226 protein-coding genes, 2 tRNA genes and 8 pseudogenes (2 of these 236 only partly in view) are annotated in these 224430 nt (G+C 64.4%); 112 read left to right on the forward strand and 124 right to left on the reverse strand.

All coding sequences use genetic code 11. The features are described from left to right. The 3 genes in view from DEM25_RS05240 to DEM25_RS05250 are tightly spaced (at most 9 nt apart) and all read right to left on the reverse strand, a layout consistent with a single transcriptional unit that may run on beyond the window. A protein-coding gene (locus DEM25_RS05240; RefSeq protein ID WP_109767014.1) for an ABC transporter permease crosses the window boundary here: on the reverse strand, positions 1-1074 show its 5' portion. 60 nt of this gene lie to the left of the window's left edge; 1074 of the gene's 1134 nt are visible here — the first part of the coding sequence; it begins with the start codon at positions 1072-1074; its stop codon lies beyond the left edge, outside the window. 9 nt (positions 1075-1083) lie between these two features. Next, positions 1084-1953, reverse strand: coding sequence for a hypothetical protein (locus DEM25_RS05245; RefSeq protein WP_147393275.1), 870 nt, complete (start codon positions 1951-1953; stop codon positions 1084-1086). Next, positions 1950-3491: an ABC transporter ATP-binding protein gene (locus tag DEM25_RS05250; protein ID WP_109767016.1), complete on the reverse strand. Its 1542-nt coding sequence runs from the start codon at positions 3489-3491 to the stop codon at positions 1950-1952. The genes DEM25_RS05245 and DEM25_RS05250 overlap by 4 nt, the downstream gene beginning before the upstream one ends. 182 nt (positions 3492-3673) lie before the next feature. Here DEM25_RS05250 and DEM25_RS05255 point away from each other — a divergent pair, with 182 nt between their 5' ends. After that, positions 3674-3886: a SlyX family protein gene (locus tag DEM25_RS05255; protein ID WP_158585171.1), complete on the forward strand. Its 213-nt coding sequence runs from the start codon at positions 3674-3676 to the stop codon at positions 3884-3886. A gap of 21 nt (positions 3887-3907) precedes the next feature. Next, entirely contained in the window at positions 3908-5695 is a 1788-nt protein-coding gene (locus DEM25_RS05260; protein WP_109767018.1) for an SLC13 family permease, read from the forward strand. Here the strand turns inward: DEM25_RS05260 and DEM25_RS05265 are convergent. From DEM25_RS05265 to DEM25_RS05285, 5 genes are all read right to left on the reverse strand, one after another. Continuing rightward, positions 5661-6404, reverse strand: a complete 744-nt coding sequence (locus tag DEM25_RS05265) for a DUF1868 domain-containing protein (protein ID WP_109767019.1) — start codon at positions 6402-6404, stop codon at positions 5661-5663. The two genes, DEM25_RS05260 and DEM25_RS05265, sit on opposite strands and share 35 nt — an antisense overlap. Then, on the reverse strand, positions 6401-7453 hold the full coding sequence (gene ugpC / locus DEM25_RS05270; protein ID WP_109767020.1) for a sn-glycerol-3-phosphate ABC transporter ATP-binding protein UgpC: 1053 nt from the start codon (positions 7451-7453) through the stop codon (positions 6401-6403). The genes DEM25_RS05265 and ugpC overlap by 4 nt, the downstream gene beginning before the upstream one ends. Beyond that, positions 7450-8238: an ABC transporter permease subunit gene (locus tag DEM25_RS05275; protein WP_375567810.1), complete on the reverse strand. Its 789-nt coding sequence runs from the start codon at positions 8236-8238 to the stop codon at positions 7450-7452. Before DEM25_RS05275 ends, ugpC begins: the two co-directional genes overlap by 4 nt. Positions 8239-8407: 169 nt before the next feature. Then, on the reverse strand, positions 8408-9289 hold the full coding sequence (locus tag DEM25_RS05280) for an ABC transporter permease subunit (RefSeq protein WP_109767022.1): 882 nt from the start codon (positions 9287-9289) through the stop codon (positions 8408-8410). A gap of 77 nt (positions 9290-9366) precedes the next feature. Next, complete coding sequence (locus tag DEM25_RS05285) at positions 9367-10668, reverse strand: extracellular solute-binding protein (protein ID WP_109767023.1); 1302 nt, start codon at positions 10666-10668, stop codon at positions 9367-9369. A 535-nt stretch (positions 10669-11203) separates the two neighbouring features. Between DEM25_RS05285 and DEM25_RS05290 the strand changes: the two genes are divergently transcribed. From DEM25_RS05290 to DEM25_RS05305, 4 genes are all read left to right on the forward strand, one after another. Continuing rightward, on the forward strand, positions 11204-12124 hold the full coding sequence (locus tag DEM25_RS05290; protein WP_109767051.1) for a sulfurtransferase: 921 nt from the start codon (positions 11204-11206) through the stop codon (positions 12122-12124). An 84-nt stretch (positions 12125-12208) separates the two neighbouring features. Beyond that, positions 12209-13453, forward strand: coding sequence for a YeeE/YedE family protein (locus DEM25_RS05295; RefSeq protein WP_109767052.1), 1245 nt, complete (start codon positions 12209-12211; stop codon positions 13451-13453). Further along, a complete protein-coding gene (locus tag DEM25_RS17875; protein WP_196780275.1) occupies positions 13450-13785 on the forward strand; it encodes a hypothetical protein in 336 nt (111 codons plus the stop codon). The genes DEM25_RS05295 and DEM25_RS17875 overlap by 4 nt, the downstream gene beginning before the upstream one ends. Beyond that, entirely contained in the window at positions 13782-14366 is a 585-nt protein-coding gene (locus DEM25_RS05305) for a DUF6969 family protein (protein ID WP_109767024.1), read from the forward strand. Before DEM25_RS17875 ends, DEM25_RS05305 begins: the two co-directional genes overlap by 4 nt. Before the next feature lie 64 nt (positions 14367-14430). Here the strand turns inward: DEM25_RS05305 and DEM25_RS05310 are convergent. Then, positions 14431-14520, reverse strand: a tRNA-Ser gene (locus tag DEM25_RS05310). Positions 14521-14867: 347 nt separating this feature from the next. Between DEM25_RS05310 and DEM25_RS17745 the strand changes: the two genes are divergently transcribed. From DEM25_RS17745 to DEM25_RS05325, 3 genes are all read left to right on the forward strand, one after another. Continuing rightward, complete coding sequence (locus DEM25_RS17745; protein ID WP_158585172.1) at positions 14868-15191, forward strand: hypothetical protein; 324 nt, start codon at positions 14868-14870, stop codon at positions 15189-15191. Between the two features lie 170 nt (positions 15192-15361). Further along, positions 15362-16360, forward strand: coding sequence for a BMP family lipoprotein (locus DEM25_RS05320; RefSeq protein ID WP_109769361.1), 999 nt, complete (start codon positions 15362-15364; stop codon positions 16358-16360). 74 nt (positions 16361-16434) lie between these two features. Then, complete coding sequence (locus DEM25_RS05325; RefSeq protein ID WP_109769360.1) at positions 16435-17310, forward strand: carbon-nitrogen hydrolase family protein; 876 nt, start codon at positions 16435-16437, stop codon at positions 17308-17310. Between the two features lie 13 nt (positions 17311-17323). On the opposite strand, the gene DEM25_RS05330 is transcribed toward DEM25_RS05325, so the two are convergent. Next, complete coding sequence (locus DEM25_RS05330; protein ID WP_281004530.1) at positions 17324-18289, reverse strand: NAD(P)H-binding protein; 966 nt, start codon at positions 18287-18289, stop codon at positions 17324-17326. A 212-nt stretch (positions 18290-18501) separates the two neighbouring features. Continuing rightward, positions 18502-18804, reverse strand: a complete 303-nt coding sequence (locus DEM25_RS05335) for a hypothetical protein (RefSeq protein WP_109769358.1) — start codon at positions 18802-18804, stop codon at positions 18502-18504. 125 nt (positions 18805-18929) lie between these two features. On the opposite strand from DEM25_RS05335, the gene DEM25_RS05340 reads away from it, so the two are divergent. Beyond that, the gene (locus DEM25_RS05340; RefSeq protein WP_109769357.1) at positions 18930-19844 is read left to right on the forward strand and encodes a LysR family transcriptional regulator; all 915 of its coding nucleotides are present in this window, start codon (positions 18930-18932) and stop codon (positions 19842-19844) included. Between the two features lie 27 nt (positions 19845-19871). Here DEM25_RS05340 and DEM25_RS05345 read toward each other — a convergent pair whose 3' ends face one another. After that, positions 19872-21563 carry an FAD-dependent oxidoreductase gene (locus tag DEM25_RS05345; protein WP_158585173.1) on the reverse strand — a complete coding sequence of 564 codons (1692 nt, stop codon included), beginning with the start codon at positions 21561-21563 and terminating at the stop codon, positions 19872-19874. A gap of 28 nt (positions 21564-21591) precedes the next feature. Further along, a complete protein-coding gene (polA, locus tag DEM25_RS05350) occupies positions 21592-24516 on the reverse strand; it encodes a DNA polymerase I (protein WP_109769355.1) in 2925 nt (974 codons plus the stop codon). A gap of 194 nt (positions 24517-24710) precedes the next feature. Here polA and DEM25_RS05355 point away from each other — a divergent pair, with 194 nt between their 5' ends. After that, positions 24711-26624 carry a L,D-transpeptidase family protein gene (locus tag DEM25_RS05355; RefSeq protein WP_158585174.1) on the forward strand — a complete coding sequence of 638 codons (1914 nt, stop codon included), beginning with the start codon at positions 24711-24713 and terminating at the stop codon, positions 26622-26624. A 12-nt stretch (positions 26625-26636) separates the two neighbouring features. Here DEM25_RS05355 and DEM25_RS05360 read toward each other — a convergent pair whose 3' ends face one another. From DEM25_RS05360 to DEM25_RS05385, 6 genes are all read right to left on the reverse strand, one after another. Beyond that, on the reverse strand, positions 26637-27002 hold the full coding sequence (locus DEM25_RS05360) for a septal ring lytic transglycosylase RlpA family protein (RefSeq protein ID WP_109769353.1): 366 nt from the start codon (positions 27000-27002) through the stop codon (positions 26637-26639). Between the two features lie 42 nt (positions 27003-27044). Then, on the reverse strand, positions 27045-27932 hold the full coding sequence (locus tag DEM25_RS05365) for an SDR family oxidoreductase (RefSeq protein WP_109769365.1): 888 nt from the start codon (positions 27930-27932) through the stop codon (positions 27045-27047). Further along, the gene (queG, locus tag DEM25_RS05370; RefSeq protein ID WP_109769352.1) at positions 27925-29091 is read right to left on the reverse strand and encodes a tRNA epoxyqueuosine(34) reductase QueG; all 1167 of its coding nucleotides are present in this window, start codon (positions 29089-29091) and stop codon (positions 27925-27927) included. The genes DEM25_RS05365 and queG overlap by 8 nt, the downstream gene beginning before the upstream one ends. Positions 29092-29115: 24 nt before the next feature. Continuing rightward, complete coding sequence (locus DEM25_RS05375) at positions 29116-29805, reverse strand: glutathione S-transferase family protein (RefSeq protein WP_109769364.1); 690 nt, start codon at positions 29803-29805, stop codon at positions 29116-29118. Positions 29806-29877: 72 nt separating this feature from the next. Continuing rightward, positions 29878-30822, reverse strand: a complete 945-nt coding sequence (locus DEM25_RS05380) for a carbohydrate kinase family protein (protein WP_109769351.1) — start codon at positions 30820-30822, stop codon at positions 29878-29880. Then, positions 30819-31928, reverse strand: a complete 1110-nt coding sequence (locus tag DEM25_RS05385; protein WP_109769350.1) for a Gfo/Idh/MocA family protein — start codon at positions 31926-31928, stop codon at positions 30819-30821. Before DEM25_RS05385 ends, DEM25_RS05380 begins: the two co-directional genes overlap by 4 nt. 212 nt (positions 31929-32140) lie before the next feature. Here DEM25_RS05385 and DEM25_RS05390 point away from each other — a divergent pair, with 212 nt between their 5' ends. Beyond that, positions 32141-32920 (forward strand): SDR family NAD(P)-dependent oxidoreductase, encoded by a 780-nt coding sequence (locus DEM25_RS05390; protein WP_281004525.1) that lies wholly within the window; start codon positions 32141-32143, stop codon positions 32918-32920. Positions 32921-32926: 6 nt separating this feature from the next. Here the strand turns inward: DEM25_RS05390 and DEM25_RS05395 are convergent, their stop codons facing one another. Then, on the reverse strand, positions 32927-33532 hold the full coding sequence (locus tag DEM25_RS05395) for a TetR/AcrR family transcriptional regulator (protein WP_109769348.1): 606 nt from the start codon (positions 33530-33532) through the stop codon (positions 32927-32929). A gap of 58 nt (positions 33533-33590) precedes the next feature. On the opposite strand from DEM25_RS05395, the gene DEM25_RS05400 reads away from it, so the two are divergent. The 3 genes from DEM25_RS05400 to DEM25_RS05410 all read left to right on the forward strand — a co-directional run bounded on the left by DEM25_RS05400 (position 33591) and on the right by DEM25_RS05410 (position 35332). Next, on the forward strand, positions 33591-34049 hold the full coding sequence (locus DEM25_RS05400; protein WP_120222643.1) for an anthrone oxygenase family protein: 459 nt from the start codon (positions 33591-33593) through the stop codon (positions 34047-34049). 24 nt (positions 34050-34073) lie between these two features. Beyond that, positions 34074-34922 carry a DUF6920 family protein gene (locus tag DEM25_RS05405; RefSeq protein ID WP_109769346.1) on the forward strand — a complete coding sequence of 283 codons (849 nt, stop codon included), beginning with the start codon at positions 34074-34076 and terminating at the stop codon, positions 34920-34922. Positions 34923-35029: 107 nt separating this feature from the next. Next, positions 35030-35332, forward strand: a complete 303-nt coding sequence (locus tag DEM25_RS05410) for a potassium channel family protein (protein WP_109769363.1) — start codon at positions 35030-35032, stop codon at positions 35330-35332. A 15-nt stretch (positions 35333-35347) separates the two neighbouring features. On the opposite strand, the pseudogene DEM25_RS05415 reads toward DEM25_RS05410, so the two are convergent. The 4 genes and pseudogenes from DEM25_RS05415 to DEM25_RS05430 form a co-directional block, all read right to left on the reverse strand. Next, positions 35348-37424: pseudogene (locus tag DEM25_RS05415) on the reverse strand (malate synthase G). A gap of 119 nt (positions 37425-37543) precedes the next feature. Beyond that, on the reverse strand, positions 37544-39550 hold the full coding sequence (locus tag DEM25_RS05420) for a hydantoinase/oxoprolinase N-terminal domain-containing protein (protein ID WP_109768383.1): 2007 nt from the start codon (positions 39548-39550) through the stop codon (positions 37544-37546). Between the two features lie 73 nt (positions 39551-39623). Beyond that, positions 39624-41012, reverse strand: coding sequence for a cytochrome P450 (locus DEM25_RS05425; protein ID WP_109768382.1), 1389 nt, complete (start codon positions 41010-41012; stop codon positions 39624-39626). A 64-nt stretch (positions 41013-41076) separates the two neighbouring features. Continuing rightward, positions 41077-41805: a glutathione S-transferase gene (locus DEM25_RS05430; protein ID WP_245412767.1), complete on the reverse strand. Its 729-nt coding sequence runs from the start codon at positions 41803-41805 to the stop codon at positions 41077-41079. Here DEM25_RS05430 and DEM25_RS05435 point away from each other — a divergent pair. After that, positions 41792-42835 carry an aldo/keto reductase gene (locus DEM25_RS05435; protein ID WP_109768400.1) on the forward strand — a complete coding sequence of 348 codons (1044 nt, stop codon included), beginning with the start codon at positions 41792-41794 and terminating at the stop codon, positions 42833-42835. The two genes, DEM25_RS05430 and DEM25_RS05435, sit on opposite strands and share 14 nt — an antisense overlap. A gap of 6 nt (positions 42836-42841) precedes the next feature. Here the strand turns inward: DEM25_RS05435 and DEM25_RS05440 are convergent, their stop codons facing one another. Both DEM25_RS05440 and DEM25_RS05445 read right to left on the reverse strand, forming a co-directional pair. Next, positions 42842-43339 (reverse strand): thioesterase family protein, encoded by a 498-nt coding sequence (locus DEM25_RS05440; protein WP_109768380.1) that lies wholly within the window; start codon positions 43337-43339, stop codon positions 42842-42844. Between the two features lie 172 nt (positions 43340-43511). After that, positions 43512-43724: a hypothetical protein gene (locus DEM25_RS05445; protein WP_196780276.1), complete on the reverse strand. Its 213-nt coding sequence runs from the start codon at positions 43722-43724 to the stop codon at positions 43512-43514. Positions 43725-43819: 95 nt separating this feature from the next. Here DEM25_RS05445 and DEM25_RS05450 point away from each other — a divergent pair, with 95 nt between their 5' ends. Further along, positions 43820-44377, forward strand: a complete 558-nt coding sequence (locus tag DEM25_RS05450) for a DUF2269 family protein (protein ID WP_120222644.1) — start codon at positions 43820-43822, stop codon at positions 44375-44377. A gap of 34 nt (positions 44378-44411) precedes the next feature. Here the strand turns inward: DEM25_RS05450 and DEM25_RS05455 are convergent, their stop codons facing one another. Next, positions 44412-44684: an usg protein gene (locus DEM25_RS05455; protein WP_109768378.1), complete on the reverse strand. Its 273-nt coding sequence runs from the start codon at positions 44682-44684 to the stop codon at positions 44412-44414. A gap of 262 nt (positions 44685-44946) precedes the next feature. On the opposite strand from DEM25_RS05455, the gene gyrB reads away from it, so the two are divergent. The 6 genes from gyrB (at position 44947) to DEM25_RS05485 (ending at position 52822) form a co-directional block, all read left to right on the forward strand. Next, positions 44947-47406, forward strand: a complete 2460-nt coding sequence (gene gyrB, locus DEM25_RS05460) for a DNA topoisomerase (ATP-hydrolyzing) subunit B (protein ID WP_109768399.1) — start codon at positions 44947-44949, stop codon at positions 47404-47406. 56 nt (positions 47407-47462) lie between these two features. Further along, a complete protein-coding gene (locus tag DEM25_RS05465) occupies positions 47463-47681 on the forward strand; it encodes a hypothetical protein (protein WP_109768377.1) in 219 nt (72 codons plus the stop codon). 96 nt (positions 47682-47777) lie between these two features. Next, positions 47778-49547 carry a B12-binding domain-containing radical SAM protein gene (locus DEM25_RS05470; RefSeq protein ID WP_109768376.1) on the forward strand — a complete coding sequence of 590 codons (1770 nt, stop codon included), beginning with the start codon at positions 47778-47780 and terminating at the stop codon, positions 49545-49547. Positions 49548-49733: 186 nt separating this feature from the next. Next, positions 49734-51155 (forward strand): cytochrome ubiquinol oxidase subunit I, encoded by a 1422-nt coding sequence (locus DEM25_RS05475; RefSeq protein WP_109768398.1) that lies wholly within the window; start codon positions 49734-49736, stop codon positions 51153-51155. An 11-nt stretch (positions 51156-51166) separates the two neighbouring features. Then, positions 51167-52168, forward strand: coding sequence for a cytochrome d ubiquinol oxidase subunit II (locus DEM25_RS05480; protein ID WP_109768397.1), 1002 nt, complete (start codon positions 51167-51169; stop codon positions 52166-52168). A gap of 39 nt (positions 52169-52207) precedes the next feature. Continuing rightward, entirely contained in the window at positions 52208-52822 is a 615-nt protein-coding gene (locus DEM25_RS05485; RefSeq protein ID WP_109768375.1) for an alpha-ketoglutarate-dependent dioxygenase AlkB family protein, read from the forward strand. 29 nt (positions 52823-52851) lie between these two features. Here DEM25_RS05485 and coaA read toward each other — a convergent pair whose 3' ends face one another. The 7 genes from coaA to hisB form a co-directional block, all read right to left on the reverse strand. Further along, on the reverse strand, positions 52852-53892 hold the full coding sequence (coaA, locus tag DEM25_RS05490) for a type I pantothenate kinase (RefSeq protein ID WP_109768374.1): 1041 nt from the start codon (positions 53890-53892) through the stop codon (positions 52852-52854). A gap of 36 nt (positions 53893-53928) precedes the next feature. Further along, positions 53929-54246, reverse strand: a complete 318-nt coding sequence (locus DEM25_RS05495; RefSeq protein ID WP_109768373.1) for a phosphoribosyl-ATP diphosphatase — start codon at positions 54244-54246, stop codon at positions 53929-53931. Positions 54247-54252: 6 nt separating this feature from the next. Next, positions 54253-55038, reverse strand: a complete 786-nt coding sequence (hisF, locus tag DEM25_RS05500) for an imidazole glycerol phosphate synthase subunit HisF (protein ID WP_109768372.1) — start codon at positions 55036-55038, stop codon at positions 54253-54255. After that, positions 55035-55796, reverse strand: coding sequence for a 1-(5-phosphoribosyl)-5-[(5-phosphoribosylamino)methylideneamino]imidazole-4-carboxamide isomerase (hisA, locus tag DEM25_RS05505; protein WP_109768371.1), 762 nt, complete (start codon positions 55794-55796; stop codon positions 55035-55037). The genes hisF and hisA overlap by 4 nt, the downstream gene beginning before the upstream one ends. A 105-nt stretch (positions 55797-55901) precedes the next feature. Next, complete coding sequence (gene hisH, locus DEM25_RS05510) at positions 55902-56552, reverse strand: imidazole glycerol phosphate synthase subunit HisH (RefSeq protein WP_109768370.1); 651 nt, start codon at positions 56550-56552, stop codon at positions 55902-55904. Continuing rightward, the gene (locus DEM25_RS05515; RefSeq protein ID WP_109768369.1) at positions 56552-57031 is read right to left on the reverse strand and encodes a DUF2628 domain-containing protein; all 480 of its coding nucleotides are present in this window, start codon (positions 57029-57031) and stop codon (positions 56552-56554) included. Before DEM25_RS05515 ends, hisH begins: the two co-directional genes overlap by 1 nt. Positions 57032-57035: 4 nt before the next feature. Continuing rightward, positions 57036-57635, reverse strand: a complete 600-nt coding sequence (gene hisB, locus DEM25_RS05520) for an imidazoleglycerol-phosphate dehydratase HisB (protein ID WP_109768396.1) — start codon at positions 57633-57635, stop codon at positions 57036-57038. 132 nt (positions 57636-57767) lie between these two features. Here hisB and hslV point away from each other — a divergent pair, with 132 nt between their 5' ends. The 4 genes from hslV to hslU are packed head-to-tail and all read left to right on the forward strand — an operon-like array spanning position 57768 to position 61353. Further along, positions 57768-58331 carry an ATP-dependent protease subunit HslV gene (gene hslV, locus DEM25_RS05525; protein ID WP_109768368.1) on the forward strand — a complete coding sequence of 188 codons (564 nt, stop codon included), beginning with the start codon at positions 57768-57770 and terminating at the stop codon, positions 58329-58331. Continuing rightward, complete coding sequence (locus DEM25_RS05530) at positions 58321-58872, forward strand: GNAT family N-acetyltransferase (protein WP_109768367.1); 552 nt, start codon at positions 58321-58323, stop codon at positions 58870-58872. Before hslV ends, DEM25_RS05530 begins: the two co-directional genes overlap by 11 nt. Position 58873: 1 nt before the next feature. Next, complete coding sequence (locus DEM25_RS05535; protein WP_109768366.1) at positions 58874-60046, forward strand: hypothetical protein; 1173 nt, start codon at positions 58874-58876, stop codon at positions 60044-60046. Continuing rightward, a complete protein-coding gene (gene hslU / locus DEM25_RS05540) occupies positions 60043-61353 on the forward strand; it encodes an ATP-dependent protease ATPase subunit HslU (protein WP_109768365.1) in 1311 nt (436 codons plus the stop codon). Before DEM25_RS05535 ends, hslU begins: the two co-directional genes overlap by 4 nt. Positions 61354-61515: 162 nt before the next feature. On the opposite strand, the gene DEM25_RS05545 is transcribed toward hslU, so the two are convergent. From DEM25_RS05545 to DEM25_RS05560, 4 genes are read right to left on the reverse strand one after another with little or no spacing between them, the layout of a single operon-like run. Next, positions 61516-61887, reverse strand: a complete 372-nt coding sequence (locus DEM25_RS05545; protein ID WP_109768364.1) for a helix-turn-helix transcriptional regulator — start codon at positions 61885-61887, stop codon at positions 61516-61518. Then, positions 61884-62516: a Smr/MutS family protein gene (locus tag DEM25_RS05550; protein ID WP_245412768.1), complete on the reverse strand. Its 633-nt coding sequence runs from the start codon at positions 62514-62516 to the stop codon at positions 61884-61886. Before DEM25_RS05550 ends, DEM25_RS05545 begins: the two co-directional genes overlap by 4 nt. Continuing rightward, positions 62513-63610: a murein transglycosylase A gene (gene mltA, locus DEM25_RS05555; protein ID WP_109768362.1), complete on the reverse strand. Its 1098-nt coding sequence runs from the start codon at positions 63608-63610 to the stop codon at positions 62513-62515. The genes DEM25_RS05550 and mltA overlap by 4 nt, the downstream gene beginning before the upstream one ends. A 21-nt stretch (positions 63611-63631) precedes the next feature. Next, positions 63632-64330, reverse strand: coding sequence for a Tim44/TimA family putative adaptor protein (locus tag DEM25_RS05560; RefSeq protein ID WP_109768395.1), 699 nt, complete (start codon positions 64328-64330; stop codon positions 63632-63634). Between the two features lie 137 nt (positions 64331-64467). Between DEM25_RS05560 and DEM25_RS05565 the strand changes: the two genes are divergently transcribed. Next, positions 64468-64968, forward strand: a complete 501-nt coding sequence (locus tag DEM25_RS05565) for an FxsA family protein (protein ID WP_109768361.1) — start codon at positions 64468-64470, stop codon at positions 64966-64968. 122 nt (positions 64969-65090) lie between these two features. Next, positions 65091-65612, forward strand: coding sequence for a protein-export chaperone SecB (gene secB / locus DEM25_RS05570; protein ID WP_109768360.1), 522 nt, complete (start codon positions 65091-65093; stop codon positions 65610-65612). 27 nt (positions 65613-65639) lie between these two features. Here the strand turns inward: secB and dnaQ are convergent, their stop codons facing one another. From dnaQ to DEM25_RS05590, 4 genes are all read right to left on the reverse strand, one after another. Next, a complete protein-coding gene (gene dnaQ, locus DEM25_RS05575; protein ID WP_109768359.1) occupies positions 65640-66347 on the reverse strand; it encodes a DNA polymerase III subunit epsilon in 708 nt (235 codons plus the stop codon). Positions 66348-66441: 94 nt separating this feature from the next. Continuing rightward, positions 66442-67053, reverse strand: a complete 612-nt coding sequence (gene coaE, locus DEM25_RS05580) for a dephospho-CoA kinase (protein ID WP_109768358.1) — start codon at positions 67051-67053, stop codon at positions 66442-66444. Continuing rightward, positions 67050-67907 (reverse strand): shikimate dehydrogenase, encoded by an 858-nt coding sequence (locus DEM25_RS05585; protein ID WP_109768357.1) that lies wholly within the window; start codon positions 67905-67907, stop codon positions 67050-67052. The genes coaE and DEM25_RS05585 overlap by 4 nt, the downstream gene beginning before the upstream one ends. Continuing rightward, positions 67900-68493, reverse strand: coding sequence for a Maf-like protein (locus DEM25_RS05590; protein WP_109768356.1), 594 nt, complete (start codon positions 68491-68493; stop codon positions 67900-67902). Before DEM25_RS05590 ends, DEM25_RS05585 begins: the two co-directional genes overlap by 8 nt. Before the next feature lie 479 nt (positions 68494-68972). Between DEM25_RS05590 and hemE the strand changes: the two genes are divergently transcribed. The 8 genes and pseudogenes from hemE (at position 68973) to DEM25_RS05630 (ending at position 77705) form a co-directional block, all read left to right on the forward strand. Then, positions 68973-69998 (forward strand): uroporphyrinogen decarboxylase, encoded by a 1026-nt coding sequence (gene hemE / locus DEM25_RS05595; RefSeq protein ID WP_109768355.1) that lies wholly within the window; start codon positions 68973-68975, stop codon positions 69996-69998. 5 nt (positions 69999-70003) lie between these two features. Then, a complete protein-coding gene (gene hemJ / locus DEM25_RS05600; protein ID WP_109768354.1) occupies positions 70004-70549 on the forward strand; it encodes a protoporphyrinogen oxidase HemJ in 546 nt (181 codons plus the stop codon). 152 nt (positions 70550-70701) lie between these two features. Beyond that, entirely contained in the window at positions 70702-71967 is a 1266-nt protein-coding gene (rho, locus tag DEM25_RS05605; RefSeq protein ID WP_109768394.1) for a transcription termination factor Rho, read from the forward strand. 106 nt (positions 71968-72073) lie between these two features. After that, positions 72074-73313 (forward strand): annotated as a pseudogene (mnmE, locus tag DEM25_RS05610) (tRNA uridine-5-carboxymethylaminomethyl(34) synthesis GTPase MnmE). Positions 73314-73453: 140 nt separating this feature from the next. Further along, positions 73454-75334, forward strand: a complete 1881-nt coding sequence (mnmG, locus tag DEM25_RS05615; protein WP_109768352.1) for a tRNA uridine-5-carboxymethylaminomethyl(34) synthesis enzyme MnmG — start codon at positions 73454-73456, stop codon at positions 75332-75334. Next, the gene (rsmG, locus tag DEM25_RS05620) at positions 75331-75987 is read left to right on the forward strand and encodes a 16S rRNA (guanine(527)-N(7))-methyltransferase RsmG (protein ID WP_109768351.1); all 657 of its coding nucleotides are present in this window, start codon (positions 75331-75333) and stop codon (positions 75985-75987) included. The genes mnmG and rsmG overlap by 4 nt, the downstream gene beginning before the upstream one ends. 13 nt (positions 75988-76000) lie before the next feature. Further along, positions 76001-76792: a ParA family protein gene (locus DEM25_RS05625; RefSeq protein ID WP_109768350.1), complete on the forward strand. Its 792-nt coding sequence runs from the start codon at positions 76001-76003 to the stop codon at positions 76790-76792. 34 nt (positions 76793-76826) lie between these two features. Beyond that, entirely contained in the window at positions 76827-77705 is an 879-nt protein-coding gene (locus DEM25_RS05630; RefSeq protein WP_109768393.1) for a ParB/RepB/Spo0J family partition protein, read from the forward strand. Between the two features lie 37 nt (positions 77706-77742). Here the strand turns inward: DEM25_RS05630 and holA are convergent, their stop codons facing one another. From holA to leuS, 3 genes are read right to left on the reverse strand one after another with little or no spacing between them, the layout of a single operon-like run. Next, positions 77743-78777 (reverse strand): DNA polymerase III subunit delta, encoded by a 1035-nt coding sequence (gene holA, locus DEM25_RS05635; RefSeq protein ID WP_109768349.1) that lies wholly within the window; start codon positions 78775-78777, stop codon positions 77743-77745. A gap of 12 nt (positions 78778-78789) precedes the next feature. Then, positions 78790-79338 (reverse strand): LPS assembly lipoprotein LptE, encoded by a 549-nt coding sequence (locus DEM25_RS05640; RefSeq protein WP_158585175.1) that lies wholly within the window; start codon positions 79336-79338, stop codon positions 78790-78792. Next, on the reverse strand, positions 79338-81956 hold the full coding sequence (leuS, locus tag DEM25_RS05645) for a leucine--tRNA ligase (protein WP_109768347.1): 2619 nt from the start codon (positions 81954-81956) through the stop codon (positions 79338-79340). The genes DEM25_RS05640 and leuS overlap by 1 nt, the downstream gene beginning before the upstream one ends. A 164-nt stretch (positions 81957-82120) precedes the next feature. On the opposite strand from leuS, the gene DEM25_RS05650 reads away from it, so the two are divergent. Then, positions 82121-82780: a YggS family pyridoxal phosphate-dependent enzyme gene (locus DEM25_RS05650; protein WP_196780322.1), complete on the forward strand. Its 660-nt coding sequence runs from the start codon at positions 82121-82123 to the stop codon at positions 82778-82780. A gap of 124 nt (positions 82781-82904) precedes the next feature. Next, positions 82905-83732, forward strand: a complete 828-nt coding sequence (locus DEM25_RS05655; RefSeq protein WP_109768346.1) for a lytic murein transglycosylase — start codon at positions 82905-82907, stop codon at positions 83730-83732. 86 nt (positions 83733-83818) lie between these two features. On the opposite strand, the gene rpmF is transcribed toward DEM25_RS05655, so the two are convergent. Both rpmF and DEM25_RS05665 read right to left on the reverse strand, forming a co-directional pair. Further along, positions 83819-84001 carry a 50S ribosomal protein L32 gene (rpmF, locus tag DEM25_RS05660; RefSeq protein ID WP_109768345.1) on the reverse strand — a complete coding sequence of 61 codons (183 nt, stop codon included), beginning with the start codon at positions 83999-84001 and terminating at the stop codon, positions 83819-83821. A 141-nt stretch (positions 84002-84142) separates the two neighbouring features. Beyond that, positions 84143-84769, reverse strand: coding sequence for a biosynthetic peptidoglycan transglycosylase (locus DEM25_RS05665; protein ID WP_342633462.1), 627 nt, complete (start codon positions 84767-84769; stop codon positions 84143-84145). Positions 84770-85052: 283 nt separating this feature from the next. Between DEM25_RS05665 and DEM25_RS05670 the strand changes: the two genes are divergently transcribed. Beyond that, positions 85053-85958, forward strand: a complete 906-nt coding sequence (locus DEM25_RS05670; RefSeq protein WP_109768343.1) for a polyprenyl synthetase family protein — start codon at positions 85053-85055, stop codon at positions 85956-85958. 6 nt (positions 85959-85964) lie between these two features. Here DEM25_RS05670 and DEM25_RS05675 read toward each other — a convergent pair whose 3' ends face one another. Both DEM25_RS05675 and ispG read right to left on the reverse strand, forming a co-directional pair. After that, positions 85965-86840 carry a lytic transglycosylase domain-containing protein gene (locus tag DEM25_RS05675; protein ID WP_109768342.1) on the reverse strand — a complete coding sequence of 292 codons (876 nt, stop codon included), beginning with the start codon at positions 86838-86840 and terminating at the stop codon, positions 85965-85967. Continuing rightward, positions 86827-88077 (reverse strand): flavodoxin-dependent (E)-4-hydroxy-3-methylbut-2-enyl-diphosphate synthase, encoded by a 1251-nt coding sequence (ispG, locus tag DEM25_RS05680; RefSeq protein WP_109768391.1) that lies wholly within the window; start codon positions 88075-88077, stop codon positions 86827-86829. The genes DEM25_RS05675 and ispG overlap by 14 nt, the downstream gene beginning before the upstream one ends. Positions 88078-88257: 180 nt before the next feature. Between ispG and DEM25_RS05685 the strand changes: the two genes are divergently transcribed. After that, positions 88258-89052 (forward strand): 3-hydroxybutyrate dehydrogenase, encoded by a 795-nt coding sequence (locus DEM25_RS05685; protein ID WP_109768341.1) that lies wholly within the window; start codon positions 88258-88260, stop codon positions 89050-89052. Positions 89053-89077: 25 nt separating this feature from the next. Next, a complete protein-coding gene (locus tag DEM25_RS05690) occupies positions 89078-90199 on the forward strand; it encodes a patatin-like phospholipase family protein (RefSeq protein WP_245412769.1) in 1122 nt (373 codons plus the stop codon). Positions 90200-90247: 48 nt separating this feature from the next. Here the strand turns inward: DEM25_RS05690 and DEM25_RS05695 are convergent, their stop codons facing one another. Continuing rightward, on the reverse strand, positions 90248-90844 hold the full coding sequence (locus tag DEM25_RS05695; RefSeq protein ID WP_109768339.1) for a TetR/AcrR family transcriptional regulator: 597 nt from the start codon (positions 90842-90844) through the stop codon (positions 90248-90250). A gap of 184 nt (positions 90845-91028) precedes the next feature. On the opposite strand from DEM25_RS05695, the gene DEM25_RS05700 reads away from it, so the two are divergent. Further along, entirely contained in the window at positions 91029-92189 is a 1161-nt protein-coding gene (locus DEM25_RS05700) for an efflux RND transporter periplasmic adaptor subunit (protein ID WP_109768338.1), read from the forward strand. Continuing rightward, a complete protein-coding gene (locus DEM25_RS05705; protein WP_109768390.1) occupies positions 92189-95434 on the forward strand; it encodes an efflux RND transporter permease subunit in 3246 nt (1081 codons plus the stop codon). Before DEM25_RS05700 ends, DEM25_RS05705 begins: the two co-directional genes overlap by 1 nt. A 9-nt stretch (positions 95435-95443) precedes the next feature. Here the strand turns inward: DEM25_RS05705 and DEM25_RS05710 are convergent, their stop codons facing one another. Both DEM25_RS05710 and DEM25_RS05715 read right to left on the reverse strand, forming a co-directional pair. After that, on the reverse strand, positions 95444-95911 hold the full coding sequence (locus DEM25_RS05710) for a DUF1203 domain-containing protein (protein WP_109768337.1): 468 nt from the start codon (positions 95909-95911) through the stop codon (positions 95444-95446). Positions 95912-95995: 84 nt separating this feature from the next. Then, on the reverse strand, positions 95996-97000 hold the full coding sequence (locus tag DEM25_RS05715; RefSeq protein ID WP_245412770.1) for an aspartate-semialdehyde dehydrogenase: 1005 nt from the start codon (positions 96998-97000) through the stop codon (positions 95996-95998). 154 nt (positions 97001-97154) lie between these two features. Here DEM25_RS05715 and DEM25_RS05720 point away from each other — a divergent pair, with 154 nt between their 5' ends. Further along, positions 97155-97616 (forward strand): hypothetical protein, encoded by a 462-nt coding sequence (locus DEM25_RS05720; RefSeq protein WP_147393277.1) that lies wholly within the window; start codon positions 97155-97157, stop codon positions 97614-97616. A gap of 14 nt (positions 97617-97630) precedes the next feature. Here DEM25_RS05720 and leuB read toward each other — a convergent pair whose 3' ends face one another. The 6 genes and pseudogenes from leuB to leuD all read right to left on the reverse strand — a co-directional run bounded on the left by leuB (position 97631) and on the right by leuD (position 101927). After that, positions 97631-98737, reverse strand: coding sequence for a 3-isopropylmalate dehydrogenase (gene leuB / locus DEM25_RS05725; protein ID WP_109768334.1), 1107 nt, complete (start codon positions 98735-98737; stop codon positions 97631-97633). A 57-nt stretch (positions 98738-98794) separates the two neighbouring features. Then, the gene (locus DEM25_RS05730; RefSeq protein ID WP_109768333.1) at positions 98795-99397 is read right to left on the reverse strand and encodes a YdeI/OmpD-associated family protein; all 603 of its coding nucleotides are present in this window, start codon (positions 99395-99397) and stop codon (positions 98795-98797) included. A gap of 3 nt (positions 99398-99400) precedes the next feature. Next, complete coding sequence (locus tag DEM25_RS05735) at positions 99401-99781, reverse strand: RidA family protein (RefSeq protein ID WP_196780323.1); 381 nt, start codon at positions 99779-99781, stop codon at positions 99401-99403. A gap of 2 nt (positions 99782-99783) precedes the next feature. After that, entirely contained in the window at positions 99784-100995 is a 1212-nt protein-coding gene (locus DEM25_RS05740; RefSeq protein WP_245412771.1) for a beta-ketoacyl-[acyl-carrier-protein] synthase family protein, read from the reverse strand. Beyond that, positions 100992-101252, reverse strand: a complete 261-nt coding sequence (locus DEM25_RS05745; RefSeq protein WP_109768389.1) for a phosphopantetheine-binding protein — start codon at positions 101250-101252, stop codon at positions 100992-100994. The genes DEM25_RS05740 and DEM25_RS05745 overlap by 4 nt, the downstream gene beginning before the upstream one ends. 140 nt (positions 101253-101392) lie before the next feature. After that, positions 101393-101927: pseudogene (gene leuD, locus DEM25_RS05750) on the reverse strand (3-isopropylmalate dehydratase small subunit). A 118-nt stretch (positions 101928-102045) separates the two neighbouring features. Between leuD and DEM25_RS05755 the strand changes: the two are divergent. From DEM25_RS05755 to DEM25_RS05765, 3 genes and pseudogenes are all read left to right on the forward strand, one after another. Next, a pseudogene (locus DEM25_RS05755) lies at positions 102046-102880 on the forward strand (HpcH/HpaI aldolase/citrate lyase family protein). Then, complete coding sequence (locus DEM25_RS05760; RefSeq protein ID WP_109768328.1) at positions 102877-103083, forward strand: DUF1737 domain-containing protein; 207 nt, start codon at positions 102877-102879, stop codon at positions 103081-103083. The pseudogene DEM25_RS05755 and the gene DEM25_RS05760 overlap by 4 nt, the downstream one beginning before the upstream one ends. Beyond that, the gene (locus tag DEM25_RS05765; RefSeq protein WP_245412772.1) at positions 103080-103808 is read left to right on the forward strand and encodes a DUF1194 domain-containing protein; all 729 of its coding nucleotides are present in this window, start codon (positions 103080-103082) and stop codon (positions 103806-103808) included. Before DEM25_RS05760 ends, DEM25_RS05765 begins: the two co-directional genes overlap by 4 nt. Positions 103809-103820: 12 nt before the next feature. Here DEM25_RS05765 and DEM25_RS05770 read toward each other — a convergent pair whose 3' ends face one another. Then, positions 103821-104243, reverse strand: a complete 423-nt coding sequence (locus DEM25_RS05770) for a metallopeptidase family protein (protein ID WP_109768327.1) — start codon at positions 104241-104243, stop codon at positions 103821-103823. 224 nt (positions 104244-104467) lie between these two features. Here DEM25_RS05770 and DEM25_RS17575 point away from each other — a divergent pair, with 224 nt between their 5' ends. Next, entirely contained in the window at positions 104468-104818 is a 351-nt protein-coding gene (locus DEM25_RS17575; RefSeq protein WP_147393278.1) for a hypothetical protein, read from the forward strand. A 36-nt stretch (positions 104819-104854) separates the two neighbouring features. Here the strand turns inward: DEM25_RS17575 and DEM25_RS05775 are convergent, their stop codons facing one another. Together DEM25_RS05775 and DEM25_RS05780 are read right to left on the reverse strand one after the other, a co-directional pair. Beyond that, the gene (locus tag DEM25_RS05775; RefSeq protein ID WP_158585176.1) at positions 104855-106210 is read right to left on the reverse strand and encodes a TAXI family TRAP transporter solute-binding subunit; all 1356 of its coding nucleotides are present in this window, start codon (positions 106208-106210) and stop codon (positions 104855-104857) included. Between the two features lie 76 nt (positions 106211-106286). Continuing rightward, complete coding sequence (locus DEM25_RS05780) at positions 106287-107513, reverse strand: argininosuccinate synthase (RefSeq protein WP_109768387.1); 1227 nt, start codon at positions 107511-107513, stop codon at positions 106287-106289. Positions 107514-107709: 196 nt separating this feature from the next. Here DEM25_RS05780 and DEM25_RS05785 point away from each other — a divergent pair, with 196 nt between their 5' ends. The 5 genes from DEM25_RS05785 to DEM25_RS05805 all read left to right on the forward strand — a co-directional run bounded on the left by DEM25_RS05785 (position 107710) and on the right by DEM25_RS05805 (position 111632). Next, positions 107710-108357, forward strand: coding sequence for a LysE family translocator (locus DEM25_RS05785; protein ID WP_109768325.1), 648 nt, complete (start codon positions 107710-107712; stop codon positions 108355-108357). A gap of 90 nt (positions 108358-108447) precedes the next feature. After that, positions 108448-109107: a cell division ATP-binding protein FtsE gene (gene ftsE, locus DEM25_RS05790; RefSeq protein WP_109768386.1), complete on the forward strand. Its 660-nt coding sequence runs from the start codon at positions 108448-108450 to the stop codon at positions 109105-109107. Continuing rightward, entirely contained in the window at positions 109104-110048 is a 945-nt protein-coding gene (locus DEM25_RS05795; protein WP_109768324.1) for a cell division protein FtsX, read from the forward strand. Before ftsE ends, DEM25_RS05795 begins: the two co-directional genes overlap by 4 nt. Positions 110049-110172: 124 nt before the next feature. After that, positions 110173-110832 (forward strand): YdcF family protein, encoded by a 660-nt coding sequence (locus tag DEM25_RS05800; RefSeq protein WP_158585177.1) that lies wholly within the window; start codon positions 110173-110175, stop codon positions 110830-110832. Positions 110833-110837: 5 nt separating this feature from the next. Then, positions 110838-111632 carry a lysophospholipid acyltransferase family protein gene (locus DEM25_RS05805; protein WP_120222646.1) on the forward strand — a complete coding sequence of 265 codons (795 nt, stop codon included), beginning with the start codon at positions 110838-110840 and terminating at the stop codon, positions 111630-111632. Here the strand turns inward: DEM25_RS05805 and DEM25_RS05810 are convergent. Beyond that, entirely contained in the window at positions 111595-112140 is a 546-nt protein-coding gene (locus DEM25_RS05810; RefSeq protein WP_109768321.1) for a gamma-glutamylcyclotransferase, read from the reverse strand. The two genes, DEM25_RS05805 and DEM25_RS05810, sit on opposite strands and share 38 nt — an antisense overlap. Before the next feature lie 59 nt (positions 112141-112199). Between DEM25_RS05810 and DEM25_RS05815 the strand changes: the two genes are divergently transcribed. Then, positions 112200-113201: a DUF2125 domain-containing protein gene (locus tag DEM25_RS05815; protein ID WP_158585178.1), complete on the forward strand. Its 1002-nt coding sequence runs from the start codon at positions 112200-112202 to the stop codon at positions 113199-113201. Here DEM25_RS05815 and DEM25_RS05820 read toward each other — a convergent pair. Genes DEM25_RS05820 through DEM25_RS05835 form a run of 4 tightly spaced genes read right to left on the reverse strand, consistent with a single transcriptional unit; the run spans position 113190 to position 116844 of the window. After that, positions 113190-114116, reverse strand: coding sequence for a prephenate/arogenate dehydrogenase family protein (locus DEM25_RS05820; protein ID WP_109768385.1), 927 nt, complete (start codon positions 114114-114116; stop codon positions 113190-113192). The genes DEM25_RS05815 and DEM25_RS05820 overlap by 12 nt on opposite strands. Positions 114117-114139: 23 nt before the next feature. Beyond that, complete coding sequence (gene hisC / locus DEM25_RS05825; protein WP_109768319.1) at positions 114140-115249, reverse strand: histidinol-phosphate transaminase; 1110 nt, start codon at positions 115247-115249, stop codon at positions 114140-114142. Then, positions 115246-116034, reverse strand: a complete 789-nt coding sequence (locus DEM25_RS05830; RefSeq protein ID WP_109768318.1) for a chorismate mutase — start codon at positions 116032-116034, stop codon at positions 115246-115248. The genes hisC and DEM25_RS05830 overlap by 4 nt, the downstream gene beginning before the upstream one ends. 30 nt (positions 116035-116064) lie before the next feature. After that, positions 116065-116844 carry a class I SAM-dependent methyltransferase gene (locus DEM25_RS05835; protein ID WP_109768384.1) on the reverse strand — a complete coding sequence of 260 codons (780 nt, stop codon included), beginning with the start codon at positions 116842-116844 and terminating at the stop codon, positions 116065-116067. Between the two features lie 86 nt (positions 116845-116930). Between DEM25_RS05835 and gloB the strand changes: the two genes are divergently transcribed. Both gloB and DEM25_RS05845 read left to right on the forward strand, forming a co-directional pair. Further along, positions 116931-117695 (forward strand): hydroxyacylglutathione hydrolase, encoded by a 765-nt coding sequence (gene gloB, locus DEM25_RS05840; RefSeq protein ID WP_109768317.1) that lies wholly within the window; start codon positions 116931-116933, stop codon positions 117693-117695. Next, positions 117695-118162 carry a cupin domain-containing protein gene (locus DEM25_RS05845; RefSeq protein ID WP_196780278.1) on the forward strand — a complete coding sequence of 156 codons (468 nt, stop codon included), beginning with the start codon at positions 117695-117697 and terminating at the stop codon, positions 118160-118162. The genes gloB and DEM25_RS05845 overlap by 1 nt, the downstream gene beginning before the upstream one ends. Here DEM25_RS05845 and DEM25_RS05850 read toward each other — a convergent pair. Genes DEM25_RS05850 through DEM25_RS05860 form a run of 3 tightly spaced genes read right to left on the reverse strand, consistent with a single transcriptional unit; the run spans position 118148 to position 120531 of the window. Beyond that, positions 118148-118798: a lysoplasmalogenase gene (locus tag DEM25_RS05850; RefSeq protein ID WP_109768315.1), complete on the reverse strand. Its 651-nt coding sequence runs from the start codon at positions 118796-118798 to the stop codon at positions 118148-118150. The two genes, DEM25_RS05845 and DEM25_RS05850, sit on opposite strands and share 15 nt — an antisense overlap. Further along, positions 118795-119724 carry an aromatic amino acid exporter YddG gene (yddG, locus tag DEM25_RS05855; protein WP_109768314.1) on the reverse strand — a complete coding sequence of 310 codons (930 nt, stop codon included), beginning with the start codon at positions 119722-119724 and terminating at the stop codon, positions 118795-118797. Before yddG ends, DEM25_RS05850 begins: the two co-directional genes overlap by 4 nt. A gap of 24 nt (positions 119725-119748) precedes the next feature. After that, entirely contained in the window at positions 119749-120531 is a 783-nt protein-coding gene (locus tag DEM25_RS05860) for a DUF3108 domain-containing protein (RefSeq protein WP_120222647.1), read from the reverse strand. Between the two features lie 259 nt (positions 120532-120790). Between DEM25_RS05860 and rpmB the strand changes: the two genes are divergently transcribed. Both rpmB and DEM25_RS05870 read left to right on the forward strand, forming a co-directional pair. After that, entirely contained in the window at positions 120791-121087 is a 297-nt protein-coding gene (rpmB, locus tag DEM25_RS05865) for a 50S ribosomal protein L28 (protein WP_109768973.1), read from the forward strand. A 72-nt stretch (positions 121088-121159) separates the two neighbouring features. Further along, entirely contained in the window at positions 121160-121798 is a 639-nt protein-coding gene (locus tag DEM25_RS05870) for a VUT family protein (protein WP_109768963.1), read from the forward strand. Here DEM25_RS05870 and DEM25_RS05875 read toward each other — a convergent pair. The 4 genes from DEM25_RS05875 to DEM25_RS05890 all read right to left on the reverse strand — a co-directional run bounded on the left by DEM25_RS05875 (position 121767) and on the right by DEM25_RS05890 (position 126425). Beyond that, positions 121767-122807, reverse strand: a complete 1041-nt coding sequence (locus DEM25_RS05875) for an esterase-like activity of phytase family protein (protein ID WP_109768962.1) — start codon at positions 122805-122807, stop codon at positions 121767-121769. The genes DEM25_RS05870 and DEM25_RS05875 overlap by 32 nt on opposite strands. Further along, positions 122808-124739 carry a cobaltochelatase subunit CobT gene (gene cobT / locus DEM25_RS05880; protein ID WP_109768961.1) on the reverse strand — a complete coding sequence of 644 codons (1932 nt, stop codon included), beginning with the start codon at positions 124737-124739 and terminating at the stop codon, positions 122808-122810. It abuts the gene before it with no gap. 22 nt (positions 124740-124761) lie between these two features. Next, the gene (gene cobS, locus DEM25_RS05885) at positions 124762-125748 is read right to left on the reverse strand and encodes a cobaltochelatase subunit CobS (RefSeq protein ID WP_109768960.1); all 987 of its coding nucleotides are present in this window, start codon (positions 125746-125748) and stop codon (positions 124762-124764) included. Positions 125749-125810: 62 nt separating this feature from the next. Further along, positions 125811-126425 (reverse strand): J domain-containing protein, encoded by a 615-nt coding sequence (locus DEM25_RS05890; protein WP_109768959.1) that lies wholly within the window; start codon positions 126423-126425, stop codon positions 125811-125813. Positions 126426-126590: 165 nt separating this feature from the next. Between DEM25_RS05890 and DEM25_RS05895 the strand changes: the two genes are divergently transcribed. From DEM25_RS05895 to DEM25_RS05910, 4 genes and pseudogenes are all read left to right on the forward strand, one after another. Next, entirely contained in the window at positions 126591-126857 is a 267-nt protein-coding gene (locus tag DEM25_RS05895) for a BolA family protein (RefSeq protein ID WP_109768972.1), read from the forward strand. A gap of 128 nt (positions 126858-126985) precedes the next feature. Then, positions 126986-128233, forward strand: a complete 1248-nt coding sequence (locus tag DEM25_RS05900) for an efflux RND transporter periplasmic adaptor subunit (protein ID WP_109768958.1) — start codon at positions 126986-126988, stop codon at positions 128231-128233. Further along, positions 128226-128895 (forward strand): annotated as a pseudogene (locus DEM25_RS05905) (ABC transporter ATP-binding protein). The gene DEM25_RS05900 and the pseudogene DEM25_RS05905 overlap by 8 nt, the downstream one beginning before the upstream one ends. Further along, positions 128885-130093 carry an ABC transporter permease gene (locus DEM25_RS05910; RefSeq protein WP_109768956.1) on the forward strand — a complete coding sequence of 403 codons (1209 nt, stop codon included), beginning with the start codon at positions 128885-128887 and terminating at the stop codon, positions 130091-130093. The pseudogene DEM25_RS05905 and the gene DEM25_RS05910 overlap by 11 nt, the downstream one beginning before the upstream one ends. 15 nt (positions 130094-130108) lie before the next feature. Here DEM25_RS05910 and DEM25_RS05915 read toward each other — a convergent pair whose 3' ends face one another. From DEM25_RS05915 to DEM25_RS05925, 3 genes are read right to left on the reverse strand one after another with little or no spacing between them, the layout of a single operon-like run. Continuing rightward, a complete protein-coding gene (locus DEM25_RS05915) occupies positions 130109-131365 on the reverse strand; it encodes an HlyC/CorC family transporter (RefSeq protein WP_109768955.1) in 1257 nt (418 codons plus the stop codon). A 5-nt stretch (positions 131366-131370) separates the two neighbouring features. Further along, positions 131371-132495 (reverse strand): 3-dehydroquinate synthase, encoded by a 1125-nt coding sequence (aroB, locus tag DEM25_RS05920; protein WP_109768954.1) that lies wholly within the window; start codon positions 132493-132495, stop codon positions 131371-131373. Further along, positions 132492-133088 (reverse strand): shikimate kinase, encoded by a 597-nt coding sequence (locus DEM25_RS05925; protein ID WP_109768953.1) that lies wholly within the window; start codon positions 133086-133088, stop codon positions 132492-132494. Before DEM25_RS05925 ends, aroB begins: the two co-directional genes overlap by 4 nt. A 122-nt stretch (positions 133089-133210) precedes the next feature. Here DEM25_RS05925 and DEM25_RS17880 point away from each other — a divergent pair, with 122 nt between their 5' ends. The 4 genes from DEM25_RS17880 to apbC all read left to right on the forward strand — a co-directional run bounded on the left by DEM25_RS17880 (position 133211) and on the right by apbC (position 136722). Further along, positions 133211-133429 (forward strand): histidine kinase, encoded by a 219-nt coding sequence (locus DEM25_RS17880; protein ID WP_196780334.1) that lies wholly within the window; start codon positions 133211-133213, stop codon positions 133427-133429. 39 nt (positions 133430-133468) lie between these two features. After that, complete coding sequence (locus tag DEM25_RS05935) at positions 133469-134398, forward strand: site-specific tyrosine recombinase XerD (RefSeq protein ID WP_109768952.1); 930 nt, start codon at positions 133469-133471, stop codon at positions 134396-134398. A gap of 98 nt (positions 134399-134496) precedes the next feature. Continuing rightward, on the forward strand, positions 134497-135453 hold the full coding sequence (locus DEM25_RS05940) for an acetyl-CoA carboxylase carboxyltransferase subunit alpha (protein WP_109768951.1): 957 nt from the start codon (positions 134497-134499) through the stop codon (positions 135451-135453). Positions 135454-135573: 120 nt separating this feature from the next. Next, positions 135574-136722: an iron-sulfur cluster carrier protein ApbC gene (gene apbC / locus DEM25_RS05945; RefSeq protein WP_109768950.1), complete on the forward strand. Its 1149-nt coding sequence runs from the start codon at positions 135574-135576 to the stop codon at positions 136720-136722. A 31-nt stretch (positions 136723-136753) separates the two neighbouring features. Here apbC and leuC read toward each other — a convergent pair whose 3' ends face one another. The 3 genes from leuC to bchE all read right to left on the reverse strand — a co-directional run bounded on the left by leuC (position 136754) and on the right by bchE (position 140668). Continuing rightward, positions 136754-138166, reverse strand: coding sequence for a 3-isopropylmalate dehydratase large subunit (gene leuC / locus DEM25_RS05950; RefSeq protein ID WP_109768949.1), 1413 nt, complete (start codon positions 138164-138166; stop codon positions 136754-136756). Between the two features lie 126 nt (positions 138167-138292). Beyond that, positions 138293-138928, reverse strand: coding sequence for a bacteriochlorophyll 4-vinyl reductase (bchJ, locus tag DEM25_RS05955; protein ID WP_109768948.1), 636 nt, complete (start codon positions 138926-138928; stop codon positions 138293-138295). A gap of 33 nt (positions 138929-138961) precedes the next feature. Then, positions 138962-140668, reverse strand: a complete 1707-nt coding sequence (gene bchE, locus DEM25_RS05960) for a magnesium-protoporphyrin IX monomethyl ester anaerobic oxidative cyclase (protein WP_109768947.1) — start codon at positions 140666-140668, stop codon at positions 138962-138964. Positions 140669-140838: 170 nt separating this feature from the next. On the opposite strand from bchE, the gene DEM25_RS05965 reads away from it, so the two are divergent. Then, on the forward strand, positions 140839-141735 hold the full coding sequence (locus DEM25_RS05965; RefSeq protein WP_109768946.1) for a DMT family transporter: 897 nt from the start codon (positions 140839-140841) through the stop codon (positions 141733-141735). Here DEM25_RS05965 and DEM25_RS05970 read toward each other — a convergent pair. Continuing rightward, positions 141732-142559 (reverse strand): amino acid ABC transporter permease, encoded by an 828-nt coding sequence (locus DEM25_RS05970; protein ID WP_109768945.1) that lies wholly within the window; start codon positions 142557-142559, stop codon positions 141732-141734. The genes DEM25_RS05965 and DEM25_RS05970 overlap by 4 nt on opposite strands. Before the next feature lie 59 nt (positions 142560-142618). Here DEM25_RS05970 and DEM25_RS05975 point away from each other — a divergent pair, with 59 nt between their 5' ends. Next, on the forward strand, positions 142619-142822 hold the full coding sequence (locus tag DEM25_RS05975) for a hypothetical protein (protein WP_147393280.1): 204 nt from the start codon (positions 142619-142621) through the stop codon (positions 142820-142822). An 87-nt stretch (positions 142823-142909) separates the two neighbouring features. Here DEM25_RS05975 and DEM25_RS05980 read toward each other — a convergent pair whose 3' ends face one another. From DEM25_RS05980 to rimM, 4 genes are all read right to left on the reverse strand, one after another. Continuing rightward, positions 142910-143716: a transporter substrate-binding domain-containing protein gene (locus DEM25_RS05980; protein WP_109768943.1), complete on the reverse strand. Its 807-nt coding sequence runs from the start codon at positions 143714-143716 to the stop codon at positions 142910-142912. Positions 143717-143902: 186 nt separating this feature from the next. Continuing rightward, positions 143903-144448 (reverse strand): 50S ribosomal protein L19, encoded by a 546-nt coding sequence (gene rplS / locus DEM25_RS05985; protein WP_109768942.1) that lies wholly within the window; start codon positions 144446-144448, stop codon positions 143903-143905. A 193-nt stretch (positions 144449-144641) separates the two neighbouring features. Then, positions 144642-145355, reverse strand: a complete 714-nt coding sequence (trmD, locus tag DEM25_RS05990) for a tRNA (guanosine(37)-N1)-methyltransferase TrmD (RefSeq protein ID WP_109768941.1) — start codon at positions 145353-145355, stop codon at positions 144642-144644. Then, positions 145352-145897, reverse strand: a complete 546-nt coding sequence (rimM, locus tag DEM25_RS05995; RefSeq protein ID WP_109768971.1) for a ribosome maturation factor RimM — start codon at positions 145895-145897, stop codon at positions 145352-145354. Before rimM ends, trmD begins: the two co-directional genes overlap by 4 nt. 94 nt (positions 145898-145991) lie before the next feature. Here rimM and DEM25_RS06000 point away from each other — a divergent pair, with 94 nt between their 5' ends. Continuing rightward, a complete protein-coding gene (locus tag DEM25_RS06000) occupies positions 145992-146930 on the forward strand; it encodes a tyrosine recombinase XerC (protein ID WP_109768940.1) in 939 nt (312 codons plus the stop codon). 71 nt (positions 146931-147001) lie between these two features. Further along, positions 147002-148087 (forward strand): TraB/GumN family protein, encoded by a 1086-nt coding sequence (locus tag DEM25_RS06005; RefSeq protein WP_109768939.1) that lies wholly within the window; start codon positions 147002-147004, stop codon positions 148085-148087. Positions 148088-148094: 7 nt separating this feature from the next. Here the strand turns inward: DEM25_RS06005 and rlmN are convergent, their stop codons facing one another. Next, a complete protein-coding gene (gene rlmN / locus DEM25_RS06010) occupies positions 148095-149330 on the reverse strand; it encodes a dual-specificity RNA methyltransferase RlmN (RefSeq protein WP_109768970.1) in 1236 nt (411 codons plus the stop codon). 117 nt (positions 149331-149447) lie between these two features. Beyond that, positions 149448-149963 (reverse strand): invasion associated locus B family protein, encoded by a 516-nt coding sequence (locus tag DEM25_RS06015; protein WP_196780279.1) that lies wholly within the window; start codon positions 149961-149963, stop codon positions 149448-149450. A 341-nt stretch (positions 149964-150304) separates the two neighbouring features. Between DEM25_RS06015 and DEM25_RS06020 the strand changes: the two genes are divergently transcribed. From DEM25_RS06020 to DEM25_RS06050, 7 genes are all read left to right on the forward strand, one after another. After that, complete coding sequence (locus DEM25_RS06020) at positions 150305-150877, forward strand: sigma-70 family RNA polymerase sigma factor (RefSeq protein ID WP_375566368.1); 573 nt, start codon at positions 150305-150307, stop codon at positions 150875-150877. A gap of 48 nt (positions 150878-150925) precedes the next feature. Then, positions 150926-151255, forward strand: a complete 330-nt coding sequence (locus DEM25_RS06025; RefSeq protein ID WP_109768938.1) for a hypothetical protein — start codon at positions 150926-150928, stop codon at positions 151253-151255. Between the two features lie 227 nt (positions 151256-151482). Further along, positions 151483-151902: a succinate dehydrogenase, cytochrome b556 subunit gene (sdhC, locus tag DEM25_RS06030; RefSeq protein ID WP_109768937.1), complete on the forward strand. Its 420-nt coding sequence runs from the start codon at positions 151483-151485 to the stop codon at positions 151900-151902. Positions 151903-151912: 10 nt separating this feature from the next. After that, positions 151913-152293, forward strand: a complete 381-nt coding sequence (gene sdhD, locus DEM25_RS06035; RefSeq protein WP_109768936.1) for a succinate dehydrogenase, hydrophobic membrane anchor protein — start codon at positions 151913-151915, stop codon at positions 152291-152293. Between the two features lies 1 nt (position 152294). Next, positions 152295-154145 carry a succinate dehydrogenase flavoprotein subunit gene (gene sdhA / locus DEM25_RS06040; RefSeq protein WP_109768935.1) on the forward strand — a complete coding sequence of 617 codons (1851 nt, stop codon included), beginning with the start codon at positions 152295-152297 and terminating at the stop codon, positions 154143-154145. A 115-nt stretch (positions 154146-154260) separates the two neighbouring features. Then, the gene (locus DEM25_RS06045; protein ID WP_109768934.1) at positions 154261-155868 is read left to right on the forward strand and encodes a sulfatase-like hydrolase/transferase; all 1608 of its coding nucleotides are present in this window, start codon (positions 154261-154263) and stop codon (positions 155866-155868) included. 178 nt (positions 155869-156046) lie between these two features. Beyond that, entirely contained in the window at positions 156047-156826 is a 780-nt protein-coding gene (locus tag DEM25_RS06050; RefSeq protein ID WP_109768933.1) for a succinate dehydrogenase iron-sulfur subunit, read from the forward strand. A gap of 16 nt (positions 156827-156842) precedes the next feature. Here the strand turns inward: DEM25_RS06050 and DEM25_RS06055 are convergent, their stop codons facing one another. Further along, entirely contained in the window at positions 156843-157412 is a 570-nt protein-coding gene (locus tag DEM25_RS06055; protein WP_109768932.1) for a winged helix-turn-helix transcriptional regulator, read from the reverse strand. A 40-nt stretch (positions 157413-157452) separates the two neighbouring features. Here DEM25_RS06055 and DEM25_RS06060 point away from each other — a divergent pair, with 40 nt between their 5' ends. Next, on the forward strand, positions 157453-157830 hold the full coding sequence (locus DEM25_RS06060; protein ID WP_109768931.1) for a VOC family protein: 378 nt from the start codon (positions 157453-157455) through the stop codon (positions 157828-157830). A 22-nt stretch (positions 157831-157852) separates the two neighbouring features. On the opposite strand, the gene DEM25_RS06065 is transcribed toward DEM25_RS06060, so the two are convergent. Together DEM25_RS06065 and DEM25_RS06070 are read right to left on the reverse strand one after the other, a co-directional pair. Beyond that, on the reverse strand, positions 157853-158830 hold the full coding sequence (locus tag DEM25_RS06065) for an alpha/beta fold hydrolase (protein ID WP_109768930.1): 978 nt from the start codon (positions 158828-158830) through the stop codon (positions 157853-157855). Positions 158831-158917: 87 nt separating this feature from the next. Next, entirely contained in the window at positions 158918-159619 is a 702-nt protein-coding gene (locus DEM25_RS06070; RefSeq protein ID WP_158585179.1) for a fused DSP-PTPase phosphatase/NAD kinase-like protein, read from the reverse strand. Positions 159620-159796: 177 nt separating this feature from the next. Here DEM25_RS06070 and msrA point away from each other — a divergent pair, with 177 nt between their 5' ends. Then, positions 159797-160447, forward strand: coding sequence for a peptide-methionine (S)-S-oxide reductase MsrA (gene msrA, locus DEM25_RS06075; protein WP_109768928.1), 651 nt, complete (start codon positions 159797-159799; stop codon positions 160445-160447). Between the two features lie 156 nt (positions 160448-160603). Then, positions 160604-161506: a 1-acyl-sn-glycerol-3-phosphate acyltransferase gene (locus DEM25_RS06080; protein ID WP_109768967.1), complete on the forward strand. Its 903-nt coding sequence runs from the start codon at positions 160604-160606 to the stop codon at positions 161504-161506. 69 nt (positions 161507-161575) lie between these two features. On the opposite strand, the gene fsa is transcribed toward DEM25_RS06080, so the two are convergent. Further along, positions 161576-162229: a fructose-6-phosphate aldolase gene (fsa, locus tag DEM25_RS06085; protein WP_109768927.1), complete on the reverse strand. Its 654-nt coding sequence runs from the start codon at positions 162227-162229 to the stop codon at positions 161576-161578. Positions 162230-162314: 85 nt separating this feature from the next. On the opposite strand from fsa, the gene DEM25_RS06090 reads away from it, so the two are divergent. After that, positions 162315-164513, forward strand: a complete 2199-nt coding sequence (locus tag DEM25_RS06090; RefSeq protein ID WP_109768926.1) for a primosomal protein N' — start codon at positions 162315-162317, stop codon at positions 164511-164513. Between the two features lie 24 nt (positions 164514-164537). Here the strand turns inward: DEM25_RS06090 and DEM25_RS06095 are convergent, their stop codons facing one another. Beyond that, on the reverse strand, positions 164538-164993 hold the full coding sequence (locus tag DEM25_RS06095) for a hypothetical protein (RefSeq protein WP_158585180.1): 456 nt from the start codon (positions 164991-164993) through the stop codon (positions 164538-164540). A 293-nt stretch (positions 164994-165286) separates the two neighbouring features. Here DEM25_RS06095 and DEM25_RS06100 point away from each other — a divergent pair, with 293 nt between their 5' ends. The 7 genes from DEM25_RS06100 (at position 165287) to DEM25_RS06130 (ending at position 171010) form a co-directional block, all read left to right on the forward strand. Continuing rightward, on the forward strand, positions 165287-165679 hold the full coding sequence (locus DEM25_RS06100) for an AGROH133_08824 family phage infection protein (protein WP_109768966.1): 393 nt from the start codon (positions 165287-165289) through the stop codon (positions 165677-165679). A gap of 208 nt (positions 165680-165887) precedes the next feature. Continuing rightward, on the forward strand, positions 165888-166445 hold the full coding sequence (locus tag DEM25_RS06105) for a F0F1 ATP synthase subunit delta (RefSeq protein WP_109768924.1): 558 nt from the start codon (positions 165888-165890) through the stop codon (positions 166443-166445). Next, positions 166445-167974 (forward strand): F0F1 ATP synthase subunit alpha, encoded by a 1530-nt coding sequence (gene atpA, locus DEM25_RS06110; protein WP_109768923.1) that lies wholly within the window; start codon positions 166445-166447, stop codon positions 167972-167974. Before DEM25_RS06105 ends, atpA begins: the two co-directional genes overlap by 1 nt. Positions 167975-168012: 38 nt before the next feature. Further along, the gene (locus DEM25_RS06115; protein WP_109768922.1) at positions 168013-168888 is read left to right on the forward strand and encodes a F0F1 ATP synthase subunit gamma; all 876 of its coding nucleotides are present in this window, start codon (positions 168013-168015) and stop codon (positions 168886-168888) included. Positions 168889-168905: 17 nt separating this feature from the next. Further along, the gene (gene atpD, locus DEM25_RS06120) at positions 168906-170354 is read left to right on the forward strand and encodes a F0F1 ATP synthase subunit beta (RefSeq protein ID WP_109768921.1); all 1449 of its coding nucleotides are present in this window, start codon (positions 168906-168908) and stop codon (positions 170352-170354) included. Between the two features lie 56 nt (positions 170355-170410). Next, on the forward strand, positions 170411-170599 hold the full coding sequence (locus DEM25_RS06125) for a hypothetical protein (RefSeq protein WP_109768920.1): 189 nt from the start codon (positions 170411-170413) through the stop codon (positions 170597-170599). Between the two features lie 3 nt (positions 170600-170602). Further along, positions 170603-171010 carry a F0F1 ATP synthase subunit epsilon gene (locus tag DEM25_RS06130; RefSeq protein WP_109768919.1) on the forward strand — a complete coding sequence of 136 codons (408 nt, stop codon included), beginning with the start codon at positions 170603-170605 and terminating at the stop codon, positions 171008-171010. A 57-nt stretch (positions 171011-171067) separates the two neighbouring features. On the opposite strand, the gene DEM25_RS06135 is transcribed toward DEM25_RS06130, so the two are convergent. From DEM25_RS06135 to obgE, 12 genes and pseudogenes are all read right to left on the reverse strand, one after another. Next, positions 171068-171571 (reverse strand): GNAT family N-acetyltransferase, encoded by a 504-nt coding sequence (locus tag DEM25_RS06135; protein ID WP_109768918.1) that lies wholly within the window; start codon positions 171569-171571, stop codon positions 171068-171070. A gap of 73 nt (positions 171572-171644) precedes the next feature. Beyond that, positions 171645-172178 (reverse strand): RNA pyrophosphohydrolase, encoded by a 534-nt coding sequence (locus tag DEM25_RS06140; protein WP_109768965.1) that lies wholly within the window; start codon positions 172176-172178, stop codon positions 171645-171647. Positions 172179-172181: 3 nt separating this feature from the next. After that, positions 172182-173414, reverse strand: a complete 1233-nt coding sequence (locus tag DEM25_RS06145) for a divergent polysaccharide deacetylase family protein (RefSeq protein WP_109768917.1) — start codon at positions 173412-173414, stop codon at positions 172182-172184. A gap of 115 nt (positions 173415-173529) precedes the next feature. Next, a complete protein-coding gene (locus DEM25_RS06150) occupies positions 173530-174858 on the reverse strand; it encodes a S41 family peptidase (RefSeq protein ID WP_120222687.1) in 1329 nt (442 codons plus the stop codon). A 5-nt stretch (positions 174859-174863) separates the two neighbouring features. Next, positions 174864-176357 (reverse strand): murein hydrolase activator EnvC family protein, encoded by a 1494-nt coding sequence (locus DEM25_RS06155; RefSeq protein ID WP_245412773.1) that lies wholly within the window; start codon positions 176355-176357, stop codon positions 174864-174866. Further along, the gene (locus DEM25_RS06160) at positions 176354-176767 is read right to left on the reverse strand and encodes a VOC family protein (RefSeq protein ID WP_109768900.1); all 414 of its coding nucleotides are present in this window, start codon (positions 176765-176767) and stop codon (positions 176354-176356) included. The genes DEM25_RS06155 and DEM25_RS06160 overlap by 4 nt, the downstream gene beginning before the upstream one ends. A 90-nt stretch (positions 176768-176857) precedes the next feature. Beyond that, positions 176858-177343, reverse strand: a complete 486-nt coding sequence (rlmH, locus tag DEM25_RS06165; RefSeq protein ID WP_109768899.1) for a 23S rRNA (pseudouridine(1915)-N(3))-methyltransferase RlmH — start codon at positions 177341-177343, stop codon at positions 176858-176860. A 38-nt stretch (positions 177344-177381) separates the two neighbouring features. Further along, positions 177382-177795: a ribosome silencing factor gene (gene rsfS / locus DEM25_RS06170; protein WP_109768907.1), complete on the reverse strand. Its 414-nt coding sequence runs from the start codon at positions 177793-177795 to the stop codon at positions 177382-177384. A gap of 105 nt (positions 177796-177900) precedes the next feature. Beyond that, a pseudogene (locus DEM25_RS06175) lies at positions 177901-178420 on the reverse strand (nicotinate-nucleotide adenylyltransferase). Between the two features lie 89 nt (positions 178421-178509). Beyond that, on the reverse strand, positions 178510-179796 hold the full coding sequence (locus DEM25_RS06180) for a glutamate-5-semialdehyde dehydrogenase (protein ID WP_109768898.1): 1287 nt from the start codon (positions 179794-179796) through the stop codon (positions 178510-178512). Between the two features lie 62 nt (positions 179797-179858). Continuing rightward, the gene (gene proB, locus DEM25_RS06185) at positions 179859-180980 is read right to left on the reverse strand and encodes a glutamate 5-kinase (RefSeq protein ID WP_109768897.1); all 1122 of its coding nucleotides are present in this window, start codon (positions 180978-180980) and stop codon (positions 179859-179861) included. 3 nt (positions 180981-180983) lie between these two features. Further along, a complete protein-coding gene (obgE, locus tag DEM25_RS06190) occupies positions 180984-182039 on the reverse strand; it encodes a GTPase ObgE (RefSeq protein WP_109768896.1) in 1056 nt (351 codons plus the stop codon). 142 nt (positions 182040-182181) lie between these two features. On the opposite strand from obgE, the gene DEM25_RS06195 reads away from it, so the two are divergent. Beyond that, the gene (locus tag DEM25_RS06195; RefSeq protein ID WP_245412774.1) at positions 182182-182994 is read left to right on the forward strand and encodes an endonuclease/exonuclease/phosphatase family protein; all 813 of its coding nucleotides are present in this window, start codon (positions 182182-182184) and stop codon (positions 182992-182994) included. On the opposite strand, the gene DEM25_RS06200 is transcribed toward DEM25_RS06195, so the two are convergent. From DEM25_RS06200 to DEM25_RS06215, 4 genes are all read right to left on the reverse strand, one after another. Then, positions 182984-183484 carry a DUF3833 family protein gene (locus DEM25_RS06200; protein WP_196780281.1) on the reverse strand — a complete coding sequence of 167 codons (501 nt, stop codon included), beginning with the start codon at positions 183482-183484 and terminating at the stop codon, positions 182984-182986. The genes DEM25_RS06195 and DEM25_RS06200 overlap by 11 nt on opposite strands. Positions 183485-183561: 77 nt before the next feature. Further along, entirely contained in the window at positions 183562-184173 is a 612-nt protein-coding gene (locus DEM25_RS06205; RefSeq protein WP_109768894.1) for a GNAT family N-acetyltransferase, read from the reverse strand. 101 nt (positions 184174-184274) lie between these two features. Then, complete coding sequence (gene rpmA / locus DEM25_RS06210) at positions 184275-184535, reverse strand: 50S ribosomal protein L27 (RefSeq protein WP_109768893.1); 261 nt, start codon at positions 184533-184535, stop codon at positions 184275-184277. A gap of 125 nt (positions 184536-184660) precedes the next feature. Further along, entirely contained in the window at positions 184661-185338 is a 678-nt protein-coding gene (locus DEM25_RS06215) for a 50S ribosomal protein L21 (RefSeq protein WP_109768892.1), read from the reverse strand. A 299-nt stretch (positions 185339-185637) separates the two neighbouring features. Between DEM25_RS06215 and DEM25_RS06220 the strand changes: the two genes are divergently transcribed. Further along, positions 185638-185727, forward strand: a tRNA-Ser gene (locus DEM25_RS06220). A 141-nt stretch (positions 185728-185868) separates the two neighbouring features. Here DEM25_RS06220 and DEM25_RS06225 read toward each other — a convergent pair. The 5 genes and pseudogenes from DEM25_RS06225 to DEM25_RS06245 form a co-directional block, all read right to left on the reverse strand. Then, entirely contained in the window at positions 185869-187020 is a 1152-nt protein-coding gene (locus DEM25_RS06225) for a hypothetical protein (RefSeq protein ID WP_109768891.1), read from the reverse strand. 123 nt (positions 187021-187143) lie between these two features. Then, on the reverse strand, positions 187144-188235 hold the full coding sequence (gene dctP, locus DEM25_RS06230) for a TRAP transporter substrate-binding protein DctP (protein WP_109768890.1): 1092 nt from the start codon (positions 188233-188235) through the stop codon (positions 187144-187146). 44 nt (positions 188236-188279) lie between these two features. Further along, positions 188280-189528: pseudogene (locus DEM25_RS06235) on the reverse strand (TRAP transporter large permease). After that, entirely contained in the window at positions 189525-190037 is a 513-nt protein-coding gene (locus DEM25_RS06240) for a TRAP transporter small permease subunit (RefSeq protein WP_109768888.1), read from the reverse strand. The pseudogene DEM25_RS06235 and the gene DEM25_RS06240 overlap by 4 nt, the downstream one beginning before the upstream one ends. A gap of 64 nt (positions 190038-190101) precedes the next feature. After that, on the reverse strand, positions 190102-190857 hold the full coding sequence (locus DEM25_RS06245; RefSeq protein ID WP_109768887.1) for a DeoR/GlpR family DNA-binding transcription regulator: 756 nt from the start codon (positions 190855-190857) through the stop codon (positions 190102-190104). 169 nt (positions 190858-191026) lie between these two features. Here DEM25_RS06245 and DEM25_RS06250 point away from each other — a divergent pair, with 169 nt between their 5' ends. From DEM25_RS06250 to DEM25_RS06280, 8 genes are all read left to right on the forward strand, one after another. After that, positions 191027-192196, forward strand: a complete 1170-nt coding sequence (locus tag DEM25_RS06250; protein ID WP_245412775.1) for an NAD(P)/FAD-dependent oxidoreductase — start codon at positions 191027-191029, stop codon at positions 192194-192196. 94 nt (positions 192197-192290) lie between these two features. Continuing rightward, entirely contained in the window at positions 192291-192413 is a 123-nt protein-coding gene (locus DEM25_RS18285; protein ID WP_281004526.1) for a hypothetical protein, read from the forward strand. Then, positions 192403-193650, forward strand: a complete 1248-nt coding sequence (locus DEM25_RS06255; RefSeq protein ID WP_109768885.1) for an NAD(P)/FAD-dependent oxidoreductase — start codon at positions 192403-192405, stop codon at positions 193648-193650. Before DEM25_RS18285 ends, DEM25_RS06255 begins: the two co-directional genes overlap by 11 nt. Beyond that, the gene (locus tag DEM25_RS06260) at positions 193650-195104 is read left to right on the forward strand and encodes an FGGY family carbohydrate kinase (RefSeq protein ID WP_109768884.1); all 1455 of its coding nucleotides are present in this window, start codon (positions 193650-193652) and stop codon (positions 195102-195104) included. The genes DEM25_RS06255 and DEM25_RS06260 overlap by 1 nt, the downstream gene beginning before the upstream one ends. A gap of 114 nt (positions 195105-195218) precedes the next feature. Beyond that, entirely contained in the window at positions 195219-195971 is a 753-nt protein-coding gene (locus tag DEM25_RS06265; protein ID WP_245412776.1) for an N-formylglutamate amidohydrolase, read from the forward strand. Continuing rightward, positions 195968-197344: a glutamine synthetase family protein gene (locus DEM25_RS06270; RefSeq protein WP_109768882.1), complete on the forward strand. Its 1377-nt coding sequence runs from the start codon at positions 195968-195970 to the stop codon at positions 197342-197344. The genes DEM25_RS06265 and DEM25_RS06270 overlap by 4 nt, the downstream gene beginning before the upstream one ends. 2 nt (positions 197345-197346) lie before the next feature. Next, positions 197347-198723 carry an aldehyde dehydrogenase family protein gene (locus DEM25_RS06275; protein ID WP_109768881.1) on the forward strand — a complete coding sequence of 459 codons (1377 nt, stop codon included), beginning with the start codon at positions 197347-197349 and terminating at the stop codon, positions 198721-198723. 4 nt (positions 198724-198727) lie between these two features. Further along, positions 198728-199879 carry an iron-containing alcohol dehydrogenase gene (locus DEM25_RS06280; RefSeq protein WP_109768880.1) on the forward strand — a complete coding sequence of 384 codons (1152 nt, stop codon included), beginning with the start codon at positions 198728-198730 and terminating at the stop codon, positions 199877-199879. A 113-nt stretch (positions 199880-199992) separates the two neighbouring features. On the opposite strand, the gene DEM25_RS06285 is transcribed toward DEM25_RS06280, so the two are convergent. Both DEM25_RS06285 and DEM25_RS06290 read right to left on the reverse strand, forming a co-directional pair. Continuing rightward, complete coding sequence (locus DEM25_RS06285) at positions 199993-200949, reverse strand: tripartite tricarboxylate transporter substrate binding protein (RefSeq protein ID WP_109768879.1); 957 nt, start codon at positions 200947-200949, stop codon at positions 199993-199995. Between the two features lie 58 nt (positions 200950-201007). Next, positions 201008-202369 carry an FAD-dependent oxidoreductase gene (locus DEM25_RS06290; protein WP_109768878.1) on the reverse strand — a complete coding sequence of 454 codons (1362 nt, stop codon included), beginning with the start codon at positions 202367-202369 and terminating at the stop codon, positions 201008-201010. Positions 202370-202761: 392 nt separating this feature from the next. Between DEM25_RS06290 and DEM25_RS06295 the strand changes: the two genes are divergently transcribed. Genes DEM25_RS06295 through DEM25_RS06305 form a run of 3 tightly spaced genes read left to right on the forward strand, consistent with a single transcriptional unit; the run spans position 202762 to position 205439 of the window. Further along, on the forward strand, positions 202762-203484 hold the full coding sequence (locus DEM25_RS06295) for an SDR family NAD(P)-dependent oxidoreductase (protein WP_158585181.1): 723 nt from the start codon (positions 202762-202764) through the stop codon (positions 203482-203484). Beyond that, the gene (locus DEM25_RS06300) at positions 203471-203911 is read left to right on the forward strand and encodes a tripartite tricarboxylate transporter TctB family protein (protein ID WP_158585182.1); all 441 of its coding nucleotides are present in this window, start codon (positions 203471-203473) and stop codon (positions 203909-203911) included. The genes DEM25_RS06295 and DEM25_RS06300 overlap by 14 nt, the downstream gene beginning before the upstream one ends. Positions 203912-203915: 4 nt before the next feature. Beyond that, a complete protein-coding gene (locus tag DEM25_RS06305) occupies positions 203916-205439 on the forward strand; it encodes a tripartite tricarboxylate transporter permease (protein WP_109768875.1) in 1524 nt (507 codons plus the stop codon). A 21-nt stretch (positions 205440-205460) separates the two neighbouring features. On the opposite strand, the gene DEM25_RS06310 is transcribed toward DEM25_RS06305, so the two are convergent. Continuing rightward, a complete protein-coding gene (locus DEM25_RS06310; RefSeq protein ID WP_109768874.1) occupies positions 205461-206399 on the reverse strand; it encodes an isocitrate lyase/PEP mutase family protein in 939 nt (312 codons plus the stop codon). Between the two features lie 4 nt (positions 206400-206403). Then, entirely contained in the window at positions 206404-207057 is a 654-nt protein-coding gene (locus DEM25_RS06315) for a GntR family transcriptional regulator (RefSeq protein ID WP_109768873.1), read from the reverse strand. 153 nt (positions 207058-207210) lie between these two features. Here DEM25_RS06315 and acnA point away from each other — a divergent pair, with 153 nt between their 5' ends. The 5 genes from acnA to DEM25_RS06340 all read left to right on the forward strand — a co-directional run bounded on the left by acnA (position 207211) and on the right by DEM25_RS06340 (position 213671). Next, positions 207211-209913, forward strand: a complete 2703-nt coding sequence (gene acnA / locus DEM25_RS06320; protein ID WP_109768872.1) for an aconitate hydratase AcnA — start codon at positions 207211-207213, stop codon at positions 209911-209913. Then, the gene (locus tag DEM25_RS06325) at positions 209903-210313 is read left to right on the forward strand and encodes a nuclear transport factor 2 family protein (RefSeq protein ID WP_109768871.1); all 411 of its coding nucleotides are present in this window, start codon (positions 209903-209905) and stop codon (positions 210311-210313) included. Before acnA ends, DEM25_RS06325 begins: the two co-directional genes overlap by 11 nt. Further along, complete coding sequence (locus DEM25_RS06330; protein ID WP_109768870.1) at positions 210310-211668, forward strand: dihydroorotase; 1359 nt, start codon at positions 210310-210312, stop codon at positions 211666-211668. The genes DEM25_RS06325 and DEM25_RS06330 overlap by 4 nt, the downstream gene beginning before the upstream one ends. Positions 211669-211682: 14 nt before the next feature. Further along, positions 211683-212396, forward strand: coding sequence for an isochorismatase family protein (locus tag DEM25_RS06335; RefSeq protein WP_109768869.1), 714 nt, complete (start codon positions 211683-211685; stop codon positions 212394-212396). A gap of 84 nt (positions 212397-212480) precedes the next feature. Further along, a complete protein-coding gene (locus DEM25_RS06340; RefSeq protein ID WP_109768868.1) occupies positions 212481-213671 on the forward strand; it encodes a GGDEF domain-containing protein in 1191 nt (396 codons plus the stop codon). A 13-nt stretch (positions 213672-213684) separates the two neighbouring features. Here DEM25_RS06340 and DEM25_RS06345 read toward each other — a convergent pair whose 3' ends face one another. From DEM25_RS06345 to DEM25_RS06355, 3 genes are all read right to left on the reverse strand, one after another. Beyond that, on the reverse strand, positions 213685-214632 hold the full coding sequence (locus tag DEM25_RS06345; protein ID WP_109768867.1) for an AEC family transporter: 948 nt from the start codon (positions 214630-214632) through the stop codon (positions 213685-213687). Between the two features lie 80 nt (positions 214633-214712). Further along, positions 214713-215150, reverse strand: coding sequence for a YkvA family protein (locus tag DEM25_RS06350; RefSeq protein ID WP_109768866.1), 438 nt, complete (start codon positions 215148-215150; stop codon positions 214713-214715). Between the two features lie 57 nt (positions 215151-215207). After that, positions 215208-215501 (reverse strand): 4a-hydroxytetrahydrobiopterin dehydratase, encoded by a 294-nt coding sequence (locus DEM25_RS06355; RefSeq protein WP_109768865.1) that lies wholly within the window; start codon positions 215499-215501, stop codon positions 215208-215210. Positions 215502-215566: 65 nt separating this feature from the next. Between DEM25_RS06355 and DEM25_RS06360 the strand changes: the two genes are divergently transcribed. Beyond that, a complete protein-coding gene (locus DEM25_RS06360) occupies positions 215567-216046 on the forward strand; it encodes a low molecular weight protein-tyrosine-phosphatase (RefSeq protein WP_109768904.1) in 480 nt (159 codons plus the stop codon). Here the strand turns inward: DEM25_RS06360 and thpR are convergent. Continuing rightward, the gene (thpR, locus tag DEM25_RS06365; protein WP_109768864.1) at positions 215971-216564 is read right to left on the reverse strand and encodes an RNA 2',3'-cyclic phosphodiesterase; all 594 of its coding nucleotides are present in this window, start codon (positions 216562-216564) and stop codon (positions 215971-215973) included. The genes DEM25_RS06360 and thpR overlap by 76 nt on opposite strands. A gap of 136 nt (positions 216565-216700) precedes the next feature. Next, positions 216701-217339, reverse strand: coding sequence for an arylesterase (locus DEM25_RS06370; protein WP_109768903.1), 639 nt, complete (start codon positions 217337-217339; stop codon positions 216701-216703). A 61-nt stretch (positions 217340-217400) separates the two neighbouring features. On the opposite strand from DEM25_RS06370, the gene DEM25_RS06375 reads away from it, so the two are divergent. The 4 genes from DEM25_RS06375 (at position 217401) to DEM25_RS06390 (ending at position 222323) form a co-directional block, all read left to right on the forward strand. Beyond that, the gene (locus DEM25_RS06375) at positions 217401-218102 is read left to right on the forward strand and encodes an ABC transporter ATP-binding protein (RefSeq protein WP_109768863.1); all 702 of its coding nucleotides are present in this window, start codon (positions 217401-217403) and stop codon (positions 218100-218102) included. Continuing rightward, a complete protein-coding gene (locus tag DEM25_RS06380) occupies positions 218102-220657 on the forward strand; it encodes an ABC transporter permease (RefSeq protein ID WP_109768862.1) in 2556 nt (851 codons plus the stop codon). Before DEM25_RS06375 ends, DEM25_RS06380 begins: the two co-directional genes overlap by 1 nt. A gap of 214 nt (positions 220658-220871) precedes the next feature. After that, the gene (locus tag DEM25_RS06385) at positions 220872-221651 is read left to right on the forward strand and encodes a Bax inhibitor-1/YccA family protein (protein ID WP_109768860.1); all 780 of its coding nucleotides are present in this window, start codon (positions 220872-220874) and stop codon (positions 221649-221651) included. 102 nt (positions 221652-221753) lie between these two features. Next, the gene (locus DEM25_RS06390) at positions 221754-222323 is read left to right on the forward strand and encodes a GNAT family N-acetyltransferase (RefSeq protein ID WP_109768902.1); all 570 of its coding nucleotides are present in this window, start codon (positions 221754-221756) and stop codon (positions 222321-222323) included. 8 nt (positions 222324-222331) lie between these two features. On the opposite strand, the gene DEM25_RS06395 is transcribed toward DEM25_RS06390, so the two are convergent. The 3 genes and pseudogenes from DEM25_RS06395 to DEM25_RS06405 form a co-directional block, all read right to left on the reverse strand. Then, complete coding sequence (locus tag DEM25_RS06395) at positions 222332-222664, reverse strand: DUF2794 domain-containing protein (protein ID WP_245412826.1); 333 nt, start codon at positions 222662-222664, stop codon at positions 222332-222334. A gap of 443 nt (positions 222665-223107) precedes the next feature. Further along, a complete protein-coding gene (locus DEM25_RS06400) occupies positions 223108-223890 on the reverse strand; it encodes a DUF1223 domain-containing protein (RefSeq protein WP_245412777.1) in 783 nt (260 codons plus the stop codon). Positions 223891-223961: 71 nt separating this feature from the next. Then, positions 223962-224430, reverse strand: a pseudogene (locus tag DEM25_RS06405) (D-amino acid dehydrogenase) (it continues 720 nt past the right edge of the window).

Consider the following 224430-nt stretch of genomic DNA (forward strand, 5'->3'; position numbering starts at 1 on the left):
CGCAATGGTCGGCCGGAACATGTGCTCGAGCGCGCCGGCAAACAGGATCACCAGACCCTGGATGATGACGATCATGTCACGCGAGATGGTGGGCATCTCAAAGGACAGTTCGGCGCCCCCCTGGTAGAGCATGCCGAACAGGATCGCCGCGGGAATGATGCCGGCCGGATGCGACCGCCCCATCAGCGCCACGGCAATGCCGACAAAGCCTGCTCCGGCGACGAAGTTCATCTGCAGGCGCGTCTGGTCGCCCATCACAGGGTTGAGCGCCATCATGCCCGCCATGGCGCCCGACACCATCATCGCGATGACGATCACCTTGGTCTGGTTTATGCCGGCATATCTGGCAGCAGTGGGCGAGAAGCCCATGGTGCGGATTTCGTAGCCAAGTCGGGTGCGCCAGATCAAAACCCAGACGCCAAACGCGGCTGCAAGCGCAAGCAGGAAGGTGATGTTGAGCGGTGCCGAGCGGATCGTCAGGCCGAACATTTCCAGCATCCAGTCGAGCCGCGGAAGCTGCGCGCCCTCGGCAAAGGTGCGTGTTTCGGGCGCCATGGAACCGACGGGCTTGAGTGGGCCGACCAGCAGATAGACCATCAGGCTGGCGGCGATGAAGTTGAACATGATGGTCGTGATGACGACGTGGCTGCCGCGCGTCGCCTGCAGCCAGGCAGGAATCAACGCCCAGAGAGCGCCGGTCAGCGCGGCCATGATCGTCGCCAGCGGCAGGTTGATCCACCAGGGAAAGACCGAGTCGAAGGCCAGGCAGACGATCGCAACTCCGAGGCCGCCGACATAGGCTTGTCCCTCGCCGCCAATGTTGAACAGGCTGCAATGGAAAGCGACGGCCATGCAAAGGCCGGTGAAGATGAAGTTCGTCGCGTAAAAGAGCGTATAGCCGATGCCGTCGCCCGAACCGAACGCGCCCTGCACGAGAAGCTGCGCGGCGCGCACCGGGTTTTCGCCCACCAACAGCACGACGAGACCGGCGACAAGAAAAGCCACGGTCACGTTGATGAGCGGGATCAGGCCGTAATCGACCCAGGCGGGCAGTTTGGCGTAAGGGGCAGCCATGGGTTCGGTTTACTCCATATAGCCCCGTTCGCTCAGGAATTGCCTGAGCGCAACGGGAAACGCGGTGCGGCCGATGCGGTTTTCGGGACAATCATAGGCTTCCGTCCCTTCGTCTTTGCAGAACGTCATGCCCCAGTCCGGTTCGGGATCGAAATCATTGTCCGCCAGCGCGAACGGGTCTTCTTCGCCAAGACGCAGCTGCATCGCCGCATGGGCGGCCAGCCATGAATTGCGCGTTTCGCCTTCATCCGGCATCGCGCCCATGTTGCGGATTGCGGAACGGAGCACATACTCATACTCCGGCTCGCCGGTCACGTCGGCGATCGCGCCATCGCGCAGCGCGAGTACGATTGTCGGTGCGAACGAGCCCGCATAGGACGCGAACGCATAAAGAAACCCGTTGTCCAGCGTGATGATCTCGGCGATGCCGTCGCCGGTCACGTCATGGGGGTAATTGGCGGCCGGATCGCCGTCAAAGGCGCCAACCTCGATCTCGGTCCATTTCCCGTCGCCTCCTTCGGCGACGATGGAGACCAGATTGCAGCAATGGGCACCACCGCTGTAGCGCGACACGAACAGTTCCGGCGCATCGTTGGACGCATCCATCTCGACAAGCTTGAGGACCGGCGCCTGAAAGAGCGAGAACATCTCGTCATAGGTGCGCTCGAAAACCATCTCGCCTTCGGACGAGACCGAAACCGCCGCCTCGAACATACCGTCACCGGCCTCACGCACCTGCATGGAGACGGCCGTTTCGTCGAGCGCCATCGCGTAGGTGCCAACCGCGTCGGGTTCGACGAGTATCTGCGCCTGGGCGGCCGCCAACGGAAAAGCGGCGGCAACCGCGCCAGCGATCATCAGGCGGAGGACCCTATTCACTCCGCCGCCTCCCTTGTCGGCTCGCCCTCGACGCCGGCCATCAGAAGGCCCAGTTCGCCCTCGGTCGCGTCCGGACCACGTTCGCCGACGACACGGCCCGCAAACATGACCAGAATCCGGTCCGACAGGGAGCGGATCTCATCGAGCTCCACCGAGATCAGCAGAACGGCCTTGCCCGCATCGCGCATCTCGATGATGCGCTTGTGGATGAACTCGATCGCGCCGACATCGACGCCGCGCGTCGGCTGACCGACGATCAGGACGGTCGGGTCCTGCTCCATCTCGCGGGCGAGCACGATCTTCTGCTGGTTGCCGCCGGAGAAGTTGGCCGTCTTCAGCCGGCAATTGGGCGGACGGATGTCGTATTTTTCGATCTTGTCGCGCGCATCGGAGCGGATGCCGTCGATATCCAGCATCGGCCCGTTCACATATTCGGCGTCGCCGTGATAGCCCAGGATCGAGTTCTCGTTCTCCTCGAACTGCAACACCAGGCCCATATGATGGCGGTCTTCGGGCACATGGGCCATGCCGCGCTTGCGCAGCATGAAGGGGTCGGCCTCGCCGGTGACGCCGATCGGCTCCCCATCGAGCAGGACCCGTCCCGTTTCGGCACGCCTGATGCCGGCGATGGCTTCGATCATCTGGCTCTGGCCGTTGCCCGCCACGCCGGCAATGCCAACGATCTCGCCGGCGCGCACGTCAAACGATACATTGTCGACCATCACGACGCCGCGGCCGTCCTTGACGGTGAGATTTTCGACGGACAGCTTCACCGCGCCGGGTTTCGCCTCGCCCTTTTCGACGCGCAGCAGGACATGCCGGCCGACCATCAGTTCGGCCAGTTCCTCGACCGATGTCTCGGACGTCTTGCGGGTGGCGACCATCTCGCCCTGGCGCATGACGGAGACATTGTCGGTGACCGCCATGATCTCGCGCAGCTTGTGCGTGATCAGGACGATCGTCTTGCCCTGCTCCTTGAGCTGCTCGAGAATGCGAAACAGGTGATCGGCCTCGGCCGGCGTCAGCACGCCCGTCGGCTCGTCGAGAATGAGGATTTCGGCACCGCGATAGAGCGCCTTGAGGATCTCGACGCGCTGCTGCAGCCCAACGGGCAGTTCCTCGATGATGGCATCGGTGTCGACCTGGAGCGCATATTCCTCTTCCAGGCGCTTGAGTTCCTTTCGGGCCTTGGTGATCGAGCCGCTGATCAGTTGCGCGCCCTCGGCGCCGAGCATGACATTCTCCAGAACGGTGAAGTTCTCCACCAGCATGAAATGCTGGTGCACCATGCCGATTCCCATGGCGATGGCGTCATTGGGCGTATTGATCGTGACGGGCTTGCCATCGACTTCGATCTGACCGGAGTCGGCCTGGTAGAAGCCGTACAGGATCGACATCAGGGTCGACTTGCCCGCCCCGTTCTCGCCGATGATGCCGTGGATGGTTCCCTTTTGAACCGCAAGGTTGATGTTCTTGTTGGCATGCACAGGGCCGAAACTCTTGTTGATGCCGGTCAGTTCGATTGCATAAGGCGCCATGCGGGTCCCGTCGGTCGCAGAAATCCATGCTTCAAAATTGCCGAACCCTAGCATCTTGATTGCTTGAATCCAGCCCGAAAACGCCGTCTGTTGCGCCGCGCGATCGCCGCATTTGTCCGGCGAGACCGCTTGGACTGGACAGGGGCGCCATGCTAGCCTTGACCGCTCACACGGGACCGCCAATGGCCAAGACCGACACGGAACGACTGGACGATCTGGAGATTCTGGCCGCTCACCAGGCGCAGATGATCGACGATCTCAACGAAGTCGTCGTTTCGCAGGGCGAGGTGATCGCCGACCTGCGGCGGAAGCTGGAAGTGCTGGCCCGGCGTTTCTCCGAGGCCGAAGAGCGCATGCGGGAAGCCGTTCCCGTCGATAAGCCGCCACATTGGTAAGCACAATACGGGCCCGCGGCCATGGCGCTTGATCCCGACCTTCTGGGACCGATCCTGACCGGCGCGCTGATCGTCGCGCTGTTTGCCGGCTTTGCGCGCGAATGGCGCGCGCCCGAAGTGATCGCCGGGCTGGGCGTCGCGGTGCTCCTTGTCGCCGGCGTCCTCGAGACCCCGGACGTGCTGGCGGTCTTCTCCTCGCCGGCGATCACGACCATCGCGTCGATGTTCGTCCTGTCGGCGGGACTTGTGCGCACCGGCGCGATGGACCGGTTCGCGCGCTTTGCGACAGAGCATGCGCGGTCGAGCCCGGCCCTGTCCTTCTTCGCCTTTCTGGGCGCCACGGCCGCGATGAGCGCGTTCATGAACAATACGCCCGTCGTGATGCTGATGATCCCGGTCGCAGTGCAGATCGCCCGCCAGACCGGACAGGCGTCGTCCAAGCTTCTCATTCCTCTGTCCTATGCGGCGATCCTGGGCGGCACGTGCACGCTGATCGGCACATCGACCAACCTTCTGGTCGATACTGTCGCCCGCGATCAGGGTCTGGCACCGTTTTCCATCTTCGAGATCGCACCGGTCGGGCTGATCGCGGCGACCGCCGGCATTACGGTGATGTTCTTTGCGCGGCGCCTTCTGCCCGACCGCCAGTCGGTGACGACCCTCGGCACGGCACAGCCTGGCCGGCGCTTCATCGTCCAGGCGGTGATCGACGAAGGCTCGCCGCATGTGGGCGCACGCGCAAGGGAGGTGATCGCCTTCAACCAGCCGGAACGGCGGATCATCGACGTGCTGCGCGGCGACGCCTCGCTGCGGCGCGATCTGGACGATGTCATCCTCGAGCCCGGCGACATCGTCGTCCTGCGGTCGTCGGTCGCCGAAATCCTGTCGATGAAGGAAGAAGGGCAACTGGGCGGCGACAACACGCTGCAGCAGACCGGCTCACGCTCATCGGCGATGATCGAGATCCTGATCGGGCCGAGTGCACGCGTTCTGGGACGCACGCTGCGGCATCTGCGCCTGCGGCGGCGCTTCGGCATTTATCCGATCGCCCTGCACCGGGGCGGCATGAACATGGCCGACCGCTTCGAAACCACGCCGCTGGCGGTTGGCGACACGCTGCTCATCGAGGGTGCGCCGGAAGATCTGACGCGCTTTGCCGACGAAAACAATCTGGTCAACGTGTCCGAGCCGTCCGAACGCGGCTTCCGCCGCGACAAGGCGCCGCTGGCGATCGGCATCGCGCTCGCCGTCGTCGCCGGTGCGGCACTGAACATCATGCCGATCGCCGGCATCGCCATGATCGGCGCGGTCCTGGTTCTTGTGACGCGGTGTGTCGAGGTGGACGAGGCGGTGCAGGCGGTCGACTGGCGGGTGCTCGGCCTTATCGCCGGAATGCTGGCGATCGGGACGGCGATGCAGAAGACCGAACTGGTGACGATCATCGTCGATGCGATCGAACCCTGGCTCATGGGCCTTGCGCCGATCGTCGCCCTGGCTTGCGTCTATCTTCTGACGACGGCGCTGACCGAACTGGTCACCAACAATGCGGTCGCCGTCATCGTCACGCCGGTCGCCATCGGGCTGGCACAGGCGCTCGGCCTCGATCCGCGACCGTTCGTCGTGGCGGTGATGATCGCGGCGTCGGCGAGCTTCATCACGCCGATCGGCTATCAGACCAACACGCTGGTCTACAATGCCGGCGGCTACCGGTTCACGGACTTCCTGCGTCTGGGCCTGATCATGGACGCAACGACATTCGCCACCGCCATGGCGATCATTCCGCTGGTGTGGCCGCTCGTGCCGGCGTGACGATCCGCTCGACGCGGAATTCGTCCATGTGATCGAAGAGGCAGAGTTCCGGCGGGCCGAGACGGAACGGCGGGAACAGGTCGCCCATCTCGGCGGCAAGCGATTGCATAACCGTGTCGAAGCCCTCGGCTTCGGTCTCCGACGGCCAGCGCACGAGATAGGCGAGCGTCAGGTGAAACCGGTAATCCGCGTGACCGGGGCGCGCCTGAAGGCCGGTGGCCTCGGCCAGACGATCCCTGTAGGTCCGGATGGCTCTTTCCTCGCCGGTCGTCGCAGGCGCCAGCGCGATGCCTAGCCCGTGGCTGGCGAGGCCGGAAAATCCGGTCGCAACCATTTGGATGAACGTATCGGGCGGATCGACGGTCGCCATGCGGTCCAGCATGAAGGCGTCGGCCTCATCGTCGGCCGCATCGGAAGGCAGGCCGGCGGGCCAGAAATCGCGCCGGTGACGGTCGCCCTCGTGCAGCAGACCGTTAAAGACCGTCATGTGCCAGCTTTCCGGCGCGGTGAAGGCGAAACAGCCGCCGGCGGGCGCAGATGCCAGACGCGCCACGATCTGCGACACTGCGGCGCGGCCGGCGTCGTCGCGCAGGTGGCAGACCATGGTGTTGCCGGAACAGCGAAGCGGCGCGCCCGCCGCATCGAACCGCACATCGAGCCAGCGTGGCGGCCGGTCGCCGTCGGCACCAACGATACCGGCGAAGCTCACAGCCGACGGCCCGTTCCATGGTCGAACAGGTGCAGATCATCGGCCTGCAGGCGCAGCCGTACCTGGTCGCCGGGTATCGGCTCGTCGGCAGACTGGTTGGCCGTGAAATGCTGGCCCCCGACCGATCCGTGGATCAGCCGCACGGCGCCCAGTTCCTCAACGGTATCGACCTTCATGGGCGGCCCGTCGGCGCCGCCGGAGCCATTGGCCAGATGCGCGCGCTCCGGGCGGATGCCGAGCGTGACGGGTCCGTTGGCGCGCACCGGCGCCTCGATGCGCGATTCGCCGATGACGATCGCGCCGTCGCCGGTCTGCGCTTTCAGAAGGTTCATCGGCGGTGCGCCGATGAAGCTGGCAACGAAGGTCGATGCCGGCGCGCCATAGACCTGGGCGGGCGTGCCGATCTGCTCGATCTCGCCATTGTTGAGGACGACGATCCGGTCGGCCAGCGTCATCGCCTCGACCTGGTCGTGGGTGACGTAGATCGCCGCCGTCCCCAGACGGCGCTGCAGGCGCTTGATCTCGAGCCGCATCTGGTTGCGCAGCTTGGCGTCAAGGTTGGACAGCGGCTCGTCGAACAGGAAGATGGCCGGATCGCGGACGATGGCGCGGCCCATGGCGACCCGCTGGCGCTGACCGCCCGACAGCTGGCTGGGCTTGCGCTCGAGAAAGTCGCCGATCTGCAGGAGCTTGGCCGCCTCGCGCACCTTGGCATCGATCTCGGCCTTCGGCGTACCGCGGTTCTTAAGGCCGTAGGCGAGGTTCTTGTAGACAGACATGTGCGGATAGAGCGCATAGTTCTGGAACACCATGGCAATGTTCCGGTTGGCCGGCTCAACCTCGTTGACCAGCCGTCCGTCGAGCACGATCTCGCCTTCGGTCACACTCTCCAGGCCGGCGACCATGCGCAGCAATGTCGACTTGCCGCAACCCGACGGGCCGACAAAGACCACCAGTTCGCCGTCCTCGACGGTGACATCGACGCCTTTGACGGCGAGCGCGCCGTTCGGATAGCGCTTGACCGCCTGCTTGATCTCGAGCGTCGTCATTTCTCACTCTCCACAAGGCCCTTGATGAACATGCGCTGGAATATGATGACGATGAGCACCGGCGGAATCATCGCAATGATCGCCAGACCCAACGCCTCGTTGTAGTCGGGGATGTCCGCGCCGATCCAGACCTGGAGGATCTGCCGGATGCCGCGCACCACGGTGTAGAAGCTCTCGTCCGTCGTCATCAGGATCGGCCACAGATACTGGTTCCAGCCGACGACGAACATGATGATGAAGATGGCGGCGATCATGGTCCGCGACAGCGGGACGAGGATGTCCCAGAAGAAGCGGAAGGGGCCGGCGCCGTCGATCCGCGCCGCCTCAAGCAGTTCATTGGGCACGGACTTGAAGAACTGGCGGAAGAAGAAGGTGCCGGTGGCCGAAGCGATCAAAGGCAGGATAAGGCCGGTATAGCTGTTCAGCAGCCCCAGTCCCTGAACCACTTCGTAGGATGGCAGAATGCGCACTTCCAGCGGCAGCAGCAGCGTCGAAAAAATGATCCAGAAGCACAGCGTGCCCAGCGGAAAGCGGAAATAGACGATGGCGTAGGCGGCCAGCATCGACACGATGATCTTGCCGATGGCGAAACCCAGTCCGAGGATAAGCGAGTTGAGCGACATGCCCCAGCCGGTGACCTGCTTGGTGAAACCGGTCTGTTCGAAGATGACCGCCTCGTAAGTCGGCAGAAAATTGTCTCCGAAACCGAGTTGCATGCCTTCGGAGTGAATGGTGACCGGGTCATGCGTCGATGTGGTGAATGCAACGGCGATCGGCCCCATCATCAAGAGCACGCCGAACAAAAGGACGATATGCTCGACAATCTGGTGTCGGCGCACGAACGCGCCGGCGCCGGTTGCCGAAGCCGATGGTGCGGCCGGGACGACCGGCTTGCCCGTCACGGCGATCTGGTCCTGGCTCATCGCGGCCTCCGCATGGTCCGTCCGGCTCGGGTCATGTGTAGTGCACCCGTCGCTCGATCAGGCGGAACTGGACGATGGTGAGCGCCAGCACGAACACCATCAGGATAACCGATTGCGCGGACGATCCCCCCAGATCGTTGCCGCGGAAACCGTCGAGGAACACCTTGTAGACGAGCGTCACGGGATTGTTGCCCGGCTCGCCCTTGAGCATGACGTCGACGATGCCGAAGGTCTCGAAGAAGGCATAGGTGATGTTGATGATCATCAGGAAGAAGCTGGTTGGCGCCAGCAGCGGAAAGATGATCGTCCAGAACCGGCCGGACGCGCTGGGATTGTCGATCGAGGCGGCTTCGCGCACCCCCTTGGGAATCGATTGCAGGCCGGACAGGAAGAAGATGAAGTTGACCGGGATCTGCTTCCATGTCGCCACGATCATCATGGCGATACCGCTGTCCCAATAGTCGACGCCGACACGCATGTCCCAGCCGAACAGGGCGAAGAAATCGACAATCGGGCCGATGTGCTGGTCGAACAGCATGATGCCGATCAGGCCGGCAACAGGTGGCGCGATTGCATAGACCCACATCAGGAGCGTCTTGTAGGGACCCTGGCCGCGCAGGACATTGTCGGCGGCCACCGCCAGCAGCAGCGCTATGCCGAGCGAAAAAAACGTCACGACCACGGTGAACAGGAAGGTGAACCAGGCAGCCCGGCCATAGTCCGAACGGGTCACGGCATCGGTGTAGTTGTCGATGCCGACAAAGGTTTCGTTGCCGAAAAACGGATCCTGAAGAAAGAACGAACTGCGCACCGCCTCGGCGGACGGCCACAGGAAGAAGATGGCGACGATCGCCATCTGCGGCAGCAGGAGCAGATAGGGATAGAGCGGCGATTGAAACTGGGCTTTGTGCATGGCCTGTCCAGTGCGAGAGCCAAGGCAAGAACCGGGAGCGCGGCGCGCCCCCGGGTTCGATCGGTTTGCCGGATGGGTCAGCCGCTCTGGGTCTGCGCGAAGCGCTCGAGCAGGCGGTTGCCTTCTTCCTCGATGATGTCGAACGCCTCGTCGACGGTCGCTTCACCGGAGAAGATGCGGCCATATTCGCGGTTCATCACGTCGCGGATCTGGACGTAGAAGCCCATCCGGTAGCCCTTGGTCCAGTCGCCACCGGGCTGCTGGAGCTGGCTGATGCCAACTTCGGCTGCGGGCTCTTGGTCATAATGGCCTTCGGCCTTGGCCAGCTCGTAGGCGGTCGCGGTGATCGGCACATAACCGGTTTCCTTGTGCCAGAAGACCTGCGGCTCCGGCGAGGACAGGAACTGGAAGAATGCGGCCGCAGCTTCATTCTCTTCCTCGGGCTGGCCGGACATGGCGAACAGCGCGGCACCGCCGATGAAGGTGTTGTAGGGCTCTTCGGTGACCGCTTCCCAATAGGGCAGATAGGTGGCGCTGAACTCGAAGCCGGCCGACTGCTTGAGGCCGCCGAACGAACCGGACGAGCCGAGCCACATGGCCACTTCGCCGTTTTCGAACGGTGCCTGATTGTCGCCCCAGCCGGTGCCGTAATAGCCGAACAGGCCGGCGTCGATCCATTCCTTGACGGCCGCGAAGTGGGCCTTGATCGGCTCGACATTGATCAGGAGCCGGGTGCCTTCGGCGCCTTCATAGCCGTTCGCATTGGTGGCGAACTGCAGATTGTGGCGCGACATGAAGTTTTCGGTGAAGATCCAGGGCAGGTGCGACTGCGCCATCGGAACATAGCCGGCTTCTTTCAGCGCGGGCGCGATTTCCTGGAATTCTTCCCAGGTCCTGGGCGGCTCTACGCCGGCTTTTTCGAGAGCCTCGACATTGTAGTAGAGGATCGGGGTCGATGAGTTGAAGGGCATGCCGACCATCTTGCCGTTTTCGTCGGCATAGAAGTTGGCAACGCCGGGAATGTAGTCGGTGCGGAACTCGAGGCCCGCATTTTCGATCAGGTCCTGGGCGGGGATCACGGCGCCCTCGGCACCGATGATGGTGGCGGCACCGGCGTCGAACACCTGAACGATGTTGGGCTGTTCACCGGCACGGAAGGCGGCGATGGTGGCCGTCAGCGTTTCTTCATAGTTGCCCTTGTAGACCGGCGTCAGGTTGTACTTGTCCTGGCTGGCGTTGAACTGCTCGGCAACGGCGTTGGTCGCCTCGCCAAGGGCGCCGCCCATGGCATGCCACAGTTCGATCTCGATTTTTTCGGCCTGGGCCGCAGCGGTCGTCAGCGCAAGGGCGCCAGCCGCCAGAAGCGTTTTCCACATCATAGGTCTCCCGGGAAAATTGCGATACGCACAAGGTCGAATAGGAGGCCCGTTTGTAAGGTCGATGACAGTCCCGTGAAGGATTTGTGTCAACGGTGTGGGGTGGCCGTACCGGCTGCGGACGATCGGCGCCCGGCAGCCATCAACTATCTGATAATGCTGATTAATCGGTCAGGAAAATTGTGCTGTCCAACGGTCGGAATCGGCGCCCTGCGCTGACCTGAAGAACGTCACAAAACCGTCAAGGATTTGAAATGCCTTCAGCGATGCCCGCCACGACCGGCCAAGGCTGACGTGGCCGACGTTAGGCCAAAGGCCGTCCCCCCCCGGGACCTTGCTGCAAAACCGCTCGGCCGGTGCGGAAAAATCGCACGGACGTACTGCAAACTGCCGCCGCATCGGAAAAAATTTCCTCCGCCAGCCCCTCCCTTGCGGCGCCGATGCCTCGTTTGAGCGCCGCGGCACGGCTATTTTCGCGGAAGTTTGGATTGGCAGACCGCCGGGCATTCCGGCCGCACGCCATCGAAAGGACAAACCCATGAACCGCATCAACATCGCAATCGCGGCGCTTGCCGCATCCGCCATGCCCGCGCTGGCCCATGATGGTGCCGGGCCTCTCGTCAGCGCCCAGTGGTTGATCGACCATGCCGGCAATGACGATATCGTCATCGTCGACATTCGCGCCAATGTCGAAAACACCGACCTTGGCGACAGCCCCTATATCGAAGGTGCGGTGTCTGCGCCCTACAACACTGCCGGCTGGCGCACCGAGATCGACGGTGTGCCGGGCAAGATTCCTGCCATCGAGGACGTAACCGGCCTGATCGAGAGCCTGGGGATCGACAATGACGACCATGTCGTCATCGTGCCGTGGGGCACCGATTCGACCGAGTTCGGCTCGGCCACCCGCGTCTACTGGACGTTCCGCTATCTGGGCCATGACGATGTTTCGATCCTCGATGGCGGCTGGCGCCAATATGATGCCGTCGGCGGCGCGCGCGTCGCCGAACCGGTCACAGCCGAGGTTTCCGAATTCGAGGTCACGCTGAACGAGGCGGTCCTTGCCACAACCGATGACGTTCTGGCCGCGCTCGACGACGGCACCAAGCTCGTCGACGGCCGCCCGGTCGAGCAGTTCCGCGGCGAGACGAAAAGCCCGGTCGCGGCCGCGCCCGGCACCATTCCCGGTTCGGTGAACCTGCCGCATTCGGAGTTCTATTCCGCCGAGTTCGCGCTGTTCGCGCAACCCGAAACGGTTCAGGCCCTGGTCGAGGCGGTCGGCGTTAGAGCGGACGAAGCCAACATCACATTCTGCAACACCGGTCACTGGGCTTCGGTCGCATGGTTCGGGCTGAGCGAAGTGCTCGGCAACGAACAGTCGGCCATGTATGACGGCTCCATGTCGGAATGGACACAGGACCCCTCGCGTCCGCTCGATCCGCCGCGCGCGATCCAGTAAAGCGACCGCCATCAACCGGCCGGCGCCCGGCTTCCGCCGCGCGCCGGATCGGCTATAAAGGCGGCTTCACAGAGGTTGCGCCACATGTTGCAGAACGTTGCAACGTCGTCGACGCCGAACGCGTCGAACCCTTATCTGCCCGACGCCGTCATCGACCGCAGCCCCGCGGCGGTGGCCGCCGCGTTCCTGGCGGCGGGATTTGCCGCGATCTGGCTGCTGGTCGATCTGCGGCAGGCGACGCTGTTCCTGATCGGCGGCGGCCTTGGTGCCGCGCTCTATCACGGGTCCTTTGGCTTCACCGGCGCCTGGCGGCGCATGGTGGTCGAGCGGCGTGGGCGGGGCATGCGCGCGCAGATGCTGATGATCGGGCTGGCCGGGCTTGCGATGATGCCGCTTTTGGCGGCCGGCAGCGTCGGCAACCAGCCGCTGGTCGGCGCCATCGCGCCGGTGGGCGTCTCCGTGCTGGTCGGCGCGGCGATGTTCGGCTTGGGCATGCAGCTTGGCGGAGGCTGCGGCTCGGGCACGCTGTTCACGGTCGGCGGTGGCTCTGCGCGCATGTTGGTGACCCTGATCTTCTTCATCGCCGGCGCCGTTGTCGGAACGGCGCATCTGCCATGGTGGCTCGGCCAGCCGTCGCTGCCGCCGGTGAGCCTGGGCCAGACGCTTGGCGTGCCCGCGGCCATCGCGGTGTCACTGGCCGGTCTCGGCGCCGTGGCTCTCATCACCGCGATGATCGAACGCCGCTCCCATGGCGATCTGGAGCGCGATCCGGGCCCGCGCCGCCCGGGTTGGAACTGGCTGCTGTCGGGGCCCTGGCCGCTGGTCGGTGCAGGTCTGATGCTGGCCCTTCTCAACATCGCCACCCTGATCGTTGCCGGCCACCCCTGGTCGATCACCTATGGCTTCGGCCTCTGGGGCGCCAAGATCGCGTCGGCGGCGGGGGTGCCGGTCGAAAACTGGGAATTCTGGACATGGCCGGCGCAGGCCGAGGCGCTGTCCAGTTCCGTGCTTGCCGACTCGGTTTCGGTGATGAATTTCGGACTGATTCTCGGGGCGGCGCTGGCCGCATCGCTTGCCGGCAAATTCGCGCCCAGGGCCGCTGTTCCGCTGGCGTCATTCGCCGCAGCGGCGCTCGGCGGCCTTTTGATGGGCTATGGCGCGCGGCTGAGCTTTGGCTGCAACATCGGCGCTCTTTTCTCGGGCATCGCATCGGGCAGCCTGCATGGGTGGCTGTGGTTCGCCGCCGCCTTTGCCGGCTCGGCGGCCGGCGTGTTCGCCCGACCCCTGTTCGGGCTCGATGGCTTCAGGCGCAAAGGCGCGGCGGCATGAGCCGGTCGCGCAACACCGCCCTGTTCGCCGCCGCGCTGGCGGTGACGACGGCGGCGGTTGCCTATGACCATGCAGAACATGGCGTGCCGACGCCGGCGCCTGCCGCTGCTTCCGCACCGGCCGCCGGTGGCGTGGCGCCATGCGCGGCCGGCGCCGCGCCCTGTGCCCCGGCCGCCCCTTGCGCCGCTGCAGCGCCGCTCGCGGCCCCGCCGCCTCCGCCCGCACCCTTGCCCGCCACACGGACTGAACGGACCGCTCCGCCGCCGCCGCCGGCACGCCTGCCTGAAGGCGCCACCGAAGCGCCCGATCTCGTCCCGGACAGCGAAACGTGAGCGAAGACGCGCGTGATACTGCCCGCCGCGAGATTGCGTTTTGCGAGCATGTGCTGGCCAAGGGCGGCGCAACCGTACTGACCGAAACACTGGCCGGCATCGAACGACCAAAGAGCTGGGAAAAATACCCGGCCGGCGAGGTGTTCGACCCGCAAACCGGGGCGCAATGGTTCTATCACAGCCACGATCCATCGACAGGCGGGGGTGAGCACGGCCATTTCCACTGCTTCGTCCGGCCCGATGGCCCGGACGGGCCGATTCACCATTTGTGCGCGGTCGGGGTCGATCCGCATGGCCGGCTGCTGCGCCTGTTCACGGTCAACCATTGGGTGGTCGATGACGACTGGCTCGACGCCGGGCCGACGATCGCGCTGTTGCCGCGCTTCGATGTGCACATGCCGCAACCGAACTACTTGGTAAACCGGTGGCTGACGGCGGTTTTGGCGGCGCACGAAAACGAAATCGCCGAGTTGATCCGAATCCGCGACAGGGTCATTGCCGCTCATCGCCGCGACAATGGCGGTGATGCGCACGCCGACCGCGCCCTCGATGTCACGGCGGAACATCGCACGGCGCCGTAGCGCCGTTTATGGCACAAGGTTCGCCCGGCGGCGATGCGCAGAAGGCACGAACTTGCAGAAGGACTGGCGGTGAGACAGGGATTCGAACCCTGGAGACGGTTTCCCGCCTACACGCGTTCCAGGCGTGCGCCTTCAACCACTCGGCCACCTCACCTCGCCATATGTCACCCGGCGAAACCAGCCGAGCGGGTTGAAAAGGCGCACGCGCCCTTTTTGGTGATGGGCGTTTTCCGCAATGCGGAAAATCGCCGGTGCGCCTTCAACCACTCGGCCACCTCACCTCGCCATATGTCGCCGGGCCCAGACGGCCGGACGCTTCGCAAATCCGGTTCACCGGCCCGCGAAGGGCCGTCTCCTAGCGCGGCGCAGGCGGACAATCAAGCGGGTCTGAAATCGGACGGATATCGGGGTGGACCACCGGCCCGCGAATGCCATAATGAATGGAAGGGGCGGGTGGCGTACATCAATACGCCGCACAAGGGGTGGCACAAGCCAAAACGCATGGTCCGATTCGTTCTTCGAGCCTTGGCCGTCTTCTGCCTGGCGATGATGGTCATCGTAGGGGTCGTCGATGCCACGCGATCGATCGGCACGTCGGCCATGACGCTGACGCCGCTTGCCGACAGCTGGGACGCGATCGCGCCTGGTTCGCGCACCGCCCTGGGCGAATGGCTCGACGAGGCGGCGCATCCGGTGCTGGCCGATCCCATTCTGGCCACGGTGACAGGCTGGCCGACCGTTGCCGTCTTCGGCGGCCTCGCGTTGGTGCTGGCGCTGCTCGGCCGGAGGCGCCGCAAGCGTACGGCCGGATCTCTCGGAGGTTGATGCTTCGGGCCGGATGCGGTGCGCGCCAAACCTCACTTCGCTTTTTTGTCGACATGGCGCGATTTGGCGTGCCAATGTCCGCGCAAGGCGGCGTCAAACCGCTTTCAGGGAGGCCGCGCGCCATCATGTGCGCGGCAAAAGATGCAAACAGTCAGACAGGGTAAGTGAGAATGAAGCGCTTTGTTCTTGGTCTTTTGGCCGCATCCGCAATGACGGCGACGGCCTATGCCGAAACGCCGGCGATCGTTTACGATCTGGGCGGGAAGTTCGACAAGTCGTTCAACGAGGCCGCCTTCAACGGCGCCGAGCAGTTCAAGGAAGAAACCGGCACCGAGTATGTCGAGTTCGAGATCCAGAACGAGGCCCAGCGCGAGCAGGCGCTTCGCCGCTTCGCCGAACGCGGGCATTCGCCGGTCATCATCGCCGGCTTCTCCGCCGCGCAGGCGGTCGACAAGGTGGCGCAGGAATTCCCCGACACCGAGTTCGCCATCATCGACATGGTGGTCGACCAGCCAAACGTGCGCTCGGTCGTCTTCAAGGAGCAGGAAGGCTCGTACCTGGCCGGCATCATGGCTGCAAAGGCCTCGGAGACCGGTACGGTCGGCTTTGTGGGCGGCATGAACGTGCCGCTGATCTCCGCCTTTGCCTGCGGCTATGTGGGCGGCGTCAAATCGGTCAATCCCGATGCCGAAGTGATCGTCAACTATACCGGTGACACGCCGGCGGCATGGAACGACCCGGTCCGTGGCGGCGAGATCACCAACGCGCAGATTTCGCAGGGCGCCGACGTTGTCTATGCCGCGGCTGGCGGCACCGGCATCGGCGTGCTGCAGGCAGCGGCCGATGCGGGCAAGCTGTCGGTCGGCGTCGATTCCAACCAGAACCATCTGCAGCCCGGCTCGGTGCTGACCTCGATGCTCAAGCGCGTCGATGTCGCCGTCATGGAAGCGATGAAGGACGGGATGGAAGGCAACTTCTCCACCGGCGTCCAGGTTCTCGGCGTCGCGGAGGACGGTGTCGGCGTGGCGATCGACGAAAACAACGAACCGCTGGTGACCGAAGAGATGATGCAGGCGGTCGAAGAAGCCCGCGAAAAGATCATCTCGGGCGAGATCGAGGTGCATGATTTCCGTTCGGACAACACCTGCCCTTACGGCTCGGTCGGCTAAGCCGGTACGATCCGACGCGATGACGATGGCCGTCGGCGGCAACGCCGGCGGCCTTTTGACGAAAGGCGCCGAGCATGGCGGAGCAGAAGCTGCGCGTGGCCAGCGTTCAAATGGCCCTCCAAAAAACCCGGTCGGTCGACGCGCTATTCGAGCGCGTGGCCCATTTCGTGCGCACAGCCAGCGGCTATGGCGCGCAGTTCATCTGTTTTCCCGAGCATTTCACGATCCAGCTCCTGTCGGGCGAAGCGCCGATGGTGCCGGCGGCGGAAAGCGTCGACCGGCTGACGGCACACACAACGGCCCTGAAGCAGGTGCTCGTCGAACTGGCGAAAAAGCACGCCATCACAATCGTCGGCGGTTCACACGCGACGCGCCTCGAAGACGGTGCCGCGCGGAACGTCAGCTACATCGCCCATGCCGATGGACGCCTGTCCGAACAGCACAAGCTGCATCCGACGCCGGACGAACGCAGCGTCTGGGGAATCGACGGCGGTGCGCGGGCCGATGCGATCGACACCGAGTACGGGCGGATCGGCGTCATGATCTGCTATGACAGCGAGTTCCCGGAGCTCGGGCGCCGGCTCGCCGACCAGGACGCCCGTATTATCTTTGTGCCCTACTGCACCGACACGCGGCACGGCCATTTTCGGGTGCGCTATTGCTGCCAGGCGCGCACGGTCGAAAACCAGTGCTACGTCGTGACATCGGGCCTTGTGGGCAATTTGCCGAACACGGACAATCTGGAGATGGCCTATGCGCAATCGGCGGTGCTGACGCCATCGGACCACGGCTTCGCGCGCGATGGCATCGCGGCGGAGGCCGAGCCGCAGGCAGAACAGATGATCATAGCCGATCTCGACATGGCGGCGCTCGATGCGGCACGTGCGAGCGGCTCGGTGCGCAATCTGGCAGACCGCCGCTTGGATCTCTACTCGGTTTCATGGCGTTGAGGCGCCGCGCCGCTCAGAAAACAGCGTGGTCGCCGCGATCAGCCGTCACCTCGCCCCTGACCAGACGGTCATAAAAACCGTACAGCGTCTCGGTTCCGAATGAGGGCGTCGCCTCGGCGTCGTAGCGCCCGGTGACGGGATCGAGGACGAGCATGGATTCGGTGGCATAGTAGCGGCCGATACGTGCCAGTTCCGCCTTGGCCGCCAGTTTGGATGAGAGGCGGCCCAGAATGCTCGTCGTCCAGATGATTGCATCGAGCAGCGCGACCGGTACGTGCCGGAACTTCGGCGGCCGGTCCAGGAGAGCGAACAGATAGTCGCCCTGCTGGCGCGGCGTGATGGCGTCGCCCGGACCGCCGATGGGCAATATGCGGTTGTGCCGTTCCGGGTCATCAATGCAACCGGCAATATAGCGGGCCAGATCGCCATCGGAAATCGGCTTGCAGGCGGTCAACCGACCATCACCAAAGACGAGGAAAGGTTTGCCCTGCCGCAGCCGCTCGACCTGACCCGACAGCGACTTGAAGAAGGCGGTGGGGCGGACGATCGACCAGGTCAGCCCCGAAGCGATCAGCGCATTCTCGAACGCCAGCTTGGCGTGCTGGAAGGCCAGTTTCGGCTTCTGCACGCAAATGGCCGACAACAGGACGAAATGGGCCACGTCCGCCCGTTCGGCCAGTTGCAGCGCATTCAGGTTCGCATCGTGGTCGATGGCCCAGGCATCGCCGGGGGCGCCTGTTCGCGATGCGATGCAGGAAACGATGACATCGAAGCGCGCTCCGCAAAACCCGTCGCTGGCGAGCGAGTCCGGATCGGTCACGTCGCCATACCGGACGACGGCGGCGTCGGGCATACCCGTTGCGGCGTCTGGCGATCGTCCTCCGGCATGGCGCGGCCTGACGAAGCAGACCACCTCATGACCGCAATCCACAAGCGCATGGGCCGTGGCGCGACCGACTGTTCCGGTGGCACCCAACAAGAGGATGCGACGGGGAGCGGGGCTCATGGGCACAGGAAGGCGCCGGGCGGCATTGGCGGGCTGGGATCAGGGAACATGCGTCCTTTTTATCGCGCAGCGGCCTGTCCCGGCAAGGACCGGACGGGTCCGTGATCCGATCCGGTTTGACCGAAAGCGCCGTCCGGCGGGCCGGGAGCATGCCGGACGGCGCAGGGGCTGGTCGATCGGGCCAATCAACGCCCCATCCCGGAGCGGGCACGCAGACGCTCGAGCTCACGTGCGGCGTTGACATGGAGCGGCAGCCGGGCCGCCCATTCCACGTCGGCGCGGTTCACGCCCATGTCCCGGTAGACCCAGTCCTCCTTGCCGAGCAGCGCGCAATAGGCCTGGCGGTCGAGGCGCTGACGGCGGTGTTCGGCCGCCCGTTCGCGGCGGGTGACGAACCAGCCCAGGGCCTGTGCGGTCAGCCGGCGTGCAAGAGCGCCGGGCGTCACTGCGGTGGCGTGCCGGGTCAGTTCATTGTCAAAGACGGTCATTGGTCCACTCCTTCGGATCAGACATCCGGCTTGTCCGGAATGGGTGGACTGTGACGATTTCTTATGCTTCAATCAAACGAAACGATTTGACGCTATGATTCAGTTTTCTTGAACACAGGTTTTCCATGAACGTCTCCGAGACCAAACCCTTCGCGCCGCACGCGCCCGTCGACATCGATCTGCTGCGGACATTTCTGGCCATCGCCGAAACGCGCAGCTTCTCAAAAGCGGCCGAGCGGGTCTTTCGTACGCCATCGGCGGTTTCGATGCAGGTCAAGAAGCTTGAAGACTTGCTGGGCGTCTCGGTGTTCACACGCGATTCGCGCTCGGTCGCGCTGACCGCAGAGGGCGAGATGCTTGTCGGCTATGCGCGCCGGATCCTGGCGCTGTCCAACGAGATGATGGCGCGTTTCGTCATGCCCGATGTCCAAGGAACGGTCCGGCTCGGTGCCGCCGACGATCATGGCGAACGGCTGCTGCCCCAGGTTCTGACGCGATTTGCCGAAACGCATCCCAATGTGGCGGTCGACGTGGTGATCGAGAATTCGGACCAACTCCTGCCGCGTTATGACCGCGGCGACCTCGATGTCGTCATCTTCACCGCCCGGCCGCAAAGCGCACTGCCCGCAGACGGGGTCGTGCTGATCGAAGAACAGCTTGTGTGGGCCGGTCTGAAGGGCGGCTGCGCGTGGGAGCGCGAGCCATTGCCTGTTTCGATGTGGGAAGAGGGCTGCTCGTGGCGCGCCAATGCGGTGGAGGCGCTCGGCGAGATGGGCCGCAACTTCCGCATCGCCTATATGAGCGCGCACACCGCTGGACAACGTGCCGCGTTGATGTCGGACCTCGCCATCGCACCGCTGCCGGCTTCCTGTGTCCGGCCGCCGCTGATTTGCCTTGGCAAGAAGCAGGGGCTTCCGCCGCTCGGCACCTACCAGAGCCGGATGCGCTTTCGACATGATGCCGGCGAATGCTCGCGCGCCGTCGCGGACCACGTTCTCGCCTGTTATGAGGCGCTCGAAAGCGGTGAGCTGGAGTGTTAAATCGCGAACACGATAAACCGCCAAATTTTATGATTTGTTAGCCGGCTTTTTTGTCTCGGCTGCCAGCGGCCCATTGCCTGGCTGACCTGCCAGCCAAGCATGCACGGCCGACACGACGACCGAACCTTCGCCGACGGACGACGCCACCCGCTTGACCGAGCCGGACCGGATGTCGCCGACCGCGAAAATGCCCGGTTCGCTGGTGGCAAAGGGCGATGAGGGATTGTCCGCATCGGCACCCGTGAGCACAAAGCCCTTTTCATCCGTCCTGACCAGACCGCCGGCCCATCCGGCGTTCGGTTCGGCGCCGACCATCACGTAAAGCGCGCCACTGGCGATGTCCTGTTTTTCTCCGGTCTGCATGTGGGTCAACGTAACCCCTGTCAGCCCGCCTTCGCCGCGCAACGCCGTCACTTCGCTTTGCGTGACCAGCGTGATGCGCGGATCGCGTTCGATGCGCGATGACAGATAATCGGACATGGTCTCGGAAAGCCCGTCGCGTCGCACGACGATATAAGTGTGCTCGGCATGGCGCGACAGGAACATGGCCGCCTGGCCGGCCGAATTGCCGCCACCGACGATTACGGCATTCGTGCCGTTGGCGTAACGCGCCTCCAGTTCGGTCGCCGCATAATAGATGCCGTTTCCCTCGTAGTCGGTCAGGTTCGACAGGGGCAGCTTGCGATAGCGGGCCCCGGCCGCGATCACCACGGCGCGGGCGCGCACCTCATCGCCCGATTCCAGCGCGACTTCCAACACGTCGCCATCCTTGCGCAATCCGGTCGCCCTGTGCGGAACGGCGATGCGGGCCCCGAACTTGATCGCCTGGATTTCGCCCAGATAGGCCAGTTCGCTGCCGGAAATGCCCGTCGGAAAGCCAAGATAGTTTTCGATGCGCGAGGAGGTTCCGGCCTGCCCGCCAATTGCAGTGTCGTCGATCGCCAGCGTCTTGAGTCCTTCCGATGCACCGTAGACCGCCGCTGCAAGACCGCCCGGTCCGGCGCCGACGACGACCAGGTCGAACAGTTCGCCGACATCGGGCAGAAGCTCATATCCGAGCGCCTTGGCGAGCGTCAGCGGGCTGGGATCGTGCAGCACCGTCCCGCCGCGGACGATGGCGACGGTGCCGCGCGAGGGAAGGTCGTGCCGCCCGGCCGCAAAGGCATCGACCGCCGCGCGGTCGGCATGTTCGATGAAGCGGAACGGGATGCGGTTGCGGCTGGCATACTCCCGCAGGCCCAGGCAGGTCCGTTCGTTCTCGTCGCCAATGATCGTCAGCGCGCCGTCGGCCCATTCCACCAGCAGCTTGCGGCGCGCGGCGAAGGCCGACACCACGATGTCGCTGACCTCGGGTACCGTGGCGACCAGATGGCGCAGTTTTGCCGGATCCACTGTGAGAATGCGGCCCGCGCCTGCCATGACACCGGCAAAGAATGTGTGCTGGCCCATCAGCAGGCCCAGCTCGCCGGTGAAGTTGCCCGCCGTGATGGTGACCACGATGCTGTCGTCACGCCCGCGATCGACGATGTTCATGTCCGCGTCGATCAGATGAACCAACGGATAGTCGGGCCGGCCGACCTCCCAGACGACTTCGCCCGCAGCAACCGCTCGCTCGGTGCCATGCGCTTTGAGCACCTCCAGCGCATGGCCGGACAGTTCCGGCCATGCCTGACGCTCAAGGTCGCTGCGCGCGATCGATTTGCGGCCGTTTGCGGTCATGATCGGGTCCTCGGAAGCCGGCAGGCGGTCAGTGCGCTTCGTCCCAGTTGTGGGCGGCATTGGCGTCGACCTGCAACGGCACGCTCATCGCCACTGCCGGCATCGCCGCCTGCTCCATGACATCGCGGACGACATCAATCGTCGCTTCGACTTCGCCCTCGGGCACTTCGAAGATCAGTTCGTCATGGACCTGGAGCAGCATTTGCGCGGCGAGCTTTTCGGTCGCGAGGGCATCCTCGATGCGGATCATGGCACGGCGGATTATGTCGGCGGCCGAGCCCTGAATCGGCGCGTTGATCGCCGCGCGCTCGTTGAAGGACCGCACCTGCGGGTTGGAGGACTTGATGTCCGGATAGTGCGCGCGGCGGCCGAAGACCGTTTCGACATAGCCGTGTTCGCGGGCAAAGGCCTTGGTCGCGTCCATGTAATCCCGAATGCCGGGAAAACGCTCGAAATAGGTCTTGATGTAGTCGCCGGCTTCGGAACGGGCGATGCCGAGCTGGTTGGCAAGGCCGAATGCCGAGATTCCGTAAATGATGCCGAAGTTGATCGCCTTGGCCCGCCGGCGCACCTCGGCGGGCATGCCCTCGACCGGCACGCCGAACATCTCCGATGCGGTCATGGCGTGAATGTCCATGCCGTCCGCGAATGCCTGCTTGAGCTGGCCGATGTCGGCCATGTGCGCCAGAACGCGCAATTCGATCTGGCTGTAGTCGGCCGAGACCAGGCGATGGCCCTTTTGCGCGACAAACGCAGTGCGGATGCGCCGGCCTTCCGCGGTCCGGATCGGAATGTTCTGCAGGTTCGGATCGGATGAGGACAGCCGGCCCGTCGATGTCGAGGCGAGGGAATAGGAGGTGTGCACGCGGCCGGTCTGGGGATTGATGAAGCCGGGCAGGGCGTCGGTGTAGGTGGATTTGAGCTTGGTCAGCTGGCGCCAGTCGACGATCCGGCGCGGCAGTTCGTGGCCTTCGGCCGCCAAATCCTCGAGCACCTGCGCCGAGGTCGACCATTGCCCGGTCTTGGTCTTGGAGCCGCCGGGCAGGCTCATCTTGCCGAACAGGATCTCTCCAAGCTGTTTGGGCGAGCCGATATTGAAGCTCTCGCCGGCGAGTTCGTGGATCTCGGCTTCGATGCCCGCGGCCTTCTGGGCGAACTCGCCCGACAGCCGGCTTAGTATCTGCCGGTCGACGGAAATGCCGCGGCGCTCCATACGCGCCAGAACGGCGATCAAGGGCCGCTCCAGCCGCTCATAGACCGACACCAGCCCCTCTGCGACGAGACGCGGCTTGAGCACGCGCCAGAGCCGCAGCGTGATGTCGGCATCCTCGGCCGCATAGCGCGTTGCCGCGTCGAGCGCGACCCGGTCGAAGGTCAGCGCCTTCTTGCCCGTACCGGCGACATCCTTGTAGGCGATCGGCGTATGGCCGAGCCAGCGTTCGGCTAGCGCATCCATCCCGTGATGACTGTTGTTGCCGCCGTCGAGCGCATAGGAGATCAGCATCGTGTCGTCGAAAGCCGCGATAGAAATGTCGTGACGGGCCATGACCTGAAGGTCATATTTGATGTTCTGCCCGACGATCAGGATCGACGGGTCCTCCAGCAAAGCCTTTAGTCGGCTCAGCGCTTCATCAAGACCTATCTGGCCGTCCACAAGGCCGCCTTCGCCGAGGAGATCGTCCTCGCCCTGACGATGGGCAAGCGGCACGTAGGCGGCCTCGCCCTCGGCATGGCTGAGCGAAAACCCGACCAGTGTCGCCTGCATGGCGTCAAGCGAATCGGTCTCGGTGTCGAAGGCGACCACGCCGGCCGCCCTGGCGTTGTCGATCCATTCGTCGAGCGTTCGAAGATCGCGGATGCAGACATAGGCATCGGCATCGAAAGCGCCCGATCGGGCGGCCGTTGCACGCGCTTCGGCCAGCGCGCGCGGCGTGTCGACGCCGTCTTCGATCACGCCGGCAACGGTGTTAGCGCCGTCGGCGGTTCCGGCGTCCAGATCCGGACCACGCGCTTGCGCGCCCGCCTCGACCGCGACTTGGGCCGGATCGATCTCGCCGATCTCGGTTCCGGTCGCCTCGGCGACCCGGCGGGTCAGGCTGGAGAACTCCATCGCCTTCAGAAAGGCGACCAGCTTCGGGCCGTCCTGCGCTTCGAGCGCCAGAGCGTCCAGCGGAATATCGACGGGCGTGTCGGCCTTCAAAGTGACCAGTTGACGCGACAGGCGGGCCTGATCGGCAAATTCGATGAGGTTTTCGCGGCGCTTGTTCTGCTTGATCTCGGAGGCGCGCTCCAGAAGCGTGTCCAGATCGCCATATTCGTCGAGCAGCTGCGCCGCCGTCTTCGGGCCGATACCGGGTACGCCCGGAATGTTGTCGGTGGAATCGCCGGCGAGCGCCTGAAGGTCGATCATCTTTTCGGGGCCGACGCCGAACTTCTCAAGGACCTCTTCGCGGCCGATCTGCCGGTCCTTCATCGTGTCATACATGGAGACGTGATCGGTGACGAGCTGCATCAGATCCTTGTCGGAGGAAATGATCGTCGCTTCGCCGCCGGCCTCCTCGGCCATCCGGCAATAGGCGGCAATGATGTCGTCAGCCTCGTAGCCTTCCATTTCGATGCAGGGCAGGTTGAATGCCTTCGTCGCTTCGCGGATCAGGCCGAATTGCGGCACCAGATCCTCGGGCGGTTCGGACCGGTTCGCCTTGTAGTCGGGATAAAGCTCATTGCGGAACGTCTTGGACGAATAGTCGAAGATGACCGCGAAATGGGTCGGCGTGACGCCGACATCGGTGTCGCGCGCATCCTGCAGCAGCTTCCACAGCATGTTGCAGAAGCCGGAGACGGCACCCACGGGCAGCCCGTCGGATTTGCGCGTCAGCGGCGGGAGGGCATGGAACGCGCGGAAGATGTAGGCCGAGCCGTCGACCAGAAACAGGTGATCGCCTTTTTTCATGGGGCAAGGCTTAGCGCGGCGTATGGCGGGCGGCAATGCGAAAGCGATGTCCTCCGTTTGGCTGGTGCCAAAGCGCGCGCATTCATGGTTTCTTCATCTTGGTTGACGCATTCTTTACGCGTCGGCGGCTTTATGCGGACGACCGAACCGGCTAGGCTCGCATAGACGGGGCGCAGATGATCGGGAGACGAAACGTGGTCCAATCGACTTTGGGGCGGATGCTGCTGGCATCGGCTGTCATCTTCACGGGATGGGCGGTAGCGCCAGGCGTGGCCGGCGCATCGGAAGTGCAGTTGCACGAATTGCTGTTCAACCGGGCCAAACGGCAGCAACGGCAGCGGGCAACGCGCCCCCAGGTTCGCCAGCAGGCGGCGCCGCAGCGCCCGACCCAAAGCCGCGCCGCAGCGCGCCCGGTCCAGCGCATTTCAGGGCCGCGATACTACACCTACGCCGCGCCGGCGATCACCACGGTGACGCTGCTTTCACTGCTCCCGGACGTGGCGACCACCGGCGCCATCGACGATACGGACAGTTCTCTGCCGCCGCTGCCGGTTCTGGAGGAAGACCGGTTCGTCCAGGCGCTCGATTTCGCGCCCGATCAAAACATGGCCATCGAGCCGGCAATTGCAGACGCCATGCGCCGTCACTACGCGGAAAACCCAGCCTTTGTCTGGGTCAGCGGAATGAACCTCAACGCCAACGGCCAGACCGTTGCCGCCCTGGTCAACGATGCGGCCGCCCATGGCCTCGATGCCGCGCACTATGCGGTCGATCTGCCGTCTGCGGGTTGGTCGCCGGACGACCCCGCGTCGCGCTACCGCGATCTGATCGCCTTCGAGCTTCAACTGACCGCTCGCGCGCTGCGCTATGCCATGGACATGAAGGACGGCGCCGTCGATCCCAACAAGCTGTCCGGATATCACGACTTTTCCAAGGACCGGCTGACGGCGGATGCGGCATTGGACGGGCTGATGGCGGCCGGCGATCCGGCCGGATGGCTCGAAGGCCTGGCGCCGCGCCAGTCCGACTATCGGCGCCTCAAGGACGAACTGGCTGCCCTGCGCACCAGCACCGAAGACGCGATCGTCATTCCCGAAGGCACATTCCTGCGCCCCGGCACGGTGTCGGAGGCTCTGCCGATGGTGATGGCAGCGGCTGGCGAGAAGATGTCGGATGAGACCCGCGCCAAGCATGCCGCGATCATCGATGCTTATTCCGGCACGACGCTCTATGACGGCGCGCTGGTCGCGCTGATGCGCGATGTGCAGCGCGATCTCGGCCTGGTGGCAGACGGTATCGTCGGGCCGAGAACAGTTGCCGAGCTCGATGGCGAAAACCTTGCGACCAAGATTAACCGGGTCGAGCTGGCGCTCGAACGGCTGCGGTGGCATCCGGAAGCCTATGGCAGCCGGCAGGTGGTCATCAACCAGCCCGAATACCGCGTCCGCTACATGGAAAACGGCGAAACCAAGCTGGCCATGCGGACGATCGTCGGCAAACGCTCAAACCAGACCTACTTCTTCCACGACGAGATCGAGCATGTGGTCTACGATCCCTATTGGGGCGTGCCACAATCGATCATCGTCAACGAAATGCTGCCAAAGCTGCGGCGCGACCCGTCCTATCTGGACCGCAACGGTTATGTGGTCACAGGCGCTTCGGGCCGGCAGATCGCGTCGTCCTCGATCAACTGGTATCAGTTCTCCGGCAGCGTTCCCTACAATGTCCGGCAGAAGCCCGGGCCGCGCAACGCGCTTGGCGAACTGAAAATCATGTTCCCCAACAGCCACGCGATCTACATGCACGACACGCCCGCCAAGAACCTTTTTGCGCGCGACAACCGCGCGTTCAGCCATGGCTGCGTGCGGCTCGAAGACCCGCGCGCCATGGCCGCGGCGGTGCTGGGCAAGAGCACCGAGCACGTGGCCGCCCAGCTTGGCGGCTATGAGCAGGTGGAGAAACTGGCGGAGACCGTACCGGTCTATGTGGGCTATTTCACCGCCTGGCCGGACGATGACGGCGTTGTCGACTATCATGCCGACGTCTATGACCGTGACACCCATCTGCGCCGCGCGCTCGACACGGTGGGCAAGGCCCGCACCGGTTGACCGGACGACGGATCAGCCCGTCCGGCTGATGCAGACAGGCACGATGCCTGAGCGCACCATGCCCAGGCGGCGGGCCGCTTCCTTGGAGACATCGACGATGCGACCGTGTACGAACGGTCCGCGATCGTTGACCCGCACCGTCACCGAGCGGCCGTTGGCACGGTTGGTCACCTCGATGCGGGTGCCGAAGGGCAGCGACGGATGCGCCGCGGTCATCTTGGCCGGGTCCATCATTTCGCCGGACGCCGTGCGCGAGGTCAGCGCATACCAGGATGCCTTGCCGCACTGCTGGGCCGCTTGCGCCGGGGCCGGCGCCGCCAGAGCGCTGAGAATCATTGCGGCGCAGGCTGCGCCGGTTGCCACTGTCCTGATCGACATCAATCGTCCTTCCGTCACGATGGACGCGCCCGATGGCAGCGATCAGGTGGACGGCGCCTGCCAGTCGTCGCCGGCCCACATCCGGTCGAATGCCAACCGGTAGTCGGGGTGGGCGAAAACGAAGCCCAACGCCTTGATCGCCGCGTTCGAAACGCGCTTGTTCTCGCCGTAAAAGGACCGGGCCATGGGCGACAATGTGGCGGTCTCGAAGTCGATTTCCGGCGGCGGATCAACTTTCATGACCGAGGCGGCATAAGCGACAACGTCCTGCGGCGGCGCCGGCAGGTCGTCGGTGACGTTGAGGATGCCGTCATGTCGGCGCGCGGCGAGGAAGGCCAGCGCGCCGGCGATGTCGTCGACGTGGACGCGGTTGAAGACCTGACCGGACTTGACCAGACGTCGCGCCCGACCCGCCGCCAGATTGACGAAGGCGTTGCGACCCGGCCCGTAGATTCCCGACAGGCGCAGGATGGACAGCGGCACATTGCGTTCCTTGGCGAAAGCATGCCAGGCCCGTTCGGCGGCGAGCCGCTGGATCGAGCGTTCGGAAACGGGGCGCGGTTCGGTGGCTTCGTCCACCCAGCCGCCGTCATGATCGCCGTAAACGCCGACCGTCGACAGATAGGCTATCCACTCAAGATTCGGCGCGGCAGCGATGGCTTCACGCGCGGCGTGAAGCACCGGATCACCATCGGCATCCGGGGCGATCGAGACGACGATGTCGGTGGCTCGTGCGATCGCATCGCGCAGTTCGAGGCGGGTGCCGGCGCCATCGAAGATGACAGGCGTCATGCCGAGCCTGCGCAGTTCGCCGGCTTTTGCGGGAGCGCGCGTCGTGCCGAAAACGGTTTCGCCGGCGGCGGCAAGCCGACGGCCGTAAGCGCGACCCGAAAATCCGGCGCCGAAAATCAATATCGTTCGGTCAGTCACCGTCCGTTGCTCCAGCATGGATCCATTCATCGGCGACATCGCGGTCAGCTTCCCCCGAAAGCCGCGCTGCCGCTTCGTGCGCAATCCGGCCGGGCGCCAGCTGCGCCAGCGCCCAGACCGCGCCGCCGCGCACGATCGGCTCTGCATCGTCCAGCAGCGCAATGACGTGCGAGATCAGGGTCGGCTGACCACTGTTGCCGGCGGCGATCAGACAGTTGCGCACGAAACGGGCGCGGCCGATCCGCTTGACCGGGGAACCGGCAAAGCGCGCACGAAACGCCGCATCGTCCAGGATCAGCAGTTCATCCAGCGGCGGCGTGCGCATGTCGTCACGAGATTGGAGCTTCGCCTCGCGCGCGGCGCTGGCGAACTTGTTCCACGGGCAGACCGCCAGGCAATCGTCGCAGCCATAGATGCGGTTGCCGATGGCCTTGCGGAACGGGTGCGGCACCGGTCCCTTGTGCTCGATCGTCAGATAGGAAATGCAGCGTCGCGCATCGAGCTGGTAGGGCGCTGGAAACGCGTCGGTCGGGCAGATGTCGAGGCACGCCCGGCATGAGCCGCAATGATCGGTCTCGGCTTCGTCCGCCGGCAGTGCCATGTCGGTGAAGATCGCGCCCAGAAAGAACCATGATCCGAGATTGCGGCTGACGAGATTGGTGTGCTTGCCCTGCCAGCCGAGCCCGGCCCGTTCGGCCAGCGGCTTTTCCATCACGGGCGCCGTGTCGACGAAGACCTTGACGTCGGCTCCGGTGCGCGCGGCGAACCGGCCGGCCGCCTGCTTCAGCTTGCCCTTGATGACATCGTGATAATCGCGGTTGTGGGCGTAGCAGGAAATGGTCGCGCGATCGGTCCGCTCGAGCGCAGCGAGCGGATCGTAGGCATCGCCCGGGCCGTAGCTCATCGCCGCCATGACGATCGAGCGAGCATCGGGCCAGAGCGTCGTCGGGTCGGCGCGGCGGTCCCGCGTGTCGGCCATCCAGCCCATCGTGCCGTGCCGGCCTGCGTCAAGGAACCGGTCGAGGCCCTTGGCGGCGCGGTCGATCCGGCCGGCCGGCGCGACGCCGATCGCGTCGAAGCCGAGCGATTGCAGATCGCGCACGATAAATGCGCGCGCCTTTTTCGGATCGGTCAGGCGGTGGGACAAGGCCGTCGGCATGGCGGCACGCTATCCGGCCCGGTCTCAGAAATCGAGATCGGCATAGTGCGAAACCGGCGTCAGGCCGCGCACCCGGTCAGCCAGAAGCGGACGGAAGGAGGGCCGCGATTTCATCCGCGTGTACCAGTCGCGCGCCTGCGGCACCCCGGACCAGTCGATCTCGCCCATATAGTCGAGGATGGAAACCGCGGCGCCGGCGGCGATGTCGGCGGCGGAAATCGATGGCGCGCCAAGCCAGTCGCGGGTGCCGGCGAGCCAGTTCAGATAGCGCAGATGCTGCCGGATGTTGGCGCGGGCCGCGCGCATGGCTCCGCTGTCCGGCGCGCCGCCCCCCAGTTCGGCCGGCATTGCCAGCTTGTCGATTCGCTCGCGAACGAGCGCGCGGGTGACATCGGCTTCGAGCTTGACGATGAACCAGTCCACCAGGCGCCGCACCTCGGCGCGCTCAAGCGGATAGTCGGGCATAAGGCGCCGTTCGCGCGCCATGACCCCACGTGTTTCATCGAGGTACTCGGCAATTGGGTGGGCGCCACTGAGCGGGACACCCGCCTCGGCGACGAGGACGGGAATGGTCCCGGCCGGGTTCATCGCCAGAAACTCCGGCCGGCGTTCCCATGGACGTTCTTCGTGCAACTGCGCCTCGACGCCATATTCAGCCAGCAACAGGCGGACGAACCGGCAGGGCGCCGACATGGGCATATGATGGAGAATCATCTCGGTCTCGCGCGCGGTGCAAAGCGGAAGGGCCAAGTGATACGCACCGAACCATGGCGGTGCAATGGCGGTTCAGCCGGCGAATGCCTCAATCTCCGCAAGCGTCGGCAGGTCGGCCCCGCGCCGGGTGCAGGTCAGCGCCGAGGCCCTGACGGCGAAGCCGGCCAATTCGGCGATATCGGCATTGCGCGCCTTGCCGGCTCCCACGAGATCGTTCGCCTTCAGGGAATGCAGGCACGCCGCCATGAAGGTGTCGCCGGCGCCGACAGTGTCGACGACATCGACGGCAATGCCCGGCACGTGCGTCAGCCGTCCGTCGGCCGATCCCGCAATCGCGCCATTGGGCCCGCGTGTGACGAAGGCGAGATCCGCGCCGGCAACCAGTGCCTGTTCGATGAACCATTCAAGCGGCTTGCCGGGCCATAAAAGCCCGACATCCTCGTCGCTTGCCTTGACCAGGCCGGCGAGCGGCAGCATTTCGCCGATTCGCTGCCGCCACAGGTCAAGGTCGGCGACAACCATGGTGCGGACGTTGGGGTCGAACGAGATGAAGCGGGCATCCGCCTCGCGCCGGGCCAGCGTGCGCAGCGTGTTTCCGGTCGGCTCGAACACGGTCGCGAACGACCCAAGGTGGATCACATCGACATCGTCGCCGAGCTGATCTGGGATATCCGAGGGTTCCATGGAGCAGTCGGCGGTGCCGTTGCAGTAGATGGAATAGCGCGGATGGCCGTCGGGGCCGGTTTCAACGAGCGCCACCGTCGTCAGATTGTCGGTTTCGACGCAGTAGCGGTCCAAAACGCCATTGTCGGCCATGAAGGCACGCAGGCGACGACCGAGCAGGTCCGTGGAAATCCGTGTGAACAGGCCCGCCGCTGTGCCCATCCGCGACAGGCCAAGCGCGACATTGAGCGGCGAGCCGCCGACGACGCCATCAATCGAAACGCCGTGGCCGCCCGATGCGTCGGACGGCCTTGCGAACATGTCGAACAGGGCTTCCCCGCAGGTCAGGATCATGATGGCGCGTCCCCCAGATGCACGATCTCGCCGTTCCGGATCGACCGTTCGGCGGCTTCGCCCATCTCCACCGCGCGCGCCCCGTCCGTCAAGCTCACATCGGGCTTGCCGCCCTCGCGAACGATGCGGGCAAACTCGCGATGCTGGTAGAAGGTACCGCCATGATGGTCGCCGGCGGCGAGCACCTGATCGTCCACATGGATTTCCTCGCGCAACGGCGCCTTGTCCGCGCGTGGGGAAATCACGATTTCCGAGGCGCGTTCGCCGCCGCCCGGCCAGAAACGCGACGGGCCAGGCACCATCGCCTCGATCTTGCCCGCCGAACCGGTCACCGAGACGTGCTCCTGCCACCAGGAGCCTTCGGCGAACATGCACAGATCAAGGGATGCGCGCATGCCATTGTCGAAATCGACGATGACGAAGGCGTTGTCGAGCACGTCGGGGACGCCCTCGTCATGAACCTCGTCGCGATGGTTGAGATCGTGGCCGCCCGAACCGAAGATGCGCACCGGCTCGGCCTGCGTGATCAGCCGCATCAGATCGAAGAAGTGGCAGCATTTCTCCACCATCGTGCCGCCGGACCGGTGGGAAAAGCGGTTCCAGTTTCCCGGCTTGACCAGAAACGGATAGCGGTGCTCGACGATCGAGATCATCTTGAGATCGCCTGCGGTGCCGTTGCGCGTTTCCTCGATCAGCCGGGCGACGGGCGGCATGTACCGGTATTCCATCGCCACCCACACCGGCGCGTGCCGGTTGTGGGCGCGGCGCGCCAGATCGCGCGCCCTTTCGGCCGATGTGGCCGAAGGCTTTTCGAGCAGGATGGGCAGGCCGGTCGCCAGGGCATCCAGCATGATGTCGTAATGGGTGTCGTTGGGACTGACGACGATCAGCGCGTCGATGGTTTCGGATGATAGCAGTGTTGCGTGATCGGCGTATGCGGCCACACCGGTCATGCCGGCGGTCTGCGCGGCGGCGAGACCGGCCTGGCGCATCTCGTCACGCGTGTCGGCGATGGCGGCGACGGTCGCGCCCTCCAGAAGCGCTATGTTGCGGATGTGCTCCTGGCCCATCATGCCGGTGCCGATGACGCCGTAGCGCAGGGTCATGCGTTTCGTCCCAACTGGCCCGCGTCATTGCTCGCACGACGCCGCTTGTCCCAAGTGAAAGGCGAAATCCGCCCTAGCGCGCGCTTCGGCGAGCAGCAAGACAATTGTGGTTGAATGATGGAGGAATTTGCACCGGCCAACGGGAAGCCGGGGGCGCTTGCAGCGGCCAGTCCACCATGCCAATACCGATTTCAACGGTCGGGGAGGACAATGTGACACAACAAGACGGCAATGTGGCGATGATCACCGGCGCCGCACGGGGTATCGGACTGGCGACCGCCAAGCGGTTTCTGGCCGAGGGCTGGCATGTGGTCATGATCGACCGGTTGGGCGACCTGCTGCAGAAAGAGGCGCGGGCACTCGGCAGCAACCGCGCCCATCCGATCGTGTGCGATGTGTCCATGCCCGATCAGGTCGCGTCGGCGGTGGCGGAGACGCTTGATGCGCCGGGCCGGATCGACGCGCTCGTCAACAATGCGGGCATTGCCGAGTTCGCGCCGCTGCTCGAGACGAGCTTTGAGACATGGACGGAGGTGATGGCGACCAATCTGAACGGCCCGTTCCTGATGACACAGGCGGTCGCTCCCCACATGGTGGCCGCCGGGCGCGGCGGCGCGGTGGTCAACGTCACCTCGATCTCGGGCATTCGCGCATCTACCATGCGCGTTGCCTATGGCACGTCCAAGGCCGGGCTGGCCCACCTGACCAAGCAATATGCGGCCGAACTGGGCGATTACGGTATTCGGGTCAATGGCGTGGCGCCGGGACCGGTGGAAACCGCCATGGCCGCCAAGGTGCACACGCCGGAAATCCGGCAGTCCTATTACGACCACATGCCGCTGCCGCGCCACGCCGCCGAGAGCGAGATCGCCAGCGTGATCTGGTTTCTCTGTTCACCCGATTCGGCGTTCGTCACCGGCCAGATCATCGCCGCCGACGGCGGCTTTGCGGCCACGGGCGTCGGCCTGCCGGATCTGCCGGCGCGGGGATGACGGCGATCAAGTCCCAAAGAGACGCGTGATGCCGCCGACGGCACGCATTGCCCGTGTACGGATCGCATCATCGGGCAGCGGCCCGATCGCGCCCGTTGCGCGGCGGATCTGCAGGTCGCCGATGAGCAAGGCGACATAGGTCTCGGCCACCTCGCCGGCATCGTCGAAAGCCAGAAGTCCCCTGTCGCGCGCCCGACCAAGCAGTTCCGCGATCAATGGCACGACCGCCTCGCGCCCCGATTCGGCCAGCGCCGGGCCCAGCGTCGCGGTGTCATGGACATCGCCGACCGCAGCGCGGTTGAGGGCGATGGCGCGCTCGCCGGTGACCAGATCAAGAAGCAGCGGGCCGACGGTCGCCAGTGTCTCCAGCGGGTCTGCATCGGCGCCGTCGAGGCGGGTGCGCAGCAATTCGGCCACGTCCCGCGCATTGGCCTTGACCAAAGCGGCGAACAGGCCCTGCTTGTTGCCGTACCACTTGTAGAGCGTCTCGTTGGACGCACCGGCCCGACGCGCGACCTCCAGCATGGACGTGGCCTTGTAGCCCTTCTCGATCAGCAGCGCGAAGGCGGCATCCTCGATCGCCGTGCGGCGCCGGTCTGCATAATCGCCCATGGCGGTCTGTCCCTTACCAAAGTTTCATTTGCAAATTTCCGTANCCCGCACCGCGCCAATGGCGCCGATCCTCATGCTCGGCCTGATGGCCGGCTTCTTCTACGCCTTCTCGGTCTGCGTGATGACCGGCCTCGACGCCATCTCGCCCGACAAGGCAATTGCCGCCATGCAGGCGATCAATGCGTCGGTCAGAAATCCGGTCTTCTTCGTCACCTTCTTCCTGACCCCGGTCTTCGCCGTTGGCGCTTCGGTACTGGCATTTGCGATCGGAGACACCCGTTCCGGCCTCTTCATGGCCGCAGCCGCCGGCATCTATGTCCTGGCCGCCGTCGTGCCGACCGCGCTGGTCAATGTGCCGATGAACGAGGCACTGGCCGCGATCGATCCTGCCGGTGTCGATGCCGCTGCCGTCTGGTCGAACTATTCGGCGCGCTGGACCTTCTGGAACACGGTTCGGACGCTGACCACGACCGCCGCGCTGGCGGTCGCCATCTTCCCCCTCATCGAAAGCCGCTAGGCGGCACCCGACAGGAGACTTCCCATGAAAACACGTAATCTGATCTTGTCGGCGACAGTCGCCACCATCGCCGTGGTCGCAGGCACCATCGCCTACCATGCCCACGCCACACGCGCGGCGATCACCGGGTTCGAGCGGACCGTCATCGACCGGGCCACCGAGAGGTCCGCGCCGTGGACCGAAACGTTGCCCGACACGCTTCCAGAACCGGTTGCCCGCTATTTCGCCTATGTCTTTCCCGACGGCCCGCCCGACCATGCCTATGTGGAAATCGAGGCAGCGGGCCAGTTCCGCCGGCCCTTGACCGAGACGTTCCAACCGACGACGGCGCGGCAGGTGATTTCGCTGCGGGCGCCGGACCTGGTGTTCTCGGCGGACACGCCGCTCTGGGGCCCGGTCTGGGCGATTGCCTACGATGCCTACATTGACGGTCAGATGGAAATGGCGGCCAAGCTGCTGTCGACGGTCACCGTCATGTACGAAACATCGACGCCGGCGCTGAACCGGACGTCGCTGCGCCGCTGGCTTCTTGAAAGCCCGGCCTATCCGATGGCGCTTCTGCCCGGCGGGCCGGTGACCTGGGAACCGGTCGACGACAACCGGTCGCGGGCGGTCGTGCGCGCCTTCGGAGAGGAGGCAGCGCTCGTCGCCACATTCGATGCGGACGGCGCGCTGACGCGGTTCGACGCGGAGACTGACGGCGACCTGACGACGCCCTATCACGGCTCGGGCGAGCACACCGCGCGGAGTGACTACCAAATGATCGACGGCGTGCGTGTTCCTCTCGCCTTCACCATTGCTCGTGCCGCGGGCGGCGAGATCATCCCGTTCTGGGAGGGCCGGATCACGGCCATCCGGTTCGGTGGCACCTGACCTGCGCGCAAAGCCAATGCCATTTTTCTGGGGAGGCCGGCGCCAGCCGCTGGCCTTCGCGGCCGACCGCCGACACACTTGTCGGCGGTTAACGGATGTTTCCCGCCATGCCCAGCATTCGCATTGTCGCCCTTGTCACCAGCCTGTCACTGATCATCGGCATCGGCACCGTGTTCTTCCGCCTTGTCGAGGGCTGGACCTGGGTGGACAGCTATTTCTTCGCAGTCGTCACGCTGTCGACCGTCGGCTACGGCAATCTGGTTCCCGCGACCGCCCTGGGCAAGGTCGGCACAACGGTGTTCATCTTCGTCGGGCTCGGCATCTTCGCCGCCGCCATCCAGCAGATCGCGGCAGCGACGCTGCAACGCCGGCGAATCAATCCGCGCGACGGCAAGAATCGAACCAATTGAAGCCGGCTTGCCGGCTCAAGCCGCCTTCAGTTCCAGACGCCGGGCATGCAGGATCGGCTCGGTATAGCCGGAGGGCTGCTCGCGGCCCTTGAGCACCAGATCGAGCGCCGCCTGGAATGCGATCGAGCCGTCGAAATCGGGCGCCATGGGCCGGTAGGCCGGGTCGCCGGCATTCTGGCCATCGACCACCTCGGCCATCTTCTTCATCGTGTCGACGACCTGCTCCTTCGTGACGATGCCATGATAGAGCCAGTTGGCGATGTGCTGCGACGAGATGCGCAGCGTTGCGCGGTCCTCCATCAGGCCGACATCGTTGATGTCCGGCACCTTGGAGCAGCCGACGCCCTGGTCGATCCAGCGGACGACATAGCCCAGAATCCCCTGCGCATTGTTCTCCACCTCGCGGAGCTTCTGCCGGTCACTCCATTTGCGGTAGGTCGCGAGCGGAATGTCGAGCACCGCATCGACATAGGCGCGGCGCCCGGCCGCCTTGAGCTGCGCTTGCACCGCGAAGACATCGACCTGGTGATAGTGCAAGGCGTGCAGCGTCGCGGCGGTCGGGCTGGGCACCCAGGCGCAATTGGCGCCGGCCTTGGGATGCTCGATCTTCTGTTCGAGCATGGCGTGCATCCGGTCCGGCATGGCCCACATGCCCTTGCCGATCTGCGCCTTGCCCGAAAGGCCGCATTTCAGACCGATATCGACATTCTGGTTCTCGTAGGCGGTGATCCAGGACTTGCGCTTGATGAAGTCCTTGCGGCTGAACGGACCGGCTTCCATCGATGTATGGATCTCGTCGCCGGTGCGGTCCAGAAAGCCCGTATTGATGAAGGCGACGCGATGACTTGCGGCGCGGATGCACTCCTTGAGATTGACGCTGGTGCGCCGCTCCTCGTCCATCACGCCGAGCTTGACGGTGTGGCGCGGCAGGCCAAGCGCATCCTCGACCCGATCGAACATCTCGCCGGCGAACGCCACCTCGTCCGGTCCGTGCATCTTCGGCTTAACCACATAGACCGAACCATGCAGCGAGTTGCGGTCGCCGCCATCCTTCTTCAGGTCATGCATCGCGATGAGCGTGGTGATCATCGCATCCATAAGACCCTCGAAGACCTCATTGCCATCAGCATCGAGGATCGCCGGATTGGTCATCAGATGGCCGACATTGCGGACCCAGAGCAGTGCCCGGCCCTTGACGATCACTTCACCACCGTCCGGGCCGGTGTAACGACGATCGGCCTCGAGCTTGCGATCGACCGGCCGGCCGGCCTTTTCGAAGCTGGTCTTGAGGTCGCCTTTCATCAGTCCGAGCCAGTTGGCATAGGCCAGAACCTTGTCTTCGGCATCGACGCAAGCGACCGAANCCGATCGGGTGGGCACGGTCAAACACCAGTTCCACGTGCAGCCCGTTATTGACCAGAAGCACGGCATCGGGCGCTTTCGGATTGCCCCTGTAGCCGGCAAACTTTTGCGGCTCGAGCAGCGGCAGATCGTCGATGAGAAGCGCGCCGTCCTTGACGTGGTAGCGGCGCGCATCGGCGTGGCTGGTGCCCTCGATCGGGAAAGCCTGATCGAGAAAGACACGAGCGCGGGCGACGACGCGTGCTCCGCGTCCGCGGTCGTAACCGCCGGGCCTGGGCGGCGTGCCCATCGCATCGGTGCCGTAAAAGCCGTCATAGAGACTTCCCCAACGTGCATTGGCGGCGTTGAGCGCATAGCGGGCATTGGTGATCGGCACGACGAGCTGCGGGCCGGGCACACTGGCGATCTCCGGATCGACATTGGCGGTCTCGATCTCGAAATCGGGTCCCTCCGGCAACAGATAGCCGATCTCCTCGAGAAAGCCGCGATAGGCGTCATGGTCATGCGGCTGGTTGCGGCGCTTTGCATGCCATGCATCGATCTGCGACTGCAGTTTCTCGCGTGTTTCCAGAAGCGCGCGGTTCTTCGGGGTCAGATCGGAAACCATCGCCGCGAAGGCGGCAAAGAACGCGTCCGCGTCGATACCGGTTCCCGGCATTGCCTCGTCGACGAGGAAGTCGTGCAGGGCCTTGTCGATCTGCAATCCATTGCGGTCGATGCGGTCGGCCATGAAGGTCTCCAAGAGCTGGTTTGGCTGCAGTGCAGCAAAAAGCGGTTGCGCGCGGTTATCGCGGCCGGCCATTCGGTGTCAATCCAGCCGATAGTGCGACCCGGCTCCACGGCGCCGCGTCAGACCGCCGCCGGCCTTCCCGTTGCCGTGGCGGTCACCGTCGCGGAAACGAACTGGCGACGATCATCGAGTGTCACCGCCTCGACGTCGCTGCGCACATCGATCTCCGGTTCGCCGGCGCCCGCCGCCGCGGCCTTGGCCGCCGCCGCGACGCGGCAGGCAGCTGCGGCTGCTTCGAGCGCTGCTTTCTCCGAACGAAGGACCTGACGCGGCGGTTCTATTGCGGCACCGGAGACGACGAAACCGCCGCTTTCATCATCCGGGACGATCTCGGCCATCGCCGAAACGCGAATTTGACCGGCCACCGCGCCGATCGCATTGGCGACATCTGCATGGTCGGGCACGACCGCTTCGATCGCCAGGAGCCCGCCGACGCCGGGATAGACCGATGCCGCGCCGGCGCCGAGCCCGATCACCGGGCGGTCAAGCAGAAGTGCGGCACGCACATAGTGTCCCGATCGGTCGAGGGCACGCTGGACGAGCGGCGAGGCAAGAAGACGCCGATCGCTCAGCCCATCGGCGGCCAGACCGGTTTGCAGCACCCGTTCGGCAGAAAGGCGGACGAGACGCTCGGCGACGGTTCGGGCCAGGGCTTCGGGCGAGGCCGCGATCGGCCTGCCACGCCCATCCTTGCGGCGGGCGAAAAGCGCGGCGCCCAGGTGAGCCGCGTCTGTGTTCCAATGGTCGAACCGGCCCTCCACATGCCCGGCATCGGTGGGCGTAAAGCCGGCCACCAGAACCAGCCCACGCGCGGCGAGCCCGTCGAGCGTTGCCACCTCGGATGTGGATCTCAACAACCGGTCAAGCGGCACGGGCTCGTCGCCGATCCGTGCGAACAGATCGGCCTGCGACCGGGTGAGACCGCCATACTGGTCCTGCGGCAGACCGGCCTGGACGGCGAACCGACCATCGAGCCGGCCTGCGAACGGGGAATCGAGCTGTCGTTTCAGATGCGGAACAATTTGTCCGGGATAGAGCGTTTCGAGCAACGACACTGGAACAAGCCGTCGCGGACCCAGGCACAGTTCGGGTTCGAGCGCGCCGTCTTCGAGATGGATTTCACTGTCACCGCCCAGACCATAGGTGTGAACGTCGATGGCTTCGACCATGGTGCGGTGACCGCCCACTTCGGCGCCGGCGGGGTCGAGCATCGGCCGTCCGGCATCCAGAATCGCGACGTCCGTCGTAGTACCGCCAATGTCGGCGACATAGCCATCATCACGGCCGGTGAGAAAATGCGCGCCGACGACGCTCGCGGCCGGCCCCGACAGGATCGTCTCAATCGGCCGAAGCGTGGCGAACTCTGCCGAGACGAGCGAACCGTCGCCGCGCACGACCATCAGCGGCGCGGTGATGCTGCGTTCCGCCAAAAAGCCGCGCGTGGCCGCGATCAGCCGGGCGATCAGGCCGATCAGACGGGCGTTCAGGACCGTGGTCAAGGCGCGGCGCGGGCCGTCCAGTTTCGATGACAGCTCGTGGCTGCAGGTGACGGCGCGGCCGGTGCGTGTGGCGATCAGGTCGCGCACGGCGATCTCATGCTCGGGGTTGCGAACCGCAAAATATCCGGCCACCGCAAAGGCGGAAACATCGGCGCCGAGCGCATCGATCCGGGCTTCGAGCGGCGCCAGATCGAGCGGCTTGGCGCGGCCGTGAATATCGTGGCCACCGGGTAGAAGCTGGACCGGATCGTCGCCGAGCGCATTGCGCAGGCCGGCCTTATCGAGATCGGCTTCGCCGAAGCCGATCATGACAAGCGCGACCCGCCCGCCCTGACCTTCGACCAGCGCGTTGGTTGCGAGCGTCGTCGAGACCGACACCAGGCCGATCGCGGCCGGATCGGCGCCGGCCCTATCAAGCGCCTTGCCGGCAGCCTCTGCAATGCCGATCGCCAGATCGTGTCGGGTGGTCAGCGCCTTGGCCTTGGCGACAACCAAGCCGGCGGCAGCGTCGAAGATCACCGCGTCGGTGTAGGTGCCGCCCGTATCGAGACCGAGAGAAAGGGACATGGATCACGCCTGTTTGCGGCGTCAGCATGTATGGCGTGCGCGGCACAGCCGCAACGGCTTTGTGGTCTTGGCGTCAGCGTCGGACGATCCGCATGGGCAGGCCGTTTTGCGCCTGCACGGTGAGCTTCTGGACCGGCCAGGGCGCCAGGCCCGGTGTCGGCTCGAAGCGGAATTCGTTGAGCATCAGCGCCAGCGCGATCACCGCTTCCTGCAGCGCGAAGGTGGCGCCGATGCAGATTCGCGGGCCCGCGCCGAACGGCAGATACTGGAACCGGTCGATCGCGCCGCGGTTCTCCGGCCAGAAACGCGATGGCTGGAAGGCGTTCGGATTGTCCCAGTAAAGCCGGTGCCGGTGCAGCACCCAGGGCATGACGAGCACTGTCGTCCCGGCCTTGATCTCGACCGATGTGCCGTCCTTGAAGGTGAAGATTTCGTCTTCGACGGCCATCCGGTTGATCGACGGCGCCGGCGGATAGAGCCGCATCGCTTCCTCAAAAGCCGCACGGGTCTTTGGCATCTTTTCAAGCCACTCGACCGGCGGCGGATCATCGGCCAGAACCTTTGCGATCTCTGCTTCGAGCAGCGCCCGTTCGTGGGGTGCATTGGCCAACAGATAAAGCGTCCAGCCCAGAGCGCGCGCCGTCGTCTCGTGGCCGGCGCCGATGAAGGTTATCAGATTGTCCTCGATTTCGTCGGCGTCGAGACCGTCGGGACCTTCCGCGTTAAGCAAGAGCGCCAGAAAGTCGTTGCGGACGGCGTTGGCATCGGTGCGCATCTTCTCGCGCCTTGCATCCATCGTGTCGCGGACGACCTTGCGGAACTTGGCGAGCGTCGCCTTGCCGCGCAGGCGCTGGATGCGCGGAAACCATTCGGGCGCCTTGAGCAGGTCAAGCGGATCGACGCGTCCCATGGTCGACAGCAGCCGGTCCACATCCTCCGCGAAATCGACGCCATCGGTGACCACCTCGTCGGAAAACAGCGTGTAGGCGAGGATCTCGTAGGTCAGCTCGGTCATGTCGTGGCTGATGTCGCGCACCGTGCCGGCGCCATCGCGGTAGCACTCAAGAAAGGTGTCGGCGCGCGACCGCATCATGTCGGCGAACCCGTTGATGTGGCGCGGGGTGAAGACCGGCGCCATCGCCTTGCGGCCGCGCCGCCAGGTCTCGCCCTCGGCGGTCAGGAGCCCGTCGCGCAGGATCGGGCGCAGGATGAGCTGGCGCACCCGCGCCATGCGATAGTTCTTCTGGTTGTCGACCAGGACGTGCCGGATCAGCTCGGGATGATTGCAGATCAGCGTCGTCTCGTTGAGAAAGCGCGCAGTGATGTGCGTTTTGGTGTAGGACGGCTCTCCCCACAGTTCGAGCGGGTTGCGCATGACCGTGCGGACCACTTCCAGCCGCGTCGGTATGTGGGTGCGCGGAACCGGATGCGGCGGCACGAAAGGTTGCGGCTTGGTGTCCATGGCGACTGTCCTCGACTTTGGCCAATATGGCCGCAGTTTGCGCCCGGTCAAAGGTGACAGATGATCACGGGAATACGGTTTCGACGTCGCCCGGGTGCCATTGCGGGTATTTCCGCATGATCGACGCAAAGCGTTCAGATGCGAGGAAGCGGTCCAACCAGCCCCGCAGATGCGGCCATGGCTGCGCATCGAACCAGCCCCGATCGACATGGGCGAATTGGCGCACGAAGGGCAGTATGGCGTAGTCGGCGAGCGTGGCGCGATCTCCGAGCAGCCACTCATGGCGCTTGAGCCGTGCGTCCAGCGGCTGAAGATGGTCCGCCGCAATGGCGCGCTGCTGGGTTTCCGATATTGTTTCGTTTTCGTAACGATTTGGATATTTGTAGCGATCCAATGCCGCCTTGAACGAGCCGTCATTGCTGGCGACCAGCGTTTCGATGTCGGAACGAACAGAACGATCCTTCGGCCACCAACATTCGGGATCGGCTTGCGACAGGGCCCAGACCATTACGTCCCAACTTTCGTCGATCACCGTACCGTCGGGCAAGACAAGGACCGGCACAGTGGCCTTGGGGGACGCTTGGATCATGGCGGCGGGCTTGTCGCGCAAGACCACCTCGCGCAGCTCGACCGCGATGCCGCTTGCGGCAATCGCCAGCCTGGCCCGCATCGCATAGGGGCAGCGGCGAAAAGAATAAAGAACGGGTGGAAGCGCCGTCATGGCCGGCCTATCTTTCAGTGCATCCAAGATTTTCAGCCAGACCAATTTGGGGACGACCATGAAAATGCGCAAGCTGGGCCGCACGGGCCTCGACGTGTCCGAGATCTGCCTGGGCACGATGACCTGGGGCTCGCAGAACTCCGAGGAGGAGGCGCATGCCCAGATGCGCTATGCGGTCGAGGCAGGCGTCAACTTCTTCGATACCGCGGAGATGTATCCGACCACGCCTTTTGCGATCGAGACCGCAGGGCGCACCGAGGAGATCATCGGTACCTGGCTGGCCGAGGACGGACGGCGTGACGAGATCGTTCTCGCCACCAAGGTGATCGGCCCGGGCGGCCATGGCGTCGATGGCGGGCGGCCGATCGATGCGGCGAAGATGCGCACCGCCTGCGAACGCTCGCTCAAGCGGCTGCAGACGGACCATATCGATCTCTACCAGATTCACTGGCCGAACCGCGGCTCCTACCATTTCCGCCAGAGCTGGACCTATGCGCCCGACAAGCAGGACAAGGCCGAGGCGCTCGACGGCATTGCGGAGATTCTCGAAACCGCACAGGCGCTGGTCGACGAGGGCAAGATCCGGCATTTGGGCCTGTCGAACGAAACCGTGTGGGGAACGGCGCAATATCTGCGTATCGCCGGGGAGAAGGGCTGGCCGCGCGTGCAGTCGATGCAGAACGAATATTCGCTGCTGCACCGCATCTACGATCTCGATTTCGCCGAACTGGGCCATCATGAGGATGTGGGACTGTTGTCCTATTCCTCGCTGGCCGGCGGGCTCCTGACCGGTAAATATGAAGGCGGCAAACTGCCGGAAGGCTCGCGCCGGACGATCAACGAGAACATCGGCGGGCGCGTGACCGATTACCTGGAGCCGGCGCTCGGCCGGTATCTGGACATCGCCCGCAAGCACGGGCTCGATCCGGCACAGATGGCGCTGGCCTTCTGCCTCTCCAAACCGTTCCTGACCTCGGTGATCATCGGCGCGACGACGATGGACCAGCTCAAGACCTGCATCGACGCGGCCGATGTCACACTGGACGATGCGGTGCTTGCGGACATCGAACAGGTCCACCGCAAATGGCCGATCCCGATGTGAGGCGCCTCAATCCAGCGCCGCCACCATCTCCGGATCGAGGTCCGGCGAGGGACCGTCATGGCCCAGCGCCCGGGCGAGTTCGGCGCTGGGCACTTTTTCTCGCCCCTTGAGGAAAAGCGCCTTCAGCACCCCGCGGGCATGCACCATTTCGCCGACGACGAAGCGTTGCTCCATGTAAACCCATTTGCCATCCCAACCGGCGACGCGCGTCGTCAGTTCATATGCCTGGAACGGGTCGAGTGGGCGGCGAAACACCATCCTGGCGCTGCCGACCACGGGATACCAGCGATTGGCACGCATGACACGCCACAGGCCGGAGCGGATCGTCAGATCGACGCGACCGAGATCCATGATCGTCAGGTAACGGCCATTGTTCATGTGGATGTTGGTGTCCAGATCGTTCGGCAGAACACGCAGGCAGATACGCGTCTCATCGAAAACGCCCGTGGCCGGTTTGCGGAACGCGGCCAGCACGATCCAGATTAGACGGAAGATGAGATTCATGGCGCACCATCGCTCGCAGAGCTTCGATATTACGTTTACGTAAAAGGAATATCAAGCCGCCAAGCTTCCACCGGAGGGATCAGCGCGGATCCAGCGGCAACGGCACCATCTAAGCAAAAGAGGCCCACCAACGGCGCCTGTTGACGACTGGACGCAGCATTTCGCTGTCGGCTCAGCCTTCGGCGTTGGCCCGGAGATGATCGGCGACAGTGTCGGCGTCACCGGTCACGTCCCCGGGATTGTCGCGGAAGTCGAACCGCGTGACATCTTCGAGCATCGGCAGCGTGGCATCACCGAGATGGCCATCGGGGAAGGTGCGCACGCCCTGCGGAACTGCGGCGGCTTCCGAGTGGACGATCGCCGGCGGCTTGCCCGGGACGAGCAACGCGGAAACGGCCGGGTCCGGCAGCGGTACAGCCAGTCTTACAATGGTCCCCACCGGCCCTATAAGATGGTCGGAAACGCCAAGAAGGAGTGCGCATGCGCAAGACCTTGAAAATTCTGCACACGATCGCGGCCTGCGGGCTGATCGGCGGGCTTGCCGGACACATGGTGCTTCTGATCGTGGCGCATCCGCAGACGCCCCGCGCCTACAGCGCCTTGCGGGAGGCGATCGCCGCCATCAGCGATTACGTGCTGCTGCCGTCGCTGGCGATCGCGCTGGTGACGGGGCTCCTGTCGATGGCCGTGCACAAGCCGTTCATCGACAAGGGATGGGTGCTGCTCAAGGCGGCGATGGGCATCCTGATGTTCAAGGGCGTCCTGACGGTGATCGCCGCTCAGGCCGATCATGCGGCGGCGGTCGCCGAACGGGTGGCCAACGGCGAGGCCGGGGCGGACATGCTCGCACGAGCCATCGCCTATGAATGGGCTGCGCTGTGGACTGTGATGGCGCTGTCGGTGGCCAACGTCGTTCTGGGCGTCTGGCGCCCGCGCCTGTCGCGCAGGCCGGCCGCAAAGGCCCGAGAGTTCCGGCCAAAGCCGGCCGACGCCCGCACTGTCGCGGCACGCAAGCAACCATCCGTCAAGGCGGCCTGACCGTCAGCGCGGCCTGCCGAGGCGATGATGCCGCTCAGTGCAGGATGATTTCGCCATCGACCTTGCGCCACTCGCCGGGGCTGATCAGCCGCTTGTGCGCATAGCGCACCGAATGCAGCGGGCCGTCCAGATTGTCTTCCCAGAAGTCCAGGAACCGGTACATTTCGGGAAAGTCCGGGGCCAGATCGTAATGCTGCCAGATGAAGGTCTGCAAGATCCCCGGATGGTCGGGCATGCGGTAGAGAATGTGCGCCGTGGTCAGCCCGTATCCGGCCAGCTGCCGTTGAAGATCTCCGTGTTCGGTCATGCGTGTCCTCGCCTGAACGTGGAACGATTCTCTCATGCTGACGGCGACATGGTAAACAATTAATGAATTCAATGGCTTGGCAGTCTTACATTGCGAGTGCTGCCAGATGTGGCCTGCACGCCGGAACGGCGTTGCGTCTATCCCCCGCAAACTGCGCGGCGGATTTGGATTCGGACCCGCAAAAGCCTATATATCTTGGGCAATTGGCCCGCCGATTCGCGTCCACCGCGCGCACATGGCGATACAGACAAAAAAGGCCCGCATGAGCGATCAACCGCAAACGCCTCCCGATCCTTCCGAAACCGGCAATGGCGCCTATGGCGCCGAGCAGATCAAGGTCCTCAAGGGCCTCGATGCGGTGCGCAAGCGCCCGGGCATGTATATCGGCGATACCGATGACGGCTCCGGCCTGCACCACATGGTCTACGAGGTGGTGGACAACGCCATCGACGAGGCGCTGGCCGGCCATGCCGACCGCGTGACGGTGACGCTCAATGCGGACGGATCGGTGACCGTGACCGACAATGGCCGCGGCATTCCCGTCGACATTCATGAGGGCGAAGGCGTTTCGGCGGCCGAAGTGATCATGACGCAACTTCATGCCGGCGGAAAGTTCGACCAGAACTCCTACAAGGTATCGGGCGGGTTGCACGGCGTCGGCGTCTCGGTGGTCAACGCACTGTCCGTGTCACTGAAAATGAAGATCGGCCGCAACGGCAAGTTCCACGAGATGAGCTTCACGCACGGCGTCGCGGACGCGCCGCTCGCGGTGACCGGCGATGCGGGCGAATATACCGGCACCGAGATCACGTTTCTTCCGTCGACGGACACGTTCACCCGAACCGAGTTCTCGTTCGACACGCTCGAACACCGGCTGCGCGAACTGGCATTTCTCAATTCGGGCGTGCACATCGTCCTGACCGATGCGCGGCATGCCGACCGGCGGGAGGTGGATCTGGTCTATGATGGCGGGCTGGAGGCGTTCGTGCGCTATCTCGATCGCGCCAAGAAACCGCTGATCGAAACGCCGATCGTGATCAGCGGCGAAAAGGACGGGATCACAGTCGAAGCGGCGCTGTGGTGGAACGACAGCTACCATGAGAACGTCCTGTGCTTCACCAACAACATCCCGCAACGCGACGGCGGTACGCATCTGGCCGGCTTCCGCGGCGCGCTGACCCGGCAGGTCAACGGCTACGCAGAAAGCTCGGGCCTTGCCAAAAAGGAGAAGGTCTCGCTGACGGGCGATGATTGCCGGGAAGGGTTGACCTGCGTCCTGTCGGTCAAGGTGCCCGATCCGAAATTCTCGTCGCAGACAAAGGACAAGCTGGTTTCTTCGGAAGTGCGCCCCGTGGTCGAGAGCCTCGTTAACGAGACGCTGGGCGAGTGGCTGGAGGAAAACCCGGCCGAAGCCAAGACGCTGGTCGGCAAGGTGGTCGAAGCGGCCGCGGCGCGCGAAGCGGCGCGGAAGGCGCGCGAACTGACCCGCCGCAAGGGCGCGCTCGATATCACCTCGCTGCCGGGCAAGCTGGCCGACTGCCAGGAACGCGATCCGGCAAAATCGGAAATCTTCATCGTCGAGGGCGATTCTGCCGGCGGCTCGGCCAAGTCCGGCCGCTCGCGCAAGAACCAGGCGATCCTGCCGCTGCGCGGAAAGATCTTGAATGTCGAGCGGGCACGGTTCGACCGGATGCTCGGTTCGGATCAGGTCGGCACGCTGATCACGGCGCTTGGCGCGGGTATCGGCAAGGACGAATTCGATGCCGACAAGCTGCGCTATCACAAGATCATCATCATGACGGATGCCGACGTTGACGGCGCCCATATCCGCACGCTGCTTCTGACCTTCTTTTTCCGGCAGATGCCGGAGATCATCGAACGCGGGTACCTCTATATCGCCCAGCCGCCGCTCTACAAGGTGACACGCGGCAAGTCCTCGCAGTATCTCAAGGACGAACAGGCGCTCGAGGACTATCTGATCGATGTGGGGCTGGAGGACACCAGCCTCGAGACCGGCGATGGCGACGTGCGCTCCGGCAACGATCTGCGCGCGCTGATCGAGACGAGCCTTCAGGGCCGCACGCTGCTGCAGGGGCTGCATTCGCGCTACGACCGCGCTGTGGTCGAGCAGGCCTGGCTGGGCGGCGCCCTCGATCCGGCGCTTCTAAGCGATCTGGGCCGGGCCGCGGACGTGGCGACGCAGGTTGCCGGCAGGCTGGATACGATTTCCGAGGAGACCGAACGCGGCTGGACCGGACGGATCAATCCCTCCAACGAAGGCGATGGCGGCTTCGTGTTCGAACGCACGGTGCGCGGCGTCAAAGAAGCGGTGATCATCGATGCGGGGCTGATCCAGTCGGCCGATGCGCGGGCCCTCAACGCGCTTGCGCCACGTTTCGACGGCGCGTTCGACGTGCCGGCGACGCTGCGGCGCAAGGACACCTTCCAGACCATCACCGGTCCGATGGCGCTGATCGAGAGCATCTTCGAGACCGGCCGCAAGGGCCTGACGCTGCAGCGCTACAAGGGCCTTGGCGAAATGAACTCCGAACAGCTCTGGGAGACGACGCTCGACCCGGAAGCGCGGTCGCTGCTGCAGGTGAAGGTCAACGATGCGACGGACGCGGATTCTCTGTTCAGCCGGCTGATGGGCGATGAAGTGGAACCGCGGCGAGAATTCATCCAGGACAATGCGCTTTCCGTGGCGAACCTGGATATCTGATAAGCCGACCAAACGGCGGGCCTGATGCGGCCCACCGCCGATGTGGGAGGGCCGCCATGGCACCTTCTGACGATTTTCTGGGTGTGCCCGGCTATTGGACGCTCGAAGACCTTGCGCGTTCCGGCCAGGTGGTCATGTTCGAGTGCAGCCATTGCACGCACACCAAGATCCTCGACATTCCGGCGCTCGCCCGCAAGCACGGGCCGCAGACGCGGGTCAATTTTTTCAAGCGCAACATGCCCTGCCCCCGGTGCGGCAAGACCGGTATGGCGTAGCTTCGATCAAGCCACGATGGCCTGCGCGGCGGACGGTCGCCATCCCACTCATCCTATGGTAGAAGGCGCCAAACTGCCCGCCGAAGGGATGGCCCCGTGTTGCAATCGCCCAAGACCGCCGAGCGCCGATTTCAGCTCGTTCTGATCAAGCCGTCGCACTATGGCGAGGACGGCTATGTCATCCGCTGGTGGCGGTCGATCATCCCGTCCAATTCGCTGGCTGCGGTTTACGGAATCGCCGCCGAATGCGCCGAGGCCAAAGCGCTTGGGCCGGACACCCAGATCGACATCGACGCGATGGACGAGACCAATACGCGCATCGATGTCGACGGGCTGGTCAAGCGGTTCGCCGACAACAACAATTTCGGCATGGTGGCCCTGGTCGGCGTGCAGTCCAACCAGTATCCGCGCGCGCTGGATTTGGCCCGGCAGTTCCGCGCCGCCGGCATCCAGGTGGCGATGGGCGGGTTTCACGTATCCGGTTGCCTTGCCATGCTCGATGGCCACGCGGTCGATCTCGACGCATGCCGCGATCTGGGCGTTTCGATGTTCACCGGCGAAGCCGAGGGCCGGTTCGACACGATCCTGTCGGACGCGGCGCAGGGCCGTCTCCAGCCCCTCTATGACTATATGAACGATCTGCCCGGCATCGAGGGGACGCCGGCACCCTTCCTGCCCAAGCGCTATGTCGAACGCACCGTCGGCCATTCGACCAGCTTCGACGCCGGCCGGGGGTGCCCCTACCAGTGCTCCTTCTGCACCATCATCAATGTGCAGGGCCGCAAGTCGCGTTACCGGTCGGCCGACGATGTCGAGCGCTTGGTGCGGCTGAACTGGGAACAGGGCATCCACAAGTTCTTCATCACGGACGACAATTTCGCCCGCAACCGGGAATGGGAATCGATCTTCGACCGGCTGATCAAGCTGCGTGAGGAAGACGGCATCCCGCTCGGCCTGATGATCCAGGTCGATACACTATGCCACAAGATCGACGGGTTCGTCGAAAAAGCCAAGCGGGCCGGCGTCACCCGGGTCTTCATCGGGCTTGAGAACGTCAATCCCGACAATCTGATCGCCGCGAAGAAACGCCAGAACAAGATCACCGAGTACCGCAAGATGCTGTTGGCCTGGAAAGCGCAGGGCATCATCACGCTCGCCGGCTACATTCTGGGTTTTCCGGCCGACACGCCCGAGACGATCCGGCGCGACATCCGCATCCTGCAGGAAGAATTGCCGCTCGACATTATCGAGTTCTTCAACCTGACGCCGCTGCCCGGCTCCGAGGATCACAAGGTCTTGTGGCAGAAAGGCGTCGACATGGATGCCGATCTGAACGCCTACGATCTGCACCATGTGGTCACCGACCATGGGAAGATGAGCCGCGACGAGTGGCTCGCCATCTACTATGAGGCTTGGCGGCTCTATTACACGCCCGAGCACATGAAGACGCTGCTGCGGCGCGCGGCGGCGACAGGCGTGCCGATTGCAAGTCTCGTCAAACTGCTCGTTCAGTTCGAAACCACGATCCGCCTCGAGGACGTCCATCCGCTGGAATCGGGCATTTTGCGCCTGCGCCACCCCAGCGAACGGCGTCCGGGCCTTGCCCGCGAGAACCCGCTCGTCTTCTGGCCGCGCTTTGCCTGGGACACGGTCCGCACCCATGTCCTGTTTGGCCTGGCGATTGCCCGTGCGACGTTCTGGGCTGTGCGGATCGCACGCGACCCCGAGGCCAAGAACTATAGCGACACGGCGCTGACACCGGTGACCGATGAGGATGACGCACTCGATCTCTACACCAAGACGACCGGCGGTAGCGAAGCGGTGGCCCATTCGAAGAAAGTCGCCGAGCTGACCGGCCACGGCTGATCTGCGCCGCGCCGGCCTCTGTTACCGGCCCGATTTGAGCTGATCCCGATACGCGGTTGTGACTGCAGCGGACATGCGGATTTTCCGTCCAAAAGCCGCAAGTCCGTCATGATTGTTTCATGCGGCAGCGTGTCCTATCCCAATGGTGCGGTGCGGCATCCATATCCGGCCTCGAAAGGCTCAATCATGGACTCCACCGCTCTCGACCCGTTCATCCTGTCGCGCATCCAGTTCGCGGCGAACATTTCGTTCCACATCCTGTTTCCGACGATCACCATCGCGCTCGGTTGGGTGCTGTTCTACTTCAAGCTGCGCTACCACCGCTCGGGCGACGCGGCGTGGATGGATGCCTATTTCTTCTGGGTGAAGGTGTTTGCCCTGTCCTTTGCGATGGGCGTCGTCTCGGGCATCACCATGAGCTTCCAGTTCGGCACAAACTGGCCTGGCTTCATGGAAACCGTCGGCAACATCGCCGGTCCCTTGCTGGCTTATGAGATCATGACCGCCTTCTTCCTGGAGGCGGTGTTCGTCGGCATCATGCTGTTCGGTTTCCGGCGCGTTTCGAACCGCATCCACACGCTGGCAACGTTCCTTGTCGCCTTTGGCACGACGATGAGCGCGTTCTGGATTCTCGTCCTGAACTCGTGGATGCAAACGCCCGCGGGCTTTGAAATGCGCGACGGCGTGGCGCATGCGACCGACTGGTTTGCCATCATCTTCAACCCGTCCATGCCCTACAGGCTCATCCACATGCTGCTGGCGTCGGGCCTGACCGTTGCGTTCCTGATCGCCGGCATTTCCGCCCTGCGCTACCTGCTCGGCGACCGCACCCCTGCATTGCGCAAGGCGCTGAACACCGGGATCGTGCTCGGCGCGGTTCTCATTCCTGCGCAGATTCTTGCCGGTGACATGCACGGGCTGAATACGCTGGAACATCAGCCGGCCAAGATCGCCGCGATGGAAGGCCATTGGGAGACGCAGAGCCGCGCGCCGCTGATCCTGTTCGCGCTGCCGGACGAAGAAGCCCGTCAGAACCATTTCGAGGTGAAGATACCCGGGCTTGCCAGCCTGATCCTGACCCATTCACTGGATGGCGAGGTGCCGGGGCTGAACGACTTCGTGCTGGAGGACGGCACCATCAAGCATCCGCCGGTGGTGCCTGTCTTCTGGGGTTTCCGCATCATGGTCGGCATCGGCATGCTGATGCTGGTCATGGCATGGACGGGCACATGGTTTTTGTGGCGCCGCAGAGCTTCGGACAACCCGCTGCCGCGCTGGCTCGCGCTTGGCCTTGTGCCCATGGCCGCCAGCGGATGGGTCGCGACCCTGTCGGGCTGGTATGTCACCGAGATCGGCCGGCAGCCATGGCTCGTCACCGGCGTGATGACCACCAAGGACGCGCTCGGCCCCGTCGCTGGCGGCATGGTGCTGTCGACGCTTCTGGCCTATCTCGCCGTCTATGTTCTGCTGCTCGGCGCCTACGCCTTCGTCATCATCCGGCTGGCCGTCAAGGCAGCCAGACAGGGCGATGAACGGCCGGAGCCCGGTCCCGCGGGCGGCACCGCGATCCCGGGCGGCAAAGACGCCATGCCCCAGCCGGCGGAGTGACGGCGATGGATGTGACGCTTTTGTACCCTTACCTGCCGGTGGTCTTTGCCGGGCTGATGGGGATTGCCATCCTCGTCTATGTGATCCTCGACGGTTTCGACCTGGGCGTCGGCATCCTGTTTGCCGTGGCACCCGTCGAGGATCGCGACCGTATGATCGCATCGATCGGCCCGTTCTGGGACGCCAACGAGACATGGCTGGTCCTGGCGATCGGCATCCTGCTGGTCGCGTTCCCTGTCGCGCACGGTGTGATCCTGACCGAACTCTACCTGCCCGTCGCCATCATGCTGATCGGCCTGATCGCGCGCGGCGTGGCGTTCGAATTCCGCGCCAAGGCGACCGACGAGGAAAAGTGGCTGTGGAACCGCGTCTTCTTTCTCGGCTCGCTGGTGACCGCGCTCAGCCAGGGCTACATGCTCGGTGCCTATGTACTTGGCCTCGACGGTGACCGCGCAACCATGCTGTTCGGCTTTGTCGTAGCGCTGTGCCTGACGGCAGCCTATGCGGCGATCGGCGCGGCATGGCTGATCTACAAGACCGATGGCGATCTGCAGAAGCGCGCCGTCGCCTGGATGCGCCGCGCGCTGATCCTTGCGATGGGCGGAATGGCCGCGATTTCACTGGCAACGCCGTTCGCCAGCGACCGGATCTTTGCCAAATGGTTCTCGGTTCCCGAGATCGTCGCGCTGGCGCCGTTGCCGCTGATGACGGCGATCCTGTTCGGCTATCTGTTCTGGCAACTGGCCCATCTGCCCGACCGCAACGACCGGTTTTCGCTGCTGCCGTTCATCGCCATGACGGCGATCATGGTGCTCGGTTTTTTCGGGCTGGCCTATTCCTTCTACCCCTATGTGGTGCCCGACCGGACGACGATCTATGAAGCGGCGGCAGCGCCCGAAAGCCTGATGATCGTTCTGGTCGGCGCGATGGTCGTCATTCCGGTGATCGCGATCTATTCGATCTATGCCTACCGCGTGTTCGGCGGCAAGGCGACGGATCTGCGCTATGATTGACGCGCCCACCATTTCGTTGCTGGAGCTGGAGCCGCAGCGTTGACGACACTGCCCGATGGCGTACGCCACATTCCCGGCGCCCTCGATCCCGAGGCGCAGACGGCGCTGGTCGATGGCATCCGCGCCGTGGTCGCGCAGGCGCCTCTGTTCGTGCCTGCCATGCCTCGGACCGGCAAGTCGATGTCCGTGCGGATGAGCAATTGCGGGCCGCTCGGCTGGGTTACCGACAAGGAACGCGGCTATCGCTACCAGCCGGCACATCCAGTCACCGGTGCGCCCTGGCCGGCGATGCCGCAACAGCTTCTGGCACTCTGGACCGAAGTCACGGGCTATCCGCACCCGCCGGAGGCCTGTCTGATCAATTTCTACGCGCCCGATACGAAGATGGGCCTGCATCAGGACCGTGACGAAGCGGATTTCGATGCGCCGGTGCTGTCCATCTCGCTGGGCGATGACTGCCTGTTCCGCATTGGCGGCACCAGGCGTAGCGGCAAGACCATGTCGTTGCGCCTCGTCTCCGGCGATATCGTCGTTCTCGGCGGCGCCAGCCGGCTTGCCTATCACGGCGTCGACCGGATTTATCCGGGCACTTCGATGCTTCTTGAGAAAGCCGGCCGGATCAATTTGACATTGCGGCGCGTCACAGTTCCGTAGCCGGCAAATTCATTGACTTGATATGCCGGCTACAGTTTTCGCAGGAGCACCGATTCGACCAGATGGTCCGAACCCTTGCGCAGGATCAGATCGGCGCGCGGCCGGGTCGGCAGGATGTTCTCCCGCAGGTTCCGCAAATTGATGTTGGCCCACAGTCCCTCGGCGATGGCCCGCGCGGCATCTTCGGACAGCTGCGAATAGCGGTGAAAGAAGGACTGCGGATCCTGAAACGCGGTTTGCCGCAGCTTCATGAACCGGTCCACATACCAGGTGTGGATCAGATCGTCGTCCGCATCGATGTAGATCGAATAGTCGAAGAAGTCCGACACGAAGGGGATGGTCCGGCCGTCTTCGGGCAGGTCGCGCACCTGAAGCACATTGATGCCTTCGAAGATCAGAATGTCCGGCCGGTCGATCGTCTTGTAGGCGCCTTCGCGCACATCGTAGGTCAGGTGCGAATAAAGCGGCGCCTTGACCGTCTGCTCGCCCGCCTTGATCGCCGACAAAAACCGCAGGATCGCGCCGACATCGTAGCTTTCGGGAAATCCCTTGCGTTCCATCAGCCCGCGTTCGCGCAGAACCGCATTGGGCAGCAGGAAGCCGTCGGTCGTGATCAGGTCCACCTTGGGACTGGACGGCCAGCGCGACAGCAGCTCGGTCAGAACGCGAGCGGTGGTCGACTTTCCGACCGCCACCGATCCGGCGATGCCGATGATGTAGGGCGTCTTGATCGCCTCGGGAAAGTTCAGAAACCGCTTGCGCTGCCGAAACAACTCCTGCGACGCCTCGACATGGGCTGACAGAAGCCGCGAGATCGACAGATAGATGCGGCGGACCTCTTCGAGATCGACCGGGTCGTTCAGCGAGCGCAGGCGTTTGACCTCGTCGGCGCTCAAGGTGAGCGGCGTGTCGGCGCGGAACTCGGCCCATTTGGTCGCGGTGAAATGGCGGTAGGGCGACAGGTCACCGCCTGACAACTGGTCCGCCAGGGACAGGCCGTCGGCAACCGCATCGAGACTGTCCGGCGCATGTCCGGCCCGTTCGTTGGTGCTGTCGGCGGTGCGATCCATGGGTCAATCCCCGTCGGTCGGCAGCTTGGAGCGCTTTTATGCGTCGCGCGCGGCCTTTTCCGCAAGTCCACTTTCGGCGGTACGGCGTTCAAGCTCGGCGAGGACCTCATCGAGCGCGATCCCGCGGGTGCGGCAAACGACCAGCCAGTGATAGAGAAGATCGGCACTCTCAGCGACCAGCGCGTCACGGTCATCGCCGAGCGCGGCGATCACCGTTTCGACCGCCTCTTCGCCAAGCTTCTTGGCAGCCCGCTCCGGTCCGGCGGCAACAAGCCTGGCCGTCCAGCTCTCGGAGGGATCGGCTTTTGCGCGCGCCGCGATGATCGCTTCAAGGTCGTGAAGGGTGAAAGACATGGCCGTTCATGCCGCAGGATCGAGGCGAACCGCAAGCCCGGCGTTTGCCATGTGCGTCTTGGCCTCTCCGATCGTGTGCGTGCCGAAATGGAAGATCGAGGCGGCCAGAACGCCCGTGGCGTGACCGTCGCGCACGCCCTCGACCAGATGATCGAGCGATCCCACGCCGCCCGAGGCGATGACAGGGACGCGCACCGCATCGGCGATCGCGCGCGTCAGCGCGATGTCGAAGCCGGCCTTGGTGCCGTCACGGTCCATCGAGGTGAGCAATATCTCGCCGGCGCCGAGATCGACCACTTTCCGCGCAAACGCCACGGCGTCGATGCCCGTAGGCTCGCGGCCGCCATGGGTGAAGATTTCCCAGCGGTCGGGCTCGCCTTCGCCCGACACTTTCTTGGCATCGATGGCGACGACAATGCACTGGTTGCCGAACTTGTCGGCGGCCTCGGCGACAAATTGCGGGTTCTTGACCGCCGCCGTGTTGATCGAAACCTTGTCGGCGCCGGCCAGAAGCAGCTTGCGGATGTCCTCGACCGTGCGGACCCCGCCGCCGACCGTCAGAGGCATGAAGCAGTGTTCGGCGGTTCGCGCGACAACATCGAAGATCGTCTCGCGATCATCGGACGAAGCGGTGATGTCGAGAAAGCACAATTCGTCGGCGCCGGCGGCGTCATAGGCCTTGGCAGCCTCGACCGGATCGCCCGCATCGATCAGATCGACGAAATTTACGCCCTTGACGACGCGGCCGTCCTTGACGTCGAGGCAGGGAATGACACGGGCTTTCATGGTCATGTGAACAGGCCCTCGTCCGGCGGCAGGATGCCTTCGAGCACGCCGAGCGCAATCTGCGCGTCGACGCGCCCGTCATAGAGCGCGCGGCCGGAAATCGCGCCTTCGAGCCGTTCGGCGTCGGGCATGACCATCCGCACGACATCGGCAAGCGACGCCATGCCGCCCGAGGCGATGACGGGAATCGAGACCGCTTCGGCCAGATCGATGGTCGCCTCCCAGTTGATGCCGGTCAGAACGCCGTCGCGGTCGATGTCGGTGAAGACGATGGCGGCAACGCCGGCCCCCTCAAATTGTTTGGCCAGTTCGATGGCGCCCAGTTCGGAAGCTTCGGCCCAACCCTCGACGGCGACCTTGCCGCCTTTCGCGTCGATGCCGACGGCGATCTTGCCGGGAAAAGCGCGGCACGCCTCGCGAACCAGGTCCGGATCGCGCACCGCGACCGTGCCGAGGATCACCCGGGCGAGGCCCTTGTCGAGCCAGCGCTCGATGTCGGCCAGCGTGCGAATGCCGCCACCGAGCTGAACGGGGTTCTTCGTCGCGGAAAGAATCGCTTCGACCGCGTCGCCATTGACGCTTTCGCCCTCGAACGCGCCGTTCAGGTCGACAACATGAAGCCATTTGAAACCTTCATCCTCGAAGGCCTTGGCCTGCGCGGCGGGATCGTCATTGTAGACAGTCGCCTGGTCCATGTCGCCGAGCCGGAGCCGGACGCATTGCCCATCTTTCAGATCGATCGCGGGGAAGAGGATCTTAGACATGGCCAATGCTCTTTTCCGATCGCGCGTCCTCGCGGGCTGACCGCAGCGGGCGCCGCGCGGGGCCGACTTTCAGATAAATGGCGGGGAACAGGATCGTCGATCGGTTCACGGCGTCCACTCCAGGAAATTGCCGATCAGGGCCAGGCCGAGCGTCTGGCTCTTTTCGGGGTGGAACTGGGTTCCGGCCATGTTGTCGCGCGCGACAGCAGCGGTCACCGGTCCGCCATAGCCGCATGTCGCGACAATATCGGCCTCGTGTGCGGCCGCCAGATGGTAGGAATGGACGAAATAGGCGTGCAGCCCGTCCGGCCCGGTGGGAATGCCGGCAAACAGCGGATGCTCACGTCTGACATCCAGCGTGTTCCAGCCGATCTGCGGAATGCGCAGCGCCGGATCGGACGGTGTCATCAGCGTCACGTCGCCCTCGATCCAGTCGAAACCGGGCGTGACGGTCTTTTCGAGCCCGCGCGTCGACATGAGCTGCATGCCGACGCAGATGCCCAGAAACGGGCGCCCCTTGGCGATGACGGCCTCGTCGATCGCCTCATGCATGCCGGGTACGGCATCGAGCCCGGCGCGGCAATCGGCATAGGCGCCGACACCCGGCAGGACGATTCGGTCGGCATACGCAACGCGATCGGCATCGGCGGTAACCTGTATCTCGGCGTCGATTCCGCGTTCGCGCGCTGCGCGTTCGAACGCCTTGTGGGCAGACCGCAGGTTGCCCGAGCCGTAATCGATGATCGCAACACGCATCAGCGGTTCACCCCGCCGGGCGCGGCAAAGAGGAAATCGGGCGCTTCGGCTGCGGCCAGCCCCCGACCGGGCACCATAGCGGCGGCGAGTGGTGCTTCGAAAGATTCATCGCCCGCCATGTCCGCAAACCGCAATTCCGCCGCCTCTTGCGTGTCTGCTTCGACGACATCGACAAGCCGGTAGCCGCGCGGGCGCGCCGCGCCGATCCTCCAGCCCTGTCCTTCCAGACCCACAAAAAGCCCGACCAGCAGGTTGAACGGCAGGGCGAGCGATGCCCATTGCGGGATCTGCGCCAACAGCGCGATGGCCAGCGAGGCTGCAAAGACGCCGAAGGCGGCGAACCAAAGCCTGTGCCACAACAGCCAAAGCAGCGGCACGACGAAGCCGAGCCACGACCAGCCGTCCCGGATCACCAGAAGGGGCGCCCGGCCACGCGGCGGTGTCCGGTCCTCGTGCCGCAGGATCACATAGCGCGCCATGGCCTTACCCGCTCAACGAACCCTTGGTGGACGGAACGGCGCCGGCCTGCCGCGGATCGATCTCGATGGCTGTGCGCAACACCCGCGCCACCGCCTTGAAGCAAGTTTCGGCGATGTGGTGGCTGTTGGCGGCATAAAAGTTCTCAACATGCAGCGTGATGCCGGCATGCTGGCTCAGCGCCTGGAAGAACTCCCGGACCAGCTCGGTGTCGAACGTGCCGATCTTCGGCGCGGTGAAGTCCACCTTCCAGACCAGGAAGGGCCGGCCGGAAACATCGAGCGCGGCGCGCGTCAGTGCCTCGTCCATGGCAAGGTCGAGGCTGGCATAGCGGGTCACACCGCGCCGGTCGCCAAGCCCCTTGCTGATCGCCTGACCGAGCGCGATGCCGACATCCTCGACCGTGTGGTGATCGTCGATATGCGTGTCGCCGTTCGCCGCAATCGTCATGTCGATCAGCGAATGGCGCGCCAGCTGGTCGAGCATGTGGTCGAAAAACCCGATTCCTGTCGTAATCGACCGTTTGCCGGTGCCGTCCAGATCGACGGTCACACTGATGTCGGTTTCGTTGGTCTTGCGGCTGACAGTGGCCGTGCGGGCGCTCATCGTCTTGCACTCCGGGTTGATCGCGCGCCTCTTACCAAGCGACGGGCGCAAACGCCAGCCGGGCGAACGCCCGGATTGCATGGGCCTTTGCGCCACCTACATAGGGCGCAACGGTTCAAGAAGGACGAAGAGATGAACGAACGAAACGGACTGCCTTCCATGCACGCGACGACCATCGTGACCGTGCGCAAGGGCGGCAAGGTCGTCATTGCCGGCGACGGCCAGGTGACGATGGGCCAGGCGACCGTGATGAAGGGCAATGCCCGCAAGGTGCGCAGGATCGGCAAGGACGGACAGGTGATTGCCGGATTTGCCGGCGCGACGGCGGACGCCTTCACCCTTCTGGAACGGCTCGAAAAGAAGCTCGAGCAGTATCCCGGACAGTTGATGCGCGCCTGCGTGGAACTGGCCAAGGACTGGCGCACGGACAAATATCTGCGCAATCTGGAAGCGCTTATGCTGGTCGCCGACAAGGATGTGTCGCTGTGCGTGACGGGCAATGGCGACGTGCTGGAACCCGAGCATGGCGTCATGGCGATCGGATCGGGCGGCAATTATGCGCTTGCAGCCGCCCGCGCGCTGGCCGACGGCGATCATGACGCGGAAACGATCGCCCGCAAGGCGATGGCCATCGCCGCCGAAATCTGCGTCTACACCAATGACAATCTGGTCATGGAAACGCTTGATGAAGGCTGACGCCGACGAGATCACCTTCCGGCCGGTGACCGACGGCGACTTGCCCATGCTGCGGTCGTGGATGGTCCAGCCCCATTGGCAGGAATGGTGGGGCGATGCGGAGACCGAACTGGGCTATGTCCGCGACATGATCGAGGGTCGCGACACGACCCGTCCGTACCTGTTTCTCGTCGGCGATGTGCCGATGGGCTATATCCAGTATTGGTTCATCGATGATCATCGGCGCGAACCCTGGCTGACCGACGAGCCCTGGATTGCCGAGTTGCCGGCCGGTAGCATCGGTGTTGACCTGTCGATCGGCGATGCGGCGGGGCTCGGCAAGGGTCTTGGTTCGGCGGCCCTGGCAGCCTTCGTCAGGACACTATGGGACGAGGGGTTTCGGGAGATCATCATCGATCCCGATCCCGCCAATGCGCGCGCCGTGCGGGCGTACCACAAGGCCGGATTTCGCACGATCGACGCCCTGAAGGGCCGGTTCGACAGCGTCCATCTCATGCGTTTTGACCCGAATGCGGCGATGTTCGGCGAAGAGGCGGCATGACATGATCACGCGCGAGCAACTCGACGAAGCGGTGCGCCGCGGCCTCATTGGGGCCGAACAGCGCGACGGTCTCATCAGGTTCGCTGATACGGGCTCCGTCGCATCCGAAGAAGCCAAAGACACGCCAGCGGCCGGCTTTGACGAACAGATGCGCCTGATCGGTGGCGGCAACGACGTGTTCGTGACGATCGGCGTCGTCATGCTGAGCGCCGGGCTCTTTGCCGCGCTGATCACGTTTCTGGGTGATCGGACGACGGTCATGTTCGGCATCATGGCCGTTTTCCTGTGGGCCGTCGCCGAGTTCGTCACACGACAGCGCCGCATGCGCCTGGCTTCCACCGTGATCGGGTTGGGCTTCCTGTTTGCCGTGCAGGCGATCCTCACCGACTGGGTGGTCACGGGCTATGGCATCGCGATGCCGGAAAACCCGCTGCAGCTTGCCGCCATGCGCCCGCAGCTGGGCATTGCAGGCACGGTTCTGCTGGGTGGTGTTGCGACCGCGGCGGTGCTCTATTTCTGGCGTTTCCGCGTGCCGGTCATGGCCGGCGCGATCGCGCTCTGCCTGACAGCGCTGTCCTTCTTCTATGTCACGCTGTTCCTTTATGACGGCGTGACCGAAGGCCGGCTTTATCTGCCGGCGCTCGACGATCTGCCGGACCTGTTGCGCAACGCGCTCTACATGCCGCTGATCTCGGGCCTTGCGATCTTCGCCGTCGGCGTGATGTTCGACCTGCGCGACCGCGAGCGGGTAACGGTCTGGTCGGACTGCGCCTTCTGGCTGCACGTGATCTCGGCGCCGCTGCTGGTCCATCCGCTGTTCATCATGTCGACGGGCCAGGATGTAGTGTTCGGCGAGATCGAGCCCGGCACGAGCGCCATGGTGATGCTGGCCGTTCTGATCACCGTCTTCGTCTATGTGGCGCTTGCCATCGACCGGCGTTCGCTGCTCATCCCGACGCTGGCCTATTTCGGGTCGCTCGGCATCTATTATCTGGTCAACTCGGCAGCCAACCAAACGGGAATTCCGCCGTTCGCGCTGATCCTGCTGGTCGTCGGCGCACTGATCATGGCGTTCGGCGCGGGCTGGCAGCGTATCCGCGGCTTGATCATACGCCCGACCCTCCCCACATCGCTGCTCGACAAACTTCCCCCCATCAGAGTGCATACCACATGACCAATTTCTCACCCCGGGAGACCGTCTCGGAACTCGACCGCCATATTATCGGCCAGAAGGACGCCAAGCGCGCCGTTGCCATCGCGCTGCGCAATCGCTGGCGCCGCCAGCAGCTTGCCGACGATCTGCGCGACGAGGTGATGCCCAAGAACATTTTGATGATCGGGCCGACCGGCGTTGGCAAGACGGAGATCTCGCGTCGCCTGGCGCGGCTTGCGGGCGCCCCCTTTATCAAGGTGGAAGCGACCAAGTTCACCGAGGTCGGCTATGTCGGCCGCGATGTCGAGCAGATCGTCCGCGACCTGGTCGAGGTGGGTATCGGGCTTGTCCGGGAAAAAAAGCGCGAAGCGGTCAAGGCCAAGGCGCGCATCAATGCCGAGGAGCGTGTGCTCGAGGCACTGGTCGGCAAGAATGCCAGCCCGGCAACCCGGGATTCATTCCGCAAGAAGCTGCGCGAAGGCCAGTTGGACGACAAGGAAATCGAGATCGAGGTGGCCGACCACGGCCAGGGCGGGATGCCCGGCTTCGACATTCCCGGCATGCCCGGCGGCAATGTCAGCATGATCAATCTCGGCGAGATCATGGGCAAGGCGTTCGGCCAGCGTACCAAACAGATCAAGACGAGCGTGCGCGAGAGCCACGACCTTCTGGTGGCCGACGAATCCGACAAGCTTCTGGACGAGGACCAGGTCGTGTCCGAGGCGCTGCGGTCGGTCGAAAATGACGGCATCGTCTTTCTGGACGAGATCGACAAGATCGCTGCCGGCGACGGTCGCATGTCGGGCGGCGTCAGCCGCGAAGGCGTGCAGCGCGACCTGCTGCCGCTGGTCGAGGGCACGACCGTGGCGACCAAATACGGGCCGGTGAAGACCGACCATGTGCTGTTCATCGCCTCGGGCGCCTTCCACGTCTCCAAACCGTCGGACCTTCTGCCCGAACTTCAGGGCCGGCTGCCGATCCGCGTCGAACTGCGCGCATTGGAGCGGGACGATTTCCGCCGCATCCTGACCGAGACCGAGGCCAGCCTGATCAAGCAGTATATCGCGCTGATGGCGACCGAGGAGGTGACGCTCGAATTCACCGACGACGCGATCGATGCACTGGCCGACATCGCCGTCGATCTCAACGCCTCCGTCGAGAATATCGGCGCGCGGCGGCTGCAGACGGTGATGGAACGGGTGCTCGACGAGATCTCGTTCGAAGCGCCCGACAAGGCGGGCACGACGATGGTGATCGACGCCGATTATGTGAAGACCAATGTCGGCGAACTGGCCCGCAACACGGACCTGTCGCGCTTCATTCTGTAGAACGCTTCTTATCCAACCCCGCCCTTGAGCGAAGGTCGGCGGCTGCCGCGTTTCAAACGGGGCAACGGCTCACCGTGGCGCCACATCGTTGTCCCTACCCGCTCGACCATCGCGAGCTTGGTTTCGCGTGCCTCCCCTCTCGGGGAAGGCGGGGCCTTGGCTTCACCGTTCCGATTGCCGGATCGCCGCATCGAGTCTCAGACGCAGATCTTCGATCGCGTCGTCCGACAGCACGTCGATGCCCGATGCCAAAAGGTTGGCCAGTTCGGTCGCGCGCGGAGACAGCTCCGTCGTATCGATCGTCACGCGCGGCGCCGACTGAAGCGCCAGCCGCTGCAACTCGTCGGCGTCGTCCCAGATGATGTTCAGGCAGGCAATGATCTCCTGAACCAGGATCCAGCGCGGCACGCCGCGTTTGCCATTCTCGAGCGCCGACAGATAGGCGGGCGAGACGCCGATCGCCTGCGCCATCTGCCTCTGCGTCATGCCGCGCTCAGCGCGCAATTGCCGCAGCCGTTCGCCGAACGGGGTCATCGGTGCCGGTGCCCGTGCGGTTCGGCGGTCTTGCGCAGACGGACATAGAATGCGCCGTCGCCGCCATGGCCGCGTGCGGCGGACCGAATGCCGCTGACCAGGCCGGCGAACGGTTCGCGCGACAGCCAGAACGGCACCATCCGGCGCAGAACGCCGTCGCTGTGCGGTGAGCGTCCTTTGCCGGTGATGACCAGGACGTGACGGCAATCGCGCGCCCGCGCCTGCGTCAGAAAGCGGTGCAGCTGGCTCATCGCTTCGTCCTGGTTCATGTTGTGGAGATCGATGCTGGCGTCGATCGGTGTCCGGCCACGCGAGAGTTTTCGGTAGACCGGCTGTTCGATGGGGACAGGTCCGGGCGCCCGCGCTGCCCGTTGCGCCTGGCGAACAGGTGCCGGCGGCGCTGCCGACCGATTCGGTTCGCCTGCGGCGCCCCGCCTGGCAGGCGTCGATTGCGTCGGTGCATCCTCGCCGAACGCACCGGCCACCCAATCGTCCCAGACATCCTGCTGCGCCTGACGGTGACGCACGCGATCGAGCGGATTGACCGTCCGCGCGACCTTGTTCCACAGGATGCGGTCTTCAAGGCTGAGCGGATGGGTCGGTTTTCGGGATTTGCGGTGCTCGGTCACGGCGCCCATTCCTCCGGCAACCGGTCCACCATGTCACGGGGGACAAGAATCGTGAAGGTGCATGGCGACTTGACGCCACCGGCCGCCTCGCCCGCGGCCGAGCCGGTTCCGAAGAAGATGTCGCCGCGCGCGGCGCCAACGATCGCGGAACCGGTTTCCTGGGCGATCATCAGCCGCCGGAACGAAGCGCCTGCTACCCTGTCGGCGTCGACGAAGACCGGCGTGCCGAACGTATGCAGAAGCCGATCGACGGCGAGCGAGCGGCCGGCGGTGAGCGGTACCTTTGCAGCCGCGACCGGGCCGTCGCCGGGCTCGCCTGCCGGCGTTTCGCGAAAGAAGATGTAGGACCGGTTTTCGGCCATCAGACCCGATGCCTGATCGGGATGAGCGGCAAGCCAGGTCCGGATCGACTGCATGGAGACGGAGGCGGCCGGTATCTCGCCACGATCGACCAGAAGCTTGCCGATGGCCGTGAATGGGTGACCGGTCTTGCCGTCATAGGTGATGCGCGTGGTGCTGCCGTCCGAAAATGTCAGGCGCGCTGCGCCCTGTATGTGGACGAAGAAGGCATCGACCGGGTCCGCGACAAAGGCGATCTCGAGGCCCTGTCCGTCCAACGCACCGGCTTCGATCGCCGCCCGGTCATGAAATTCCGTCAGGACCCCATCATCGCCACGGCGGGCAAAGCGCATTTGCGGGTCGAAGTCTGGCGGACGATTGCTGTCATCGACGGGCACCAGATCGGGCGGGCGCCGGAGAAAGGGCACGGCAAAGGATGGTGTTCGACGATGGGAGGCCGAAAGCTCGGGTTCGTAGAAGCCGGTTACAAGGCCCTGCTCGCCGGTTCCGTTATCAAGGCGCACCGGGGCAAACCTGTTCTCGAAGAATCCGCGCGGGTCGTCTCGGGCGCCGAGCTCCGCCGCCTCTGCAGCCAGTGTCATCAGAGGTTCGGGCGGAATGCCGAGCCGTCCGGTTCGATAGGTTTCGCCCACCGGTTTTTTGCAGTGGCGCGCCAGTGTTGCCAGCGCGGCGGCATGATCGTCCTGCGCCCAGCCGTACATGTCGGCGAATGCGATGCGGTTCAGGGACCACATGGTGGCCGCCAGTACCGCAGCTTACTCGTCGGCTTCGGTCGCTTCGAGTTTCCAGTCGGGCGCCTCGCTGCGCACATCGCGCATGAAGGTCCACACATCCTTGACCTCGGCGACCGCCTCGGGATCGCCTTCGATGATCTCGCCATCCTTGCCGCGCGTCGCCGAGACGAGCTGACTGACGACGGACACGGTGATGTGGGCTTCTGAATCGCGCATCTGGGCGCCGACAATATCGATGGTGTCGATGCCGACAAAGTTGGTCTGCACCGTTTCGCCCCGCGCCTCGCGTTCGTCGAGCGCTGCGGCAAATCCGTCATAGACATCGGCCGACAACAGGTTGCGCAGCGTCTTGCGGTCCCCATCGGCGAACGCCATGACGATCATCTCGTAGGCCATCTTGGCGCCGGCCAGGAACTCGCCGGGGTGGAATTCGGGCGCCGCATCGCGGATGGCACGCAGACCCTTGTTAACCTCGGTACCCGGTTTGGCCATCTTGTCGATATCGGCATAGGGTTCGGGGTTCTCGCCACGCCCCGGCAAAGTGATCACATTGTCCGCTTCGCCGGCGTCATCGCGCGCCACGTCCTCACCCTGACGGGAATAGGGATCGAAGGGCGGGCGCTCCTGGCCGGTGCGGCGCCCTAGGACATTGCGAAGCTGTATGAAGACGAAGACAGCCGCGACGACAAAGATCAGGGTGACAAAATTCGACGAGTCCATTGGGTTTCCGTTTTCGGTCTGGTTGTCGCACGCGGCGCGCATAGCTGATATAGAACGTGCACCGCCATCATTCAAACCGGGACCGGTCACGCTTACATGGGTTCAAACACCGTGTTCAACCTGTCCGGACCGCCACCATGCCATTTTCGCTGATCCCCTTCGCCCTGCTGGTCATCCCACTGCTCGAAATTGCCGCTTTCGTGGTGATCGGCGGACAGATCGGTGTCTTCCCGACGCTGGCGCTGGTGGTCGTCACGGCGGTCATCGGCTCGATCCTGCTGCGCGTGCAGGGGTTCGGCCTGATCAACCGTATCCAGGCCGAAATGAATGCCGGGCGGGTGCCAGCGCGCGAGCTGGTGCATGGCGTGATGCTGCTGGTTGCGGGAATTCTGCTGCTGACACCCGGTTTTGTGACCGACGCGGCAGGCTTTCTGCTGTTCGTGCCGCCGGTGCGCGATGCGGTCTGGGGCTTTGTCCGAAGCCGCGTTCGCGTCGTCGGGCCGGACGGTGCCAAATTTCACGATGGCGCGTCGGAAACGACCCCGCGGGACGGCCGCACGATCGATCTCGACGAGGACGATTTTGCGCGCGAACCCGACCCCGACACACCTTGGGGCGACGGCCCGCCACGCTCGTAGCTGACAGAAAGGCCGGTTACTATGGCCCGCTTGTCACACAGGGGGCACCATGCTAGGCGACCGCGAAATCTCCCGATCCGGCGCGTTCGCGCCACTCCAGCAATTCCAAGAAGGCACCCAAGATGGCGGATGAAACCGACAAGACGAACGATGGCGAAACGGCAGCAGCCGCAGGAGCAACGACGGGCAACGGCAAATCGCCGCAGCTCAGCATCCTGACGCAGTACGTCAAGGATCTGTCGTTCGAGAGCCCCGGCGCGCCGATGACGCTGCGCCAGCGCGACAAGGCGCCGGCGATCAACATCAACATCAACGTCAACGCCAATCCGATGTCGGAAACCGACTATGACGTGGTGCTGACGCTGAACGCGACGGCCAAGGATGACGACAAGGTCCTGTTCAATGTCGAACTGATCTATGGCGGCGTGTTCCGCGTCGACGGCTTTCCCAAGGAGCACACGCTGCCGGTGGTCTTCATCGAATGCCCGCGCATGCTGTTCCCGTTTGCGCGGCAGATCGTGGCCGAATGCACACGCAATGGCGGTTTCCCGCCGCTGATGATCGATCCGGTCGATTTTGCGCGGATGTTCCAGCAGCGCATGGCCGAAGAACAGGCGCGCCAGAAGGTCGAAACGACGAACTGACCGAGAAAAGGGCCCGGCCGCGACGTTTCAGGCGGGGCGGCGCCAGAGCGGGGCCTCGCCCAGCAGTCCGATCATCTCTTCATGCGCGGCGGCTTCGGCCGCCGTCAGGCGCGGCGGCAAGGGGTCGGCGCGCGTACCGACCACCGCAACCTTGTCCGGACCTTCGGATCCCGTGGCTTTGTCGGCGGCAGTGTCGGCGACCACCGACAAGCCGAGAGCCGCCTGCTTGCCGCCGACCAGCTCGATATAGACTTCGGCCAGAAGCTCGCTGTCGAGGAGCGCGCCGTGCTTCTCGCGCCGCGAATTGTCGATCCCGTAGCGCTTGCACAGGGCATCGAGCGAGTTCGGGCCCATCGGATGGCGCCGGCGGGCAAGGGCGAGCGAATCGACGATCCGGGCCGGATCGAGCGCCGGAAAGCCGATCCGGGCGAACTCCTCATTGAAGAAGCCGGCATCGAAGCCGGCATTGTGAGCGATCAGCCTGGCATCGCCGACAAAGGCGAACCAATCGTCGACGATTTCGGCAAAGCGCGGCTTGTCGATCAGCATCTCGTTGGAAATGCCGTGTACAGCCAGCGCCTCGGGATGCACCTCACGCCCGTCCGGATTGATGAAGACGTGAAACGATCGTCCGGTGATGAACCGGTTGTCGAGTTCGACGGCGCCAATCTCGATGATGCGGTCAGCCTTGTTGTCGAGGCCGGTCGTTTCGGTGTCGAAGATAATTTCACGCATTGTTCGCCCAGTCTGCAAATCGCCATAACAGGATGGCGGTGCGCCCTGCCTCGGGCAAGACGTGCGCGGAACCATCCAAAGGCAATCGGCCGGTTCAGCCGGCCGCTTCGGCAAGGTTTCGGGGCGGCGGCTGCAGCACGGTGATCAGATCACGCACCTTGGCGCGCGCGCAGTCCATGCCCAACGACGTGTCGATGATGAAATCGGCCTTGGCACGCTTTTCACGATCCGGAACCTGGCGGGCGAGGATCGCCGCGAAACGATCTTCGGTCATGCCGGGCCGGGCAAGGACGCGCTCGCGCTGCACATCGGCCGGCGCAGTAACCACAAGCACCTTGTCGATCCGATCCTGTGCGCCCACCTCGAACAGAAGCGGGATGTCGAGGACCACCAGGCCAGCTCCATCGGCACGCGCACGTTCGACGAACGCGGCTTCGTGCGCAGCGACCAGCGGATGGACGATCGCCTCGAGCCGTCCCAGCGCCTCAGCGTCGCCCAGAACCCGCTCGCCCAGCTGTTTGCGGTCGACAATGCCGTCCATCACCGTGCCGGGAAAAGCCGTCTCGATGAGCGGCGCGGCATCGCCGCGGTAAAGCTCGTGAACGGCGGCGTCGGAATCGTGCACGGGAATTCCTGCCTCGGTGAACATGGCGGCGGTCGTCGACTTGCCCATACCGATCGAACCGGTCAGCCCCAGACGGATCATGACGCGTTGTCCCCCGCACAGTGCGCCTCAAGGTCGGCGACGATATGGGCGCGCAGGTCCGGTGTCACCAGTGGCCGGACGCCAAACCACCGTTCGAATCCTGGGACTGCCTGATGCAGCAGCATGCCCAGTCCGTCGGCAACGGTCAGGCCGCGGTCGCGCGCGGCGGCAAGCATGGGCGTGACCAGCGGCGCATAGACGATGTCGGTCACGATCGCCTGGTCACCGACCTTGTCGAGATCAAGCATCAGAGGCGGTTCGCCGGACATGCCCAGCGACGTCGTGTTGACCACCAGATCGGCATCGGCCGCCCGTTCGTCGATTGCGGCGAGCGGGGCGGCATGAATGGACTCGCCAAACAAGTCGGCGAGTTCAGCGGCCCGGTCGCGGGTGCGGTTGGCCAGATCGATATGGCGATAGCCGGCTTGGAGCAGCGCATGGAGGATTGCGCGGCTTGCGCCGCCCGCGCCGATCACCAATGCACGTTGGCCGGCGCGCCATTGCGGTGTCCAATCGTCGAGATTGGCCGCAAAGCCATAGGCATCGGTGTTGCCGGCGGCGAGCTCGCCGCGCTCTTTCCAGATGGTATTGACGGCCCCGATCGCTTCGGCCGCCGCATCACGCTTGTCGATAGCGGCAAACGCGGTCTGCTTGTGCGGAATGGTGACATTGCCGCCGGCCCAATTGGACGCCGACAGACCGGCCAGGAAGAACGGGAAATCGTCAGGGGCGATATCGAGCGGTTCGTACGATCCGGCCAGGCCAAGCCGGTCGAGCCAGAAGCGATGGATCAAAGGCGATCGCGAATGGCCGATCGGGTGCCCGGCGACGAAGGCGCGCGCCGGATCAGCCATCGATCATGTCCAGGCGCCGCAGTTCGGCCAGAAGCGGCAGCATGGGCATGCCGATGATGGTGAAGTAATCGCCCTCGACCCGGTCAAAAAGCCTGATGCCCGCGCCTTCGATCTGATAGGCGCCGACGCTCTGCAACGCCGCCTCGCCGACTTCGGCGAGATATCGGCCTATGAATGCCGGTGACAGGGTCCGCACATGCATGTGTGCCGTCGATACATGACGCCATAGCGTCTCTCCGTCGCGGACAAGCGCCAGTGCGCTGTGCAGCGCGTGCGCCTTGCCGGACATGGCCAGAAGACGGAACCGCGCTTCTTCCATGTTGGCCGGCTTATGCAGCAGTTCGCCGTCGAGCGCCATCGTCTGGTCCGCCCCCAGGACCAGCGCGCCGGGATGGCGTGCGCTGACATCGAGCGCCTTGGCCTCGGCAAGCACGGCCGCCACGTCGGCGGCATCGAGACCGCTTTCAACGAGCGGCGCTTCCACCGCCCGCTCCTCAATATCGGCCGCATCGGTCGAAAAGATGAGGCCGGCCTTGGTCAGAAGTTCGGCTCGGAAGGGGCTGGACGATGCAAGAACGAAGGTCATGGTCGGCTCTGAAGGCTGGGCGTCAGTGGGTGGCCTAACCTGCCGGAGGGCGCCGCACAAGCGCAGAGCCCCGGACGGACGCCTGCCGTGGGTTGGGGACAATTCCGGTGGGCAAACGCGATTGTCTGCCGCTTGGTTCACAGGCGCGGGCAAATGCGCGTGATCGGTCAACATGGATGGACCGGACTTTTGCTCCTGCACGCCGGCAGTGAACGGAGAAACAAAGCGCCGTCCACTGGCCATTCACATGAAATGATCCCGTTGGTAACGATTAAATATCTGATAAATAATCATTTTTAGGTTTGTCCTCGTCGATTCTGGTTTTCACTATCCAGCCGTCCGACGCAGGAACGCTGTGTATGAGAGGTGGAAAACCGCAGACAAAAGATTCATACCCGCAACTCACAGACTCATAGAAAAATCAAAAAACCTTCGTTAGACATCTCATTCTTAAAAGGGCTGTGAAAGGAGTGCGTTGCATGGGCCAGCGGACGATACTGGAAGTCATGCAGGGCGCGACGGTTACGCCACCGCCGATCTGGGTGATGCGGCAGGCGGGGCGTTATCTGCCCGAATATCGCGAGACACGCGCGAGGGCGAAGAACTTCCTCGATTTCTGCTACACGCCCGATCTGGCCGTTGAAGCGACGTTGCAGCCAATCCGCCGTTACGGCTTTGATGCGGCGATTCTTTTTTCGGATATTCTGGTGATCCCCGACGCACTCGACCGTAATGTGTCCTTCGTGCAGGGCGAGGGACCCCGAATGCGTCCGCTTGAAGGCGACGAAATCGAGAAGCTCGATTCAAGCCGTGTGCTTGATCATCTGGCGCCTGTTTTCGAAACGGTGCGGCGATTGCGCGTGGCGTTGCCGGATGAAACGGCGCTTTTGGGTTTTTGTGGCGCCCCTTGGACGGTGGCGACCTACATGATCGCCGGGCACGGAACACCCGACCAGGCCCCGTCGCGTCTGATGCTCTATCGCGAGCCGGCGCGGCTGGAGAAGTTGCTCGACATACTCGCCGAGGCGTCGGCGCGTTATCTGATCGCGCAGATCGATGCGGGGGCCGACGCCGTCAAGATTTTCGACAGTTGGGCGGGTGTTCTCGATCGTGTGGCATTCGAGCGGTGTTCGGTGGCGCCGGTTCGCAAGATCATTGAAACGGTGAAGCGCGAACGGCCCGGAACGCCGGTGATCGCCTTTCCGAAAGGCGCCGGCTGGCAATATCGCGACTACCGCGAAAAGACGGGTGCGGACATGATCGCGCTCGACTGGACGGTTCCACTCGATGTCGCGGCCCAGTTGCAGAAAGAAGGGCCGGTTCAGGGCAATCTGGACCCTTTGCGGGTCGTGGCGGGCAGGGCGGCGATCAAGGAAGGGGTCGATCGCATTCTCGACGCGCTGGCGGGCGGGCCGTTCGTCTTCAATCTCGGACACGGGATCACGCCGCAGGCCGATCCGGACGATATGGCCTATCTGGTCGACTGCGTACGCGGCAAGGCCTAGCGGCCATGACGGGGCCGGGCGGGGAGATATCGGAGGCCAAGGGGCGCAAGGCGGCCATGCGTGCGTTGATGGCGCTGGCGGTTTTTCTTGGCCTGGCGGCTTTCATATTCGTTTTGTCGCCGCCGGCGCGCTATGACTGGGCAAAAGCCATCCATGTCGTCGCGGTGATTTCGTGGATGGCGGGCATGCTCTACCTGCCGCGGCTGTTCGTTTATCATTGCGATGCAGAACCGGGTTCGGTCCAGGCCGACACATTCGTCGTCATGGAGCGGCGGCTCCTGAAGGTGATCATGCTTCCCGCGATGATCGTTTCCTGGGCTGTCGGTCTCTGGCTGGCATGGACCGGCGCATTTTTCCTGGAAATCTGGTTTATCGGTAAACTCGTCGCCGTGCTGATCATGAGTTGGGCGCATGGCTATCTGGCGAAATCGGCCCGTCTGTTCGCCGAAGGACGCAACGACAAGCCGGCGCGTCATTGGCGGATCGTCAACGAAGTGCCGACGATCGCGATGATCGCGGCGGTGATCCTGGTGATCGTCAAACCGTTCTAGGAACGCCGCGCTTGTCGGGTGGCACGGCGAATTGTCTTGCCCGTGCGGCTTGAAATCGCCATGATGACGGCGTATGTGGCGGCCAGTTCTCGGTGCCCTTCTTCCTTCCCTCCGCGCCGGGCTTTTCCCTTTACGTCCGCATTGGTTCAACCATGGAACAAATGAAGCTACACGATTTGCAGCAGAAGTCTGCGCCCGAACTTGTGGAGTTCGCCGAAAGCCTTGAGGTCGAAAATGCCAGTGTCCTGCGCAAGCAGGAGCTGATGTTTGCCATTCTCAAGCGTCTGGCCGCCGATGATATCGAGATCATCGGCGAGGGCGTGGTCGAGGTGCTTCAGGACGGGTTCGGCTTTTTGCGGTCGGCCAGTGCGAATTATCTGCCTGGACCTGACGACATCTATATCTCGCCATCGCAGATCCGGCGTTTTTCGCTGAAGACCGGCGATACGGTCCAGGGCACGATCCGTGCGCCCAAGGACGGGGAACGCTATTTTGCGTTGCTCAAGGTCAACACGATCAATTTCGAAGACCCCGAGAAGATCCGTCACAAGAGCCACTTCGACAATCTGACGCCGCTTTATCCCGACAGCCGCATCAACATGGAGGTCGAAAACGCCGAGACAAAGGATTTGTCGGCGCGCGTGATCGATCTCGTCGCGCCGCTCGGCAAGGGCCAACGCGGTCTGATCGTCGCGCCGCCTCGCACCGGTAAAACGGTGCTTTTGCAGAACATCGCCCATTCGATCACCGCCAATCACCCCGAATGCTATCTGATCGTGCTGCTGATCGACGAGCGGCCCGAGGAAGTCACGGACATGCAGCGTTCGGTGAAGGGCGAGGTCGTGTCGTCGACGTTCGATGAGCCGGCAACCCGCCATGTGCAGGTGGCCGAGATGGTGATCGAAAAGGCAAAGCGCCTTGTCGAGCATGGACGCGATGTCGTCATCCTGCTCGATTCGATCACGCGGCTCGGCCGTGCCTACAACACCGTCGTTCCGTCCAGCGGCAAGGTTTTGACCGGCGGTGTCGATGCCAATGCGCTGCAACGGCCCAAACGCTTTTTCGGCGCGGCGCGCAATATCGAGGAAGGCGGGTCGCTGACGATTATCGCCACCGCTCTGATCGATACGGGCAGCCGCATGGACGAGGTGATCTTCGAAGAATTCAAGGGAACGGGCAATTCGGAAATCGTGCTCGACCGGAAGGTTGCCGACAAACGCATCTTCCCCTCCATGGATATCCTCAAATCGGGTACCCGCAAGGAAGACCTTCTGGTGCCGCGTTCGGACCTTCAGAAGATCTTCGTGCTTCGGCGCATTCTGTCGCCGATGGGAACGACGGATGCCATCGAGTTCCTGATCGACAAGCTGCGCCAGACCAAGAACAATGGCGAATTCTTCGATTCCATGAACGCCTGATCGATTCGGTCTCGAAACGTCGTTGGTGCAGATCGCGGAGACCGATTCGATTCTGATGTGAAACGAATCGAATGAACATTGATGTCTGGCGCCGCATGGAGCCTGCATGACGGATACGATCATCGCGTTGTCCAGCGGAGCCTTGCCGTCGGGCATTGCCATTGTTCGGGCATCCGGCACCGCGTCGGGAGCGCTTGCGGAGCGCTTTTGCGGCGCCCTTCCCGCGCCGCGAACGGCGGCGTTGCGTGTCTTTCGCGACGATGAGGCATTGGAGATCGATCGCGGGTATGTGCTGTGGTTGCCAGGCCCGGCGAGCTTTACCGGAGAGGATTGCGTCGAATTTCACCTGCACGGCAGCCGCGCAGTGGTCGATCGTGTTTTGGACCTGGCCACGGAAATGCCCGGGGTTCGTCTTGCAGAAGCGGGTGAATTTGCCCGCCGGGCGTTTTCCAACGGCAAGCTCGATTTGGTGGAAGCCGAGGCGCTTGGCGATCTGATTTCGGCGGAGACGGAAGCACAGCGTCGTTTTGCGGTCGAACTGGCCGGTGGGGCGCAATCGTCCCTTTACGAGGATTGGCGAGCCCGCTTGCTCCATGCGCGGTCGATGATCGAGGCGGAGATCGATTTTTCCGATGAGGACGATGTGCCCGGTTCGGTGTCCGATCGGGTTTGGGCGGACATGCGGACGATGAGCGACGCATTGTCCCGCCACATGGACGGTGAACGGCGCGGCCGCATCATGCGGTCCGGACTTCAGGTCGCCATCGTCGGCGCTCCGAATGCGGGCAAATCCACGCTTCTCAATGCGATGGCCGGCAGCGACCGCGCGATTGTTTCCCCGGAACCGGGCACGACGCGCGATGTCGTGGAGGCTCGTCTGGACCTTGGCGGCCATCTGGTGGTGCTGGCCGATACCGCCGGATTGCGCGATGAAGCGGGCACGGTGGAAGGAGAAGGCATTCGCCGTGCGATTCAGCGCGCTGCGGAGGCCGACCTTGTGTTGCACGTATCGGAGACGGGNGGACGGCGCGAGGCCGGTCCAAGCAGCCGATTATGCGCTGAGCGCCGTGACAGGTGAGGGGCTCGGGGCCTTGGTTGCCGCGCTGACCGATTTTGCACGGGATCGCGCCGGAGGCTCGGATCTCGCGCCGGGACGTGCCCGACACATGCAACATCTGGCTGCCTGCAAGGCCCACCTGATCGATTCGCTGTCGGAACAATTGCCGTTGGAGCTGAGGGCGGAGCATTTGCGTCTCGCCGGAGAGCAGCTCGGGCGGATAACGGGCCGCATCGATGTTGAGGACATGCTGGGAACGATTTTCTCGCAGTTCTGCATCGGCAAATGATTCACGTGAAACATATCTGGCTCGGACGCGATATGCCGCCGTTGTTTCACGTGAAACAGCGGGTGGCTTGACCTCGGCCGTCAATCACGCCATGTGCGGCTGAGAAGACCCTTTACCCGTACTTTTTTGGAGGCAGGCCGATGATGGTCACAGCCTATGATGTCATCATCGTCGGCGGCGGCCATGCGGGCGTCGAGGCGGCGCGTGCGAGTGCTGCGGTCGGCGCGTCGACGGCTCTTGTGACCCACCGGTTCGATACGATCGGTGTCATGTCATGCAATCCCGCCATTGGCGGTTTGGGCAAAGGGCATCTGGTTCGGGAGATCGACGCGCTGGACGGTTTGATGGGCCGGGTCGCGGATGCCGCCGGCATCCAGTTCCGCCTGCTGAACCGCCGGAAGGGGCCGGCCGTGCGCGGTCCGAGGACGCAGGCCGACCGGGCTCTGTATCGCGCCGCCATGCAGAACGAAATCGGCGCCATTGCCAATCTCGACATAGTCGAGGGAGAGGTGGCCGCTCTGCGCATGCCGGCGCCCGACCGTGTCGAGGGAGTGGTGCTCGCCGACAGCCGGGAACTCACGGCCGGCGCGGTGGTGCTGACGACGGGCACCTTTCTGCGCGGTGTCATCCATATCGGCGACCGGACCATCGCTGCTGGCCGCATGGGCGAGGCACCGAGCAACGCGCTGTCCGGCCAGCTGCAGGCGATGAACGTGCCGCTCGGCCGTTTGAAGACGGGCACGCCGCCGCGGCTTGACGGTCGCACCATAGCGTGGTCGCAGCTGTCCATGCAGAGCGCAGACGACGATCCGGTGCCGTTCTCGACGCTGACGGAGCGCATCGTCAATCGTCAGATCGAATGCGGCATCACGCGGACGACGGCCGACACGCACGCCGTTGTTCGCGCCAATATCGGTCGTTCGGCGATGTACTCGGGCAAGATCGAAGGGACCGGGCCGCGCTATTGCCCCTCCATCGAAGACAAGATCGTCAAGTTCGGTGATCGCGACGGGCACCAGATCTTTCTCGAACCGGAAGGGTTGACCGATCATACCGTCTACCCGAACGGCATTTCGACATCGCTGCCGGAAGACGTGCAAGCGGCTGTCCTTAAGACGATACCGGGGCTCGAGCACGCAAAGATCCTGCAACCGGGTTATGCGATCGAGTATGATCATGTCGATCCGCGCGCGCTGGATGCCAGCCTGGCGTTGCGCAGCGTGGCGGGCTTTTATCTCGCCGGCCAGATCAACGGCACAACCGGCTACGAGGAAGCGGCGGCGCAAGGGCTTGTGGCGGGCCTGAATGCGGCACGTTTTGCGGCCGGCCAGGCGCCGGTCCTGTTCAGCCGAACCGAGAGCTATATCGGAGTGATGCTGGACGATCTGACGTCGCGCGGCGTGTCGGAACCCTATCGCATGTTCACGTCACGCGCCGAATACCGGCTGTCACTGCGGATCGACAATGCGGACATGCGGCTCACGCCGTTGGCGATCGAATCGGGACTGGCGTCCGCAGAACGGCGCGAGCAGTTCAACGCCGTGAGGACGGCACTGGATGCTGCCCGCGATTTGAGCCGTTCGGTGACATTGACGCCGCAGGAAGCCAACCGATTCGGCCTCGAAATCAATCACGACGGCGTTCGGCGGTCCGCCTATGATCTGATGGCTTATCCCGACATCACCTTTGATCGGCTCACGTCCATCTGGCCGGAACTCTGCGATATCGATCGGTCGATCGCCGAGCGGCTGGAAATCGAGGCGCAATATGCCGTCTATATGAAGCGCCAGGCCGCAGACATCGCTGCAGTGCGTCGTGACGAGGCGCTGTTGCTGCCCTGCGATCTGTCATTTGACGGCATTGCCGGGCTCTCCAACGAGCTGAAGCAGAAGCTTGCCGAACGCCGCCCCTCGTCGATTGCCGAGGCACAAAGGATCGACGGCATGACGCCCGCGGCGGCCGCACTGCTCATTGCCCATGTCCGGAAACAAGAGTTTCGAACCGACATCGATGCGGCATGAGCGATCCCGATGCGGTGCGCGCTGCGCTTTCTTCAGGCCATGATGGCGTCGATGTTTCACGTGAAACGCTGATGCGCATGGCGCGGTTTGCCGATCTGTTGGATGCTTGGTCGAAACGGATCAATCTCGTCGCGGCGTCGACCGGCGGCGATTTCTGGATGCGGCACGTGGCCGACAGTGCGCAGCTGCTGCGACTGAAACCAGACGCCCGCCATTGGTCCGATCTTGGCTCGGGCGGCGGTTTTCCCGGAATTGTGATTGCCATTCTGCTTTCGGAGACCGAAGGCGCGCGTGTCGACCTGATCGAGAGCAACCGAAAGAAGGCGGCGTTCCTGCAGACGGTGCGCGCTGCCTGTGCATCGTGCGCCCGTGTGCATCCCGCCCGCATCGAGGATGCGGTGATGCGCCTGCCGGCACCGGAGGTCATTACGGCGCGTGCCCTGGCACCGCTGGCAGACCTGTTCTCCCTGGCCGAACCCTGGCTGGCGGCCGGCGCGTCCTGCCTGTTTCACAAAGGCCGTGGATATGCCGATGAAGTGGAGGAAAGCCGTGCACATTGGCGATTCGATCTGGTAGTACATGACAGTGTTGCTGCCCCGGACTCGGTCATTTTGGACATCAGCCAGGTCCGGCGGGCGCCCAATTCACACTGAACCGGGGACCGGCATGACCAGTTCACCCAAGGTCATCACCATTGCCAACCAGAAAGGCGGCGTCGGCAAGACGACCACCGCGATCAATCTGGCAACGGCGCTTGCCGCAATCGGCGAGCGGGTGCTGGTGGTCGATGTCGATCCGCAGGGCAATGCCAGCACGGGGCTCGGCATCGATCGGGACGACCGGACCGTGTCAGCCTACGAGATCCTGCTGGGCGAAGCGTCTGTCACCGACGCAGCCATCGCAACCGCCGTTCCCGGGCTGTCGATCGTTCCGTCGACCATGGATCTGCTGGGCATCGAGATGGAAATCGCTTCGGCGTCCGACCGCGTCTTCCGGTTGCGCGCGGCCCTTGGTCAGCCGGATGTGCGGCGCTTTTCCTATGTCATCATCGATTGCCCGCCCTCGCTGAACCTTCTGACGCTTAACGCGATGGCGGCCGCGCATTCCGTGCTGGTGCCGCTGCAGTGCGAGTTCTTCGCCCTGGAAGGGCTCAGCCAGCTTCTGAAGACCGTCGATCAGATTCGCGGCTCGGTCAATCCGGGCCTGACCATCCAGGGGATCGTGCTGACCATGTATGACGGCCGCAACAATCTGGCCAACCAAGTGGTGGACGATGTGCGCAGCTATATGGGCGATACCGTCTACACCACGGTAATCCCCCGCAATGTCCGGCTGTCCGAGGCCCCGTCGCACGGCAAGCCGGCCATCCTCTACGATCTGCAATGTGCAGGAAGCCAAGCCTATCTCAACCTGGCGTCGGAAGTCATTCAACGCGAGCGCGGCGCGCGGGCCGCCTGAACGGATTCGAACCCGGAACGATACGGACATCATGATGGCAGATGACAGATCGGACAGGCGGCTGGGCCGCGGACTGGCGGCACTGATCGGCGAGATGGACCAGCCGGTGCAGGCCGCGGCGGCACCCGTTGCCAGCGACCGCAGCGTTCCGATCGAGATGATCGCCCGCAATCCCAACAATCCCAGGCGCACCTTCAGCGACGATGAGCTGGACGATCTTGCCCGATCGATGCGCGATCACGGTGTCATCCAGCCGATCGTCGTGCGCCCCGTGGCGGGAACGGGCGGTGGTGCCTCGCATGAGATCATCGCCGGCGAGCGGCGATGGCGCGCGGCGCAACGTGCTGGGCTCACCGAGGTGCCGGTGATCGTCCGCGAAGTCGACGACCGTTCGGCGCTGGAGCTCGCGATCGTCGAAAACGTCCAGCGCTCCGATCTCAATCCGATCGAGGAGGCGCTTGGCTATCGGCAGCTGATGGACGACCATGGCTACGGGCAGTCGGACCTTGGTGACGTTATCGGCAAAAGCCGCAGCCATGTGGCCAATACGCTGCGCCTGTTGAAACTCCCCGATTCGGTCCAGGCGATGGTTTCGGCAGGCGATTTGTCGGCCGGCCATGCGCGGACGCTGGTAACGGCCGATGATCCGGCCGCGATCGCGCGCAAGATCGTTGCAGAGGGATTGTCCGTGCGCCAGGCAGAGACATTGGCCCAAAAGCCGGTTGGTGGCGACGATCGATCCATTGGAAAGCCGGCAAAAGATACCGATCTTGTCGCGCTCGAGAAGACCTTGTCCGATGCGTCAGGCTACCGCGTCGAAATCCAGCCGAAGGCAAAGGGTGGCGAAGTGCGCATTGCCTACCAGTCGCTTGAGCAACTCGACGATCTATGCCGTCTTCTGCAACGCCAATAGATTCCGATTTTGATTCGCGATCGAAACGATCTGAACCCTAACGCCGGCGAGCGCTCTGGACAGTGAGCGCCAGCAACGTCATACGCAGGACGTCAGTTTCGAGGTGTCGCGACTTGCGGGCCTGAAGGACTGCTTCACGCAAACGGCCAAGCCCGGCGCGAATGGCGGGCGCGTTCCATATCGCGACCGCATGCTCCATTGCCTGGCGGCGCGCGAAGAAGACCGGCGGCCTCGCGTGGGCCACCGCCGCGGCGGGATTTTTCCCCTGCATGTCCATGTCGGCACGGATCCGGTCCAGCGCCTGGAACTGCCGTGTCAGGATCGCCAGCAGCGCCGATGGCGCACCGCCTCCGCTTTCGAATTTCACCACCGCGCGGTCGAGCGCCTTGAGATCGCCCGTCAGCACGGCCATCGAAATGTCGTCAAACCCCAGGGCCGACGCGTCGCCGCAAATGGCCTGCACGTCAGACAGTGTCACCGTTGGCTGGCCGAGCGCATAAAGCGCGATCTTGTCCAGTTCGGCGCGCGAGGCGGCCCGGTCGCCGCCAAGATGATCGATCAGAAAACGACGCGCATCGAGTTCCAGCCGTAGTCCGGCCGCAGAAAATGTGCGGTCGATCAGCTCCTGAAGTGCCCTGTCGTTGTCGGTGTAGCAGGCAATGGCGAGGCCGGCCGGAGCCTTTTCGACCGCCCCGCGCAGGCCGCCCTTCTTGAGATCGCCGGCCTCGACAATGATCATCGTGTCCGCTGGCGGGTCGCCGAGCAGCATGTCGATCTGGCCGAGCAGTGCTCGATCGTTTCCCGCGCCTCGGAGCCAGATCAGCCGGCGGCCGCCAAACATGCCGACCGTGTAGGCTTCGTTGACGAGCCGTTCGGGGTCCGCCCCAGGGCTCGCGGCGTCGATGCGAATCGTGCTGAACGGATCGTCCAGCGGCACACCGCTCCCTTTGGCCAGCGCCGAGGCGCGTTCCGACACCAGACCGTGATCCGGCCCGTAGACCAGATAGATCGTGTAGTCGCGATCGGGCCGGGCGATGAAGCGGTCGGCCTCGTGGTTCTTGAGCTGGGCCAAGGTACGCGCGCCTCAGCGGGCGGCGAGCGCCGTCGCCACGACGATCCGGAACCGTTCGGCGAGTTCGGCGGCCGCGCGGTTCTCGGCATCGCGCAAAGCACGCAGATTGGCGAATTCCTGCCGCGTATTGTCGAAGGAGGCGGTTGCCGACCGGGTTTCGGAGGCGATGGTGACGCCGTCCTCGATCCGCGTCAGCGTCAGCGTTCCCGTCAGCGTCACGCGCCTGGCCGTGATGTTGGTCGAGCCGTCCGGCGCCGACACGCGGAAAATGTCAACGGTGGACGATGAAACGGCCAGCGATGCGCGGTGATCGGCCGACGGGTCCACGGAGCCGCCATTGTAGAGCAGGAAGACAAGTTCGTTGCGGACCTGCTGGCTGATCCGGTCATCGACACCATCGACGCTGACCCGGCTGAGCGGCGCTGTCGACACGATGAAGTCTGTCGAGCCGGCATGGTAGAGCGGCTGCACCGTGCAGCCGCCCAGCATCGCCAGCGCGCCCAGCATCGCCGTCCGGCGCGTGACGCTCCATCTCCGGCGTTGATCAGGCGCGATCTTCATCATGCGACTATATTGACGATGCGGCCCGGCACCACAATCACCTTTTTGGGCGCCGCGCCGTTCAAATGGCGCTGCACGGCGTCAAGCTCCAGGGCCGATGCCTCGACGCTGTCCCTTTCCGCATCACGCGCGACCGCGATCTCGCCGCGTTTCTTGCCGTTGATCTGCACCGGCAGGACGATCGTGTCGTCGGCGATCAGCGCCGGATCGAATGCCGGCCAGGGCTCCTTGGCCACCATGTCCGCATGCCCCAGAATGGCCCAGCATTCCTCGGCCAGGTGCGGCGCGATCGGCGCCATGATCTGGATAAGGATGGACAGGGCCTCATGGGCTGCCGCCTTGCCGGCCCGATCGTTTCCGCTCCCCGCCCTTTCGATCACAGGGGCGATTGCGTTGACCAGTTCATGGATGCGGGCAATGGCCTTGTTGAAGGCCAGCCGTTCGAAATCCTCGCCCACACCCTTGAGCGCCTTGTGCGCAGCCTTTCGCATAGCCGCGAAATCGCCGTTCGCGGCGGACGGGTCACCGGCCGCGATGGTCGGCGCGGCGCCCGCGACGAGGCGCCAGACACGCTGGATGAAGCGATGCGCGCCCTCGGCGCCCGAATCGGTCCATTCCACGTCACGCTCGGGCGGCGAATCCGAAAGCATGAACCAGCGTGCTGTGTCCGCGCCGAAGCTCTGGGTGATGTCCTCCGGTCCGATCGTGTTCTTCTTGGACTTGGACATTTTTTCGAGCGGCCCGATGGTCACCGGCTTGCCGGTGTCGGCGTCGAAGGCCTTGCGGTTCGAATCATGCCCTTCGATCCGGACCTGACCGGGATCGAGCCAGCCTCCGTCTTCGGACCGGTAGGTCTCGTGGACGACCATGCCCTGGGTGAAAAGCCCCTTGAACGGTTCGTCGACGGCCATGTGCCCAGTGCGGCTCATCGCGCGGGCGAAGAAGCGAGAATAGAGAAGGTGCAAAATGGCGTGCTCGATGCCGCCAATATACTGATCGACGGGCAGCCACGCATTGGCCGCGTCGGGGTCGGTCGGGGCATCCTCGTTCGGCGCGGTGAAGCGCGCGAAGTACCAGGACGAATCGACAAACGTGTCCATCGTGTCGGTTTCGCGGCGCGCGGGCTTTCCGCAGGACGGGCAGTCAACATGTTTCCATGCCGGATGATGGTCCAGCGGATTGCCCGGCCGTTCGAACGTGATATCGTCCGGAAGCGTGACGGGCAATTGCGCCTTCGGCACCGGCACCAGGCCGCAGTCGTCGCAGTGGACGACCGGGATCGGACACCCCCAGTAGCGCTGGCGCGAAATGCCCCAGTCGCGCAGCTTGAACTGTACTTGCCGGTCGCCTTGCGGACGACCGTCCAACTCCATCGCTTCCAGACGGTCGGCAATGGCGGCGAAAGCGTCGGCTGGCGTCATGCCGTCGAGGAACGACGAGTTGATCATCGTGCCGTCGCCGGTCCAGGCCTCCTCGCCGATCGCAAAGTCCTCGGCGTCGGCGTCTGGCGGCAACACGACGGGCACGACCGGCAGGTCGTACTTGCGCGCGAAATCGAGGTCGCGCTGGTCGCCCGAGGGGCAGCCGAAGATCGCGCCGGTGCCGTAGTCCATCAGGACGAAGTTGGCGACGTAGACGGGCAGTTCCCAGTCGGCGTCGAACGGGTGCCGGACCTTGATGCCGGTATCGAACCCTTTCTTCTCGGCTGTTTCCAGCGCGGTGACCGATGTCCCCATGCGGCGGCATTCCTCGCAGAAGGCGGCGAGCGCGGCGTTCGTCTCGGCTGCCTTCCTGGCCAGCGGATGATCGGCTGCGATCGCCATGAAGGACGACCCGAACAGAGTATCGGGCCGGGTCGTATAGACTTCGAGTTCCGTTTCGCCTTCGGGCGCCGTTTCAGGTGTCAGCGCCCAGCGGATCGAAAGGCCCTCGGAGCGCCCGATCCAGTTGCGCTGCATCAGGCGCACCTTGTCCGGCCACCCGTCGAGATCGTCTATGGAACCGAGCAGATCCTGGCTGAAATCGGTGATCTTGAAGACCCATTGAGCCAGTTCGCGCTGCTCGACCTCGGCGCCCGAGCGCCAACCCTTGCCGTCGATCACCTGTTCGTTGGCCAGAACGGTCTGGTCGACCGGGTCCCAATTGACCTTGGAGACACGGCGACCGACGAGGCCGGCTTCGAGGAAATCGACGAACAGCATCTGCTGGCGGTGGTAATAGTCGACATCGCAGGTGGCAAATTCGCGCGACCAGTCGATCGAAAGGCCCATCAGTTTGAGTTGGGCACGCATCGTGCCGATGTTCTGGTAGGTCCAGTCGCGCGGATGAACCTTGTTCTGCATGGCCGCGTTTTCCGCCGGCATGCCGAATGCGTCCCAGCCCATCGGGTGCAGCACATTGTAGCCCATGGCGCGCTTGTGGCGGGCGACGACATCTCCCATCGTATAGTTGCGCGTGTGACCGATATGAATGCGCCCGGACGGATAGGGAAACATCTCGAGGACGTAATATTTCGGCCGGGGATCGGCATTGTCGGTCTCGAACAGCCTGGCCTCGTCCCAGGCCTTTTGCCATTTGGGCTCGGATGCGCGCGGATTGTAACGTTCAGGTGTCGTCATCGGGTCAGAGCTGTCCGGTGGGCGGCCATGCGGCTTGAAATCGGAGCATCGGCATGCACTTAAGCTGTCGGATGCGCGCCGGTGTCATGCCGGCAAATGAGTACAGCGTCAACCATGCGGCAGGGGCGGGAAACGTGTCGGATCACCAGCGGAACACATCGTACCTGACCTCGGCGGATCGCTTCGACACCGTCGTCGCAGCCGTCGCCACGGCCGCGCGGACGGCAGGGCGTACCCCGGAAGCCGTCACGCTCGTTGCCGTCAGCAAGACGTTCGATGCCGATGCCATCCGACCCGTTCTTGAACGGGGTCATCGCGTGTTCGGCGAGAACCGCGTCCAGGAGGCGGCGGGCAAATGGCCGGGCCTGCGCGAAACCTATGATGACATCGAACTTCACCTGATCGGTCCCCTGCAGTCGAACAAGGCCGCCGAGGCCGTTGCCCTGTTCGACGTGATCGAAAGCGTCGACCGCGAGAAGATCGCCAGGGCGCTGGCCAAAGAGATGGTCAAACAAGGCCGCAGTCCGAGGCTTTATGTGCAGGTGAACACCGGCGAGGAGCCGCAAAAGGCAGGCATCGCGCCACCCGACGCAGCCGTCTTCGTTGCCAAATGCCGCGACGAGCTTGGTCTCGAGATCGAGGGGTTGATGTGCATTCCGCCGTTGGACGAAAATCCGGGGCCGCATTTTGCGCTTCTCAAGAAACTGGCTGCCGAATGCGGTGTCGCGCGCTTGTCGATGGGCATGTCGGGCGATTTCGAGACCGCAATCGTCTTTGGCGCGACCAGCGTCCGCGTCGGATCGGCCATATTCGGCACCCGATGAAGGCGGTTTCATTTTTTTGCAGTGTTTGTGACTGACTTTCTTGAGCGAATCCGGCAATGTGCGCCGGGGCGGAGCTCCGCGACGGCCAGTCCGGAGCATTCCTTTACAGATAAGGGAGTTTCACATGACACCGAAATGGGTCCGGTTGGGTGTAGGGCTGGTATTGGCTGGCCTACTCGCAACGGCGCCGGCACATGCGGCGCGATGCATCACCAGCCAAGGCCAGTTCGAGGCCTACAAGCAGGCGCTCGCCCAGCAGGCCGCATCGGCCGGGGTCGGCCAGCGCGGCATGCAGGCCCTGCAGCAATCCGGGATTTCGGGGATTACATGGCGCTTCGAATCCAACCCCTCCTCCCAGACGGGAACCCGCTACCGGAGCCCGGAACAGTTTCTCAGAAGCCGCTTTTCAAGCGTCAACTCGTTCGTTTCGGGGGCAAAGCGCCGTCTGGGCCAGAAGGCCGGCCTGTTTCAGGCGCTTGAACGCCAGTATGGCGTGCCCGGCTCGATCCTCGTTGCGATCTGGGGTTATGAGACATCCTGGGGCGGCTATACGGGCGACACGCCGATCGTCAGCGGCGCGGTGACGCTCGCATCCTACTGCCGGCGCCACCCGCGGTTCGAGGACGATGCGATCGCCGCGCTGAAGCTCGTCGATCGCGGCGTCATCTCGGGCAACAGCCGTGGCGGACCGTCCGGTGAACTGGGCCACATGCAGTTTCTGGCGGGCAACTGGATCCGGTTCGCGGTCGATGGCAGCGGAGACGGGCGCGCCGATCCCAACAATTCCGCCGACGCGCTGGCGACCGCGGCCAACATGCTGCGCCGCAATGGCTGGCGCGCCGGCCAGCCCTTCACCGAGGGATCGCGCAATTTCCGTGTGCTTTCGGCTTGGAACGACAGCGGCAATTACCAGCGTGCCATTGCCTATGCGGCAAGCCTGATCGACCAGTAGGCGTCTCAGTCGGCTCTACAAGCCGCCAACACAAAAACCCGCGCCGGCCGAAGCCAGCGCGGGTTTTTTCAGACCACGCGAAAGACCTAGTCTTCCTTGGGGGCGAGAACCTGACGGCCGCGATACATGCCGGTCTTCAGATCGACATGGTGCGGTCGGCGCAATTCGCCCGATGCCTTGTCCTCGACATAGGCCGGGTTCTTCAGCGCGTCGGTCGAACGGCGCATGCCGCGCTTGGCGCGGGTGACCTTCCTCTTGGGTACAGCCATTTTCGTTTCTCCAGATATCGGCGCAACAGTGTGACCTGACCGGTGACCGGTCCGTCACATACCGTCATGCGCGGAAAAGTGGGTGGCCTATACACAATCGCTACGGGTTTTGGAAGATGGCGCCCCGCGTTTTTTGGCGCCTTACCGGGGCAGGCATCCGACATAGGCGCCCGACTGCGCGGCACGCCGCTGGACGATGTCGGCCACCCTTTGCATGCCGGCGCCAGGGCGGGCCGGATCGCGGACATGGGGGTTGGGCAGCGTGACCGCCAAAAGGGCCGATTGGCGGTTTGTCAGTCCATCGGGCGCTCGGCCGAAATGATGAGCGGCGCCGGCCTTGATGCCGAACTGGCCGCTCGGGCCCCATTCGGCGATGTTCAGATAGATCTCCATGATCCGCTCTTTGGGCAAGACCAGATCGATCCAGATCGCAAGCGGCACCTCCAGGCCTTTGCGGATGAAGGATCGGCCGCTCCAAAGAAACAGGTTCTTGGCCGTCTGCATGGTGATGGTCGATGCGCCGCGTACGCGCTCGCCCTCCAGCGCATCTCCGACCACCGCCTGCAACTCACGCAAATCCACCCCGTGATGGGCGCAGAACTGGCCGTCCTCGGACATCATCACAGACTGATAAAGGCGCGGCGTGACATCGTCGATCTCCACCCATTGCCGGTCGACCGGCTGCAGCGTGATCATTCGAGACAGCATCAGCGTCGATACCGGGCGTACGACCTCCATGCGGTAGACAAGCGTGAGCAGCAGCGGCAACGCTGCCAGGACAAACAGTGTGACGAGAGGATAGAAAACCCAACGCCGCCGAAGAAGGGACCGGCGCTTTGAGGCGCGCTTTGCCTCAGCTGCCCTCTTTCGGTCGGAACCGGCCGGCGCTGCGCCGCGTGCCGCCTTGCCGGCCGTCTTCGATGTCGCTTTGGCTCGGCTCACCTGATCATGGTCCCGGCTGCTTGGTTGCGCTGCGGCGACTGAGGACGATCAATCGCCTGCATGTACAAGGCTTATTGCAGATCGGAGACGAAAACGCCAAAAGCAAGCCATGTCCGATCATGATGCCTTCCGTCAGTCCCTTTCCGATCGCGCAGTCCTTGTCGAGGCGTTTCTCGACACGCAATTGTCGGCCGACCCGCGCGATCACGAAACCGAGCGGCCCGAGCGATTGCTGGCGGCGATGCGTCATGCAGTTCTCAATGGCGGAAAAAGACTGCGGCCGTTTCTCCTGTTCGAAGTCAACGCGCTTCTGGGCGGTTCGGACGATGCCGTTCTCGGAGCGGCGGCCGGGCTCGAGCTCGTGCACTGCTATTCGCTGGTTCATGACGATCTGCCGTCGATGGATGACGACGATCTGCGTCGCGGCCAGCCCACCGTGCATCGCAAATTCGATGAGGCGACGGCAATCCTTGCGGGCGATGCGCTTGTGACGCTGGCGTTCGATCTGACCATATCGGGCTCGGCTGGATTGCCGGCCGAGAGGCGCAGCGAACTGGTGTTGCTTCTGGCCCGCTCGGCGGGGCTCGGCGGGATGGTCGGCGGGCAAATGCTCGATCTGTCGCTCGAGCATGGCGATGCTGCGTCCGACATGATCACGACCATCCACGCCATGAAGACGGGCGCGCTGATCCGCTATGCATGCGAAGCCGGTGCGATCGCGGCCGGCGGAACAGAGAGGGCGCGCATGCGCCGCTTCGGCGAAGTGATTGGGCTGGCGTTTCAACTGGCCGACGATCTTCTGGACGTGACCGCCGACAGTGCCTCGATGGGCAAGGCGACGGGCAAGGACGCCGCTGCCGGAAAGCAGACGCTGGTCGGCATGCACGGTGTCGATTGGGCCCGCGCCCGGCTCGATGCCCATGTCGCGGAAGCCGAAGCGTTGCTCGAGCCTTTCGGTGCACGGGCCGCGGTTCTGTGCGGCGCCGCACGCTTCATCGCCTACCGTACAAATTAGCCGGATTCAGTTCCTCTTGATGACACAGGCGCTGCCGGCGGCGCGCAGCCGCCCGCAGATCGCATTGGCTTCGATCCGCGAATCCGCGCCGATCCGCACCGCGTAAATCGGTTTCGGTCCGAGCGGGCTCCTGTGGCGTCCGATATCAACCGGCAAACCGGCCAGCAGCGTGCTGTGTCTGCGCTTGATTCGGTCCCACTGCCGCATCACGGCCGCGCGCCTGTAACCGCCGGCAACCTGCACGCCCCATGGCTTGACCGGAGCCTGGGCCAGGCCGGCAACGCCGAACCCCGCCGCCGATGCCATCCGCACGCATGAATCGCCGAAGGGTTTTCCCTCCTCAAGAGGATGGTCGCGGATCTCGCGGCGTCGTTCGATGAAAATCTCGGCGGGTTCACCGGTGATCGACAGTACGTAATCCTCGGTTTCAAGCGGCAGCGTCGAAGCACCCACCAGCCAACGATCGATGCGCGCCTCGCCGGCATTGTACGCCGCGGCGGCAAGGCCGAGATTGCCGAACTGCAGACGCAGCGCGGCAAGGTAGGTCGCGGAGGCGGGCAAGGCCTCAGTCGGGTCGAAACTGTTGTCGAGGCCGCGCCGTTCGGCGGTCGCCGGCATGAACTGGGCGATGCCCTCGGCGCCCTTGGGGGACACGGCCAGTGCATCGAACCGGCTTTCCTTCCAGATCAGGCGGGCAAAAAAGGCCGGCGGCAGACCGTTGCGGTGCGCTTCGCGTTCGATCAGCGAACAAATCGCTCCGTGATCGACTTCTTCGAACGAGTCATCTTCGATTGCCCAACTTGTTGCGGTGGCGAAACAAGTCAACAGCGCCGCAATGAGCGACGAAGCTACAGGCTTTGGCTTGACCTCAAGGGGCGGCATCCTTGCCGCCTTCGCCGAAGCGTGCCTCGATATAGTCGGTGACCATTGCCTCGAACTTGCCCGCAATGTCGTCGCCGCGCAGCGTGGCGGCCTTCTTGCCGTCGACGAAGACCGGCGCGGCGGGTGTTTCGCCCGTGCCCGGCAGCGAAATGCCGATGTCGGCGTGCTTGGATTCTCCCGGTCCGTTGACGATGCAGCCCATGACCGCGACCTTGAGCTCCTCGACGCCTGGATATTTTTGGCGCCAGACGGGCATGTTGCGCCGAAGATCGTCCTCGATCTTGCGGGCCAGTTCCTGAAACACCGTCGATGTCGTACGGCCGCAGCCTGGGCAGGCGGCAACAAGCGGTACGAACTGCCGGAATCCCATGGACTGGAGCAACTCCTGCGCGACCTGAACTTCCTTGGTGCGGTCGCCGCCGGGCTCCGGCGTCAGGGAAATGCGGATCGTGTCGCCGATACCCTGTTGGAGCAGAACGGCAAGCGCCGCCGAGGAGGCGACGATGCCCTTGGACCCCATGCCGGCTTCCGTCAGGCCCAGATGCAGGGCGTGGTCGCAGCGCGCTGCCAGGTCGGTGTAGACGGCGATCAGGTCCTGAACGCGCGAAACCTTTGCCGACAAAAGGATCTTGTTGCGCGGCAACCCGGTCTGTTCGGCGAGTTCGGCCGACAGCAGTGCCGACCGGACGATGGCTTCCCGCGTCACCTCATCGGCGGACATCGGGAAACCCTTCTTCTGATTTTCGTCCATCAGGCGTGTCAGCAGTTCCTGGTCCAGCGAGCCCCAATTGACGCCGATGCGCACGGGCTTGTCATGACGGATCGCCATTTCGACGATCTCGATGAACTGCCGGTCGCGCTTGTCCCTGAAGCCGACATTGCCCGGATTGATGCGGTATTTGGCCAGCGCCTCGGCACAGGCCGGATGATCGGCCAGAAGCTTGTGGCCGATGTAATGGAAGTCGCCGACGAGCGGCACGTCATGGCCAAGCCGCTCCAGCCGTTCGCGAATTCTCGGCACGGCGGCGGCGCTTTCGTCGCGGTCGACAGTGATGCGGACCACTTCCGATCCGGCTCTGTGCAGCGCGGCACACTGGGCGACCGTCGCGTCGATATCGGCGGTATCGGTGTTGGTCATGGACTGGACCATGACCGTTGCATCGCCGCCGACGACGACGCCGCCGACATTGACGGGAACCGATTTTCGTCTCGGAAGAGGAGCTGCCAAAGTGTTCATGACGGTTTCTTGTTTGATCCGCTCCGGTTCTAGCGGCTTCGATGACGCGCCGCAATCGGCGCCGTCTTGGCGGCCGGCTGGCGGCGGCAAACTGTCATCACAATCATGCCAGGGCGATGACAAGCCTTTATCGCCGGCCTATGTTGCACCGCAACGACAGCATCGCAAACGGGGACAAGCATGGCCAGCGACGCACTCAAGACCGCCATCGTCACGGGTTCCAATTCCGGTATCGGGTTGGGCATAGCCCGGGCGCTCGCCGCCGAAGGGCACAATGTGGTGCTCAATTCCTACACCGATACGGACGATGATCATGCGCTGGCCAGGGAGATCGCCGCGAGCGCCGGCAATGAGACCGTGTACATCCAGGCAGACCTCTCGAAAGCCGATCAATCGCGCATGCTGGTGGACAAGGCGGCCGAACGTTTCGGATCGGTCGACATCCTCGTCAACAATGCCGGCATCCAGCATGTGGCGCCGGTCGAGGAGTTTCCGACGGAGAAATGGGACGCGATCATCGCAATCAATCTGTCGTCGGCTTTCCACACGGCGGCGGCGACCATTCCGATGATGAAGAACAAGGGCTGGGGCCGGATCGTCAACATCGCCTCGGCGCACGGGCTGACGGCTTCGCCGTACAAGTCGGCCTATATCGCCGCAAAGCACGGCATTGTCGGGCTGACCAAGACGATCGCGCTGGAGTTCGCCGAGGCCAAACTTGCCGCGACCTGCAACGCGATCTGCCCGGGCTATGTGCTGACACCGCTGGTCGAGAACCAGATCGAGGATCAGATGAAAGCGCACGGCATGGATCGGCAGGAGGTGCTGGACAAGGTCATGCTGCAGCGCCAGCCGACCCGCGAGTTCGCCACGGTGGAGGAACTGGGTGGAACCGTGGTCTTCCTGTGTTCCGACCACGCCCGCCAGATCACCGGCACGACGATTTCCGTCGATGGCGGCTGGACGGCGCTCTGACCACCGATTGAAGAGGCAACCTGCCGTGTCCAAACCAAACGGCGAAACCGCTCCCAAGCGCATCAATCTCGCCTTGCAGGGCGGAGGCTCTCATGGCGCGTTCTCCTGGGGCGTGCTCGATGCGCTTCTCGAGGACGGCCGGCTGGCGTTCGACGGCATTTCGGGGACCAGCGCCGGAGCGATGAACGCGGTCGCCCTGGCTGCCGGATGGGCCGGCGGCGGTCCCGAGACCGCGCGGCAGAGCCTGCACGACTTCTGGGCGGCGGTGGCGCGCAAGGGCCGGTTCTCGCCGATCCAGCGGACACCGATGGATTTGTGGTTCGGCAATTACGGGTATGAAAACTCACCGAGCTACCGGCTCTTCGATATTTTCAGTCGCGTTTTTTCGCCCTACGACACCAACCTGCTGGACATCAATCCGCTGCGCGACGTGGTTGCGTCGGAAGTCGATTTCGACCTTGTGCACGGCTGTGACGCGTTCAAGGTGTTCGTGTCGGCGACCAATGTCCACACTGGAAAGGTGCGGGTCTTTTCCGGCCAGGAGATCAGCATCGATGCGGTCATGGCATCGGCCTGTCTTCCGATGCTGTTCAAGGCGGTCGAGATCGACGGCGTTCCGTACTGGGATGGCGGATTTGGCGGCAACCCCGTGCTGTTTCCGTTTTTCTACGAAACCGAAACGGAAGACTGCCTTCTGGTGCAGATCAACCCGATCGAACGCGAAACGACACCGCGGACCGCCCAGGAAATTCAGGACCGGATGAACGAAATCACGTTCAATTCCGGGCTGTTGCGCGAGTTTCGCGCCATCGAGTTCATTCGGCGGCTGAAGCGTGACGGGCGGCTGGCGGGCACCGACTACCGATCCATCCGCATGCACAGGATCGCTGCCGATCCAGTGGTCGAAACCTTGTCGGCCTCGTCGAAGCTCAATGCGGAATGGTCGTTCCTCACCGATCTGCGGGACGCCGGCCGTGCGGCGGCGAAAGATTTTCTCGATGCGCATTTCGACGATATCGGCGAGCGACCGACGCTCGATCTCAGCGCCGAACTGCAGGCAGACATTCTGCCGGCCAGAAAGCGTGAGCCGATAGGCGCCAGGATGCGCGACGCCGTCAGGCGCATCGGCAGATCGCCTGACACCTAGGGTCGGGACCCTAGATGCGAACCTTCAGGAAGACAGCGGCAGGGGCCCTCAGGGCCGGCCGGCGGCAAGGGCTCCGGAGACGAACCGCACCAGCGCCTCGACGTAATGCTCGATGGCCTTGCCCCGCATGGCGTCGCTTTTCACCCCCTCCATGGCCTGCATGAAGATACGTGCGGCCGATTCGGGGGTGGCGCCGGTCCGCGACAGATCGAGTTCGCCATCATCGACCGCTGATTTGATGCCGCGCGCGATCACGTCGATCATCACATCGCACCAGCGCTCCTCGATGTCGGCGGCGATCTCGTCATTGACGCCCATCAATTCCAGACCGTGCGGGGTCTGTTCGATGAAGCGGTGTACGTCGAGGATGGAATCGTTGATCGCCGCCTTCAGCCGGTCGTGAAACGATCCGGGCCTGGCCAGTGCCGCGCCCGCCTTCGCGGCCGCGCCGCTCATCATCTCTTCGGCCAGCCCTCGGAAAATCTCCGTCTTGTTGCGGAAAACCTGATACAGCGCCGGCCGCGACATGCCCGCCTGTCGCGCGATGTCGTCCATCGAGGTCTTCCGGAACCCGTAGGTCACGAATACTTCGAAGGCCGATTGCAGGATCTTGCTGCGCTTGTCCTCTGGAATGATGTGGAGCATGTTGGCTTGACTGTATGACGTTTTTTGTTATTTTGTCAAATTGTCAGCAGACACTACCAATGCGTGCGTTTCAATCTTATATTGCGGCGCAATGTGTGATTGATTGCCGGTCCAATCGGCCGGTCTTACGTACAGACGCCTTGAACAGCCCGGCGGCGGGCAAGAATTCGTGTTGGATTGATTGATGAGAGCGCATCGTTACGCGGCGATATTGGTGTTTGTCGCCTCGGCCGCCTGGGTACTGACCGGCGACTTCTCATCGGTCGGCAGCGCGTCGGACCAGGACGGCGCTGAAGCTCCGGCCATCACCGAGACCGACACTTCCTCCGATGCCGCGACCGCCGACACGCGGCCCGAGCAGTCCGTGGCGGTCGCGGTCATTCCGAGTATCGAGCATGCCCGCACCGTGCGCGTCTCCGGTGTCACCCAGGCCGACAAGCGCACCAACATGACCGCACGCGCCGGCGGCGTTATCGCCGAACTGCTCGTCGAGCAGGGCGATATCGTCGCGAAAGGCGACATGGTGGCGCGGATTGCGCCGGAGGGCCGCGATGCGGCGGTGCGCAGTGCCGAGGCGGCGCTGGAACAGGCGCGCGCGGAGTTTGCCGCGCGCGAGGAACTGGTGGAACGCGGAACATTGCCGCGCCTGCAACTGGACCAGCAGCGCTCTGCGCTGCGGCTGGCCGAAAGCCAATATGAGGCCGCCCTCGCCGAACTGGAACGGCTGGATGTCACAGCACCGTTCGGCGGCGTCGTCGACAATGTGATGGTCGAGCAGGGAAGCTCGGTCGATCAGGGCACGCCGGTGGCCAATCTGATCGCGCTCGATCCCATCATCGGCATTGGCGAAGTCAATGAAAGCGATCTCAACACCATTCGCGTCGGCGGCACAGCGCAATTGCGCCTTGTGACGGGCGACGTGATCGACGGAACGATCCGTTTCATCAGCCGCGAGGCGCAATCGTCCACCCGGACTTTCACCGTCGAGGTCGAGGCGCCGAACCCCGACCTTGCCGTGCCGGCCGGCATGACCGCCGAAGTGATCCTGCGCGGCGAGCCTGTGGTCGCTACACCTCTGCCGCGTTCGGTCGTCACGCTCGATGATGCGGGCGAACTGGGCGTGCGTGCGGTGGATGAGGACAACAAGGTGGTGTTCTATCCGATCGATCTGGTCGATGATTCGACTGACGCGCTGCTGCTTGGCGGTATCCCGAAAGGTGCGCGGATCATCGTCGTCGGGCAGAACTTCGTCAGCGACGGACAGGCCGTCATCCCGGTCGAAGCGGACAGCGCGGTCATTGAACGGCTGATCGCCGAAGCAAGCGGCGAGGCTGCAAGCCAATGATGGGATTGCTGGAGCTTGCCGTCAAGAACGCGCGGCTGACGATCGTCACCCTGCTCTTCTTCCTGATGGCGGGCTCGCTGTCCTATATCAGCATCCCCAAGGAAGCCGAGCCCGATGTCCAGTTTCCGGTCGTCTATGTGGGCCTTTCGCTGCAAGGCGTGTCGCCCGAAGATGCCGAGCGCCTGCTGATCAGGCCGCTCGAATCGGAACTGCAGAACATCAAGGGAGTCGATACGATCACCGCCAGCGCCTATCAGGGCGGCGGCAATGTGGTGGTCGAGTTCGACCCCAGCGCCGATCTAGGCACGGCGCTCGACGATGTGCGCACCGAGGTCGACCAGGTCAAGGGCGAGTTCCCCGCCGGCACCGACGAGCCAACCGTCGCCGAGGTCAACATCTCCGAGTTCCCGGTTCTGGTCGTCACGCTGTCGGGCGACGCACCGGAGCGCGTTTTGACGCGAACGGCGCGCGAATTGCGCGACAGGCTCGAAGAGGTATCCGGCGTTCTCGAAGCAACGCTCCAGGGCTCACGCAAGGAGCAAGTCGACGTCATCATCGATCCGGTCAAGCTGTCGTCCTACAATCTGCAGCTCGATGCACTGATCGGCGGGGTCAGTACCAACAACCAGCTGGTCGCCGCCGGAACGCTGCAGGGCGATCAGGGCCAGTACGCCGTCAAGGTGCCGGCGCTGATCGAGACCATCGAAGACATTGCCAACCTGCCTATTGCCGTCAACGGCAATGCGGTGGTGCGGGCGCGGGATCTGGCCACGATCCGCAACACGTTCGAGGACCGTGAAACGCTGGCGCGCCTGAACGGCAAACCGGCAATCGCCATCGAGGTGTCCAAGCGCGCCGGCGCGAACCTGATCGCCACCGTCGATGCGGTCAAGGCGGAGGCCAACGCCTTCCAGGCCGAATTGCCGCAAGGCGTCGAGATCACGTTCAGCCAGGACAAGTCGACGGACATCCGGACCCTTCTGGCGGACCTGCAGAACTCCGTTCTGACCGCGGTTCTGCTCGTCTTCATGGTGATCCTGTTCTATCTCGGCTTCCGCTCGTCGCTGCTCATCGGCCTTGCCATTCCCACATCGTTCCTGATGGGGATCATGTTCCTGTCGATCGCCGGCTACACCGTGAACATCGTCGTCCTGTTCAGCCTGATCCTGGCGGTCGGCATGCTCGTCGACGATGCGATCATCGTCACCGAATATGCGGAACGGCGGATGGCGGAGGGGGTTGCCGCTCCGCCCGCTTTTGCCGAAGCAGCCCGGCGCATGTTCGGCCCGGTGGTCGTCTCGACCCTTACGCGCATCGCCGCGTTTTCGCCGCTGCTGTTCTGGCCGGGCATTGTCGGCGAATTCATGAGTTACATGCCGATCACGCTGATCGCGACGCTGTCGGCGTCGACCATCTATGCGCTGTTGTTCGCGCCGACCATCGGTTCCATCGTCGGCAAGGCAGCTGTGCAGAAGCGCAAGCCGGACGGCTTCTACATGGCCGTCATCAAGAAGGCGGTGCGCTATCCGATCCTGACGATCTTCCTGGTGGCCGCCCTGATGGGCGGTGTGGTCACCACCTACATGCAGAACAACAATGGCGTCGAGTTCTTCCCCTCGGTCGAGCCCGAATACGGCCTTCTCTATGTCAAGGCGCGGGGCAACCTTTCGCTGGAGGAGCAGGACGATTTGGTCCGGCGCGCCGAGGAGCGGCTGCTGTCATGGCCCGGTGTCGAGACCGTCTACACCCGTGTCGGATCGAGCCGCGGCGGCCTGCAACTTGGGTCCGGCGGTTCAGAGGACACGATCGGCACGATCCAGTACGAATTCATCGACTGGCGCGAGCGCAAGCCGGCCAGCGATATTCTCACCGATCTGCGCGCACAGTTCGCCGATGTGGCGGGCGTCAACATCGAGATCTCGGTGCCCGATGCCGGACCGCCACAGGGCCGTCCCATCCAGGTCCGCCTTTCCGCGGACGATCCGACCGGCCTTGAAGAGGCGGCGGCCAATGTCGGCGCCTATCTGGATACGCTTCCGGAAATCATCGATCTGGACACGGGGCTGCCGCCCCTGAGCATCGACTGGGAGCTCAAGGTGGACCGGACCGAGGCGGCGAAATTCGGACTGGGCCCCGATTCGGTCGGCCGTGTGGTGCAGCTCGTAACGACGGGCCTCAAACTCTCCGACTATCGTCCCGCCGGCACCGACGATGCGGTCGACATCCGCCTGCGGCTTCCCGAGGACCGGCGGACCTTGTCGACGCTGGACGAATTGCGTGTCGAGACGGCAGCCGGCTCGGTGCCCCTGTCCAATTTCGTCAGCCGCGAGCCCGCGGCATCGCTCGGCACGTTGACGCGCATCGACGGCGCCCGGACGATCACGGTCGAATCGAACCTGGTCGAAGGCGTTCAGGACTCCGTGCTGCAGGCGCAGGTGGCCGAGCACATGGCTTCGATGGACCTTCCGCCCAACATTCGCTGGGAGATGGTTGGCTCCGACCAGGAGAGCGACGAGGCGGCGGCGTTCCTCGGCCAGGCGTTCGGCGTTGCCATCTTCCTGATCTTTGCGCTGCTGCTCGCCCAGTTCAACAAGTTCACCTATGTCTGGCTGGTCCTTTCGGCGGTGGTCATGTCGACCATCGGGGTGCTCCTGGGTCTGGTCGTGATGGAGATGCCGTTTTCCATCGTGATGACGGCGGTCGGCACCATCGCGCTGGCCGGTGTGGTGGTGAACAACAACATTGTCTTGATCGACACCTATGCGCATCTTCGCAACAAGGGCGTCGACAAGATGGAAGCGGTGCTGGAGACGTGCCGGGAACGCGTGCGGCCGGTCATGCTGACCGCCGTGACCGCGATCCTGGGCGTTCTGCCGATCGCATTCGGCGTCAATCTGGCGCTTCTCAGCCACGAGGTGACGATCGGTGCGCCTTCCACCCAATGGTGGATCGCCCTGTCAAGTGCAATCGTGTTCGGGCTGGCCTTCTCGACGATCCTGACGCTGGTTGTCACGCCCGCCGCGCTGATGATCTTCACCCGCGACAATGAGAGTCTTGCGGCCGGTCACTTCCTCACCCGCTTTGGCCGATGGGTGCGGACACGGCTGCGCCGGAAAACGGCGAAAGCGCCAGCCGCCGCGCCGCAGCACGAGACCACCGAACCGGCCGGGAAACCGGAGCGTGCCGAACCCATGCCCGAGGAATTGCCCGACGATGTCAGGCCGTTCCCCAAGGCGGCAGAGTAGATTGACCGCTCAGGCGCGCGTCGCACGCGCCAGGTAGCATCCCGGCTTGGCGATGTGCAGATGCAGTTCGGCGATGTCCGGGTCGGCCAGCATGGTGCCGATCGTGGCGTCAAGGTTTGCGCCCTCGACCACGTCGGCTGCCACCATCATCCAGTCTGCATCGAAACCGCGGACCGATATGAGACGGCGGCCGATCACATCGGGGATCGAACCCGGTTCCGGTCGCGCCTGACGGGCGCCGGCTCGCACGAACACGGCGTGGCTGGCACGGTACGGTGTCTCCTCGCCCAGATGCTCGAAATTGGCGAGCAGCAGCCGTTCGCCGGCCTCAGCATCTTCAAGACTGACCCGGCACGGATAACCCGGTTCGCAGTCGGCGGTCCGCCAGCAGGCGCGGCGTTCGGACAGCTCGGCGTCGTCCATCGCCAGCAGTGTCTCGAAGGGTTCGGGCGACAGCGCGTGGATCTGGAAGGTCATGGGCGTCCTCGTTGTTCAGGACGCCCAGGATGATTGTCGCAACGCTTCAATGCCACCCGATTCTTGCGGGTCGTGGACCCCGTATCAGGCCGCTTGCCGTTTCGGGGTGATCAGGCCGCGATTGACGAGAATTTCGGCGATCTGGACTGTGTTGAGCGCGGCACCCTTGCGCAGATTGTCGGAGACGACCCACATATTCAGCCCGTTGTCGACGGTCTGATCCTCGCGGATGCGCGAGATGTAGGTCGCATCCTCGCCTGCGGATTCGTAAGGCGTGGTGTAGCCGCCATCCTCATGCTTGTCGACGACAAGACAGCCCGGCGCCTCGCGCAGGATCTCCCGCGCCTGATCGGCGGTGATCTCGTTTTCGAACTCGATGTTGACCGCTTCGGAATGGCCGATGAACACCGGCACCCGCACTGCGGTGCAGGTGACCTTGATCTTCGGGTCGAGCATCTTCTTGGTTTCGGCCATCACCTTCCATTCCTCCTTGGTCGAGCCGTCTTCCATGAAGGCGTCGATATGGGGAATGACGTTGAAGGCGATCCGCTTTGTGAACTTCTTGGCTTCCACCGGATCGGCCACATAGACCGCACGGGTCTGCGCGAACAGCTCGTCCATGCCTTCCTTGCCCGCGCCGGAGACCGACTGATAGGTGGCGACGACAACCCGCTTGATGGTGGCTGCGTCGTGCAGCGGCTTGAGCGCGACGACGAGCTGGGCCGTCGAGCAGTTCGGGTTGGCGATGATGTTCTTCTTCGTGAAGCCTTCGATCGCGTCGGCATTCACCTCGGGCACGATCAGCGGCACGTCGGGGTCGTATCGGAACGCGGACGAGTTATCGATGACCACGCATCCGGCCGCGCCGATCCTGGGCGCCCATTCCTTGGACACCGATCCGCCGGCGCTCATCAGGCAGATGTCTGTGGTGGAGAANCGAGGCGAGCGGCACGATCGTGTCCGCCGGAAAGCCGCGTTCGGCAAGGATGTCGAGCATTTCGCGGCCGACGTTACCGGTCGCGCCTGCGATGGCGATTGTGAAACCCATGGTTCCCGTCTCCTGTCTCCCCACTTGCGGTCGTGCGCCACTCTTCCCGCCCCCGGGAGAGTGTGGGGCGGAACGGGTCAGATCGTCGTGGTCTTCTTGATCATGGTGCGCATGGTGGCCGCCTAGTGCCGGAATGCGCGCCGAATGTCAATCGACCCGGCGGTCTGATAGGCTCAGACCATGGCAGCAATCGGGATGAGATCGTCAGTGTTCGTCGCCTTGGCGCTTGGCTCCTGTCTTGGCGCCCGGATGCCGGCGCTGGCCCAGAGCGAACCGCTGTCCGGCCGGCTGACGGGCGACCGGTTGAGCGCGGCGTTTGTCGGCAAGGTCTTTCGCGGAGTTTACCAGGACGGGGTGAACTGGCGTGAAGCCTATCTGGTCGATGGCGAGGTCGATTATGAGGACGACTTCGCCGCCGCACGGGGCGAATGGTTCGTGCGCGATGATCTGCTGTGCACCTTCTACGACGGCGACCTGACAGGCGGCTGCTTCATCGTCAAGCAGCGCAGCGAGAACTGCTTCGACTTCTATGCTGTCGATCCGGCAACAGACCGGCCGGATGCCAGCCGCGATGCCATGCGGTCGGGGTTTGACTGGACCGCGCAGGGCTGGCGGTCGGACCGTGTTCCGACCTGCCCGGAAGGTCTGGTGTCTTGAGCTTTGGCCTGCCGTCAGCCGGCCGCGTAGGCCGCCACGATCGCATCACCCATCTCGGCGGTTGAGACCGGCCGCGCGCCGTCGCCCATGATGTCGCCCGTGCGCAGGCCATCGTCGAGCACTTTTGCGACGGCGGCCTCGATCCGCACGGCTTCATCGATCATGGCGAACGAATAGCGCAGGCACATGGCGAACGAGGCGATCATCGCGATCGGGTTGGCGATGCCCTTGCCGGCAATGTCCGGTGCCGAGCCGTGTACGGGCTCGTAGAGCGCCTTGCGCTTGCCGGTCGCGGGATCGGGCGCACCGAGCGAAGCGGACGGCAGCATGCCGAGCGAGCCGGTCAGCATCGCGGCGACATCCGACAGCATGTCGCCGAACAGATTGTCGGTGACGATGACGTCGAACTGCTTGGGCCAGCGCACGAGCTGCATGCCGCCCGCGTCGGCCAGCATGTGGGTCAGTTCGACATCGGCATAGTGTGCTGCATGGGTCGCCGTGACGACTTCGTTCCAGAGAACGCCCGATTTCATAACGTTGCGCTTTTCCATCGAGCACACCTTGTTGGATCGGGTGCGGGCCAGTTCGAAGGCGACCCCCGCGATGCGTTCGATCTCGAACGTGTCATAGACCTGCGTGTCGACACCGCGCTTCTGGCCGTTGCCCAGATCGGTGATCTCCTTGGGCTCGCCGAAATAGACGCCGCCCGTCAGTTCGCGGACGATGAGGATGTCGAGCCCTTCGATCACATCGCGCTTGAGCGAGGATGCATCGGCGAGCGCCGGATAGCAGATGGCCGGACGCAGATTGGCGAACAGCGCCATGTCCTTGCGCAAGCGCAAGAGACCGGCTTCCGGCCGCTGCTCATAGGGAACGTCATCCCATTTCGGTCCGCCGACCGCGCCGAACAGCACCGCATCGGCGGCCATCGCCTTGTCCATGTCCGCGTCGGAAATTGCTTCGCCGTGGGCGTCATAGGCCGACCCGCCAACGAGACCCTGATCGGTGACGAAGCCGGCGCCCTCTTTCGCATTCATGTGGTCGATCAGTTTGGCGACCTCGGCCATGGTTTCGGGGCCGATGCCGTCACCGGGCAGCAGGAAAAGCGAACGCGTTGTCATGGAAGGTCTCGTCTTTGAAGGAAGTCTGATCGCTTCTATGCGCTGGCGCCGGACAACTCAACGCCTTGCGCTCTGCTTTGACTTCCAGTCGAGCGCGCGCTTGTTCTGTCCGGCCAGCCGGGCTGTTTCGGCAATGCGCCGGGCGCGGGTTTCGTCCCGCTTGGCCTGCTTGATCCACGCCAGGATCCCGCGCCGGGCCGAAGGCGGAAAGGCGTCGAAGTTGGCGCGCGCTTGCGGCACCGCTTCCAGCGCGGCAATCAGATCGTCGGGAATGATGCCTTGCTCGACATCGTCGAGGAAAGACCACGAGCCGTCGGTCCGCGCGGCCGCGACGGCGGCGATGCCCGCCGGCTGCATCAAGCCGAGCGTCTCAAGGTGTTCGACAATGCGTTTGTTCACCGCAGACCATGCGCTGCCCGGTTTGCGCGGCGAGATCAGCAGCATGCTGCGCGTCCCGTCCATCTTGCGCGGAAGCGAATCGATCCAGCCATAGCGCAGGATGGCCGCGAGCAGCGTTTCGCGGTCGAGGTACTTGTCGGGAACAGATTTCTTCCAAAGCACCAGCCAGACGCTTTCAGCCGTCTGGTGATTGCGATCCAGCCAGTCGAGCAGATCGGCTTCCGAAGAGATGTCGACCCGATCGAACCGCCTGCCAGACATGGCTCAGTCCCGCAGCGCGGTCACGTCGATCTCGATCTTCATTTCCGGTCTGATCAGTCCACTGACCGTCATCGCCGCTGCGGGCCGGATGCCGGCGAAGAATTCGCCCAGCACCGGGAACACAATGTCGGCGAAGGACGCATCGGTCACCACATAGCGGGCGCGAACAATGTCGGAGCGGGCAAAGCCGGCCTCGTCCAGCGCCCGGTCGATCGTAGCAAGCGCGTTGCGGCACTGGGTTGCGACATCGTCGGGCATCGCCATGGACGCATAGTCATATCCGGTCGTGCCGGAGACGAAACACCAGTTGCCGGTGACGACCGCCCGGGAATAGCCCGCGGTTTCCTCGAAGGGCGATCCCGTCGAAATCCGCTTGCGCACCAGCCTCAGGCCCGCTTGACCGCTATCACGGCGTTGGAGCCGCCGAACGCAAACGAGTTGCTGATCACGGCGGCCACATCGGCCTTGCGCGGCTTGTTGGGCACGTAGTCGAGATCGCATTCCGGATCGGGGTTCGCGTAGCCGAGTGTCGGCGGGAGGATGCCGTCGCGCACCGTACCCACCGCGGCGATCATCTCGAGCGCGCCCGACGCACCCATGCAATGGCCATGCATCGACTTGGTTGACGAGACGGCCAGCGAATCGGCATGGGCGCCAAAGGCGCGGCGAATGGCCTGGGTCTCCGTCTTGTCGTTGCCCATGGTGCCGGTGCCATGAGCGTTGACATATTGCACGTCGCCTCGCGCCAAATCGGCGTCGGCGAGGCATTGCTCCATGGCCCGCGCGGCACCGTCCATGTCGGGCGCGACGATGTCTCCCGCATCGGCGGTCAGGCCCGCCCCGGCCAGCTCGGCCAGGATGGTCGCACCGCGCGCCCGCGCATGATCCTCGGTTTCGAGAACCACGGCGCCGGCGCCGTCGCCCAGAACCAGCCCGTCCCGGTCGGCGGAAAAGGGCCGGCAGCCATTGCGGGACAGGATGCGCATGGAATCCCACGCTTTCAGGACACCGAAATTGAGCGGAGCGTCGGAGCCGCCTGCGATCATCACGTCGGCGCGTCCGGCCCGCAGCGTGTCGAGGGCGGCGGCAAAGGCATGGTTGGCGGACGAGCAGGCCGAACTGGTGCCGTAGACCGGCCCCTTGAGCCCGAATGCCATGGAGACGTGCACGGCGGGCGATGACGGCATGGCCTGCGGCACCAGGAAGATGTCGGTGCGCTTCTTCTTTTCCAGAAGTATGGCCTTGTAGTTGGTGTCGATGACATCGCCGCCGAATATGCCGGTGCCGATGATCGCGCCGGTGCGCAGCGGATCGATGCCATGGTCGATGATGCCGCTGTCGGAGAGGGCCTCCTTGGCGGCGATCATGGCCAGCAGGCCGAACCGGCTGGTGGTCAGAAGCAGACGGCGCTCGAACCCATGGTCCGGCAGTTCGCGGACCTGCGCTGCCAGCTTTGCCTTCAGTTCGTCCTTTTCGGGAATGTCGATGGGCGCGATGCCGTTCGTGCCGGTCTTCATGGCGTTCCAGATTGCCGGCGCGTTGGTGCCGAGCGCGCTGATGCCGCCCAGCCCGGTGATGACGATGCGGGGTCGGCTCACGCGCTGGCGCTCTTTTCGACGAGCCCGCGAACGGCGTCGCACACATCGCCGACCGTCTTGAGCTGTTCCCATGCGTCGGCGGCGTTCAGTTCGATCTCGATCTCGAACCGGTCCTCGAGGTCGAAGATGACTTCGGCCAGTTCGAGCGACTGGATATCGATGGTCGAAAGTTCCGTTTCCGGAGAGATGTCGGCGGGATCGCGCTCGATCTTTTCGGCGATGATACGCGCCGTCTCGGCAAAAATAGTGTCTGACATGTGCATGTGCCTTTGTCCGGCGCTGGCCGGGGTTCGGCCAACGCCGTCTGTGGTCCCCGAAAAGCCTTGTGGTGCTTGGTCGCGGCAATGTCAATCAACAAGACCGGCGCGATGCTTGCCCACCGGCCCTGGCCACCGTTTCACGTCCAGGGACGTTCTGCGCTCATCGTGCCTTCGAAGCTGTCGATGGCTGCGGCCTTCTCCAGCGTCAGGCCGATGTCGTCCAACCCGTTGAGAAGGCAGTGCTTGCGGTGTGGGTCGATGTCGAAACGGATGACACCACCGTCCGGCCCGCGTATTTCCTGCGCCTCCAGATCGACCGACAGGGTCGCGTTGGCGCCGCGACCGGCATCATCGAGCAGCTTTTCGAGCTCTTCGGGCGTGACGACGACCGGAAGGATTCCGTTCTTGAAGCAGTTGTTGTAGAAGATGTCGGCGAAGCTCGNAATTGTCGCCGGCGACCAGGATCGTCGCGTCCTTGTAGGCGGGCTTGTTGAGAACGAAGTCCGGATTGTCCGATCCGTCCTCGCGATAGCGCATCTCCGAGAACAGGCCGCGACCGAGACCGGTGCGCTGGATCGTCTTCAGATAGTCCTTGGGAATGATCATATCGGTGTCGATGTTGATGATCGGCAACGGGGCGGCGACACCGGTGAGCTTGTCGAACTTTTCCATGGGTCTTCTTCTGTGCGTTCGTTCGCGCACCGCTTAGCAAAGCGTTGCGGAAAAATGAAGCGCCGGCGCACATGAGCGGGGACTTGCGCGACCGTGTCCTTCGGCGGCACAAGAAGCCATGACCGATTTCGACCGCGCGCAGCTTCGACGCTCCGTTCTTTACGTGCCCGGCGACCGGCCCCGCGCCGTTTCCAAGGCAGAGACGCTGGCCGCCGACGCCATCATTTTCGATCTCGAGGATGCGGTCGCGCCCGGGGCGAAAGCCGATGCGCGGGAGACGGTGCGCGCCCATTTCGCTGCGTTCCCGGCGTCGGACAGGGAGCGGGTGATCCGCNCTGATCCCCAAGGCAGACGATGTCGCGGACGTTCTTGCCGTGGCCGATGCGCTGGACGAAACCGATGCAGCGGAGACGATGCGCCTCTGGGCCATGATAGAAACGCCGCGCGGCGTGCTGAACGCACCGGCGATCGCCGATCTTTCCCGGCAATCGGGCGCACGGCTCGACTGCCTGGTCGTCGGAACCAACGATCTGGCCAAGGAGGCCGGAATGGCCGGCGCCACGGCGCGGCAGCACCTGCACGCCTGGCTGATGCAGATCGTGCTGGCGGCAAAAGCCGGCGGCGCTTGCGTTCTCGACGGCGTTTTCAACGATCACAAGGACGCGGCGGGCTGTGCGGCGGAATGCCGGCAGGGCGCGGAAATGGGGTTCGACGGCAAGACGCTGATCCATCCGGCGCAGATCGCGCCGGCCAACGCTGCGTTCGCGCCCGCCGCCGAAGACATTGAACGGGCCAGGCGGCTGGTCGCCGCGTTCGCGTCGGACGACAATGCCGGCAAGGGCGTCATCGCGTTCGAAGGGTCGATGGCCGAGCTTTTGCATCTGAAACAGGCCGAGCGGCTGCTCGCGCGCGCCGCTGCGGCCGCACAAAGGGAACGGAGTGAGAGCCCATGAAAGCCTATCGATTGCTGACCGGATTTGACGATTCCGCCTTTTGCCACAAGGTGACCGAGGCGCTGAGCAAGGGATGGGAGCTTTGCGGCGACCCGGTCTATGCATTCGACCCCGTTGCCGCGCAGATGCGGTGCGGGCAGGCGGTGACCAAGGACGTGCCGGGCCACGACTACGATCCGGTGCTGAAACTGGGCAATCTGTGACCGACGCGGCGTCTGCTCTGTGGCATCATGCCGGCCGTTTCGGCCTCGTGATGGTCCTTGCCTGGGCGCTGGGCGTCTGGACAGGATCAAACGCCGAGGCGCAGCCGCAATGTGCCCTGTCGCTGGTTCTGGCCGTCGATGTCTCGTCGAGCGTCGATGAGCGCGACTACCGGCTGCAGATGGACGGTCTGGCCAATGCGCTGCGCGACGAGACGGTGCGCCGCGCGATCGTGCAGGTCGGCGGCATACAGGTGACGGCCTTCGAATGGAGCGGCCGCCGCCAGCAGGTCGAGATCGTTCCCTGGACCTATCTGGCAAGCGATGGTGCGGTTTTCGCGCTCGCCGACCGGCTGCAGGCGCATCGCCGGCGCCACACCGCGTTTCCAACCGCGCTCGGCTATGCGCTGGGCCATGCGGCCGGCCGATTCGGGGCGGCCCCGCTGCGCTGCGTCCGCCATGTCATCGACGTCTCGGGCGATGGCGTCAACAATGAAGGGTTCGGCCCCGGCCCTGCCTATGCCAACTTCCCGTTCGATGGTGTGCAGGTCAATGCTCTGGTGATTGCCGGGGCCGACCCCGATCCCGTCGCCTACTACCGCAACGAGGTGCTGTTCGGACCGGGCGCCTTCATGGAGGTGGCCAACGGATTTGCCGATTTCGAAGCCGCGATGAAGCGCAAGCTGCTGCGCGAGATCGTCGGCGGCGCCTTGTCCGGCCTTAAATGAGGCAGCTTCGTTTCAGCCCGCCGATGCCTCGATATGGGCCATGTCGTCGTCGGAAAGACCAAAATGGTGGCCGAGTTCATGGATCAGGACATGGGTGACGATGTCACCCAGCGTTTCGTCGTTCTCGGCCCAATAGTCGAGGATTGCCCGGCGATAGAGGGTGATCCGGTTGGCTTGATCCCCGGTTGCCGGGTTCCACAGTTCGGCGATGCCGCGGCCCTCGAACAGGCCCAAAAGGTCGAACGGCGTCTCAAGCCCCAGATCGTCGGCGATCTCTTCGGTCGGATACTCGGCGATGCGGATCTGCACATCGCCGGTCAGGGCACGAAACTCGGCAGGTAGATGGGCATAGGCCTCGCGCGCAATCTGCTCGACTTCGGCCAGGCCCGGCGCGAAGCGATCCTTCCAGTCTGTCGTGGGGTCGTAAATGCCCATGGCGCCGCCGGTTACACCCAACACTGCTCGGTTGCGGAAAACTTCATATATGCAGACGGGAAGCATTTGGGAAGATGAGCGTCCGCCGGGTGCTGCCGGCGCACAAATGAGGAAGGCGGTCGCCTAAGCTCCCGCCCCCCTGCATTTTCCGGGTCCGAACCGGCCTTTCGGCCTGCCCGCCTCGCGGCGGTCGGCATCCGTGCCGGCCGTCCCGCAGAACCGGAATGCCCGATCGCGAGGATCAAGCCTTCCGCACCGCTCCGACTTTGCCCGAAGGCTCCACCGGATGTATTTTATTCACGCCCTGGCTGGCGCTAGACAACCATGTCCGAAAACACGATCGTCGATCAGAATTGCTTGGAACTTTCGCCCGCAAACAACCCTCGACTTCCACTCGAAAGCAAAAGCCGCCAAGTCCCGAAGGACTGGAACAATCGATCCGCATTCCTTTGAAAGATCACTTCCCGATTGCCTGTATGAATACTCTCGCAACAGGAGTTGTATGTCGAGTCCGGCGCATTTCGGGGATGTGGACGGCTGTGCAAAACCCGGCGCGGGTGACCATCGTCTTTTGAATTCAACGATCTGCGCCGCCGCCCTCTGTGGACAGATCAGCCGGTCTTGCGCGCCGGCACGGGCTGATCGGTATCTGAACCGATCGCTGCCGCGCGATCATTGATGGTTTCGCGCACCGCTTCCCAAAGAAGCGAGAAGGACTGGAAGCCCTCGTCGGTCACCTCGTCGGTATCCAGCGCGCGGACCACCGTATGAAGAACGGCGTTCAGTTCGTCTTTCAGCGTGGACAGTTCGGCACGGTCGGCGGCTTTCGCCGCCCGCTCCTGAATGTCGAGCAGCTGGTAATTGTAGACATCGGCGCGATTCTTCTGGTTGGCGACGAAACGTGACCGGAGCGCCAACATGCCCGAGATCAGTCCCGTCATGATCATTACGAGCAACGCCAGAGGCTCGGCGTTTTCCTGAACGAAGCTCGGCTCATCCCGGTTGAAGAACGCCTCGGCCCCTTCATGCAAAGGCACAGAAAGGCCGCGTGTCGTGTCGGGCGCGGTGATGGCCGAGGCCAGCGCGAAGCGGATCGTCAAGTCCATCCGGTGTTCGAACAGGATGCGGGTCAGTTCGCGGACCGCCGCAGCATCCACATCGGAGCGGGTGACAAGAACGCGGGCGACGCTCAGCGTCGGAGTGCGGCTGGTCGGGACCGGCAATGCGCCCGTCAAACCGCCCATCGGTACCGCGGCGGGAGCCAGAAACGGTCGTTTGACGGCGATCGCATCGGCCTGTCGTATCGGGATGTAGCGCAGTTTCAGTCCGGTGAGCTGGGCATCCTCGAACATGCGGATCAATTGCCGGTCGCGCATCGACCGGACCGCGAAAAGCGCGTCGACATCGCCGCGCAGCAGCCTGCCGGCGCCATCGACGAACGGTTCGGCCGTCCAGTCCAGATCGCCGATCGGCAGGTCGTAATGGTCGCCGACGACCCAGAAGGAGCGAAAATTGGCCGTGTCGAAATCCGGGATCGAAACGCTGATGCGGTCAAGATCGTGGATTGAATAGGCGGACACGTCATCCCGGACGATCAGGTGAAACAGGTCCGGATAGAGATGGGCGATACCCCGAATGTCGGTGAAGACAGGTGTGTCGGCGCGGATCACCGCCGCATCTATGCGCTTGGCGTTCAGGAGCGCGATGTTCTGCGAGGCGTCGCGGGAAGTTACGACATCGAGGCGGAGCGTTTCGGAATGCCGTTCGATGACCTCGGCGGTCTCGCGCATCAGCGTGTGGGCATCCGAGCCCGCGGGACCGGTCGCCACGGTGAGCACGGCCGGGGCGGGATCGTGATTGATCCACTGCCATGTCAGCAACAGGGCGCCGGCGATGACGGCGACGCTGAAAAAGGCGGCGCGCCGGACAAGCCGTTGGCGGCGCGAGCGAATGTTGGCCGACGTCACGGTTGGCTGTTTCTCGGCAGCGGGCCGTTGGAGATTGCTCGGATCGCCCCTGGTCATCGACCGGCCCCGAGCCGTCTCAGGTGCCGCGGTCGCGCGCGGCAAGCGTGCGCAGGCGCAAGGCGTTCAGTCGGATGAAACCGGCCGCGTCCTTCTGGTCGTAGGCGCCACGATCGTCCTCGAAGGTCACGAGCGCGTCGTCGTAGAGCGAAGCGTCGGACTTCCTGCCGGTGACGATCACATTGCCCTTGTAGAGCTTGAGACGGACCGTGCCCTCCACGCGCGTCTGGCTTTCGTCTATCGCAGCCTGCAGCATGGCGCGTTCCGGTGAGAACCAGAAACCGTTATAGATCAGCTCCGCATAGCGCGGCATCAATTCGTCTTTGAGATGGGCGGCGCCCCGATCGAGCGTCACCGATTCGATGGCGCGGTGCGCGGCCAGCAGGATCGTGCCGCCGGGCGTTTCATAGACGCCGCGCGACTTCATGCCGACGAAGCGGTTCTCAACCAGATCGATGCGGCCGATCCCGTTGTCGCGACCCAGATCGTTGAGCGCCGCGAGCAGTGTCGCCGGGCTCATGGCCGCGCCATTGAGCGCGACGGCGTCTCCCTTTTCGAAGGTTATTTCGATATCGGTCGGCCGGTCCGGCGCGTCCATCGGCGAGACCGAACGCATATGGACATATTCGGGCGGCTCGGCCCAAGGGTCTTCGAGCACCTTGCCCTCGGAGGAGGAGTGCAGAAGATTGGCATCGACCGAGAAGGGCGCCTCGCCCTGCTTGTCCTTGGGCACCGGAATCTGGTGCTTTTCGGCAAAGTCGATCAGATCGGTGCGCGACTTGAAGGCCCAGTCGCGCCACGGCGCGATGACCTTGATGTCCGGATCAAGCGCGTAGGCCGACAATTCGAAGCGGACCTGGTCGTTGCCCTTGCCGGTTGCGCCATGGGCGATGGCGTCCGCGCCGGTTTCTTCGGCGATCTCGACCAGCCGCTTGGAAATCAGCGGTCGTGCGATCGACGTGCCGAGAAGATAGACGCCCTCATAGACCGCGTTGGCCCGGAACATGGGGAAGACGAAGTCGCGCACGAACTCCTCGCGCAGATCCTCGATGTAGATCTCGCGAATGCCGAGCATTTCGGCCTTGCGGCGCGCCGGTTCGAGTTCGTCGCCCTGGCCGAGATCGGCGGTGAAGGTGACCACCTCGGCGCCCAGCTCGGTCTGCAGCCATTTGAGGATGATCGAGGTGTCCAGCCCGCCGGAATAGGCAAGCACCACCTTGTTGATGTTCTTCAGGTCGATGGACATGGAAGTTCCGTGAAAAGTGCGATGGTCGGCGGCGCCTTGCGTGCCGGCGCGCACCATATTGGGTTTCCGTCGGGGCGCAAGTTCGCCGAAGGGGGAAATCCGGCGGCTCGGCTCCGGTCCCGTTGCAAGTTCCGGGTTGCTTTGCGGGCTGGTCCGGCCTTGAATGCCGCGCCGGATCAACCAAGATTGACGACCGATGAGCGATTTCATACCCGATGCGACCATCCTGGTGCAGTTCGCGCTGGCCGCGGTCGTCCTGGCGATCACGCCGGGGCCGGACATGGCGCTCTATGTCGGCCGGGCGATCACTCATTCGCGCGCGGCGGGACTGGCCTGTTTTGCCGGCGCGGTGACCGGCATTCTGGTGCACACCATGCTCGTGGCGCTGGGCCTTTCCGCCTTGCTGGTGGCGGCGCCGACGGCGTTCCTGGTGCTGAAGGTGATCGGCGCCGTCTATCTGATCTGGCTTGCATGGCAGGCGATCCGGCACGGTTCGTCATTCTCGCCCCGTACAGGAAAGAACGCCCGGGCGGGATCGTTGGTGGGCCACTATCTCACCGGTATCGGCATCAACATCCTCAATCCCAAGATCGCATTGTTCTTTTTGACGTTCCTGCCGCAGTTCGTTTCGGCGAACGACCCGCATGCGCCGGGCAAACTGCTTTTTCTCGGCCTTTTCTTTCTCGCGGTCGCCATTCCGATCATCTTGCCGATGATCTTCGCCGCCGACCGGTTCGCCGCCGCGCTGCGCGCCCGGCCGCGCGTCACCCGCACATTCGACTGGCTGTTTGCCGGCGTGTTCGGCGCATTTGCGGTGAAGATCCTGACGGCGCAGGCGCGCTGACCGGAACCGCCCGAGGCGGCCTGTTTCCATCACGGTTCGGGCGCACTATTGCTGGCACAGGCGCAAAAGGCGATTCGCGAGCGGTGCGGTTTGATCAGATTTGACAATGTGGGATTGCGCTACGGGCTGGAGCCGGAGGTTTTGTCCGATGTGTCGTTTCACATTCCGGCGCAGTCCTTCCAGTTCCTGACCGGTCCGTCCGGTGCGGGAAAGACCTCCCTGTTGCGCCTGTTGTTCATGTCGCTGCGGCCGACGCGCGGCCAGATCACCTTGTTCGGCAAGGACGTGCTGTCGCTCGACCGCCGCGAGATGCCGATGCTGCGGCGCCGGATCGGTGTCGTGTTCCAGGACTTCCGGCTTCTGAGCCACATGACGATCTTCGAAAACGTCGCCCTGCCGCTGCGGGTGCGCGGCAAGGAAGTGGCCAGCTACCGGCGCGATGTGAGCGAACTGCTTGACTGGGTCGGGCTGGGCGACAAGCTCAATGCGCTGCCGCCGGTGCTGTCGGGCGGTGAAAAGCAGCGCGTGGCCATTGCCCGCGCACTGATCGACCAGCCCGAAATCCTGCTCGCCGACGAGCCGACCGGCAATGTGGATCCGCCCATGGCACGGCGACTTCTGCGTCTGTTCATCGAGCTCAACCGCTCGGGCACGGCGGTGGTCATCGCCACCCATGACCTTGGCCTTATGGAACAGGTGGATGCACGGCGGATGATCCTCTCCAATGGGCATCTGGATGTGTTCGGATGAGCGATCAGGACCACAGGTCGCCGCCGGCCTCGCCGATCGTACCGCCGGGCAACATTGCCGGTCAGGCGATGGCGCTGGTCGTTGCAATCATGTCCTTCCTCGCCTGCCTGACCGTCGGCGGCGTCTCACTGGTCGGCCAGAGCGCGGCGACCTGGCAAAGCCAGATTTCGCGCGAGGCGACGGTTCAAATCCGGCCTGCGCGCGACTTCGACATCGAGACCGCGCTGGCCGAGGCGCAAGCGATCGCAGCCGATTATGAAGGGGTGCGCTCGGCGCGCATCATCGGCCGGGAGGAAACGCTGGGGCTGCTGGAGCCGTGGCTGGGCAGCGGGCTGGGACTTGACGAGCTGCCGGTGCCGCGCCTCGTCGTCATCACCATCGACGAGACGGCGCCGCCGGATTTTGCCGCTATGCGAGCGGCGATCACGGAAGCCGTGCCCAATGCAACGCTGGACGATCACCGGGCCTGGGTGGGACGGCTTGTGGCGATGGCGCGCACAACGACACTGGCCGGCCTCGCTGTCCTGGCCCTGGTGATGGCCGCGTTGGTCATGACCGTCGTCTTTGCCACGCGCGGCGCGCTGGCCGGCAATCACGAGGTCATAGAGGTTCTGCACTTTGTCGGCGCGCGCGCCGGGTTCATCGCGCGGCAATTCGAGCGCCGCTTTCTGGTCATCGGCTTGCAGGGCGCGGCCGCCGGCGGTGCCGCGGCGGTGGCGGTCTTTCTCGTCACGGGATTTTGGGCGAGCCGAAATCTGACCAGCGCCGAGAACGAGCAGTTGTCCGCCTTTTTCGGCGATTTCTCGATGGGCGCCATCGCCTATGTCGGCGTGGCCCTGGTGGTGGTTCTGGTCGGCGCGCTGACCATGGTAACCACCCGCGTCACGGTTCTGCGGGTTCTCTACGAGATCGACGAGAAACGCGCCGATCCGTCGCTTTGAAGCCGCTCCGGTGCCGGCAGAGGTCCGACATGGCGGCAAAATGCCGGTGATGGCGTGTGTCGGGGGGCCTTGGCGATGGTTTTTGGTCTACCGCACGCCGCAATTGCCCACTAGGATTCGACACATGTCGGAAAGCGAACACATCGACAAGGCGGCCGGCGTGCTCGAGCGCCGGGCGAGCCGCGGTGCCGGGCGCCTGTACCGTGTGCGCGACTTCCTTGTTGCCATGGCGGCTTTGGCGCTGATCGCCACCGTGGTCGGCTTCTTCATTTTTGCCGCGCGTGTCGGCGGGCAGACCGAGAACCCGCCCGCTGGGGTCTCTGCCGATGCGATCGTCGTCCTGACGGGCGGCCGGGCGCGATTGGAGCCGGCCGTGACGCTGCTGCGCGAACAGCGCGGTGCAAGGCTTCTGATCAGCGGAGTCGATGCGGACATCAGCGATGTCACGCTGCGGCGCACGTTGGATATCGACGCCGATCTCTTCGAATGCTGCATCGACATCGATCGAGAGGCGCTGGACACGGAGGGCAATGCCAGGAGCAGTGCCGCATGGGCCCAGCGGAACGGCTACGCCAGCCTGATCGTCGTGACCAACGACTATCACGTGCCGCGCTCGATGCTTGAGATGCGGAACGCCCTGCCCGACGTCGAGATCGTGGCTTATCCGGTCGTCAACATGAAGCCGGAGACGGTCGATCTGGCGGCATCGATGGACCGCTACCGGGTGCTGCTCGGCGAATACGCCAAATATCTGGTGGCACGGGCGCGAACCCTTTCCTTCTAGCCGTCATGCGGGNTCTGTTCAACCTGGCCTTCTACGCGAACAATGTCGTCCAGATGATCTTCTGGACGCCGTTCTATTTTCTCGGCCCGCGCAGCTTTGCATGGTGGATCGTCCGCTTCTGGTCGCGGACCCATCTGTGGCTGATGAAGGTCATCGCCGGCACCGATCACATTGTGCGCGGGCGCGAGAAACTGCCCGAGGGAGGCTACATCATCGCCCCGAAGCACCAGTCGGCCTGGGACACGATCGCCTTCCTGCCCTGGTGGCCGGACCCGATCTACATTCTCAAACGGCAATTGATGTGGATCCCGCTGTTCGGTTGGTACATTGCGCGCATGAAGATGATCGCCATCGATCGCGGCAATCGCGAACAGGCGATCCGGTCGATCAATGCCAGCGCGCAGCAGGCCGTCGATGACGGGCGCCAGATCATCATCTATCCGGAAGGCACGCGCCGGCCGCCGGGCGCCGAGCCTTCCTACAAGAGCGGCATTGCCCATATTTACGAGAAGCTTGACGTGCCGGTGGTGCCCATTGCCCACATGGCCGGGCTCTACTGGCCGCGGCGCAAGTTTCTGCGCCATCCGGGCCTGATCGAGGTCGAGGTGCTCGATCCGATCCCGCCGGGTCTTTCGCGGTCCGCCTTCATGGCCGAACTGGAACGGCGCACCGAGGAGGCATGCGACCGGCTTCTGCTGCGCGCCGTCGAAGGGCCCAACCCGCCGCCCTTGCCGCCGACGGCCCAGGCCCGGCTCGATGCGATCAAGGCGCGGCGGGCCGCCGATCCAGACGCTGCCTGATGCCGTCGGCAACCGCTTCGATCCAACGGTCGCGAATGCCCATCTCGCGCATGTGCGCGGCGGTGTTCAGCACATAGTCTTCGTTCGGCCCGGCCTGTCCGACCGCGCCGCACACCCGGTCGATCGCTTCCGCGACACTCAGCCGGCCGGCATATTGCTCATGGGTGCGGTCGGCGACATAGGTGACCGCTTCGGCGGCCTGACCATCCGAAAGCACGATGCGGCTGCGCCGCTCCTTGTAGACATGGGTGATCAGTTCGCGCTCGCGCAGATAGGACATCACCGTGTCTTCATCATCCGGCATCACGCGAAAGGCGACACCGACGCAGGCGCCACCCCGGTCCAGCCCCATGACCAGGCCCGGCCGTTCGCGCGTACCGCGATGTTCGAAGGAACGGATGCAAAGGCTCCGGTGATAGCCGACCAGCCGGGCGCGCCGGCTTTCGGCGAAGGAAAAGCCGGGCCGCCACATCAATGACGCATAGCCGAATATCCACAATTGGTTCATAAGCGCCGCGTTCGTTTCGTCGTTCGCGAAGGAAGGTTGCAGCTAGCATGAGCGGAGCCGTGAAAAAACCGTCTTACAATGCCGGGCGGCGGATTGGCTGGCTGATGACCGCTGTCATTGCCGCCATCGTCCTCTACTCCGCCGGCTGGTTCTGGGCGGCGGACATGGTCGACCGGACGGTGACCGCGTCGGCCAATGACGAGCGCGCATCGCTGCGCTTTTCCTGCCCCGGACAGGATGTGCGCGGCTTTCCGTTCCGGATCGGCGTCTTCTGCGACGCCTTTGAGGTGGCTGCGGCGGACGGGTCCTTTGTGGCCAGCGGCGGCGCGGTTCGCTCGGCGGCTCAGGTCTACGATCCGCGCCGCGTGGTTGCGGAAATCGACAGTCCCGTCACCATCTACGACGCGGCGGGGACGGCCTACCGACTCGACTGGTCGGTCGGGCGGATCAATGCGGCGACTGCGCCGGTGAACGAACGGATGGTGGCGTTCGAGGCGGACGATATCCGTGTCGGCCTCGATGGGATCGGCGAGCTGGCGCGGGCTGACCGCCTGGGGCTCTATGTTCGCGAACAGGGAGCCGCCATGGACGTGGCGATGCGTCCGCGCGCGCTGACCATCGACCCTGCTCTGGTCGGCGGGCGCGCTCTTCCGCCGGTCGGGCTCGATATCGATCTGCGGCTTGAGGACTGGGCATCCACATGGTCAGCCGGTCCGGTCGCCGCCGGGAGCGGTATGATCAACCGTGTGGCGCTGCTTCTGACCGACGATCGCGGCGTGATCGTGGAGGGGCCGTTCCGCCTGTCGCCGGACGGTCTGATCAGCGGCGATTTCTCGGTCAGGGTCGTCGATGTGCCCGGCGTGCTCGCTGCCGCGCGCGACATCGTTCCGGAGCTTGCGCCGCAGATCGAGACGCTTGCTGCTGCCGCGCCCCGGCAGGCATCGATGCCCGATGATGAACTGTCGCTGTCATTCACCGTGCGCGAAGGCCGTGTCTTTGCGGGGTTCCTGCCGCTCGGCCGTATCCCGCCGGTTCGGCTCGACCTGTCTTCAGGTCTGTGACTCGCCGCGCTTTGCGCTCTGGCGGCCGAAGTTGGGCACTTCCACATCCTGGCCGGCCTCGATGATCGACTTGCGGACGTGCCGGGTGCGCGTGAACAGGTCGAACAGCTTGTCGCCGTCGGCCCAGCGGATCGCCCGCTGCATCGATGCCAAATCCTCGGAAAAGCGCGCCAGCATCTCGAGGATCGCTTCCTTGTTGTGCAGGCAGACATCGCGCCACATGGTCGGGTCGGATGCGGCAAGGCGCGTGAAGTCGCGGAAGCCGGACGCGGAATATTTGATGACTTCGGATTCGGTGACCGTCTCCAGATCGGAGGCGGTGCCGACGATGTTGTAGCTGATCAGTTGCGGCAGATGCGAGACGACCGCCAGAACGCGGTCGTGATGGTCCGGGTCCATTTCGTCGAGATCGGAGCCGCAGGCGCGCCAGAACGCCTTGAGTTTGTCGAGCGCTGCGGCATCGGTATCCGGCAGCGGCGTCAAGATGCACCAGCGATCCTCGAACAGCGCCGCAAAACCGGAATCGGGGCCAGAATACTCGGTGCCGGCGATCGGATGGCCTGGAATGAAGTGCACGCCATGGGGCACGTGTGGCGCCATCTGGTCGATGACCGACCGTTTTGTGGACCCGACGTCGGTGACGATGGCGCCAGGCTTGAGCGCGCCGGCGATGGCTTGGGCGACGGTGCCCGACGCGCCGACCGGAACCGAGACGATGACGAGGTCGGCGCCCTCGACCGCTTCGGCCGCGTCGGTGTGATAGCTGTCGCCCAGCCCAAGCTCCTCGGCCCGCCGCAGTGTCGAAGCGCTGCGTGTTGAGATCGCGATATGATCCGCCAGCTTTTCCCTGCGGACCACGCGGGCCAGCGACGAGCCGATCAGGCCGATGCCGACCAGCGCGATCCGGCCGAACATGGGTTTGGTCTGGTCGGTCATCGCTAACGCTTCATGAAGGCGGTCAGCGCCTCGATCACGCCCTTATTGGCCTCATCGGTGCCGATCGTCATGCGCAGCGCGTTTGGCAGGCCGTAGGGAACGACCTGGCGCAGCACGTAGCCGCGCTGGACGAGCCAGGCATCGGCTGCTGCCGCGCTGCGGTCCGGATCGTCGTCGGGGAAGTGGATGAGCACGAAATTGCCAACGCTGGGCGTGACCTTCAGGCCGAGGGCCTCGAACGCTTCGGTCAGTTTCGGCAACCATGTGTCGTTATGCGCAATGGCCTTGTCGACATGGGCGCGGTCGGCGATCGCCGCTGCCCCGGCAGCGATGGCCGGAGCGTTTACGTTGAACGGGCCGCGCACGCGGTTGAGCGCGTCGACGATCTCCGCAGGTCCGTAGAGCCAGCCAATGCGCAGGGCGGCAAGGCCGTGGATCTTGGAGAAGGTCCGCGTCATCACGACATTGCGGTTGGCCGAGACCAACTCGATTCCCGACGCATAGTCGTTGCGCCGGACATATTCGGCATAGGCCGCATCGAGCACGAGGACGACATGCGGCGGCAGTCCCGCATGAAGACGCCGGACTTCAGCGTCGGAGAGGTAGGTGCCCGTCGGGTTGTTCGGATTGGCCAGAAAGACGATTTTCGTTCGCTCGGTGACGGCGGCAAGAATGGTGTCCACGTCGGCGCGGTGATCGGTCTCCGGCACGACCACGGGCGTGCCGCCGGCGGCCAGGATCTGGATTTTGTAGACGAGGAACCCGTGTTCGGTGAAAATGCCCTCGTCGCCCGGGCCGATATAGGTCGATGCCAGAAGGCCGAGAAGTTCATCCGAGCCGTTGGAGCATACGATGTTGTCCGGGTTGAGCCCGTGCACGTTGGCGATGGCCGTGCGCAGCGCGGCGGCAGACCCGTCGGGATAGATCTGCAGAGTGTCGGCCGCCTGCCTGTAGGCCTCGATGGCCGCAGGGCTCGCGCCGAGCGGTGTCTCGTTGGACGATAGCTTGTGCAGCCTGACGCCGGGTGCGGCCTTGTCTCGGCCCGGCACATAGGCGGCGATTTGCATTACGCCATCATTGGGTTGCGGTATCGAGCGGTCCGTTTGGGTCATGCTGAACTGTCCATGGCTTGCGCGGGCGCGAAATAGCCCCCGGCGGCGCGTATGTCGAGCAGATCGTGCGGCGCGCTGCCTCCTGCTGGTATCGCGATCAGGCAGCGCTGACCCTCGCTGCCGTGCCCGATGACCTCGCCGCCGGTCCATCGATCAAGCGAGTCGACGCTTTTCAGGAGCCCGGTGTAGAGCCGCAGGTCGAACGGGACGGGGTCCGACAGGGGCGGCGACAGAACGAATGAATCGACGGTCGGAAACGGCACGTCCGCAGCCGGAAGGCGCGCCATCACCGACAGCCCGCTCGACGAATCGAGCGCGTCCCACCAGGCGCCCGCGCCTTCGAGCGGCACGATGACGAGCGCGTTCCGTTCAGCCATCGCCGCGTCCATAGCACCCGCCGCATCCTCGTGTTCCTCCATTGCGACCGTGAAACCGAACTGGAACCGCGCCATGTCGCGCATCGTTGCGGGTTTAGCGCCGCCGACCAGATGCACGCGATAGGGTGCCTGAAGCCAGGTGAAGGTCGAGATGATCTCGCGCCAGACATGGACGATCATCGACAGCGGCACCGAGCCGGAATGTCGTTCGGCGAGAACGCGCATCATCTGCGCCTCGCGGCCGGGCCGGAAGGCGGCGCCCTTGGCCTGATCGGCGCCCTTGATGCGGATCAGTTCGTCGATCACGCCGGCGCGCTGCATCAGGAGTGCATGCATGGATTCGTCGACCGCGTCGATCTTGGCGCGCAGTTCGGTCAGGCGCTGTGGATTGGGAGGCGCATCAGCCATGTTTGGTCGGTCTCGTCATATTGCGCCGTCTTAGTCGCGCGGCCCGGCAATTGCAAAACGGTGCCAGCCATTGGCGTCGCGGCCAGCAACCGAGCCCTGCGGCGCCAAAGCCGGAACGAAGACGCGGCGCGACTGGCGCTCGGCCACCGGCAGACCCTGATAAAGGCGCTTCTGGGCCTCGATGACCAGCACGCCGCCAAAGACCGGCCAAAGCCGCAGGCCCCATGCCTCGAGCCGGGTCGACAGTCGAAGCGCGAGAAACCGGCGCGACGGCGGAAAGAACAGCGCTTCGGTTTCCGCCGTCATGGTGAAGTTGGCATCGCGCAGCAGCTTGACGAGCTGGCCGCGCGAAAACGGGCGGCCATTGCCGAACGGGGTCTGCTCGATCTGCGCCCAGACGCCGCGCCGATTGGGCACGACAATGAGGAGCCGTCCGTTCGGTGCCAGAACGCGCCATATCTCCATCAGGGTCTCGCGCGGATTTTCGGCATGTTCGAGCGCGTGGACCAGCAGCATCCGGTCGATCGAGGAATCGGGCAGGGGCAGTTCCTCGTCGAAGACGAGCGCGGTCCTTGACGGTCCGGTGCGAGGCCAGCGTGCCGCACCCTGGGCCGCAAGCATGAAGGCAAGCGTGCGTTCGGTGTCGGGCGCGAAACGATCCAGCCATGGCCGGGTGTGGCCGAGACCGACGAGCCGCTCATTGGGCATCGGCTTCCAGATGCGCGACAGGGCCAGTCCGATGGCGCGGCTGGCGCGCTTGCCCAGCGCCGAATGGTAGAAGGCGCGCAGTTCGACAATGTCGGTATGCATGGTTCGGCGCGACCCCTCGCATTGACGCGGCGCCAGAAAACCGCATTTGTGCGGCCAGGGCAACGCGGATCGGAAGGACATGCATCATGATCGAGATCGAACAGTTTACCTGTCTGTCCGACAATTTCGGCGTTCTGCTGCATGACGCGGAGACCGGGCGGACGGTTTCGATCGATGCGCCGGAAGCGGCGGCGATCCAAGCCGCCCTTTCGCGGCGCGGCTGGAAACTGACCGACATTGTGGTCACACACAAGCATTTCGATCACATTGACGGCCTCAAACCGCTCAAGGACGCGTATGGCTGCACCATTGCCGGCCCCAAAGCCGAGGCGGACGCGATCGGCATGCTCGACGAGCAATTGGCCGAAGGCGATGTCTACGAGGCCGGGTCCATGACGTTTTCGGTGATCGAAACGCCGGGCCATACGCTGGGCCAAATCAACTACCACTGCCCGCAGGCCAATGCGCTTTTTGCCGGTGATACGCTGTTTTCGCTGGGATGCGGTCGGCTGTTCGAGGGCAGCGCCGGCGACATGTTCGCTTCGCTTGAAAAGCTCAAGGCCCTGCCGCCGCAGACGCATCTTTACTGCGGTCACGAATACACGCGGTCGAATGCGGCTTTCGCGCTGTCGGTCGACCCGGACAATGATGCGCTGAAAGTCCGCGCCGATCAGGTCGAGGCGCTACGTGCCGAGGGCTTGCCGACGCTGCCGGTCACGCTGGAGCGCGAACTTGCCACCAACCCGTTCCTGCGAACCGGCGATGCCGGCATTCGCGCGCATCTGGGCATGATGGACGCCGACGATGTGGCCGTCTTCGCCGAATTGCGGGCGCGCAAGGATCGCTTCTGATGGACCATCTTTCCGCTGCCGACATCCGCGCGCTTCTCGGCATGCAGCCGCATCCGGAAGGCGGCCATTTCGTCGAGACGTTCCGCGACGCGGTTTCGCACGGATATGGCGCGCGTGGCGCATCGACCGCCATCTATTTCCTGCTCGAGGCGGGCGATGTCTCGCATTGGCATCGCGTCCTGGATGCTGCGGAGGTCTGGCATTTCTATACCGGCGCGCCGCTGGTGATCACGCTGTCCCCGAATGGTCATGACGCCGAGGCGCACCGGCTGGGCATCAATCTGGCGCTGGGCGAGCGGCCGCAGATCGTGGTTCCGGCGGGATGGTGGCAGACGGCCACATCGCTCGGCGCGTGGACGCTTGTCGGCTGCACCGTCGCTCCGGGCTTCGATTTTGCCACTTTCGAGATGGCGCCGCCGGACTGGCGGCCCACGCCGCGGCCTGCCGCCGGATCAGACAAACGCTGAAACAAGCGCGAACTGAGCGGCGACGTAGAGCACCCAGATCGCCGGTCCGGTGAAGGCGCGCCTTGCCTCGTCGTCGGGCGCGATCACAAACTTCTCCATGCCGAGTATCGCATCGGACGCCATGAACAGCACGGCGCCCGCAATGACGAGCCAGGACCCCGTCAGCAGCGCCGTCAGGCCCATCGCGAGGATGGCTCCGACATAGGCCATGACCGGCCAGCGCAGCGGGCCCGCATGGCGAAACAGGATCCGACCCAGGATGAGCGCCACGCCGACCATCATGACCGCAATCAGCCAGGAAAAGGCCGGCAGGCCGCCGAAGCGGGTTTGCGCGAACAGCAAGACGTAGATCACATGCCCGGCCAGAAAGGCGATCAGCCCCGAGAGGAATGCAGGATCAGCCGAACCGTCATCATCCGTGGCGGGCCGGGCGAAGGCCAGGAGCAGATCGCCGGCGGCGCTGTGCACGAGCGCGGCCACCAGAAGGACCGGTGCTCCGGCCAGCGCGGCGACGATGGCGAACAAGGAGACGGGCACGGTTTTGACAATGGCGCGCGCCAGGGTGCGGCGGCCAACCGGCATGAACAGATAGGCGACGGCGAACGCCAAGGCGGCAGCGAACAGGCCTTGCGTCATGGCACAGTCCGCCGGCCGATGGTCGAAAGGGCGGCGAGCAGGGCACCGGCGGTGATCAGAACGCAGGCAACCAGAACCGCCCAGCCGGCCTCGGCCCGGCCGGCGGCGATGAGAATGAGCGTCGACAGGAGCGGAGCGGCATAGCTTGAGGTGCCGACGAGCTGTATGTCGCCATGCTTGACGCCGTAATCCCAGACGTAGAAGGCCGCGCCGACCGGCAATAGGCCGAGACCGATGACGGCCAGCCATTGGGTCGCATCGAGCGGCCAGACGGCGGTTTCACGTTCAAGCAGCCACCAACCGAGTGTCGAAAGCAGCGCGGCAACGGCGCAAAAGACGATCACGGCGGATGACGGCACGGCGGCGAAGCGCCGTGCGACCAGCGAATAGCCGGCCCATGTGAACGCGGCGGCAACGGCAAGCGCATAGCCGCCGGCAAATTCGGGATTGACGGCGAGTGACGTGCCGCGCGTGACGATCAGCGCGGCCCCGGTAAAGCCCAGAAGCGCGCCGGCCATGTGATACCAACGCAGCCGTTCGCCGGGCAGAAGCGCGCTGCCGACGACGATCAGAAGCGGCCAGAGATAGGCGATCAGGCTCGCCTCGACGGCCGGCGCCGCCTTCAGGGCGGCGAAATAAAGAGCGTGATAACCGAACAAGCCGATGCTGCCGAGGCCATAGGCGAGCCATTGGCCGTCCGCCGGCCACAATCTTTGCCGCCCGCGGCGCGATGCGTGCCACAAGAGGCCGACAAGCGTGCCGACCGCAAAGCTGATGGCCGCGGTCTGGAACGGCGGCATGGCGCCCGTCGCATCGGTGAGAAGCGCCAGAAAACCCCACATGACCACCGCCAGAAACCCGGCAAGCGTCGCCAGATTGCGATGCCGGGATGAAGCAGGTCTGGTCGTTGGGCTGGCTGCGTCCATGCCCCGCCGTTTCGGGGCGGGCGGTCAGTTTGTCAATTGTTCAAAGCGCGTCGCGGTGACATTGACGGTGGCCCCGTCGATCTTCACCCGCGCCTTGACCGGCGCAAAAAGGCCCGTCTGGCCGACCGGTGCGAAGCTGATCTCGATGCGGCCCTTGTCGCGCATCCAGTTGATCTCGCGCTTGGAGCGGTTGAAACCGGCGATCGGAACGAATTGGGCCCGACAGGTAACGGCATCGCCGCTGTAGCCGGTGGCCGAGAACGGGATGGTGCGCAGATAGCTCATCTTGAGATCGGCGCGCAGGGCGCCCGAGAAGGTGCTGATGGTGCGGGCGCAGACCTGCCGCAGGGACGGCGCCGGAACCAGCATGGCGCCGATCGGATCGAGAACCCCCGACAATTGCGCCGGCGTCGGTTCGATCCAGTCATCGCCCTTTGTGACGGCGGGCGTGTTGCTGGCCGAGGTGACCCTGCCGCCGGAAAAGGCGATCAACGTGCGCTTGTCGCGCCCATTGTCGGTGTAGCGGACATCGAATTTGCCGGACTGGACTGTGCCGCCCCCAATCGCACCGGACGCGTTGAGCGTGCCTGCCGTGGTGGTGAACAGCCGCGCCACGCCGCGCGCCCGCATCGTCGCGTTCACCGTGTAGCTGCTGCCATCGATGGTCGACTGGAAGCTTGTAGAGGCGATGCGAAGGCCGAAGGCCGATACGGAATATTCCGATGCGTAATTGGCAGCCCGGGCGTGATTTGCGTTGATTGTTGTGACCGCCAAGACGGCCAATGCGGCGGAGACGATGCGTCGCATGAATGTGGTCCCGTTCCTTTACTGTCCCTTCGGCCTTGCTGGGTCAGCAATGAGCCGATTGTGTGGACGGATATGGCCCCGGCCGGCTGAACGGCGGCTGAACGAACGGCATTGACGGCCAGCCGCGCAAACACTATAGAGCGGCGACTTTTCCGCAATGCGCCAGGTCCATTGCCGCGTCCGGTTTCCGGAATTGGGGCGTCTGGGCCGTTTTGCGCTGACGGATCCGACAATTGCAAGACGATCGAAGGTGAATGCCATGTCGCGCGCATGTGAACTGACGAACAAGGCGGTCATGGCCGGCAACAATGTCAGCCACGCCAACAACAAGACCCGCCGCCGTTTCCTGCCCAATCTGTGCCAGGTGACGCTGATGAGTGAGACGCTGGGCGAAAAGTTCCGCCTGCGCGTTTCTGCAGCCGCCCTGCGCTCTGTGGAGCATCGCGGCGGGCTCGATGCCTATCTCGCCAAGGCAAAAACCGCCGAACTGTCGCAGCGCGCGCGCCTGATCAAGCGCCGCATCGCGCAGAAGCAGGCCGAAGGCGCCCAGGCGTAACGCGTCACTCCATCGCCGGCCCATCCCGGGCCGGTCTCATCTGCAACTGGTGGCATCACCCAGGATAAAAAAATGCGCTCTTTTCCGCTCGTTCCGACGCTCGGCTTCGTTTCCGCCATGTGCGCGGTGGTTGCCGCATCAAACTATCTCGTCCAGTTTCCCGTTCAGGTGACGGTTGGCGGCTACGATTTCGCCGATCTTCTGACATGGGGTGCGTTCACCTATCCGGTGGCGTTCCTGGTGACCGATCTGACCAATCGCCGGTTTGGCCCGTCCGCTGCGCGCACCGTTGTGTTCGCCGGTTTTGCGCTCGCAGTCGCCCTTTCGGTCGTTCTGGCGACGCCGCGCATCGCGGTCGCATCGGGCACTGCCTTTTTGACCGCGCAACTGCTCGATGTGTCGATCTTCGACCGGCTGCGGGCGCAGGCATGGTGGCGCGCTCCACTGGCCTCTTCCGTGATCGGGTCGGTTCTCGACACGCTGATCTTCTTCACGCTGGCGTTTGCGCCTGCGTTCGCCGTACTGGGCGCCAACGACGCGTTCGCGATCGAAACGTCGTCGCTGCTTGGCCTGTTTGCCGCAGAGGCGCCGCGATGGGTGTCCTGGGCGCTGGGCGATCTGGGCGTCAAGCTGCTGGTCGCGCTGGCGATGCTGGTGCCCTACGGCCTGCTGCTGAACGTCAGCCGCCCACGGCATCTGCCGGCGGCGTGAGATAGCGGAACTCGATCAGAAGGTTGCGCTGCAGGATCGAGTGATTGTCGTCTGACACGATGGTCAGGCGCGGCACGCCGTCGGCGTCCTGGGTGATCGCCAGCCCTTCCATATTGTCGATCTGGAAGCGCATGTCGGCCTCCAGCAGGATTTCGCCATCGACCGTGGCGCGCGCGCGGATTTCGGCATCGTCGATCCGGCGCAGCCGCATCGCAACGCCGTCACGTACGTTGAAGCGGCGTTCGAGCAGGATCAGATCGCCGTCGGGCAGAAAATCGATGTCCGTGACGTAGAAATCGTCCCGTTTTGCGACGGAAAACTCGAACGGCTCACCTGTACCTGGCCTCGCAAAAGCCATGATATTGCCGGCCGCATCGAGGCTGTTTTCGGTTACGCCGATCAGGGCTCCGGCAAGCGCGCTTGCCTCCGTGCCGATGGCGATGCCTTCGAACCCGCGATTTCTGCGCAGTTCGTGGAGCGGCACGGGCGGCGGGGCGGCGGCCTTCCAGCGGCGCTTTTCGCCATCGGTCTCGTACACGGCGATGCGATGTTCGCGCTCGAACGACACCCACAGCGTTCCGTCGCGGGCGGCAATGCCTTCGGCATCGGCCTGCCATTTTCCGGTGATCGGCGCGCCTCCCCTGCCGGCAATCGCGGTCATGGCCAGATCGGTGACGCCGGCGGGACTGCCGTTTGAATCGCGCACCAAAGTGCCATCGACCCAGAAACCGGTGTCGGTGACGCCGATAAACCGGCCCTGCCCGTCAACGAAGCGAAAACCGGACAATGCGCCGAAATGGCGAGAGGTGGCGTTGATCTCGAGACCCCCGGCAAATTCGAGATCGCCGAAACGTGTTTCGTCGGAGCCGATGCGGAAGCGGGTGATCGGCCGCGTCCGTGCCTCCATGCGGTGGAGTTCGGCCTGCTGTGCATGTGCCGGAGCGGGTGGGCTGGCCCATGGCGCGGTCGTCAGCATTGCCAGGGCGAGCGCTGCTCGCGACACGCCCATTCAGCCGGCCCGCCGCCGGCGCGGCGCGGCGCGGCCCTGCTGGCGCGCTGATGCGCTTTCGTCGGTGAACAGGGCGGCCAGTTGCTCGGTCATCGCGCCGGCCAGCTCCTCGGCATCGACGATGGTCACGGCGCGGCGGTAATAGCGGGTCACATCGTGGCCGATGCCGATCGCCAGCAACTCGACATCCGAGCGCGTTTCGATCTCCTCGATAACCGCGCGCAGATGGCGTTCGAGATAGTTGCCCGGATTGACCGACAGCGTCGAATCGTCGACCGGCGCCCCGTCTGAAATCATCATCAGGATGCGGCGCTGCTCGGGCCGGACGGCAAGGCGCCGATAGGCCCAGGTCAACGCTTCGCCGTCGATGTTTTCCTTCAGGAGACCCTCGCGCATCATCAGGCCGAGATTCTTGCGCACCCGGCGCCAGGGCGCATCCGCGCTCTTGTAGATGATGTGGCGCAGATCGTTGAGACGGCCGGGTTCGGACGGCTTGCCGCGCTTGAGCCAGGCCTCGCGCGCCTGACCGCCCTTCCAGGCCCGCGTTGTAAAGCCGAGGATCTCCACCTTGACGCCGCAGCGCTCAAGCGTCCGCGCCAGAATGTCCGCGCAGGTGGCGGCGACCGAGATCGGCCGGCCGCGCATCGAGCCCGAATTGTCGATCAGAAGCGTGACCACGGTGTCGCGGAAATTGGTGTCGCGCTCGCGCTTGAAGGTCAGAGCGCCGAAGCCGCCTTTCATCTCCTCGACGACAACGCGCGGCAGCCGCGCCGGGTCGAGATAGCCTTCTTCGAGATCGAAGTCCCATGACCGGTTCTGCTGCGCCATCAGGCGGCGCTGGAGCCGGTTGGCGAGGCGGCCGACGACGCCCTGAAGGTTGGCGAGCTGCTTGTCGAGATAGGCGCGCAGACGGTCCAGTTCGGCCTCGTCGCACAGTTCCTCGGCAGCGATCGTCTCGTCGAATTCGGTCGTGTAGATGCGGTAGTCGATATCCGACAAGATATCCTGAATGCCGGGATCGGGCCGCTCGACCTCGCCGGGCTCCTCGGCATCGAGATCGAAATCGTCGTCCATGTCGTCGCTGGTGGCGTCGGACGCCTCCATCTCGCCGGTTTCGGTCTCCTCGCTCTCGGCAGGCGCCTCGTCCTGATCGGCGCTTTCCTCGCCCGACTGCTGGTCGTCCAAGCCGCCATTGTCCTGCTCTTCCTGGTCGGGCGGCTGCTCTTCAGGGCTGTCGTCGTCGTCGGCTTCGTCGGCGCCGTCGCCCTCATAGTCGTCGGCCATTTCCATGGCGGCCAGCATGTGGCGCACGGCGCGGGCGAACGCGTTCTGATCCTCGACATTGGCGGCGAGCGCGTCGAGATCGGCCCCGGCCTTGTCGGTGATCCATTCGCGCCAGAGATCGGCGACGGCGCTGGCCGCTTCCGGCGTCGGCCGGCCGGTCAGTTTCTCGCGAACCATCAGCGCCACCGCTTCCTCCAGCGGCGCCTGGTCCTTTTCGGTGACCGCGGACAGATTGTTGCGCGTGAACCGGTCTTCGAGCATGGCGGCCAGATTGTCGCCCACGCCGGCCATGCGGCGCGTGCCCAGCGACTCGACGCGCGCCTGTTCCACCGCGTCATAAATGGCACGCGCCTGATCGCCCTCGGGCGCGATGGCGCGGTGCGTGGCGTTGTCGTGGCAGGCCGAGCGCAGGGCGATCGAGTCGCCCATGCCGCGCGTGACCATGACATCGTTCCTGGTTACCCGCTTTGGCAGGTCGGTCAGCCGCGCATGCTTGCCGGCGAAGGCCGGCCGATCGGCCGAAAAGACAACCTCCAGCTCCGGTTCGCCCGCGATGGCGCGCATGCAGCCGGTCACCGCTCGCTTGAGCGGCTCGGTGTCGGCGGGCTTCTGCGCGCGCTTGCGGGAATTGTCTCCTGGGCTGGCCATCGTGCTCGCGGTCGGGACCTCGTCAGCTGAGCGCGACGTTGGCCGCGCTTTCCTTGAGTTCCTCGCCGAAGCAGCGCTGGTAGAATTCGGCCACCAGCGTTCGTTCGAGATCGTCGCACTTGTTGAGGAACGTCAGGCGGAACGCCATGCCCAGATCGCCGAAGATCTCGGCGTTTTCGGCCCATGTGATCACCGTGCGGGGGCTCATGACAGTCGACAAATCGCCATTCATGAAGGCTTGCCGCGTGAGGTCGGCGAGCCGCACCATGGCGTTGACCGTCTCGCGGCCATCCTTGGTCTGATAGTGCTTGGCCTTGGCGAGCACGATCTCGACCTCATTGTCGTGCGGCAGATAGTTGAGCGTGGTGACGACCGACCAGCGGTCCATCTGCGCCTGGTTGATCTGCTGGGTGCCGTGATAAAGGCCGGTCGTGTCGCCCAGACCCACCGTGTTGGCGGTGGCGAACAGGCGGAAGGCCGGATGCGGGCGGATCACGCGGCTCTGGTCGAGCAGCGTCAGCCGGCCCGAGCTTTCAAGAACGCGCTGGATGACGAACATCACGTCGGGGCGGCCGGCATCATACTCGTCGAACACCAGCGCGACATTGTTCTGATAGGCCCAGGGCAGAATTCCGTCGCGGAACTCGGTGACCTGCTTGCCCTCGCGAACGACGATGGCATCCTTGCCGACAAGATCGATGCGGGAAATGTGGCTGTCGAGATTGACGCGCACGCATGGCCAGTTGAGACGCGCGGCGACCTGCTCGATATGGGTCGACTTGCCGGTGCCGTGATAGCCCGAGACCATGACACGGCGATTGTGGGCAAAGCCCGCCAGGATCGCCAGCGTGGTGGCGCGGTCGAAAATATAGTCCGGGTCGATCTCCGGAACGTGGGAATCGCCGGTCGAAAAGGCCGGAACGGTCATGTCGACATCGATGCCGAAGGTGTCGCGCACATCGACGCTCGTGTCGGGCATGTCCGCAATATCGAGTTCGATCTTGTTCATCTCGTCTTCTCCGGCGCGCCGCCCTCGGTCACGCCCGTTCTCATTGTCCTATGGATGGCGCGCTAGCACAGGCCGGCGGTCTTTAACAGTTGATAGGCCTGGATCACGTCACGGAACCGCTCCTCGGAGGTGCGATCGCCGCCGTTGGCGTCGGGATGGTGCTTCTTGACCAGTTCCTTGTAGCGTGTCTTGACGTCGTCCGACGTCGCATCGTCCTTCAGACCGAGCGTGCGCATCGCCTTGGACTCCAGCGGCTTGAGCCGGCGTACCGGTTTCTGGCTTTGCGCCCGCGCCCAGGCGTCGGGATCGCGCATCCGCATCGCCTTGGCCGATCCCGACTTCAGATCCGAAAAGACCGGCGCGGCGGTCGTCTTCATATTCGCCGTGCCCATCTTCCAGGTCGGCCGGTTGCCGGTCATGGAGTCCTTCTGGAACCTGGCGATATCGTCGTCCGAAAGGCCGGAGAAATAATTGTAGTTCTTGTTGTACTCGCGCACATGGTCGAGACAGAACCACAGATATTCGCCGTCCCGATTGCGTCCGGCGGGCGCCTTGTGCGCCCCCGGCCGCTCGCACCCCGCCCATTGGCAGCGGTTGCGCGCTTCCTCTTCGGCCTGCCTCTTCTTGCCGCCAGGCTTGATGCGGATCGAATCGAAATATTTCGAGCTTGATTTCATGCGGAACCGATTATGGCGCAACGCCATCTGCAAACAAGGATTGACATCGGGAATGCGCGCGGTACGCCGGACGTGTGGGCGCGGAAAAACGACGCACCCGTTTACCGGCGATCACGACATGTGGCAAGCAGGAGATAGGCATTGGCGGGTCCGATTGAAAGCGCCATGCGCGAGAAGCTGGCTGTAGCCTTCGCGCCGGAGCGGCTCGACATCATCAACGAAAGCCATCTGCATGCCGGCCATCAGGGCGGCGCAATGGATGGCACCGGCGAGACCCATTTCCGCGTGCGCATCTTGTCGGCCGCCTTTGAGGGCCTCGGCCGGCTGGCGCGGCATCGCGCGGTCAACGATGCGCTGGCCGACGAACTGGCCGGCGGCCTGCATGCGCTCGCCATCGAGCCGGCGGCGCCGGGCGAGCCGGTTCGCTGGTGATCGAACGCCGGCCCTTGTCGATGTTCGTCCTTCTGCTCGCGTCGCCCTGAGCGACTTGACTCAAATCATTGTGCGCTGCCTGACAGCGGTTAGCATGGTGTCAGTGTTTCTGGCAGCGAGACGCCGGCATGGCCGAACGGGATGAAAAGGTCGCGGAGACGCTCGGGCTCGACCGTGCGGCCCGACGCCATTTCAACTGGGTGGCCTATGCTCTCCTGCTGGCCGTCGTGGTGGCCGGTGGATGGTACTGGCTGACCCGGGCCGATGCCGAACGCGGCGTCGAATATGTCACTGCAGAGGCGACGGTCGGGGGTTTCGTCGTTACGGTCGATGCGACCGGAACGGTCGAGCCGACCAATCTGGTCGAAATCTCCAGTGAGCTGTCGGGCACGCTCGACGCGGTCAATGTCGATTTCAACGATACGGTCGAGGTGGGGACCGTTCTGGCAACGCTCGATACGACTCAACTGGAAGCGCAGCTTGCGGTCAGCAAGGCACAGCTCGACGCCGCCGAAGCACGAATAGCGATGGTCCAGGCGGGCCTCGACGATGCAAAGCAGAAGTTCGAGGCGGCGCGCGACCTGGAAGCACGCGGCATCACGCCCCGGCAGATGTTCTTCACGCAGGAGGCGGCGTACATTCGCGCCCGGGCGGAGATGGAGTCGGCACTCGCCGACAAGGCGCTGTCCGAGGCCAATCTGGACCTGCAGCAAGCGATTCTCGACAAGGCCTGCATCTGTTCGCCGATCCGCGGCATCGTGCTCGACCGCGCGGCCGATCCGGGTCAGATCGTTGCGTCCTCCCTGTCGGCACCGATCCTGTTCACGGTCGCCGAGGATCTGAGCCAGATGGATTTGCAGGTCGATATCGACGAAGCCGATATCGGCCGCATCGCGGTCGGCAATACCGCTACATTCACGGTCGATGCCTATGACGACCGGCGCTTTCCGGCGACAGTGACCGAAGTGCGCTTCGCGCCGCAGACGGTCGAAGGCGTTGTTACCTACAAGGCGATCCTGACGGTCGACAACAGCGCCCTGCTGCTCCGGCCGGGCATGACGGCGACGGCCGAGATCTCCGTGGCCGAGATCGAGGATGCGCTGGTCGTTCCCAATGCAGCGCTTCGCTATGCCCCGCCGCGCGAGCCGGGCGATACGCAGACCGACGACGACCGGAGCGGCCTTCTGGGCATGCTGATGCCCGAGCGCCCGCAAGAGGATGTCGAGGGCGATGTTCGCACCGTGTGGGTGATGCGCGACGGCGAGCCTGAGGAAATCCCGGTGGTGACCGGCGACAGCGACGGTTCGGTGACCGAGGTGGTCGGCGGTGAGTTGCGTTCGGGAGACCTGGTGATCACGGACCGGGTCGATGGCTGAGTCCGGCCGGTCCGATCCGCCGCTCATCAAGCTGCGCGACATCACACGCGTCTACGGGCATGGCGAAGCGACCGTGCGGGCGCTTGACGGCATCAACCTGACCATCGAGGCCGGCGAGTTCATCGCCATCATGGGACCGAGCGGATCGGGCAAGTCGACGGCGATGAACGTCATCGGCTGCCTCGACAGCCCGACCAGCGGCACCTACCGGTTTCGCGGGGTCGAGGTCGCCGATCTCGACCGCGATCAGAGGGCGCTCCTGCGCCGGCACTATCTGGGGTTTGTGTTTCAGGGCTACAATCTGCTGCCGCGCACGAGTGCGCTTCACAATGTCGAGCTGCCGCTGATCTACAAGGGTCTTGGCAGGGCCGAACGCCGGGCAGCGGCGGTGCAGGCGCTCGAAAAGGTCGGCCTGACCCACCGCNAATCCCGAGGTGGTGCTTGCCGACGAGCCGACCGGCAATCTCGATACGCGGCGCTCGGTCGAGATCATGGAGGTCCTTCAGGCCCTGAACCGGGACGATGGGCTGACCATCGTCATGGTCACCCATGAGGAAGACATGGCCCAGTTCGCCGACCGCCTGATCTGGATGGTCGACGGACGCATCGAACGCGACGGGCCGACCCGGCCGGAACGCGAGGTGGCCCGCGATGCTGTATGAAACGCTTCTGCTGGCTCTGCAGGCGATCTTCCGCAATGCACTGCGGTCGTTCCTGACGGTGCTCGGGATCGTGATCGGTGTCGCGGCGGTGATCGCCATGCTGACGGTTGGCCAGGGCTCCACCGAACAGGTGACGGCCGATGTCGAAAAGCTCGGCACCAACGTCCTGATGGTGCTCCCCGGCGGTGAGGCAATGGGCGGTCCGGCCGGCACGGCCGACCCGATGTTCGTCATAGGCGATGTCGATGCGGTGCAGGAAGAGATCGCCAGCGTGGCGCTGGCGGCACCGATCAGCCAGAATCGCGCCCGCGTCGTGTTCGGCAACGAAAACCGGCGCACCGACATTGTCGGCACCGACAACCGCTACCTTGAGGCGGCGCGCTGGGACTTCGCCCGCGGACGCGCCTGGGAAGCCTCGGAAATCCAGTCCGGAAAGCCTGTCTGCATTCTGGGCGAGACGGTTCGGGCAGACCTGTTCGGCTACGCCGATCCGGTCGGCGAACAGGTGCGCATCAAGAACATGTCCTGCGAGGTCATCGGCCTTCTCGAGTCGAAGGGCGCTTCGACGTTTGGCGCCGATCAGGACGATTTCGTGCTGATGCCCTACCGGGCCTTTCACCGGCGGATTGCCGGCAATGCCGACGTCTCTACCATCTATGTCTCGGTGCGCGAAGGCGTGACCACCGAACGGGCCACCGAGGAGATCGAGGCGCTGATGCGCGACCGAAGGCGGATCGGCGCAGGCGAGGACGACGATTTCGACGTCATGGACATGGAGCAGATCGCCACCATGCTGTCGGGGATCACCGACATTCTGACCGGGCTCCTGTCGGCGGTCGCCGCGGTCAGCCTTCTGGTCGGCGGCATCGGCATCATGAACATCATGCTGGTGTCGGTCACCGAGCGCACGCGTGAGATCGGCATCCGGCTTGCCGTCGGCGCCCAGGCACGGCAGGTGCTGCTGCAGTTTCTCGTCGAGGCGATCGTGTTGTCGCTGATTGGCGGTTTGATCGGAATCCTGCTCGGCCTGGCACTCGGTTATCTTGGTGCCCAGTGGCTCGCCGTGCCGTTCCGTCCCGATCCGCTCGTGATCCTGATGGCGTTCGGATTTTCAGCGGCCGTCGGCGTGATTTTCGGCTTTTTCCCGGCCCGGCGGGCGGCGATGCTCGACCCGATCGAAGCGCTGCGCCACGAATAGAACAGACAGTCGGTCTTACGCCGGCCGGACGCGGAGTTTCCTGATCCTGTTCTTCTCGCGCTTGAGCACGATGAAGCGCTTTCCGTGGAAGGTGAAGGCCTGCTTTTCGGCGGGAATCGTCTTGGCTTCGTGGATGACGAGGCCGGCGATGGTGTTGGCGTCGTCGTCCGGCAGGTCCCAGTCGAGCGCGCGGTTGAGGTCGCGGATCGGCACCGACCCGTCGACGACGACCGACCCGTCCGCCTCGGTCTGCACGCCGGCCACCTCGATATCGTGCTCGTCGGCAATGTCGCCGATAATCTCCTCGATGATGTCCTCGAGCGTCACCAACCCTTCCAGCTCGCCATATTCATCGACGACGATCGCGACATGGGCGCGGCGGCGCAGGAAGGCGTTGAGCTGGTCCTGAAGCATGGTCGTGTCGGGCACGAACCAGGGCTTGTTGGCGATCTTCATGATGTCGACGCGGGTCGGGTCGTTGTCGACCGCGTGCAGAGCGCGCAGAAGGTCCTTGGCGTGCACGATGCCGACAATGTTGTCGGTCTCGCCGCGCCAGACCGGCATGCGCGTATAGGGGCTTTCGAGGATTTCGCGCACGACGATCTCGGCCGGGTCATCGGCATTGACCATGCGCATCGCCGTGCGGTGGATCATGATGTCGCCGACATCGAGTTCGCTGAGGTCGAGCACGCCGCCGAGGCGATCGCGCTCTTCCTTGATGAACGAGCCCTCCTCGTGAAGCACGGTCACCGCGCCGCGCAGTTCCTCATGCGCGGACAGGATCGATTCGTTGGCCCCGAAGGTCACGCCGAAGACGCTCAGGATGCGCCGGACGATGAAGTCGACGGCCCGCGCCAGCGGCGAAACAATGGCGACGAAGATCTGAATGGCCGGAACGACGAACATGGCGAACCGGTCGGTCTTGGAGATCGCCAGATATTTCGGCATCACCTCGGCGAAGATGACCAGCAACACCGTCATGATCAGTGTCGCGTAGACGACACCGGTATCGCCGAACAGCGACAGGAACAGCGTGGTCGCAAGCGCCGACGACAGGACGTTGATCAGATTGTTGCCGATCAGCAGCGCGCCGATCAGCCGTTCCTTGTTTTCCGTCAGCTGGCCGACCGCGCCGGCGCGGGCATTGCCGTTGGCCTCCATCTGGCGCATGCGGCCGCGTGAAACCGCTGTCAGCGCCGTCTCCGATCCGGAAAAGAAGCCCGACATGACGATCAGCACCGCGATGGCGCCGGCTATGATCCAGATTTCCATGACTGTCAGCTCTCGAGCATCTGTTGAAGGAAGGCCCTGACCTCGGAAGCAGGCACGTCGTCCGCAATGAACGCTTCGCCGATGCCGCGCGTCAGGATGAAGGTGAGCGCACCGCGCGAGACCTTCTTGTCCTGGGCGATGAAGTCCATCAGCGCGTCGGCGTCCGGTACATGGGCGCGCACCGGTGTCAGATCGGTCGGCAGGCCCGCGGTTTCAAGATGGGCCGTCACGCGTTTCACATCGTCGGGGCTGCACAAATTCATGCGTGCCGAAAATGCGTGCGCCAGCACCAGGCCGATGGCCACACCCTCACCATGAACGAGCACATCGGAGCGGTAGCCGGTGATGCCTTCCAGTGCATGGCCGAATGTGTGGCCGAGATTGAGCAGCGCCCGTTCTCCGGCCTCGCGTTCGTCGCGGGCGACGATAGCCGCCTTGGCCCGGCACGATGCGGCGATCGCCTGCGTCCGCGCCGGGCCGCCGGCGGTGATCGCATCGAGATTGTCTTCCAGCCACGAAAAGAAGGGCGCATCGTTGATCAGCCCGTATTTGGCGACTTCCGCATAGCCGGCGCGAAACTCGCGAACGGGCAGCGTGTCCAGAACAGCGGTGTCGGCGATCACGATGCGTGGCTGATAGAAGGCGCCGACCAGGTTCTTGCCCTGCGGAGCGTTGATCCCGGTCTTGCCGCCGACCGATGAATCGACCTGGGCCAGAAGCGAGGTGGGGATCTGCACGAAACCCATGCCGCGCCGCGTCACTGCTGCCGCAAAGCCCGTCAGGTCTCCGATCACCCCGCCGCCCAGCGCGACCACCAGATCGCCGCGTTCGAGCCGTGCATCGAGAAGTGCCTCGACCGTTTGCCGGAGGTGGCCGAAGTCCTTGGTGGCTTCACCGGCCGGCAGCACAAGGGTTCCCGGCTCGAAACCGGCACCGGAAAGGCTCGCGCGCACAGCATCGAGATGGAGTGCGGCCACGTTTTCGTCGGTGACGACGGCGCACCGGGTACCGGGCGCCAGCGTGGCCAGATATGTGCCGGTCTCGGCCAGAACGCCGGGTCCGATCACGATGTCATAGGCGCGTTCGCCCAGATCGACGCGAACTGTCTGGTGCAGGGTCTCGTCGATCATGGGCCGATCGTTCCGGTTTCGGGTGTTTTCAGGCACAGATGATAATGAAGCGCCTCGACGACCGTGTCGGCCATCTCGTCCTTGCCGACATCGCGGGATATGACCGTCACATCGGCGGTGGCGTAAACCGGGTATCGCTCGTCCATCAGCTTTTGCATCACCGCGCGGGGATCAGGCGCCCTTAAAAGCGGCCGCGTCGCCTTTCGCGACACACGCGCCATCAGAAGATCGAGATCGGCCGACAGCCAGACCGAAACGCCGGCGGCGCCGATCGCGGCACGTGTGTCGGCGTTCATGAAGGCGCCACCGCCGGTCGCCAGCACCGTTGCGCCGGCACCGAGAAGCCGGGTCATGACGCTGGCCTCAAGGCGCCGGAACTCGGCTTCGCCATAGTGCTCGAAAATGTCGGCGACCGACATGCTGGCCGCTTCCTCGATCTCGTGATCGGCATCGATGAAGGGCAGTTCGAGCCGCGCGGCCAGCTTGCGGCCGATCGCCGATTTGCCGGCGCCCATCAGGCCGATCAGGACGACCGGCCGCCCGTTCAGCCGGTCGGCGACCTGTTTGGCCATATCTGGCGATTTTTCTGTCATCCTGTGCTGTTAGCACATCATGGCGATGGCCGAGTCAAGCCGTTTGCCAGAGCTTGATCTTTCCCCCGTCGCGGCTGCATAAGAAGCGCAATTGTCCGATTTCGGGCAAAGATGGTTGTGTGATGCCCAGTCTCTTCCGGTTCCTCTTCGTGTTGGGCGTTCTTGCGGCGCTGGCCTACGGTGCCATGTTGGCGCTGGTGGTTTTCGTCAAGCCCGAGCCGCGTCCGATGACCGTCACGATTCCGGCGGACCGCCTGAACCCGGTGCGGATCACCGTTCCGACCGCCGAGCCGGCGGAAGCCGACGGGTCCGGCGATACGGAAGCGGAAGCCGCGCAATAGGCAGCGTTTCGGTAAGGTCTCGCCGCTAGGCTGTCGTCCATGATCGAAGCTTTCCTCGAGATGATGAGCGCCGAGCGCGGCGCGGCCCTCAACACGCTGCAATCCTATCGCCGCGATCTGGAGGATGCCGACCGCTTCCTGCGGGCCCGCGGCGCGGGCGGATTGCACGCCGCGCAGACCGCCGACCTGTCGGCCTATCTGCACGGGCTCGAGGCGCAGGGCTTCGCTGCCAGTTCCCAGGCGCGGCGCCTGTCGGCGCTGCGTCAGTTCTTCCGTTTCCTGTTTGCCGAAAATGTCCGCTCCGACGACCCGACCGGCGTTATCTCTTCGCCGAAAAAACAGCGTGGCCTGCCGCGCCATCTGAGCATGGAGGCGGTGTCACGGCTGCTGGAGACGGCGCGACGTGAAGCGCTTGAGGGCAAAAAATCGCCGGCACAGGCGCGGCGGACGGCGCGAACTCATGCGATCGTGGAGTTTCTCTATGCCACCGGTCTGCGCATCAGCGAACTGACGCGCCTGCCCGCGACCATCCTGCACCGCGAGGAACCGTTCTTCATGGTCAAGGGAAAGGGCGGCAAGGAGCGATTGGTGCCGCTGTCCGACAGCGCACGCCATGCCGGGCAGGCCTATCGGATGCTACTCGAAGGCGACGAACGCGCCCGACAATGCCCGTTCCTGTTCCCCGACGACAGTTTCTCAGGCCCGGTTGCGCGGCAGGTTCTGGCGCGCGACCTGAAGGCAACAGGCGCCCGTTGCGGCATTGCCGCCGAAAGCTTGTCGCCGCATGTGTTACGCCATGCCTTTGCGACCCATCTGCTTGAAAACGGTGCCGATCTGCGCGTCGTGCAGCAATTGCTCGGCCATGCGGACATATCGACCACGCAGATCTACACCCACGTAATGGATGAGCGGCTGCATGCGCTGGTCAGCGCCCATCATCCGCTGGCGGCGTCCGGAAACCGGCAATAGGGCGGCGCCCGCCCGCCCATCCTTGACATCATGGCCATTTGCCGCCACCTGCATGCCGCAACGGGCGCGGGAGCCGGCCGATGGCCGCAGGATGATCGATGTACAGCTATCTTGAGTTCGAAAAACCGATCGCGGATCTGGAAGGCCAGATCCTCGAACTCAAGAAGCTGGCCGAGAGCGGCGAAGGGGCGGTCGATGTCGCCGAGGAAATCGCGCGGCTCGAAAAGCGCTCGCACGAGGCGCTGGTCGAAGCCTATCGCAAGCTGACGCCCTGGCAGAAAGCGATGGTCGCCCGGCACCCGGACCGGCCGCACTGCATCGACTATGTCGATGCGCTTTTCACCGAATTCACGCCGCTGGCCGGCGACCGGAATTTTGCCGAAGACCACGCGGTGATGGCCGGGTTCGCGCGCTACCACGGGCAGCCCGTGGCGGTGATCGGTCAAGAGAAGGGCAACGACACCAAGTCGCGCCTGAAACACAATTTCGGCATGGCCCGCCCGGAAGGCTATCGCAAGGCTGTGCGGATCATGGAACTGGCCGATCGGTTCGGCCTGCCGGTGATCACGCTGGTCGATACGGCGGGCGCCTATCCGGGCATCGGCGCCGAGGAGCGCGGACAGGCCGAGGCGATCGCCCGATCGACGGAAAAATGCCTGAATCTGCGGGTTCCGCTCGTGTCCGTCATCATCGGCGAGGGCGGCTCGGGCGGCGCGATCGCCATTGCCACGGCCAATACCGTCCTGATGCTCGAACACGCGATCTATTCGGTGATCTCGCCGGAAGCCGGCGCGTCGATCCTGTGGCGCGATGCGGCCCGCGCCAAGGATGTGGCCACGGCCATGAAGATCACCGCCCAGGACTTGCTCGAACTGAAGATCATCGATGCGATCATATCCGAACCGCTGGGCGGCGCGCATCGCGATGTGTCCGCCGTGATGGCCGAAACCGACAGGCATCTCACCAAGGCCATGGCGGCGCTGGACGGCAGGGATGGCGACACACTCAGGCGCCAGCGGCGCGAAAAGTTCCTGGCCATCGGCCGGAACCTCTGAGACCTCTGTCCGGCTCCCCGCCACGATCCGTGTCGGTCTGCCGCGCCCTTCAAGGCTTCGACCGCTTGGCATCGATGGGTTGGGCGCATATCTGTATGCCGCCCGCCCGAGGGGAAAAGAATGGCACAAGCACCCAGCCAGGACATCGTCACCGAAACGCTGCGCAAGATCATGCTGCCTGACGGGCGCGATCTGGTCGGCGCCGGGATGGTGTCGGACATCTTCATCGCCGACGGGAAGGTCTTCTTCTCGCTGACCTGCGATGCCGCCGATGCAGAGCGGCTGGAGCCGGTGCGCGAGGCGGCCCAGGCTGCGGTCACGGCGCTGCCCGGCGTCAAGGCGGCGATGGTTGCGCTGACCGCCGAAAAAAAGGGCGGCCAGAGCGGGCCGGAGCCGCAGGCGCGAAACGTGCCGCCACCGCCGCCATCGGCCGGGCGGCGCCCGGTCACCGACCGGGCGAAGCCGGGCGTCCCCGGGGTCAAGCACATCATCGCCGTCGCGTCGGGCAAGGGCGGCGTCGGCAAGTCGACCACCGCGATCAATCTGGCGCTCGGTCTTGCTGCTTGCGGTCTGAAAACCGGCATTCTGGATGCAGACATTTACGGGCCGTCGCTGCCGCGTCTTTTGGGATTGAAGGACACCAAACCGCAGCAGCTCGAGGGCCGCATTCTCAAGCCGATCGAACAGTTCGGGCTGCAGTCCATGTCCATCGGCTTTCTGGTCGAGGAAGAGACGCCAATGATCTGGCGCGGGCCGATGGTCGTCTCGGCGATCACGCAAATGCTGCGCGAGGTGGCCTGGAGCGATCTCGACGTTTTGGTCGTCGACATGCCGCCGGGCACGGGAGACGCACAGCTCACCATGGCGCAGAACGTTCCGCTGTCTGGCGCGGTGATCGTCTCGACGCCGCAGGATCTGGCGCTGATCGACGCGCGCAAGGGCCTGAAAATGTTCGAGAAGGTCAATGTGCCGGTTCTCGGCATCATCGAGAACATGAGCTATTTCGTGGCGCCGGACACCGGCGCGCGCTACGACATCTTCGGCCATGGCGGCGCCAGGGCGGAAGCTCAGCGGCTGGGTGTCCCCTTTCTGGGCGAGGTTCCGCTGGTGATGGCGATCCGCGAAACCTCCGACGCCGGAAGACCGATCACCGTGGCCGAACCGGACGGTCCGCACGCCGCTGCCTACACGGCCATCGCCGAGCGAGTTTCGGCGGCGCTCTCGACCGGTGCCGGCGCGAAACCAGCCCCCGCCATCGTTTTCGAGTGATCGCGTTCCGCCGGACGCGGCCGGCCGGGGTTCAGTCTTTCAGCGAGCGTATATCGACAAACCGTCCGGCGATCGCTGCGGCGGCTGCCATGGCCGGCGAGACGAGATGGGTGCGGCCCTTATAGCCCTGCCGGCCCTCGAAATTGCGGTTCGACGTCGATGCGCAGCGCTCTTCAGGCTTCAGCCGGTCGTCGTTCATGGCAAGACACATGGAGCAGCCCGGCTCGCGCCAGTCAAAACCCGCCGCCTTGAAGATCGCGTCGAGCCCTTCGGCCTCGGCCTGTGCCTTCACCAGGCCCGAGCCGGGGACGATCATCGCATCGACCCGCTCGGCCACGCGCTTTCCCTCCACCACGCGGGCGACTTCGCGCAGATCCTCGATGCGGCCATTGGTGCATGAGCCGATGAACGCACGGTCGATCTCGATATCGGTGATCCTGGTGCCCGGCTTGAGCCCCATATAGTCGAGCGCGCGCCATTTGGAGGCGCGCTTGTTGGCATCCTCGATCTCGTCGGGGTCCGGCACGCTGCCCTCGATCGAGACGACATCCTCGGGCGACGAACCCCAGGAGACGATCGGCGGCAGATCTGCGGCGTCGAGCGTGACGATCTTGTCGAAATGGGCGCCTTCGTCGGTGTGGAGCGTTTTCCAGTAAGCGAGCGCCATGTCCCATGCCTTGCCCGTGGGTGCGCGGGGCTTGTCCTTGATGTAGGCGAAGGTGGTCTCGTCGGGCGCGATCATGCCGGCGCGGGCGCCGCCCTCGATCGACATGTTGCAGACGGTCATGCGCCCTTCCATGGACAGCGCGCGGATCGCATCGCCCGCATATTCGATGACATGGCCGGTGCCGCCGGCGGTGCCGATCTGGCCGATGATGGCGAGGATGATGTCCTTGGCCGTCACGCCGTCGGGCGCGACGCCATCGACGCGCACCAGCATGTTCTTCGCCTTCTTCTGGATCAGCGTCTGGGTGGCCAGAACGTGCTCGACCTCGGACGTGCCGATGCCGTGCGCCAGCGCGCCGAACGCGCCATGGGTCGAGGTGTGGCTGTCGCCGCAGACGATGGTCATGCCCGGCAGGGTGAAGCCCTGCTCGGGGCCGACAATGTGGACGATGCCCTGCCGGCGGTCGTTCTCGGAATAGTATTCGATGCCGAAATCGGCGGCGTTCCTGGCCAGCGCCTCGACCTGGATGCGGCTTTCCTCGTTCTTGATGCCCAGATGCCGGTCTGGCGAGGTCGGCACATTGTGGTCGACCACGGCCAGTGTCTTTTCGGGCTGGCGGACGGTGCGGTTGGCCATGCGCAGGCCTTCGAACGCCTGCGGGCTGGTTACCTCATGGACCAGATGCCGGTCGATATAGATCAGCGACGTGCCGTCGTCGGCCTCGTGAACCAGATGGTCGTCCCAGATCTTGTCGTAGAGCGTGCGCGGCGCGGCCATGGCGGCGTGTCCTCATTGGCGAGTGTGCGGTATTGCGCCGATATGCAACGGCGGGGGAAGGGGCGTCAAGGACGCTGCCGCCGACTTCCGGCCGTCGCCAGCACGCATGAGAATCGGGCGTCGCTGTCAGGCAACCCGCACGATCTCGAAGCGGCAGACCTCGCTGCCCCAACCGACGCACTCGGTTTCTTGGATCGTGATGGCCGGATCGACGAGGGTCTGAAACAGGCGTCGGAACACCGCCGCATGCCAGACGCAGGATGAAAACCCGGCCTTGCCCAGACAGATCGGATTGTCGTGGATGGCGATGAATCCCGCCCCCCGTTCGACGCGTGCATTGCCGGCAAAGGTCCAGGCGTTGCGGGCGATCGCCGCCATCAGGGCGCGCTGCGCAATGTATGCCGGCAGGTGTCTCAACATCCACTGGGCGGCTTTGGGGATGCGGTTGGCGAGGATGTAGTCGCCTGTCAGTTCGCCGGCCCGCTTCATCACCGCATGGGCGGTCTTCGCGTCGAGTTTGGCGGCGATCTGGCGGTTCAGCGCATTGACGGTATCGGCCTCGATCATGGCGTCGGGATCGGCGTCGGCAAAGCGTTCGAGGCCCGCGGCACCGAATATGGAGCGGCGTGCTGACCTGCCGGCCAACGCGTCGAGCGCGGCCCGCGTCTGGATGACGGCGTTGGGCCCGACGGTCGGCGGCGCATCATCGACTGTTGCGCGGCGAACGGACCGCTTTGCCGTTTCGCTATCGAGGACCGTCACGGCGCACTTCCTCGCAGTGGTGAGTGGCTGCCATCACTCGCCAGCCGGCGGTGCCTCGGTCGGCAGCTTGACCCTCGGCGGACGCTTGGCGCTCGGCCGGCGCGTCGATGTCGGCAGTCCGGAATAGTCTTCCATCTGCTCGGTGCCGCCGCCGCAGGCCATCGGCACGCCGTCCTCGTTCTTTTCGATCTTCCGGCGGGCTTCCTGCAGCGCGACCTTCTTGTCGTGGATCGCGGCCCAGTCGTCGAGCTGCGCCTTGGCGATCGTCCGCGTCTCGTCGAAGTGGAAATCGACCTTGCCCTTGGACTGCGGGCCCCAATAATTGTGCTTGCCGAGGTCATAGAATTTGCGCTGGAAGCCGGCCTTCAGAAACGCCTTGAGGCAACCGAGCAGATAACGGCGCCGGAAGCCCGTGCCGCGCCACGGATAATGGAACAGCGCCTTCTTGGAGTAAAAGCGCCGGTAATTGTTCATCACACGGTCGAGAAGCTCGTCGCGGTCCATCGCTTCGGGCTTCATGATCGGCGTGACGAAATTGTACTTTGAGAAGTCGAACACCTCGACCTTGTCGCCCAGTTCCTGGAACAGGGGCGTGAACGGCCAGGGCGTGTACATGGCCCAGTTGGCAAGATCGGGCTGCCAGTCCCAAGCCATCCGATAGGTTTCTTCCAGCGTCTCGGCCGTCTCATTGTCGAGGCCGACAATGAATTGCGCCTCGGTGAAGATGTCGGCGTCGCGCAGCAGCTTGATCGCCCGCTTGTTGTCGGCGACCTTGGTTTCCTTGTTGAACTGGTCGAGCTTCATCTGCGCCGCCGCTTCGGTGCCGAGCGAGACGTGCACGAGACCCGCCTTGCGGTAGAGCGGCAGCAGTTCCTCATCGCGCAGAATGTCGGTGACGCGCGTGTTGATGCCCCATTTGATCTTCTGCGGCAGTCCGCGCGCGATCAGCTCTTCGCAGAACTCGATGAACTTCTTGCGGTTGATGGTCGGCTCCTCGTCGGCGAGGATGAAGAAGCCGACGCCGTGATCGTCGACCAGCGTCTCGATCTCGTCGACGACGGCCTTCGGGTCGCGGACGCGATAGTCGCGCCAGAACTTCCACTGCGAGCAGAACGAGCAGGTGAACGGGCAGCCGCGCGCCATGTTGGGGATCGCCACCTTCACGCCGAGCGGCACGTAGATGTACTTGTCCCACTCGAGCAGCGACCAATCCGGTTCGATCGCATCGAGATTTTTCACCGTTGGCGCGGCCGGGGTGGCGACGATCTGCTCGCCGTCGCCGAACGCCAGTCCCTTGATCGTGTCCCGCTCGGCGGGCCAGCGCCCTTCGGCAACGGCGGTGACGAACTCGGCGAAGATCTCCTCGCCCTCGCCGCGCACGATGACGTCGATCCATGGCGCTTCGGACAGGACCTGCTTGTACATGAACGTCGCATGCACGCCGCCCAGGACGCGGACGGCCTTGGGACAAACCTGCTGCGCGATCTTGAGCACGTTCTCGGCGACATAGATGGAGGGGGTGATGGCGGTGGTGCCGACAATGTCCGGCTGCAGGTCGGCGAGCCTCTTGCCCAGATCGACATCGTCGATCTCGTTGGTCATCGCATCGATGAAGGTGACCTTGTCGAAGCCGGCCCTTTTCAGCGAGCCCGCCAGATAGGCCACCCAAGCCGGCGGCCAGTTGCCGGCGATTTCCGCCCCGCCCGAGTGGTAGTTCGGATGAACGAGTACGACATGCATGGCGGGCCTCCCGACGTTTTGCGGGAAGCGTACGCCCGAACTGTCAACCTGAATTGACATAAGTCAACGTCAACGCATTTGGTCGGCGGGTGCAATCGGTTCAATTCTCAGCTTGACCGGCCGGGCGTTCGAGCGCATCGCGCGGCGTCTGTGTATTGAGCGCTTCAACGATGTTCATTCATGAGATCGCCGCGCTGGCAGCCGCTGCCGTATGGGCGCTGACCGGGCTCGTCTCGGTGGCGCCGGCCCGGCATCTGGGCGCCATCGCCTTTAACCGTCTGCGCATGGCGATGGTGTTCGCCATGCTGGCGGTGTGGGTGACGGCGGCGGGCACCTGGAGCACGCTGTCGGGCGAGGTGCTCTGGCCGCTGGTCTGGTCGGGGCTCATCGGCATCTTTCTGGGCGACACGGCGCTGTTTCTGACCATGAACAGGCTTGGACCGCGGCGAACGGGCATCCTGTTTTCGATGAATGCGCCGATGTCCGTCGTGCTGGGCTGGATTGTTCTGGGCGAAGCGCTGTCTGTGGTTACCTTGGCCGGCATCGCGATCGCCATGACCGGCGTGGTGCTCGCCATCGTCTTCGGCAAGCGCAAGGATCAGCTTCATCAATGGGAAAGCGTGACCGGGCCGCTGTGGGTCGGCGTTGCGCTCGGGCTCGCTGCTGCGTTGTGCCAATCGGTCGGTGCACTCATCGCGCGTCCCGTCATGGAAACGGGCATGGTCGATCCCGCCGCGGCATCGGCGGTGCGGATCGGCGTGGCCGCGCTGTGCCTGACCGTGCTGATGCAGGCGCCTGCTCGGATGGTCGGCCAGGCCAAGCCGCTGACCTGGAGCATTGCCGGCTACACCGCGCTGTCCGGTTTTCTGGCGATGGCGCTCGGCATGACGTTTCTGCTGTTTGCCCTGTCGGGCGGCGAAGTGGGGATCGTCACGACCCTTTCGGCGACGACGCCGGCGATCATGCTGCCGCTTCTGTGGTGGCGGACGCGAGAGATGCCGGCGGCCGGCGCGTGGATCGGCGCGGCGCTCGTCCTCGTCGGCAGCGCGCTGATCTTTTCGGGTTAGCGATGCTGGCTCTTTCGCAACCGCTTTTCGAGCTGCCGCAGGGCCAGCGACAGGCCGATGGTCAGGATCAGGTAGATGTAGGCGACGATCGAATAGGTCTCGAAGAAGCGGAACGAGCCGGACGCGTAGACCTTGCCCATCTGGGTGATGTCGGCGACGCCGAGCACGGAGACGAGCGAGGAATCCTTGACCATGGCGACGAAGTCGTTGCCGAGCGGCGGCAGGATGGTGCGGATCGCCTGCGGGAAGACGACGAAGCGGAACCGTTGGAAGGGTGACAGTCCCAGCGCCTCGGCCGCCTCGATCTGGCCCTTGTCGACGGCGAGTATGCCGGCGCGGAAGACTTCGGCGATGAACGCCGAATAGCCGATCATCAGCGCCAGGATTGCCCGCCACAGGAGCGAGATGTCGCGCACCAGAAGCGGCTCAATCCATCCCAGTTGCTGCAGCGGCCAGGTGACGCCATTGATCAGCCAGACCAGCGCCGGCGCGCCGACAAAGGCGATGTAGAAGAGCAGGACGATGATCGGGATGCCGCGAATAACTTCGACGTAAAAGCGTGCGATCTGCCTTAGGACGAGCGAATTCGACAGCGCCATCAGCGCCAGAAGCAGACCGAGAATGCTGGCCATGGCAAAGCCGACCAGCGTGACGAAGACCGTGATCTGCACGCCGCGCGAGACGGTGCGGAAGACCTGGGTGTAAAGGTCGTTGGTCGCGATCAGGATTGCAAGGCCGACGCCGATGACGGCCAGTGCCAGCAGCCACCATGGAAAGTCGTCGTCGGGCGCGTCTTGCGAGGGTTCGGGCGGCAGGGCGGTCATCGGATTTGCCAGCGGCTCCGGGATTTCATAGAGGGCCGTTGTGGGCGGAGGAAAACGACGTGTCCAGGATCGTTTGGGTCATCATCGCGTTCGGCATCTTTTACCTGTTCTACGGCGCGAAGGTCTTTTCGCCGCGATGGCATTGGGACCATGTCAAGCGCATGGCACGCAACGAGCCGACCTTTTCATCGCTGGTCACGATCACGCTGGCGCTGGCGATCGCATTTGTCCTGGTGACCTATGTCCGCACTGTGACCGGTTGACCACCGGGTCGCATGAGCCAGTGCCGGCATGCGCCGGATGCGCATGCCGGAAAGACATGAAAAGGGCGTCAGAGAAGCCCCAATGCCCTACTGGCCCAGCGAGTACTCCAGAAACCATTTGGTGTTCAGCGCGTCCAGCGTGCCGTCCGCTTCCATCGAGGCGATGGCGGCGTTGATTGGCTCGACCAGATCGGAGCCTTTGGGGAAGATGAAGCCGAAATCCTCGGTGCCGAGCGGTTCGCCGACCAGCTTCAGCGCGCCGTCCGAGGCCTTGACATAGCCCTCGCCGGCGGTGCCGTCGGTCAGGACGACATCGACATCGCCGGTGCGCAGCGCCTGGACCGAGGCGCCGAACGTTTCGAACAGCTTGATGCGCGGATTGGCCTCGTCGCCGTCGAGCATGTCGTAGACTGCCACGTAGAAGGGCGTCGTTCCCGGCTGTGCGCCGACAAGACCGTCTTCAAAGGCCGCAAAGCTCGGCGCATCGGCAAAACGCTCCTCGTCGCCGCGCACCAGCATGAACATCTGGCTGGTCATGTATTTGTCGGAGAAGTCGACCTTCTCCATCCGGTCCTCGCGAATGGTGATGCCTGTCATGCCGACATCATACTGGCCGTCGGACACCGCCTGGATCATCGCGTCCCAGGAGATATTCTGATATTCGATCGTCGCGTTCAGCCGCTTGCCGATCTCTTCCATCGCGTCATATTCCCAGCCGATCTGCTCGCCGGTCGACGGATCGAGAAACTGCAGCGGCGGATAGGCATTCTCGGTCACCACCGTGATCGTGCGGCCTTCCAGATCGGGCAGATCCATGGCCATCGCACCGCTTGCCGCGCCGGCCGCCATAACCGATGCGGCCGCTGCCGTCATTACCCATCGCCGTGTGAACATCGCACTTACTCCCTGTCGTATTGTGAGGTGCCCCGTCCCCGGAGGCGGACGGGCAAAGGCCGACAGTGGCCCGGAAACGGATGGCAGGCAAGGGCGTCTTGTGCGGTGCCGCAAACGAAAAGGCGGACCTTCCGGCCCGCCTTCGCGTCGTCCCCCGCTTGCGCGGTTATGCCGTCGGCTGCCGCCTTATTCTTTGGTTTCCGCCTCAGCGGCTGCCGCTGCTTCCGCCTCGGCCGCCTTTGCGGCTTCGGCTGCTTCCTCTGCGGCCTTTTCGGCGGCGAGGGCCTGGGCGGCGGCAACCTTTTCAGCCTCGATGCGGGCGCGCTCTTCGGCCAGCGCCTGACGCTCGGCCTCGTTCAGCTTGCGGGCGCGGGCGCCGGTGTTCTCGGCGATGCGGGCCTTTTTGCCGCGCAGGCCGCGCATGTAATAGAGCTTGGCGCGGCGGACCTTGCCGCGGCGGACGACCTCAACGGCCTCGACCAGCGGCGAGAACAGCGGGAAGACACGCTCGACGCCTTCGCCATAGGAAATCTTGCGGACGGTGAAGTTCTCGTTGAGGCCCGAACCGGCGCGCGCGATGCACACGCCCTCATAGGCCTGAAGACGCGTGCGCTTGCCTTCGGTCACGCGGACCTGAACGCGCACGGTGTCGCCGGGCGAGAAATCGGGAAAGGTGCGCTTTTCGCTGATTTTGGCGGCCTGCTCGGCCTCGAGCTGACGGATGATGTCCATCTCGACTGTCCTTCTTGTTCTTTTGAACCGCCAGAGCGCTCGCTGGGGTGCACAATCGCCGTCGATGCGGTCTCATCGTGCAGCCTGGCCCGGATTTGGTCCCGGACCGGAGCGGTGGTCATGCCCGTAGTTGCTGTAAAGACTTCGGTTTGTCCGAAATTCCGCGCGCTCATACAGGAAGCCAGCGGTTTTGTCACCTGTCCGCCGTCGGTTTTTTGCGCGCCTGCGCTTGCCAGAGGTCGGGGCGGCGCGCCTTGGTCAGCGCTTCGGCTCGTTCGCGCCGCCATGCATCAATTCTGGCATGGTTGCCCGATGTCAGCACATCGGGAATCGTCCGGCCTTCCCACTCGGTCGGTCTGGTGTAGTGCGGATGTTCGAGCAGCGCGGCTTCGAAGCTCTCCGTCTCACCGGACGCGGCATTGCCCATCACGCCGGGCAGCAGCCGAACAACCGCGTCGAGCAGCACCTGCGCCGCGATTTCGCCGCCCGAGAGCACATAGTCCCCGATTGACACCTCGGTAAGTTGCCGCGCCTCGATCACCCGCTCGTCGACGCCCTCGAACCGACCGCAGACGATGACGGCGCCGGGCCCGGTGGCGAGATCGCGCACCATGGCCTGGGTCAGCGGCGTGCCGCGCGGGCTCATCAGGAGGCGCGGGCGTCTGTCTTCTGTCGACGACACGTGATCGATGGCCTTGGCGAGAATGTCGGGCCGCAGCACCATGCCGGCGCCGCCGCCGGCGGGCGTGTCGTCAACGCTGCGGTGCCTGTCGGTGGCGAAATCGCGAATCTGCGTGACATCGAGCGACCAGGCGCCCGATTTGAGTGCCTTGCCCGCCAAGGCCTGGCCCAGCGTGCCGGGGAACATGTCCGGATAGAGCGTCAGGATCGATGCCTTGAAACTCATGACGCCTCGTCCTCTTCGGGCCGGGCGATGATCTCGCCGGGCGCAACGAGGGTCAGGCGCCCGGCATCCATGTCGATCTCGGGCACGACCGCGCGAGTGAACGGATAGAGTTCGGTACGGCCCCCGCCGGCCGGCCGCACTTCGATCATGTCGTCGGCGCCGAAATTGTGAACCGCGACAATCGCGCCGATGCGCGCTCCGTCAGCGTCTACCGCATCCAGCCCGACCAGATCGTCGATGAAGAACTCATCGTCTTCCAGTTCGCCGTCGGGAAGCCTCGATCGGTCGACAAAGAGTTCGGTTCCGTTGAGGGCTTCGGCCGCCTCACGGCCGTTGACCTGTTTGAAGCGGACGACGACCACGGTCTTGGACGGCCGGATGGCGGTGATCTCGAACAGGTTGCCGTCCTTGTCGAACAGCGGGCCATAGTCGCCCAGTGCCACGGGGTCGCCGGTGTGGGATTTGACGCGCACTTCGCCCCGCACGCCGTGGGGCGCGCCGATGACACCCATCAGGACCGGATTAGACGGTTTCGTGCTCATGGGTGTGCGATAATCGCTTTTGCGCGGCACGCCAAGCGGCGGCTTTGTGGCCGTCATCAAGCAAGCGGTAACCGGGGCGGCCTAGAGTGGATCCATGACCCAAGCGCTCCTGCCCGCTCGACCGGATCTGATCGCCGCGCGCAAGGCGTGGCTGCAAAAGCTCGCCGGCGAACGGCGGCTGGCGGCCAATACGGTCGAAGCCTATGAACGCGATACGCGGCAGTTCCTGCACTTTCTCGCCGACCATCAGGGTGGACCGCCCGGCGTCAGGCAGATCGCCGATCTCAAGCCGATGGATCTGCGCGCCTTTCTGACGCGGCGGCGCGCGCAGGGTGCGGGCACGCGGTCGCTGGGCCGGAACCTTGCGGCGGTGCGCTCCTTCCTGCGCCATCTGGAAAAAGAGGGTCTGGCCAACGCGGCGGCGGCCACCGCGATGCGCGCGCCGCGTCAGCCCAAATCCCTGCCCAAGCCGCTGACGGCCGCCGACGCCGTGCGCGCGGTTGATGCGGACGAACAGCTCAATGACGAACCCTGGGTCCGCGCCCGCAATGCCGCGGTGCTGACGCTTCTTTACGGCTGCGGGCTGCGCATCGGCGAGGCACTGTCGCTCGATGGCGGCGATCTGCGCGACCGGTCGGCCCGCTCGATTGCGGTGACCGGCAAGGGCGGCAAGACGCGCACCGTGCCGCTTCTGCCGGCCGTTTTCGAGGCAGTGGATGCCTATCGCGATTTGTGTCCCTACGATCTTTCGCCCGGCACACCGCTGTTTCGCGGTTTGCGCGGCGGGGCGCTGCAGCCCGCCGTGCTGCAACGGGACATGCGGCGCCTGCGCGGCGCGCTCGGGCTGCCCGACACCGCCACGCCGCACGCGCTGCGCCATTCGTTCGCGACGCATCTGCTCGGTTCCGGCGGCGATCTGCGCACCATCCAGGAGTTGCTGGGCCATGCGAGCCTATCGACGACGCAGGTCTATACCGGCGTCGATTCGCAACGCCTTCTCGAGGCTTGGCGCGCCGCCCACCCGCGTGCATGACGGTTGCATTGTCGCACTGTTAACGATTGCGTTTAACGGAAACGTCGTCACTGGCCGCTAATCTCGCGCGCATGGAAAACCTTGCCGTCAATGCCGTATCATTCGCCGACAGGCTGAGCGGCCCCGCGCTGAAACTGGTCGCGGCGCTCAACATTGCGTTCGCGGCGTTGCTGTTGCTCACGATCATATCGGCGAGTGCACGCGCACAAGATGCCGGTCTGCCGGCCTGCACGGGCGTCAATCTGCTTCAGGAACTCGCTGATACCGATCCCGAAGCGCACCGCGCGGTTCTGGCCGAAGGCGCCGAAACGCTCAATGGTGACGCGATCCTGTTCCGGATCCAAAAGAACGGTGTCGCGCCGTCCTATCTGTTCGGTACAATGCATATGACCGATCCGCGCGTTACCGAACTGCCAGCCTTTGCCCAGGACGCCTTCGATGCGTCGGACGTGCTCGTCATCGAAACGACGGAAATCCTCGATCCGGCCAAGTCGCAGATGGCGCTGCTCACCCGGCCGGAACTGACCATGTTCACCACCGATGAACGGATCAGCGATTTTCTCGATGCCGGCGACGAGGCCGTGCTGCGCGAGGGCCTGGCGAGCCGCGGGCTGCAACTGGCGTTGGTCGACCGGATGAAGCCCTGGCTGGTTGCCGCCATGGTGGCGCTGCCCGAATGCGAGATGGCGCGCAAGCAGGCCGGCCAGCCGATCCTCGACATCGCTCTGGCCGAACGCGCCGAAGCGGCCGGCAAAGAACTGGTCGGGCTTGAAACGATCGTCGAACAGCTTGAAGCCATGGCTTCGCTGCCGATGGCGTTTCACGTGCGCGGTCTGGTCGAGACGATCGCGCTCGGCGACCGGATCGACGATGTGATCGAGACGATGATCGCACTCTATGGCGACGGGCAGACCGGGCTGGTCTGGCCGGTGCTGCGCGTCTTTACGCCCGAGGCGGTCAGCGATGAGGGCGGTTATGCCGCGTTCGAGCAGACCATGGTGACGGCCCGCAACCACACCATGGCCAAGCGCTCGCTGCCGATCTTGGAGACGGGCGGCGCTTTCATCGCGGTCGGTGCGCTGCACCTGCCGGGCGAAGAGGGTCTGGCAAAACTTTTCGAAGACGCCGGGTACACGGTCACGCCGGTTTACGAGTGACGGCCGGTCACTCGCCGTGGCCGACAATCATCATCGCCTCGTAGGCCAGGCGCTCGGTCTTCTTCATCCGTTCTGACTCCGACTTGAGCTGGCCGCAGGCGGCGAGAATATCCTGGCCGCGCGGTGTGCGGATCGGCGAGGCATAACCGTTGGCGTTGATGAAATCGGCGAATTTTTCGATCTGCTCCCAGTCCGAACACTCATAGTCCGAGCCGGGCCATTTGTTGAACGGAATCAGGTTGATCTTGGCCGGAATGCCCTTGAGGAGGCGCACCAGTTCCTTGGCGTCGGCGAGTGAATCGTTGACGCCCTTGAGCATGACATATTCGAACGTTATGCGGCGCGCGTTCGACAGGCCTGGATAGGCGCGGCAGGCAGCCAATAGGTCGGCGATCGGGTACTTCTTGTTGATCGGCACCAGCACGTCGCGCAACTCGTCGGTGACCGCATGCAGCGAGATGGCCAGCATGGCGCCGGTTTCCTCGCCGATCGGCCCGATCTTCGGCACGACGCCCGAGGTCGACAGCGTCACGCGGCGCTTGGACAGCGACAGCCCGTCGCCGTCGGTGAAGACCTGCATCGCATCGCGCACATGCTCGTAATTGTAGAGCGGCTCGCCCATGCCCATCATGACGATGTTGGAGACCTTGCGGCCTTCGGACGGCACGATCGCGCCGGCCGGCGTGTCGGCGTCGGGGAAGTCGCCAAGGCGCTGGCGGGCGAGCATGACCTGCGCGACGATCTCGCCGGCGGTCAGGTTGCGGACAAGCGTCTGCGTTCCGGTGTGGCAGAATGTGCATGTCAGCGTACAGCCGACCTGGCTGGAGACGCACAGCGTGCCGCGCCCTTCCTCGGGGATATAGACAGTCTCGATCTCGACCGGTTTGCCGGCTCCACGCGGCGGAAACCGCAGCAGCCATTTTCGCGTGCCGTCGGCTGAAATCTGCTCTTCGACGATCTCGGGACCGGCGATGGTAAAGCGCTCCGCGAGCGTCGCCTTGAGGTCCTTGGAGACATTGCTCATGGCGGCGAAATCATCGACGCCGCGCACATAAAGCCAGTGCCAGAGCTGCTGAACGCGCATCCTGATCTGCCGGTCGGGCACACCGGCATCCCGCAGCGCCTCACCCAGCCTTGCCCGCGTCAGCCCGATCAGCGACGACCGGTCGTCGATGCGGCCCGCCTGCACGGCGGCAAGCTGCGCGCGCGTCGCTTCGTCGCGTATGTCCAGTGAAATGGCCATGGCTTCGGACCGGATTGCGTCGGTGAAGCCCGCATATGTGCCATGGGGGGGCAAAGCGCAAGAAAAAGCCGGACCCGAAGGCCCGGCCATTGCGGAACGGGACGGTGCAGAGCGGCGCTACTGGCAGTTCTGGATCGCGTTCAACGCCGCGGTCACGCCCGACAGCGAATACTCGTAGGTGGTGTTTGTGCCGCGTCTCGAGGTGGCCTGAACCACCATGCGCGAGCCGGCCCGCATGGCGGCAACCAGCGCGGGATCCTGTGCTGCGTTCTCGGTCCAGGCGGTGTTGTCCTTGGAGAAGAAGGAGAAGGGCGCGCCGTCCACGGTCACCGTGACTTTCGAGTTTTCCTGGAGCGTGTACCCGGCGATGAACTGCGGCTCGAATGTCACGTTCTGGCCGCCCCGCTGGGTGACGACGAAGAAATTATCCCCGTGATTGACGTTCGAGGGCTGCTTGGTCAGCGGTACCGAAACCACATAGCAGACCTTGGCGCCGCCGGACTGATAGCTGATGGCACCCCAGTCGTTGAACTGTCCGATGCGCTGCGGCGTCTGCGCCTGCGCGGCAACGCTGCCGGTCATCAGCGCGCCCACCGCAACCGCTGCCGCCAAAACTCGTTTTCCGTGAAGCATTGTTCCTACCAAGTTCAAAAGGGGCCGCATAAGCGTGTCAGCGCCCGGATTTGTGCCGTTCGCCCATGGCTTCCACCTTGGAAAAAGATGGTTACCAAACCATGAACGGGACCGGCTTTCGACCTTCGTGCCGACCATGTCACGGCATCGCTTCGAAGCGCCATCCGGACGTCTTGGTGCCCGCCTATCGGCCTTGACGAATGCCTGTCGCCGAGGAAAACGGCAACAGTTTGACTTTGTTCGGCAAATTGGGCGAATGTCGCCCGATCGGCGCAAATGGTCGGGCTGACGGGCCCTTCACAGCGCGCATGGCGCCCTTGTCCGGAACCAGAGACTGTTTGATGAGCGAACAGCACAAACACTTCGCTGCGCTGGCCGCGCGCGTGGCCAGCGACCGCGACAAGACCGCCTTCGCCGAACTGTTCGATTTCTTCGCGCCGCGCATCAAGGCCTATCTGCGCCGTCTGGGCCTCGAGGACAGCGCCGCCGAGGACATCGCCCAGGAAGTGATGATCGTGCTGTGGCACAAGGCCAACCTGTTCGATCCGACCAAATCGTCGCTGTCGACCTGGCTCTTCCGCGTTGCCCGCAACCGGCGCATCGACGCGTTGCGGCGGGACAAGTCCGGGCTTCTCGATCCGGACGAACCGATGCTGCGGCCGGCCGAATCACCGCTTCCCGATGCTATGATGGATGGCGAACAGCGCGATGCGCGCGTGCGCGATGCACTGGCGGGCCTGCCGGAGGAGCAGGTGGGGCTGATCCGCATGGCATTCTTTCTGGGCTATTCGCACAGCCGGATCGCCGACGAGACCGGACTGCCCCTCGGCACCGTCAAGTCTCGCATCCGACTCGCCTTCGGACGGCTGCGGCGGGCGCTGGAAAAGGACGAACAGGTCGACACCGATTTCTGAGCGCTCCTCTTGCTTGCCCCTCCCAAATCTCTGGCGTAAGCATCGGCGATGGTTTCGATTCGCGTTTGCCTTGCCGTTTCCGTCGCCTGTTCCTCGGCGCTTCTCGCCGCATGCTCGACCGGCGGCGATGTCGGCTTGAGCCAAAGCGCCCAACCCCGTCTCGCCAGCTGGAGCTGCACCGGCGGTGTGCGGCTGACGATTGCGCGCACCGGCTCCGGGCTCGATATCACGGACAGCCGCGGCGTCACCGTCAGCCTGCCGCCCGATCCGCCCGGACAGCGCGAACGCTATGCCAAGACGGGCTATGCGCTGGTGTTCGCCGGCCGGACGGCAAGCTGGTTCGCCAGCGGCCAGGCGCCAACGGATTGCCGTCGCTGAGCGACGTTTGCGCGCATAAGGAGGCCCGCCTTTCCCGTTCGCCGGTCAACATCGGATCGAGGACACGCCGGTTCTGCGGCCTGGTCTCCGCGTCCGACCAATTGACGATGGCACGATGCCGCATGACCTTTGACGCAGTGCGAAACGCGCTCTAGAACATTTCCAATCGCGACGCTGCGCGAGCCGTTTGGCAGCGCGCACCAATCAGAACGATCAAGGGGAAAGCGGTGTCTTCAACCAGCTCGTCGGCCACCAGCGGCCAGGCCAGGAAGGAACGGCCGCTTTCGCCGCATCTGTCCATCTACAAGCTGATCCCCAACATGATCGCCTCGATCATGCATCGCATCACGGGGGTCGCGCTCTACTTCGGCACCGTGCTGGTGGCCTGGTGGCTGATCGCGGCGGCGGCGGGTCCGGCCTATTTCGACTACGTCAACGGCTTCTTCGGCTCGCTCTTCGGCATGCTGATCCTTCTGGGATACACGTGGGCCCTGATGCATCACCTTCTGGGCGGCCTGCGGCATTTTGCCTGGGACGCGAGCAAGCTGATCAGCAAGCAAATGTCGACCAAGCTCGCCTATGCGACGTTCATCGGGTCGGGCGCGTTGACGCTTCTGGTCTGGCTGATCGCCATGCTGGTGCGCTGAGGAGATCGCCATGTCCATCAAGACACCGTTCAAGCGCGTCGAAGGCCTGGGATCGGCCAAGGACGGCACCGAGCATTTCTGGCGGCAGCGCCTGACCGCGCTGGCCAATGTGCCGCTGATCATCGCCTTTGTCTGGATCGTCGTTTCGCTCAACGGCGAGGACCACGCCACCGTCGCCGCGACCTTCGCCAACCCGTTCGTTGCGGTGGTCATGCTGCTGGTGATCGTGTCGGCGCTTTATCACGCCAAGCTCGGCATGCAGGTGGTCATCGAGGATTACATCCATGGCGAGCTGGCGAAGTATGCGCTGCTCGTCGCCAACATCTTCTTCACCTTCGGGATCGCGGTTCTCGCGGTCTTCGCCATACTGAAAATGGGTTTCGGAAGCTGACATGAGCACCAACGGCAATGCAGCGGCACCGGGCGTCAACGGCCGGGCCTACACCTACGAGGACCACAAGTTCGATGTGGTGGTCGTCGGCGCCGGCGGCGCGGGCCTGCGCGCGACACTGGGCATGGCCGAGCAGGGCCTGAGAACCGCCTGCATCACCAAGGTGTTTCCGACCCGGTCGCACACGGTCGCCGCCCAGGGCGGCATCGCTGCGAGCCTGCAGAACATGACGCCCGACAGCTGGCAGTGGCACATGTACGACACCGTCAAGGGTTCGGACTGGCTCGGCGATGTCGATGCCATGCAGTATCTCGCCATGGAAGCGCCCAAGGCGGTCTATGAGCTCGAGCATTATGGCGTGCCGTTCTCGCGCACCGAGGACGGCCGCATCTATCAGCGCCCGTTTGGCGGGCACATGCAGAATTATGGCGAAGGGCCGCCGGTGCAGCGCACCTGTGCGGCTGCCGACCGCACGGGCCATGCCATCCTGCACACGCTTTATGGCCAGTCGCTGCGCAACAATGCGCAGTTCTATATCGAGTATTTCGCCATCGACCTGATCATGGACGAGGACGGCACCTGCACCGGTGTCGTTGCCTGGAACCTCGATGACGGCACCATCCACCGCTTTTCGGCCAAGATGGTCGTGCTGGCCACGGGCGGTTATGGCCGGGCCTATTTCTCGGCCACATCCGCGCATACCTGCACGGGCGACGGCAACGGCATGATCGCGCGCGCCGGCCTGCCGCTTCAGGACATGGAATTCGTGCAGTTCCACCCGACCGGCATTTACGGCGCGGGCTGCCTGATCACGGAAGGCGCGCGCGGCGAAGGCGGCTATCTGGTCAATTCCGAAGGCGAGCGCTTCATGGAGCGCTATGCGCCGTCAGCCAAGGATCTTGCCTCACGCGATGTCGTCTCGCGTTGCATGACCATGGAAATCCGCGAGGGGCGCGGCGTCGGCAAGAGCGCCGACCATATCCACCTTCATCTCGATCACCTCGACCCGGCGGTTCTGTCCGAGCGCCTGCCTGGCATCTCCGAAAGCGCCAAGATCTTCGCCGGCGTCGATGTCACGAAAGAACCGATCCCGGTGCTGCCGACCGTGCATTACAATATGGGCGGCATTCCCACCAATTATTGGGGCGAGGTGCTGAACCCGACCGATGGCGACCCCAATGCGATCGCACCCGGCCTGATGGCCGTCGGCGAAGCGGGCTGTGCATCCGTGCATGGTGCGAACCGTCTGGGTTCGAATTCGCTGATCGATCTGGTCGTGTTCGGTCGCGCCGCAGCCATCCGCGCCGGCGAAGTGGTTGATCGCGAAGCATCCGTTCCCGATATCAATCGCGCATCCTGCGACAAGATCATGGAGCGGTTCGACCGGTTGCGGCATGCCAACGGCGGTACGCCGACCGCCGATCTGCGCCTGAAGATGCAGACGATCATGCAGGAGGACGCCGCCGTCTTCCGCACGCAGGAGACGCTCGAACAGGGCTGCCGCCGCATGGACGCAGCTCATCAGGAACTGGCCGACATCAACGTCACCGACCGGTCGATGATCTGGAACTCGGACCTTGTCGAGACGCTGGAACTGGAAAACCTGATGGCCTGCGCGATCACCACGGTCTATGGCGCCGAGGCGCGCAAGGAGAGCCGTGGCGCCCATGCGCGCGAGGATTTCAAGGACGGCCCGATGGCGGGCCGCGACGACGAGAACTGGCGCAAGCACACGCTGGCATGGATGAGCGAGACCGGCGCGGTGACGCTCGACTATCGGCCGGTGCACACCGATCTTCTGGCCGAGGGCATCGAACTGGCCAAGATCGCGCCGAAAGCGCGGGTGTACTGACGCCTTCTGGTTAGGGTGCCGTTTGAGCAGCCGCCGCGGCGTGTCCGGCCCGGTAAACCCGATGGCAATGTCTTGGACATAAGGTATTCCGGTACGAGCCGGGAGCCAATTGTCGATGACGCCTCAGACCACGCCTACACCACAAACCGAGCCCAAGGCCGAAGCTGGCGGATGGGTGTTCGGCGTGACGCTGACGCTGCTCGGATTTGGCTTCATGCTGCAAAGCCTGTTCGACACCGACATTGTCGTATCGGGCCTCGTTGTTCTGGTGGTCGTTGTGCTGGTCAGCCTTGCCGGGCCCCGCCGAGGGCATAGCGGTCGCGCGCGCTTTCTGCCGCCGCTGGTCCTGTTTCCGACGCTCCTTTTTGCGTTCTGGTACTTCATTACCATCAAGTTCGGCCAGTTCGGGCTTGGCCCGATCCTGTTTCATGCCAATCATGGCGTCGAAGCGAATGGGGTCGTCAGCGAGTTCCTTCGTACCTCGCGTATGCCGCTGGCCTATATCGTCGCGCTTGTCGTCGGGCTCTGGCTGCTGTCGGCGACCGACCACCGGTTTCGCCGGATCGACCGGCTGGCGGTTCTGCCGCTGCTGGTCTTCAACCCGTTCACCTGGTCGGTGGCAGAATATGTCGGCGATGCCGAAGCCGCCTCGCACAAGGTGGTCTATAGCGGCTATGCCGAGATTGGCGATCTGCGAAAGGCTGGAACCAACAGGCCAAACCTTCTGATCCTCTACCTTGAAAGTAGCGAGCGGACTCTGATGGATGAAGGCGCGTTCGGCGACGTGATGGCGCCGCTTGCGCCGTTTGCCGCACGCGGGATCGAGCTGACCAATCTGCACGAGGCGGCGCTGACGAACTGGACGCTGGCCGGACAGGTTGCCTCCCAGTGCGGCGTCCCGCTGATGCCGCTGGGTCTTGTGACACACAACAGCTTTCATTTCATCGATGATGCGTTCATGCCGGGCGCCACCTGCCTTGCCGACCTGCTGAAGCGCGACGGTTACCAGACGACGGTGATGCAGACCGCGCCGCTGCGGTTTGCAGGCGCGGACAAGTTCGCCGCCAGCCACGGGTGGCAAAAGCCATTGGCGTTCAGCCAATTGCGCGCCGACTATCCCGATGGCGGCAATGAATGGGGGCTCGATGACGAGGACATTTTCGACGCGGCGTTCCACGAGATCGAGCGCATCGTCGAAACCGGGTCGCCCTTTGCGCTGTCGGTGACCAATATTGGCGGCCACACGCCCAACGGCTTTGTGTCGCGCAGCTGTCACGGTCGCCCGACGGTCGACCGCTTCGACGATCCGACGCTCAAGGCTTTCCGTTGCTCGCACGAACTGGCCGCCGAACTGCTTGATCGGCTCGAAGTGTCCGGCCATCTCGACAACACCGTTGTCGTGATCCAGAGCGACCATCTGGCGATGCGCAACTCGGTCTACCGGCAACTCAAGCAGCGTGAACGGCGCAATTTCTTTGTCGCCTTCGGCCCCGGCATTGAACCGCAGGCGATCGACCGCGACGCGACCATGATGGACGTCTATCCGACCATCCTCGAGCTGCTCGGCTATGCTCCACCCGATGGCCGGGCCGGGATCGGTGTCTCGCTTCTTTCGCAGAACCATACGCTGATTGAAACGCACGGATTGCCTGCGCTGGACAAGGCGATCTACGGCGATACGGCACTGCGCAACCGGCTCTGGGGCGTCGAGGCGGGCAGTTGATGCGCGTCGATTTGGCCAAGGCACCGGACCATTTGCGCAGTTGCAACATTGCAGCGCAACATCGATAACATGCGCACTTTGGTCCAACTTGATCGGGCCGTGCCGCTTCACTATCACCTCCGGTGAGCGGCCCACGCGATACGTGGTCAGCGCCGGTTGCAGAAAAGAGACAAGGCAGATGGTCGAACTCGCCCTACCCAAGAACTCCCAGATTGAACCCGGCCGGTCCTGGGCCCGCCCGGAAGGGGCCAACAATCTCAAAGAGTTCCGCATCTATCGCTGGAGCCCGGACGACGACCAGAACCCGCGGCTCGACACCTATTACGTGGATCTCGACGATTGCGGGCCGATGGTGCTCGACGGCCTTTTGTGGATCAAGAACAGTGTCGACCCCACACTGACGCTGCGCCGGTCGTGCCGCGAGGGGATTTGCGGCTCCTGCGCGATGAACATTGACGGCACGAACACGCTGGCCTGCACCAAGGGCATGGACGAGGTGGAAGGGCCGGTGAAGGTCTATCCGCTGCCGCATTTGCCGGTGGTCAAGGATCTGGTGCCGGACCTGACCAATTTCTACGCCCAGCACCGGTCGATCGAGCCCTGGCTGAAGACGACGACGCCGGCGCCCGAAAAGGAATGGAAGCAGAGCCATGAGGACCGCGCCAGGCTGGACGGGCTCTACGAGTGCATCCTGTGCGCCTGCTGCTCGACCTCGTGCCCGTCCTATTGGTGGAACGGTGATCGCTATCTGGGTCCGGCCGTTTTGCTGCAGGCCTATCGCTGGCTGATCGACAGCCGCGACGAGGCCACCGGCGAGCGTCTTGACCATCTGGAAGACCCGTTCCGGCTTTATCGGTGCCACACCATCATGAACTGCACCCAGGCCTGCCCGAAGGGGCTCAACCCTGCCAAGGCGATCGCCGAGATCAAGCAGATGATGGTCGAGCGGCGCGTCTAGCTGTCGAGGCTCCTCATCAAGCCGTTTCGTCGGCCAGGGCAGGCTCTTCTCGACGACCTAAACCGGCCGCACGGGCGATGGCAGCGCCGGTTGCCGTGGCGCGGTAGAACGCGCGGGGCGGCCGGGCATCCTCGTCCACGGTTCGGGTGACCCAGCCGCACGCTTCCAGTGACTTCAGCGCCTGCGACAGGGCCCTATTGGTGATGGAACCCAACGATCGGCCGATCTCATTGAACGTCCGCGGCGCCTGAAGGAGCGCCAGGACAGGAACGGTCCAGGCCCGGCGCAAAAGGTCCCGGTGCTGTGATGCCGCTGCGGCCTCGGTGAGCGCATGGGCAATGGCGGCAATATCCTGACCAGCCCCGGTCAGGCGGAACTCGGGTCGGAGCGGATGGCCGTGCCCGGGATTGCGCTCGACAAGGCCGAGATCAACCAGGTGCGTCACGCTCTGCGCAAAGGCTGTGCGGCCGGCGCCGGTCGCCGTCAGAAGTTGTGCCTGGCGGCCCGGAACACCCTCGTGCAGGGCGGCAAGGATGGCGAGGGACCAAGCCTTGCAGGTGATGTTGACAAGCGTCTCGATGTCCATAAAATATACTTAGCATAATTTTAAAACAAAGGAAGACGCCATGCCGGTCGTGACGCTGGACGAAACAATCACCATCGCGATCTCCGTGCGCGACCGACATGCCAGCGCCAAATGGTATGGCGAGATGCTGGGGTTCGAGCCGCTCTACCATGCCGACGATGTGGGCTGGAGCGAGCTGACGACGTTCTCGAAGGGCGTCACGCTCGGCCTAGGTGAGCAGGCCGAACCGGCGCCGGGCAATTCGGTCCCGGTGTTCGGCGTCGCCGACATCCAAACCGCACGCCGGAACCTTGAAGCGGCCGGCGTGGCCTTTGACGGTGAGACGATCGAGATTGACGGGATGGTTCGTACCGCAACTTTTTACGACCCGGACGGCAACGCGCTGATGCTGGCCGAGGATCTGACAAAGGCAGCCTGACCGTTTCGATCCCGCCCTCCGCCTATTGGCCGTTTGTCGGGTTGCCGGCGATGCGGTCAATGAAGGCGGCGATCGTATCGAACATCTCCTTGCCGCGGCCGATCCAGATGTGTCCGCCATCGGGATAGACGATCAGTTCGGCGCCGTCGACCATCGCTGCGATGTGCCGCGCGCTCGTGGCGGTGTCGAAGAAATCATCCTCCGCCGAGATCGCCAGCGTCGGAACGGCAATGCGGCGGACGTCGAGATCGCCATAGCCGCCGACCGTGTCCGCCCACAGCCCTTCGGCGCGTGCGCTTACCGGCAGGATGCTGCGCCTTATGCGCGCCACGCGGGCCTGCTCGGCCGGCCCGGCGGCCGCAACCAGCGCCGGGTCGGTCGCCAGGACCAGGCGGGTCATCCGGTCCGGCATGAATTCGATCGCCAGCCAGAACAGAAAGTCGGAACGGAGCGCCGCCTTGACGAGGCGCTCCTGCAATGGCGACCAAGGTTCGACCGGCGGCAAACCGGGAACGTCGAGGGCGGGTACGATCAGGATGAGTGCGGCGCAGCGCTCGGGATGGCGGATCGCGAAGGCCAGTGCGGAGCGCGCGCCAGCCGATCCGCCAATGACGGCGACCTGGTCGAGACCCAGCGCATCGAGAAGATCGACGAAAACGTCGGCCTGCGCATTGGCGGACCGGTCCTCCGGCGCGGGCGACCCGGGATAGCCGAAGCGCGACGGCGATATGATCTTGTAACCGCGCTCGGCGAGCGGCCCGGCCATGGACAATCCCTGATCGTAGCCGCCGCCCGAACCATGGATCATCAGGACGGGCGGACCGTCGCCGGCCTCCGCATAGGCGAGTGGTCCGCTGCGCGTTTGGACCTGCTCGACGGCAAAGGCGGCGAGCCGCTGCTGCGCCTCGATCAGGGCGGCCTGATATCGGGCATACAATGTGCCGGCGCCGATCACGGCAACGGCAAGCAGAGCCGCAAAAACCCAACGGGTGATCTTCATGGGCGCCCGCCTCCGTCCGTTCGCATCCCGCGCCTAGCACAGCGGGCACAATCGAGCGTTGACCGGCGTCAAGGCGGTCGGACGCCGCTATTCCCGACGCAGGATCCGGTCGACCAGGAAGTTCCCCGCCCGGCTGGCCTGATAGGCGTCCATCATCGCCTGCTTGTCATAGTCTGTATGCAGCCAGTCGCGAAAGGCGATGCCGCGTTCGCGATGGGCGTCCCTGTAGGCTTCGATGAACGCGTCGAGCATGCCGGTCTTGGCGTGCTTGAGATGCAGGTAGCGGAACGACAATTGGGCCAAAGCGTCCTCAGGCGGGCGGCCGGACCAGAGCATGTAGAGCGCAGCCCCGAGCCCGGCGCGGTCGGCCCCGGACTTGCAGTGCATCAGAAGCGGTTTTTCGGCGCGCTCGAAGATCGCAAAAAGCGCTTCGACCTCTTCGATCGTCGGCGGCATGCGCGAATAGAGCCGTGTGTCGATCATCTCGATGCCGGCGCGGGCGCATTCTTCCCGTTCGAGAAAGTAGGACCCCCAGCGCGACGGACCGCGCAGATTGATGATCGTCCGGATGCCGCGGCGTTCGAGATCGGCGATCTGGGCCGGCGATGGCTGGTTCGAGCGCCAGACGCCCGGAGCGATTTCGTGCAGATTACGCCACCAAAGCCGCAGGAAGCCGTGATCGAACACCATCATGTCCAGATGGGCCCAGCGCCGGTTGGCGGGCTTCGACAGATCGGCGGTCCAGCCGTCACGCCAGATCGAGTGTCGTTCGCGAAAGGCGGATTTCAATCGGGCTATCAAGACAGTCGTGCCGCCGGTGGTTGGACCGCGCGGCCTGCTTAGGCACGAGGGCGCCATTTGGCAAGCGGCGGGCGGTTGCCGCAACTCACACAGAAGTGTTCCGGCTTGAATTGCCTTGGCCGTGGGAGGGCGTATGTCGAGGGCAGAGATCGCAGGAGCCCGGACATGCCGAAAAAAGTCATCCACGCCACCTTCCTTGCCGCCGCCTTGGCCATCGGCGCCATGACGGGCGCGGCCCAGGCCGAAACCCGGTCGCTGATCGTCGCCGGCGGGTGCTTCTGGTGTGTCGAGAGCGATTTCGATCACGTGGCCGGTGTCGTCGGCACCACATCGGGCTATGCGGGCGGCGAGATGCAGAACCCGACATACCGGAACCACGGCCGGCACCGCGAGGTTGTCAAGATCGACTATGATTCGTCGGTGACCGACTACAAGACGCTGATCGAGATTTTCCTGCGCACCGTCGATCCGCTGGATGCGGGCGGTCAGTTCTGCGATCGCGGACGCTCTTACGAAACGGCGATCCACGCGGCCACTGATGCCGAGAAGATGGCGGCGCTCGAGGCGGTCAATGCAGCCTCGCAGGCTCTTGGACAAGAGGTGGTCATCCCCGTCGAGGGGCCGGTGACATTCTGGCGGGCCGAGGACTATCACCAGGATTATTATCTGAGCCAGGAACGCCAGTTGACGCGGTTCGGCTATGTCACCCGTGCCGAGGCTTACAAGGGCTATCGAAAGGGCTGCGGCCGCGACGCGCGCGTCAGGCAAATCTGGGGCGCCGAGGCCTATCGGGGCGTCGACAAGCCCGCGACCTGACTCGCGCGAACGCCGCCAAATCTTTGCCACGGCGGCATTTTTTGACGTTCACGCGCCAAATGTGCCGGTCGGCATTTTCCAGCCATTGCCTCCTGTGTCATAATAACGATACAGAAATCGGCAAGGGACGGTGAACTGCGACCGGACATCATGGCCATGGAAATCCAGAGCGCGACTTCAACCTTTGCGGGCGTGATCAACGGCCGCAGGGCCGGCACTGCCGCCGATGCAGACCCGCATATCGTCGACCAGCTCATCGCCGAACGCGGACAGACGCTGGTCAAGAGTCCCCTGTGGCCGGTGCTTCGCCCGGCGCTCTACAAGGTTCTGCACTACGACGAAGCCGTGCGCATGGCCGATGCCGTGGCTTCGATGAGCGGGCTGGATTGCTTCGGCCATATCAGCGATCTTCTGAAGCTCGATGTGCGCGTTCAGGGCAGCGGTCATCTGCCGTCGGAAGGCGCGTTCATTCTGGTTTCGAACCACCCGACGGGCATCGCCGATGGCGTGGCCGTCTACGACATGCTCAAGAACATTCGTCCCGACTTCATGTTCTTTGCCAACCGCGACGCGATCCGCGTCAACCAGCGGCTGGCCGAGATCATCATTCCGGTCGAATGGCGCGCCGACCAGAAGTCGCACGCCAAGAGCCGCGAAACGTTGGTGCAGACCAATGGCGCCTTCAAGGATGGCCGGGCCATCGTCCTGTTCCCGTCCGGGCGCATCGCCTACTGGTCGCACGGCGCGCTGCGGGAGCGGCCATGGATGGCCACCGGGATCCAGATGGCCAAACGCTATCACGTGCCGATCGTGCCGATGCACATGGAAGCGCGCAATTCGTGGCTGTTCTACCTTTTGGCGCACCGCAACCCGGAATTGCGCGACATGACGGTCTTTCATGAGCTGCTCAACAAGACCGGCAAGACCTTCTCGATGACGCTCGGCGCGCCGATTCAGCCGGAGACGCTCAACGGCGACGTACAGGACCTGACGGTCCAGCTGCAGGATCATTGCGAGCACACGCTCAAAGACGATCCCGGTGCCGTTTTCTCAGCCTGAACGCGTCGCTTTCGCGGGTCGCGTTGGCCGGCAGGCCGCGTTGAAAAACGGCGCCGGCCTGTCCGCAGGTCAGGCGATCTTCTGTCCGGTCTTGGCCCAGTCGGCGAGAAATGCGTCGAGCCCCTTGTCGGTCAGCGGATGCTTGACGAGCGCCTTGAGTGTCGCCGGCGGGACCGTCGCCACATCGGCGCCGAGCAAGGCCGCTTCCTTGACGTGATTGACCGTGCGGATCGAGGCGGCAAGGATTTCGGTGTCGAATTCGTAATTATCGTAGATGGTGCGGATTTCCTCGATCAGCTCCATGCCGTCGATGGCCATGTCGTCCAGGCGGCCGATGAAGGGCGAGATGAACGTCGCGCCCGCCTTGGCGGCCAGAAGCGCCTGATTGGCAGAAAAGCACAGAGTGACATTGACCTGCTGGCCGCCCTGCGTGATCGCCCGGCAGGCTTTCAGCCCGTCCATGGTCAGCGGCAGCTTGATGCACACATTGTCGGCGATCTTGCCGAGAATGTCGGCCTCTTTCATCATGCCGTCGAAATCGGTCGCGGCGACTTCGGCCGACACCGGGCCGTCGACGATGTCGCAGATTTCCTTGGTGACCTCGGCGATGTCGCGCCCCGATTTCAGGATCAGCGAGGGGTTGGTTGTCACCCCGTCCAGCAGTCCGATATCGTTAAGCTCCCGGATTTCGCCAACGTCCGCCGTATCGACAAAGAACTTCATGATTCCTCTTCCCGCGTTCGTGTTATGCGGCCGCGCCGCCCTTTCGGGTTTCGTTTAGAACAATCCGGCGTCAAGGTCACGGGTGATGTCCGACGATTCGAAAAATGTGCCGCGGACCGTGTCGGTTCTGGTGCCGACGCCGTCGCCGGTGCCTTACACATATGCGCTGCCGGACGGCGTTTCGGCGGACCCGGGCGCGATCGTCCAGGTGCCGCTCGGACCGCGCCAGGTGGCCGGAATCGTCTGGGAGGCCGGGGATAACGGCAACGACATCGATCCCGCCAAGCTGCGCCCGGTCACGACGGTTTTCGATTGTCCGACGCTGACGCCGGACATGCGCCGTTTCATTGCGTGGGTGTCGCGCTACACGCTTTCGGCGCCGGGCATGGTGGCGCGCATGGTGCTGCGCGCCCCTGCGGCGTTCGAGCCGGAAGCGCCGGTCGCGGGCCTCGCGCTGACCGATGAACGCCCGCAGCGGATGACATCGGCGCGTGAGCGCGTGGTGGCGCTGGCTGCCGAAAGCAGCCCCATGGCGTGGACCCGTTCGGGCCTTGCCCATGCGGCCGGTGTCTCGCTTTCGGTGGTGGACGGGCTGGCTGCGGCCGGCACGTTCGAGGCCGTGACCCTGCCGCCCACAGCGATCGTGGCACCGCCCGATCCAAATCATGGCCCGCCGGACCTTCATGACAGTCAGGCGCGCGCGGCCGAGGCGTTGACGGGCGACATTCAGGCGGACCGGTTCGCCGCAACGCTGCTGGAAGGGGTGACGGGCGCGGGCAAGACCGAGGTCTATTTCGAGGCGATTGCGGCGGCCGTCAGCGCAGGCCGGCAGGTTCTGGTGATGCTGCCGGAGATCGCGCTGACGCAGGCCTTCATCGACCGATTCGAGGCGCGGTTCGGCGCGCCGCCGGCGCCGTGGCATTCCGACCTGCCGCCGAAAACCCGCGAGAAGGTCTGGCGGCAGGTTGCCGAAGGATCGGTCGAGGTTGTCGCCGGCGCGCGTTCGGCGCTGTTTCTGCCGTTTGCCGATCTCGGGCTCGTCATCGTCGACGAAGAGCATGATGCCGCCTATAAGCAGGAGGATCGCGTCTATTACAATGCGCGCGACATGGCTGTCGTACGCGCCAAACTGGCCGATTGTCCGGTGGTGCTGGTCTCGGCCACACCATCGGTTGAAACCCGTCACAATGCGCTTGAGGGCCGCTACCGGCATTTGCGCCTTGACCGCCGCCACGCCGATGCGGCGCTGCCCGACGTCGCGCTTGTCGACATGCGCCAGAACCCGCCCGCCCGGGGCGGGTTCCTGTCACCGGTCCTGCTCGATGCGATGGCACAAACGCTCGAAAAGCAGGAACAGTCGCTCCTGTTCCTCAACAGGCGCGGCTATGCACCTTTGACGCTGTGCCGGGTGTGCGGACATCGCTTTGCCTGTGAGAACTGTTCGGCCTGGCTGGTCGAACACCGGTTCCGGGGCCAATTGCAGTGCCACCATTGCGGCCATCACGAGCCCGTCCCCGAAGCCTGCCCCGAATGCGGCACGTTCGACCATCTGGTGGCCTGTGGGCCGGGCATCGAGCGGATCGCCGAGGAAACGCTGACGCATTTCCCCGATGCGCGGGTGATCGTCCTGTCGTCGGACATGGCCGGCGGCGTCAAGCGGCTGCGGCTCGAGATGGAGGCGATCGCCAAGGGCGAGGCGGACATCATCATCGGCACGCAACTGGTCGCCAAGGGCCACAATTTCCCGCTTCTGACGCTGGTCGGCGTGGTCGATGCCGATCTGGGTCTGGCAAACGGCGATCCGCGCGCCGCAGAGCGAACGTTCCAGCTCTTGTCGCAGGTGACCGGACGCGCGGGCCGAACCGGCCGGCAAAGCCTTGGCCTGATTCAAACCTTCCAGCCTGACCATGCGGTTCTGAAAGCCTGCGCCAGCGGCGATGCGGAAGCGTTTTATGCCGCGCAACTGGCCGAACGTGAACGCGGGCGCATGCCACCCTTCGGCCGGCTGGCGGCGGTAATCGTGTCTGCAACCAACCGCCCTGACGCCGAGGCGCACGGACGGGCATTGCGTGCCGCTGCGCCCTCATCGAGCGACATTACGGTCTTGGGTCCGGCCGAGGCGCCGCTCGCCATGGTGCGCGGCCGCCACCGGTTCCGACTGCTGGTGCATGGTTCGGAACGCGCCGACATGCAGGCCTATCTGCGGGCGATGATCGCGACCGCGCCCAACCCCCGCGGCTCGGTCCGCGTTGCGGTCGATGTCGATCCGCAGAGTTTTCTGTGAGGGCCCGAGTTGCCCCGTTTCCCGCTAGCGAATCGACCGGCTTCGCGAATCGTATCCGCCCCAAACGGTCGTCGTTGTGTTCCCGTCCGCGGTCACATCGAAGCGATAGCTCGATACGGTGTTGCCCGTGGTGTTGCAGGGTGGCAGAAACCGGTGATTGACCACCGTGGTTCCGGACCCGTCCGACGTGACGCGGGTGCGACGATGTTCAAATGTCGTCCCATTGCTGATCTGATCCCACATCCTGATCCGGATCGGCACGCCGGCAACGGGCGAGTGCCGGATCGTCAGTGTCGGCGGCGCTCCCCGACCGCCCAGACGCGTGCAGATATTGTCGAGGGTCAATGGCGAGACGGAAACCGAATTGACCTGGAAATCGACGGCAGTGGAGGCAATCTCGGCAGATGTGCCAGCGGTTTGCGTACAGCCCGTTACGGCCGCCATTGCGACAGTTGCACCGATAATAGTTGTAATTCTCATGAAAACCCCCCTATCGTTTCAAGAATTGCGTGTTTTGAATATGTCGTGACAGAAATTTCTATTCTTGTAAATTCATCCAAAGTATCAAATTACAATGCGATGATAATCCAATGCGAATGTTTGCTTCGGGTCGGGCGATAAGGGGCGCCGTCCGAACACCTTTGACGGCGTTGATCGCCGCCACACCCAGCCCGCGTGGATCGGTCCGCGTGGCGGTCGATGTCGATCCGCAGAGTTTCCTTTGACGTATCTTGCCAGTGCCGCATCTTCGCGGTCTTCCCGAAAGGCTTTCCATGCTCTCCATCATCCCTCCGCAAACCCTTGGCGAATGGCTGGCCTGGTCCTCGGCCCTGATCACGATCGTCTTCGGACTGATCTGTTTCTTTGCGCCGCACACGACCTACCGCATCCTGCGCCTTGAGACCCGTCCGGACGTGCCCGAGGCCGTTTCAGAAAGCCGGGCGACGATGGCCGGCTTTTATCTGGGCGCCGGCATTCTGGCGATTTTGTTCCAGCAGCCCTTCGTCTGGATGGTGCTGGGTGCCGGCTGGGCATTCACGGCGCTGGGGCGGCTGGTTTCGATCGTTGTCGACCGCGGCAACACCAGCTTCAACTGGGGCTCGCTCGTCTTCGAGGCTGCGTTGGCGACCGCGCCGCTTGCCTTTGCACTAGGCTACATTCGATAGCGCCGGTCATCGGCGCCATTTGTCCTGCGACAAAAGGGTGAGTGCGCCGTCTTGCACCGCAATAGGGGCTATGCTAGACGGCCCTGAAATGGCTGCCGGAGACAGCAACAGCTTTCGTGTGGCCATAAAAAATAAAGTCAAATCAATGTGTTAGATCGCCAATCAAACGCGAGATTACACATTCCGAACTTCAGGGACGTATCAAGCGGTGGCCAGTTCAACTTCCACGACCTCCGTTGCTGCCCGCTATGCCCGCTCGCTGTATGAGCTTGCCGCCGAAGCCAAGTCCGTCGAGGCGGTCGAAGAGGCGCTTGGCGCGTTCGAGGCGATGATCGGCGAGAGCGAAGATCTCAAGCGCCTGGTCGAAAGTCCGGTCTTTTCGGCCGATGAGCAGGCCGCGGCGATTGACGCCATCGTCGCAAAGGCTGGCCTGCCGGATCTGGCGTCGAACTTTCTTGGTGTCGTGGCGCGAAACCGGCGTCTTTTCGCGGTGCCGGCGATGATCGCCGCCTACCGCGATATCGCGGCGCGCGAGCGCGGCGAGGTGACGGCAGAGGTCACCACCGCGGCCGAACTGAACGCGACGCAGGAAAAACAATTGAAGGCGGCCTTGAAAGAGGTGGCCGGCAAGGACGTGACCCTCCATGTGACCGTCGACCCTTCCATTTTGGGCGGACTGATCGTCAAGCTGGGCTCGCGCCAGATCGACACGTCGTTGAAGACGAAACTCTCCTCACTCAAGCTTGCACTCAAAGAGGTCGGCTGATGGACATCCGTGCCGCGGAAATTTCCGCAATTCTCAAAGACCAGATCAAGAATTTCGGCCAGGAGGCCGAGGTTTCCGAAATCGGACAGGTTCTGTCCGTCGGTGACGGCATCGCCCGCATCTACGGCCTCGACAATGTCCAGGCCGGCGAGATGGTCGAATTCCCCGGCGGCATTCGCGGCATGGCGCTCAACCTTGAAAGCGACAATGTCGGCGCCGTGATCTTCGGCAATGACCGCGACATCAAGGAAGGCGACACGGTCAAGCGGACCGGCGCCATCGTCGACGTGCCGGTTGGCATGGAACTGCTCGGCCGTGTGATCGATCCGCTCGGCAACCCGATCGACGGCAAGGGCCCGATCAAGGCCAAGGCGCGCAGCCGCGTCGATGTCAAGGCGCCGGGCATCATCCCGCGCAAATCGGTGCACGAGCCGATGTCCACCGGCCTGAAGGCCATCGATGCGCTGATCCCGGTCGGCCGGGGCCAGCGCGAGCTGGTCATCGGCGACCGCCAGACCGGCAAGACCGCGATCCTGCTCGACACGTTCCTCAACCAGAAGCCGATCCACGACAACGGGCCGGAAAACGAAAAGCTCTACTGCGTCTATGTCGCTGTCGGCCAGAAGCGTTCGACCGTTGCGCAGTTCGTCAAGGTGCTCGAAGAGCGCGGTGCCCTCGACTATTCGATCATCGTCGCCGCCACGGCCTCCGACCCGGCGCCGCTTCAGTATCTGGCGCCGTTTGCCGGATGCACGATCGGCGAATATTTCCGCGACAATGGCATGCATGCCCTGATCGGCTATGACGATCTGTCCAAGCAGGCGGTGGCCTATCGCCAGATGTCGCTGCTGCTGCGCCGTCCGCCGGGCCGCGAAGCTTTCCCGGGCGACGTGTTCTATTTGCACTCCCGCCTGCTCGAGCGCGCGGCGAAGATGAACGAGGACAATGGCGCCGGTTCGCTGACCGCGCTGCCGGTCATCGAGACGCAGGGCAATGACGTGTCCGCGTTCATTCCGACCAACGTGATCTCGATCACCGACGGCCAGATCTTCCTTGAGACGGATCTGTTCTTCCAGGGCATCCGGCCGGCCGTGAACGTCGGCCTGTCCGTCTCGCGCGTCGGCTCCTCGGCCCAGATCAAGGCGATGAAACAGGTCGCCGGTTCGATCAAGGGCGAGCTTGCGCAGTATCGCGAAATGGCCGCGTTCGCGCAGTTCGGCTCGGACCTCGATGCCTCCACGCAGCGCCTCCTCAACCGTGGCGCGCGGCTGACCGAACTGCTCAAGCAGCCGCAATTCTCGCCGCTGAAGACCGAGGAACAGGTTGCGGTCATCTTCGCCGGCGTGAACGGCTATCTCGACGAACTGCCTGTCGACAAGGTCGGCGCGTTTGAAGAGGGCTTGCTGACGCACATGCGCGGCGAGGGCAAGGCCGTGCTCGATGCGATCCGCAGCGAGCAGAAGCTGACCGACGAGATCGAGGAAAAGCTCAAGGCGAACATCGACGCATTCTCCAAGAGCTTCTCGTAAACCGGCGGGCAATGCCGAGTGCGCAAAGGGTTTGACCGATGCCTTCATTGAAGGATCTCCGCAACCGGATCTCCTCCGTCAAGGCGACGCAGAAGATCACCAAGGCGATGCAGATGGTCGCCGCGGCAAAGCTGCGCCGCGCGCAGGAAGCGGCCGAGGCCGCGCGTCCCTATTCGCAGCGCATGGGCGCCGTTCTGGCCAATCTCGCCGCATCCGTCGATGGCGATGACGCGCCGCGCCTGATGGCCGGGACCGGCAAGGACGACACCCACCTTCTGGTCTGCTGCACGGCAGAACGCGGTCTGTGCGGCGGCTTCAACTCGTCGATCGCCAAGAAGGTGCGCGAAGATGCGCGCCGGCTTCAGGGCGAGGGCAAGGACATCAAGATCCTGTGCGTCGGCAAGAAGGGCTTCGATATCCTCAAGCGGGATTTCGCGTCGCTTATCATCGACCGGATCGACCTGCGCGAGGTCAAGCATCTGGCCTTCAGCGATGCCGATGCGATCGGCAAGAAGGTGATCGCGCTTTTCGAAGAGGGCGCGTTCGACGTCTGCACGCTCTATTATTCGGAGTTCAAGTCGGTGATCAGCCAGATCCCGACCGGCCAGCAGCTGATTCCGGCGGCCGACGAAACGACGTCCGCCGACGAAGACAATGGGTCCATATATGAATATGAGCCCGATGCCGGCGCGATTCTGGACGATCTGGTGCCGCGCAACATTTCGGTTCAGATTTTCCGGGCGCTTCTGGAAAACGCGGCTTCCGAGCAGGGCGCGCGGATGAGCGCGATGGACAATGCGACCCGCAATGCGGGCGAGATGATCGACAAGTTGACGCTGAGCTACAACCGTCAGCGCCAAGCGCAGATCACCAAGGAACTCATTGAGATTATTTCGGGCGCCGAAGCGCTCTAGAAAGAAGGGTCGAGACGATGGCAAAAGCAGCCAAGACGAAGGCCGCCAAGGGCGCGGCCGGCAAGATCGAACAGGTGATCGGCGCGGTCGTTGACGTGAAGTTCGACGGCGAGTTGCCGCCGATCCTGAACGCGCTCGAGACGGAGAATCTGGGCCAGCGGCTGGTGCTCGAAGTGGCGCAGCATCTTGGCGAGAGCATTGTGCGCTGCATCGCCATGGACTCCACCGAGGGCCTGGTGCGCGGCCAGGCGGTCAACGACACCGGGTCGCCGATCGCGGTTCCGGTCGGCCCGCAGCTCCTGGGCCGCATCATCAATGTGGTCGGCGAACCGATCGACGAGGCCGGCGAAGTCAAGGGCGAGGAAGTGCGCGGCATTCACCAGCCGGCGCCCGAATATGTCGATCAGTCGACCGAAGCCGAAATCCTCGTCACCGGCATCAAGGTCCTCGATCTTCTGGCGCCTTACGCCAAGGGCGGAAAGATCGGCCTGTTCGGCGGCGCCGGCGTTGGCAAGACCGTTCTGATCCAGGAACTGATCAACAACGTCGCAAAGGCCCATGGCGGCTATTCGGTGTTTGCCGGTGTCGGCGAACGCACGCGCGAGGGCAACGACCTTTATCACGAATTCATCGAATCGGGCGTCAACAAGGAAGGCGGCGGCGAGGGCTCGAAGGCCGCGCTCGTCTTCGGCCAGATGAACGAACCGCCCGGCGCGCGCGCGCGCGTCGGCCTGACCGGTCTGACGATCGCCGAATATTTCCGTGACGAGGGCCAGGACGTTCTGTTCTTCGTCGACAACATCTTCCGCTTTACGCAGGCGGGTTCGGAAGTTTCGGCGCTTCTGGGCCGCATTCCCTCGGCGGTGGGCTATCAGCCGACGCTGGCCACCGACATGGGTGCCCTCCAGGAGCGCATCACGACCACGACCAAGGGGTCGATCACCTCGGTGCAGGCCATCTATGTGCCGGCCGACGACCTGACCGACCCGGCGCCGGCCACCTCGTTTGCCCACCTTGACGCGACGACCGTGCTCAACCGCGCCATCTCGGAAAAGGGCATCTACCCCGCCGTGGACCCGCTCGATTCCACCTCGCGCATGCTTGATCCGATGATCGTCGGCGAGGAGCATTATCGTGTGGCCCGCGCAGTGCAGGAAACGCTTCAGCGTTACAAGTCGCTGCAGGACATCATCGCGATCCTGGGCATGGACGAACTGTCCGAAGAGGACAAGCTGACCGTCGCTCGCGCCCGCAAGGTCGAGCGCTTCCTGTCGCAACCCTTCTTCGTCGCCGAAGTCTTCACCGGTTCGCCGGGCAAGCTGGTCGACCTCGCCGACACGATCAAAGGCTTCAAGGGCCTTGTCGAAGGCGAATACGATCATCTGCCGGAAGCCGCCTTCTACATGGTAGGCACGATCGACGAAGCGGTGGAAAAGGCGCAAAAGCTGGCGGCCGAAGCCGCTTGATGGCACAATGATAGCGGGCCGCCCGGCATGCTGGCGGCGCCTGGGAGGGCCGAGAGATGAATTTCAACCTGATTGCGCAGCTCACGTTTGCCGGCGCATTGATCGGATTCCTGATCGGGCCGAACTCGCTTGACGAATTCATCGGCATCATCCCGAACAATCCGGTGCCGATGAACATTTTCGGCGGTGCGTTGATCGGCGCTGCGCTTGGCGTTCTGGGCTCGCTGACCAAAGAGATTGAGTAAAAGATGGCCGACGGTTTCAATTTCGAACTGGTTTCGCCCGAGCAATTGCTGGTTTCCACCGAGGTTTCCCAGGTGGTGGTGCCGGGTGCCGACGGCTATTTCACGGTACTGGCCAATCACGCGCCCACCATGTCTACGCTGCAGCCGGGCGTGGCCGAGGTCACCGAGACCGGCGGTTCCACGGAGAAATATGTCGTCTTTGGCGGCTTTGTCGATGTGACGCCGGAGACCTGTACGCTGCTTGCCGAATCGGCGGTGCGTGTTGCCGATATCGACCGCGGCGATCTCGATCAGCGCATACAAGATGCGCGCGAAGATGTGTCCGATGCCAAGGATGACGAAACGCGGACCAAGGCACAGGCCTATCTCGATCAGTTGACCACGCTTCAGGGCGCCGTTTTGCCGGCCTGACCGTTCGGTCAATTGGAGTTTTTGAAAGGCGGTCTTCGGGCCGCCTTTTTCGTTGTGTCACTGCACGGCGCGGAACGCATCGGGATAGGCGACCGGACCGGCATAGCCATCAAGACCGCCCGGCGCGAGCTCAAGCGCCTGCAAATACGGCCCCTGAAAGGCACATGTCACCGGTTCGGCCAAGGAGCGCTTGAAACCGAAGCGGCCGTAATAGACCGGATCGCCAAGGACGAAAGCGCTTTTCCAGCCCTCCCGCCGGGCCATTTCCAGGGCGCGGCGCACCAGTTCGGTGCCGATCTGAAAATCGCGCCATTCCGGATCGACGGCCAAAGGACCAAGGCCGAGCGCGCCATCGGGTCCGTCCAGCTTGGACAGCACCACGTGTCCGACAACCATCGCATCGAGCTTTGCCACCAGATCGATCGTCTCGGTCTCACCTTCGATCAGCGCGATGGCGAGATCGGCCTCCGCGTCGCGGCTGAACGCCCTGCGGTGGATGGCGCGAACGGCGATATGGTCCTCGGGGGCGGACGGGCGGAAGACCGTCTTGTTGATGATCATGGCGCCATCATGTAGCGCGCCCGTGTGACAATCAAGCTAAGCCGCCAGAAGCATGGGTTGGGCCGAACCGCCGTCAACCGGCCTGGCCGGCCAGATGGGCGAACATCGCGACCACCTGCCGATAGGCGTCGCGCTTGAAGTCGACGATCGAGTCGGGCAACGTTTCCATCTCCACCCATTTCCACGCATCGAACTCCGGGTCGTGGCCGTCGGGCGGGGGATTGATGCGGATTTCGCTCTCATCGCCCGTGAAGCGGAACGCGAACCAGTGCAACTCCTGGCCGCGATACTTGCCCTTCAGACCGATGCCGATCATGTGCGCGGGCAGGTCGTAGCGAATGGTACGCGGTGCACGCTCGATCAGTTCGACCGAGTGCATACCGGTTTCCTCGTAGAGCTCGCGCCTTGCGGCCGGCAGCGGATCCTCGCCCTTGTCGATGCCGCCCTGCGGCAACTGCCACAGAAGCGGCGACCCGGAATATTCGGTGTTGCCTTCCTTCATCCGGCGGCCGACCCACACCAGGCCCTGACGGTTGAGGACGAGCAGACCGGCGCATGGCCGATAGGGAAGATCGTCGGCCGCGACGGGTTGGGTTCTGGTCGCCATCAATCACTGTCTCCGGTTGGCGAGAGCGGCAACGCCGACGATCTGGAAGCCGCGCTTCTTGGCGTCGTTCGCCCAGTCGGCAACCGTCGACACGGTCAGTTCGAGCGCCGAGCCGCTGCCGGCGGCATAGCCGCGCGCCGTGGCCAGCTCCTCGAGCGCTTTCAGCCGCTTTTCGATATCGTCACGGCTGCGTGACGCGTCGATGACGATATCGGCCTGAAGATAGGGAACACCTTTTCGCGCCGCGGCCGAAGCGAGTTCCGCGCCGCCGGCGGTTCCGTCATTGAAGAACAGCAGTCCACGGTAGGACAGGTCGCCCAGCACCGGCGCCATGGCGGTCTCACTGCCGGCAAAGCGTGCGCCCATATAGTTCATCACGCCCGTATAGTTGGTCAGCCGCCCCAGCGCCCAATGCAGGTTCTCGAGGTTGGTTTCCGCCGATGACGCCAGACGCAGCGTGCGCGGCCCGGGATTGACCTCGGGATAGCCGAACGGCTCCATCGGCACCTGGACGAGAAGTTCATGGCCCTTCTTGCGCGCTTCGCGCATCCAGCGGCCGAGCGAATTGCCCGTCGGCGCGAAGGCGAGCGTGATCTCGGGCGGCAGGCTCTCGATCGCACGATGGCTGCCCGTCTGCGACAGGCCAAGGCCGCCGATCACGATGGCGATCCGCTTGCCCTGATCGCCGGCCCATGGCCGTGCATAGATGTCCATCGGCCGGCGGCCGGTATCGGTTCGCACGGGCAGCGGGCCGAAGTCGGTGTCTTCGAGCGCGGCATCTTCGGGCAGGTGCGCGATGCGACGGGGTTGGCCGACATTGGCCGCCGCCGGATCGCGCACCGTTATGATCTTCGGCCCGCCCGGCGACACGCTGGCGCCATCGTCGTCGAAGGTGGGCAGCGGCAATTCGGGCGTGCCGTCATTGCCCTGCCCGTCGCCATAGACGATCTGCACGTCGGTATTGCCCGTTTGTCCGGTCTGCTGCATTGCCACAGCGCCCGTCACCGTCTGGGTGTCGGGCGCGCTGGCGGCGGTCGGCCCCGGCAAGGTCACAAGGGCTGTCTGCGGCGCCCTGTCGGTTGCGGCGATGACGGCGATGTTGCCGGCGACCATCAGCGCGACGAGCAGGGAGGCAGCAACAAGGCCGAAACGGCTGCCACGCGGTGCCCTGGACGCGCGATCCTTTGCTTTCTGTCGGGGTCTGTCGCGGCCGAGTGGCGCGTGAAGGTCGGTCATCGAACGGTCCCGGAGCGGGAAGACGGGAAACGAATCAAAAAGGCCACCGCGGAACGGTGGCCTTCCAGTCTATTGTTCGCCGGCCGTTTGGCAATGTCCGGCCCGACGGGCGGCGTCAGTTGGGCAGCGCCGTCGTCGGATCGGCCGGAAACGCCGCATGGGCTTCCTCGCCGCGCAGCAGCGACAGCGCATATTGCAACTGGTCGTCCTCCTCGGCGTCCTGGGGCACATAGGCGACCGAGCCCGAGCCGCTCTCATCTTCCTCTTCGCCCTGAATATGGCCGCGCAGGTCCGATTCGCCGCGCGCCAGTTCGTCTTCGCGGTCCTGCAGCTCCTCGGGCAGGGTCTGGCCGACCTCGATATCGGGCGTGATGCCCTTGCCCTGAATGGAGGTTCCGGCCGGCGTGTAGTAGAGCGCCGTCGTCAGGCGCAGCGCACCGGCTTCGCCGAGCGGGATGATGGTCTGCACCGAACCCTTGCCGAAGGACTGGGTGCCGACAACGGTCGCCCTGCGGTGGTCCTGCAGCGCGCCGGCCACGATCTCGGAAGCCGATGCGGAGCCGCCATTGATCAGGACGACGATCGGCTTGCCATCGATCAGGTCGCCGCCGCGCGCCGAAAAGCGCCGGCTGTCGCGATCGTCGCGTCCCCGCGTCGACACGATAAGGCCCTTTTCGAGAAACGCATCGGAAATGTTGATCGCCTGATCGAGAAGACCGCCCGGGTTGAGCCGCAGGTCCAGAACCAGGCCCTTCATCTCGTCCTCGCCGATTTCCTCGACAAGCTGCTCGATGCCGTCGCGCAGATCGTCATAGGTCTGTTCGGTGAAGGAGATGACCCGCATATAGCCCACATCGCCCTCGGCGCGGAACTTGACCGCCTGCAGTTTGATGATGTCGCGAATGATGGTGATCTCGAGCGGCGCGTCGGCCCCTTCGCGCAGGATCGTCAGCTCGATTGGCGTGTTGACCGGGCCGCGCATCTTTTCGACCGCTTCCTGAAGGGTGAGCCCGCGCACTTCCTCGCCGTCGATCGCGGAAATGAAATCGCCGGCCAGAACGCCGGCCGCCTCGGCCGGCGTGCCGTACATCGGCGTGATCACCTTGACCAGTTCGTCTTCCATCGTGACCTCGATGCCCAGGCCACCGAACTCGCCGCGCGTCTGGGTGCGCATGTCCGCCGCATCGTCGGCATTGAGGAAGGACGAATGCGGATCGAGCGATGTCAGCATGCCGTTGATGGCATTCTCGATCAGCTCTTTCTCCTGCGGTTCCTCGACATAGTTGGCGCGGACCCGCTCGAAGATGTCGCCGAAGATGGCAAGCTGGCGATAGGTTTCGCTGCCCGCGGCGTTGGCGCTCATCATCGGCTGGCCGGCGACCAGCAGCGTCGTCGCCGCGCCGACAAGGGCACCGGCGAACAAAAGGCTCGCTCTTCTAAACATCTGCGTCATGTCCTTCCTGTGCCGGCGCGTTCCCACCATCGCGCGGGATCGACCGGTCTGCCATCTTTCCTGAACTCAACATAGAGCGTCGGACTGTCGTTTTCAGTGGCGGCGGCGGTTACGCCCGCGAGACGGATCGAGCCCATGATCCCGACCGGCTCGCCACCGGCGACGAACTGGCCTTTTGACACTTCGATCCGGTCCATGCCTGCCAATACCATATGATACCCGTTGCCCGCGTCCAGTATCAATAGATTACCATATGCGCGAAACGGTCCCGCATAAAGCACCCAGCCATCGGCCGGCGCGGTCACGATTGCGTTAGAGCTGGTCTGCATCGTGTCGCCGCGGGCGATGCTGCCCAAACCGTCATCGTCACCAAATGCGGTGATTGTGCGGCCTGCCACGGGACGCTCCAATTGGCCGGTCAACTGCGCAAACGGCGTCAAAGGCGCGATCCGCGTCTGCCGGGCGGCCAGCTCCTCGGCGCGTTGGCGGCTGGCTTCCAGCCGTTCGCGTGCCGCTTCCTCGGCCTGCCGCGCGGCCTCAAGCCGCTCGCGGGCGATACGTTCTTCGCTTTCACGGGCTTCGCGCTCCGCGTCGAGACGGGCCTGCCGGGCTTCCCGTTCGGCGCGCTCGGCCTCGATCCGGGCGCGCTCGGCGGCGGCCCGTGCCGCCTCGATGTCGGCTTCCAGCGACATGATCAACGATTGCAGGTCCTCGGCCTGGGCGGCCAGCGCCGTCAGCCGCTCGTATTCGGCGGCGAGCGTCTGGGCCGTTTGCTGTTCAAGGGCCCGCTTTTCCTCGACCAGAACCGTCAGCCTCGCCTGTTCCTCGGCCTGTTGGCCGCGCGCGGTTTCAAGGCGTGCGCGTTCGTCGGCGATCGTCGCCGTCAACTGGCCCAGTTCCTCGAGATCGGAGACCAGCCTTGCGGTTTCGGTGCGCATTTCGGGAACCACCGCACCGAGCAGGATGGCGCTGCGCACGGAGGACAGCGCGTCATCGGGCTTTACAAGGATTGCCGGCGGGGGGTTGAGCCCCATGCGCTGCAATGCCGCGAGAACCTCGGCCAGAAGCGCGCGGCGTTCCCACAGGCTGGCCCGGATGTCGTCGGTGCTTTGCCGCAGGGCTTCGAGCCGGTTCTCGAGCGCGATGATGTCGAGACCCAGCTTGCGCTCGGTCTTCGCCGCCGCGATCAGAGCCGTGGTGATCGCCGCGCGGTCGGTGCGGATCGTCTCGATCTCGCGAGCCAGTTCCGCCGCCCGCTCCTCGGAGACGCCGCGTTCCTGCAGGATGCGATCGAGTTCGCCGACCGACCGGCCCAGCCGCTGCTCCATGTCGGCGGTGACCGTATCGCTGTCTGTTTCGCCGGCCGGCTGCGCGTGGACAGACCCCGAAAACGCCAGGACGCCGATCAGGAGCAGACCGGCCAGACCGGGAAAGGGCCGGCCTCGTGCGGTGCTTCTGTGGCCGGCAACTGATGCCCTGTGCCGCGTCACGCCTTTCCGACCGCTTCGCTGATCTCGAAAAGGTGGCCATCGGGGTCGCGGAAGAAGCAGCGAATTTCGGGGCCCCGATCGACCGGCGGAGTCAGGAAGATGGCGCCGCGCGCCTTGAGCGTCGCATAGGCGGCCTGGCAGTCGGGCACCCGGATGGTCATGGCATGGCTGACCCGGTTCGGTTCGGCGGGCGTTTCCATCGCCGTGTCGGGCTTGTCGTCGGTCGGCCCGCCGCCGGTGACCAGCAGCAGCCAGCTTTCAAGGAATCGCAGGACAATGGACGTTCCGCCATATTCGCGTTCGATGGATGCGCCAAGAACATCGCGATAGAACGTGCGGGCGGCATCGATGTCGCTGACGACCAGAATGTGCGTCAGTGCCATGCCTGGTGCTGGAAAGTCGTCGGCCATCGGCTGCCACCTCCTGGCTGAAGAGCCTGCAAATCACGCCGGCAAACCTAACCCGGTTCCGGCCGGAAGGGAATCGGGTGCCCGCCCGCATCACTGGCGATGATAGGGATGGCCGGCGAGGATCGACACAGCGCGGTAGAGCTGTTCGGCAACCAGAATGCGGGCGATCTGGTGCGGCCAGGTCATCCGGCCGAGCGAAACCGCCAGATCGGCCCTTTCAAGAACGGATGGCGCATGGCCGTCCGGGCCGCCGATCGCAAACAGGGCGCGCTTGCGGCCATCGTCGCGCTGGCGTGCGATCCAGCGGGCAAATTCATCTGACGAGAGTGTCTTGCCGCCTTCGTCGAACGCAACCAGCGCGGTTGTCCGGTCTTCGGCAAGCGACAGGCAGTGGGCGCCTTCATCGGCCTTGCGTCGGTCGGTGTCACTGGCGCGGCTTTCGGCGATCTCCGTGACGCCGGCAAATGTCAGGCCGACAGCCGGTCCAGCCTTCTCCAGCCGGCCGAGATAGCGGCCGGTCAGCTCGCGCTCGGGCCCGCTTTTCATGCGGCCGACGGCAAACACGGTCAACTGCATGACGATCAGGTCCGGTGCGGACGATCGGTCAGCGCTGCCTAGTGCAGCGTGTCCGCGTCCGTCTGTTTGTCTTCCGCCCACATCTTCTCGAGCGCATAGAACTCGCGCACTTCGGGACGGAATATGTGAACGATGACATCGCCGGTATCGATCAATACCCAGTCGGCGGAAGACAGGCCCTCGACCTTGGATGTACCGAAACCGCTGTCCTTGAGCGCCCGCAGCAAATGATCGGCCACCGCACTGACGTGACGGTGCGACCGGCCTGACGCAATGACCATGTGGTCCGCGAGGGCGGATTTGCCTTGGATGTCGAGCGAGACGATGTCCTCGGCCTTCGAATCGTCGAGACTGGCCAGGACGGTTTGCAGGATCTGCTCCGCAACGGCGCGGCCGTGTGGATCAGATGGCGAAGGCCGGTTTTGAGCCTTCTTCAGGGTCTGTGTTCTCAAGAGCTTCCTTTCAATGAACACGGAACAGGCGGGCGATTCGCTGCCCACACCCGTAAAATAGTCACGGGCACCTGACAGTTTCAAGACAAGTTGGTTTACCGCCCGTTAACCCTCGGTCCGGCCCGCACGGATGGCCGTTGAGGAAAGCGGCGATCGCGGGCCGTGCAGGAAGGTCCATGCGGGCGGGTCGAGCCGCGGCAGAAGGGCCGCATCGCCTTCGTCGATCCGCGCTTGCCAGAAGGCCTTGGCCATCACCGACGACAGGAAGGAAAGCGTCGAACNCCAGATTGTCCGCACCCATGATCCAGACGAAGCGCACGCCCGGATTGAGCGCCTTGACCAGCGCCAGCGTCTGGGCGGTGTAGTGGACATTGTAGCGCGCCTCGAATGCGGTGACCTTGACGCGCGGATCGTCATTGATCGCCTCGGACCAGGCGACACGCGTTCTGAGCGCCGGCAACCCGGCATTCTCCTTGAGCGGATTGCCCGGCGTGACCATCCACCAGAGCTGGTCGAGCCCGATCCGCCGCAGTGCCAGCTCGGCGACCAGAAGATGTCCGTCATGGGGCGGGTTGAACGAGCCACCGAACAGCCCGACGCTCATCCCCGGCTCCACATGCGGCATCCGCAGATGCGGGCGGCTGACGCCGGCATGGTCGAACATCATGGCTGTCGGGGTCCCCTCTGGCCCGGCCAGGGCTGGCGGGCGGGCGGTTATGGCCGGATCTGGCCGCTGCCGCGCACAAGGTACTTGAAGGAGGTCAGTTGCTCGACGCCGACCGGTCCGCGCGCATGCATCTTGCCGGTGGCAATGCCGATCTCGGCGCCCATCCCGAACTCGCCGCCGTCGGCGAACTGGGTCGATGCATTGTGCAAAAGGATCGCCGAATCGATCTCTGTCATGAAGCGATCGACCGCAGCCCGATCCTCGGCGACGATCGCCTCGGTGTGATTGGAGGAATAGCGGCCGATATGATCGATCGCCCCGCCGACACCGTCGACAAGGGCGACGGAGATGATCGTGTCGAGATATTCCGTCGTCCAGTCGGTTTCGGTTGCCGGCGTGGCCTTGGGCCATGCCGCGACGACGTCCTTGTCGCCGCGAACCGAACAGCCCGCCGCGTCGAGCGCATCGAGGATCGGCGTCAGCATGGCCGGAGCGGCGGCCCGGTCGACCAGAAGCGTTTCGGCGGCGCCGCAAATGCCGGTGCGGCGCATCTTCGAGTTGACCACCAGATCGCAGGCCATGTGGATATCGGCCGAAGCATCCACATAGACGTGGCACAGCCCTTCGAGATGAGCGAAGACCGGCACGCGCGCGTCGGTTTGAACCCGTTCGACCAGGCTGCGTCCGCCGCGCGGAACGATCACGTCCACCGTGCCGCCCAGACCCTTGAGCATTTCACCGACTGCTTTGCGATCGGTGACCGGCACGAGCTGGATCGCATCGGCGGGCAGGTCCGCCGCCTGCAGGCCGTCGAGCAGGCAGGCATGGATGGCGCGTGAGGAATTGACCGAATCCGAGCCGCCGCGCAGGATCACCGCATTGCCAGCCTTAAGGCACAACGCGCCGGCATCGGCGGTCACGTTGGGCCGGCTTTCATAGATCACGCCGATCACGCCGAGCGGCGTGCGCACCCGTTCGATGTGCAGGCCGCTGGGCCGGTCCCATTGCGCGATGATCGAGCCGACCGGATCGTCCAGTTCGGCGATGGCGCGGATGCCGTCGGCCATCGCCTTGACGCGATCGGGATCGAGCTGGAGCCGGTCCAGAAACGCGCCCGCCAGACCGGAGGCGCGGCCCGCTTCCATGTCGATCTCGTTGGCGGACAGGATCGCGTCTTCCGAAGCCACGATCGCGTCGGCCATCGCATGAAGCGCGGCGTTCTTCTGCTCCGGTGTCGCAAATGCCAATGGCGCGGATGCCGCTTTCGCCCGTGCACCCATGTCGGCCATCAGGGCCGGAATATCGATGTTGGCATTGTCCGCGCGCGTCAGCATGGCGTTGTCCTCGTCTGCACGCGGTCTTTTACATGCCGCGCCCCGCAAGGGCAATGTGGCCGTCAGCCGGCCGCGCCCATCACCAGATCGTCGCGGTGCACCATGGCGGCACGCGGCGGGTGGCCCAGTATGGCTTCGATTTCCGGCGTCTTGCGCCCGGCGACAAGGCGCGCTTCGTGGGCATCATAGGCGGCAAGGCCGCGCGCCACTTCGCCCCCCGTGTCGACCAGGATCGCGACCGTGTCACCGCGCGAAAAATCGCCATCGACGCGCTTGACGCCCGCCGGCAGCAGAGACTTGCCCTGCTTGAGCGCTCTGACGGCGCCGGCGTCGACGGTGAGCGTTCCGCGCGGTTCAAGCTTGCCGGCGATCCAGCCCTTCCAGGCTGACACGGGTGCGCTCGATGCGGCGAACCAGGTCGCCCGGCTCCCCTGTTCGAGTTGCCGCAGCGGATGATCGACCGTGCCACGCGTGATCACCATCGCGGTGCCTGCGGTCGTTGCGATGCGCGCGGCCTCGATCTTGGTACGCATGCCGCCGCGCGCCGTTTCCGACGCCGATTCGCCGGCCATTGCCTCGATCTCCGGCGTCACGGCTGCGACGTGCGCGATGTGGGTGGCGTCCGGGTCGTGCGCCGGAGGCGCAGTGTAGAGCCCGTCGACATCGGACAGCAGAACCAGAAGATCGGCATTCATCATCACGGCAACGCGGGCGGCGAGCCGGTCATTGTCGCCATAGCGGATCTCGCTGGTCGCCACCGTGTCGTTCTCGTTGATGACCGGGATTGCGCCGAACTTCAAAAGCGCGCCGATGGTGGCGCGAGCGTTGAGGTAGCGGCGGCGGGTCTCGGTGTCGTCGAGCGTCACCAGAACCTGTCCCGTGGTGATGGCATGACGGCCAAGCGCGGCGTTCCACGCATGGGCGAGCGCAATCTGCCCGGTGGCAGCGGCGGCCTGGGTTTCCTCGAGCTTGAGGGGCCCGGCCGGCAGTTTGAGGATCGTCCGCCCCAACGCGATGGCGCCCGAAGACACGACCAGCACCTCGTGGCCATTGCCGGCGAGGGAAGCCAGATCGTCGGCAAGGCTGTCGAGCCAGGCAGTGCGCAGACCATCGACCCGGTCGACCAGAAGGGCCGAGCCGATCTTGACGGTGATGCGGCGGTAACGGGAGAGATCGGCGGTCATGGTTCAACCGTCTCCGGCGAGCGGCTGCCAGGGTTCTCTCTGATCGTCCGCGTCGCCCGCGTGCTCGGCTCGCGCCGCCTCGATGACCGCCATCAGTGCCCGCAGCAACGGTTCGACGCCATCGCGCGTCGCCGACGAGACGCCGAGCACCGCCGTGCCGCTGGCATGTTCGAGCGCGGCCATTTTCTCGGCGCGCATCTCATCGTCCGCCAGATCGATCTGGGACAGGGCGACAATCTCCGGCTTGTCGGAAAGGCCGTGGCCGTAGGCATCAAGCTCTTCGCGGACCGTCCGGTAAGCGGCCGCCACATCGTCTTCGCGCGCCGACACCAGATGCAGCAGCACCCGGGTGCGTTCGACATGGCCGAGGAACCGGTCGCCAATGCCGGCCCCCGCATGCGCGCCCTCGATCAGCCCGGGAATGTCGGCCATGACGAATTCGCGCGCGTCGATCCGCACGACGCCGAGATTGGGGTGCAGCGTGGTGAAGGGATAGTCGGCGATCTTCGGCTTGGCCGCGGTGACAGAGGCGAGGAACGTGGATTTGCCGGCGTTGGGCAAGCCCACAATGCCCGCATCGGCGATCAGCTTGAGGCGCAGCCAAATCCAGCGCTCCTGCCCTTCAAGGCCCGGATTGGCGCGGCGCGGCGCCTGATTGGTCGACGATTTGAAATGCGAATTGCCGAAGCCGCCATTGCCGCCGCGGGCGAGAAGATGGCGGTCGCCGACCTCGACCAGATCGCAGATCAGCGTTTCATTGTCCTCTTCGAAGACCTGGGTGCCGGCGGGCACCTTGAGCACGATGTCATCGCCGCCGCCGCCGGTCCGGTTGCGCCCCATGCCATGGGCGCCGGTCTTGGCCTTGAAATGCTGCTTGTAGCGATAGTCGATCAGCGTGTTCAGCCCATCGACGGCCTCGATCCAGACATCGCCGCCGCGCCCGCCATCGCCGCCATCCGGACCGCCGAACTCGATGTATTTCTCGCGCCGGAACGACACGGCGCCGGCACCGCCATCGCCCGATCGGATGAAAACTTTGGCTTGGTCGAGAAATTTCATCGAACTGTTACGTTGGCCGCGCTAACGGTCGCCACCGTGGGCGCGCTGTCGTCCATCTGATACGGAGCGCAGTGTTTAGCCCATCGCCTGCGCACATGCGAGTGATAATGTCGAAAGGTTGGCCCAAATGACGGTGCGGGCGGTGAGCTACAACATCCAGTATGGTTTCGGACTGGACGACCGTTTCGATCCGGATCGTATCGTCGATGCGGTGCGCGATGCCGATATCATCTGCCTGCAGGAGGTGACGCGCGGCTATATCAAGAATGGCGGCGTGGACATGCCAGCGGCGCTTTCGGACGCCCTGCCCGAACATTTCAGCTGTTTCCACCCGGCCGGCGACCTCGATATGGGCAGCGCGCTGGCCGAGGGGCGTGCCGTCAATCGCCGCTTCCAGTTCGGCAACATGATCCTGTCGCGCTGGCCGCTTGTCACCGTCAGGGGCCATCTTCTGCCGCGGACGTGGCGGAAGGACACGCTGAACCTGCAGCGCGGCGCGCTTGAAGCGCAGATTTTCACGCCGTCCGGACTGCTGCGCGTTTACAGTATTCATCTCGATCATATCGATCCGCGGGAACGGATGGCGCAGGTGCGCGCGCTCAAGTCGATCGCGCTCGATTTTCCGACGACGGGCGGGGCGATCAGTGGAGGCCGTTCGTTCGGCGTGGAGGAGATCGACGACAAGGGCGATTTTCTGCTGATGGGGGACTTCAACTTCGAGCCCCGAAGCGACGAATACCGGCTGATGCTGGATGGCGAAGCGATCATCGATGCAACCACCGCGGATCAGGGCTGGACCTGGCGCACGCCCCACGCGGTCGAAAAAACAGAACGGTCGCGGCTCGACTACGCGTTCTGCAACACGGCGCTTGCATCGCGCATCTCCAACGTCAGGATCGATCGCGATGCGGAAGGGTCCGACCACATGCCGGTCTGGATCGAAGTCAGCGCTTGAACGTCACCTTGGCGCGGGCCACCGGAAGCGGCCCCTTGAAGACATTGGCGGTGTTGACCAGCGTGCGGCCGTCCTCGCTCAGCGTCAGCGTGTCGTAGAAGCGGACCAGGTTCTCGGCCGGACCCGGATCGAGATCGACGCGATAGTTGAAGAAGGCGCGGTTGTTGATCACCGAAACCAGCGTCTCGCCGATCACATCCTCACGGGTTCCGGTGTATGTGTTCCAGCCAACCTGCGTGAACCGCCAAGTCTTGGTGTCGGTTTCGCCATCGTCGTAGACGAAGTCCTCACGCAGGGTGAGCGTCCGTCCGTCCCATTGCCCGTGCAGGGTCAGCGTGAAGCTGCGCTCAAAGCCGGTGATCGTGGTGAAGGTGCCGGTCGCCGTGGTGCGGCCGGCAAAAAACTCTTCGAGGCGCAGATCGTTCGCCAGAGCGGACGAAAGGGGCAGAAGAAGGAAAAGCGAAGCAAGGGCTGCACGAAGAACGGACATGATCACCTTCGGGGTTTTCAAACGCTTACGCGCGGCGCCCGGTGGCGGATCAATGCCACATTCCCAAGCGACGCCGGTCAGCCGTCGCGGGCCTTGCCCGCCAGCCAGTTTTCGCGGGTCAGGCGATAGCGCTCGATGGCGACGCGTCCGGCGGCGACGGTGTCGATCTCGTCCAGCCCCATCAGTTCGAACCCCTGCTTGACCAGAACCTGGCGCGAGCGCGGATTGACGGTGCGCGAGCCGGCATAGATCACATTGGCGCCGGTGACGCGAAACGCCAGGTCGACCACCGCGCTTGCGGCCTCGGACGCATAGCCCTTGCCCCACCAGGCCCGTCCGATCCAGTAGCCGACCTCCAGATCGCCGCTGGGCGGCCTGTTGGTCACCGCGCACATCCCGACCAGGCGGCCGGTGTCGGCGATGGTCACCGCATAGACATAGCCTTCGACGCGGCCCTCATGGACGGCCCGAATGTAGTTGGCCGCATCGGCCCGCGTATAGGGGTGCGGCATGCGCGCGGTCATTTCGGCGATTTCGCGGCTGTTGGCGATCACCGCCAGTTCGTCCGCATCGTCGTGCACCGGCATGCGCAGGACCAGCCGCTCCGTCGTCAGCACGGGCGTGTTCAGCGAAAACGCCTGACGTTGCTCGCGGTGGCTGTAGTCCTGTTCGTTTAGCGTATTGATCATCGCCCTGGTCCGAATCGAAAAGGGGAGCTGGTTTATGTCCCAACTCCCCTTGCAAACGCTGTACGCCCGGGTGCTGGAACGCCGGGTGTCAGTGAACCCGGTCAGTCGGCGGCCGCCATCACCGATACATAGGTGCGGCCATTGGCTTTCTTGCGGAACTCGACGGCGCCTTCGGTGAGGGCGAAAAGCGTATGGTCCTTGCCCATGCCGACATTGGTGCCCGGGTGCCATTTGGTGCCGCGCTGGCGCACGATGATGTTGCCGGCAATGACAGCTTCACCGCCGAACTTCTTGACGCCAAGGCGTTTGGACTCCGAATCGCGGCCGTTACGCGACGAGCCGCCAGCTTTCTTGTGTGCCATGGTTTTGTTCTCCTGCCGCGTACGGCCTTCAAATCGTCCGTGCCGGGCATTGCCTTCTTATGGGCATTTCCGGCGAGTCGATCAAGGGTGAAGCTGTTGTGCAGCGCACCCTCACGATCACGGTTTTACTTGACCCGTTCTTTCGCCTGCGCCTGCCAGTCTTCGATCTGCGCTGCGCTGAACGGCATGTATTCGTCGATCTTCTCGATATCGGCCGCGGTCAGCGCGGCGATCTGCGCGAAGGTCGTGATGCCCTGCTCGTTGAGCTGCTTTTCGGCAACCGGGCCGATGCCCTTGATGTCGGTCAGCTTGTCGGCCTCGCCTTTGGGCGCCGCAAAAAGCGGGCCTTCGGGCGCAGCGGCCTTGGGCGCCTCGGCAGCTTTTGCCTCGGCCTTGGGCGCTTTCGCGGCCGGCGCGGCATCTGCCTTCGCCGCTTCCGCCTTGGGTGCCGCCGCTTTCTTTGCAGCCGGCTTCTTGGACGGCTTGGCGCCGCCGGTCAGGATCTCCGAGATCCGCACCGTCGTCAGATATTGCCGGTGGCCCTTCTTGCGGCGCGAATTCTGACGCCGGCGCTTCTTGAAGGCGATGACTTTCCTGCCGCGACCCTGGGTGACCACCTCTGCGGTCACCAGCGCGCCATCGACCAGCGGGCTGCCGATCGTCACGTCGGCATCGCTGCCGACCATCAGAACGTCGGAGAATTGGACCATCTCGCCGGCGTCGCCGTCGAGCTTTTCCAGCGTGAGCACATCATCGGCGGCGACGCGGTACTGCTTGCCACCGGTCTTGATGACTGCGAACATCGTTTTTCCTTTCGTGTTCGGTCCGGCTCTGGCGCGCTGTCTGCGACCCGTTCCGCGCCTGGCGGATTGGAGCACGGCACGCCGGCCGTCTTCTTGTTCAGTCTGTCCGGTTGAACCGCTGTCCGGCGACCGTCCCTAGGGGCGACCATCCAAACAGTTGCGGCGCGGATTGCCCCGCGCCACTGATCGCGCTCCCTATGATCGCGTGGCGCCGAAAAGTCAAGCTGGGGCGGAAAACTTTGCGCGCTTGCGTCTTGTTTTCGCGCGGTCGCGGCGCTAGACACCGGCGCACCGTTTGCGGAGAGGTGGCTGAGTGGTTGAAAGCGCCGCACTCGAAATGCGGTATAGGGGCAACTCTATCGGGGGTTCGAATCCCTCCCTCTCCGCCATTCCCATGACCAGCAGCATTGAAATTTGATTGATCTGATTGCGGGTGCCTGTTCGACCCAAAAATAGCCCTGCACTCGCGTCTGCCCTGGTCTCTCGCTCTGCGATTGGCTCCGGATGAGACACCGTTGAACGCGTTGCTGTCAGGCGCGCCAGTTCACGCTGGGCGTCGAGCGCCCGGCGGGACGCGGCAACCGGTTCCGCTCTGCAATCAGCAGGCGTGTATCCAGTCGGGCAAGGGCTTCGCCCGCGGCAACGGAATCGCACTCATCCACCAGGATCTCGGTGACCGTTCCGCCGGTCTCGAAAGCAATGCCCGTTTCCTCGGTGGCCTCGACCTGGCCCGCAAAGCGCCGATCGACCTCGAAACCGTTCAGACGCTCGACCGTCATCACCGGCACCGTGATCCGCGGCGTCGGCGCAGGGACTTCAACGGCCTCGGCGCGGTCGGCAATGGCGCGCGACCCGCCGACAATGGCTGCGCCTGACGCCGCGAAGAAGACGCCCGTGAGCGCAATCGTGGCGGCGGTCGCCACAAGGTCGTCGATACCGGCTGGCCGCGTCGGCACGAACCCGATCGACCACTGCTCCAGCACGATGACGCCCGCCGGGCCGTCGATCCGCACCGGGTCCGGGGACAGCAGACGCTGTACACGCACCGAACCGGTCGAGCGCAGGGCGACGGGACCGGTGCCCGAGGCCACACCGTCCGCGTCGAACCGGGCGTCAGGGCTGTCTATGATCACAGATCCCGTCGCGATCGCCCTCAGGCTGCCGATTCCCGCGGTTCCCAGCGGCAGCGGCGCGCCCGGGGCACCGATTCCGGCATCGAGCGCGGTCAGGAACAGCCGCTCAGCCGTCACGGGAATCGTCGCCCCCGGGAAAGCGGCAATGCTGCCGACAGCGGTCAGCACGACGTTCCCGCCATCGCTGGTCACCGCGCCGGCCAGGGTCAGATCGCCGGCCGTTACGAGATCGATCGTGCCGCCCCCGCCGTTCGCAAGGCTGGCGACGACGCCGGCCCGCAGGTTCAGCAGATGCATGGCGCCGCCGTCGACCGACGCGTCGATGATGCCGGCATCCAGACGCAGACCCTGGGGACCGGAGTTGCGCAGGGTCCCCGCCTCGACGCGCGCAATGCCGAAGGCGGCGGAAGTGGTGATGAACGAACCGTCGCCCTGCTGGACCGCGAAGGTGACATCCCCCTCGAGCGCGGCGCCGGCGAGACCGCTGCGCCCTGATGTCCGAGCGCAGCGGGCCATCCGCGACATGACTTCGGCATGGCGGTACTGCACCGGGACGAGCCGGACCCTTCTCCGATGCCCGGAGGCCGCCGGCCTCAGGCCGCAAGAAAATGCCGAATTGCAATTGGACGGCGGTCGGGACGGGCGCCCCTTGGCGGGGCGCCCGCTCCCAGGTCAGGTGCGGTAGGGATAACCGGCCTTTTCCATCGTGTCGGAATAGGTCTTGAAGGCCTCGACAACGCGGCCCGCCCGGTCGGACGATGCGGCGATCTCGTCCCAGAACCCGGCGGCGTCGGAGACGACCTGCGCCCATTCGTCGGCGGGAATGGAGGTCAGTTCCATCTTCTCGCCTTCGACGCGCAGCTTGGCCTCGCCGCCCCAGTACCAGACGGCACGGTAATAGTGTGACTGGTCGATGGTGATGCGGAACAGCTCCTGCAGATGCGGGGGCACCTTGTTCCAGCTTTCGGTGTTGGCGAAATAGGAACCGAACCAGGCGCCGGTCACCGAATTGGTCAGCGCATAGTTGCAGATATCGGCCCAGCCCACCTCATAGGCTTCGGTGAACCCGCACCATGCCACACCGTCCAGTTCGCCCGTTTGCAGCGCGACCTCGACGTCGTCCCAAGGCACGGTGACCGGGATCAGGCCATAGCGCGACAGGAACCGGCCGGCGGTCGGAACACCGAAGACGCGCTTGCCGCGCATGTCGGCGAGCGAGCGGATCGGGTCCTTGGTGAAGATATGAAGCGGATCCCAGGCGCCGGCCGAAAGCCAGGTGACGTTGTCGACTTCCGAATAGGCTTCTTCCCAGATCTCCTGAAGCCCGTAGTACCGGAACAGCGACGGCACATCGAGGCTGTAGCGGGTGGCGAAGGGGAAATAGCCGCCGAACACGGAGATATCGACAGGCGAGGCCATCGTCGCCTCGTCGGACTGGACCGCGTCGATGGTGCCGTTCTGCATCGCCCGGAACAACTCGCCGGTCGGCACCAGCTGGTCGGCATAGTAGAGCTCGATTTCCATTTCGCCATTGGCCGCCGCGTTGAACGCGTCGATCTGCGGCTTGATCACATGGGCGCCCAACGGCGCGCCGGAGTATGTCTGCAGGCGCCACTTGATCGGGCCGTTCTGTGCGAGCACGGCCGGCGCAGCGAGCGCTGACCCGGCAACGGCGGCGCCGCCAAGTCCTGCCTTTCGCAGAAACGTTCGGCGACTGGCGAGAATCGTCTCCGAGGTGGACGGGCTTTTCTTGGGTTTGGTCATGGTCTTCGTCTCCTCTAGTTGAACTCGGGTGAACCGCTTGAACGCTATCCCCGCACCGTCTGCGGCAGCCAAAGCGCCAGTTGCGGGAAGATCATCACAAGCGCGATTGTCGTCGCCATCATCAAGACGAACGGCCAGATCGACCGGTAGATGTCGACGAGGCTGATCTCGGGCGGCGCCAGCGATCGCATCAGGAACAGATTGTAGCCGAAGGGCGGTGTGATGTAGGCGATCTGGCAGGTCATGGTGTACAGAACGCCGAACCAGACGAGATCGAAGCCAAGGCTGTCGACCAGGGGGATGTAGAGCGGCGCGACGATCACCAGCATCGCCGTGTCGTCCAGGAACATGCCCATCACGATGAAGCTGAGCTGCATCATCACGNTCAAACACGGCCCCGAACGCCAGCGCGGCGAGTATCAGCCAAAGGAACATGCAGGACACGGCCAGCGTCTTGCGCGCCGTTTCATGCAGGACGTGGAACGACAATCGCCGCTTGAAGAGCGCCGCCAGGGTCGCTGCCGTTGCGCCGACCGCAGCACTCTCGACAAGGCTGGTGTAGCCGGTGACGAACAGGCCGGTCATCGCAAAGAAGATCAGGAACGGGATGATACCCGCACGCAGCAGCTTGAGCTTTTCGCCAATCGGCATGTCCAGCTCTTCATCGGAGACGATCGGCGCAAGCTCGGGATTGATGCGGCAGCGCACCGCGATGTAGATGCCGAACATGGTCGCCATCAGAAGGCCCGGGATGATGCCGGCAAGCCACAGCGCGCTGACCGGTTCGCGCGCGATCATGCCGTAGAGCACCATCACCACGCTGGGCGGAACCAGAATGCCGAGCGACGAGCCGCCCTGTATGACGCCGGTGATGAGCACCTTGTCGTAGCCGCGCCTGATCATCTCCGGCAGCGCGATGGTCGCGCCGATCGCCATGCCCGCGACCGACAGGCCGTTCATCGCCGATATGATCACCATCAGGACGATGGTGCCGATGGCGAGCCCGCCGCGGAACCGGCCGAACCAGACATGCAGCATCTTGTAGAGATCTTCGGCGATGCCGGATTCGGCAAGGATGTAGCCCATGTAGATGAACAGGGGCAGCGTCAGCATCGGGAACCAGTTGAACAGCTTGAACGCCTGGCTGAACGGCATCTCGATACCGCCATTGCCGTACAACAGCAACGCCGCGCCGGCCGCCACGAAACCGATGGCTGCGAACACGCGCTGGCCGGTCAGCAGCAGCACCATCATCGATGAGAACATCAAGATGGCGATCAGTTCATAACTCATGACAGTTCGACCCGGCGCAGCGTGGCGATGTGTTTGAAGACAAGCGAGATCGTCTGCAGCATCATCAGGACGATGCAGCCGACCATCAGCGCCTTGATCGGGATCATCGAGGGGTTCCACATCGAGAACCGTCGCTCGCCGGTCTCGATGGCGTATTGCAAGCTAGAGATCGAGCCGAACAGCATGACGCCGAGATAGAACAGAAGGCAGATCATGGTGATCAGATTGAGCTTGGCCTTGCCGCGCTCGGAAAGGCGGTCATAGAACAGATCCATCCGGACATGGCTGTCGTTCTTGAGCGTCATGGCGCCGCCCATGAAGTAATAGGCGGCGAGCGTGAACTGGGTCGCCTCGATGCCCCAGTGGATCGGGAAACCGATGACATTGTTCCAGATCGCATCGATCAGCAGAATGCCAATCATCAGAAAGATCAGATACATGGCGACGATGCCGACGAAGTCGGACATGCGATCGACCCAGCGCACATAGGCCTTGATCACTGCCGGCATGGCCGCTGCCCGTTCGTGGTCATCGTCAACAAGGTCCCCGCGGCGAAAAGGTCGGAAAAGGCGATCATCTCACCTCGACGCGCGCGGTTGCAAGGGCTTTCGCAAAGGCACCATCTGGTGCGCGATCGGTAACCAGCATGTCGATCTCGTCGAGCCGGCAGAGGCGATAGGCGGCCGACCGCCCGGCCTTGGCCGCCGTCGCCACGATGATGGTGTCGCGCGCATTGCGCCGCATGGCACGCGCGATCTGTGCCTCGTGGAAGCTGGCGTCCATCGCGCCCGTCTCGGCGTTGATCGCCGCAACGGTCAGGATCGCATAGTCGGCCTGGAAGCCGCCGATCTGCTCGACGGCCATGGTTCCGAGCGTCTGGTCGTTGCCGCTGCCGAATTCGCCGCCGACGAGAAAGACCGACGAACCGTTGCGCGCCTTGTCGAACGTCTGCGCGATATGGACCGAATTGGTGATCACGGTGAGCGGCGCTGTTTCGGCCAGGGCCGCCGCGCAAGCGAGCGTCGTCGAGCCGGTGTCGATGAAGATCGTGTCGCCGGGTCCGATAATGTCGGTGACCTTGCGGGCGATCAGCAGCTTGGCGCCCGCATCCTCGCCCATCCGGTCCTCGAAGGATGCCTCGGTGAAAAGACGCGCCCGCTTGGCGCCGCCATGCACCTTCTGAAGCCGCCCGGCATCGTTCAGGACGGTGAGATCGCGCCGTATCGTCTCGGCCGATACGCCGAACCGCGTGGCGAGCTGCTCAACGCCCACGCGGCCATGGCGGTTGACGGCATCGACTATGTCTCCATGGCGTTTCTTGAGCTTCACCGCAGACTCCCTCGCATCAAGTTAAGCGAAGCAGGCATGCCCGTGTCAACAAAATTGGTGACGATTTATCCTTTGTTCGGGCAAAAACCCTCAAAAGATTGACCGAGCGGGCATTTGATGTCACCACTTGAGCGAACCGTTCGTTTCAATTGCATAGCGCGAAGGCCGGATGCGGGTGCAGGAAAGCGCTCTTTCAGAAGTGTTCGATGCCGCCATCATCGGCGGTGGTGTCGTTGGATGCGCCATAGCCCGCCGGTTGACGCTCGAAGGCTGGCGCGTCGTGCTCGTTGAAAAGGCGCACGACATTCTCGATGGCGCTTCCAAAGGCAACAGCGCCATTCTGCATACGGGCTTTGACGCGCCGACAGGCTCGCTCGAAGCCAGGTGCGTTGCCGACGGATATGCGGAGTACCGCTCCATCCATCAAAGGCTTGGCCTGCCGCTGATCGAGGCGGGCGCGCTCGTTCTCGCCTGGACCGAGCAGGAGGAAGCGCGGCTGGATGCGCTGATCGACAGGGCGCACGCCAACGGTGTCGACGATGTCGCGCGCCTCGACGTGGGCCAAATCCGGCAACTGGAACCGGAATTGGCGAACGATGTGGTGGCCGGATTTCGCGTTCCGGGCGAGCACCTTCTCGATCCCTGGTCCACACCTTATGCCTATCTGCTCCACGCGGTGGAGAACGGTGCGGTCGTCCTGCGCCGTTGCATGGTCCGGGACGGCGAGTTCGACGGCACGCAATGGCGTCTCGAAACCAGCCGGGGTCCTTTGCGGGCGCGTTTCGTCATCAATGCCGCCGGGCTCTATGGCGACCGGGTCGACAAGGCGCTGACCGGCTCCAGCGATTTCACGATCCGCCCGCGCAAGGGACAATTCGTCGTCTTCGACAAACCGGCGGCGCGTCTTGTCAAACACATCCTGCTTCCCGTTCCGACCGAAACCACCAAGGGGATCGTCGTCTGCCGGACGGCATTCGGAAACCTGCTGGTCGGCCCGACGGCGGAGGAGCAGGAGGACCGGTCAACGGCTGCCGTCGATACCGAAACCTTGCAGGGCCTGCGCCGAGCGGGTGAACGCATCCTGCCGGCACTCGCCGGTGAAGACGCGACGGCCTTCTATGCGGGGCTGAGGCCGGCCACCGACGAAAAGGACTATCAGATCCGGGCCGACCGGGCGCGAAACTACATCNGAGGCGTTCGGCGGCAAAGCCGAGCCGCTCGCCGACCCGGTCTGGCCAAGGGTCGGCAACATTTCCGAAGGCGCGCCGCGCGGCTGGCAATCGCCGCGCAATGGCGGCGTTGTCTGCCATTGCGAACTGGTCACGCGACGCGAAATTGAAGAGGCGCTGGATGGCCCGCTGGGCGCGTGCAGCCTCGCTGGACTGAAGCGCCGGACGCGCGTGACGATGGGGCGTTGCCAGGGCTTTTATTGCATGGCGCAATTGGCGGCGATCACCGCCGGGCGGTTCACGCAGCCGATGGCCGGCGACGACGACCTTCCCATCGCTTCATCGTCCAATACGCTTGAGCCAGCGGAAGCGGCCGATGTCACGTGAGCGTTTCGACGAGGCCGATGTCGTGATTGTCGGCGCAGGGCCTGCTGGGCTCTCAGCCGCCGTGCGCTTGCGCCAAAGGGGCGTCGATCGTGTTGTGGTGCTCGACCGAGAGCCGCAGGCCGGTGGCATCCCGCGTCATTGCGGACACTACCCGTATGGCGTTCGCGAGTTCGGCCGGCTGATGAAGGGCCCCGCCTACGCAGCGCGCAATGTTGCCGCAGCACGGTCGGCCGGTGTCGAGATCATAACTGGCGCGACCGTTACCGTCCTGGGCGAGGGCCCGGAACTGGCGATATCGACGGCCGACGGCGTTTTTTCCATCAGACCCGCCCGCGTGCTGCTCTGCACCGGTGTCCGGGAAACGTCGCGGGCGCAGCGCCTGATAGGCGGCAGCAAGCCGGCAGGGGTCATCTCCACCGGCGCATTGCAGGGATTGGTCTATCTGCAGTCTCTGAAACCGTTTCGGCAACCGGTGGTTCTGGGAACCGAGCTCGTGTCGTTTTCCGCATTGATGACATGCCGGCACCTGGGCATTCGACCCGTTGCCATGATCGAGCCGAACGCGACGATCACCGCCCGTGCGCCGGCGGCGTTCTTCCCGCGTCTTCTTCGCATTCCCCTGATGCTGGGAACGCGGATAGAACAGATTTGCGGACGCGACCGGGTCGAAGCGGTTGTCGTACGCCGACCGGATGGAGAGATGCGGACCATCGAAACCGATGGCGTCATAGTCTCAGGCCAGTTCCGGCCCGAATCGGCCTTGTTGAGGGGCAGCCATCTCCGCATCGACCGGCGGACCGGTGGCCCTGAGGTCGACCAGTACGGGCGATGTTCCGATCCGGACTATTTCGCGGCGGGCAACATGCTGCATCCGGTCGAGACGGCCGGCTGGTGCTGGCGCGAGGGCCGAGCCGTCGCCGATGCGATCGCCGACAGCCTGCAAGGCAACATCCTCATGCCCGCGTCCGCCTTGCGCCTTGCCGATGCGGCCGGGCCGCTGAAATATGTTGTCCCGCAACGGATCGTGCCGGGTACGAAAACCGCACCGCTTGACCGGCTGCAGGTCCGGCTTGCCAGGCCGGCGCGCGGACGGCTGGTGTTGAAGGCGGCAGACGGGAAGACGACGGTGCTTGCGCGTGTCGACAGTCGCCCCGAGCGCCGGATTACCGTGCCGCTCGGAAAGCTGGCGGAAGTCGGGCCAGGCGACGCACGGATCGTAATCGAGGAAGACGGCTGATGCGGATATTGGCTGTTGATCAGGGCACCACGAGCACCCGCGGCATCCTCTTCGACCAGGATGGCCGGTCTCAAACCGTCTTCAGCCGTGAGCACCGCCAGTCCTATCCGCAGCCCGGCTGGGTCGAACATGACCCCGGCGAACTGCTGGACAATGTGCGGGCCTGTTTTGAGGCCGCCGCGGCTGCCGGCGGCGTCACCGCGGCCGGCATCGCCAATCAGGGCGAGAGCTGTCTTGCCTGGGATGCCGACGATGGCACTCCGGTCGGTCCGGTCATCGTATGGCAGGACAGCCGCACCGCCGGCGACATCGCACGGCTGAAGGCCGATGGCGCCGAAGCGATGACGCTTGCGCGCGCCGGCCTGCCGCTCGATCCGTACTTCTCGGCCTCCAAGCTTGGCTGGATCGTGCGCAACAACGCGCATGCCCAGGAATTGGCCGCGTCAGGCCGGCTGCGCCTCGGAACGACCGATGCGTTTTTCCGCGACCGGCTGACCGGCCGCTTCGAGACCGATGTCGCAACCGCATCGCGCACATCGCTGCTCAATCTCGACACGTGCCAATGGGATGACGAACTGTGCGCGCTGTTTGGCGTGCCGATCGATCTGCTGCCAAAGATCACTCCGACATCGGGGGCTCTGGGAACCGTCGTTTCGGGGAGCGTCGGCACGTCGCTGACCGCCAGCATCGTCGACCAACAGGCCGCGCTCTACGGCCATCGGTGCCGGCAGCCCGGCGACGTCAAGATCACGTTCGGCACCGGCGCCTTCGCGCTGACGGTCGCGTCCGCCGAGCGGCCGCCGTCACAGGGCGGTCTCCTGCCGACCATCGCATGGCAGAAGGCCGGCGCCCCGCCCGTTTACGCATTGGATGGCGGCGTCTACACCGTGTCCGCGGCGATCAACTGGGCGCGCTCGGTCGGTCTGTTCGAGGATTTCGACGAGATAGCCGCCTTCTCCGGTCCGACCGCCGCCGAACGGGGACTGTACTTCGTTCCAGCATTGGCCGGTCTCGCCTGCCCGCATTGGGATCGCGATGCGCGCGGAAGCTGGCTGGGCCTGTCGCTCGACACGACGCGGCAGGACATGGTGCGGGCCGTGCTCGAAGGCATCGCTTTTCGCATGGCCGAAGTGATCGATGCGATGAACGCGCTCCAGCCGATCTCGGCGCCCATCACCATCGATGGCGGCATGAGCGCCAACGCCCATTTCGCCCAGTTCCTGACGGACACGCTGGCAAGAGGAGTGCGGGTGTCGGACGAGCCGGAACTGTCCGCGCTGGGTGTGGCGATGCAGGCCGCCGAAGCGGCGGGGACCGCAATCGATCGACCACCGCAAGGCAGAACGCTCACCCCTGCTCCGCAGTCGGCGATGCTCCGTGAGGGTTTTGCATCGGCACGGCAGGCGGTGCAGACGTTCGGCGCAGCCCTGACCGCGCAAACCGCCGCGTCATGACAGTGAGCGGATCGTCATGACGCGATTGGCAAACCCGATTGCCTGCGATAAGCGGGCCGAATGAGGGGATATTCCGTGACGGTCAGCCAGCCCGACGTACATGACGATGAGCCCGTGGACTCGCCAGTCCGCGTTCACAATGAAGACGGCGCATCGCCCATCGTGCTGGTTTGCGAACACGCGTCAAATCACATCCCCCCGATTTACGACGGACTTGGCATCGATGCCGCGACGGCTATGAGCCATGCGGCCTACGACCCCGGCGCGTTTCCGGTCGCCAAACATCTGAGTGCGCTTTTTGACGCACCGCTGGTCGCCGGAACGGTTTCGCGCCTGATCTATGACTGCAACCGTCCGCCGGAGGCGCCTTCCGCCATGCCCGAGCGATCCGAGCGGTTTGTCATCGCCGGCAATCAAGGCTTGTCCGAAAGCGAAAGAGCGGCGCGCGTCGAGGCCGTCTACCGGCCGTTCGAACGGACGCTGGACAGGCTTCTCGATGCGCGCCCAGACGGGTTTCTGGTCACGGTGCACAGTTTCACGCCGGTCTTCAACGGCGTCAGCCGCGAGGTCGAACTGGGCATTCTGCACGATGCAGATTCTCGTCTGGCCGATGCCATGCTCGCCTCTGCGGACACCATTTCCCTGCGCACGGGCCGCAATGTGCCATACGGTCCCGAAGACGGCGTCACCCACACGCTGGTCCGGCACGCGCTGCCGCGCCGCTGGCCCAATGTCATGCTCGAAATCCGCAATGACCTGATCGCCGACGGCTCCGCACAGCGGCGGATCGCGGACCAGATCCACGCGCTGGCAGTTATTGCGATGAGCCAACTCCAGTCCGACACAGAACAAAGGGGGCGCCCATGACGTCGCAAAGCAAACGCGCGCTGAGTTTCGAGGCGCTCACCGCCATGACCGACGCCGGCGAGATCGACACGGTTCTGGTCTGTCTTGTCGACATGCAGGGCCGCCTGATGGGCAAGCGGTTTCATGCCCGGCACTTCGTCGACACGGCCCACGAGGAAACCCACTGCTGCGACTACCTGCTGGCGACCGATCTCGAAATGGCAACGCCCGACGGCTATGCGGCGACAAGTTGGGAGAAGGGGTACGGCGACTACACGATGAAGCCCGACCTTTCGACGCTGCGGCTGGTGCCCTGGCTGGAAGGTACGGCGATGGTGCTGTGCGACGTGCTCGACCATCACAACCATGCGCCGGTGCCGCATGACCCGCGTGCCGTGCTCAAGCGCCAGATCGATCGGCTCGAGGCCCTCGGCTACGAGGCCATGGCAGCGACCGAACTCGAATTCTTTCTGTTCGAAAACAGCTATGAGGAACTGCGCCATGCCGGTTACCGGCCGCTGGTGCCGATCTCCGGCTACAATGAAGACTACCACATCTTCCAGACCACCAAGGAAGAGGCGATCCTGCGGCCGGTGCGCAATCATCTTTATGCGGCAGGCATTCCGGTCGAGAATACCAAGGGCGAAGCCGAAGCCGGGCAGGAAGAACTCAACATCCGCTATTCGACGGCCATGCTGTGCGCCGACTATCACACCATCGCCAAGCATGCGGTCAAGGAGATTGCCTGGCAGAACGGGGTTGCGGCGACCTTCATGCCCAAATGGGACCATCGCCGGGTCGGCAGCGCGGCCCATATCCACCAGTCGCTGTGGAAGGACGGCGAGCCGGCATTTCGCGATCCGGCCGCCGATCTGGGCATGTCCGACGTGATGCGCAGTTACGTGGCCGGGCTGATCCGGTATGCGCCCGACTACACCTTCTTCCTGGCGCCTTATGTCAACAGCTACAAGCGCTTTGCCAAGGGCACCTTCGCGCCGACCAAGATCGCCTGGTCGGTTGACAACCGCACAGCCGGTTTCCGGCTCTGCGGAGAAGGCACCAAGGCGGTGCGGATCGAATGCCGGATCGGCGGCTCCGACCTCAACCCCTATCTCGCCCAGGCGGCGATGATGGCGGCTGGCATGGCCGGCATAGATGAGGGGTTGACACTGCAAGCCCCGGCGGCCGGCGATCTGTACGGCGACGACAGTGCCCCGGACATACCGCGGACCCTTCTAGCCGCAGCCGAGGCGCTGCGCGGCTCGGCCATGCTCCGGAACGCGATGGGTGACGATGTCGTCGACCACTATGTGCGCTGCGCCCAATGGGAGCTGGAGGAGTTCGAACGGGCCGTCACCGATTGGGAAGTGGCGCGCGGTTTTGAAAGGGCCTGACAATGTCCCACATGCTCGAATGCATCTCGCCGATCGACGGATCGGTCTATGCGGCCCGCCCGGCCCTGACGCAGGAGCAAGCCGGCCATGCGTGCGCCCGCGCGCGGAGCGCGCAACCGGCCTGGGCTGCCGTGCCGCTCGACGCGCGCATCGCATTGGTGCGCAAGGCCGTGGCGCTCATCGGCGAGCAGACCGACCGCATGACCACCGAACTGGCGCACCAGATGGGCCGCCCCGTCCGCTATGGCGGCGAGTATGGCGGCTTTTCCGAGCGCGCCCGTTACATGGCCGACATAGCGGCCGAAGCACTGGCGCCGCTGGTCGTCGAGGACAGCGCCGCGTTCGTCCGCACCATCAAGCGCGAACCTGTCGGGGTCGTGCTGGTCGTTGCGCCATGGAACTATCCCTACATGACGGCGATCAACACGATCGCGCCGGCGCTGATCGCCGGCAACACGGTTGTGCTCAAACATGCCACCCAGACGCTTCTGGTCGGCGAGCATCTGGCCGAGGCTTTCCATGCGGCCGGCGTTCCCGAAGACGTGTTCCAGAACGTCTTTCTCGACCATGAAACGACATCGGTATTGATCGCCGATCGCGCCTTCGATCTGGTCAACTTCACCGGCTCGGTCGGCGGCGGCAGGGCCATGGAGCGCGCCGCGGCGGGCACGTTCACCGCCGTCAACACGGAGTTGGGCGGCAAGGATCCCGGCTATGTGCGAGCCGACGCCGACATCGATGCGGCGGTCGCAGGCCTGATCGACGGGGCCATGTTCAACTCGGGCCAGTGCTGCTGCGGCATCGAACGCATCTATGTGCACGAAAGCATCTACGACGCCTTCGTCGAAAAGGCGGTCGAGCTTGTCCGGGGCTACAGGCTGGGCAACCCGCTGGACCCCGAAACGACGATCGGGCCGATGGCGCACATTCGCTTCGCCGACGCGGTGCGTACGCAGATTGACGCGGCGATCAAGGCCGGCGCGACCGCCCATATCGAGACGGCGTCCGAAGACGATGGCGGCGCCTATCTGACGCCGCAGGTGCTGACCGGCGTGAACCATCAGATGGCGGTGATGCGCGAGGAGAGCTTCGGGCCTGTCGTCGGCATCATGCCGGTCCGCGACGATGAGGAAGCGATCGCGCTGATGAATGACAGCCATTACGGCCTGACCGCCTCGCTGTGGACGGCCGACGCCGATGCCGCCGAGGCGATCGGCGCACGCATCCATACGGGCACGGTGTTCATGAACCGCTGCGACTATCTCGATCCGGCGCTGTGCTGGACCGGATGCAAGGATACTGGCCGCGGCGCCGGCCTTTCCGCGCTCGGCTATCACGCGGTCACACGGCCCAAGTCCTACCATCTGAAGAAGGCGTGAAGCGATGACGCAGACACCCGTCGCCAACTGGTCCTATCCGACCGCGATCCGGTTCGGAGCCGGGCGCATTGCCGAGATCGGTGAGGCCTGCGCCCAGGCGGGCATCGCAAAGCCGCTTTTGGTCACCGATCGTGGGCTCGCCGCCCTGCCGGTCACGGCGAACACGCTTGATATGATGGAATCGGCCGGCCTGGGCCGGGCGGTCTTCGCCGAAGTCGATCCCAATCCGACCGAGATCAACATGGATGCCGGCATCGCGGCCTACAAGGCGGGCGGCCATGACGGCGTGATCGCTTTCGGCGGCGGTTCCGGGCTCGATCTGGGCAAGATGATCGCCTTCATGGCCGGTCAGAGCCGGCCCGTCTGGGACTTCGAGGACATCGGCGATTGGTGGACACGGGCCGACGCCGACGCCATCGCGCCCATCGTCGCGGTGCCGACCACGGCCGGCACCGGCTCGGAGGTCGGCCGGGCCAGCGTCATCACCAACTCGCAGACCCATGTCAAAAAGATCATCTTCCATCCCAAGGTGCTGCCGTCGGTGGTGATCTGCGATCCCGAACTGACCGTCGGCATGCCGCCGGCGATCACGGCGGGCACGGGCATGGATGCTTTCATCCATTGTCTGGAAGCCTATTGCTCGCCGCATTATCACCCGATGAGCCAGGGCATTGCGCTGGAAGGCATGCGGCTTGCGAACGACTACCTGCCGCGCGCCTATGCCGACGGCGGCGATCTCGAAGCGCGGGCACACATGATGAGCGCGGCCGCCTTGGGCGCGGTCGCCTTTCAGAAGGGCCTCGGCGCCATGCACGCGCTCAGCCATCCGGTCGGCGCGATCTACAACACCCATCACGGCACGACCAACGCCGTCGTCATGCCCGCCGTTCTCAGGCTCAACCGTCCGGCGATCGAAGGGCGGATCGCCCGTGCGGCCGCCTATCTGGGCATCGATGGCGGCTTTGACGGTTTCTTTGATCACGTCATGGCGATGCGCGAGAGCCTGGGCGTGCCCGACAGGCTGGGCGTGATGGGTGTCGGGACCGACCGGATCGACGAACTGGTGGCGATGGCGCTCGAGGACCCCAGCGCCGGGGGAAACCCTGTCCCGATGACGGCGGACAACACGCACGCGCTCTATCGCGCGACGATCTGACCGGCCCCCGATCTCGTGCGAATTCTGCCCGACGCGCCACCCGGTCTTGCCATCGCAAAAGGGCGGCCCCTCGCAGGGCCGCCCTTTCATGGCGTTCGGTTTGTGCCGGCGGCCTATTCGGAGAAGTCGATCGTCGGCAGCAGCGCAGCAAAGAACGCGTCTTCGGCTTCCAGCACGCCCAGGAATTCCTCGGGACCCGCGAAATCGACCTCGACCAGCGCATTGGCCGCAAACTCCGTGAAGGTGCTTCCGGTCGCCGATGCCTCAATGGCCGATGCCAGTGTGGCGAGCACGTCATCGGGCGTTCCAGCCGGCGCCCAGAGGCCGATGTTCGGCGGCAGGGCGAGATCGATCCCGGCATCGCGCAGCGTCGGCAGGTCGGGCGCAAGGCTGGTGCGTTCTTCGGAGAGCTGGGCCAGGGGAACGAGCTGTCCCGCCTCTCCGCGCGGAATGATCGCCGATGCAAATCCGAGCACCACATCGACCTCGCCCGCGACGGTGGCGGTGATGGCCGGGGTCACGCCGCCGAACGGGATATGAAACATCTCGATGCCGGCGGCCTTGGCGATGGCCTCGGCGGCGATGTGCGTGGCGCCGCCGGTTCCGGCGCTGCCATAGCTGACCTCGCCGGGGTTTTCCCTGGCATAGGCCAGCATCTCCTCGATCGTGGAAAACGGTGCACCGTTCCGTGCGGCGATCACATTCGGACCGACGGCCACGCGCGCGATCGGGGTGAGGTCAGCAAAACCGTAGTTCAACTCGCGCTGGTGCGGGGCGACCGTCTGCACGGAGCTGACGGCCATCAGGATCGTGTAACCGTCGGCGTCGGCGTTGACGACCTCGGTCGCACCAACCGTGCCGCCGGCGCCCGGCTTGGTCTCGACGACCACAGGCTGGCCGAGAGCCTCGGACATGTCCTCGGCAAGGGTGCGCGCCATCGTGTCGGTCGAGCCGGGCGAATAGGGCACTATGATCGTCACGGTGCGTTCGGGAAAGCCTTCGGCGCTTGCCAGCGTGGCGCTGAGGCCCAGCGCCAGACCGGCCAGAAGTGAGGGAATGCGAAATCTCATGGTTTCCTCCGTTTTGGATTGCGTGGTTCGTCTTGAGCGCCGTTCGGTCCGAACGGCCTCAATGGTATCGCTCCCGGGCGGCGGCACGGCCGGCGATCAAGCCCAGACCCAGCGCCGACAGAAGCCCGTTGCCCGACATGTAGCCGCTGCCGCCGGAGCGGCCGCTGATGCCCATCGCAGCGCCGCCGCCGGCGTAAAGTCCCGGAATTGGGCGGTCGTCCGTGTCGAGGACGCGGGCGCTCGTGTCGATCTTCAAGCCGCCCTGGGTGTGAAACAGCGCCGGTTCGATCTGCGTCGCGCAAAGCGGGTCCCCAAGCGGGCCATGCCCCCAGTCCGTACGCCCGAACCGGTCGCATCGATTGCCTCGCGCGGCCCGTCTGGAATCGTCAACTGTCGCTGCCAAGGCGTCTTCCGGCAGGTCGAGCCGGGCGGCCAATTGACGGATGTCGGATGCCGTTTCGGCGGCGCCAAATGCACAGGCTTCGGCAAATTGCGGCTGTCCGGCCGCGACATCGTCGCGGATCGGTGCGTCGTAGATGATGTGAAAGGGCCCAGCGGCAGCAAGCTCGAGGTCCGCAAAGCCGGAATAGCCGAGCGTCTCGTCGCCGAACCGCCGCCCGTGGCGGTCGACGACAAAACCGCCGCGTTCGATCAGCGTCCACGTCATCAGCGCGCCGTTCTTCACGCTCAGCGCGGCATGACCCTGGTATGCGGCCATGTTTCCTGTCGCGGCGCCGATGTCGCGGCCCCAAGCGATGGCGTCTCCCGTGCTGTCGGGCGATCCGGCATAAGTCGCTTCGGCGACGGAAGGGCAGTAATCGGCCAGAAGCCCGGAGGCAGCGCCGAAGCCGTTGCACGCCAGGATCACCGCACCGGCTTCGATCCGGTCGTCACCCGCCAGAGCACCGGCGATCCGGCCCTGGACCTCGATCAATCCGGTCGCGGGGTGACCGAGCGCCAGCGGGATGTCGCGTTCGCGGACCGCGGCGGCGAGGTCATCCAGCAGGTCGACGCCTTTTCGCGATGGCGGGGCGTGAAGGCGGCAGGTTGTGTGTCCGACATGCTTGTAGGTTGTGATCAGGTCGAGCGTGACGCCGCAATCGACGAGAAAATCGATCAGCGCGCCGGAGGTCTCGGCAAGGATGTCGACCAGTGGGTCCGCATCATGCGATCCGGCAGCCGCGCGCAGATCGCCGGCGAACAGGGCGACACTGTCCTCGACACCGGCACACGCCTGAAACCGCGTCGGCGCCGCCGGGATGGAGCCGCTCGACAGTGCGGTGTTGCCGCCCAACGAACCGGCTTTTTCGAGGATCGCGACATCGACACCTGCTTCTTGGGCGGCCAGCGCTGCGGTCAGGCCGCAGCCGCCCGCGCCGATCACCAGCACATCGACCGAAGCGGAGTGTCCATCAGACATGTTCGAAAACACCCACGATCACCAGCACCTGCCTGTCAGTGTTGCCGGATCCCGCCTGGACTGGACGGACGGCGATCCGCGAAGTGTTGACACTATAGGTCCCTTCGAGGGCGCTCTGTCAACAGTTATTGCGGATTTCTCGAAACGAGCCCCCATCGCCTGGCCGTGATCGAAAAACCGTCGCACAAACATCGATCCTCGTATATCTATGTTTTAAATGAATAAATCGATTCTCCAACACGGAACTCGTTCCGAATCGGAGCTTGTCAGCACTCCAAAAGTGTTGACAGTTTGGAAAATGATGCGAAACAAATGCGGGATTGGTCGACAACCCGGCGCGCGATTGGACACTCATGCAGCTCCCTTCTGCCACCACTTTGCCGCGAAAGGTCGTGGTCACCGGCTCCGCGTCGGGGATCGGACTGGCGGTGACGGCATCGCTCCTTGAGGCGGAAGCCGGGGTCGTCGGCATCGACATTGCCGGTTCACCCGACCTGACCAGCGGCTACGAGCACATTCGCGGCGATCTTTCGACCTTTGACGGCATCGCCGCCGTCATGGCGGAACTTCGCGGCAGGCGTTGCGATGCCCTTGTCCATTGCGCCGGCATCATGAGGACCGATGCCAATGCCGACATTGCGCAATCGATGGGCGAAGCATTGTGGGCGCTCCACGTTGTTGCGCCGCAACGGCTTTGCGAACTGCTCTTGCCAACCATGCCCGACCGGGTCGGGCGCGTTGTCGTTCTGTCGAGCCGCGCGTCCGCCGGGCGGGCCGGGCGGGCTCTTTACGCAGCATCGAAGGGCGGCAGCGAGGCGCTCGTCCGCTCGATGGCGCTGACGGTGATGGCGCGTGGGATCACGGTGAACGCGATCGCTCCCGGTCCGGTCAGAACGGCGCAGACGACCGATCCCAACCGCGCCGACGCGGCGGTTGCATTGCCGCCGATGGGCCGCTTGATTGTGCCCCAGGAAATCGCTGCGACGGTTCTGTTTCTGCTGTCGGATGCGGCGGGCGCCATCACCGGGCAGACATTGGTGCAGTGCGGCGGCCTGTCATTGGCGCCGCCATCGACGGCGACGCCACAAAGGGGGGCGGATCATGAAACGCTTTGATCGCAACGAAGTGATCGCCGCGCTGTCGATGATGGCGTTCGGCATCCTCTGGCTGGTCATCGGCCAAGGCTATGCGATGGGCAACAGTGTGCGGATTGGCGCCGGCGTCTTCCCGGTCGCGTTGAGCGTCATCCTGATCGCGCTGTGCGGCGTCCTTGTCCTGCAGGCCCGCGGCGCGGAGCATCGTCCGTTCGGGCTTCATGTCCGGCCGATGGCGTTTGTCCTGGGCGGCATCCTGTTTTGGGCATTGACGGTCGATGTCATCGGCTTTCTGCCGGCGACGATCGTCCTCGTTGCGTGCTGTGCCCTGGCCGAACGCGCCAGCACATGGCGGTCGACGCTTGCTTTGACGGTTGGCCTTTGCGCCTTCGGCTATGTGGTCTTCATCGAGGGCCTCAACATTCCGCTTTCGGTCATCGGGGAGTGATGCCATGGACCTGATCGCCGGCCTTTCGCTCGGTTTCGAGACGGCGCTGTCGCCCGCCGCGCTGATGTTCTGCTTTTTCGGCGTCAGTATCGGCATGTTCATCGGTGTTCTGCCGGGCATCGGCCCGCTGGCGGCCGTCGCCATGATCCTGCCGGTCACCTACCATCTGGAGGTTTCGAGCGCGCTGATCATGCTGGCGGGCATCTTCTATGGCGCCCAGTATGGCGGCTCCACGGCGTCCATTCTGCTCAACCTGCCGGGAACGTCGACGACGGCCGTCACGGCGATCGACGGTTATCCGATGGCCCAGCAGGGCCGGGCCGGCGTCGCGCTGTTCATCACGACCATCACCTCCTTTTTTGGCGGCTGCCTTGCGATCATTCTTTTGATGAGTTTCGCGCCGGCGCTGGGCGCCATGGCACTGAAATTCTCATCGGCGGAGTATTTCTCGATCATGCTTCTGGGCCTGATCGCGGCGGCAACCATGTCGCTCGGCAGTCCCATCAAGGGTGTTGTTTCGGTCGTTGCCGGCCTCATGCTCGCCATGGTGGGGATGGATTCGACGTCGGGCCAGTTGCGCTATACGTTCGGCATTCTCGAACTGCAGGACGGGCTCAATCTGGTGGCCATGGCCATGGGCCTGTTCGGCGTTGCCGAGATCCTGCGCAATGCGGGCACGCCCGAGCGGGACACGTCCAAGCTCCAGAAGGTCCGGTTCAGGGACCTGATGCCGACCCGTGCCGACCTGCGCCAATGCTGGAAACCGTCTTTGCGCGGCGCCGGGATCGGCTCTTTCATCGGCGTCCTGCCCGGTGCCGGGCCGACGCTGGCGGCGTTCCTGGCCTATGCCGCTGAAAAGCGCGTCGCCAAGGACCCCAGCCGGTTCGGCCGTGGTGCGATCGAAGGCATCTCGGCGCCCGAGGCGGCCAACAATGCCTCGACGCAGGCCGCCTTTATTCCCACCTTGGCGCTCGGCATCCCCGGCGATGCGGCGATGGCGGTCCTGCTTGGCGCCATGATGATCCACGGCATCCAGCCGCGCCCGGAATTCTTCACCATGCATGCCGACCTGTTCTGGGGTCTGGTTGTCAGCTTCTGGATCGGCAATCTGATGCTGCTGGTGCTCAACATCCCGCTGATCGGCATCTGGGTCCGGATTCTCACCGTGCCCAAACGGCTCCTGTTTCCCGCCGTCATCTTCTTCATCTGCGTCGGTGTCTACAGCGTCAACAACAACCCGTTCGACGTGCTGATGGTGATCGTGTTCGGTCTGGTGGGTTACGTCATGAACGCGTTCCAGTATCCGACCGCACCGCTGCTGATGGGGTTCATCCTCGGGCCGCTCATCGAGCAGCATTTCCGGCGTGCCTTGCTGTTCTCGCGGGGCGACATGACGACCTTCATCGACAGGCCGATCAGCGCCGCATTTCTGGCGGCGAGCGTGCTGCTGCTTATGACGATGGCATTGCCGGTGATCAAGAAGCTGGTGACGCGGGCAGCCGAACGCCGAGGCGCCGGGGCCGACTGAGTCGGCGGGTTTGCCGCGGGATCAGGACGCGGCGCGATCCTCGGGCAGGGCAATGGCGTCAAGATCGGCATAGCGCTGTTCCATTGCCTTGATCTCGGGCTGCCCCATCAGTGCCCAGATGTCGTCGATCCCGTAAAGCAGGTCCGGATGATCGGCGACCTCACCGCTCTCCATGGCGCCTTTCAGGATGGACAGGGCGTTCTCCATGGCCATCAATGCTGCCGCCGGCAGCATGCGCGGCAGGGTCACGCGCTTGACGCCCAGCGCCTCGAGCCGTTTTACCGGGATCAGCGGCGTCGTCGGACGGTTGCGGATACCAAAGCCCATATTGACCGAGACCGGAACCGGGGACGCATCCACGAGCCGCTTGATCTGTTCCTCGCCGCCGATCGCGTCGGCGAAGATCAGGTCGGCGCCTGCGGCCGCATAGAGCCGGGCGCGGCGAATGGCGCCTTCGATCCCCTCGACCGCAATCGCATCGGTTCGTGCCAGGACGATGAAGTCGTCATCCTTGCGCGCGTCGCAGGCCGCTTCGATCTTGCGCGCCATCTCGCGCATGTCGATGACATCCTTGCCTGTCATGTGACCGCAGCGCTTCGGGCTGACCTGGTCCTCGATGTTGACGCCTGCCAGGCCCGCTTCCTCGAACCGCTCGATGGTATGATAGACGGCAATGGCGTTGCCGTAGCCCGTATCGGCATCGGCCATCACGGGGATGGAAACGCTGCGCGCCATCATGCGGCAGGCTTCGAGATTGTCGGTCAGCCCCATGATGCCGACATCCGGCACGCCCATGCGGGAATTGGCAAGCCCGGCCCCGGTCGTGCAGGCGGTCCTGAAGCCCATCTTCTCGACCATCCGGACGCTGTAGCCGTCATAGACGCCGGGCGAAACAACAATGCCGTCCTCAGCCAGAAGTTCGCGCATGCGGCGGGCCGGTTTCGTTGCCGGTTCGGTCATGATGTCATCCTTGGTCGGTGGTCGCGGCCTGTTGGGCCAAAAGGGTTTCAAGTGATCGGGTCGCGCGCCCGATATGCGCGCGCATCAGCGACTCGGCGAGTTCGCCATCGCGGGCCCGCATGGCGCGCAAAATCTGCCAGTGCTCGGTGAATGCGTCCTCGCGCCGCCCGGGCCGATCGGCCGAACGGGCGCGGTAGAGCCGCAGAAGATAGTAGAGTTCGTCGCACAAAAGCGCCCGGATCCGGTCGTTGCCGCAACCCTCGGCGATGCGGACATGAAGGTCGAGATCGACGGCCCTGCCGGCTTCGCGCGCCGCCGAAAACGCATCGAGCATTTCGTCCAGCTCGCTGTCGGACATGGCCCGCGTCGCCAGCCGCACCGACATGCCCTCGACCGCCTCGCGAAGCTGGAAGATCTCGATCATGTCCGGCAGGGACAGCGACACGACGCGCGCCTTCAGATAAGGCTCCTTGATGACGAGCCCGCGCCCCTGCAGCTGCTTTATTGCCTCGCGGATCGGTCCGCGCGATACTTTGAAGCGCGCGGCCAATGCCGCCTCGTTCAACTGGCCGCCAAGCGGGATTTCGCTCGACAGGAGAAGCGCAAAGACCTCGCGCACCACGCGATCGACCAATGTGCGTTCTTCGCCGTCCAGCACCCCGCCCTCCTGTCAACACTTTGTGCGTTTTGTGCAATTGATGACCAAGGAATAGCGGTATATTCGCGAGGCTTCAAGTCAATTTCGAAAAAGTGTTGACACTTTGACGGCATCTTTCTAACCCTGCCGAACGAGGAGGTGGCAGGACAGCGCATGACGGTGAACGTCGACATCCCATTGGTCACAGTTCGGGCGCAGGGCACTGACGCATCCGTCGGTGTGGACCTTCGCGCGCTGACCGCCAGCCGGCAGCGGCCACTGCCACATTGCCTTCGCATCATTCTGGAGAATCTTGCCCGCCGGGCCCTTGCTGGCGACGCGTCCGAAGCCGATGTGGCCAAGATTGCCGGCTGGACGCCGCGCACGAGCGGCCTTTCCGTTCCGCTCACCGTCTCCCGTGTCATTCTTCCCGACAGTTCGGGCCTGCCGGTGCTGATGGATCTGGCCGCCGCGCGCGATGTGGTCGCCACGCAGGGCGGCGACGCCGGAACGGTCGAGCCCAAGGTTCCCGTCACGCTTGTCGTCGATCATTCCCTGATCGTCGATGTTGCCGGCCGTTCCGACGCGCAAGCGCAGAACATCGCGCACGAGTACCGCCGCAATGCCGAGCGCTACAGCTTCTTCAAATGGGCCGAACAGGCATTCGACATGCTCCGCGTCGTCCCGCCGGGGGCTGGCATCATTCATCAGGTGCATCTGGAGCGGCTGGCGCAGGTTATCGAGACGGTCGACTTGCCGGGCATCGGAAGGCTCAGCGGGCCCGAGTTCGTTCTCGGCTGCGACAGCCACACGCCCATGGTCAATGGTCTTGGCGTCCTTGGCTGGGGCGTCGGCGGCATTGACGGCGAGGCAGCGGCGCTCGGTCTGCCCTATGTCGCGCGCGTGCCGCGGGTGGTCGGGCTGCGGCTGACGGGGCGTCTGCCGGCCGGCGCAACGACGACGGACCTCGTTCTGCGCGTCACCGAGCGGTTGCGCGAAGTGGGCGTTGTCGGCGACTTCATCGAGGCGTTTGGCCCCAGCCTGCCGGAACTGACCGTTCCGGACCGCGCGACCATCGCCAACATGGCACCCGAATATGGTGCGACCGCCTGCCTGTTTCCGATCGATGACCAGACGCTGGCCTATCTGCGGCAGTCGGGGCGGGACGCGGCACATGTCGCGCGCATCGAGGCGTATGCGAAAGCCGTCGGGCTGTTCGCCGAGGCCGGCGATCCCGAGCCGGAATTCTCCGACGTGGTGGAAATCGACCTGTCGACGGTTGCGCCCAGCGTTGCCGGGCCGAAACGCCCGCAGGACCGGGTGCCATTGACCGGATTGAAAGACGCTTTCACCGCCGCTCTCACGGCGCCGGTTTCCGCGGGCGGGTTCGGGCTGACACCGGATCAGGTGGACATGCGCGTGCCGGTGGCTGGTCTTGACCGGCCCGTCCGGCACGGCACGATCGCCATCGCGGCGATCACCTCGTGCACCAACACGTCGAACCCGTCAGTCATGATCGGCGCCGGTCTTCTGGCGCGCAATGCGGTTGCAAGGGGACTGGCCGTACCCGGCTGGGTGAAGACGTCACTCGCTCCGGGGTCGCGACTGGTTACCGACTATCTAGACGAAGCCGGGCTTCTTGCTTCGCTTGAGGCACTCGGATTTCACGTCGTCGGCTATGGCTGCACGACATGCTCGGGAAAATCCGGCCCGATCGACGCCGATCTGGCGGAGGCGATCGCAGACAACGATCTGGTCGCGGCTGCGGTCCTGTCGGGCAACCGGAACTTCGAAGGCCGCATCCACAAGTCGGTGCGTGCGGCCTATCTTGCCTCGCCGCCTCTGGTGGTTGCGTTCGCGCTCGCCGGCCGTGTCGACATCGATTTCGAGACAGAGCCGCTGGGCACGGACGCGAGAGGGCAGCCTGTCTTTTTGCGCGACATATGGCCGGACGCGGCGGACGTGCAGCGGCTCGTCGAGGCGAGCCAACGGCCGGATCGGTTCCAAAAAAGCTACGCCACGCTTTTCGACGGGGCCGAGCTGTGGCAGCGCCTGGACGCGCCCGGCGGCACCCGCTTCGCCTGGGACGAGGCCTCGACCTATATCCGCCGTCCCCCCTTCTTCGAACTGGCCACCGATCCCCTTCCCGATGCCATCGAAGGCCTGCGCGTTCTGATCCATACCGGTGACAGCTTGACGACGGATCATGTGACGCCGAGCGGTGAAATCCTGCCCGACAGTCAGGCAGGACAATATCTCATCGGCCAGGGTGTCCAGCCGCAAGCCTTCAATGCCGTGACCCAAAGGCGCGGCAACCATGAATTCATGGCGCGCGTGACCTTCGCCAACCAGCGGATGAAGAACCGTCTGGTCCCCGAACGCGAGGGCGGCTGGTCCCGTCGGGCGCCCGAAGGGACGATTGAGACCGTGTTCACGGCAGCCGAGGCTTATCGTGACGAAGGGGTTCCCGTCATGGTGCTGGCCGGCCGCGACTATGGCATGGGGTCCAGCCGCGACTGGGCCGCCAAAGGTCCCAAGCTGCTCGGCGTGCGCATGGTGCTGGCCGAGAATTTCGAGCGCATCCATCGCGCCAACCTGATCGGTATGGGCATCGTTCCGATAACCTTCTTGTCCGGCGAGGATGCGGACGGTCTTGGCCTGACCGGGTTCGAGCGCTTCGACGTTTCCGGCCTGCATGCGGCGCTCGATACCGGGTCACCGGTGTCGATCACCGCCCATGGCCCACAGGGCGCACGCACATTCAAGGGCCGGCTCGATCTGGCCAGCGCGCATGAAGCAGCCCTGCTGCGGAGCGGCGGGCTGTTCGCAACGCTGCTCGATGGCTTGAAGAGTGAGGAGCGCCGCCATGCCGGATGAGTTGAACGAGGCTGTCGAGACCGTCGAGACTTACCTGGCCGCCATGGAAGCCCGTGACCTTGACGGTGCGCGAGCCTGCGTGTCCGAAGGCGATCTCGATCTGACATTTCCGGGCGGCCGGCATTTCACGCGGATTGACGAGATCGTCGCCAATTCGAGCGGGCGCTATGCGGCTATCGGAAAGACGATCGAGCGGCGGTCGGCCTGGTCCGAGAACGCAGGAACCCATGTTCTGTTCGCAGGAACGCTTTTCGGGCGATGGCCGGATGGAACGCCGTTCGACGGCATCCGGTTCATCGACCTGTTCGAACTGAAAGACGGTCTGATCGTCAGGCAGGAGGTCTGGAACGATGCCGGCGAACGTTTGCTGGCCGGGCAAAAACAGGAGACGCCGCGATGAGCCATGATCTGGTTCTTGAAAACGGAGAGATCGTCTTTCCCGGCCAGACCATCCGCCGTGGCAGCGTCGCCGTCAAAGGCGGCAAGATCGCCGCGATTCTGGATCGGGGCGAAGTCTGTAACGCGGCACGCGTGATCGATTGCACCGACCGCTGGATCCTGCCGGGCGTCATTGACCCGCACACCCATATCGGCTTCGGCGACAAGGAAAACGATTGGGCGACCGAGACGGCGACCGCGGCACTGGGTGGCGTGACCGGTCTGATGAGTTTCTGGCGCCACGATGATCTCGGCGCATCGACCGGGCCTTGGATTGCAGCCGGTGAAGCGCGGGCGGAGACCGATTTCGGTCTGCATTTCGGCGTTACCTCGCGCCGCCACGTGGCCGAACTTGGCGAACTGTCCAAACGGTTCGGGGTAACCTCGATCAAGGTCTATCTGATGTACAAGGGCGCGACCGGCGCCGCCAAGGGCTTCACGGAAGTCGACGATGCGCTCTTGTTTTCGGCGCTTCAGGCCGGTGCGAAGGTCAAGGGCGGCGTGGTTGGCGTGCATTGCGAGAACACCGAGGTGATCCCGGTCTTCCGCGATCCGCTGAAGGCGGCCGGCCGCGACGATCTCGCCGCATGGGACGAGCAGTCGCCGGGCTTTCTGGAAACCGAGAACGTGTTCCGGGTTGCCTTCTTCGGCGAAAAGGCCGGATGCGACGTCAACATCGTGCACATGTCGGCGGTCGAAAGTCTCGATCTGGTGCGCCGCCTGCGCCACAAGGACCGGCCCAGGATCAACGTCGAAACCTGTATCCACTATCTGTCGCTGACGAGGGACTGTCCGCTCGGCCCGATCGGCAAGGTCAATCCGCCGCTAAGGCCGCAATCCGACGTCGACGGCCTTTGGGAAGGGGTTCGTGCCGGCGATATCCAGACCATCGGATCGGACCATGTGCCGCGCAAGGTGTCGACGAAGGGACCCGACATCTGGTCCGCGACCGCAGGCTTCCCCGGCATCGCGCAGGTGCTGCCGGTCCTGATCGAGGAGGGATACCACAAGCGCCAGATTCCCATCGAGCGGCTTGCGGCGACCATCTCGTGCAATGTGGCGGACCTTTATTCGCTCCCCGGCAAGGGACGCATCGCGCCCGGCTACGACGCCGATTTCGCCATTGTCGATCCTGCCGGCCAGACAAGTGTGGCGGCCGACGCGTACCCCTCCTTTTCCGACTATTCGCCCTATGCCGGCAGGACCTATCGCGGCGCGATCACGCACACGATCCTGCGCGGCACGGTGGTGGTCGACGATGGCTGGCTGTCCCCGGAACCTGCAGCGCCGGGCCGCTACATGCACCGCGCTCCCTGACAAGAGGAACAATTATGACCGAGCGAATCTGGGACCGGTTCCTGACCGATCACGACAAGCAAATCTTCCAGCTCGCCGGCTATGGCAAGCGCGGCGGCTTTGGCAAGCGGCCGGCGCTGTTCATCATCGATGTGCAGTACAATTTCTGCGGCGATGCACCCGGCGAAAGCCATGAGGAGGGCGTTGGCAAATACCGCACCCATTGCGGGCCGGTCGGCTGGAACGCGGTGCCGCATATCGAACGGTTGATGCATCTGGCGCGGGAGATCGACATTCCGATCTTCTACACCCAGAGCGAGCGCCGTCCCGACATGATCGACAGCGGCGTTCAGGTGTCAAAGAGCCATCGCGGGCATGAAAAGACCTCGCAGGAGGGCACACACGCCACGCAGACCGTGGCGCCCCTGGCGCCGCGCCCCCAGGATATCCTGATCGGCAAACGCAAACCCTCGGCCTTCTTCGGCACGCTGTTCATGAGCCATCTGAATTATCTTGACGTCGACACGCTGATCATGACCGGCTGCACCTCGTCAGGCTGCCTGCGGGCGACCACGGTCGATGCCTATTCGTTCAACTTCAAGGTGGTGATCCCCGAAGAGACGGCGTTCGACCGGTTCGAGGCCAGCCATGCGATTTCGCTGTTCGACCTCAACTGCAAGTATGCCGACGTGATCCCGACCGACGAGGTGGCCGCCTATCTTGAAGGATTGCCGGCAAGATCGTCATAGCGCGCCAAATTATTTTGGGCGCCGGTTCACGTCGCCTTAAGGCCATTGTGCGACCATCGCTCCCGACTTTCCGGGGAGCCGAATGTGACACTGGGCATTGGCGACATTGTCGCGACAGCGGGCGTGCTGCTGGGCCTGAATTATGTGGCGCTGTTCATCGCCGCCTATCTGTTCGATCGTTCGGCCCGGCACCTTCTTTGGTATCTGGCCGGCGCGGGTGCGTTCATCGGCAGCAGCGCGGCCTATGTGATGACCGAGATCGCGCCTTTCCACGGCCTGTTCTTCATCCTTGACGATGTGCTCGTCTGCACCGGCTTCCTTTTGGTCTCGAAGGGCATTTGCACGCACGCAAGGCTGCCCCTGCCCGGGCGCATATTCGCCTTGACCGCGATCATCGGCGCCTTCGTGATCGCCGTCCTGGCACCGCTTGGTGAGTTGTCGCTGATGCGGCTGGCAACGGTCAGCCTGTTCCAGGTGGCGTTGCCTGTGATGGTGGTCGTCCGGCTCTACCGCCTGCCGGCGATCAGTTCCCGCACGCGGTTTCTGGCCACCATGCTGTGCGCGGTCATCCTGTCGGTCCTCATCCGTCCCTTGGTCGCCGCGTGGGCGGTCAGCCATGGCACCCTTTCGCCGGCGGAGCAGGCCGAGCTGTACGGCACTTATGCGGCAACGCCGTTCGCGGCGACCCTTTTCGCCTTTGCGGGAACCATCTTCTTTCTGGCGATGAGCGATCTGGCGGCCACCTATCGGCAGGCGTCGATGACCGACAGCCTGACCGGCCTTCTGAACCGGCGCGGCTTTCTCGATGAAGGCAACCGGCTGGCCGCGCGCCCCGCCGCGCTGATCATGCTCGACATCGACCATTTCAAGACGATCAACGACACCCATGGACACGACCAGGGCGACAGGGTGATCGCCGGCGTCGGATCGGTCATCGCCGTCGCCGCGCCGCGCCCGCATCTGTGCGGCCGGCTGGGCGGGGAGGAGTTCGCGATCCTGGTTACGCGCACGGAACTGCCCGTGGCGACGGCGCTGGCCCAGGCGATCCGCGTTTCCATCGAGACCGAGCTGCGCGACATCATGCCCGACGACCGGCCGGTCACCGCAAGTCTGGGCGTTGCCGCGATCGGCGATGACGGGATCGCCGGCGCGCTGATTGCCGCCGACCACGCGCTCTATGATTCCAAGGAAGCGGGACGCAACCGGGTTACGGTCGCCGGTGCCGAACATGTGCATGGTCATGCAAGCCGAAGGGGCGGACGCCGCAGCGCGTAAAGCCGGGGCCGTTCTAAAGCGGCAACAGCGTGTCGACGATGTACAGCCAGACGGTCACCGAGACGACCGACAGGGCGGTCGCCAGCAGCAGGGTCGATGCGGCCAGATTGACCGCACGGTCGTAAAGGCTGGCGAAGATGTAGATGTTGACGCCGGGCGGCATGGCGGCCAGCGCCACGGCGGCGTGGACGGCCGTGCTCGACAGACCGAACACATGATGGGACAGGAGGAACGCGATCGCCGGGTGGACGATCAGCGCAAAGCCCGACGCGGTCAGCGTTTCGGGCAGCGCCGCCGTCAGCGTGTAGCGTGTCAGGGCGGCGCCGATCCCGACCAGCGCCACCGGGATCGCCGCCGCAGCCAGCATGTCGACCGCCGCCTGCACCGGTTCAGGCAGGACGATGCCGGTGGCATTGACGCCCAATCCCGCCAGGATTCCCGCCATCAGCGGATTGGCGAGGATCGATTTGAGAGCATCGGTCAGCGCTTCGCGCAGCGTCCGGCCGTCGCGCCGCATCAGCTCCATCGTTATCATGCCGACCGCATAGATCAGCGGTGCATGCAGCGCGATGATGCCGAACGCCATGGTGACCGTCTCGCCGCCATAGGCACGTTCGACGATCGGCAGCCCGAGCAGGACCGAGTTGGAGAATGTGCCGGCAAAGCCGACGGCGACCGCCTCGCCGGGGCGGCGTTTGAACACTGTCCGCGCGACGATGATGCCGCCGGCAAAACAGACGAACGCGCCGGTATAGAAGCTGACAAGAAGCTGTGGCGAGAAGGCCTGCCCGAGGTCGAGCCCCGCCATGGCCCGGAACAGGAGGACCGGCACCGCGATGCGGACCGCAAAAATGTTCAGCGCGTCGGCGAAATTGTCCTTCAGATAGCCCGACCGGACCGCGCCATAACCGACCCCGATCAGGATGAAGACGGGGAGAACGGTCAGCAGGATGTCGAGCATGGGACGCGGAGGCCTGACGGGAACGATGACCGTTCAATAGGCCAGGTACTTGCCGAAAGCGAGCCGCATGCGGCCGCCGGTCAGGTGCGCGTTGCCTCGCCGTCGACGACGGGACCGTCCCCGGCATCGGCAGGGCCTGCGGTGTCGATGTCTTCCTCGGCCAGTGCCTTGCGGGCCGCGGCGCGATGGGCGTCGGTTATGTTGCCTTTGACGGCGGCGAACGCTGCGGTCAGAACGGCGATGTCGTCGCCGAAGCCGAAAGTGAGCAGGAAGTCGGGAATGGTGTCGAGCGGCAGAATGAAATAGGCCAGCGCGGCCAAAAGGATGCCGCGCACGCGCGGCGGCGTCTCGGGATCCATCGCGCAGAAATAGCCCGCAACGACCTCGTCGATGAACGGGATCATCCGCGCATAGCGCTTGACCTTGGGCCAGAACTTGCTGCGCACCTTCCGTTCACGGCGGGTCTGGGTATCCTCGGACCCGGGCTCCAGAATCTCACCGATCTTGACGTCGTCCATCGCACGCCCTCCTCGGCGTGACATGGGCGCGCCATGCAGTCGTTTCAAGCGCTCCGGCTAGCCGGCCGCCTTGTTCATGGCTTCGGCAAGCGCGATGTCCAACGCAGTGACGCCGCCCGAATCGTGGGTGGTCAGCCGCACGTCGACCCGGTTGTAGACGTTGAACCATTCGGGATGGTGATCCATCTTTTCGGCCGTCAGTGCGGCGGCCGTCATGAAGGCGAACGCTTGGGTGAAGGTGCCGAACTTGAACGTCCGGGTGACCGCCTTGCCGTCCTCCTCGGCGGTCCAGCCCTCCAGCGTTTCGAGCGCCGTTGTCAATTCGTCGGTCGTAAGGCAGGGTTTGGGCATGGTCCGGGCTCCGATCTTCGATGTCCGGTCAGTTTAGGGGATCGGGCAACAAGGGAAAGCCGGCGATGCGGGTTCTTTTCGTGTGCCTGGGCAATATCTGCCGGTCGCCGCTGGCCGAGGGCGTGTTCCGCGCCGAGGCGGCGCGCGCCGGCCTGTCGGATGGGCTGAGCATCGATTCGGCGGGCACCGGGAACTGGCATGCGGGCGAAGCGCCCGATGCGCGGGCCATCGCCGTGGCCGCCCGGAACGGCATCGACATTTCCGGCCAGCGGGCCCGGCAGATCAGCCGCGACGATTTCCACGCCTTCGACTTGATCCTGGGCATGGACCACAAAAACGTGCAGGCGCTGACGCGGATGGCCGCTTTCGACAACAAGGCGACGATCGATCTGTTTCTGGGCCACGCCACCGGCAAGACCCGCGATGTCGCCGATCCCTATTACGGGGCCGAAGCGGACTTCGAGGCGGTCTATTGCGACATAATGGCCGGCGCCGCCGCGCTCGCCGCCGTACTGGCCGGGAAGCTGTCGCGCGACAGCGGGTAGCTTTCCTCGACAATGTAAGGCCCGCCGCCAACCGAATCGCGCGAGGACATCAGCGTGAAATGGTCGACCTTGAAGGATGGCACGAAGAAGCCGCCGCGCACCGAAAGATAGTTGGCCACTGCCTGAGGCGTGACGTTGCGCAAGCGCGCCAGCGTCACATGGGGCGTGAATTTGCGCGGATCGGGCGCCAAGCCCAGGCGCCGGCAGATGCGTGCGATTTCCGCCTGAAGATCGATGAGATCCGGCGAGGCGGTGGGAACGGCGAACAGCGAATGCGGCTTCTTGCCGCCGAATGCGCCAAGGCCTGACAGGCCGAGCGAGAAGGGCCGCCGGTGCACGCGCTCGAGTGCATGGGCGATCTCGTCCGCCATGTGGTGTTCGATGTCACCGATGAACCGCAGCGTGAGGTGGTAGTTCTCCATGTCGATCCAGCGGGCACCGGGCAGGCCTCCGCGAAGCATCGACATGTGGGTTGCGGCATGGTGAGGGATTTCGAGAGCGGCGAAAAGGCGCGGCATGGCAGTGTCCCCTCGTTTCGAGCGGTGGGCTTTGCCATCGCGCGGACCGCAAATCACCCCCGCCTTGATGCAAGCGAATCACGCATGCGCGTGAAGCGCAAGGTGATTTTCCGATACGATTCGTTAACGATTTCCGTCAGCCGGCTTCCTTCCCGGACAGGTAGGTCCGCATCAGCGGCAGGAAGCGTTCGACCATCTGCGCAACACCGTCGGCCGTGGGGTGGATCCCATCGGCCTGCATCATGCCGTCGACCGTGATCGCGCCGTCCAGAAAGAACGGGTAGAGCGGTACGTCATGGGTTTCGGCAAGGTTGGCGAAGATCGCGTCGAACCGGTCCGCATAGTCGCCGCCCATGTTCGGCGGCGCGCGCATGCCGGCAAGGATCACGTCGATATCGCGTTCCTTGAGCCGTTCGATCATCGCATCCAGATTGGCGCGCGTCACATCCGGCGAGATGCCGCGCAGCGCATCATTGCCGCCAAGCTCCAGGATGACGAAATCGGTACCGTCGGGCACGGACCAGTCCAGCCGCGCCAGGCCGCCCGAGCTCGTGTCGCCGGAGACGCCCGCATTGGTGATCGCGACATCGAACCCCTCGGCCCGCAGCGCGGCTTCGAGCTGTTCGGGAAAACCGGTGCCGGCGGGAAGCTGATAGCCGGCCATCAGGCTGTCGCCAAAACCGACGCCGCGCACGGTCTCGGCCTTCGCCGGCAGCGTTGCCAGACCGAACGCAAATCCGGCCGCGGCAAAAAAGCGTAGGAACTGTTTGAACATGCGCGACCGTCTTCCCATTTACCGATGCAACCTTTGCCGCTCCATATAGGTAGTTCTTCCTGTGTCTGAACCCGTCATCGCCCTCGACCGCGTCAATCTCACACTCGGCTCGGCGGCAAGCCAGGTTCAGGTACTCAAAAATGTCAGCCTGTCTGTCCTCCGGGGCGAGGCGGTCGGCATTGTCGGCCCGTCAGGGTCGGGCAAGACGACACTGTTGATGGTGCTGGCCGGGCTGGAGCGGCCCGACAACGGCAGCGTCGAAGTGGCCGGCGCCCGGCTCGACCGAATGAGCGAAGACGAAATCGCCCGGTTCCGCGGCCGCAATATCGGCTTCGTCTTCCAGTCCTTTCACCTGATCGCCAACATGACGGCCCTTGAAAACGTCGCCGTGCCGCTTGAGCTGGCCGGCACGGACGATGCGTTCGACCGCGCGCGCGCCGAACTGGAAGCCGTCGGCCTCAAGGACCGGCTGACCCATTATCCCGGCCAACTGTCCGGCGGCGAACAGCAGCGCGTGGCCATTGCCCGCGCGCTGGCGCCCGAACCGGCGATCCTGATCGCGGACGAGCCGACCGGCAATCTCGACCAGGATACGGGCCGGCAGATCGCCGACCTGATCTTCGACACGCAGAAGAAGCGCGGGACGAGCTTCGTCCTCGTCACCCATGACGCCGCGCTGGCCGAGCGCTGCGACCGGCAGGTTCGCGTGCGCTCCGGCGAAGTGTTCGCGGGCGAGGCCACCGCCAAAGTGGCCGCCGAGTGATGAACGGATTGCCCGACCAGATCGCGCTCGCTTTCCGGTTCGCGCTGCGCGAGGTGCGCGGCGGGCTTTCCGGCTTCTACGTCTTTCTGGCCTGTATCGCGCTGGGCACCGGTGCGATCGGCGGCGTCAATGCGGTGGCGCAGGCGATCACCCAGGGCATCCAGTCCGAAGGCCGGTCGATCCTGGGCGGCGACATCCGTTTCGAGCTTGTCCACCGGACAACGACACCCGAAGAGCTGGCGACGCTGCAGGCGATCGGAACCGTTGCCCAGAGCGCCAATACGCGGTCGATGGCCCGGCTCGAGGATCAGTCCGACCAGACGCTGGTCGAGATCAAGGCGGTCGATGAACTCTATCCGCTCTATGGCGCGTTCGAGACCGAACCGGCACTGGCGCAAGCCGATTATGCGCTGACCGACGGCGCCTGGGGCGTTGCGGTCCAGCCGATCCTGCTCGAAAGGCTCGGTCTTTCGGTCGGTGACACGATGTTGATCGGCGACGCCCGTTTCTCGATCCGCGCGACGATCGCGCTGGAACCCGATGCGCTGTCCGACGGCATCGGCCTTGCGCCGCGCATCGTCATGTCGCTCGATGCGCTCGAAGCGTCGGGGCTGATCCAGCCCGGCTCGCTGGTCGAGCGGGTCTACAAGCTGCGCACCGATCCGGGCACGACCGACGCGCAACTCAGGGCCGCGATCGACCAGGCCAACGAAGCCCACCCGCAGGCCGGGTGGTCGGTGCGTACCCGCGCCAACGCAGCGCCCGCCCTTGCCGCCAACATCGAACGGTTCGCGCAGTTCCTCACGCTTGTCGGGCTCACCGCGCTCGTCACCGGCGGTGTCGGTGTCGCCAACGCAGTGCGGGCGTTCCTTGATTCCAAGCGCGACGTGATCGCGACTTTCAAATGCCTTGGCGCACCCGGGCGCCTCGTTACGCTGATCTATCTGTTCCAGATCCTGATGGTTGGCGCAGTGGGCATTGCCATCGGTCTCGTGCTGGCTGCAATCGCACCCATCGCTGCGGCCGCAGCTCTGTCCGGCATCGTGCCGCTGCCGGCGGGGGGCACGGGGCTTTACCCCGGCGCGCTGATGCTCGCGGTCATCTTTGCGGTGCTGACGATCTTCGTCTTCGCGCTGGTGCCGCTCGGCCGCGCGCGCGACATTCCCGCCTCCAACCTCTTCCGCAACCAGACCATGACCGAGCGTGGCCTGCCGCGCGCCGCCTATGTCGTCGGCGCCGGCCTCGCCGCCCTGCTTTTGACCGGGCTCGCCGTCTGGTTTTCCGAAGAACGGGTTCTCGCCGCCGGCTTTCTCGCCGGCGTCGCCGCCGCCTTCCTCATCCTGCGGATCGTCGCCGATGGCGTTCAGGCGCTCGCCCGCCGCGTCCGCAACGTGCCGGGCACGTCGTTGCGCATGGCGGTCGGCAACATCCACCGCCCGGGCGCGCTGACGCCGTCGGTCGTGCTGGCTCTGGGCCTCGGACTGACCCTTCTGGTCGCGCTGGCGCTGATCGACACCAATCTGCGCCAGCAGATCGCTGGAAACTTGCCCGAGCGCGCGCCCAACTTCTTCTTCGTCGATATCCAGTCCGACGTGGTCGACGATTTCGCAGAGTTGGTCGAGACCGAAGCGGGCGATGCCGGCAAGCTGGTGCGCGTGCCGATGCTGCGCGGGCGCATCGTCGAACTGAACGGCCAGAACGTTGCCGAAATGGAACTGCCGCCGGAAGGCGCCTGGGTGCTGCGCGGCGACCGCGGCATCACCTATGCGCAGAACGTGCCGGAGAATTCGAGCCTTTCGGCCGGCGAGTGGTGGGCGCCGGATCATGCCGGCGAAGCGCTCGTTTCGTTCTCCGCCGAAGAAGCGGGCGAATTGGGGCTTTCCATCGGCGACACCGTCACCGTCAATGTGCTCGGCCGGAACATCACGGCCACGATCGCCAATTTCCGTCAGGTCGAGTGGGAATCTCTGGCGATCAACTTCGTCATGGTCTTCTCGCCCAACACCTTTGCCGGCGCGCCGCACTCATGGCTTGCGACGCTGACCATGCCCGATGCCGATTTCGAGCAGGAGGCCGGCATTCTTTCATCGGTGACGCGCGCCTTTCCGGCGGTGACCAGCGTGCGCGTCAAGGACGCGATCGAACTGGTCAACCGCGTCGTCGGCCAACTGGCCTCGGCCGTCCGCGCGGCCGCGGCCGTGGCGCTGATCGCCTCCGTTCTGGTGCTGGCCGGCGCGCTTGCCGCAGGCAACCGGGCGCGGGTGCACGATGCGGTGGTCCTCAAGACGCTCGGCGCGACCCGCGGGACGCTGATCCGCACCTTCGTGACCGAATATGCGATCCTCGGCTTTGCCACGGCGGTCTTCGCGCTGCTGGCCGGCGGTGTGGCGGCGTGGTTCGTGGTCAGCCAGATCATGACCCTGCCATGGGCTTTCCGGCCGGAGATCGCCGCGATGACGATCCTTGCGGCGCTGGTCTGCACGGTGGGGTTCGGCCTTCTGGGCACTTGGCGCGTTCTCGGCCAGAAGGCGGCGCCCGTGCTACGCAACCTTTAACGATTTGTTCACCATGGTGCGGCGGTTTTTCCGCGTTGCGCGCATTTGCCCCACGTCCTTGCCGGCCGGGGCGACCGGAAATTCTTGTAAAAGCTGCCCTGCCGCCTCATATTACGCGCAGGCATGCTGGAGGTCCCGCCAGCGGCGCCTCGGTGTGCGCGAAATCGCGCGCGGCCGGACACCCGACGGGACGTGAAGGCTTAACGAGGACGAAATGGCTGAACTCCGTAACGTTCAATACCAGGCGGGCGCCGGCGCCCGCACCTATGACGCGAGCATCGATGAGGGCCTGCGGTCCTACATGATCCGCGTCTACAATCTGATGGCTCTGGCGATGGGCATCACCGCCCTTTTCGCCGCCGGCACCGTCATGCTTGCGACCACGAACAATCCGGCCGCCGCCGCTGCCTCGCTGCCGAACGGCACGATGCTGACGGCGCTGGGTACGGTCATCTACGGATCGCCCCTGCGCTGGGTCATCATGCTGGCGCCGCTGGCGCTGGTGTTCTTCCTCAGCTTCCGTATCGACCGGATGCAGACATCCACCGCACAGATCACGTTCTGGAGCTTTGCGGCGCTGATCGGCATGTCGCTGTCGTCGATCTTCCTGGTCTACACGTCGGCTTCGATCGTGCAGACCTTCTTCATCACGGCAACCGCCTTCGGTGCGCTGTCGCTCTACGGCTACACCACCAAGCGTGACCTGACCGGCATGGGCTCTTTCCTGCTGATGGGTCTGGTCGGCCTGATCCTGGCGATGATCGTCAACATCTTCCTGGGTTCGGGCGCGCTGCAGTTCGCGATCTCGGTGATCGGCGTTCTGATCTTTGCCGGCCTGACCGCCTATGACACGCAGAAGATCAAGGAAATGTACTATGTCGGAGACGGTGCCGCCGTTGCCGAGAAGAAGGCCATCATGGGCGCGCTGGCGCTCTATCTGGACTTCATCAACATGTTCCAGTTCCTGCTGATGTTCCTGGGCAACCGCGAATAACGACCGGTAACATCCGGACCGGATCGGGGCGGCCTTCGGGCCGCCCTTTTCTTTCGCGCGCAATTCTGGTTTCTGGCGGCAGCCGAAAAAATGCCAGCCGCCATGAACGCCTCTATTGCACTGAACGACACGATCGACGCGGACATTTCCGCGATCACCGCCATCTATGCGGACGCGGTGCTCAACGGCACCGCCAGCTTCGAACTGGACCCGCCGGACGCAGCGGAGATGGCGCGCCGCTTCCATGCCATCCGCCAGGCTGGCTATCCGCACATTGTCGCGCGCGACGGCTCGGGCGAACTGCTCGGTTACGCCTATGCGGGCAGCTATCGGGCCCGACCGGCCTATCGCTGGACGGTGGAGAACTCGGTCTATGTGGCGCCGTCCGCCAAAGGGCGCGGCGTCGGCAGAACGCTTCTGGCCGAGATCATCGCGCGCTGCGAAGCGCTCGGGTTCCGCCAGATGATCGCGGTGATCGGCGGGTCCGAGCATGCGGCCTCGATCGGCCTGCATGAGGCGCTGGGTTTTGCCCATGCCGGCGTCCTGCCCGCCACCGGCTTCAAGCACGGACGCTGGCTCGATTCCGTTCTGATGCAAAAGCCGCTCGGCGCCGGTTCGTCGATGCCGCCCGACCCCGACACCTATCCCGGAACGCTCTATCCGCCCGCCTGAGCGGACCGTCAGTTCGACTGGACGAGCCTGATCTGCTTGTCGAACAGTCTGAGCACCTGCGCCAGGTCATGGCCACGCTTGAGCACCATGCCCGAAGCGTTGATCACCGCGTAGGCGCCCTGCCTGCGGGCGAGCCTGGGGTTTTTCTCGATCCGATAGAGCGGCATTTCCGATGTCCGCCGGAAAACGGCGAAGACCGCCCGGTCCTTCAAATGCGAGATGCCGTAGTCGCGCCATTCGCCGCCGGCGACCATGAAGCTGTAGACCCGCAGGATCTGGTCCAGTTCGCGCCGTTCGAACCTGACCTCGTCCTGTTGGCGCTGGCGGCGCGCCTGGCTCAGCGCGACGACGTTGCCGCCACTCGCCCCCGCGCCATTGCCCCCCGCGCCCTGGCCCGGCTGCGCGTTCTCATCATCGGAACCGTTGATGGTTCGCCTCCCCGCAAATCAAATGACCGGAGGCCATGGTTGCCCGAAACACGATGGCGCGCAAGCCGTCGCCGGAGGGGTTAACGCATCGTAAACGGCAGGGTCACACTGTTCGTGATGCGGTTGGCAAGCGTGATGGCCTGCCCCGATTTCGCCGCAAGTCGAACACACCTGCGCCCGGATTTGTTTGAAAATGAACAGTCGCACGGGGGGCGGCTTCAAGCCCGGCCAGCCCGCCATGCGACACGCGGACCACCCCGCAAACAGGGTGCCCGCAAGGCCGGACCGGGGCGGTAATTGGACAATCTGTTGCCCCCAGCCCCGATGCCGTCCGGGTCCGGCCTAAACCGCTCCGATCAGCTTCTGTCGAAACCCTTCAGCTTGGCCGCGCCCATGATCGGGCCCGGCGCGCCATCGATCGCCGCCTGCAGAAGCACGGCGCAACCCGTCGCCTTGTTCTGGGCGATCTTGTCGCGCGGCAGGTCGATCTGCATCGCCTTGCCGTCCCACATGCCAAGCGTCTGCTGCGCCATGACGGCATTGGCATAGACCATGGTGCGGCCGGCATTTTCGCCGCGCGCGATCTCCACCTCGCTGCGGTCGCGATAATAGACGATCGTCAGCAGCATGTCGGCCCCGGCCGGCTTGATCCCGTCGCCGACCCCGACCGACAGCCGCCCGGCGCTCATTGCGACCATGACGGGCACCACCAGTCCGTTGCCGGCTGCCTCATGTTCGCCAATCAGGCCCCGGATCCGCGTCTTGTAGCCGCCATTGAGATGGTCGCGGCCATTGACCACGGCCTGCGGCGTATAGACCGATCGGCTGCCCAAGGTCCGCGCATAGGCGCGCTGGCGGGCCGTATTGTCGGCGCTGGCGAGCGTGTCCTTCCAGCCCAGATAGTCCCAGTAGTCGACATGGTAGCCAAGCGCGAGAACGTCAGGATCGGCGGCGAACTCGGCAAGCGCCGCATCCGCCGGCGGGCAGGAACTGCACCCCTGGCTGGTGAACAGCTCGACCACGCCGCTGACAGCCGCCGCGGCGCGGGCCGGGCCCGACGCGACCGCGGCAAGGGTTGCCGCCGTGCCGGCCAGAAGTGTTCGCCGGGTGATCATCGGCATGAATGGTTCTGCGCGCATGGACGAAACGCTACCGGGTCGGCGCTTCACCGGAAACTCACTTTCCGGTGAAACTTTGCCGTCCTGTAACCTCATTCGGCGGCCACCGCCACGGGCACGGTCTGCGCCCGGTCCGCATGGTCAGCGTCGATCCGCGCGGCGATCATGTCGGCGGTCGCCGCGCTGAGCGTCCAACCCAGATGGCCGTGGCCGGTGTTGTAGTAGACGCCCGGCGCGCGGCCGGCGCCGACCTTCGGCATCATGTTGGGCATCATCGGCCGCAGCCCGGCCCACGGCGTGACGTGCTCGGTGCGCATCGCCGGGAAGTGCCGTTCGCACCATTTGACGAGCGGTGCGATCCGTTCGGCGCGGATGTCGCGGTTGAAGCCGGCAAACTCGGCCGTTCCGGCGACGCGGAACCGGTCGGCACCCAGACGGCTGGTGACGATCTTGGCGTCGTCGTCCAGAAGGCTCATCCATGGCGCCGCCTCGCGGCTTGCCGCGTCGGCCAGATCGACAGTGATCGAATAACCCTTGACCGGGTAGATGTTGACGCGGTCG

It is taken from the genome of Oceaniradius stylonematis, assembly GCF_003149475.2.
GTDB classification, from domain to species: domain Bacteria; phylum Pseudomonadota; class Alphaproteobacteria; order Rhizobiales; family Rhizobiaceae; genus Roseitalea; species Roseitalea stylonematis.

Bases quoted from the DNA above. Each gene is read 5' to 3' on its own strand.
- DEM25_RS17575 (WP_147393278.1), top strand. From the start codon at position 104,468: ATGCCCGATCGCGAGGATCAAGCCTTCCGCACCGCTCCGACTTTGCCC.
- DEM25_RS05900 (WP_109768958.1), top strand. From the start codon at position 126,986: ATGGCCGAACGGGATGAAAAGGTCGCGGAGACGCTCGGGCTCGACCGT.
- DEM25_RS05425 (WP_109768382.1), bottom strand. From the start codon at position 41,012: ATGGACACCAAGCCGCAACCTTTCGTGCCGCCGCATCCGGTTCCGCGC.
- DEM25_RS06350 (WP_109768866.1), bottom strand. From the start codon at position 215,150: ATGGACGACGTCAAGATCGGTGAGATTCTGGAGCCCGGGTCCGAGGAT.
- DEM25_RS05530 (WP_109768367.1), top strand. From the start codon at position 58,321: ATGAAGGCTGACGCCGACGAGATCACCTTCCGGCCGGTGACCGACGGC.
- DEM25_RS05860 (WP_120222647.1), bottom strand. From the start codon at position 120,531: ATGCGACGCATCGTCTCCGCCGCATTGGCCGTCTTGGCGGTCACAACA.
- DEM25_RS05845 (WP_196780278.1), top strand. From the start codon at position 117,695: ATGGACCATCTTTCCGCTGCCGACATCCGCGCGCTTCTCGGCATGCAG.
- DEM25_RS06310 (WP_109768874.1), bottom strand. From the start codon at position 206,399: ATGACCGAACCGGCAACGAAACCGGCCCGCCGCATGCGCGAACTTCTG.
- hisB (WP_109768396.1), bottom strand. From the start codon at position 57,635: ATGAGCGCCCGCACGGCCACTGTCAGCCGCAAGACCAACGAAACCGAC.
- sdhD (WP_109768936.1), top strand. From the start codon at position 151,913: ATGTCCATCAAGACACCGTTCAAGCGCGTCGAAGGCCTGGGATCGGCC.
- DEM25_RS05340 (WP_109769357.1), top strand. From the start codon at position 18,930: ATGAACGTCTCCGAGACCAAACCCTTCGCGCCGCACGCGCCCGTCGAC.
- DEM25_RS06135 (WP_109768918.1), bottom strand. From the start codon at position 171,571: ATGATCATCAACAAGACGGTCTTCCGCCCGTCCGCCCCCGAGGACCAT.
- DEM25_RS06090 (WP_109768926.1), top strand. From the start codon at position 162,315: ATGTCCGACGATTCGAAAAATGTGCCGCGGACCGTGTCGGTTCTGGTG.
- DEM25_RS06000 (WP_109768940.1), top strand. From the start codon at position 145,992: ATGACCCAAGCGCTCCTGCCCGCTCGACCGGATCTGATCGCCGCGCGC.
- DEM25_RS05320 (WP_109769361.1), top strand. From the start codon at position 15,362: ATGAAGCGCTTTGTTCTTGGTCTTTTGGCCGCATCCGCAATGACGGCG.
- DEM25_RS05440 (WP_109768380.1), bottom strand. From the start codon at position 43,339: ATGAATCTCATCTTCCGTCTAATCTGGATCGTGCTGGCCGCGTTCCGC.
- DEM25_RS05890 (WP_109768959.1), bottom strand. From the start codon at position 126,425: ATGAAATCAAGCTCGAAATATTTCGATTCGATCCGCATCAAGCCTGGC.
- coaA (WP_109768374.1), bottom strand. From the start codon at position 53,892: ATGGATCGCACCGCCGACAGCACCAACGAACGGGCCGGACATGCGCCG.
- DEM25_RS05375 (WP_109769364.1), bottom strand. From the start codon at position 29,805: ATGATTCTCCATCATATGCCCATGTCGGCGCCCTGCCGGTTCGTCCGC.
- DEM25_RS06300 (WP_158585182.1), top strand. From the start codon at position 203,471: ATGAAACGCTTTGATCGCAACGAAGTGATCGCCGCGCTGTCGATGATG.
- DEM25_RS06060 (WP_109768931.1), top strand. From the start codon at position 157,453: ATGCCGGTCGTGACGCTGGACGAAACAATCACCATCGCGATCTCCGTG.
- DEM25_RS05565 (WP_109768361.1), top strand. From the start codon at position 64,468: ATGCCATTTTCGCTGATCCCCTTCGCCCTGCTGGTCATCCCACTGCTC.
- DEM25_RS05465 (WP_109768377.1), top strand. From the start codon at position 47,463: ATGGCACCTTCTGACGATTTTCTGGGTGTGCCCGGCTATTGGACGCTC.
- hisH (WP_109768370.1), bottom strand. From the start codon at position 56,552: ATGCGTGTTGCGATCATCGATTACGGCTCGGGCAACCTGCGGTCTGCC.
- DEM25_RS05450 (WP_120222644.1), top strand. From the start codon at position 43,820: ATGCGCAAGACCTTGAAAATTCTGCACACGATCGCGGCCTGCGGGCTG.
- DEM25_RS06400 (WP_245412777.1), bottom strand. From the start codon at position 223,890: ATGCGCGCAGAACCATTCATGCCGATGATCACCCGGCGAACACTTCTG.
- DEM25_RS05590 (WP_109768356.1), bottom strand. From the start codon at position 68,493: ATGACCTTCGTTCTTGCATCGTCCAGCCCCTTCCGAGCCGAACTTCTG.
- DEM25_RS05835 (WP_109768384.1), bottom strand. From the start codon at position 116,844: ATGCATACCGACATTGTCGAACTGCGCGCCTTCTACCATTCGGCGCTG.
- DEM25_RS06200 (WP_196780281.1), bottom strand. From the start codon at position 183,484: ATGTCCGTTCTTCGTGCAGCCCTTGCTTCGCTTTTCCTTCTTCTGCCC.
- acnA (WP_109768872.1), top strand. From the start codon at position 207,211: ATGACGGTGAACGTCGACATCCCATTGGTCACAGTTCGGGCGCAGGGC.
- coaE (WP_109768358.1), bottom strand. From the start codon at position 67,053: ATGATCCGTCTGGGGCTGACCGGTTCGATCGGTATGGGCAAGTCGACG.
- DEM25_RS06045 (WP_109768934.1), top strand. From the start codon at position 154,261: ATGACGCCTCAGACCACGCCTACACCACAAACCGAGCCCAAGGCCGAA.
- DEM25_RS05875 (WP_109768962.1), bottom strand. From the start codon at position 122,807: ATGGGCGTGTCGCGAGCAGCGCTCGCCCTGGCAATGCTGACGACCGCG.
- hisC (WP_109768319.1), bottom strand. From the start codon at position 115,249: ATGACCCAAACGGACCGCTCGATACCGCAACCCAATGATGGCGTAATG.
- DEM25_RS06095 (WP_158585180.1), bottom strand. From the start codon at position 164,993: ATGAGAATTACAACTATTATCGGTGCAACTGTCGCAATGGCGGCCGTA.
- DEM25_RS06145 (WP_109768917.1), bottom strand. From the start codon at position 173,414: ATGACCGACCTTCACGCGCCACTCGGCCGCGACAGACCCCGACAGAAA.
- ispG (WP_109768391.1), bottom strand. From the start codon at position 88,077: ATGAACACTTTGGCAGCTCCTCTTCCGAGACGAAAATCGGTTCCCGTC.
- DEM25_RS05545 (WP_109768364.1), bottom strand. From the start codon at position 61,887: ATGACCCCGTTCGGCGAACGGCTGCGGCAATTGCGCGCTGAGCGCGGC.
- bchE (WP_109768947.1), bottom strand. From the start codon at position 140,668: ATGCATGTCGTACTCGTTCATCCGAACTACCACTCGGGCGGGGCGGAA.
- DEM25_RS06330 (WP_109768870.1), top strand. From the start codon at position 210,310: ATGAGCCATGATCTGGTTCTTGAAAACGGAGAGATCGTCTTTCCCGGC.
- sdhA (WP_109768935.1), top strand. From the start codon at position 152,295: ATGAGCACCAACGGCAATGCAGCGGCACCGGGCGTCAACGGCCGGGCC.
- DEM25_RS05455 (WP_109768378.1), bottom strand. From the start codon at position 44,684: ATGACCGAACACGGAGATCTTCAACGGCAGCTGGCCGGATACGGGCTG.
- DEM25_RS05780 (WP_109768387.1), bottom strand. From the start codon at position 107,513: ATGTCCATCGACCTGAAGAACATCAACAAGGTGGTGCTTGCCTATTCC.
- DEM25_RS05785 (WP_109768325.1), top strand. From the start codon at position 107,710: ATGAGCGATTTCATACCCGATGCGACCATCCTGGTGCAGTTCGCGCTG.
- cobS (WP_109768960.1), bottom strand. From the start codon at position 125,748: ATGAACAAGATCGAACTCGATATTGCGGACATGCCCGACACGAGCGTC.
- DEM25_RS06180 (WP_109768898.1), bottom strand. From the start codon at position 179,796: ATGCTGACGCGCGCGGACAATGCCAACATCGATATTCCGGCCCTGATG.
- DEM25_RS06385 (WP_109768860.1), top strand. From the start codon at position 220,872: ATGGCTGAACTCCGTAACGTTCAATACCAGGCGGGCGCCGGCGCCCGC.
- DEM25_RS06115 (WP_109768922.1), top strand. From the start codon at position 168,013: ATGCCTTCATTGAAGGATCTCCGCAACCGGATCTCCTCCGTCAAGGCG.
- DEM25_RS05980 (WP_109768943.1), bottom strand. From the start codon at position 143,716: ATGTTCACACGGCGATGGGTAATGACGGCAGCGGCCGCATCGGTTATG.
- DEM25_RS05800 (WP_158585177.1), top strand. From the start codon at position 110,173: ATGTCGGAAAGCGAACACATCGACAAGGCGGCCGGCGTGCTCGAGCGC.
- DEM25_RS06050 (WP_109768933.1), top strand. From the start codon at position 156,047: ATGGTCGAACTCGCCCTACCCAAGAACTCCCAGATTGAACCCGGCCGG.
- mnmG (WP_109768352.1), top strand. From the start codon at position 73,454: ATGATGGTCACAGCCTATGATGTCATCATCGTCGGCGGCGGCCATGCG.
- DEM25_RS06150 (WP_120222687.1), bottom strand. From the start codon at position 174,858: ATGTTTAGAAGAGCGAGCCTTTTGTTCGCCGGTGCCCTTGTCGGCGCG.
- rpmB (WP_109768973.1), top strand. From the start codon at position 120,791: ATGTCGCGCGCATGTGAACTGACGAACAAGGCGGTCATGGCCGGCAAC.
- ugpC (WP_109767020.1), bottom strand. From the start codon at position 7,453: ATGACGACGCTCGAGATCAAGCAGGCGGTCAAGCGCTATCCGAACGGC.
- leuC (WP_109768949.1), bottom strand. From the start codon at position 138,166: ATGGCCGCGCCGCGCACGCTCTACGACAAGATCTGGGACGACCATCTG.
- DEM25_RS06255 (WP_109768885.1), top strand. From the start codon at position 192,403: ATGTCACGTGAGCGTTTCGACGAGGCCGATGTCGTGATTGTCGGCGCA.
- DEM25_RS05380 (WP_109769351.1), bottom strand. From the start codon at position 30,822: ATGATCCTGACCTGCGGGGAAGCCCTGTTCGACATGTTCGCAAGGCCG.
- mltA (WP_109768362.1), bottom strand. From the start codon at position 63,610: ATGTGGTCCCTGAACCGCATCGCATTCGCCGACATGTACGGCTGGGCG.
- DEM25_RS05940 (WP_109768951.1), top strand. From the start codon at position 134,497: ATGTACAGCTATCTTGAGTTCGAAAAACCGATCGCGGATCTGGAAGGC.
- DEM25_RS05630 (WP_109768393.1), top strand. From the start codon at position 76,827: ATGGCAGATGACAGATCGGACAGGCGGCTGGGCCGCGGACTGGCGGCA.
- trmD (WP_109768941.1), bottom strand. From the start codon at position 145,355: ATGAGTTTCAAGGCATCGATCCTGACGCTCTATCCGGACATGTTCCCC.
- DEM25_RS06130 (WP_109768919.1), top strand. From the start codon at position 170,603: ATGGCCGACGGTTTCAATTTCGAACTGGTTTCGCCCGAGCAATTGCTG.
- DEM25_RS06390 (WP_109768902.1), top strand. From the start codon at position 221,754: ATGAACGCCTCTATTGCACTGAACGACACGATCGACGCGGACATTTCC.
- DEM25_RS05385 (WP_109769350.1), bottom strand. From the start codon at position 31,928: ATGACCCTGCGCTACGGCGTCATCGGCACCGGCATGATGGGCCAGGAG.
- DEM25_RS06140 (WP_109768965.1), bottom strand. From the start codon at position 172,178: ATGGCGACCAGAACCCAACCCGTCGCGGCCGACGATCTTCCCTATCGG.
- DEM25_RS05895 (WP_109768972.1), top strand. From the start codon at position 126,591: ATGCGCGAGAAGCTGGCTGTAGCCTTCGCGCCGGAGCGGCTCGACATC.
- leuB (WP_109768334.1), bottom strand. From the start codon at position 98,737: ATGACAACGCGTTCGCTTTTCCTGCTGCCCGGTGACGGCATCGGCCCC.
- DEM25_RS06280 (WP_109768880.1), top strand. From the start codon at position 198,728: ATGACGCAGACACCCGTCGCCAACTGGTCCTATCCGACCGCGATCCGG.
- DEM25_RS06345 (WP_109768867.1), bottom strand. From the start codon at position 214,632: ATGCTCGACATCCTGCTGACCGTTCTCCCCGTCTTCATCCTGATCGGG.
- DEM25_RS05915 (WP_109768955.1), bottom strand. From the start codon at position 131,365: ATGGAAATCTGGATCATAGCCGGCGCCATCGCGGTGCTGATCGTCATG.
- DEM25_RS05760 (WP_109768328.1), top strand. From the start codon at position 102,877: ATGAAAGCCTATCGATTGCTGACCGGATTTGACGATTCCGCCTTTTGC.
- DEM25_RS05495 (WP_109768373.1), bottom strand. From the start codon at position 54,246: ATGTCTTTCACCCTTCACGACCTTGAAGCGATCATCGCGGCGCGCGCA.
- DEM25_RS05640 (WP_158585175.1), bottom strand. From the start codon at position 79,338: ATGAAGATCGCGCCTGATCAACGCCGGAGATGGAGCGTCACGCGCCGG.
- DEM25_RS06020 (WP_375566368.1), top strand. From the start codon at position 150,305: ATGAGCGAACAGCACAAACACTTCGCTGCGCTGGCCGCGCGCGTGGCC.
- DEM25_RS05475 (WP_109768398.1), top strand. From the start codon at position 49,734: ATGGACTCCACCGCTCTCGACCCGTTCATCCTGTCGCGCATCCAGTTC.
- apbC (WP_109768950.1), top strand. From the start codon at position 135,574: ATGGCACAAGCACCCAGCCAGGACATCGTCACCGAAACGCTGCGCAAG.
- DEM25_RS05730 (WP_109768333.1), bottom strand. From the start codon at position 99,397: ATGTCTGGCAGGCGGTTCGATCGGGTCGACATCTCTTCGGAAGCCGAT.
- DEM25_RS05295 (WP_109767052.1), top strand. From the start codon at position 12,209: ATGTTGCAGAACGTTGCAACGTCGTCGACGCCGAACGCGTCGAACCCT.
- yddG (WP_109768314.1), bottom strand. From the start codon at position 119,724: ATGGACGCAGCCAGCCCAACGACCAGACCTGCTTCATCCCGGCATCGC.
- DEM25_RS05910 (WP_109768956.1), top strand. From the start codon at position 128,885: ATGCTGTATGAAACGCTTCTGCTGGCTCTGCAGGCGATCTTCCGCAAT.
- rpmF (WP_109768345.1), bottom strand. From the start codon at position 84,001: ATGGCTGTACCCAAGAGGAAGGTCACCCGCGCCAAGCGCGGCATGCGC.
- thpR (WP_109768864.1), bottom strand. From the start codon at position 216,564: ATGCCGCGCCTTTTCGCCGCTCTCGAAATCCCTCACCATGCCGCAACC.
- DEM25_RS05345 (WP_158585173.1), bottom strand. From the start codon at position 21,563: ATGACCGCAAACGGCCGCAAATCGATCGCGCGCAGCGACCTTGAGCGT.
- DEM25_RS06080 (WP_109768967.1), top strand. From the start codon at position 160,604: ATGGAAATCCAGAGCGCGACTTCAACCTTTGCGGGCGTGATCAACGGC.
- DEM25_RS06305 (WP_109768875.1), top strand. From the start codon at position 203,916: ATGGACCTGATCGCCGGCCTTTCGCTCGGTTTCGAGACGGCGCTGTCG.
- gloB (WP_109768317.1), top strand. From the start codon at position 116,931: ATGATCGAGATCGAACAGTTTACCTGTCTGTCCGACAATTTCGGCGTT.
- DEM25_RS05770 (WP_109768327.1), bottom strand. From the start codon at position 104,243: ATGGGCATTTACGACCCCACGACAGACTGGAAGGATCGCTTCGCGCCG.
- DEM25_RS06360 (WP_109768904.1), top strand. From the start codon at position 215,567: ATGCGGGTTCTTTTCGTGTGCCTGGGCAATATCTGCCGGTCGCCGCTG.
- DEM25_RS06260 (WP_109768884.1), top strand. From the start codon at position 193,650: ATGCGGATATTGGCTGTTGATCAGGGCACCACGAGCACCCGCGGCATC.
- DEM25_RS06205 (WP_109768894.1), bottom strand. From the start codon at position 184,173: ATGATCAATACGCTAAACGAACAGGACTACAGCCACCGCGAGCAACGT.
- hslV (WP_109768368.1), top strand. From the start codon at position 57,768: ATGAACGAACGAAACGGACTGCCTTCCATGCACGCGACGACCATCGTG.
- DEM25_RS05405 (WP_109769346.1), top strand. From the start codon at position 34,074: ATGAAAACACGTAATCTGATCTTGTCGGCGACAGTCGCCACCATCGCC.
- DEM25_RS05625 (WP_109768350.1), top strand. From the start codon at position 76,001: ATGACCAGTTCACCCAAGGTCATCACCATTGCCAACCAGAAAGGCGGC.
- hisF (WP_109768372.1), bottom strand. From the start codon at position 55,038: ATGACCATGAAAGCCCGTGTCATTCCCTGCCTCGACGTCAAGGACGGC.
- DEM25_RS05720 (WP_147393277.1), top strand. From the start codon at position 97,155: ATGAGATCGTCAGTGTTCGTCGCCTTGGCGCTTGGCTCCTGTCTTGGC.
- rsmG (WP_109768351.1), top strand. From the start codon at position 75,331: ATGAGCGATCCCGATGCGGTGCGCGCTGCGCTTTCTTCAGGCCATGAT.
- DEM25_RS06240 (WP_109768888.1), bottom strand. From the start codon at position 190,037: ATGCCGGCAGTGATCAAGGCCTATGTGCGCTGGGTCGATCGCATGTCC.
- rlmH (WP_109768899.1), bottom strand. From the start codon at position 177,343: ATGCAGTTGACCGTGTTTGCCGTCGGCCGCATGAAAAGCGGGCCCGAG.
- DEM25_RS05870 (WP_109768963.1), top strand. From the start codon at position 121,160: ATGCGCTCTTTTCCGCTCGTTCCGACGCTCGGCTTCGTTTCCGCCATG.
- DEM25_RS05925 (WP_109768953.1), bottom strand. From the start codon at position 133,088: ATGACAGAAAAATCGCCAGATATGGCCAAACAGGTCGCCGACCGGCTG.
- leuS (WP_109768347.1), bottom strand. From the start codon at position 81,956: ATGACGACACCTGAACGTTACAATCCGCGCGCATCCGAGCCCAAATGG.
- DEM25_RS06335 (WP_109768869.1), top strand. From the start codon at position 211,683: ATGACCGAGCGAATCTGGGACCGGTTCCTGACCGATCACGACAAGCAA.
- DEM25_RS06285 (WP_109768879.1), bottom strand. From the start codon at position 200,949: ATGAGATTTCGCATTCCCTCACTTCTGGCCGGTCTGGCGCTGGGCCTC.
- DEM25_RS05685 (WP_109768341.1), top strand. From the start codon at position 88,258: ATGGCCAGCGACGCACTCAAGACCGCCATCGTCACGGGTTCCAATTCC.
- DEM25_RS17880 (WP_196780334.1), top strand. From the start codon at position 133,211: ATGCCCAGTCTCTTCCGGTTCCTCTTCGTGTTGGGCGTTCTTGCGGCG.
- DEM25_RS06100 (WP_109768966.1), top strand. From the start codon at position 165,287: ATGCTCTCCATCATCCCTCCGCAAACCCTTGGCGAATGGCTGGCCTGG.
- DEM25_RS05410 (WP_109769363.1), top strand. From the start codon at position 35,030: ATGCCCAGCATTCGCATTGTCGCCCTTGTCACCAGCCTGTCACTGATC.
- DEM25_RS05700 (WP_109768338.1), top strand. From the start codon at position 91,029: ATGAGAGCGCATCGTTACGCGGCGATATTGGTGTTTGTCGCCTCGGCC.
- atpD (WP_109768921.1), top strand. From the start codon at position 168,906: ATGGCAAAAGCAGCCAAGACGAAGGCCGCCAAGGGCGCGGCCGGCAAG.
- DEM25_RS05335 (WP_109769358.1), bottom strand. From the start codon at position 18,804: ATGACCGTCTTTGACAATGAACTGACCCGGCACGCCACCGCAGTGACG.
- msrA (WP_109768928.1), top strand. From the start codon at position 159,797: ATGCCGAAAAAAGTCATCCACGCCACCTTCCTTGCCGCCGCCTTGGCC.
- secB (WP_109768360.1), top strand. From the start codon at position 65,091: ATGGCGGATGAAACCGACAAGACGAACGATGGCGAAACGGCAGCAGCC.
- fsa (WP_109768927.1), bottom strand. From the start codon at position 162,229: ATGAAGTTCTTTGTCGATACGGCGGACGTTGGCGAAATCCGGGAGCTT.
- DEM25_RS06290 (WP_109768878.1), bottom strand. From the start codon at position 202,369: ATGTCTGATGGACACTCCGCTTCGGTCGATGTGCTGGTGATCGGCGCG.
- DEM25_RS05655 (WP_109768346.1), top strand. From the start codon at position 82,905: ATGACACCGAAATGGGTCCGGTTGGGTGTAGGGCTGGTATTGGCTGGC.
- DEM25_RS06160 (WP_109768900.1), bottom strand. From the start codon at position 176,767: ATGGCCGACGACTTTCCAGCACCAGGCATGGCACTGACGCACATTCTG.
- DEM25_RS17745 (WP_158585172.1), top strand. From the start codon at position 14,868: ATGGTCCGATTCGTTCTTCGAGCCTTGGCCGTCTTCTGCCTGGCGATG.
- gyrB (WP_109768399.1), top strand. From the start codon at position 44,947: ATGAGCGATCAACCGCAAACGCCTCCCGATCCTTCCGAAACCGGCAAT.
- DEM25_RS05585 (WP_109768357.1), bottom strand. From the start codon at position 67,907: ATGGCTGATCCGGCGCGCGCCTTCGTCGCCGGGCACCCGATCGGCCAT.
- queG (WP_109769352.1), bottom strand. From the start codon at position 29,091: ATGCCGACGGCCTTGTCCCACCGCCTGACCGATCCGAAAAAGGCGCGC.
- DEM25_RS06125 (WP_109768920.1), top strand. From the start codon at position 170,411: ATGAATTTCAACCTGATTGCGCAGCTCACGTTTGCCGGCGCATTGATC.
- DEM25_RS05810 (WP_109768321.1), bottom strand. From the start codon at position 112,140: ATGAACCAATTGTGGATATTCGGCTATGCGTCATTGATGTGGCGGCCC.
- DEM25_RS17875 (WP_196780275.1), top strand. From the start codon at position 13,450: ATGAGCCGGTCGCGCAACACCGCCCTGTTCGCCGCCGCGCTGGCGGTG.
- DEM25_RS06325 (WP_109768871.1), top strand. From the start codon at position 209,903: ATGCCGGATGAGTTGAACGAGGCTGTCGAGACCGTCGAGACTTACCTG.
- hslU (WP_109768365.1), top strand. From the start codon at position 60,043: ATGACCAATTTCTCACCCCGGGAGACCGTCTCGGAACTCGACCGCCAT.
- hemJ (WP_109768354.1), top strand. From the start codon at position 70,004: ATGACGGGGCCGGGCGGGGAGATATCGGAGGCCAAGGGGCGCAAGGCG.
- DEM25_RS05560 (WP_109768395.1), bottom strand. From the start codon at position 64,330: ATGGACTCGTCGAATTTTGTCACCCTGATCTTTGTCGTCGCGGCTGTC.
- DEM25_RS05795 (WP_109768324.1), top strand. From the start codon at position 109,104: ATGAGCGATCAGGACCACAGGTCGCCGCCGGCCTCGCCGATCGTACCG.
- DEM25_RS05695 (WP_109768339.1), bottom strand. From the start codon at position 90,844: ATGCTCCACATCATTCCAGAGGACAAGCGCAGCAAGATCCTGCAATCG.
- DEM25_RS06275 (WP_109768881.1), top strand. From the start codon at position 197,347: ATGTCCCACATGCTCGAATGCATCTCGCCGATCGACGGATCGGTCTAT.
- DEM25_RS05290 (WP_109767051.1), top strand. From the start codon at position 11,204: ATGAACCGCATCAACATCGCAATCGCGGCGCTTGCCGCATCCGCCATG.
- dnaQ (WP_109768359.1), bottom strand. From the start codon at position 66,347: ATGCGTGAAATTATCTTCGACACCGAAACGACCGGCCTCGACAACAAG.
- proB (WP_109768897.1), bottom strand. From the start codon at position 180,980: ATGACCGCCGATCTCTCCCGTTACCGCCGCATCACCGTCAAGATCGGC.
- DEM25_RS05515 (WP_109768369.1), bottom strand. From the start codon at position 57,031: ATGGCGCGCTATGTGATCCTGCGGCACGAGGACCGGACACCGCCGCGT.
- obgE (WP_109768896.1), bottom strand. From the start codon at position 182,039: ATGAAATTTCTCGACCAAGCCAAAGTTTTCATCCGATCGGGCGATGGC.
- DEM25_RS06005 (WP_109768939.1), top strand. From the start codon at position 147,002: ATGGAAAACCTTGCCGTCAATGCCGTATCATTCGCCGACAGGCTGAGC.
- DEM25_RS05255 (WP_158585171.1), top strand. From the start codon at position 3,674: ATGGCCAAGACCGACACGGAACGACTGGACGATCTGGAGATTCTGGCC.
- DEM25_RS05935 (WP_109768952.1), top strand. From the start codon at position 133,469: ATGATCGAAGCTTTCCTCGAGATGATGAGCGCCGAGCGCGGCGCGGCC.
- DEM25_RS06270 (WP_109768882.1), top strand. From the start codon at position 195,968: ATGACGTCGCAAAGCAAACGCGCGCTGAGTTTCGAGGCGCTCACCGCC.
- DEM25_RS06055 (WP_109768932.1), bottom strand. From the start codon at position 157,412: ATGGACATCGAGACGCTTGTCAACATCACCTGCAAGGCTTGGTCCCTC.
- DEM25_RS05420 (WP_109768383.1), bottom strand. From the start codon at position 39,550: ATGTCCCTTTCTCTCGGTCTCGATACGGGCGGCACCTACACCGACGCG.
- DEM25_RS05280 (WP_109767022.1), bottom strand. From the start codon at position 9,289: ATGCACAAAGCCCAGTTTCAATCGCCGCTCTATCCCTATCTGCTCCTG.
- hemE (WP_109768355.1), top strand. From the start codon at position 68,973: ATGGGCCAGCGGACGATACTGGAAGTCATGCAGGGCGCGACGGTTACG.
- DEM25_RS05250 (WP_109767016.1), bottom strand. From the start codon at position 3,491: ATGGCGCCTTATGCAATCGAACTGACCGGCATCAACAAGAGTTTCGGC.
- DEM25_RS05435 (WP_109768400.1), top strand. From the start codon at position 41,792: ATGAAAATGCGCAAGCTGGGCCGCACGGGCCTCGACGTGTCCGAGATC.
- rimM (WP_109768971.1), bottom strand. From the start codon at position 145,897: ATGAGCACGAAACCGTCTAATCCGGTCCTGATGGGTGTCATCGGCGCG.
- DEM25_RS18285 (WP_281004526.1), top strand. From the start codon at position 192,291: ATGGCGCAATTGGCGGCGATCACCGCCGGGCGGTTCACGCAGCCGATG.
- DEM25_RS05710 (WP_109768337.1), bottom strand. From the start codon at position 95,911: ATGACCTTCCAGATCCACGCGCTGTCGCCCGAACCCTTCGAGACACTG.
- DEM25_RS05285 (WP_109767023.1), bottom strand. From the start codon at position 10,668: ATGATGTGGAAAACGCTTCTGGCGGCTGGCGCCCTTGCGCTGACGACC.
- rplS (WP_109768942.1), bottom strand. From the start codon at position 144,448: ATGGACATCATCCGTCAGCTCGAGGCCGAGCAGGCCGCCAAAATCAGC.
- DEM25_RS05675 (WP_109768342.1), bottom strand. From the start codon at position 86,840: ATGCCGCCCCTTGAGGTCAAGCCAAAGCCTGTAGCTTCGTCGCTCATT.
- DEM25_RS05670 (WP_109768343.1), top strand. From the start codon at position 85,053: ATGTCCGATCATGATGCCTTCCGTCAGTCCCTTTCCGATCGCGCAGTC.
- atpA (WP_109768923.1), top strand. From the start codon at position 166,445: ATGGACATCCGTGCCGCGGAAATTTCCGCAATTCTCAAAGACCAGATC.
- hisA (WP_109768371.1), bottom strand. From the start codon at position 55,796: ATGTCTAAGATCCTCTTCCCCGCGATCGATCTGAAAGATGGGCAATGC.
- dctP (WP_109768890.1), bottom strand. From the start codon at position 188,235: ATGACCAAACCCAAGAAAAGCCCGTCCACCTCGGAGACGATTCTCGCC.
- DEM25_RS06015 (WP_196780279.1), bottom strand. From the start codon at position 149,963: ATGCTTCACGGAAAACGAGTTTTGGCGGCAGCGGTTGCGGTGGGCGCG.
- DEM25_RS05965 (WP_109768946.1), top strand. From the start codon at position 140,839: ATGTTCATTCATGAGATCGCCGCGCTGGCAGCCGCTGCCGTATGGGCG.
- DEM25_RS05260 (WP_109767018.1), top strand. From the start codon at position 3,908: ATGGCGCTTGATCCCGACCTTCTGGGACCGATCCTGACCGGCGCGCTG.
- DEM25_RS05275 (WP_375567810.1), bottom strand. From the start codon at position 8,238: ATGATGGGGCCGATCGCCGTTGCATTCACCACATCGACGCATGACCCG.
- polA (WP_109769355.1), bottom strand. From the start codon at position 24,516: ATGAAAAAAGGCGATCACCTGTTTCTGGTCGACGGCTCGGCCTACATC.
- DEM25_RS05400 (WP_120222643.1), top strand. From the start codon at position 33,591: ATGGCGCCGATCCTCATGCTCGGCCTGATGGCCGGCTTCTTCTACGCC.
- DEM25_RS05830 (WP_109768318.1), bottom strand. From the start codon at position 116,034: ATGGCTGATGCGCCTCCCAATCCACAGCGCCTGACCGAACTGCGCGCC.
- DEM25_RS05970 (WP_109768945.1), bottom strand. From the start codon at position 142,559: ATGACCGCCCTGCCGCCCGAACCCTCGCAAGACGCGCCCGACGACGAC.
- DEM25_RS06065 (WP_109768930.1), bottom strand. From the start codon at position 158,830: ATGAAGATCACCCGTTGGGTTTTTGCGGCTCTGCTTGCCGTTGCCGTG.
- DEM25_RS06380 (WP_109768862.1), top strand. From the start codon at position 218,102: ATGAACGGATTGCCCGACCAGATCGCGCTCGCTTTCCGGTTCGCGCTG.
- DEM25_RS06355 (WP_109768865.1), bottom strand. From the start codon at position 215,501: ATGCCCAAACCCTGCCTTACGACCGACGAATTGACAACGGCGCTCGAA.
- DEM25_RS05820 (WP_109768385.1), bottom strand. From the start codon at position 114,116: ATGTTCGGCCGGATCGCGCTGGTCGGCATCGGCCTGATCGGCTCGTCG.
- DEM25_RS05745 (WP_109768389.1), bottom strand. From the start codon at position 101,252: ATGTCAGACACTATTTTTGCCGAGACGGCGCGTATCATCGCCGAAAAG.
- DEM25_RS05325 (WP_109769360.1), top strand. From the start codon at position 16,435: ATGGCGGAGCAGAAGCTGCGCGTGGCCAGCGTTCAAATGGCCCTCCAA.
- DEM25_RS05705 (WP_109768390.1), top strand. From the start codon at position 92,189: ATGGGATTGCTGGAGCTTGCCGTCAAGAACGCGCGGCTGACGATCGTC.
- DEM25_RS06025 (WP_109768938.1), top strand. From the start codon at position 150,926: ATGGTTTCGATTCGCGTTTGCCTTGCCGTTTCCGTCGCCTGTTCCTCG.
- DEM25_RS05360 (WP_109769353.1), bottom strand. From the start codon at position 27,002: ATGTCGATCAGGACAGTGGCAACCGGCGCAGCCTGCGCCGCAATGATT.
- aroB (WP_109768954.1), bottom strand. From the start codon at position 132,495: ATGATCGACGAGACCCTGCACCAGACAGTTCGCGTCGATCTGGGCGAA.
- cobT (WP_109768961.1), bottom strand. From the start codon at position 124,739: ATGGCCAGCCCAGGAGACAATTCCCGCAAGCGCGCGCAGAAGCCCGCC.
- DEM25_RS05535 (WP_109768366.1), top strand. From the start codon at position 58,874: ATGATCACGCGCGAGCAACTCGACGAAGCGGTGCGCCGCGGCCTCATT.
- rlmN (WP_109768970.1), bottom strand. From the start codon at position 149,330: ATGGCCATTTCACTGGACATACGCGACGAAGCGACGCGCGCGCAGCTT.
- rho (WP_109768394.1), top strand. From the start codon at position 70,702: ATGGAACAAATGAAGCTACACGATTTGCAGCAGAAGTCTGCGCCCGAA.
- DEM25_RS06370 (WP_109768903.1), bottom strand. From the start codon at position 217,339: ATGTTCAAACAGTTCCTACGCTTTTTTGCCGCGGCCGGATTTGCGTTC.
- rpmA (WP_109768893.1), bottom strand. From the start codon at position 184,535: ATGGCACACAAGAAAGCTGGCGGCTCGTCGCGTAACGGCCGCGATTCG.
- DEM25_RS06215 (WP_109768892.1), bottom strand. From the start codon at position 185,338: ATGTTCGCAGTCATCAAGACCGGTGGCAAGCAGTACCGCGTCGCCGCC.
- DEM25_RS05395 (WP_109769348.1), bottom strand. From the start codon at position 33,532: ATGGGCGATTATGCAGACCGGCGCCGCACGGCGATCGAGGATGCCGCC.
- DEM25_RS05850 (WP_109768315.1), bottom strand. From the start codon at position 118,798: ATGACGCAAGGCCTGTTCGCTGCCGCCTTGGCGTTCGCCGTCGCCTAT.